This window comes from Kutzneria sp. NPDC051319, assembly GCF_040682195.1.
Classification (GTDB): domain Bacteria; phylum Actinomycetota; class Actinomycetes; order Mycobacteriales; family Pseudonocardiaceae; genus Kutzneria.
This window is the reverse complement of sequence record NZ_JBFBAM010000001.1, coordinates 56,910-284,257: the sequence shown is the minus strand read 5'-3', so window position 1 is coordinate 284,257 and position 227,348 is coordinate 56,910. Positions and strand designations below refer to the sequence as shown.

Annotated in this window: 219 protein-coding genes, 5 pseudogenes and 1 riboswitch (2 of these 225 cut by a window edge); of the genes and pseudogenes, 118 read left to right on the top strand and 106 right to left on the bottom strand. The window is 69.5% G+C overall.

Annotated features, from left to right (window positions below; all coding sequences use genetic code 11):
* From AB0M73_RS01385 to AB0M73_RS01335, 11 genes are all read right to left on the bottom strand, one after another.
* Window positions 1–147, bottom strand: the start of a protein-coding gene (locus AB0M73_RS01385) for an endonuclease/exonuclease/phosphatase family protein (protein WP_363885466.1). 867 nt of this gene lie to the left of the window's left edge; only the first 147 of its 1,014 coding nucleotides appear in the window; its start codon is at window positions 145–147; its stop codon lies off the left edge, out of view.
* A 23-nt stretch (window positions 148–170) separates the two neighbouring features.
* A complete protein-coding gene (locus AB0M73_RS01380; protein WP_363885465.1) occupies window positions 171–575 on the bottom strand; it encodes a hypothetical protein in 405 nt (134 codons plus the stop codon).
* A 32-nt stretch (window positions 576–607) separates the two neighbouring features.
* Window positions 608–1,465, bottom strand: coding sequence for an endonuclease/exonuclease/phosphatase family protein (locus AB0M73_RS01375; protein ID WP_363885464.1), 858 nt, complete (start codon window positions 1,463–1,465; stop codon window positions 608–610).
* A 146-nt stretch (window positions 1,466–1,611) separates the two neighbouring features.
* Window positions 1,612–2,649, bottom strand: a complete 1,038-nt coding sequence (locus AB0M73_RS01370) for a methyltransferase domain-containing protein (protein WP_363885462.1) — start codon at window positions 2,647–2,649, stop codon at window positions 1,612–1,614.
* A gap of 29 nt (window positions 2,650–2,678) precedes the next feature.
* Window positions 2,679–3,101, bottom strand: a complete 423-nt coding sequence (locus AB0M73_RS01365) for a lasso peptide biosynthesis B2 protein (protein ID WP_363885461.1) — start codon at window positions 3,099–3,101, stop codon at window positions 2,679–2,681.
* 5 nt (window positions 3,102–3,106) lie between these two features.
* Entirely contained in the window at window positions 3,107–3,373 is a 267-nt protein-coding gene (locus tag AB0M73_RS01360; protein WP_363885459.1) for a lasso peptide biosynthesis PqqD family chaperone, read from the bottom strand.
* A complete protein-coding gene (locus AB0M73_RS01355) occupies window positions 3,370–5,262 on the bottom strand; it encodes an albusnodin/ikarugamycin family macrolactam cyclase (RefSeq protein ID WP_363885457.1) in 1,893 nt (630 codons plus the stop codon). Before AB0M73_RS01355 ends, AB0M73_RS01360 begins: the two co-directional genes overlap by 4 nt.
* A gap of 75 nt (window positions 5,263–5,337) precedes the next feature.
* The gene (locus AB0M73_RS01350; RefSeq protein WP_363885455.1) at window positions 5,338–5,460 is read right to left on the bottom strand and encodes a lasso RiPP family leader peptide-containing protein; all 123 of its coding nucleotides are present in this window, start codon (window positions 5,458–5,460) and stop codon (window positions 5,338–5,340) included.
* A gap of 582 nt (window positions 5,461–6,042) precedes the next feature.
* Window positions 6,043–6,300, bottom strand: a complete 258-nt coding sequence (locus AB0M73_RS01345; protein WP_363885454.1) for a hypothetical protein — start codon at window positions 6,298–6,300, stop codon at window positions 6,043–6,045.
* Window positions 6,297–6,566 carry a hypothetical protein gene (locus tag AB0M73_RS01340; protein WP_363885453.1) on the bottom strand — a complete coding sequence of 90 codons (270 nt, stop codon included), beginning with the start codon at window positions 6,564–6,566 and terminating at the stop codon, window positions 6,297–6,299. The genes AB0M73_RS01345 and AB0M73_RS01340 overlap by 4 nt, the downstream gene beginning before the upstream one ends.
* Before the next feature lie 52 nt (window positions 6,567–6,618).
* Entirely contained in the window at window positions 6,619–7,107 is a 489-nt protein-coding gene (locus tag AB0M73_RS01335; RefSeq protein WP_363885451.1) for a hypothetical protein, read from the bottom strand.
* A 995-nt stretch (window positions 7,108–8,102) separates the two neighbouring features.
* On the opposite strand from AB0M73_RS01335, the gene AB0M73_RS01330 reads away from it, so the two are divergent.
* Window positions 8,103–9,698 (top strand): hypothetical protein, encoded by a 1,596-nt coding sequence (locus AB0M73_RS01330; RefSeq protein WP_363885450.1) that lies wholly within the window; start codon window positions 8,103–8,105, stop codon window positions 9,696–9,698.
* Entirely contained in the window at window positions 9,695–10,630 is a 936-nt protein-coding gene (locus AB0M73_RS01325) for an aminoglycoside phosphotransferase family protein (RefSeq protein ID WP_363885448.1), read from the top strand. Before AB0M73_RS01330 ends, AB0M73_RS01325 begins: the two co-directional genes overlap by 4 nt.
* Window positions 10,631–10,656: 26 nt before the next feature.
* Here the strand turns inward: AB0M73_RS01325 and AB0M73_RS01320 are convergent, their stop codons facing one another.
* The gene (locus tag AB0M73_RS01320) at window positions 10,657–11,283 is read right to left on the bottom strand and encodes a prepilin peptidase (protein WP_363885446.1); all 627 of its coding nucleotides are present in this window, start codon (window positions 11,281–11,283) and stop codon (window positions 10,657–10,659) included.
* A 125-nt stretch (window positions 11,284–11,408) separates the two neighbouring features.
* The gene (locus tag AB0M73_RS01315; protein ID WP_363885444.1) at window positions 11,409–11,723 is read right to left on the bottom strand and encodes a hypothetical protein; all 315 of its coding nucleotides are present in this window, start codon (window positions 11,721–11,723) and stop codon (window positions 11,409–11,411) included.
* Window positions 11,724–12,290: 567 nt separating this feature from the next.
* Between AB0M73_RS01315 and AB0M73_RS01310 the strand changes: the two genes are divergently transcribed.
* Window positions 12,291–12,878, top strand: a complete 588-nt coding sequence (locus tag AB0M73_RS01310) for a hypothetical protein (protein WP_363885442.1) — start codon at window positions 12,291–12,293, stop codon at window positions 12,876–12,878.
* Between the two features lie 421 nt (window positions 12,879–13,299).
* On the opposite strand, the gene AB0M73_RS01305 is transcribed toward AB0M73_RS01310, so the two are convergent.
* Window positions 13,300–13,512 (bottom strand): hypothetical protein, encoded by a 213-nt coding sequence (locus tag AB0M73_RS01305; RefSeq protein WP_363885440.1) that lies wholly within the window; start codon window positions 13,510–13,512, stop codon window positions 13,300–13,302.
* A gap of 121 nt (window positions 13,513–13,633) precedes the next feature.
* Here AB0M73_RS01305 and AB0M73_RS01300 point away from each other — a divergent pair, with 121 nt between their 5' ends.
* The 12 genes from AB0M73_RS01300 (at window position 13,634) to AB0M73_RS01245 (ending at window position 24,308) form a co-directional block, all read left to right on the top strand.
* Window positions 13,634–13,765, top strand: coding sequence for a hypothetical protein (locus tag AB0M73_RS01300; protein WP_363885438.1), 132 nt, complete (start codon window positions 13,634–13,636; stop codon window positions 13,763–13,765).
* A 114-nt stretch (window positions 13,766–13,879) separates the two neighbouring features.
* Window positions 13,880–14,593 (top strand): SAF domain-containing protein, encoded by a 714-nt coding sequence (locus AB0M73_RS01295; RefSeq protein ID WP_363885436.1) that lies wholly within the window; start codon window positions 13,880–13,882, stop codon window positions 14,591–14,593.
* Entirely contained in the window at window positions 14,593–15,501 is a 909-nt protein-coding gene (locus AB0M73_RS01290) for a chromosome partitioning protein (protein ID WP_363885434.1), read from the top strand. Before AB0M73_RS01295 ends, AB0M73_RS01290 begins: the two co-directional genes overlap by 1 nt.
* Window positions 15,498–16,997, top strand: a complete 1,500-nt coding sequence (locus AB0M73_RS01285) for an ATPase, T2SS/T4P/T4SS family (RefSeq protein WP_363885432.1) — start codon at window positions 15,498–15,500, stop codon at window positions 16,995–16,997. The genes AB0M73_RS01290 and AB0M73_RS01285 overlap by 4 nt, the downstream gene beginning before the upstream one ends.
* Complete coding sequence (locus tag AB0M73_RS01280; RefSeq protein ID WP_363885683.1) at window positions 16,982–17,905, top strand: type II secretion system F family protein; 924 nt, start codon at window positions 16,982–16,984, stop codon at window positions 17,903–17,905. The genes AB0M73_RS01285 and AB0M73_RS01280 overlap by 16 nt, the downstream gene beginning before the upstream one ends.
* Window positions 17,902–18,795 carry a type II secretion system F family protein gene (locus AB0M73_RS01275; RefSeq protein WP_363885430.1) on the top strand — a complete coding sequence of 298 codons (894 nt, stop codon included), beginning with the start codon at window positions 17,902–17,904 and terminating at the stop codon, window positions 18,793–18,795. Before AB0M73_RS01280 ends, AB0M73_RS01275 begins: the two co-directional genes overlap by 4 nt.
* A gap of 51 nt (window positions 18,796–18,846) precedes the next feature.
* Window positions 18,847–19,035, top strand: a complete 189-nt coding sequence (locus AB0M73_RS01270; protein WP_363885428.1) for a hypothetical protein — start codon at window positions 18,847–18,849, stop codon at window positions 19,033–19,035.
* Between the two features lie 130 nt (window positions 19,036–19,165).
* A complete protein-coding gene (locus tag AB0M73_RS01265; protein WP_363885426.1) occupies window positions 19,166–19,525 on the top strand; it encodes a TadE family protein in 360 nt (119 codons plus the stop codon).
* A 62-nt stretch (window positions 19,526–19,587) separates the two neighbouring features.
* Entirely contained in the window at window positions 19,588–20,073 is a 486-nt protein-coding gene (locus AB0M73_RS01260; RefSeq protein WP_363885681.1) for a TadE/TadG family type IV pilus assembly protein, read from the top strand.
* A gap of 95 nt (window positions 20,074–20,168) precedes the next feature.
* Window positions 20,169–20,558, top strand: coding sequence for a hypothetical protein (locus AB0M73_RS01255; RefSeq protein ID WP_363885424.1), 390 nt, complete (start codon window positions 20,169–20,171; stop codon window positions 20,556–20,558).
* 51 nt (window positions 20,559–20,609) lie between these two features.
* Window positions 20,610–21,038: a hypothetical protein gene (locus AB0M73_RS01250; protein WP_363885422.1), complete on the top strand. Its 429-nt coding sequence runs from the start codon at window positions 20,610–20,612 to the stop codon at window positions 21,036–21,038.
* A 204-nt stretch (window positions 21,039–21,242) separates the two neighbouring features.
* Window positions 21,243–24,308, top strand: coding sequence for a BTAD domain-containing putative transcriptional regulator (locus AB0M73_RS01245; protein ID WP_363885421.1), 3,066 nt, complete (start codon window positions 21,243–21,245; stop codon window positions 24,306–24,308).
* A gap of 65 nt (window positions 24,309–24,373) precedes the next feature.
* Here AB0M73_RS01245 and AB0M73_RS01240 read toward each other — a convergent pair whose 3' ends face one another.
* Window positions 24,374–24,823, bottom strand: a complete 450-nt coding sequence (locus tag AB0M73_RS01240; protein WP_363885419.1) for a winged helix-turn-helix transcriptional regulator — start codon at window positions 24,821–24,823, stop codon at window positions 24,374–24,376.
* A gap of 772 nt (window positions 24,824–25,595) precedes the next feature.
* On the opposite strand from AB0M73_RS01240, the gene AB0M73_RS01235 reads away from it, so the two are divergent.
* The 12 genes from AB0M73_RS01235 (at window position 25,596) to AB0M73_RS01180 (ending at window position 33,419) form a co-directional block, all read left to right on the top strand.
* Window positions 25,596–25,799, top strand: coding sequence for a hypothetical protein (locus AB0M73_RS01235; protein ID WP_363885418.1), 204 nt, complete (start codon window positions 25,596–25,598; stop codon window positions 25,797–25,799).
* 35 nt (window positions 25,800–25,834) lie between these two features.
* The gene (locus AB0M73_RS01230) at window positions 25,835–27,034 is read left to right on the top strand and encodes an AAA family ATPase (RefSeq protein ID WP_363885417.1); all 1,200 of its coding nucleotides are present in this window, start codon (window positions 25,835–25,837) and stop codon (window positions 27,032–27,034) included.
* Between the two features lie 42 nt (window positions 27,035–27,076).
* Window positions 27,077–28,825 (top strand): vWA domain-containing protein, encoded by a 1,749-nt coding sequence (locus AB0M73_RS01225; RefSeq protein WP_363885415.1) that lies wholly within the window; start codon window positions 27,077–27,079, stop codon window positions 28,823–28,825.
* A gap of 73 nt (window positions 28,826–28,898) precedes the next feature.
* Entirely contained in the window at window positions 28,899–29,150 is a 252-nt protein-coding gene (locus tag AB0M73_RS01220) for a hypothetical protein (protein WP_363885413.1), read from the top strand.
* The gene (locus AB0M73_RS01215; RefSeq protein WP_363885411.1) at window positions 29,147–29,668 is read left to right on the top strand and encodes a hypothetical protein; all 522 of its coding nucleotides are present in this window, start codon (window positions 29,147–29,149) and stop codon (window positions 29,666–29,668) included. Before AB0M73_RS01220 ends, AB0M73_RS01215 begins: the two co-directional genes overlap by 4 nt.
* Window positions 29,665–30,015 carry a hypothetical protein gene (locus AB0M73_RS01210; RefSeq protein ID WP_363885409.1) on the top strand — a complete coding sequence of 117 codons (351 nt, stop codon included), beginning with the start codon at window positions 29,665–29,667 and terminating at the stop codon, window positions 30,013–30,015. The genes AB0M73_RS01215 and AB0M73_RS01210 overlap by 4 nt, the downstream gene beginning before the upstream one ends.
* Before the next feature lie 110 nt (window positions 30,016–30,125).
* A complete protein-coding gene (locus AB0M73_RS01205) occupies window positions 30,126–30,722 on the top strand; it encodes a hypothetical protein (protein ID WP_363885408.1) in 597 nt (198 codons plus the stop codon).
* Window positions 30,719–31,102: a hypothetical protein gene (locus AB0M73_RS01200; RefSeq protein WP_363885406.1), complete on the top strand. Its 384-nt coding sequence runs from the start codon at window positions 30,719–30,721 to the stop codon at window positions 31,100–31,102. The genes AB0M73_RS01205 and AB0M73_RS01200 overlap by 4 nt, the downstream gene beginning before the upstream one ends.
* Window positions 31,086–31,403 (top strand): hypothetical protein, encoded by a 318-nt coding sequence (locus AB0M73_RS01195; RefSeq protein WP_363885404.1) that lies wholly within the window; start codon window positions 31,086–31,088, stop codon window positions 31,401–31,403. Before AB0M73_RS01200 ends, AB0M73_RS01195 begins: the two co-directional genes overlap by 17 nt.
* Window positions 31,404–31,595: 192 nt before the next feature.
* Window positions 31,596–31,946: a hypothetical protein gene (locus tag AB0M73_RS01190; protein WP_363885403.1), complete on the top strand. Its 351-nt coding sequence runs from the start codon at window positions 31,596–31,598 to the stop codon at window positions 31,944–31,946.
* Between the two features lie 431 nt (window positions 31,947–32,377).
* Complete coding sequence (locus AB0M73_RS01185) at window positions 32,378–32,692, top strand: hypothetical protein (protein ID WP_363885401.1); 315 nt, start codon at window positions 32,378–32,380, stop codon at window positions 32,690–32,692.
* A 25-nt stretch (window positions 32,693–32,717) separates the two neighbouring features.
* Window positions 32,718–33,419, top strand: coding sequence for a hypothetical protein (locus AB0M73_RS01180; RefSeq protein WP_363885399.1), 702 nt, complete (start codon window positions 32,718–32,720; stop codon window positions 33,417–33,419).
* Window positions 33,420–33,482: 63 nt separating this feature from the next.
* Here the strand turns inward: AB0M73_RS01180 and AB0M73_RS01175 are convergent, their stop codons facing one another.
* Window positions 33,483–34,439 (bottom strand): MarR family transcriptional regulator, encoded by a 957-nt coding sequence (locus tag AB0M73_RS01175; protein WP_363885398.1) that lies wholly within the window; start codon window positions 34,437–34,439, stop codon window positions 33,483–33,485.
* Between the two features lie 473 nt (window positions 34,440–34,912).
* Here AB0M73_RS01175 and AB0M73_RS01170 point away from each other — a divergent pair, with 473 nt between their 5' ends.
* From AB0M73_RS01170 to AB0M73_RS01160, 3 genes are all read left to right on the top strand, one after another.
* Complete coding sequence (locus tag AB0M73_RS01170; RefSeq protein ID WP_363885396.1) at window positions 34,913–36,031, top strand: hypothetical protein; 1,119 nt, start codon at window positions 34,913–34,915, stop codon at window positions 36,029–36,031.
* A 96-nt stretch (window positions 36,032–36,127) separates the two neighbouring features.
* Window positions 36,128–36,982 carry a hypothetical protein gene (locus AB0M73_RS01165; RefSeq protein ID WP_363885395.1) on the top strand — a complete coding sequence of 285 codons (855 nt, stop codon included), beginning with the start codon at window positions 36,128–36,130 and terminating at the stop codon, window positions 36,980–36,982.
* 47 nt (window positions 36,983–37,029) lie between these two features.
* Window positions 37,030–37,467 carry a hypothetical protein gene (locus tag AB0M73_RS01160; RefSeq protein WP_363885394.1) on the top strand — a complete coding sequence of 146 codons (438 nt, stop codon included), beginning with the start codon at window positions 37,030–37,032 and terminating at the stop codon, window positions 37,465–37,467.
* 473 nt (window positions 37,468–37,940) lie between these two features.
* Here AB0M73_RS01160 and AB0M73_RS01155 read toward each other — a convergent pair whose 3' ends face one another.
* From AB0M73_RS01155 to AB0M73_RS01140, 4 genes are all read right to left on the bottom strand, one after another.
* Window positions 37,941–38,372 carry a hypothetical protein gene (locus AB0M73_RS01155; RefSeq protein WP_363885392.1) on the bottom strand — a complete coding sequence of 144 codons (432 nt, stop codon included), beginning with the start codon at window positions 38,370–38,372 and terminating at the stop codon, window positions 37,941–37,943.
* Between the two features lie 128 nt (window positions 38,373–38,500).
* Window positions 38,501–39,460, bottom strand: coding sequence for a C40 family peptidase (locus AB0M73_RS01150; RefSeq protein WP_363885390.1), 960 nt, complete (start codon window positions 39,458–39,460; stop codon window positions 38,501–38,503).
* A complete protein-coding gene (locus AB0M73_RS01145; RefSeq protein WP_363885388.1) occupies window positions 39,457–39,774 on the bottom strand; it encodes a hypothetical protein in 318 nt (105 codons plus the stop codon). The genes AB0M73_RS01150 and AB0M73_RS01145 overlap by 4 nt, the downstream gene beginning before the upstream one ends.
* 7 nt (window positions 39,775–39,781) lie before the next feature.
* Complete coding sequence (locus AB0M73_RS01140) at window positions 39,782–40,837, bottom strand: replication-relaxation family protein (protein WP_363885386.1); 1,056 nt, start codon at window positions 40,835–40,837, stop codon at window positions 39,782–39,784.
* Window positions 40,838–41,302: 465 nt separating this feature from the next.
* On the opposite strand from AB0M73_RS01140, the gene AB0M73_RS01135 reads away from it, so the two are divergent.
* A complete protein-coding gene (locus tag AB0M73_RS01135) occupies window positions 41,303–42,202 on the top strand; it encodes a restriction endonuclease (protein ID WP_363885384.1) in 900 nt (299 codons plus the stop codon).
* 111 nt (window positions 42,203–42,313) lie between these two features.
* On the opposite strand, the gene AB0M73_RS01130 is transcribed toward AB0M73_RS01135, so the two are convergent.
* From AB0M73_RS01130 to AB0M73_RS01100, 7 genes are all read right to left on the bottom strand, one after another.
* Window positions 42,314–44,941, bottom strand: coding sequence for a DUF87 domain-containing protein (locus AB0M73_RS01130; protein ID WP_363885382.1), 2,628 nt, complete (start codon window positions 44,939–44,941; stop codon window positions 42,314–42,316).
* A 57-nt stretch (window positions 44,942–44,998) separates the two neighbouring features.
* Window positions 44,999–46,948 (bottom strand): DUF87 domain-containing protein, encoded by a 1,950-nt coding sequence (locus tag AB0M73_RS01125; protein WP_363885679.1) that lies wholly within the window; start codon window positions 46,946–46,948, stop codon window positions 44,999–45,001.
* Window positions 46,948–48,192 carry a PrgI family protein gene (locus AB0M73_RS01120; RefSeq protein ID WP_363885677.1) on the bottom strand — a complete coding sequence of 415 codons (1,245 nt, stop codon included), beginning with the start codon at window positions 48,190–48,192 and terminating at the stop codon, window positions 46,948–46,950. The genes AB0M73_RS01125 and AB0M73_RS01120 overlap by 1 nt, the downstream gene beginning before the upstream one ends.
* A 35-nt stretch (window positions 48,193–48,227) precedes the next feature.
* The gene (locus AB0M73_RS01115; protein ID WP_363885380.1) at window positions 48,228–48,455 is read right to left on the bottom strand and encodes a hypothetical protein; all 228 of its coding nucleotides are present in this window, start codon (window positions 48,453–48,455) and stop codon (window positions 48,228–48,230) included.
* Entirely contained in the window at window positions 48,452–50,452 is a 2,001-nt protein-coding gene (locus AB0M73_RS01110) for a hypothetical protein (protein WP_363885377.1), read from the bottom strand. Before AB0M73_RS01110 ends, AB0M73_RS01115 begins: the two co-directional genes overlap by 4 nt.
* 210 nt (window positions 50,453–50,662) lie before the next feature.
* Window positions 50,663–50,974 (bottom strand): pilin, encoded by a 312-nt coding sequence (locus AB0M73_RS01105; protein ID WP_363885675.1) that lies wholly within the window; start codon window positions 50,972–50,974, stop codon window positions 50,663–50,665.
* Between the two features lie 209 nt (window positions 50,975–51,183).
* Window positions 51,184–52,215, bottom strand: coding sequence for a hypothetical protein (locus AB0M73_RS01100; RefSeq protein WP_363885375.1), 1,032 nt, complete (start codon window positions 52,213–52,215; stop codon window positions 51,184–51,186).
* Window positions 52,216–52,779: 564 nt separating this feature from the next.
* Here AB0M73_RS01100 and AB0M73_RS01095 point away from each other — a divergent pair.
* The 9 genes and pseudogenes from AB0M73_RS01095 to AB0M73_RS01055 all read left to right on the top strand — a co-directional run bounded on the left by AB0M73_RS01095 (window position 52,780) and on the right by AB0M73_RS01055 (window position 59,649).
* Window positions 52,780–53,844, top strand: a complete 1,065-nt coding sequence (locus AB0M73_RS01095; protein ID WP_363885373.1) for a hypothetical protein — start codon at window positions 52,780–52,782, stop codon at window positions 53,842–53,844.
* Entirely contained in the window at window positions 53,841–55,031 is a 1,191-nt protein-coding gene (locus AB0M73_RS01090; protein ID WP_363885371.1) for a DNA methyltransferase, read from the top strand. Before AB0M73_RS01095 ends, AB0M73_RS01090 begins: the two co-directional genes overlap by 4 nt.
* Window positions 55,028–55,579 (top strand): annotated as a pseudogene (locus AB0M73_RS01085) (DNA cytosine methyltransferase); the annotation flags it as partial. The gene AB0M73_RS01090 and the pseudogene AB0M73_RS01085, both read left to right, overlap by 4 nt.
* Window positions 55,580–55,676: 97 nt before the next feature.
* On the top strand, window positions 55,677–56,111 hold the full coding sequence (locus tag AB0M73_RS01080; protein ID WP_363885699.1) for a hypothetical protein: 435 nt from the start codon (window positions 55,677–55,679) through the stop codon (window positions 56,109–56,111).
* Window positions 56,112–56,158: 47 nt separating this feature from the next.
* On the top strand, window positions 56,159–56,479 hold the full coding sequence (locus tag AB0M73_RS01075) for a hypothetical protein (protein WP_363885697.1): 321 nt from the start codon (window positions 56,159–56,161) through the stop codon (window positions 56,477–56,479).
* Window positions 56,476–57,399, top strand: coding sequence for a hypothetical protein (locus AB0M73_RS01070; protein WP_363885369.1), 924 nt, complete (start codon window positions 56,476–56,478; stop codon window positions 57,397–57,399). Before AB0M73_RS01075 ends, AB0M73_RS01070 begins: the two co-directional genes overlap by 4 nt.
* On the top strand, window positions 57,396–57,983 hold the full coding sequence (locus AB0M73_RS01065) for a VUT family protein (protein WP_363885367.1): 588 nt from the start codon (window positions 57,396–57,398) through the stop codon (window positions 57,981–57,983). Before AB0M73_RS01070 ends, AB0M73_RS01065 begins: the two co-directional genes overlap by 4 nt.
* A complete protein-coding gene (locus tag AB0M73_RS01060; RefSeq protein ID WP_363885365.1) occupies window positions 57,980–58,924 on the top strand; it encodes a hypothetical protein in 945 nt (314 codons plus the stop codon). The genes AB0M73_RS01065 and AB0M73_RS01060 overlap by 4 nt, the downstream gene beginning before the upstream one ends.
* Entirely contained in the window at window positions 58,921–59,649 is a 729-nt protein-coding gene (locus tag AB0M73_RS01055; protein ID WP_363885363.1) for a recombinase family protein, read from the top strand. The genes AB0M73_RS01060 and AB0M73_RS01055 overlap by 4 nt, the downstream gene beginning before the upstream one ends.
* A 365-nt stretch (window positions 59,650–60,014) precedes the next feature.
* Here the strand turns inward: AB0M73_RS01055 and AB0M73_RS01050 are convergent, their stop codons facing one another.
* Window positions 60,015–60,224, bottom strand: coding sequence for a hypothetical protein (locus tag AB0M73_RS01050; RefSeq protein WP_363885362.1), 210 nt, complete (start codon window positions 60,222–60,224; stop codon window positions 60,015–60,017).
* A 1-nt stretch (window position 60,225) separates the two neighbouring features.
* Here AB0M73_RS01050 and AB0M73_RS01045 point away from each other — a divergent pair, with 1 nt between their 5' ends.
* The 4 genes from AB0M73_RS01045 to AB0M73_RS01030 are packed head-to-tail and all read left to right on the top strand — an operon-like array spanning window position 60,226 to window position 63,734.
* Window positions 60,226–60,393 carry a hypothetical protein gene (locus tag AB0M73_RS01045; protein ID WP_363885360.1) on the top strand — a complete coding sequence of 56 codons (168 nt, stop codon included), beginning with the start codon at window positions 60,226–60,228 and terminating at the stop codon, window positions 60,391–60,393.
* Complete coding sequence (locus tag AB0M73_RS01040) at window positions 60,390–62,441, top strand: recombinase family protein (protein ID WP_363885358.1); 2,052 nt, start codon at window positions 60,390–60,392, stop codon at window positions 62,439–62,441. The genes AB0M73_RS01045 and AB0M73_RS01040 overlap by 4 nt, the downstream gene beginning before the upstream one ends.
* 15 nt (window positions 62,442–62,456) lie before the next feature.
* Window positions 62,457–63,467 carry a TNT domain-containing protein gene (locus AB0M73_RS01035; protein WP_363885357.1) on the top strand — a complete coding sequence of 337 codons (1,011 nt, stop codon included), beginning with the start codon at window positions 62,457–62,459 and terminating at the stop codon, window positions 63,465–63,467.
* Window positions 63,468–63,479: 12 nt separating this feature from the next.
* Window positions 63,480–63,734: a hypothetical protein gene (locus tag AB0M73_RS01030; protein WP_363885355.1), complete on the top strand. Its 255-nt coding sequence runs from the start codon at window positions 63,480–63,482 to the stop codon at window positions 63,732–63,734.
* 204 nt (window positions 63,735–63,938) lie between these two features.
* Here AB0M73_RS01030 and AB0M73_RS01025 read toward each other — a convergent pair whose 3' ends face one another.
* The 3 genes from AB0M73_RS01025 to AB0M73_RS01015 are packed head-to-tail and all read right to left on the bottom strand — an operon-like array spanning window position 63,939 to window position 70,059.
* The gene (locus AB0M73_RS01025; protein WP_363885353.1) at window positions 63,939–67,076 is read right to left on the bottom strand and encodes a type I restriction endonuclease; all 3,138 of its coding nucleotides are present in this window, start codon (window positions 67,074–67,076) and stop codon (window positions 63,939–63,941) included.
* Window positions 67,076–68,317 carry a restriction endonuclease subunit S gene (locus tag AB0M73_RS01020; RefSeq protein WP_363885351.1) on the bottom strand — a complete coding sequence of 414 codons (1,242 nt, stop codon included), beginning with the start codon at window positions 68,315–68,317 and terminating at the stop codon, window positions 67,076–67,078. Before AB0M73_RS01020 ends, AB0M73_RS01025 begins: the two co-directional genes overlap by 1 nt.
* Complete coding sequence (locus AB0M73_RS01015; RefSeq protein WP_363885673.1) at window positions 68,314–70,059, bottom strand: class I SAM-dependent DNA methyltransferase; 1,746 nt, start codon at window positions 70,057–70,059, stop codon at window positions 68,314–68,316. The genes AB0M73_RS01020 and AB0M73_RS01015 overlap by 4 nt, the downstream gene beginning before the upstream one ends.
* Before the next feature lie 282 nt (window positions 70,060–70,341).
* Here AB0M73_RS01015 and AB0M73_RS01010 point away from each other — a divergent pair.
* Window positions 70,342–70,662: pseudogene (locus tag AB0M73_RS01010) on the top strand (SbcC/MukB-like Walker B domain-containing protein); the annotation flags it as partial.
* A gap of 25 nt (window positions 70,663–70,687) precedes the next feature.
* Entirely contained in the window at window positions 70,688–71,110 is a 423-nt protein-coding gene (locus AB0M73_RS01005) for a hypothetical protein (RefSeq protein WP_363885695.1), read from the top strand.
* A 117-nt stretch (window positions 71,111–71,227) separates the two neighbouring features.
* Here AB0M73_RS01005 and AB0M73_RS01000 read toward each other — a convergent pair whose 3' ends face one another.
* The 4 genes from AB0M73_RS01000 to AB0M73_RS00985 form a co-directional block, all read right to left on the bottom strand.
* A complete protein-coding gene (locus tag AB0M73_RS01000; protein ID WP_363885348.1) occupies window positions 71,228–72,622 on the bottom strand; it encodes a S28 family serine protease in 1,395 nt (464 codons plus the stop codon).
* Between the two features lie 84 nt (window positions 72,623–72,706).
* Window positions 72,707–73,096: a hypothetical protein gene (locus tag AB0M73_RS00995; RefSeq protein WP_363885346.1), complete on the bottom strand. Its 390-nt coding sequence runs from the start codon at window positions 73,094–73,096 to the stop codon at window positions 72,707–72,709.
* An 87-nt stretch (window positions 73,097–73,183) separates the two neighbouring features.
* Complete coding sequence (locus AB0M73_RS00990) at window positions 73,184–73,771, bottom strand: TetR/AcrR family transcriptional regulator (protein WP_363885344.1); 588 nt, start codon at window positions 73,769–73,771, stop codon at window positions 73,184–73,186.
* Window positions 73,755–74,588, bottom strand: coding sequence for an alpha/beta hydrolase (locus tag AB0M73_RS00985; protein WP_363885342.1), 834 nt, complete (start codon window positions 74,586–74,588; stop codon window positions 73,755–73,757). Before AB0M73_RS00985 ends, AB0M73_RS00990 begins: the two co-directional genes overlap by 17 nt.
* Before the next feature lie 140 nt (window positions 74,589–74,728).
* Between AB0M73_RS00985 and AB0M73_RS00980 the strand changes: the two genes are divergently transcribed.
* Window positions 74,729–75,874, top strand: coding sequence for a hypothetical protein (locus AB0M73_RS00980; protein ID WP_363885340.1), 1,146 nt, complete (start codon window positions 74,729–74,731; stop codon window positions 75,872–75,874).
* Here AB0M73_RS00980 and AB0M73_RS00975 read toward each other — a convergent pair.
* Window positions 75,871–76,812, bottom strand: coding sequence for a D-2-hydroxyacid dehydrogenase family protein (locus AB0M73_RS00975; protein WP_363885671.1), 942 nt, complete (start codon window positions 76,810–76,812; stop codon window positions 75,871–75,873). The genes AB0M73_RS00980 and AB0M73_RS00975 overlap by 4 nt on opposite strands.
* Before the next feature lie 2 nt (window positions 76,813–76,814).
* Entirely contained in the window at window positions 76,815–77,639 is an 825-nt protein-coding gene (locus tag AB0M73_RS00970; protein ID WP_363885338.1) for an AraC family transcriptional regulator, read from the bottom strand.
* Between the two features lie 76 nt (window positions 77,640–77,715).
* Here AB0M73_RS00970 and AB0M73_RS00965 point away from each other — a divergent pair, with 76 nt between their 5' ends.
* Window positions 77,716–78,561 carry an MBL fold metallo-hydrolase gene (locus tag AB0M73_RS00965; RefSeq protein WP_363885337.1) on the top strand — a complete coding sequence of 282 codons (846 nt, stop codon included), beginning with the start codon at window positions 77,716–77,718 and terminating at the stop codon, window positions 78,559–78,561.
* On the opposite strand, the gene AB0M73_RS00960 is transcribed toward AB0M73_RS00965, so the two are convergent.
* A complete protein-coding gene (locus AB0M73_RS00960) occupies window positions 78,543–80,114 on the bottom strand; it encodes an NAD(P)/FAD-dependent oxidoreductase (RefSeq protein ID WP_363885336.1) in 1,572 nt (523 codons plus the stop codon). The two genes, AB0M73_RS00965 and AB0M73_RS00960, sit on opposite strands and share 19 nt — an antisense overlap.
* 279 nt (window positions 80,115–80,393) lie before the next feature.
* Between AB0M73_RS00960 and AB0M73_RS00955 the strand changes: the two genes are divergently transcribed.
* Genes AB0M73_RS00955 through AB0M73_RS00945 form a run of 3 tightly spaced genes read left to right on the top strand, consistent with a single transcriptional unit; the run spans window position 80,394 to window position 82,662 of the window.
* Window positions 80,394–81,284, top strand: coding sequence for a hypothetical protein (locus tag AB0M73_RS00955; RefSeq protein WP_363885334.1), 891 nt, complete (start codon window positions 80,394–80,396; stop codon window positions 81,282–81,284).
* Window positions 81,285–81,314: 30 nt separating this feature from the next.
* Window positions 81,315–82,241 (top strand): sigma-70 family RNA polymerase sigma factor, encoded by a 927-nt coding sequence (locus AB0M73_RS00950; protein ID WP_363885333.1) that lies wholly within the window; start codon window positions 81,315–81,317, stop codon window positions 82,239–82,241.
* Window positions 82,234–82,662, top strand: coding sequence for a PPOX class F420-dependent oxidoreductase (locus tag AB0M73_RS00945; RefSeq protein WP_363885331.1), 429 nt, complete (start codon window positions 82,234–82,236; stop codon window positions 82,660–82,662). The genes AB0M73_RS00950 and AB0M73_RS00945 overlap by 8 nt, the downstream gene beginning before the upstream one ends.
* A 63-nt stretch (window positions 82,663–82,725) precedes the next feature.
* Here the strand turns inward: AB0M73_RS00945 and AB0M73_RS00940 are convergent, their stop codons facing one another.
* Genes AB0M73_RS00940 through pip form a run of 3 tightly spaced genes read right to left on the bottom strand, consistent with a single transcriptional unit; the run spans window position 82,726 to window position 85,492 of the window.
* The gene (locus tag AB0M73_RS00940; RefSeq protein WP_363885329.1) at window positions 82,726–83,985 is read right to left on the bottom strand and encodes an RNA polymerase sigma factor; all 1,260 of its coding nucleotides are present in this window, start codon (window positions 83,983–83,985) and stop codon (window positions 82,726–82,728) included.
* 45 nt (window positions 83,986–84,030) lie between these two features.
* Window positions 84,031–84,465, bottom strand: coding sequence for a YciI family protein (locus AB0M73_RS00935; RefSeq protein WP_043722268.1), 435 nt, complete (start codon window positions 84,463–84,465; stop codon window positions 84,031–84,033).
* 16 nt (window positions 84,466–84,481) lie between these two features.
* Complete coding sequence (gene pip / locus AB0M73_RS00930; protein WP_363885327.1) at window positions 84,482–85,492, bottom strand: prolyl aminopeptidase; 1,011 nt, start codon at window positions 85,490–85,492, stop codon at window positions 84,482–84,484.
* 59 nt (window positions 85,493–85,551) lie between these two features.
* On the opposite strand from pip, the gene AB0M73_RS00925 reads away from it, so the two are divergent.
* The 7 genes from AB0M73_RS00925 to AB0M73_RS00895 all read left to right on the top strand — a co-directional run bounded on the left by AB0M73_RS00925 (window position 85,552) and on the right by AB0M73_RS00895 (window position 92,500).
* Window positions 85,552–86,007: a MarR family transcriptional regulator gene (locus AB0M73_RS00925; protein WP_363885325.1), complete on the top strand. Its 456-nt coding sequence runs from the start codon at window positions 85,552–85,554 to the stop codon at window positions 86,005–86,007.
* A 338-nt stretch (window positions 86,008–86,345) separates the two neighbouring features.
* Entirely contained in the window at window positions 86,346–88,172 is a 1,827-nt protein-coding gene (locus AB0M73_RS00920) for a hypothetical protein (protein WP_363885323.1), read from the top strand.
* 77 nt (window positions 88,173–88,249) lie between these two features.
* Window positions 88,250–89,878: a hypothetical protein gene (locus tag AB0M73_RS00915; protein ID WP_363885322.1), complete on the top strand. Its 1,629-nt coding sequence runs from the start codon at window positions 88,250–88,252 to the stop codon at window positions 89,876–89,878.
* Window positions 89,879–89,892: 14 nt separating this feature from the next.
* Entirely contained in the window at window positions 89,893–91,125 is a 1,233-nt protein-coding gene (locus AB0M73_RS00910) for a YeeE/YedE family protein (protein WP_363885321.1), read from the top strand.
* 11 nt (window positions 91,126–91,136) lie between these two features.
* Window positions 91,137–91,328: a hypothetical protein gene (locus AB0M73_RS00905; protein ID WP_363885320.1), complete on the top strand. Its 192-nt coding sequence runs from the start codon at window positions 91,137–91,139 to the stop codon at window positions 91,326–91,328.
* A 20-nt stretch (window positions 91,329–91,348) separates the two neighbouring features.
* Complete coding sequence (locus AB0M73_RS00900; protein ID WP_363885318.1) at window positions 91,349–91,549, top strand: hypothetical protein; 201 nt, start codon at window positions 91,349–91,351, stop codon at window positions 91,547–91,549.
* Between the two features lie 81 nt (window positions 91,550–91,630).
* Window positions 91,631–92,500 (top strand): lytic murein transglycosylase, encoded by an 870-nt coding sequence (locus AB0M73_RS00895; RefSeq protein ID WP_363885316.1) that lies wholly within the window; start codon window positions 91,631–91,633, stop codon window positions 92,498–92,500.
* Here AB0M73_RS00895 and AB0M73_RS00890 read toward each other — a convergent pair whose 3' ends face one another.
* The 3 genes from AB0M73_RS00890 to AB0M73_RS00880 form a co-directional block, all read right to left on the bottom strand.
* Window positions 92,501–93,088 (bottom strand): oxidoreductase, encoded by a 588-nt coding sequence (locus AB0M73_RS00890; RefSeq protein WP_363885314.1) that lies wholly within the window; start codon window positions 93,086–93,088, stop codon window positions 92,501–92,503.
* 43 nt (window positions 93,089–93,131) lie between these two features.
* Window positions 93,132–94,115, bottom strand: coding sequence for a hypothetical protein (locus AB0M73_RS00885; protein WP_363885313.1), 984 nt, complete (start codon window positions 94,113–94,115; stop codon window positions 93,132–93,134).
* A gap of 66 nt (window positions 94,116–94,181) precedes the next feature.
* On the bottom strand, window positions 94,182–94,670 hold the full coding sequence (locus AB0M73_RS00880; protein WP_363885312.1) for an N-acetyltransferase family protein: 489 nt from the start codon (window positions 94,668–94,670) through the stop codon (window positions 94,182–94,184).
* 43 nt (window positions 94,671–94,713) lie between these two features.
* Here AB0M73_RS00880 and AB0M73_RS00875 point away from each other — a divergent pair, with 43 nt between their 5' ends.
* Window positions 94,714–95,901, top strand: a complete 1,188-nt coding sequence (locus AB0M73_RS00875) for a multidrug effflux MFS transporter (protein WP_363885310.1) — start codon at window positions 94,714–94,716, stop codon at window positions 95,899–95,901.
* On the opposite strand, the gene AB0M73_RS00870 is transcribed toward AB0M73_RS00875, so the two are convergent.
* The 10 genes from AB0M73_RS00870 to AB0M73_RS00825 are packed head-to-tail and all read right to left on the bottom strand — an operon-like array spanning window position 95,846 to window position 104,520.
* Window positions 95,846–96,319: a hypothetical protein gene (locus tag AB0M73_RS00870; RefSeq protein WP_363885309.1), complete on the bottom strand. Its 474-nt coding sequence runs from the start codon at window positions 96,317–96,319 to the stop codon at window positions 95,846–95,848. The two genes, AB0M73_RS00875 and AB0M73_RS00870, sit on opposite strands and share 56 nt — an antisense overlap.
* Complete coding sequence (locus AB0M73_RS00865) at window positions 96,316–96,825, bottom strand: hypothetical protein (protein ID WP_363885307.1); 510 nt, start codon at window positions 96,823–96,825, stop codon at window positions 96,316–96,318. The genes AB0M73_RS00870 and AB0M73_RS00865 overlap by 4 nt, the downstream gene beginning before the upstream one ends.
* Window positions 96,801–97,970, bottom strand: a complete 1,170-nt coding sequence (locus AB0M73_RS00860; protein WP_363885305.1) for an MlaD family protein — start codon at window positions 97,968–97,970, stop codon at window positions 96,801–96,803. The genes AB0M73_RS00865 and AB0M73_RS00860 overlap by 25 nt, the downstream gene beginning before the upstream one ends.
* Window positions 97,970–98,914 carry an MCE family protein gene (locus tag AB0M73_RS00855; RefSeq protein WP_363885304.1) on the bottom strand — a complete coding sequence of 315 codons (945 nt, stop codon included), beginning with the start codon at window positions 98,912–98,914 and terminating at the stop codon, window positions 97,970–97,972. The genes AB0M73_RS00860 and AB0M73_RS00855 overlap by 1 nt, the downstream gene beginning before the upstream one ends.
* A complete protein-coding gene (locus tag AB0M73_RS00850; protein ID WP_363885303.1) occupies window positions 98,911–99,999 on the bottom strand; it encodes an MCE family protein in 1,089 nt (362 codons plus the stop codon). The genes AB0M73_RS00855 and AB0M73_RS00850 overlap by 4 nt, the downstream gene beginning before the upstream one ends.
* A complete protein-coding gene (locus AB0M73_RS00845) occupies window positions 99,996–100,979 on the bottom strand; it encodes an MCE family protein (protein ID WP_363885302.1) in 984 nt (327 codons plus the stop codon). The genes AB0M73_RS00850 and AB0M73_RS00845 overlap by 4 nt, the downstream gene beginning before the upstream one ends.
* A 7-nt stretch (window positions 100,980–100,986) precedes the next feature.
* Complete coding sequence (locus AB0M73_RS00840) at window positions 100,987–101,961, bottom strand: MCE family protein (protein ID WP_363885301.1); 975 nt, start codon at window positions 101,959–101,961, stop codon at window positions 100,987–100,989.
* Complete coding sequence (locus AB0M73_RS00835; protein WP_363885300.1) at window positions 101,958–102,968, bottom strand: MCE family protein; 1,011 nt, start codon at window positions 102,966–102,968, stop codon at window positions 101,958–101,960. The genes AB0M73_RS00840 and AB0M73_RS00835 overlap by 4 nt, the downstream gene beginning before the upstream one ends.
* A gap of 14 nt (window positions 102,969–102,982) precedes the next feature.
* A complete protein-coding gene (locus AB0M73_RS00830; protein ID WP_363885298.1) occupies window positions 102,983–103,771 on the bottom strand; it encodes an ABC transporter permease in 789 nt (262 codons plus the stop codon).
* A gap of 2 nt (window positions 103,772–103,773) precedes the next feature.
* A complete protein-coding gene (locus AB0M73_RS00825) occupies window positions 103,774–104,520 on the bottom strand; it encodes an ABC transporter permease (RefSeq protein WP_232241084.1) in 747 nt (248 codons plus the stop codon).
* A gap of 204 nt (window positions 104,521–104,724) precedes the next feature.
* On the opposite strand from AB0M73_RS00825, the gene pabB reads away from it, so the two are divergent.
* Together pabB and AB0M73_RS00815 are read left to right on the top strand one after the other, a co-directional pair.
* Window positions 104,725–106,659, top strand: a complete 1,935-nt coding sequence (gene pabB / locus AB0M73_RS00820; RefSeq protein WP_363885296.1) for an aminodeoxychorismate synthase component I — start codon at window positions 104,725–104,727, stop codon at window positions 106,657–106,659.
* 69 nt (window positions 106,660–106,728) lie between these two features.
* Window positions 106,729–107,220 carry a hypothetical protein gene (locus AB0M73_RS00815; RefSeq protein ID WP_363885294.1) on the top strand — a complete coding sequence of 164 codons (492 nt, stop codon included), beginning with the start codon at window positions 106,729–106,731 and terminating at the stop codon, window positions 107,218–107,220.
* A 79-nt stretch (window positions 107,221–107,299) separates the two neighbouring features.
* On the opposite strand, the gene AB0M73_RS00810 is transcribed toward AB0M73_RS00815, so the two are convergent.
* Window positions 107,300–108,058: a VOC family protein gene (locus AB0M73_RS00810; RefSeq protein WP_363885292.1), complete on the bottom strand. Its 759-nt coding sequence runs from the start codon at window positions 108,056–108,058 to the stop codon at window positions 107,300–107,302.
* A gap of 179 nt (window positions 108,059–108,237) precedes the next feature.
* Here AB0M73_RS00810 and AB0M73_RS00805 point away from each other — a divergent pair, with 179 nt between their 5' ends.
* Together AB0M73_RS00805 and AB0M73_RS00800 are read left to right on the top strand one after the other, a co-directional pair.
* Window positions 108,238–109,575, top strand: a complete 1,338-nt coding sequence (locus AB0M73_RS00805; protein ID WP_363885290.1) for a carotenoid oxygenase family protein — start codon at window positions 108,238–108,240, stop codon at window positions 109,573–109,575.
* Window positions 109,572–110,237, top strand: coding sequence for a VC0807 family protein (locus AB0M73_RS00800; RefSeq protein ID WP_363885289.1), 666 nt, complete (start codon window positions 109,572–109,574; stop codon window positions 110,235–110,237). The genes AB0M73_RS00805 and AB0M73_RS00800 overlap by 4 nt, the downstream gene beginning before the upstream one ends.
* An 11-nt stretch (window positions 110,238–110,248) precedes the next feature.
* Here AB0M73_RS00800 and AB0M73_RS00795 read toward each other — a convergent pair whose 3' ends face one another.
* Window positions 110,249–110,854 (bottom strand): TetR/AcrR family transcriptional regulator, encoded by a 606-nt coding sequence (locus AB0M73_RS00795; RefSeq protein WP_363885288.1) that lies wholly within the window; start codon window positions 110,852–110,854, stop codon window positions 110,249–110,251.
* An 86-nt stretch (window positions 110,855–110,940) separates the two neighbouring features.
* Here AB0M73_RS00795 and AB0M73_RS00790 point away from each other — a divergent pair, with 86 nt between their 5' ends.
* The 3 genes from AB0M73_RS00790 to AB0M73_RS00780 all read left to right on the top strand — a co-directional run bounded on the left by AB0M73_RS00790 (window position 110,941) and on the right by AB0M73_RS00780 (window position 114,765).
* Window positions 110,941–112,116, top strand: a complete 1,176-nt coding sequence (locus tag AB0M73_RS00790) for a cytochrome P450 (protein WP_363885287.1) — start codon at window positions 110,941–110,943, stop codon at window positions 112,114–112,116.
* Window positions 112,117–112,263: 147 nt separating this feature from the next.
* Window positions 112,264–113,097, top strand: coding sequence for a DUF3800 domain-containing protein (locus AB0M73_RS00785; RefSeq protein ID WP_363885286.1), 834 nt, complete (start codon window positions 112,264–112,266; stop codon window positions 113,095–113,097).
* 90 nt (window positions 113,098–113,187) lie between these two features.
* Complete coding sequence (locus AB0M73_RS00780; protein ID WP_363885285.1) at window positions 113,188–114,765, top strand: beta-N-acetylhexosaminidase; 1,578 nt, start codon at window positions 113,188–113,190, stop codon at window positions 114,763–114,765.
* Here AB0M73_RS00780 and AB0M73_RS00775 read toward each other — a convergent pair.
* Window positions 114,758–115,510, bottom strand: coding sequence for a GNAT family N-acetyltransferase (locus AB0M73_RS00775; RefSeq protein WP_363885283.1), 753 nt, complete (start codon window positions 115,508–115,510; stop codon window positions 114,758–114,760). The two genes, AB0M73_RS00780 and AB0M73_RS00775, sit on opposite strands and share 8 nt — an antisense overlap.
* A gap of 132 nt (window positions 115,511–115,642) precedes the next feature.
* On the opposite strand from AB0M73_RS00775, the gene AB0M73_RS00770 reads away from it, so the two are divergent.
* Together AB0M73_RS00770 and AB0M73_RS00765 are read left to right on the top strand one after the other, a co-directional pair.
* Window positions 115,643–116,857 carry an acetyl-CoA C-acetyltransferase gene (locus tag AB0M73_RS00770; RefSeq protein ID WP_363885281.1) on the top strand — a complete coding sequence of 405 codons (1,215 nt, stop codon included), beginning with the start codon at window positions 115,643–115,645 and terminating at the stop codon, window positions 116,855–116,857.
* 11 nt (window positions 116,858–116,868) lie between these two features.
* On the top strand, window positions 116,869–119,043 hold the full coding sequence (locus AB0M73_RS00765; protein WP_363885280.1) for a 3-hydroxyacyl-CoA dehydrogenase NAD-binding domain-containing protein: 2,175 nt from the start codon (window positions 116,869–116,871) through the stop codon (window positions 119,041–119,043).
* Between the two features lie 67 nt (window positions 119,044–119,110).
* Here AB0M73_RS00765 and mtnC read toward each other — a convergent pair whose 3' ends face one another.
* The 6 genes and pseudogenes from mtnC to rarD all read right to left on the bottom strand — a co-directional run bounded on the left by mtnC (window position 119,111) and on the right by rarD (window position 123,932).
* A complete protein-coding gene (gene mtnC, locus AB0M73_RS00760) occupies window positions 119,111–119,752 on the bottom strand; it encodes an acireductone synthase (RefSeq protein WP_363885278.1) in 642 nt (213 codons plus the stop codon).
* The gene (locus AB0M73_RS00755) at window positions 119,749–120,312 is read right to left on the bottom strand and encodes a cupin domain-containing protein (RefSeq protein ID WP_363885276.1); all 564 of its coding nucleotides are present in this window, start codon (window positions 120,310–120,312) and stop codon (window positions 119,749–119,751) included. Before AB0M73_RS00755 ends, mtnC begins: the two co-directional genes overlap by 4 nt.
* A 10-nt stretch (window positions 120,313–120,322) precedes the next feature.
* Window positions 120,323–120,916: a methylthioribulose 1-phosphate dehydratase gene (gene mtnB / locus AB0M73_RS00750; protein ID WP_363885669.1), complete on the bottom strand. Its 594-nt coding sequence runs from the start codon at window positions 120,914–120,916 to the stop codon at window positions 120,323–120,325.
* Window positions 120,893–121,879, bottom strand: a pseudogene (gene mtnA, locus AB0M73_RS00745) (S-methyl-5-thioribose-1-phosphate isomerase); the annotation flags it as partial. The pseudogene mtnA and the gene mtnB, both read right to left, overlap by 24 nt.
* Before the next feature lie 256 nt (window positions 121,880–122,135).
* Window positions 122,136–122,969 carry an LLM class F420-dependent oxidoreductase gene (locus tag AB0M73_RS00740; protein WP_363885274.1) on the bottom strand — a complete coding sequence of 278 codons (834 nt, stop codon included), beginning with the start codon at window positions 122,967–122,969 and terminating at the stop codon, window positions 122,136–122,138.
* A gap of 27 nt (window positions 122,970–122,996) precedes the next feature.
* On the bottom strand, window positions 122,997–123,932 hold the full coding sequence (gene rarD, locus AB0M73_RS00735) for an EamA family transporter RarD (protein WP_363885272.1): 936 nt from the start codon (window positions 123,930–123,932) through the stop codon (window positions 122,997–122,999).
* Window positions 123,933–124,082: 150 nt separating this feature from the next.
* Here rarD and AB0M73_RS00730 point away from each other — a divergent pair, with 150 nt between their 5' ends.
* On the top strand, window positions 124,083–124,418 hold the full coding sequence (locus AB0M73_RS00730; protein ID WP_043722218.1) for a hypothetical protein: 336 nt from the start codon (window positions 124,083–124,085) through the stop codon (window positions 124,416–124,418).
* Here AB0M73_RS00730 and AB0M73_RS00725 read toward each other — a convergent pair.
* Complete coding sequence (locus AB0M73_RS00725; protein WP_363885270.1) at window positions 124,403–125,311, bottom strand: helix-turn-helix domain-containing protein; 909 nt, start codon at window positions 125,309–125,311, stop codon at window positions 124,403–124,405. The two genes, AB0M73_RS00730 and AB0M73_RS00725, sit on opposite strands and share 16 nt — an antisense overlap.
* A gap of 92 nt (window positions 125,312–125,403) precedes the next feature.
* On the opposite strand from AB0M73_RS00725, the gene AB0M73_RS00720 reads away from it, so the two are divergent.
* A complete protein-coding gene (locus AB0M73_RS00720) occupies window positions 125,404–125,628 on the top strand; it encodes a hypothetical protein (protein WP_363885268.1) in 225 nt (74 codons plus the stop codon).
* Window positions 125,629–125,759: 131 nt separating this feature from the next.
* Here AB0M73_RS00720 and AB0M73_RS00715 read toward each other — a convergent pair whose 3' ends face one another.
* A complete protein-coding gene (locus AB0M73_RS00715; RefSeq protein ID WP_363885266.1) occupies window positions 125,760–127,295 on the bottom strand; it encodes an alpha/beta hydrolase in 1,536 nt (511 codons plus the stop codon).
* A gap of 133 nt (window positions 127,296–127,428) precedes the next feature.
* Between AB0M73_RS00715 and AB0M73_RS00710 the strand changes: the two genes are divergently transcribed.
* Together AB0M73_RS00710 and AB0M73_RS00705 are read left to right on the top strand one after the other, a co-directional pair.
* A complete protein-coding gene (locus AB0M73_RS00710; RefSeq protein WP_363885265.1) occupies window positions 127,429–127,848 on the top strand; it encodes a hypothetical protein in 420 nt (139 codons plus the stop codon).
* A 17-nt stretch (window positions 127,849–127,865) separates the two neighbouring features.
* A complete protein-coding gene (locus AB0M73_RS00705) occupies window positions 127,866–128,189 on the top strand; it encodes a hypothetical protein (RefSeq protein WP_363885263.1) in 324 nt (107 codons plus the stop codon).
* Between the two features lie 47 nt (window positions 128,190–128,236).
* Here the strand turns inward: AB0M73_RS00705 and AB0M73_RS00700 are convergent, their stop codons facing one another.
* On the bottom strand, window positions 128,237–130,195 hold the full coding sequence (locus AB0M73_RS00700; RefSeq protein ID WP_363885261.1) for an LCP family protein: 1,959 nt from the start codon (window positions 130,193–130,195) through the stop codon (window positions 128,237–128,239).
* Between the two features lie 254 nt (window positions 130,196–130,449).
* Here AB0M73_RS00700 and AB0M73_RS00695 point away from each other — a divergent pair, with 254 nt between their 5' ends.
* The 5 genes from AB0M73_RS00695 (at window position 130,450) to AB0M73_RS00675 (ending at window position 137,455) form a co-directional block, all read left to right on the top strand.
* Window positions 130,450–132,900, top strand: coding sequence for a LamG-like jellyroll fold domain-containing protein (locus AB0M73_RS00695; RefSeq protein ID WP_363885260.1), 2,451 nt, complete (start codon window positions 130,450–130,452; stop codon window positions 132,898–132,900).
* An 83-nt stretch (window positions 132,901–132,983) separates the two neighbouring features.
* A complete protein-coding gene (locus AB0M73_RS00690) occupies window positions 132,984–134,045 on the top strand; it encodes an ABC transporter substrate-binding protein (RefSeq protein ID WP_363885258.1) in 1,062 nt (353 codons plus the stop codon).
* Between the two features lie 68 nt (window positions 134,046–134,113).
* Window positions 134,114–135,601, top strand: coding sequence for a sugar ABC transporter ATP-binding protein (locus tag AB0M73_RS00685; protein WP_363885256.1), 1,488 nt, complete (start codon window positions 134,114–134,116; stop codon window positions 135,599–135,601).
* Window positions 135,591–136,535 carry an ABC transporter permease gene (locus AB0M73_RS00680; RefSeq protein WP_363885254.1) on the top strand — a complete coding sequence of 315 codons (945 nt, stop codon included), beginning with the start codon at window positions 135,591–135,593 and terminating at the stop codon, window positions 136,533–136,535. The genes AB0M73_RS00685 and AB0M73_RS00680 overlap by 11 nt, the downstream gene beginning before the upstream one ends.
* Entirely contained in the window at window positions 136,532–137,455 is a 924-nt protein-coding gene (locus AB0M73_RS00675; protein WP_363885252.1) for an ABC transporter permease, read from the top strand. The genes AB0M73_RS00680 and AB0M73_RS00675 overlap by 4 nt, the downstream gene beginning before the upstream one ends.
* 19 nt (window positions 137,456–137,474) lie before the next feature.
* On the opposite strand, the gene AB0M73_RS00670 is transcribed toward AB0M73_RS00675, so the two are convergent.
* The gene (locus tag AB0M73_RS00670) at window positions 137,475–137,726 is read right to left on the bottom strand and encodes a hypothetical protein (protein WP_043722196.1); all 252 of its coding nucleotides are present in this window, start codon (window positions 137,724–137,726) and stop codon (window positions 137,475–137,477) included.
* A gap of 273 nt (window positions 137,727–137,999) precedes the next feature.
* On the opposite strand from AB0M73_RS00670, the gene AB0M73_RS00665 reads away from it, so the two are divergent.
* The 5 genes from AB0M73_RS00665 (at window position 138,000) to AB0M73_RS00645 (ending at window position 143,673) form a co-directional block, all read left to right on the top strand.
* Window positions 138,000–139,253, top strand: a complete 1,254-nt coding sequence (locus AB0M73_RS00665; RefSeq protein ID WP_363885249.1) for a sugar ABC transporter substrate-binding protein — start codon at window positions 138,000–138,002, stop codon at window positions 139,251–139,253.
* Window positions 139,250–140,155: a sugar ABC transporter permease gene (locus AB0M73_RS00660; RefSeq protein WP_363885247.1), complete on the top strand. Its 906-nt coding sequence runs from the start codon at window positions 139,250–139,252 to the stop codon at window positions 140,153–140,155. The genes AB0M73_RS00665 and AB0M73_RS00660 overlap by 4 nt, the downstream gene beginning before the upstream one ends.
* 72 nt (window positions 140,156–140,227) lie before the next feature.
* The gene (locus AB0M73_RS00655) at window positions 140,228–141,010 is read left to right on the top strand and encodes a carbohydrate ABC transporter permease (RefSeq protein WP_363885667.1); all 783 of its coding nucleotides are present in this window, start codon (window positions 140,228–140,230) and stop codon (window positions 141,008–141,010) included.
* Window positions 141,011–141,059: 49 nt separating this feature from the next.
* Window positions 141,060–142,829 (top strand): fatty acyl-AMP ligase, encoded by a 1,770-nt coding sequence (locus AB0M73_RS00650; RefSeq protein WP_363885245.1) that lies wholly within the window; start codon window positions 141,060–141,062, stop codon window positions 142,827–142,829.
* Window positions 142,830–142,866: 37 nt separating this feature from the next.
* Complete coding sequence (locus tag AB0M73_RS00645) at window positions 142,867–143,673, top strand: SAM-dependent methyltransferase (protein WP_363885243.1); 807 nt, start codon at window positions 142,867–142,869, stop codon at window positions 143,671–143,673.
* A gap of 153 nt (window positions 143,674–143,826) precedes the next feature.
* On the opposite strand, the gene AB0M73_RS00640 is transcribed toward AB0M73_RS00645, so the two are convergent.
* Window positions 143,827–144,375: a SigE family RNA polymerase sigma factor gene (locus tag AB0M73_RS00640; RefSeq protein WP_363885241.1), complete on the bottom strand. Its 549-nt coding sequence runs from the start codon at window positions 144,373–144,375 to the stop codon at window positions 143,827–143,829.
* Window positions 144,376–144,922: 547 nt separating this feature from the next.
* On the bottom strand, window positions 144,923–145,504 hold the full coding sequence (locus AB0M73_RS00635; RefSeq protein ID WP_232241079.1) for a D-alanyl-D-alanine carboxypeptidase family protein: 582 nt from the start codon (window positions 145,502–145,504) through the stop codon (window positions 144,923–144,925).
* Window positions 145,505–145,600: 96 nt separating this feature from the next.
* On the opposite strand from AB0M73_RS00635, the gene AB0M73_RS00630 reads away from it, so the two are divergent.
* The 5 genes from AB0M73_RS00630 to AB0M73_RS00610 are packed head-to-tail and all read left to right on the top strand — an operon-like array spanning window position 145,601 to window position 149,604.
* On the top strand, window positions 145,601–146,275 hold the full coding sequence (locus tag AB0M73_RS00630; protein ID WP_198047380.1) for a response regulator transcription factor: 675 nt from the start codon (window positions 145,601–145,603) through the stop codon (window positions 146,273–146,275).
* Entirely contained in the window at window positions 146,272–147,717 is a 1,446-nt protein-coding gene (locus AB0M73_RS00625) for a HAMP domain-containing sensor histidine kinase (protein WP_363885238.1), read from the top strand. The genes AB0M73_RS00630 and AB0M73_RS00625 overlap by 4 nt, the downstream gene beginning before the upstream one ends.
* The gene (locus tag AB0M73_RS00620; RefSeq protein ID WP_363885237.1) at window positions 147,714–148,292 is read left to right on the top strand and encodes a hypothetical protein; all 579 of its coding nucleotides are present in this window, start codon (window positions 147,714–147,716) and stop codon (window positions 148,290–148,292) included. The genes AB0M73_RS00625 and AB0M73_RS00620 overlap by 4 nt, the downstream gene beginning before the upstream one ends.
* Before the next feature lie 10 nt (window positions 148,293–148,302).
* Window positions 148,303–148,920, top strand: a complete 618-nt coding sequence (locus tag AB0M73_RS00615) for a TetR/AcrR family transcriptional regulator (protein WP_043722177.1) — start codon at window positions 148,303–148,305, stop codon at window positions 148,918–148,920.
* 33 nt (window positions 148,921–148,953) lie between these two features.
* Complete coding sequence (locus AB0M73_RS00610; RefSeq protein ID WP_363885234.1) at window positions 148,954–149,604, top strand: biliverdin-producing heme oxygenase; 651 nt, start codon at window positions 148,954–148,956, stop codon at window positions 149,602–149,604.
* Between the two features lie 104 nt (window positions 149,605–149,708).
* On the opposite strand, the gene AB0M73_RS00605 is transcribed toward AB0M73_RS00610, so the two are convergent.
* Window positions 149,709–150,377 carry a lysophospholipid acyltransferase family protein gene (locus tag AB0M73_RS00605; protein WP_043722171.1) on the bottom strand — a complete coding sequence of 223 codons (669 nt, stop codon included), beginning with the start codon at window positions 150,375–150,377 and terminating at the stop codon, window positions 149,709–149,711.
* A gap of 210 nt (window positions 150,378–150,587) precedes the next feature.
* Here AB0M73_RS00605 and AB0M73_RS00600 point away from each other — a divergent pair, with 210 nt between their 5' ends.
* The gene (locus AB0M73_RS00600) at window positions 150,588–151,391 is read left to right on the top strand and encodes a hypothetical protein (RefSeq protein WP_363885233.1); all 804 of its coding nucleotides are present in this window, start codon (window positions 150,588–150,590) and stop codon (window positions 151,389–151,391) included.
* Between the two features lie 157 nt (window positions 151,392–151,548).
* Here AB0M73_RS00600 and AB0M73_RS00595 read toward each other — a convergent pair whose 3' ends face one another.
* The 4 genes from AB0M73_RS00595 to AB0M73_RS00580 all read right to left on the bottom strand — a co-directional run bounded on the left by AB0M73_RS00595 (window position 151,549) and on the right by AB0M73_RS00580 (window position 157,122).
* Window positions 151,549–152,697, bottom strand: a complete 1,149-nt coding sequence (locus AB0M73_RS00595; protein WP_043722169.1) for an acyl-CoA dehydrogenase family protein — start codon at window positions 152,695–152,697, stop codon at window positions 151,549–151,551.
* Between the two features lie 4 nt (window positions 152,698–152,701).
* Window positions 152,702–154,651: an acetyl/propionyl/methylcrotonyl-CoA carboxylase subunit alpha gene (locus AB0M73_RS00590; RefSeq protein WP_363885230.1), complete on the bottom strand. Its 1,950-nt coding sequence runs from the start codon at window positions 154,649–154,651 to the stop codon at window positions 152,702–152,704.
* 2 nt (window positions 154,652–154,653) lie between these two features.
* On the bottom strand, window positions 154,654–156,258 hold the full coding sequence (locus AB0M73_RS00585; protein WP_363885228.1) for a carboxyl transferase domain-containing protein: 1,605 nt from the start codon (window positions 156,256–156,258) through the stop codon (window positions 154,654–154,656).
* 75 nt (window positions 156,259–156,333) lie between these two features.
* A complete protein-coding gene (locus tag AB0M73_RS00580) occupies window positions 156,334–157,122 on the bottom strand; it encodes an SGNH/GDSL hydrolase family protein (protein ID WP_363885226.1) in 789 nt (262 codons plus the stop codon).
* A 185-nt stretch (window positions 157,123–157,307) separates the two neighbouring features.
* Here AB0M73_RS00580 and AB0M73_RS00575 point away from each other — a divergent pair, with 185 nt between their 5' ends.
* Window positions 157,308–157,886, top strand: coding sequence for a TetR/AcrR family transcriptional regulator (locus tag AB0M73_RS00575; RefSeq protein WP_363885224.1), 579 nt, complete (start codon window positions 157,308–157,310; stop codon window positions 157,884–157,886).
* Here the strand turns inward: AB0M73_RS00575 and AB0M73_RS00570 are convergent.
* From AB0M73_RS00570 to AB0M73_RS00545, 6 genes are all read right to left on the bottom strand, one after another.
* The gene (locus AB0M73_RS00570; protein ID WP_363885222.1) at window positions 157,879–158,586 is read right to left on the bottom strand and encodes a hypothetical protein; all 708 of its coding nucleotides are present in this window, start codon (window positions 158,584–158,586) and stop codon (window positions 157,879–157,881) included. The genes AB0M73_RS00575 and AB0M73_RS00570 overlap by 8 nt on opposite strands.
* The gene (locus AB0M73_RS00565) at window positions 158,583–159,923 is read right to left on the bottom strand and encodes a hypothetical protein (RefSeq protein ID WP_363885221.1); all 1,341 of its coding nucleotides are present in this window, start codon (window positions 159,921–159,923) and stop codon (window positions 158,583–158,585) included. The genes AB0M73_RS00570 and AB0M73_RS00565 overlap by 4 nt, the downstream gene beginning before the upstream one ends.
* Before the next feature lie 32 nt (window positions 159,924–159,955).
* Window positions 159,956–160,597, bottom strand: coding sequence for a hypothetical protein (locus tag AB0M73_RS00560; RefSeq protein WP_363885219.1), 642 nt, complete (start codon window positions 160,595–160,597; stop codon window positions 159,956–159,958).
* Window positions 160,594–161,121, bottom strand: coding sequence for a hypothetical protein (locus tag AB0M73_RS00555; protein ID WP_363885217.1), 528 nt, complete (start codon window positions 161,119–161,121; stop codon window positions 160,594–160,596). The genes AB0M73_RS00560 and AB0M73_RS00555 overlap by 4 nt, the downstream gene beginning before the upstream one ends.
* Window positions 161,118–161,915 (bottom strand): hypothetical protein, encoded by a 798-nt coding sequence (locus AB0M73_RS00550; protein ID WP_363885215.1) that lies wholly within the window; start codon window positions 161,913–161,915, stop codon window positions 161,118–161,120. Before AB0M73_RS00550 ends, AB0M73_RS00555 begins: the two co-directional genes overlap by 4 nt.
* A gap of 133 nt (window positions 161,916–162,048) precedes the next feature.
* Window positions 162,049–162,804, bottom strand: a complete 756-nt coding sequence (locus AB0M73_RS00545; protein WP_363885214.1) for a MerR family transcriptional regulator — start codon at window positions 162,802–162,804, stop codon at window positions 162,049–162,051.
* 58 nt (window positions 162,805–162,862) lie between these two features.
* On the opposite strand from AB0M73_RS00545, the gene AB0M73_RS00540 reads away from it, so the two are divergent.
* The 3 genes from AB0M73_RS00540 (at window position 162,863) to AB0M73_RS00530 (ending at window position 166,616) form a co-directional block, all read left to right on the top strand.
* The gene (locus tag AB0M73_RS00540) at window positions 162,863–163,726 is read left to right on the top strand and encodes an RNA polymerase sigma-70 factor (RefSeq protein ID WP_363885212.1); all 864 of its coding nucleotides are present in this window, start codon (window positions 162,863–162,865) and stop codon (window positions 163,724–163,726) included.
* Window positions 163,727–163,793: 67 nt separating this feature from the next.
* On the top strand, window positions 163,794–164,873 hold the full coding sequence (locus AB0M73_RS00535) for an FAD-dependent oxidoreductase (RefSeq protein WP_363885210.1): 1,080 nt from the start codon (window positions 163,794–163,796) through the stop codon (window positions 164,871–164,873).
* A 597-nt stretch (window positions 164,874–165,470) separates the two neighbouring features.
* Window positions 165,471–166,616 (top strand): DUF222 domain-containing protein, encoded by a 1,146-nt coding sequence (locus AB0M73_RS00530; RefSeq protein WP_363885209.1) that lies wholly within the window; start codon window positions 165,471–165,473, stop codon window positions 166,614–166,616.
* Window positions 166,617–166,655: 39 nt separating this feature from the next.
* Here the strand turns inward: AB0M73_RS00530 and AB0M73_RS00525 are convergent, their stop codons facing one another.
* Complete coding sequence (locus AB0M73_RS00525) at window positions 166,656–167,747, bottom strand: HoxN/HupN/NixA family nickel/cobalt transporter (RefSeq protein WP_363885207.1); 1,092 nt, start codon at window positions 167,745–167,747, stop codon at window positions 166,656–166,658.
* Between the two features lie 141 nt (window positions 167,748–167,888).
* The gene (locus AB0M73_RS00520; protein WP_363885205.1) at window positions 167,889–168,407 is read right to left on the bottom strand and encodes a hypothetical protein; all 519 of its coding nucleotides are present in this window, start codon (window positions 168,405–168,407) and stop codon (window positions 167,889–167,891) included.
* A 199-nt stretch (window positions 168,408–168,606) separates the two neighbouring features.
* Here AB0M73_RS00520 and AB0M73_RS00515 point away from each other — a divergent pair, with 199 nt between their 5' ends.
* Both AB0M73_RS00515 and AB0M73_RS00510 read left to right on the top strand, forming a co-directional pair.
* Window positions 168,607–169,449 (top strand): hypothetical protein, encoded by an 843-nt coding sequence (locus tag AB0M73_RS00515; protein ID WP_363885204.1) that lies wholly within the window; start codon window positions 168,607–168,609, stop codon window positions 169,447–169,449.
* Window positions 169,450–169,504: 55 nt separating this feature from the next.
* A complete protein-coding gene (locus AB0M73_RS00510; RefSeq protein WP_363885202.1) occupies window positions 169,505–170,020 on the top strand; it encodes a hypothetical protein in 516 nt (171 codons plus the stop codon).
* Window positions 170,021–170,109: 89 nt separating this feature from the next.
* Here AB0M73_RS00510 and AB0M73_RS00505 read toward each other — a convergent pair whose 3' ends face one another.
* Complete coding sequence (locus AB0M73_RS00505) at window positions 170,110–170,463, bottom strand: hypothetical protein (RefSeq protein ID WP_363885200.1); 354 nt, start codon at window positions 170,461–170,463, stop codon at window positions 170,110–170,112.
* Between the two features lie 125 nt (window positions 170,464–170,588).
* The gene (locus AB0M73_RS00500) at window positions 170,589–171,197 is read right to left on the bottom strand and encodes a hypothetical protein (protein WP_043722144.1); all 609 of its coding nucleotides are present in this window, start codon (window positions 171,195–171,197) and stop codon (window positions 170,589–170,591) included.
* 382 nt (window positions 171,198–171,579) lie between these two features.
* Here AB0M73_RS00500 and AB0M73_RS00495 point away from each other — a divergent pair, with 382 nt between their 5' ends.
* Window positions 171,580–173,427: a TIR domain-containing protein gene (locus AB0M73_RS00495; protein ID WP_363885198.1), complete on the top strand. Its 1,848-nt coding sequence runs from the start codon at window positions 171,580–171,582 to the stop codon at window positions 173,425–173,427.
* Here AB0M73_RS00495 and AB0M73_RS00490 read toward each other — a convergent pair.
* On the bottom strand, window positions 173,393–174,454 hold the full coding sequence (locus AB0M73_RS00490; protein WP_363885196.1) for a homoserine O-acetyltransferase: 1,062 nt from the start codon (window positions 174,452–174,454) through the stop codon (window positions 173,393–173,395). The two genes, AB0M73_RS00495 and AB0M73_RS00490, sit on opposite strands and share 35 nt — an antisense overlap.
* Window positions 174,455–174,495: 41 nt before the next feature.
* Window positions 174,496–175,794, bottom strand: a complete 1,299-nt coding sequence (locus AB0M73_RS00485) for a bifunctional o-acetylhomoserine/o-acetylserine sulfhydrylase (protein ID WP_363885194.1) — start codon at window positions 175,792–175,794, stop codon at window positions 174,496–174,498.
* 191 nt (window positions 175,795–175,985) lie between these two features.
* Between AB0M73_RS00485 and AB0M73_RS00480 the strand changes: the two genes are divergently transcribed.
* The gene (locus tag AB0M73_RS00480; RefSeq protein WP_363885192.1) at window positions 175,986–176,834 is read left to right on the top strand and encodes a hypothetical protein; all 849 of its coding nucleotides are present in this window, start codon (window positions 175,986–175,988) and stop codon (window positions 176,832–176,834) included.
* Window positions 176,835–176,907: 73 nt separating this feature from the next.
* On the opposite strand, the gene AB0M73_RS00475 is transcribed toward AB0M73_RS00480, so the two are convergent.
* Entirely contained in the window at window positions 176,908–177,510 is a 603-nt protein-coding gene (locus AB0M73_RS00475) for a nitroreductase family protein (protein WP_363885190.1), read from the bottom strand.
* 71 nt (window positions 177,511–177,581) lie between these two features.
* Entirely contained in the window at window positions 177,582–177,848 is a 267-nt protein-coding gene (locus AB0M73_RS00470; RefSeq protein ID WP_157494905.1) for a hypothetical protein, read from the bottom strand.
* Window positions 177,849–177,990: 142 nt separating this feature from the next.
* On the opposite strand from AB0M73_RS00470, the gene rdmE reads away from it, so the two are divergent.
* A complete protein-coding gene (rdmE, locus tag AB0M73_RS00465; RefSeq protein ID WP_363885187.1) occupies window positions 177,991–179,619 on the top strand; it encodes an aklavinone 12-hydroxylase RdmE in 1,629 nt (542 codons plus the stop codon).
* Here the strand turns inward: rdmE and AB0M73_RS00460 are convergent.
* Window positions 179,561–180,856 (bottom strand): MFS transporter, encoded by a 1,296-nt coding sequence (locus AB0M73_RS00460; protein ID WP_363885185.1) that lies wholly within the window; start codon window positions 180,854–180,856, stop codon window positions 179,561–179,563. The genes rdmE and AB0M73_RS00460 overlap by 59 nt on opposite strands.
* 117 nt (window positions 180,857–180,973) lie before the next feature.
* Here AB0M73_RS00460 and AB0M73_RS00455 point away from each other — a divergent pair, with 117 nt between their 5' ends.
* Window positions 180,974–181,363, top strand: coding sequence for an SSI family serine proteinase inhibitor (locus tag AB0M73_RS00455; RefSeq protein ID WP_363885183.1), 390 nt, complete (start codon window positions 180,974–180,976; stop codon window positions 181,361–181,363).
* A gap of 103 nt (window positions 181,364–181,466) precedes the next feature.
* On the opposite strand, the gene AB0M73_RS00450 is transcribed toward AB0M73_RS00455, so the two are convergent.
* Window positions 181,467–183,746: a glycoside hydrolase family 95-like protein gene (locus tag AB0M73_RS00450; RefSeq protein WP_363885181.1), complete on the bottom strand. Its 2,280-nt coding sequence runs from the start codon at window positions 183,744–183,746 to the stop codon at window positions 181,467–181,469.
* A 143-nt stretch (window positions 183,747–183,889) separates the two neighbouring features.
* Here AB0M73_RS00450 and AB0M73_RS00445 point away from each other — a divergent pair, with 143 nt between their 5' ends.
* Together AB0M73_RS00445 and AB0M73_RS00440 are read left to right on the top strand one after the other, a co-directional pair.
* On the top strand, window positions 183,890–184,102 hold the full coding sequence (locus AB0M73_RS00445) for a chaplin family protein (RefSeq protein ID WP_363885179.1): 213 nt from the start codon (window positions 183,890–183,892) through the stop codon (window positions 184,100–184,102).
* Between the two features lie 49 nt (window positions 184,103–184,151).
* Entirely contained in the window at window positions 184,152–184,613 is a 462-nt protein-coding gene (locus AB0M73_RS00440; RefSeq protein ID WP_363885177.1) for a phage tail protein, read from the top strand.
* A gap of 1 nt (window position 184,614) precedes the next feature.
* Here AB0M73_RS00440 and AB0M73_RS00435 read toward each other — a convergent pair whose 3' ends face one another.
* The gene (locus tag AB0M73_RS00435; RefSeq protein ID WP_043722124.1) at window positions 184,615–184,869 is read right to left on the bottom strand and encodes a Smr/MutS family protein; all 255 of its coding nucleotides are present in this window, start codon (window positions 184,867–184,869) and stop codon (window positions 184,615–184,617) included.
* A 199-nt stretch (window positions 184,870–185,068) separates the two neighbouring features.
* On the opposite strand from AB0M73_RS00435, the gene AB0M73_RS00430 reads away from it, so the two are divergent.
* The gene (locus tag AB0M73_RS00430; RefSeq protein WP_363885174.1) at window positions 185,069–186,154 is read left to right on the top strand and encodes a glycoside hydrolase family 88 protein; all 1,086 of its coding nucleotides are present in this window, start codon (window positions 185,069–185,071) and stop codon (window positions 186,152–186,154) included.
* Between the two features lie 43 nt (window positions 186,155–186,197).
* Here AB0M73_RS00430 and AB0M73_RS00425 read toward each other — a convergent pair whose 3' ends face one another.
* Window positions 186,198–186,884: a Sir2 family NAD-dependent protein deacetylase gene (locus AB0M73_RS00425; RefSeq protein ID WP_363885172.1), complete on the bottom strand. Its 687-nt coding sequence runs from the start codon at window positions 186,882–186,884 to the stop codon at window positions 186,198–186,200.
* 145 nt (window positions 186,885–187,029) lie between these two features.
* On the opposite strand from AB0M73_RS00425, the pseudogene AB0M73_RS00420 reads away from it, so the two are divergent.
* A pseudogene (locus AB0M73_RS00420) lies at window positions 187,030–187,564 on the top strand (IS5 family transposase); the annotation flags it as partial.
* Between the two features lie 229 nt (window positions 187,565–187,793).
* Here the strand turns inward: AB0M73_RS00420 and AB0M73_RS00415 are convergent.
* From AB0M73_RS00415 to AB0M73_RS00405, 3 genes and pseudogenes are all read right to left on the bottom strand, one after another.
* Entirely contained in the window at window positions 187,794–188,513 is a 720-nt protein-coding gene (locus AB0M73_RS00415; RefSeq protein WP_363885666.1) for a cold shock domain-containing protein, read from the bottom strand.
* A 30-nt stretch (window positions 188,514–188,543) separates the two neighbouring features.
* Window positions 188,544–188,741: pseudogene (locus tag AB0M73_RS00410) on the bottom strand (cold shock domain-containing protein); the annotation flags it as partial.
* A gap of 217 nt (window positions 188,742–188,958) precedes the next feature.
* Entirely contained in the window at window positions 188,959–190,332 is a 1,374-nt protein-coding gene (locus tag AB0M73_RS00405) for an L-serine ammonia-lyase (RefSeq protein ID WP_363885171.1), read from the bottom strand.
* Between the two features lie 134 nt (window positions 190,333–190,466).
* Window positions 190,467–190,563, bottom strand: a riboswitch (glycine riboswitch).
* A gap of 65 nt (window positions 190,564–190,628) precedes the next feature.
* Between AB0M73_RS00405 and AB0M73_RS00400 the strand changes: the two genes are divergently transcribed.
* From AB0M73_RS00400 to AB0M73_RS00390, 3 genes are all read left to right on the top strand, one after another.
* Window positions 190,629–191,801 carry a glycosyl hydrolase gene (locus tag AB0M73_RS00400; RefSeq protein ID WP_363885170.1) on the top strand — a complete coding sequence of 391 codons (1,173 nt, stop codon included), beginning with the start codon at window positions 190,629–190,631 and terminating at the stop codon, window positions 191,799–191,801.
* A 123-nt stretch (window positions 191,802–191,924) separates the two neighbouring features.
* A complete protein-coding gene (locus AB0M73_RS00395) occupies window positions 191,925–194,222 on the top strand; it encodes an alpha-L-fucosidase (protein ID WP_363885168.1) in 2,298 nt (765 codons plus the stop codon).
* A gap of 92 nt (window positions 194,223–194,314) precedes the next feature.
* Window positions 194,315–195,808 (top strand): helix-turn-helix domain-containing protein, encoded by a 1,494-nt coding sequence (locus AB0M73_RS00390; protein WP_363885166.1) that lies wholly within the window; start codon window positions 194,315–194,317, stop codon window positions 195,806–195,808.
* Here AB0M73_RS00390 and AB0M73_RS00385 read toward each other — a convergent pair.
* Complete coding sequence (locus AB0M73_RS00385; protein ID WP_363885164.1) at window positions 195,789–196,715, bottom strand: helix-turn-helix domain-containing protein; 927 nt, start codon at window positions 196,713–196,715, stop codon at window positions 195,789–195,791. The genes AB0M73_RS00390 and AB0M73_RS00385 overlap by 20 nt on opposite strands.
* A 192-nt stretch (window positions 196,716–196,907) precedes the next feature.
* Between AB0M73_RS00385 and AB0M73_RS00380 the strand changes: the two genes are divergently transcribed.
* From AB0M73_RS00380 to AB0M73_RS00370, 3 genes are all read left to right on the top strand, one after another.
* The gene (locus AB0M73_RS00380; protein ID WP_043722107.1) at window positions 196,908–197,348 is read left to right on the top strand and encodes a hypothetical protein; all 441 of its coding nucleotides are present in this window, start codon (window positions 196,908–196,910) and stop codon (window positions 197,346–197,348) included.
* Window positions 197,349–197,496: 148 nt separating this feature from the next.
* Complete coding sequence (gene ald / locus AB0M73_RS00375; RefSeq protein WP_363885162.1) at window positions 197,497–198,615, top strand: alanine dehydrogenase; 1,119 nt, start codon at window positions 197,497–197,499, stop codon at window positions 198,613–198,615.
* Between the two features lie 174 nt (window positions 198,616–198,789).
* On the top strand, window positions 198,790–200,382 hold the full coding sequence (locus tag AB0M73_RS00370; protein WP_363885160.1) for a S53 family serine peptidase: 1,593 nt from the start codon (window positions 198,790–198,792) through the stop codon (window positions 200,380–200,382).
* A gap of 117 nt (window positions 200,383–200,499) precedes the next feature.
* Here AB0M73_RS00370 and AB0M73_RS00365 read toward each other — a convergent pair whose 3' ends face one another.
* The 4 genes from AB0M73_RS00365 to AB0M73_RS00350 are packed head-to-tail and all read right to left on the bottom strand — an operon-like array spanning window position 200,500 to window position 205,532.
* The gene (locus tag AB0M73_RS00365) at window positions 200,500–201,984 is read right to left on the bottom strand and encodes an MFS transporter (protein ID WP_363885158.1); all 1,485 of its coding nucleotides are present in this window, start codon (window positions 201,982–201,984) and stop codon (window positions 200,500–200,502) included.
* 45 nt (window positions 201,985–202,029) lie between these two features.
* Window positions 202,030–203,172, bottom strand: coding sequence for a nucleotide disphospho-sugar-binding domain-containing protein (locus AB0M73_RS00360; RefSeq protein ID WP_363885156.1), 1,143 nt, complete (start codon window positions 203,170–203,172; stop codon window positions 202,030–202,032).
* 41 nt (window positions 203,173–203,213) lie between these two features.
* The gene (locus AB0M73_RS00355) at window positions 203,214–204,365 is read right to left on the bottom strand and encodes a nucleotide disphospho-sugar-binding domain-containing protein (RefSeq protein ID WP_363885154.1); all 1,152 of its coding nucleotides are present in this window, start codon (window positions 204,363–204,365) and stop codon (window positions 203,214–203,216) included.
* 3 nt (window positions 204,366–204,368) lie between these two features.
* The gene (locus AB0M73_RS00350; protein ID WP_363885152.1) at window positions 204,369–205,532 is read right to left on the bottom strand and encodes a nucleotide disphospho-sugar-binding domain-containing protein; all 1,164 of its coding nucleotides are present in this window, start codon (window positions 205,530–205,532) and stop codon (window positions 204,369–204,371) included.
* A gap of 384 nt (window positions 205,533–205,916) precedes the next feature.
* On the opposite strand from AB0M73_RS00350, the gene AB0M73_RS00345 reads away from it, so the two are divergent.
* The 9 genes from AB0M73_RS00345 to AB0M73_RS00305 all read left to right on the top strand — a co-directional run bounded on the left by AB0M73_RS00345 (window position 205,917) and on the right by AB0M73_RS00305 (window position 218,957).
* Window positions 205,917–206,108: a hypothetical protein gene (locus tag AB0M73_RS00345; RefSeq protein WP_043722096.1), complete on the top strand. Its 192-nt coding sequence runs from the start codon at window positions 205,917–205,919 to the stop codon at window positions 206,106–206,108.
* A complete protein-coding gene (locus AB0M73_RS00340) occupies window positions 206,108–206,965 on the top strand; it encodes a hypothetical protein (RefSeq protein ID WP_363885149.1) in 858 nt (285 codons plus the stop codon). Before AB0M73_RS00345 ends, AB0M73_RS00340 begins: the two co-directional genes overlap by 1 nt.
* Window positions 206,966–206,986: 21 nt before the next feature.
* Entirely contained in the window at window positions 206,987–207,853 is an 867-nt protein-coding gene (locus tag AB0M73_RS00335) for an HAD family hydrolase (protein WP_363885147.1), read from the top strand.
* Between the two features lie 38 nt (window positions 207,854–207,891).
* Window positions 207,892–209,178 (top strand): ABC transporter ATP-binding protein, encoded by a 1,287-nt coding sequence (locus AB0M73_RS00330; RefSeq protein ID WP_363885145.1) that lies wholly within the window; start codon window positions 207,892–207,894, stop codon window positions 209,176–209,178.
* Window positions 209,178–210,053 (top strand): hypothetical protein, encoded by an 876-nt coding sequence (locus AB0M73_RS00325; protein ID WP_363885143.1) that lies wholly within the window; start codon window positions 209,178–209,180, stop codon window positions 210,051–210,053. The genes AB0M73_RS00330 and AB0M73_RS00325 overlap by 1 nt, the downstream gene beginning before the upstream one ends.
* A gap of 118 nt (window positions 210,054–210,171) precedes the next feature.
* The gene (locus AB0M73_RS00320) at window positions 210,172–213,774 is read left to right on the top strand and encodes an ABC transporter ATP-binding protein (RefSeq protein ID WP_363885140.1); all 3,603 of its coding nucleotides are present in this window, start codon (window positions 210,172–210,174) and stop codon (window positions 213,772–213,774) included.
* Window positions 213,775–214,173: 399 nt separating this feature from the next.
* Window positions 214,174–217,875 (top strand): multifunctional oxoglutarate decarboxylase/oxoglutarate dehydrogenase thiamine pyrophosphate-binding subunit/dihydrolipoyllysine-residue succinyltransferase subunit, encoded by a 3,702-nt coding sequence (locus tag AB0M73_RS00315; protein WP_363885138.1) that lies wholly within the window; start codon window positions 214,174–214,176, stop codon window positions 217,873–217,875.
* 67 nt (window positions 217,876–217,942) lie between these two features.
* Window positions 217,943–218,122, top strand: a complete 180-nt coding sequence (locus AB0M73_RS00310) for a DUF6104 family protein (protein ID WP_363885135.1) — start codon at window positions 217,943–217,945, stop codon at window positions 218,120–218,122.
* Window positions 218,123–218,201: 79 nt separating this feature from the next.
* Window positions 218,202–218,957 carry a 5'/3'-nucleotidase SurE gene (locus AB0M73_RS00305; protein WP_363885133.1) on the top strand — a complete coding sequence of 252 codons (756 nt, stop codon included), beginning with the start codon at window positions 218,202–218,204 and terminating at the stop codon, window positions 218,955–218,957.
* Here AB0M73_RS00305 and hutI read toward each other — a convergent pair.
* Genes hutI through hutH form a run of 5 tightly spaced genes read right to left on the bottom strand, consistent with a single transcriptional unit; the run spans window position 218,917 to window position 225,725 of the window.
* A complete protein-coding gene (hutI, locus tag AB0M73_RS00300; RefSeq protein WP_363885131.1) occupies window positions 218,917–220,062 on the bottom strand; it encodes an imidazolonepropionase in 1,146 nt (381 codons plus the stop codon). The two genes, AB0M73_RS00305 and hutI, sit on opposite strands and share 41 nt — an antisense overlap.
* Window positions 220,053–221,357, bottom strand: coding sequence for a formimidoylglutamate deiminase (locus tag AB0M73_RS00295; RefSeq protein ID WP_363885129.1), 1,305 nt, complete (start codon window positions 221,355–221,357; stop codon window positions 220,053–220,055). Before AB0M73_RS00295 ends, hutI begins: the two co-directional genes overlap by 10 nt.
* Window positions 221,354–222,544: an allantoate amidohydrolase gene (locus tag AB0M73_RS00290; protein ID WP_363885127.1), complete on the bottom strand. Its 1,191-nt coding sequence runs from the start codon at window positions 222,542–222,544 to the stop codon at window positions 221,354–221,356. Before AB0M73_RS00290 ends, AB0M73_RS00295 begins: the two co-directional genes overlap by 4 nt.
* Window positions 222,544–224,190 carry a urocanate hydratase gene (gene hutU / locus AB0M73_RS00285; RefSeq protein WP_363885125.1) on the bottom strand — a complete coding sequence of 549 codons (1,647 nt, stop codon included), beginning with the start codon at window positions 224,188–224,190 and terminating at the stop codon, window positions 222,544–222,546. Before hutU ends, AB0M73_RS00290 begins: the two co-directional genes overlap by 1 nt.
* A complete protein-coding gene (gene hutH, locus AB0M73_RS00280) occupies window positions 224,190–225,725 on the bottom strand; it encodes a histidine ammonia-lyase (RefSeq protein WP_363885123.1) in 1,536 nt (511 codons plus the stop codon). The genes hutU and hutH overlap by 1 nt, the downstream gene beginning before the upstream one ends.
* An 86-nt stretch (window positions 225,726–225,811) precedes the next feature.
* On the opposite strand from hutH, the gene AB0M73_RS00275 reads away from it, so the two are divergent.
* A complete protein-coding gene (locus AB0M73_RS00275) occupies window positions 225,812–226,594 on the top strand; it encodes an IclR family transcriptional regulator (protein ID WP_363885121.1) in 783 nt (260 codons plus the stop codon).
* Window positions 226,595–226,705: 111 nt separating this feature from the next.
* Here the strand turns inward: AB0M73_RS00275 and AB0M73_RS00270 are convergent, their stop codons facing one another.
* Window positions 226,706–227,348, bottom strand: partial view of an ABC transporter substrate-binding protein gene (locus AB0M73_RS00270; RefSeq protein ID WP_363885119.1) — the 3' portion only. It continues 281 nt past the right edge of the window; only the last 643 of its 924 coding nucleotides appear in the window; its start codon lies beyond the right edge, outside the window — the gene reads right to left on this strand; it ends in the stop codon at window positions 226,706–226,708.

Below are 227,348 nucleotides of genomic sequence, written 5' to 3'. Positions count from 1 at the left end.
GGACGGCGACTCGGCGTACACCTCCTGGACGGCGAGGACATCGGCGCGCAGCGCTCGGATGAGGTCGCAGACCAATTCCAGCCGCTCCTGCTCTCGGGCGGAGTCGGACTGGTAGAGGTGCTCCAGATTGATCGTGGCGAACCGCACTTGGTTCTCTCCGTTCGCGAGCATCACTCGGCATCGGTCGGCCGAGTGGGGAGCCTGAGGCCTGTCACGGCGAGCACACTGACTGCGGCGGCGTGCAACTCGCGCAGATCGAGCCTGAGTTGGCTTCTCAGAAGACCGGGAACGTCGTCCAGCCCGTGATAGGCCACCAGCACCGTGGCCAACGTACCGGCAAGCGTCGCTAGCGGCCGCGCGAGTTCGTCGACGTGGCCGTCAGTATCGACAGCCAGCGCGAGCGGATAGTCCACCACCGACGCCGCCAGTGCGCTCTGCTCCTGAGCGAGACCCCTAAGGACGGCGCCGAGTGGGAAATCACCGCGTTCGGGCACTGAGTGCCCACCCAGCACGGCAGCGAGACGCTCAGCAACCGCCGTGACCGCAACAGCAAGGCTGATCTGAGCGGCCTGCACGTGACGACCGTATCGTTCAGTGAACACGTCGGTCAGCCCAAAGCGGTCGTGTCGAGCTGGACCGAGATCGGCTTGTGGTCGCCCACTCGGTAGTCCCACACGCGGTGGTCGCTCAGTGCGGACAAGGCCGCCTTCGAGGCGCGGAATGCGTCGATACGGCGGCCACCGTGCGGGTCCGACGGGTGGTGGCCGGTCGTCGCCTGCCACGGCGCGCGGAGGTGGTGAGCGACATCGAACAGGCCGGCCCGGCGCAGGCGCTCCAGCGCGCGGCGGTCGATCGCAGTCGCCTTCGGGTCGTCGCTCCACTCGACTTGGTGAATCTGGTAGCCATGGTCAGGTTGCTGGTCGGCGTAGGGCTCGGGATCGTAGTGCCCGGTGCCGTCGAGCGCGGGTTCCTGACCGACCGTGTTCCAGTCGGCACCGATGATCGCGGGAACAGCGGGGTTGCCCAGGATGGCGACGTAGCCGGCCTCGCTGAACCGCGACTGCGCGCAAAACGGAGTGAGGTGCGTCGTGGCAACCTTGAGCGACTTGGAGGCACCAATATCCAATGTGGCCAGTCCGAGCGTGTGGTGATACTGCCAGTGGCTGTACTCCTGCCACGCGACCTCCGTCGCGACCTCCGGGCGCCACAACACACCTATGTTGCAGTAGGAACTGGCCCAGGCGAGGCGCCCGACCATCCCGAGCTGGTCGGCGAACTCGGCGAAGACGGCGTGCATCGCCTTGTCGTCGGGGTCGCGTGAGACGTGCCAGAACTCTTGTACACACAGGATGTCTGGTCGGATCTCGGTCCGGATGAACTCGCGCTGCTGGAACTGCCGTGGGTCGTCGATTGGCGGTTTGTTGTAGTCCATGAGGTTGTAACTGACCATGGTGAGCAAGGACACGCCGCTCATCCTGGCATAGCTGGTCCTGACGACGAGGGCAAGTCCGAATCGATCCTAGTCGGATACCCGTTCGTACCAATGCGTGATGTGCACGGCGACCGCGCGTGTGGTGCTCGATGAGGCCGACTTGTTCGTAGCGGTGATGATCAGCGCACACCTGCGCGCAGCACCCACCCATCGTAGAAGCCAGCCAGTTCAGGGCGGAGGTCCGCGATGCGCGGTCGCCCGGCACGGCGCCATGCTGCCGCCCATTCGCCGAGGACCTGGGCGGTATCGGCGTCGCCAGAGGTGATGGTGTGGGTCGCGGTCAGGGCATCGGTCAGGGCAGCGCCAGTGGGGTGGGTGTGGCCGATACGCCACGCGGGGCCACCCAAACCAGCGGTGGTGAGCCCATCGGGTTGGGTGGCCAGCAGCCACGCACGGAAGTCCACGGCCGATTCATCGGGTTGCAGCGGGCCGGGAATCTCGGTGCGGTCACCGGTGAGACTGTGCAGAAGGTGTTGCCCCTGCAGGTATTGCTCAGGGCTGCGCAACCACGTGCCCGACAACCAGTAGGCGCGGTCGTCCTGATCTCGGCAGAGCACGTCGGCGCCGTAGGGCGGGATCAGCCACTGGTCGAGTTCCTGGCCGTGCATCTCGACGAACCCCGCGGGAAATAGTCGATCCACAGTCGGGCTGGCGGTGTCGGTGAGGCGGATGCGGGCGCCGAGGCCGCTTTTGCTGATCGGCGCGAGCGCGAGCGGGGCGACGATCACGCCGCCCAGGGCCAGTTGGGTGATCCATGCGGCGGGAAGGTGCGGGGCGGTGGCCCAGACGATGATGCGGTCGAACGGCCCATGTTCGGGTGCGCCGTGGATGCCGTCGGCCCACAGCACGCTCACCTGAGGAAAGCCGTTGGCGGGCAGGATGCGCCGGGCGCGGGTGACCAGGTCGGCCACGACGTCGACGCTGAATACGCGCCCGTCGCCCTCGACGAGGTGGGCGAGCAGCGCGGTGGAGTAGCCGGAGCCGGTGCCGACTTCCAGCACGGTCATGCCGGGCTGAACGTCAAGGCTATCGATCAGGGTGGCGATGATCTGTTGTGAGGAGCTCTGGGCGATCAGGCCCCCGTCGGGGCGACGCACGAAGGTGTCTTCGCTGACGGCGGCCAGGGCGCGGGCGAGGGCGGGCGAGTACGTGGGCATCGTGATCCTTAGTGGGTGTGGACGATTCGTTATACGCGGAGCAGGACGTGGTAGGGGCGGTCGCGGGCGGCGGGTTCGCCGACCGGGTGGCCGTCGATCTCGATCCAGGCGTGTGAGGCGTAGGGCATGAGGCGGGCGCCGATGCACCAGGTCACCGAGTGTCGGCGGAGCCCGGCCAGCAGCACGGCGGCGAGGGACAATTCCAGGCAGGCCATCCGACCTGGTCGGTGCCGTGCGGCGTGGCGCAGCGCCGTGGTGATGCTGGCCGCCTCACCTTCGGTGGCGGGTCGGTGACATCGCCGTGCGGTCCAGCCGGCGACTGCGACCACGCGGCCGAAGCGCAGGTGAAGCAGCGCCGTCGCCAGGGTCAGGCACAGCGGGGCGAGGATCCGGTCGCCGCCGCGCACCGGGTGACGGGGATCAGTGGTGTCCATTGCCATCGGGGAACTCACCGCGCTCACCCTCTGGTGTGTAGTAAGCCGCGGTCACGAAGTTGAGCGACCAGCGTGTCGACGTCGGCGCGGATCTGCTCGGGTCGGGCGGTGTAGCGGGCGGCGAGGTCGCGGGTGATCTGCTCGACGCTGTGCCCGCCGGACAGCGCCTGCCAGATCGCGCTCCCGGTCGGGTTGAGGCCATAGAAGCGGCCGCGGTCGGCGTCCAGGAGCACGGTCCCGTCCGCGGTGGTGATCTGGTGCACGGCCGGTGTTGGCGCCAGCGCGTTCACGGCGTGTCCTCCTCTGTTGTGGTGGGTCGCCACCATCGGGTGGGGTCGAGAGTGGTCAGGGCGCGTAACCACGTTTCGGTGGCCAGCACCACGCCGAGGGCGCCCATCGGGGCGGGCATGCCCGCCAGCCCCAGCCGCAGCGCCTCGCGCGGACCCTCAGGCGTGAGCACATCCAGGTCCGCCAGCAGCGGCTGCGCCAACAGCGCCCGCAGTTCGTCGGCGTTGGCCCTCAGCCCGTGGTACTCGCAGGCCGAATAGTCGCCTTTGGTGCGGCGGGCCAGCAAACCGGCGGGAACCCGACCTCCGAGAGCGGCGGCGAGCAGCGGTTTCGCGTGGGTGACGGTAGTGCGCTCGACGGCGGGTGCGGCCAGACAGGCGTCGATGACCTGGTTGTCCAGAAACGGGGTCGCCACCGTGATTCCGAGGGCTCGGGTGATCTGGGTGAAGCCGCGGGTGGCGGCGCCATGCCAGTGCAGCGTGCGTAGCGCGACAGCATCGGCGCTGTCGGGCCGGACGCCGTGCGCATGGGGCGACGGGGCGGTGGCGCGCAGGCGGCCTGCCACGGCGCTGCGAATGCGCAGGGTGCCCCATGCGGTGGCCGGTGACAGGGTCGCCCAGGCCAGGTGGTCCTGCAGTCCGCGGCGGGCCGGGCTGTGCAGGTGCGGGTCGGTGAGCTGGCCGGCGAGCTGGCCGAGCGTGTCGGACCAGGACGTGCGCGCCAGCCCATTGGCCGCCGCGACCACACGGCGGGCCGGGTGGTGTCGCAGTCTCGCCCATCCGGTGGCTTCCTGTCGTAGTGCTCGCCGCTGGCGTGTCCGCGCGAGGTCGCCCAGGTAGGTCAGGCCGGGGGCGGTCAGGACCACGTCGCCGCCGTCCCCGGTGAGGTGGAGCTCGCTGCGGTGGGCCAGGGCTGGCGCCAGCCGGTGGCGGGTGCGGGCGATGATCACACCGTCCAGACTGGGCTCGTCGGTCACGGGCACGGTGTCCATGGCGGTGAACGGCAGGGTGCCCTGGTCGCCGGTCATGACGACGTGGTGCAGCCGGGGCTGGGTCGCGGCGATGGTGCGAGCGAAGTGGAGGTCTTCGTCGTTGACCGCGTACGGGTCAGCGTAAGTCACCGCCAATGGCACGCTGCCGGCATGTGCCGCGAGCACAGCCAGGCAGGACGAGTCCAATCCGCCGGATAGGTCGGTGCTCACGGTAGTGGCGACGCTGACCCGGCGGTCGACGGCGGTCAGAAGGGCCTGTCGCAGCAGTGTTCCCGCGTCAACCAGATCTGTGGACCCCGTGTCAGTCCATAGTGGTTGAACCTGCGGGTGGCGATGCGGCGTGAGGACCAGCGCGTGGTCGGGTCCGACGCGTTGGACGCCCGTGAACACGCTCGCAGGTCCGAAGGGCTGCGGTAGCTCAGGCAGGAACATCGCGGCGGCCAGGGCTGTGGGGTTCACCGCCTCGGCCAGGTTGGGGTGCTGGAGCGCGGCGAGTATCAGGGCGTCCGAGGCGTACACGGTGCCCGCCCCGAGTTGGGTGTGAAACACCGGATGCAGCCCGGCGCGGTCGGTGAGCACGTGCACGCGGTGTCCGTCGTCGACGACGACGGCATAGGACCCTGGCAGTCCTTGCAGGACCTCACGGTGTTTCCCGATGGCCGCGGCGTGCAGCGCGTGGTGGAGTTCGTCCTCCGTTGCCAGGCAGGGTCCCAGGAACGCTGCCCGCGTGGCGAGTTCGGGGTCAGTCACGACCCGGATCTCGTCTGGCCTCCAGTCGCCCAGCGTCCACAATGGTCTTGGAGCGGGCCAGACTGGTGTCCGTGCTGTCGGAGTCATGGGGGGTTGTGGGGTTGATCCGGCCCAGCCGACGAAGCAACGGCGGCTTGCAGTGCGCGTCATCGAGGATCCCGTGGTCCCAGGAGCTGAGGCGGCCCGAACGAGGCACGTCGTCCGGGCCGTCTCAACATCGGTTGGTCAGTAGTAGCGGGCGGTGTTCATGTCAGCGGTGTCGTCCGCTGCGGTGCCGAGGGTGAGCTCGGTGACGTCGCCGAGGTCGGTCACCTGCGGCGTCTGGTAGGACTCGGTGTCCACATCCATCACCTCCTTTCTGTGCTGGGAAACTGACGGCGTCCCGTGTGCTGCCGGCATTACTGCGAGCTGTCCTGGGCACACGGGGCGATAGTGGGTTCCCGTGATGGCGGAGCCGCTCGCGCAGGTCGGTGGCCGGTGCGCTCGGCTCGCCGCTGCGTGTCGGGGGCGTCTACGACGCCATCACGGGAACTGCCGACCGATTCCGGGCCCGGGGTCGCGTGGCCCGGGTCGGCCGGCGGTGAGAAGTCGTTGTCAGCGTGGGGATCCGAGGTACGCGGTCATGGCGGTGTCCCTTCAGGAGACGAGGCAGGGTGGGCAGGCGTGGCAGGGAAGATCACGGCGATCCAGGCGATGGCGCATTCGGGACAGATCCTGTAGCCATACGGGCGCTGTTCTCGTCGGTCGTCGACCGGCAGTGTGCACAGACCGGTTTTCCAGCCGCGTGGCACGACATGCGTCCGGCCGCTGTAGGTGCGGTTGATACCCCACACGACCCCGAGATCGCCCGTCATACTGGCTACTCCTTCCCTCCCGCCACAGGTCGGATCCCAGGGCAGACAGTGCCCGGTTCGGGCCCGCACCGCTCGATCACGAAACCGTCCTGTGTGGACTTTCGATCGCGAGGACGTCCATGCCCTCGACCACGGTGATCGGCGCGTCGATGTAGGTCAGGCCGACACGGTCGAGGAATCCTTGACCAACCGCATGGAGTTCGTCGCCCAGAGCTCGGAGCTGGTCAGGTGTGAGCATGTGGTTGGCCAAGGGGAGCGCGCACGCCACCAGCGTTTGGTTGAGCCGGGCGACGCGGGCGAGGAATTCACTGTCGGCACAGAGCATCCTGCTCACCTCTCCTCGGGCCAGCGGCGACTGATGCGCGTCGCGGCGGTGATCGCGACCACGGCAGGAATCACCGTCGTCCGCAGCTGTGCCGACAATCCGACAGGCTCGTCCACACCCAGCCGGTCGGTCTCCGGACGACGTTCCCCATCCCGGTTTCCGCGATGACCGCTGCCGCCGTCATCGCGGACAACCACGCCGCCTTGTCGCGGTCGTGGCTCGGTCGCGCACAGATGTCGTGCCGCGCGAGGATCAGCACCGGCGGTGTCGTTCACGATTGCCCTCCGAAGGGATCGGATGTGGCCGGGAGCAGGGGACAGAGGCTCGCTAACTGGCGGCGAGTGCACCACCGGTGACGATCCGCCGGGTGACGGCGATGACCGCCGACCACGGCGGCAGCGCGCGGTGCGGTTGTGGCCGCGCGATCCACCGCCATGGGCCGTTGTTGTCATCCCTGGTGGGCAGTACCGCGTGGGCGCCCCGGGGCGTGAGGCGCACCTTCACCGCGTGGAGTTCGGCGGGAACCTCAGGGCGTGGTGCGGTGGCGGGTTGGCTCAGGAAAGTCCACCAGGCGCCGCCGGGTCCTGCGGTCACAGGTCCGGCCAGCATCGTGATGTCCAGTTCGGCCAACACCTTCTCGCCGAGCGAGGACGGCATGGTGACGGCGTCGACAACCGCACCGACCGGCACGACGATGCGCCGCGGCTCGACGTCGACTGACACCGGCCATCCGAACAGTTCCTCGTAGCGTGCTCGCGCGGCGGCCAGTTCACGCAACCACTCCGGGGCTGCGCGGGGCGGAGTCAGAATGGTCATGATCGGCCTCCAATTCAGACAGTGCTGAGACGGTGAGACGGGCAGCGATGTCCGCGACTGACGGTCGCGGGGCCATCCGAGCGTGAACGCGGCGGGGAGGGATCGGTGGCGTTGTCGGTGACGACCGGGTGGTCTGGGCGCGCGAGGATGCAGCCAGCGTCGAGGAATGTCCGGTGCCGGACAGCCGATCGAAGCTCATGGCAGCGTCGCGCAGTGCGGCACGCAGGCGACCGAGCTGCAGCAGCGTCAACTGCAGCGCTCCAGCGCTCGGTGTGGTGATGCTGACCCCGACCGCGGTCAAGTGGACCAGCACACAGGTTCGTCGCCCGTGCTCGTCGCGACACCGGACGGTCCACAGGTCCGGGTCGCGCTGCCAGCGCAGCCGGGCGAGCAACCAGACAAGGGGCGTCCTGCGGTGGTGGCTGGTCATGGCCACGTCACAGCCCAGCCGGCCGCAGCGGCCGAGCGATGCGCGTGCACGCTGGAGGGCGATGGGTCCGGCCAGGCCGGTACGGCTCGGCCCTCCCGCATGGGACTGGCGGTGATGCCCGCCAGCACGGCCTCAACCGCGTCGGCGCCTGGCGCGGCTTCGTGGTCACCCGCGGCGGCCAGCAGCAATCCGGCCACGGTGGGGGGCTGAGCCGATACTGGCGGCGACATGCCGAGCCGCGCGCGACGGCGTCGCGCAGGGTTGTGTGTGTCCCGCCCACTCCGACGACGCGGTGCGGTCGCGACGTTCATGATTGCCACAACAATCCTCGCCTTTCGGGTGGTCACCAGCGGACATCAACTAGACAACCGTTACTGACGGCCGTGGGTCACCGGCCGGACATCCAACGCTTCCCTGATCCGAAAACCCGCCCCCGACCTGCACATATGCGCCCTGCGGGGTGCATTTGTTGCACCGGGTTCACAAGAATCTGGACCGCCATCCCTTGATCCAGCACTGCCAACCCGCCACGCTGGGATTCGTGAACCGGTGATCGGGAGGTGACATGCGACCAGGCAAGACAGGGGGCAAGGCCGAGCGGGACGAGCTGCGGACGGCGATGCTTGCTCACGGAAGCTCGGTCGAGGAGGTCGCCGAGGAGTTCCGCGCTCGCTGGCAGTTCACGCCGCTGGCCGCCTACCGGTACGCTGCCGGCCTCACCCAGTTGCAGGCGGCGGCACGGTACAACGAGGCTCTGGGCGACGACGGCGCGCGAGTTGACGCCAGCTTGATTTCTAAGCTGGAGCAGTGGCCGGTCGCGCGCGGTGCAAAGACCCCGACGGCATACAACCTCGCCGTGTTGGCCGTGGTCTACGGCACTGCGCCTCAACGCCTAGTCGGCCGCGCGGACATCGACAAGCTTCCCCGCCGAGACCAACTCGTGCTGCACACCACCCACGAGACAGCGGCCACCACGAACTCGGCAGACGAGCCAGTGGTATTGCCACCCGGCGCCACCGGGAACGCCCACCTGGCACGCCGCCCGTCCACTGACGAGACGAACGTGAGCAGACCTCGATGGCGATCCACCGGGCAGGTGTCTGCTCTGTCTGATGTCCGGGACGAGGGTGCCCTCGATCATCTTGTGCAGGCTGCCGCCGAGCAGTCCCGAGACTTCGCGGTGTGGACGGAGTCCAGCGAGGTGGGCCGAACGACCATGGACATGTACCGGAGCCAGCTCGGCGAACTGAGTGGTCTTTTCCTGCGTGAACCGGCCGCCGTGTTGTTCCCGCGACTCGTCGAACTGCGCACCACCATGCTCGGGCACCTCTACGCACATCAGCGGCTTCACCGGTCACGAGACCTCTACGCGCTCACCGGCATGGCCTGCGTCGTGCTCGCTCACGCATCCCATGTCTTGGGTGACCGGTCGTCCGGGATCACCCACGCCCAGCTCGCGCAGCTGTGCGCGCAGGAGGCCGATCACGTCGAACTCCAGGCGTGGGCGCTGGGCACGCAGGCGTTGCTGGCCGAGGCCGCGAACCGCCCCCTTGAGGCGCTTCGACACCTGCGCGATGCGAGCGAAGAGCTCGCGCGGTCGCGTGTGCCCGGCACGGCCGCGGTGCGCCTGGCCAGCTACGAGGCCAGGCTCGCCGCGCGGGTCGGACAGCACGAGCGAGCACGCGCGGCGCTGGCCACCGCCGAGCACCACCGCGAGCGGGTCGGCACCACCTACGAGGTCGCCGACCTCGACGACATCGGCGGCATCCTGTCCTTCCCCGACGCCAAACAGGAATTCTTCGCCGCCGAATCCAACCTGCTGCTCGGGCACTACGACAGCGCCGAGCGGGATGCGCTCGCGGCGATCGACAGCTACACCGGCGGCCCACCCGAGCGGAGCTCCTACGGTGACCTCGCGCTCGCCAGGATCGATGTCGCTGCCGCACGTCTGGCGACCAATGACCTGGACGGCACGCGGGAGGCCCTCCAGCCAGTTCTCACACTGCCGGCCAACCTGCGCATCGAACCCCTGCGCAGTCCACTGTCGACACTCGCGTCAGCACTGACCCAGCACCGTTTTCACGGCTCGCACCTTGCGACCACCGTCCGGGCAGCGATCGACAGCTACACTCTCGCGCCACGAGAGATCATCGGGTCGTGAACGGCAAGGACAACCCCACCAAGAACGGCGAAGACACCCCGCAGCTGCGCCACGCTCTTCTCCGCGCCTGCGAACTCGCCGGTCTCGACCCCACAAGCGCCCGGCTCGTCCACCACTACGCGAACGCGGTGTACGTGCTACCCGCCGAGAACGCTGTCGTCCGCTTAGCACTCGGCTCGCAGGGCATGCGACGCGCGCAGACAAGCCTCCAGATCACACGGTGGCTCGTCGACGGCCACGACTTCCCGGCGACCGCCCCGATTCCCGAGACCGACGCGATCGCCGTGGACCACACAACAACGGCAACCTTCTGGGCCTACTACCCCCAGCCTGACGACGGACGCAAGCCCACGTCCGCGCACCTGGGCACAATTGTCCGTCGCCTGCACGATCTCCCGCAGCCACCAGTCGATCTGCCTCAGTGGACCCCACTGCGATCACTGGAGGCCGCCGTGCGCGCACCCGCCGTTCTAGCAGCGATCAGCGACGAGGAGCAGCACTGGCTACTCGCCCACATCGCCACCGTCCGCCACGACCTGGACACCGTCGACTGGCCCCTGGGCCGGGGCCTCATCCACGGCGACGCGTGGGCCGGCAACCTGCTCTGGAACACCGTGGCAGGCCGCGAGGCCACCGTCCTGGGCGACTGGGATTCCGTGTGCTGGGGTCCCCGCGAAATCGACCTGATCCCCTCGTTCCACGCGGCCCGCCGCTATGGACGCGGAGCCGACTGGGCAGCCGCGTTCGTCCAGGCGTATGGCTACGACCTGTCCGGTTGGCCTGTGTTCTCCACGTTGCTGGCCATGAGAGATCTCGTCCAGCTCGCCGGACCGTTGCGCCGCGCGCCACAGGAGCCTGCGCTGGCACGGGCCCTTCGGGAGCGTCTCGACGGGATCAGGAGCGGCAGCACTGCCACCTGGGCCGAGTTCTGAATCGATACGTAGCGACAACATTGAGGTCAGCGGGGCACCAGGGTGATTGCCAGCAACGCGCCGAACAGGAGGAACGGCCCCATCGGCAGCGGCGAGTTCCGCGGTGGCCGCCGAGCCACCCGGACAACCAGCCACATGGCGGCGGCGAACCATCCCAGGAACGTGGCCGCGATGAGGACCGACCAGCCTGACCAGCCCAGGGCAAGGCCGAGCACGCCGCCCAGCTTCACGTCTCCGGCGCCGAGTCCTCCACCCGATGCGAGTGCCAGCACGAGATAGAAGGCGGCGAGTATGCCGGTCCCCAGAGCGGCTCGCACGAGATCATGCAGGTCCTCGGGATGTAGGACCGATGCGACGGCGTACAGGGTGGCGAGTACGGCGTGGCTGGGCATCACCAGCTTGGTGGGCAGGCGTTGTTCGAGGATGTCGATGACGGCCAAGGGCACACCGACTGCGGCAAGGTAGCTGGCGGGCAGGAGGTCGAAGCGAGATCCCAGGCCCCAGGCAAGCGTGCCGAACAGGAACGCCGTTAGCAGAGCTCCGGTCCAGCTCGAGGTCAGGACGCTGCTCGACTGGTGACTGAGCAGTCGGCGCGTGCCGAAGCTGACGATCGCGCCGACCCCGGCTCCCACCATGGCCCAGGTGGCAATCACCCACATAACCGCACCGATCCATTCGCGGGCGTCTCGCTGAGCGTCCTAGATCATCTCAATCGGGTTTGGCTGGAAACGTCCAGGGTGATCGACACCACGGCGTAGAGAACGTCCCGTTTGGGCGGTTATGAGGACTTCTTTCGCCATCGCAGGGTGCCGTCGATCAGGTCCGCGTCCCATACCGGACCGTCTGGATCGGGTTCGAACTCGAGGCTGCCGTCGTCCTGCCGGGCATACCAGCCCCGGCCGACAGTGCCGTACAGAAACGCCCCGGCCGTGCCGTGCGGCCGGCCGTGTACCCATACCGGAAACTCCGCCACCGGCAGGACCCGCTCCACCCACGCTCTCGCCGCAACCAAGTCCACATGCTCGGTCTCGGCGACACCGTCCACTGTGTCGTCATCGCCGATGCCCAGGCCGATCGCCGCCTGCCAAGCCACCTCGCCAGCCTGACGCTGAAGATGAAGCTCATGTGTTGACCCCATGTCTGTAAGCATCGACCCGCGTCACGCCGCCGGCCACCGCAAGGCGGTGTCCGAGGTCAGTGGGCGAATCGCTCATCGAGCCGAGCCGCCAACACCAGATTCGCCGTTGGCAGTCTCGCCGATAGGTGGCCGTCGCGCAGGCGACCGACGCCGACCGGCAACACGCCGTCGTGAGTAGACACCGACGCCCCCGTCATCTACGCAGCGCCGGTGACGAGCCCAGCCACTGGCCAACACGAGCAATGCGCACATGCGTCGTGAAGCCCATTTCTCTAGCTTTCTGCAGCATTTCCACCACTCAATTCACCCTCGAAGACGCAGCGGGTCACGCTACGTGCACAGGCGGCTACGAACCCGAACGGTGACATGAGTCCCCCGAAAGAGTGAATTTCTCCAGGTCACGCCATGCCGACTTCGAAGTCAGTTTCTTAGTTACTTTGCAATCACCTAGGGGGTGTGGTGTACACGTGATAGGTACCACAAAAACTCGAATGATCTTCACTCGCACCTGGGGGGTGACGCGTGACCGGAGGAACGGCATCCAGCACGACGCGCACGAGTTGGATCACAACCCTGCTCGCGGTCAGCACGGTAGGGCTCGCGCTGACGTCGTGCAACTCGGGGCCGCCCAGCGCCACCGCAACGACAACGACGACGTCGCCATCGGATCTGTCCTCGACGACTCCTGGGAGTCAAGTCGACCAAGCCAAGCAAGCCGCGCTAACCGCCTACCGAGGCATGTGGCACGACTTCGTCGTCGCTGGCACCACATCGGACTGGCAGTCGACCTCACTCGGCCAGTACGCCACGGGCATCGCGCTGACGAACATGTCTCGGGGTCTGTACGCCGATCACGACAACGGCTTGGTCACCAAGGGCGAGCCGGTCTTGAACCCCGGCGTGTCCTCCGTGGACCCTCTTGCGGACCCCAAAAAGATCATCATCACCGACTGCGGCGATTCGACACACTGGCTGAAGTACCGCGCAGACAACGGGAAGCTTGCCGACACACCCGGTGGTCGCCGGTTGATCAACGCCATCGTCGAGAAGCAAACCGACAATTCGTGGAAGGTCACCGACTTCGGCGTCCACGACCTGGGGACGTGCTGACCATGCGGCGCATCGCGACTATCACGGGAGTCGTAGCTATCAGCTTGCTCGGCCTGGCAGTACCTGCCTTGGCCGACGGCTGGGGGACTACGAACTGTGGCCAGGTCCCCTCTCCTGTTTGCGATCTCGGTGCAGGCACAGGCGGCGGTGACGGCAAGCCGGGCGGCAACTCGGGTAGCGGCAATTCGGCTCAGGGCGGCGCCTCGACGTCAACCGGCGCGTCGTGTCAATGGATGTCCGTGGGTGGGTCGGGCAACGGGCAGCAGGGCCGGCCCGGTCCCCCTGGCCAGGAGGGCACCTGGTACGTCCGGAGCTGTCTGGTCAATGGTTCCTGGACAACCGACCCCAACACCCTCACCTGGGTACCGCTCGGTGCCGCAGCACCGGCTGGGGATCCGCAGCCGACGCCGCCGTCCCCGGCTCAGCTCGCCGAGATCGCTCGCAAGCAGTTGCAGTTCCCGGCGCCCGCCATCGCGGCGAGCCCCAGCGGGGAACAGTTGGTGTCGTTGCCGACCTGGCTGTGGTTGTCGGGCGGGTGGAAGACGGTGTCCGCGACGGTCTCTGTTCCCGGTGTGTCGGTGACCGCCACAGCGACGCCGACGTCCGTGACGTGGTCGATGGGTGACGGCAGCACGGTTACGTGCGCTGGCCCCGGTACTCCGTTCGCCGCCAGCAGTAACCCCAAGGCGTCCTCCCCGGACTGTGGTCACACCTACCGGACGTCCTCGGCAAGCCAAACGGGACAAGCGTTCCCAGTGACAGCGACCGTGCACTGGACCGTCACCTGGGCCGGGGCGGGTCAGGGCGGGGTGTTCCCGGACTTGACCACGACCGGCAACGCGGCCTTCCGGGTCGCCGAATCCCAGGCCCTCAACAACGGCGGCTGACCCTCTCTGGGCAGTCCGACATCGACACAACAACAGATACCAGCACCACATCCTCCGCTCGCTGATCACCACCTGGCGACGCGGCGTACTAGCCCCATGCTTGGAGGTACCGGCGTGAGCACCAACATCACCACCCAGCCGGACACGAACCGGCCACTCGGATCGACCAGCAGCCCGTGGGTCACAGGCGGCAAGAAGCCGCCCGCCTCACGGCTGCGCGGCGGCCGACGGCGCAGCATCCCCCATCTGTTGCTGGGCGCGCTGCTCGTGGTGGTGTGCGTCGGCGTGTTTCTGGTGGTGTCGCTGGACTCCGGCAACCGGGAGCCGGTAGTGGCGTTGGCCCGCCCGGTGACGGTCGGGCAGGTGCTGACCGCACAAGATCTCAAGCAGGTCAACGTCGCCGTCGATCCCGGCGTGTCCGTTGTGGACGCAGGCCAAGCCGCCAGCGTGGTCGGCAAGACGATGTCCACGAGCCTGTCCGCCGGTGCGCTGCTGACGCCGGACGCGGTGGGCAACGGCGGTTTCCCCGCGGCGGGGCAGGCGCTTGCGGCGCTGTCGTTGAAGTCCGGACAGTTCCCGCCCGAGGTCGCTCCCGGCTCACACGTGTCGGTGGTGTTCGTACCCGGCCAGACGGGCGCCGCGGTGGCGAGCGTGCCGACGGCGGATCCGTCGTCGGTGTGGCCGGCGGTGGTCACGAGTGTGACCTCGCCGCCCAACCAGCAGATCACGGTGATCTCGGTGCAACTGGGCGAGGCCGCCGCCCGCCAGATCGCAGCGGTGCCGGCAGGGCAGTTGTCCGTGGTGATGGTCTCGGGAGGTGGTCACTGATGTTGGTCGCGGTGTTGTCGGTGAAGGGCTCGCCGGGGGTGACCACGCTCTCCGTCGCGTTGGCCGCGCGGTGGCCAGCGCCGTACCGCCCTCTGCTGGTCGAGGCCGACCCCTCCGGCGGGGACCTGGCCACGCGGTTCTCGCTGGGTGCCGGGCCGGGCTTGGTGAGCCTGGCCGCGGCCGCACGGCGCAGCGCTGATCCGGCGCTGGTATGGCAGCACGCCCAGGGCCTGCCCGGTGGGCTGCCAGTGGTGGCCGCGCCGCCGGACGCCGACCGTGCCCGAGGCGCGTTGTCCGCGCTGACCCAGAATCCCGCCTTCGGGCCGGGTGTTCTGCGCGCGGCGGCGAACCTGCCCAACAGCGTGATGATCGTCGACTGTGGACGGATGGACGCTGGCTCCCCGGCGATGCCGATCGTGCGCGCCGCGGACGCGATGATCCTTCTCACCGGCGCGCACGCGGACGACCTCGCGCACCTGGCGCGCCGGTTGCCCGCGATCGGCCGGTGGTCGGCGCATCCGGTGATGCTGTTGGTCGGCGACGGCTACTCCCCTGCCGATGTCGCCAGCGAGTTGGACGTGCTCCCACTGGGCCGGGTGCCGGACGACCCGCATGGCGCGGCAGTGCTGTGCGGGCGCCCGAGCGCACACTGGCGTCGCAGCGGACCCGTGCACTCGCCGCTGGGCCAGATCGCGCACAAGGTCGCGAAGGTGCTGGTGGCCCAGCAGGCGCCGCCGCCGCAACTGCCGCAGCAGGCCCCGGTCCCGAACCGGCCGACGCCGGTCCTGCACGCGGTGCTTGGTGTGCCGGGCAGCCCGGTGACGGTCAACGGTGTCCGGTCCGCGCCGCTGCCGCCCGGACACCCAGGCGTCACCGACGGCGGTTCACGAGGAGGCGCGGCGTCATGACCTACCCGCCTAACGGCAACGGCTACCCGCGCCCGGTCCCGCTGCGCCCCCACCGGCAGGATCACCCTCGCGGCAGCTGGCCGCCCAACCCGCCAGCAGCGCAGGGCTACCTCGGATCGCCCCCACCGGTGCCTGAGGCGTTCGGGGTGCCGGAGCCGGTCGACACGACGGCGGCCGTCGCGCGGCTGCGCCAACACCTGCGCGACACCCTCGGCACCGAGCTGCCGCAACGGGTCGACGCCCAGCAGCGACGCTCGGGCGCCGCGGTCACTCGCGAGGCGCGGCGTGCGTTGGCGCAGGCGATCCTCGACGACGCGATCGCCGTGCACACCGAACGCGAACTCGACGCCGACCGCCCGCTGGTCGACGGCCCGATCGAGCAGCGAGTGGTCAGCGAGGTCATCAACGAGCTGTTCGGCATGGCCGGACTGCAACCCTTGTTGGACGACCCGACCATCGAGACGATCAACGCCAACCGCTACGACCGCGTCTTCGCCCAGTACAACGACGGCCGCCGCGCCCAGGTCGCCCCGATAGCGGCGTCGAACGAGGAACTGACCGACCTGGTGCGGCTGCTCGCCGCACGTGCGTCCAGTCAGGAGCGCCGGTTCGATCAGGGCTCCCCGGCGGTCAACCTCCAGCTCCCTGGCGGGGAACGGTTGTTCGCGGTGATGGGGTTGACCGCGGGCGGGGTGACCTCGCTGTCGATCCGCCGGCACGGCTACCTCACCGTGACCCTCCCCGAACTGCGGGCGCGCGGCACGATCGACGCCGGGCTGCAGGAATTCCTGCGGGCCTTGGTGCGGGCCAAGAAGAACGTGCTGATCACCGGCGGCACCGGCGCGGGCAAGACCACGCTGCTGCGGGCGTTGGCCGCGGAGATGGACCCGATGGAGCGCATCGTGACCATCGAGGACGCCTTCGAACTCGGCCTGGAACTCGACCCCGACATCCACGCCGACGTGACCGCCTTCCAAGCCCGCGAGGCCAACATCGAAGGCGAGGGCGCCATCTCCCAGTCCGAACTCGTGCGTTGGGGCCTGCGGATGAGCCCGGACCGCGTGATCGTCGGCGAGATCCGCGGTCCCGAAGTGATCCCGATGTGCAACGCGATGTCGCAGGGCAACGACGGCTCGATGGCCACCCTGCACGCCTCCAGCTCCCGCATCGCCTTCACCCGCCTGGCCTCCTACGCCGCCCAAGGCGTCGAACGGCTTCCGTTGGAGGCCACCAACCTGCTGGTCGCCTCCGCTGTGCACTTCGTCGTGCACCTCGCGCGCGGCACCGACCGCACCATCCGTGTGGTGTCCTCGATCCGCGAAGTCGTCGGCGCCGACGGGCCCCAGGTCATCTCCAACGAGATCTACCGACCCGGGCCGGACCGACGCGCTCACCCCGTGGCTGGGGCGCTACGGACCGACACGCTCGACGACCTGGTCGACGCCAGCTTCGACCCCGCCGTGCTGGAAAACCCCGAAGGCTGGTGGGCATCGTGACCGTCACTCTCAACACCGCCCTGGCCGCGCTGCTCGGTCTGGGAGCCGGTACGGGCCTGCTCCTGGTGATCGTCGGCTGGCGGGGCCTCGATCCCGACCGGCCTCGTCGCGTGATGCTCCGCCGCCAGGACGCGCCTCACGATCAGCGCCAGGTCCTGCGGATCGGCCTGGCCGTCGCGATCGGGTTGCTGGCCGGGCTGGCCACTGGCTGGGTTGTCGGCGCCGTGTTGGCCGGCCTGGCCTGCTGGGCGCTACCCCGTGTGCTGGGCCGCGACCCCGAGCACGCCCGCCGGGTCGCCCGCATCGAGGCGGTGGCGACGTGGACGGAGATGCTGCGCGACACGCTGTCGGCCGCCGCCGGTCTGGAGCAGGCGATCCTGGCCACTGCGCCGTTAGCGCCGCCGGCCATCCGCGCCGAGATCACCGAGCTCGCGACCAGGATCGAGAATGGCGACCGCCTCGTTCCCTCCCTGCGCGCCCTGGCCGACCAGCTCGCCGACCCGACCGGGGACCTCGTGATCGCGGCGCTGGTGCTGGCCGCCGAGCAGCAGGCTCGCCAACTCGGCGACCTGCTCGGGTCGCTGGCCCACGCTGCCCGCGAGCAAGCTTCGATGCGGATGCGGGTGGAGGTCGGTCGCGCCCGGACGCGGACGTCGGTGCGGGTGATCGTGGGCACCACGATCGGCTTCGCGGTCGCCGTGGTGCTGCTCAACCGCCCGTACCTGTCGGCCTATGACTCCATAGGCGGTCAGGTCGTGCTGCTGGTCATCGGAGTGCTGTTCTGCCTGGGGTTCGCTTGGCTCGTGAGGATCGCGCGTGTCGCCGAGCCCACCAGGTTCCTCTCGAACCCCGACCTCGCCGTAGGAGATCCCTTGCAGGGTAACGAAAGGCAGGTGGAACACCTGTGATCACCGCACTGGTTCTGGGCGCTGGACTCGGGGTCGGCTTGTGGGCGTTGGCGGTGTGGTTGTTTCCGCCGCGCCCCGCGCTGGGTGTGGTCCTGGCCCGCGCGACTGCGGCGCCGGAGCTGACGCCAATCCTTGCCACCGAGGAAACCGGGTGGGCCGCGAAACTCGGCCGCCCGTTCAGCGCCCCGCTGCGCTCCCTCGGTCTTCCCGGTGAGCGGCTGTCCCGCGACCTCGCGGTCATCGGGCGCCCGGTGTCCACGCATCTGGCGGAGAAGGCGACCCTGGCCATCGCCGGGCTGCTCGCGCCGGTGCTGCTGCAACTGCTGCTCACCGTGGCCGACCTGTCGCTGGGAATCGAGTTCCCGATCCTCGCCGGGCTCGTACTGGCCGTGGCCGGGTTCGTTCTGCCCGACCTGCAGGCCCGGTCGGACGCGGCAAAGCTGCGGACAGGGTTCCGCCACGCCCTGTCCGCCTACCTGGACCTGGTGTGGATCACCCTGGCCGGGGGCGCCGGCGTCGACAGCGCGTTGAACGACTCGGTGGCCATCGGCCGTGGGTGGGCGTTCGAGCAGATCCGTCGGGCTCTGGACACCGCACGGCTGACCCGCACGACGCCGTGGGCGGCGCTGCGGCAGCTCGGCGAGGAACTCGACGTCACCGAACTCGCCGAGCTGGCCGCCTCGGTCAGCCTGGCCGGCACCGAGGGCGCCAAGGTCCGCACCTCCCTGGCGGCCAAGGCCGGGGCGCTGCGCACGCACCAGATCACCGACGCCGAAGGCGACGCCGCCGCCGCCACCGAACGCATGTCGCTGCCGGTGATGCTGCTGTTCCTCGGCTTCTTGGCGTTCATCGCGTACCCGGCACTCACCCAAGTCCTGGCCGGACTCTGACGGATTCGTTGAGTCGAGGCACGGAGGGAAGAACCACAGGAGGGAAACGGAATGCACCACTACTGGATGGCAGTGTGGACGGTGTTCAAGGCGCGGTGGGAGCTGGTGCGCCGTGAGCCCGAGGCCGGGTACTCGACAGAGACGGTCCTGGTGACCGCGCTGCTGGTCGTGGCCGCGTTGGCGATCATCGCGATCATCGTCGCGAAGGTGACCGCCAAGGCCAACGGCATCAACCTGTAAAGCCATGACCGGCACCATGCCGTCCCCACAACCGCGACGACACCCTCTGCCACGGCAGCGGGCAGACGGCCGCGCGGGTGGGGCGAGGCGGGTTCAGCGGACGCTGCGGGGTGATTGTGGCTCGGTCAGCGTGGAGTTGGTGATCGCGACGCCGCTGTTGTTGTTCATGTTGCTGGCGATCGTCCAGGTCGCGCTGTGGTCGCACGCCACGCACATCGCACAAGCCGCTGCCTCGCAAGGGCTTGCCATGGCGCGAGCCCAGGACGGGACCGCGGCCGCGGGCAGCGCCAGCGCGCAGCAGATGCTCGACCAACTCGATTCCGGGCCGCTGACCGGCACCAGCGTGAACGCCGATCGCAGCGCGACGGCGGCGTCGGTACGGATCTCGGGCACCGCGACCTCGGTCGTGCCGTTCCTGCACCTGCCGGTACACGCCGAGGCTGTCGGCCCGGTCGAGAGGTTCGTTCCCGACGTAGGCGGAGGTGGGTGATTCCCGTGGTAGCAAGCAAAATATCAGCAGCACCCGTGCGCGTCACCTGCCCACCACACGGCCTGACACGGCCACAGGGACGTCGGCGGCGTGGCTGGCGCGGGTGGGCGGCCTGGTGGCGTGCAGACCGGGGCTCGGTCGCGGCGGAAGTCACGCTGATCGCCCCGTTCCTGATCATGCTGCTGGTGTTCGTCGCTGTCGTGATCCACCGCGGTGTCGACGCTCGATTGCGGCTGGATGACGCCGCGCACGAGGCCGCCCGCGCGGCCAGCATTCAACGAACCGCGCCGACTGCGATCGCGGCGGCGCAGTCCACCGCGGCCAGCGCGCTGTCCTCGGCCGGAGTGAGCTGCGAGTCGCTGGCCGTGGACACCACCACCGGCGGGATGCGGCCGGGCGGCGCGGTGTCGGTCACCGTGTCGTGCACCGTGAGCTTCAGCGACGCCCTGATCCTCGGCGTCCCCGGCCAGAAACAGCTCTCCGCCACCGCCGTCGAGCCGCTCGACACCTGGCGCTCGGTCGCAGTCAACACTGGGGGCGGATCGTGACCCGCCAGGGCCGCCATGCCCGCGCGAACTGGTGGACATGCCGCGCGCGGTGGTGGGCGCGGCGCAGGTCGTGGTGGCGGGCGGACGAGGGCCGGGTGACCGAGTTCGTCGTGGTGCTCACCATCGGCATCCTCGCCCTGGCCGGGCTCACCCTCGACGGCGGCCTCGCGCTCGCCGCGAAGGTTCAGGCCAACGGCCAGGCCCAGGCCGCCGCCCGCGCCGGCGCCCAGGCCATCGACCTGACCGCCTACCGCGCCACCGGCACCCTTCAACTCGTGCCCGCCCAAGCCGTCGCCGACGCCCAGAGCTACCTGGCCGGCGTCGGCGCGTCGGGCACGGTAACGGTGTCCGGGGACACCGTCACCGTCGCGGTGACCGCCGTCGAGCACACCCAACTGTTGGGCCTGGTCGGCATTTCCAGCTTGACCGTGCACGGTCAGGGAAGCGCTCATCCGCAGCGCGGTGTGGTGAACATCGAGCCATGACCGCACTCGTCGCCCGCACCCAGTGCAGCACATCACCGGAAGGACCGCAGGATGGCTACTGCTGAAGAGATCGAACGCCGTGTCGAGCAGGCCGATACCGCCCGCAGCGCGAAGAGGGCTGCGGCGGCACAGCAGGTCGGCGCGCTCGCGCAGCGCCGGGCCGCCATTGCCGAGCAACTGGCCGACATCGAAGAACAACTCGGTGCCGTGCTTGCCTCCGTCAGCGACGTCATGGACATCGACGAGTTGGCCACATTCACCGATGTCCCTGCCGCTGACCTCACCCGATGGCTCACGGCCCGCAAACCGAATCGCGGCAAGCGTAAGCGGCCCGCCGCGAGCGCGGAGAGCGACACGAACCGAGGACCGTCCACAGCGAAGACACCGACGGCCCGCCCGACATCCACACGCACCGAGCCCGCGCCCACTCGCACCGACAGCGCGCAGACTCCACTGCGGGTCCCGGCGGAGGTGGCGTGAGGTCGCCCTACCGTGCTTGGGCAGGCCGCGCCACGTCAGTCCACGGCCACCCCGCCCGCGCACCCGGCACCTCTCGCCGGTGGTGAACATCGGGCATAGATCCTGTACTGCCAAGGAATCGAGTTAGCCGTGACCGCAACCTCACATCGATCCCGCCAGCAAACCGCACGGCAACCGGGTCCAGGCCGTCGCGCCTGGCGGCTGGTGGCCGGAACCGTCCGGTTGCTCGGCAGGCTCCTGCGGGGCCTGATCGCCGCCGTCGTGCTGGCCGCGCTCGTCGTCGGGTTGCCGTGGGCGCTGGTGCACTACGTCGGATGGCCGCTGCCGCACCACGTCCCGACTGGGTCGGAGCTGCAAGGGTTCCTGCTCGCCCCGATGAGCGTCACGTTCCTGCTGGATTTTCTGGCCTGTGCCTGCTGGATCGTGTGGTTCTTCTTCACTCTCGACGTGCTGCGCTGCACGGTCGGGGTCGTGCGCGGCGCGCGGTGGCCGGACCTGTCGGGCGCCGGCCCGATGCACACCCTCGCGGGCGTGCTGGTCGGCGCGGTCCTGCTCTCGGTGCTGGGCAACCGTCCCGCACCGCCGCCGAGCGGCCCGCTGTCGGCCGCGTTGGGCACGGGGTCGCCGGTCGTCGCGACCGCGCCAGCGTGGCAGAATCCCGCGTCGCCGAGCACAGTCGTCGTGCGGCAGGCGGTGTTCACGACCCCGTTCGCCGACAGCGCCATCACCGACGCAGGCACGCCACCGGTATCGCATCCGGTGTCGGTGATCGTGCGCGCCCCGGAGAACGGCGTGCACGACTCGCTGTGGCGGATCGCGCAACGCACCCTCGGCGACGGCGCGCGCTGGCCGGAAATCTGGCACGCCAACGAGGGCAAGCCACAACCCGGCGGCCGGACCTTCACCCAACCCAGCCTGATCTACCCCGGGGAGGAACTCGACCTTCCCGCCACCGCGTCCGCGCCGCCCAGCGCGCCGCCAGTGGGCATGCCAGCGCCGGCTCCCGCTCCCACGTCCCCGCCTCCGGCATCCCCGCCTCCGGCCATCTCAGCGCCGACCACGACGCCGCCGACCGCGAGCTCTGCACCGGCGCCGGCGGCGCCGACGACCGACGCCGGCTCGCCAGTGTCGTCGGCGCGGGAACCGGGCTTCCGCTGGGGGCCGGACCTGTTCGTCGGCCTCGGGTTGGCCGCCGCGATCAGCGCCGCGTTGGCCATCGCCCGGCGCCGCTACCGCAGCAGGTATCGGCCCGGCAGCGGCGACCGCGACGATTTCCCCGTCGCGCCGGTGGTCTACCAGCTGCGGCTGGCGCACCTGCGCGCCGAACGCGACGACGAGATCGAACTCGACGAGGACGACGCGGACGACGTGCCGCCCACGCGCGGCGGTGTTCTGCCGCTGCGGGTGATCGGCGCGCCCGAGAACGGCTCCGACGACGACCCCGCAGTGGCTCCTCGGCTGGGGGTGCGCGACGGCCGGGAGATCGCGCTGAACCTCGCGGTCGCCCGCGGGCTCGGGCTCGTCGGCGCCGGTGCCCCGGCGGCGGCCCGCGTGCTGCTGGTCACCGCGCTGAGCAGCACCGGTCACCGGGCGGGCTCGGCCGCACCGAAGATCATCGTCCCGGCCGACGACCTCGTGCCGCTGCTCGGGCGCGGCACGGCCCACACGAGGATGCCGGCGTCGCTGCGGGTAGCCGACAGCCTGCAGGACGCGTTAGACGCGCTCGAGGCCGAGATCCTGGTACGCGCAGGCACCCCCACCACCCCCGGGGACGAGCCCCGGTCCTGGCCGCCGATGGTGCTGGCCGCCACCGTGCCTCAGCACCAGCGGTCGCGGCTGCAAGCGGTCCTGGACAACGGCTCGCTCTTCGGGATCACCGGGCTGCTGCTGGGCCAGTGGCAGCCCGGCGTCACCTGCTATGTCCGCGCTGACGGCACCGTGTCTGCGACCAGTCCCGGCCTGGGCCAGGCGCTGCGCGGCAGCCTCATGTTCCGTCTCGGCGAGGGCGACACCGCCGCGCTGCTGGTCCTGCTGGGCCAGGCCGACCCCGAGCCACCTGCCCAGGATGAGGAGCACGCCGCGCCACGACCGCGCCTCGCGCCACCCGTCCCCCAGTCCGGCGCCGTGCCCCCGGCCGTCGAACCTGTGCCGGTGACTAACATCGGCGGCGCGCGGCCGGTGCGTGACACCGACCTGGAGATCACCGCCGTGAGGCAGGCGCCGGTGGTGTCCGACACCGAGCTGGAGATCCTCGGCCTGTATGCCGTGTCCGCGCCCGGCGTCAGGCTCCGGCCCAGCCGGCCCCTCCGTCGGTCCGGCGCAACCGCCGCGCCCCAGGCCACTGCTGCATCACAGGCCACCATTGACGAGCCCGACCAACCAGCCGGCAAGGCCGTGGGTGCGCCGTCCGCGGTGGGCAAGGCCGCCGACGCCGAAGCACGGGCCGCGGCGCCGGTGCGCGTCGCTGTGCTCGGCGCCCCACGGGTGTTCTGGCGGCCCGAGGCCGACACGGCCGACGCGCGGGAGGTCACGAACGCGTTCCAGCGCCGCACCCGTGAGCTGCTGGTGTTTCTGGCCGTGCACCCCGACGGCGCCAGCCGCGAGGCCCTGGTGGCGGCGTTGTGGCCGGACGCGGTGTCGGACAACGCGACCAACGCGATGAACACCGCCCTGTCGCGGCTTCGCCGGTCGGTGAGCGTGGCCACCGGCGGCGCGCTGTCGGACATCGTCGTGGTGGGAGGGGACCGCTACCGATTGGATCCGGCGGTCGTGGACGTGGACTTCTGGCGCTTCGACGCCGCCCTGGCCGCCCGCCGGGCCGCCACCAGCGACCAGCAACGGGTGGACGCATATCGGGCGATCGTGGACAGCTACTGCGGCCCGCTCGCCGACGGGATGAGCACGGAGTGGATCGAGACCGCCCGGGAGGGGATCCGCCGCGACGCCATCGACGCCGTGGCCAGGCTGGCGCGCGCCCTGGTCGCCGACGACCCGCAGCAGACCCTCGATTTGTTGGAGATCGCCCGAGCGTTCGACCCGCACAACGAAGCCCTCTACCGCGACATCATGCGGCTGCAGGAACGCCTCGGACTGTTCGACGCCATCCCCCGCACACTGACCCTGCTGACCACCCGGCTGGCCGAGGTCGACAACCGGCCCAGCGAGCACGCGATCGGCTTGGCCGCCCGGCTGCGGCACCGCCACGACGGCGTCCGCGTCGCCCAGCGCGGTTCAGCGGCGACCGTGGTGCCGCCGGGGCCGGATGAGTGAGCGGCGTGGTCGCCGCGTGGGTCCGGCCGTGCCGTCCCCGGCCGGGCGGCGGCGGTCGGAATCGGCTAATCTTCGTCCTCGTCGTCGAGGTCGGCGATTCCGAGTGTGCCCTCGTCACCGTCAGGTCGGCGCCGGTTCTCCTGTGCTCGCGCGATGAGTGCCACGTGCTGCTCCACCCAGGCGATGGCGGGTTCGGTGAGTTGCAAGAATTCGAGCCCGTCTTGCGTCAACGAATAGAACACTTCGGGCGGGAAAGTCTCCGTACGGCGCGTCCGCGCCACAAGACCGTCTTGGGTCAGCTTTTTCGCCGTCCGCGCGAGGATGCTATCGTGCAGGACATCGTGTTTGTCCGACCATTCTTTGCCGATGGAATACGAGTTGATTGTGGAGAGAATCTCGACTCGCCGCATCGGGCCACCCGAGAGCGCGACCAGGATGGCCAGTGCCCACTTGTCTCCGACGAGGTACTTGAGATCGTACAAACGCCGAAGGAACCTCTCGACCCCCACCGTCATTGCGCCTCCCGGTGTGCACCGGCTCGACCCCCGTCGCGCCGTCCGTTCCACCGTCCGGCAGCGCTCCCTCGGATGCCGGACGAGCAGTCGCGCCTGCTCAGCACGACCATGCCGCGATCCCGCGCCTCTGCACGCTCACGGCGGAGCCCTCCACGTTACGCCGAACGGCGGAAACCGCCCAGCGTATTCCTACTCAGACCGACTCAATGCCAGCTGTCACTTAGGGTAGTCAATTTAGAGATCGACTGAACGTAGAGTAACTTCCATTGGGGGTTCATACGGGGGATCACGATGGGGTTCATACGGGGGATCACGTTAGAGGACCACCCCCTGCTGCCCGCGAAGACGCAGGTCACCGACCCCACAGGGGGATCCGCTGGTATCCCAGACTCGCTTGTCCACAAGCCGGCAAACACATCGGGGCGGCCTGGTTGGCTAGCGATCTATGATTCCAATTCACCTTACCCTTGTTTTTTCTCTCACCTTGTCCACCCACGCCTTTCCTCCTTCTATCATTCAGTTCTTCTTCAGTTCTCAGCACATCCCCGCCCCCGCGGTTGCCTCGTCTTCATGCTCAGCGGCCCGGACGCCGGCCTGCGGCCGAATCGAATGGCGGCTTTCCATTCGCCGACAATGACGGCGACGCGCCGACACGAAAAGAGTCTTGAAAATGGGCGGTGTTTTGTATTGCATGCGGCGCGCGGCAGAGTCATAATTGAATTGTCGCCGGGGGAACCGGAAACCACACCGAATACCACGCCCGGCGCGAGCTATGTCCAACGAATGGGAGCCGATCATGTGCTACGCCAACACCGACACGAACGACGACGGAACGGTCACCGCGTTTTGCTACTGCGGATGGTCGGACGAATTCGCCACTCAGGAATTGGCCGACGCCGCCGCCGAAGAACACGTGAATCTGCCCGACGACCTCGACAAGTACGACGACGACGACGACGCGCCCGCCACTGCCTGACCACCCGCACACAAGATCGGAAAGGACGCCGCGCGATGACCACGCCAACCATGCCGACGACGACCGCCCCGGCGGCATCCGGCACGACCACCGCCCCGGCGGGCGGGCGGTTGCCCAACGGCGAACTCCGCCGACAGGTCGCGGAAGTCCTCGCCAACCGGGCGGGCACGGAACTCACCCCGCGCGATATTTCCGCCGCGCTCGCCGGGCGGTCGTCCGGCGCGATCGGCAACGCGCTCAAAGCGTTGACCGGCGGGGGCTACGCCGAACAGACCTCGACCACACCGGTCCGCTACCGGTCGACCCCGACCACCGCCGACGCCGCCGCCGCGCCCGTGGCGGTCCCGTCCGGCACGCCCCGCCGCCGCACACCCCGCCCGACACCGCCGACCGCGACCACCGCGCCGACCCCGCCCGCTTCGCCAACGGTCGCCCCGGTGACCGGTCCGGTCACCCGCCCCAACGGGCAGCTCTACCACCCGCGCACGCTGTCGGGGGTGCCGGACGTGACCGCGCTGCACAAGCTGCGGGACGCCGGGGTCGCCGCCCTGATGTACGGGCCACCCGGAACCGGGAAGACATCGGTGATCGAGGCCGCGTTCGGCGACCTGATCACGATCCAGGGCGACGGGGACACCACGGTCGCCGACATCGTGGGCGAGTACACCCAAACCCCGGACGGGAAGTTCGTGTTCGTGCACGGCCCACTGGTCCGCGCGATGCGCGAAGGCCGCACGTTGTTCATCGACGACGCCACCCTCATACCGCCCAGCGTGCTCGCCGTCGTCTACCCCGCAATGGACGGCCGCCGCCAAATCATGATCAAAGCCAACGGCGGCGAAACCGTCGACGCCGCACCGGGTTTCTACGTGGTGGCCGGACACAACCCCGGCGTGCACGGCGCGGTGCTGTCGGATGCGTTGGCGTCCCGGTTTTCCGTGCAGATCCAGGTGTCCACCGACTACGACCTCGCGACGCAACTCAAGATCGACAAGCGCGCCGTTGCGGTGGCACGCAATCTCGCCACCCGACAGGCACACGGCGAGATCCGGTGGGCACCGCAACTGCGGGAACTGTTGGCGTTCCAAAAGATCGCCGACGTGTTGGGCGTCGACGCCGCCGCCGGGAACCTGATCGGCACCGCCCCGGAAGAGGACCGCGACATCGTGGCCACCGCCGTACGCGCCGCCTTCGGCAAAACCGTTGCCCCGCTGGCACTTGGTGCCCGCATCTAGCCACCGCCCGCCCGCGCGACAGTCGCGAAAGGACCGAACGCCATGACCGCGCACACGATCACCGACCCCACCGCCACCGGTTCGGCCGTGTTCCCCGCCGCCCCCGGATGGGACGCGCTGTCGGCCGCGCTGACCGCCGAGGTCCCCGTGATCGCCGACCGCGACGACCTGCTGGTCACGATCGCGCCCGGTGCCGGACATGGTGCCCCGGCGTGCTTCCTGCCCGCCACAGCCATGATCGAAGTCGACGGTGCCCACATGACGGCCGACCCCGCCACCGCCCGCCCGCACCTGATCAGTGACCGCACCCGCTACGCCCCGATGTGGGGCGCGCTGACCCACGAATGCGCGCACAGCAAACACACCCGGTGGCACGCCGCCGTGCCCGACGACGCCGACCCCGCCACGGTGGACGCCGCGCTGCTGCTGGAAGAGCCCCGCATCGAACACGCGCACATCCGCCGTCGCCCCGACGACCGGCACTGGTTGCGCGCGTGCGTGAAGACCATCGTCACGGGCGGGCTGGCACTGGACGACCCCGACTTCGCCCCGAAGATGACCCCGCGCGACGCCGCGCACACCGCCGCCCTGTTTTTGGGGCGCACCGACGGCGGCATCCTCACCCGCGCCGAAACCGCCCCCGTCGCCCGTGCGGTGGAAACCGTGCTCGGCGAGGAGAAACTCGCCCAACTACGGGCGGTGTGGCGCGCGGCCTTCGCGGTGGCCGACGACGACACCGACGCCATGCTCGACCTCGGCCGCCGCTGGTGCGAGATCATCGGACCCGACCCCGACACCACCCCGCCGCACCTGTCCGACCCCGCCGCCGAACCGTCCGGCACCCCCTCGCCGTTGGCGGACGCGATCAGCGCGACGTTCGGCAAGATCGCGCGGGCGGTCGCACGGACGAAATTGCCCGCCGACCCCGCCGAGATCGCCGCCCGCAAGAAGGCCGCCGACGACACGGCCCGCGCGAGGGCCGACAAGGCCGCCGAGAACGTGTTCGACCCCCTTCCCGGTCTTTTCCCCGACGGCCGCACCGAAACAACCGGCACCCGCCCGCCGACCACGGCCGAACGCACCGCCGCACGGGTGCTGTCGCGCGCCCTGTCCACCGCCGGGGTCCGAGAACGGGTCGCCACGAAGACGACCTCGCCGATCCCACCCGGACGGCTACGGATGCGCGGCGTGCTCGCACGCGACGCGCAACGCGCCGCCGGAGCGATCCCCACCGCGCGACCGTTCACCCGCACCACCCGCACCCCGGTGCCGACCCCGCCGCTACGGCTGGGCATCGCGTGCGACGTGTCCGGCTCGATGGGCAGCTTCGCCGCTCCGGTCGCGTCGACAGCGTGGATCATGGCCAACGCCGCCGCGCAAACCCCGGTCCCCGCCGACACCGCCACCGTGATCTTCGGACACCACGTCCGCCCGATCACCCGCCCCGGCACCACCCCGAAGGCCGTGACCGAGTTCGCCGCGCGGGACGGCTGGGAGGCCATCGACACCGCGATCGACGCCCTCGACGGCGCGCTGGGCCTGTCCCAACCGGGTGCCGCGCGGCTACTGGTGATCGTGTCCGACGGCCACGTGCCCGACGTGTTGCGGCACAACGCCCAACGGTTGGTCGACCGGTTGCGCGCCACCGGATGCGCCGTGCTGTGGCTCGCCCCGCACGGCTACAGCGAACCGCTGGCCGGGGCGACCGTGCACGTGATGAGCGACCCCACCACCACCGCGCAGGCCATCGGCCGCGCCGCCACCGCCGCCCTACGCGCCGCCACCCGCTAAACCCGCCCGGTCGGGGGCGGCGTGCCTGCCCCCGACCGACCACCACCCAACCGACACACCAGAGGTGATCACCATGAACGACAACACCATCGCGGGCGACCTGATCGCCGCTCTCACCGAGTACGACCCCGCCGCGCCCGTCAGGATCGCCACCGAGTCCGCCGAATCCATGGACCACACCATCGGCCTTGTCGTGCGCACCCCCGGCGACCCGGACAGCGACTGCGGTCTGCCCAACGAGTTGCCCGTGGTGCGCATCGGCACGGGTGAGGTGTACTGCTGCCTTCCCGACGGTGCCGCCCACGCCCTCGGGTGGTCTCGATGAACACGACCGCACCCGGACTCGTTGGGCTCGCCGACCATGCCGTGCGCGCCGCGCGCGCCCATCGCGCTGCCGACCCCGACGGATTCCACCGCCGTCACCACAACCCCGAGGCGTGGAACCGGTGGGCACGCCGCGCCCGTGTCGCGCGCACGATCGCCACGGCCCTGCAGCTTCCCGTCGACGCCGTGCTCGTCACCGACGACCCGCACCGCATCTACCACACCCCCACCGGACCGGTTCCCGGCGACCTGATCACCGTCACCGACCCGTTAGCCGGACGCGCGTGGCGGTTCATCCCCGACCACGCCACTCCCGGCGACGGGTGGCTGCTGCTGGACTGCTGCCCGGACTGCGCGGCCGAGATCCCCGCCACCCGTATCGCCACCCTCGCCGACCTCGGCGAGCACCTCGACACCGACGGCATCGAGCCCACCGACGAGGCCCGTGACGAGTGCCTCCACCACCAGGGCTGCGCGTTCGCCATGCCCACCACCACAACACCAGGAGATCAGCCATGACACCGAACACCGTGCCCGAGACCGAGTTCGTCATCCGCCGCTTCACCGAAGACGACTGCGAGGTGACCACGGTCGTGATCGACCCCGCCGACGCCCAACAAACCCTCTACGGCACCGTCACCCACAACGGAAGGCTCATCGGCAGCTACCACTGCACGGACCTCGTGCGGCAACAAGGCTGGCGCATCGTCACCGCCTCCGGCGAGTACCTCAGCCTGGACGGTGTGGAGCTGCGCCCACCGTGGGAAGGCGACGCCGTCTGGGTGCTGACCCGCATCCTCACCGGACACGACCAGGACGAGATCGACCGGCAGCTCCGCGCCGGAACCCGCCCGCCACAGCGGTGAACCGGCCACCACCACCCGCCCGAGCTGACCAACCACCGACGATCCAAGTTCGTTGCCCGCCGGACCACCGTCCGGCGGGCAACCCGCCCCAAACGCCGAAAGGGCTTGCCATGACCGCCACGATCACCCCACGGGACGAGACCGCCGCCGTCACCACGAACGGCTACCGCTACGACCGCGTCGTCGAGACCGCCGGGCGCATTGTCCGCGCCCGCGTCCTGCGCGCCCGCTACTACAACGAAAGCCTTGCGGTCGCCGAGGTGCTCACCGAGCACCTGACCTGGACCCGCATCGCCGACGACGACCCGGTCAACTGGTGGCACTCAACACGAACCCCGAGCCCGCGCGTCGACCCCGCCGCCGTGCTCGGTCCGGTGGCCGACCAGCTCCTACGTCGCGCCGCCACGATCCTCGCCCCGGTATCGACAACGCCCACGCTCTCGCCCCACGTCCTCGACGCCGTCGGCGCGCTGGTGGCCACCACCTACCGCTACGACGGCGAACAGCGCATCACTCCGGACGACATGGCGTGGGCGACCACCCACGGCGGCCGGTTGCACGTCATCGAGCACGACGACGGCAGCGTCACCTTCACCAAAGCCCACCGCGACCAATGCCCGTTCATCACCAGCTCGGCCACCCAGGACTGCGACGGCGAGTGCGACGTCGAGGACCCCGCCGACGCACAACGGCGGCTGGGCCGGTGAGCACCAACGCCGACTTCTACGACGGGCGCGGACCGTCGGCGGTGTGGCTCGGGTCGCTCCAAGGCAACGCCGACCCGGAAACCGTGCGGACCGTCGCGTGTGGATGGTTGCTGTTGAACGCGACCGACCCGTTCACCTACGCCGACGCCGTCACCGACCTGCTCGACGTCTGGGCCGACGAGGACCTCAGGCACGGCCACCACCCGCGCGACGGCTGGCCGTGGTTGTGGCCGGGCAGCACCGAGACCGACTGGGTGTTCACCTTCGACCACGGTCGGGTGCGGATCACCACCGGACGGGCGTGGCATGCCCGCAGATCGGCTATCGCGGACTACGAATCGGACCATCCCGAAGGAGGTCTCGATGAGCGACGACGCTGACCAGCCAACACACGTCGACCTTGGGCAACACAGCGAGCGGTGCCGGGAGTGCGACGCGGCCGTCGGCGAGGCGCACGACAACGCGTGCTGGACGGCCCGATGCTTGGTCACCGGACTCAATCGAACGGGCTGCACGGCCGACCACGACTGCGGCCAAGACCTGTGGACCGGCTGGTGGCCTGGACAACTCGAGTGCGAACAGCTCGGCTGGATGCTTCGTCCCGGTGTTCCCGACCTCAACCGCCTCTACACCGAAGCCGTGTGGGACCGCGACCGCTGCCTCTGGGTCAAACCCACCTGACCCACGCCTATCCCTGCCGTGGCAAGAATCCCGCGACCGCGCCCCCTCGATGGGGGGCGCTGGTCGGCCTTCTCCTTCAATAGCCGCCTCGCACCAAACCCGAAGTATCGGCCAAGTCCAATGACAAGCACCGACTTCTGGGCATCTGACCAGACGTCAGCAAGCGCGAGAACAAACACGAGTGGAGCACACATGAACGACAGCAGCGCTCGGGACGGCAGAGACAAGGTCTTTCGGATCCTCGACTTCGAAGAGACGTGTCGGGACTGCGGGGTCACCGTCGGACAGGAGCACTTGACTCTGGCCGACCAGTACGACGGCTGTGACGTCGCGATCTGTCTTGTGACGGGAAGACAACGGCTCGAGTGCGGCCCTGACCGCGACCATGACTGCGGTCGGGAGAAGTGGACCGGTTGGACGCCGGGCCTGCTGGACTGCGAACGCCTCGGTTGGATGATCGGCCCGGGTTTGCCCGACCTCGTCCGTCTCTACACCGAGGCGGTGTGGGACTCCGAGACGTGCCGGTGGGAGAAGCGCGCTTGACTCAGCTTGCCCACCGGTCTGTCAACTCCGGAAAGCAGCATCCCCTCGCGGAGCGGATGCGGCCCGAACCCGGTCGCCCGCCGGGCTTGCCGATCCACAAGGCCATCGGCCCGAGGGGCGCCGCGAAAGAGACCCAAGGACTCGACCCAATGCATTCCCCGCCCGCGCGCCCGCCCGTCGGGTGCTCCTACATTCCCCGCAAATAGATCGCGACCGAGTTCACCAGACCTCTCGGCGCCAGGAACCGAATCGTGGGCCTTGCCACGCCAGCACACATCGCCGCCTCGCCAGCGGCCGGTCCACGACAGCCGAGGGAATGACACCTGGAGCATTGCTCGTCCTCGGCGCCCGCGGCCCCAACGCGGCGAGTCGCGAAAGGCGGCTGGCGAGACAAGCGTGCTCTCACCCACCGCGGCGAGGTCGCCCTCGCCGTGGCCGGCGCCGCGGAGCTCGTGCTCGGCCGGCGCTGGCCGCTCGCTGACCTCAACCGGACCGCGATCCACAAGCTCACCCTCGGCCTGCTGGTGCCTGGCCCCGCACCGAACCTCTACGAGCTGCCCGAGGGCGCGCCGTTCGCCTTCGAGCGCATCACAGTCGCCTTCGACTTTCTCGTCGACGCCGACCGCTACGCCGAGGGCAACAACCCCGAACGCGGCCACGAAATGCTGGCCTCGGCCGCCTCCGTCGCAGCGCAGGCCGTAACCGCTCACCGCATACACCAACCCTACCCGTGGCCACCGCGCTGACCACCTGGAAAGGAAAGGCTTCGTCATGGGCTTCACCGGATCACTCATCCTCGCCCGCACCCTGGTGCCGCTGAGCGAGCTGGACCCACTGGTCGGGCAGGAAGTCGAGCTCGTCGGTCACCGCGATGACCAATGGCAGCTCGCCGCCGTCGACGGGCACGCCCCCGACACGCCCGGCTGGGCCGCCGCGCTGGTGGACACCACCACCGCGCCGGTGCTGATCGCGGTCGTGGACGACAGCGATTCCGCGCTGCTGCTGGCCGCCAGCCCCGGCGGCCACGGCTGGATCACGGTGCTCAACGCCCCGGCGGGCAGCGCGGGCCGGGCGGCGATGGCCGACACCCGGGCGATGACGGCGATCGCCGAGCAGGCCGTCGCCTGGGCCGTTGAGGCCGGACACACCAGCGACACCGAGGCCGTGCTGGACGCGTTGTGTGCGGCCGATCGCGACAACCGCGCCGCCGACACAGCGTTCAGCGAGGCCCTTGACGCAGGCGATCTCGCGGCAGCCGATGAGGTTGTGCGCCGCCAGATCTCTTTCATCGAGGTGTACGTGTTGCGGGTGCTGGCCGTGCTCGGGCTGGCCGTGCCGGTTCCGGAGGGCTCCTGGTGGGCACATCTGGCCAGCCAAGCCCACCACGGCTGTTCCGGTAGCCCCGACACCGCACTTGACGCCGCCGCCCGTTCCCCGGCCGCCGGACGTCGTTCTCCGGATGGGCGGACGTGAATGTGGTTACGCCCCGGCGGTGATCCCGTCGGGGCGCAACCACATCGGCCATGCCGGGGCGGTTCAGTGCGCGGGCGGGGCGGCAGCCTCCTGCTGCGCCGGGGCGAGCCCGAACCGCCTCGGCTTGTCCTGGGTCTTGACCGCCACGCCGTCGGCGACCAGCTTGTCCAGCGCGTTGCTCACCGCGCCGCTGGACTTCCCGCCCAGGGCCTTGGCGATCGCGGTGGGACTGACCTGCTCGCTGGGGTGGTCGCGCAGCCAGTCCTCGACCATCCCGCGCAGCGCGCCGGGTGCCAGCCGCTCTGACGTCCCGTCCTTCCCGCCGTCGCTGGCCACCGCCGTGGCGTCGGTCGCCGTCGCGCTGTCACCGGGTTCGGTCTCCTCGATGTGGCCGGGGGCGGGGTCGGCCGGGTCGCTCTTCTCGGGCTCGGCGTCCGCAGGCGTCGTGTCTTGCGTCGTCTCCTCCGCGACACCGGCGGGTGCGGCGTCGACCGGTGCGCTGAGGTTGTCCTCGACGGGGGTGGCGTCGGCGATGTCGGCCGGGTCCGGGTCTGCGGGCGCGGTGATCGGCTCGTCCGGCGCGGCATCGGACAGGGCGGTGTCGGCCGGGGCAGTGTTCTGCACCGTGGGCTCGTCGGCGGGCGCGCCGTCGGTCTCGGTGCCGGTGCCGTTGATGGCGGCGTCAGGGCCGGTCACGGTCTCGGTGTCGGTCTCCGCGATCATCCAGATATCGGCTGCACGTCGCCCGCCGACAGCGATTCCGGGGGTGCGGGTGACGCTGCCCTCGCCCGCCCAGCGGGCGAGGATCTTCCCGGCGGTGGACTTCCCGATCACCGCTACGGCGGCCAAGTCAGTGGTGGTGCTGTTCGGCATGGCGTGCAAAGCCGCCCACAGCTTGTCCTCGGCGTCGGTCCGCTGGGAGTGCGTCGTCGTTTGGCCGGGCACCGACCGTAGGGCCCGGTCCGGTGCGCCGGTCGTGTCGGTGGCGCGGGCGGTGTCGGTTCGGTTCGTGTTGGACATGACAATCCCTCAATTCGCGAGCGGTGATCGGGTGGTGGTCATGCCCCGGCCGGAGCGGGTGTGGCCCCCGGTGCGCTCCCGGTGTGTTCGGGCTACACGACTATGGACGCTTCCTTCGGCCGGTGAAGTCAAGCGGTTCGACAAACAAGACGCTTGTCTCGTGTAGACGGTGGTGTGTTGCTGGGAATCGTTGCGCCACAAGGGTCTACCTCGTGCGGCACGGACATCAAACGTTGACAAACCCGGGGCAACGAAGCGTCCATACACGTCGACAACCGTGAAACATCAAGGGGCGTATCCGATGTGAGGACTCACGCGGCGCCGGCTGCGGCCGGCCCAACACGTTTTGTTGGCTGCGGCCCGCCGGAGCGGGGCCAACCACAACGATCCGACAGCAATGGCGGATCGGCGTGCCGCTGCGTCACAGCCCATCGGTGAACTTCGTCATCGACCTTCGCAAAGGAGACCCAGCCATGTCCATGGTGATGACGGCGCGCGATGTCCCTGAACTCCGGGCACGCATGGCTTCGTGGGCACGTGATCCGGGCACCGACGGCGCGGCCAACTGGTTCACGTTCTGGCTCGGCCCGCGCCCCGAACAGGCCACCGAGTCACGGGTGTTCGACCTCGTCGACGACGTGGCCGCGACCATCAGCGGCACGCTCGCCGCCCAGTTCCCGGCCGCCGAGTTGTTCTACGTGTCCGACGACATGACCGCGCTTGCAGGCCACGCCGCGACGACATTGACCGACTATCGCCTGCACCCCGAGGACCTGCCCGCGCAGGTCGGGCTCATGGTCTACGCCCACCCGCCGGTCACCGCGACCGGCAGCCACGACGGCATCACAGCGGTGTCGTGGGGACCAGGGCGCGGCGGGCTGTGGGTGCACACCTGGGCGAGGCCCACCCCGGCGTGGACCACCGGCACAGCCCGAATCGGCCGGGTGCTGGCCGAGTTGCCCCACGACCAGGTGCTCGCCCGCGCGATCCGAGGCTCCCGGCAACCGCCGCCCGACCCCGGTGCCGACCCGCCGACCACCGATCAGGCCGCCGACGCGTTCGCCGCCGGGTTGTTGCCGAACCTGCGGCGTGCGCCCATCCCGCCCTCGTTCCTCCCGTCGCACGGCTACGGCTGGCGGGCCTTGACGCCAATGGAGTTCACCGACATGCAGGGCTGGCCCGGCTACCTGCCCAGCAACGGCGAGGGCATGGACACGGACGCGAAGATCGCGTTGGAGCGCACCATCCTCGCCACGTGGCTGCTGATGGGCCAGACGCTGGCCCGCTCCGAGCAGCTCACCGCGCCCCGCGCGGCCCGCCGTCGGATCGCCCGCGACGACCCGCGCCTGGACCCCGCCGTCCGCTTCATCGACCTGCGGCGCGCCCGCACCGAACCCTGCGACCACGCTGACGACGGTCCGCGCACCTCGACGCGCGAGTACCGGCACCGCTGGATCGTGCGCGGTCACTGGCGCAACCAGTGGTACTCCAGCCGAAACGACCATCGACCTATTTGGATTGATCCGCATTTCGCGGGACCGGAGGACAAACCATTGCTGGGCGGCGAGCGAGTCAACGTGCTGCGCCGGTGACCGCGCAATTGACCACCCCGGCCGACACGGAGCGTGTCTCGCGCCTGTCAACCACGACCGGAACACCACCGCGAACAACCGAAGGAGCAGACCATCATGCCGATCGACCACAGCACCCCCGACACGCCCGAATCGCCTGCCAGCGCGGCCGTGGTCGCACGAGCATCAGCACACCGCGCCAACCACGCCATACCCGGCGCGGACACCGCACACATCGACGGCGAGACGGCACTGCGGGAGTGGGAAGGCCTGCCACCGGACACGCGCATCCTCTTTCCCGCCTTCGCCACGCCGATGGGCCAACCCGGGCAGACGTGCGCCCTGCTCGTGCAGGCCGTCGGCATCACCGCAGACGGTGATCAGGAGGAGCTGGAGCTTGTCGCCGGGAGCTGGCTGACCGGCCAGGCCCTGCTCCCGGCCGACCTACACGACGGAGACCTCGTCGTGCGGATCACACCACTGGACAACACCGTCGACGCGGTCGACTTGGAGATGCTGCTCGCGCACCACGGCCGCTGGCACCGAGTCGGGGCATGGCTGCATCTCGGCTCCACATGGCCGGTCATCCTTGCCCCCACCGCCGCCACCGTCATGGGCCTGTCCACCGACATCGCCGAGGCAGCCGCCCGCCACAATGCCGCCGCACCCTCCACTTCGCCGCTGGCCGGGCCGAATCATGGTGGCGTCAGTGCGTTGCTGGACGCACGACTGGTGAAGCCAGGTGAGGAGTTCCTCTGGGAACGCCGCAACAACGGCGTGCGGCACATCGCCCGCGTCCGGGCCGACGGTGCCGTCGTCCTGGCCGACGGCCGGGTGTTCGCCACCCCATCCGGTGCCGCCACCGCGCTGGGCGGCTACGCCCAAAACGGCTGGGGCGTCTTCCGGCGAGTGTCCGACGGCCGACCGCTGAGCGGTCTGCGAACGGACCTTCGGATGCGACGCGGGCAGTAGGCCGCACAAACCGTGCCCGCGCATCGGACGCACAAGAGAGGTCTGTCATGACCAGCTTCGAGTCCACAGTGGATCGGCTTGCCATGTGGGGTGCACGCGCTGGAATCGGTCCCGGTTTTACCTTGGAGGCCGCCGCCGTGCGGCTCGCCGACGACATCGCCGAGCTACGCGAGGACGGCGGCATCCCGTCGCATGTGCGCACTGTGATCACTGTTCTGCCGCAGCAGCGGGTGTTGGAGATCCGGGTCGAGGGCCTGTCGGTCGAGGCCGACCCGGACCGGACCACGATCCGCGAGGTGACCAACACCCTTTTCGAACTCGCCAGCTACCACAACATCGTCGGCCTCGATGCCGCAACGCCACCGTTGTTCACGCAGCGCATTCTGCTGGTCGGCAGCGACGGCCTACCGTTCTCCGCGATGATCGGCGCGGGGTTTGGCGACGTGGAAACCGTTACCCGGCAAGGCAACTGGCCGGACATCTAACCCCGCGCCAGTCGCACAGGACTAGAGAGCCGTCGGGGCACCATGCCGGGATCGGTCCGATCCACACCCTGACTATCCCCGTCCGGCGCGTCGATCGACGACATCAAGCGGACTCTGCAACGACGGCACCCCACCACATGCACAGCGAAAACCGAGAAAGCACTACTGACAATGGAGAATTCTTCATGAACGTGTCAATCCTCCGCACAGTTTGCTTGATGTCCACACTCTGCGCGGGGATCCTGGACGTAACCTGGTTCCTGTTGGGGACCATGGATCGTGTGCCTGGTCCTCGGGCTGGAAACGATCGTCAGCTTTCTCTACGTCGCCCTGAGGATGCCCGCCGAGAAGTGGCGAAGCTGCCGCTGGTCGTTCCACTCCGGGGCCTTTGGACTGTCGGTGTGGAACGAGTACGGCGACCGTGGCTCACTGAGATCGGATGCGCTCGCGCCCGACGCCGTTGCACACCCGCACTACGGCCTCGGGGCCTGAAACGTCAGGGGTGCGACCCCTGAGCTCGTGGAATGACTCACGGTCGACGGCGACACGGTCAGCGTGAGCGGTCGCTCGTCCAGCGCGTCAGCGGTTGCCGAGTCGTCGGCGTCCTGGCCCGGTCGGGTCTCGAGCGCGGGTTCACCACCGGCGGCGGGGACGCGGTCGAGTTCCTGCCGGGCTTGGTTGATCCACATCAGCCACATGACCTCGTCCCGGGTGCCCCGCGTTTCCGCCCGCAGGGCGGACAGCGTCCCTCGCACTCGGGCGGCCAACACCGGATGTCCGCGCACCGCAGTCCAAGCCTCGCGGGCGCGGGCATCGTGCTGCTTGACGAGCTGACGGACCCGATCGACCAAGCTGGCCTGCGGCAGCGCGAGCCACTCGGCGATGAGGTTCTCTGCGGTGAGCATTCGCGGGTATCCTCCACGTTTCACATCCGTGACGCCGCACACGTCCTCGCGCGGCGTCGACCTCGATACTGCCATCCTAGCCCCAGTCAGGTCAGGCTCGGCGCCGGCTGATGTTTGCAACGTTTTTCCTATGCTCCAACAGATCCGGCAGGTCGGGTCGCGCCCAGGTAGTCCCTCTCCGCGTAGGACTCGATCGTGACGACCTGACCGAAGTCCGGCGCGTCGATCATGAGACCTCCACCAATGTAGAGACCGACGTGATGAATGTTGGCCAGGGTGCCGAAAAAGACCAAGTCACCCGGCAGCAACGGCTGCCCGGAGGCCACAAGTGGCCCGGCCCGGTACTGGGTGTCCGCGGTGCGCGGTAGGGTGATTCCCGCGGCGGCATAGGCGGCTTTGGTCAAGCCACTACAGTCGAACCCACCATCCTGGACCCCATTTCCGCCCCACACATACGGAAGCCCCCTCTGCCCGCAGGCATAGTTGATCGCCGCGAGCGCGCGGGCGTTGAGGGCCTGGATGGCATTGCAGTCGCCAGTGCCGACCACTGCCGCAGCGGCGGCGTACTTCTTGGCTTGATCGAGCACTTCCTGCACGTACCAGTCGGCGTGGTTGTAGGAGAAAATGGCCGCGCGCACGTCGCCTCGACTAACTCCATTGTCGCACAAGTAAAACGCGGCCGCATAGACGGCGTCATGCGGATTGTACCGAGAGGGTGGGCTGGCGCCGCCGGGCGGGAGTTGGTGTCGCGCAAGGACTCCGTCGAAGCTGGCCTGCAGGAACTGCATGGGCCCCGCAGCGTGGGCGGCATTCTCCCCGCTGCTCACCCCGGGCAAGGTCGAGCGTCCGTGGTCGGTCTCGATCTTGCCGATCGCGGCGAGGATCGTCCAGTCCAGTCCTGGGCACACCCCGGCCGCCGCCCGGTACAGGGCGAGGTAGTCGGCGGGGATGTCGGCCAGCGCGGTCGCGCTGGGCTGACTGCTGCCGCCGCCGAACACCGCCGAGAACACGCTGGTCATCCCGGCGGCGATCAGCACCGGGATCAGGATGATCACCCCGAGGCCGGCCACCGCGACCTTGCCGGTCACCGCTGGCCTCCGCGCCGGCGCCGCGCCAAGGTTCTGGCACAGCGGGCGGTGTCGCTGACGCCCCACACCGCGCTTGTCCCGGTCATCGCCGCGAGGATCCACCACCACCCGGCCCAGCCCCAGCAGATCAGGCCGAGCACCAGCCACACCGTGACGGCGGCACACACCGCGCCGGCGAACGCCGCCTCCGGCAGCACCTGCCGCGTGGGGTGCAGCCCCCGTGAAGTCTGCACCCGGCCCATCGCGTCGAGCTCGATCTGCCGCAATTCGGCGGCCAGTCGCGGGTAGAAGACCGCGAAGTCGCGTGCGTCCATGCCGGTCTCACCGCCCGCCCATGCTCGGCCCGCGCGAGCTGGCCGGCGGCATCGGCGCCGGCGCCGGGGCCATCGACACCAGCGAGTCCACGCTGCCCTGCTCGTCGTCGGAGGCGGTGATCGGCGGCGGGACATGCGGCCACGCGATCAGCAACTGGTTCAGGCAGCGCCGAACCGGGGTCGCGCCGTGTGTGTCCAGTGGGAGCCAGACCTCGTCGGCGGGACTCGGGTGCGCCGCGGTGGGGTTGAGCAGCTCGGCCGCGGCGGTGGCCACCGGCACCGAGTCCGGGTCGTCGAGCTCGCGCCACACCTTCGACAGCAGTCGGCGGGCGGTGGCCTCGCGCCGCGCGGTCGGCAGCCACACCAGCAGCGGCGTGGTAATGCCGGTCGCCTCGGCCAATGCGGAGTAACCGGTCAGTTTGCCGGTGAGTTTGCCCAGGACCTCGGTGCCGAAGTCGTACTCCAGGAAGAACTCGACGGTCTGCCCCTGGGCGGTCCAGCGCCCGTAGGCGTCGGGTTTGATCAAATCGCCGAAGTGGCGGGCGCAGCGGGCCTCGGACCACCAGGCATCCAGCACGGCGTGCTCGCCCGGATCAGCATGGCGCGCGTGGTCGACCAGGGCGGTGAACCACTCGTTCACCCCCACGGTGTGCGCCAGGCGCAGGCTGTGCGCGACGCCGAACGCACGGTCGTGCCGATAGCCGAGTTCTTTGACGTCCAGGCCGTCCTCGGCGGCCAGCACCGCGGCCCCGGCGGGGGCGAGCACGTAGTGCATCGGCGCCGTGCCGACGGAGACGAACGGCTGGAAGCGGTCGACCACGCCCCACTGGAACAGCTCCCGCAGCCGCATCCGACCGGAGCGGAAGCTGGGGAACGCGAGGGCGGTGATCTGGTGGGCGGTGAGCACTCGGTGCTCGTGGATCATGCGGATGATCCACCGGTCCCGCGGTGTGAGTCGCCAGGCGAGAAGTCCTTGGTGGTCGGCGGTGTTAGCCGCGCGTGGGGTCGGTCGGGTGGGCTTGTGGCCGCGCAGGGAGCGCTGCTTCGTCGGATTGGTGATCATGATCGTTAATCCTCCGTAGAAATGGGCGGAATTGCGTCGAACTGGGCAGGCGGTGACGCGATCGAGCGATTTCGCTGCCTTCTCATCGATACAGCGGACAGCGTCGTTCGCATGCGGCAGGCTTGACGCATGGCTGGTGCTCACGTAGACGTGTACGAGCTTCTCGACGCCGGAGGCGCGTGGGAGTGCCCTCGCTGCGAGCGAAGGACCACGCAGTACCCGGCTCTGTCACATGTGCGTGACGAGCGGACTGGCGACAGTCCTCACATCTGTTCGGACTGTGGCGACGACGAGGACTTCCAGAGGTTCATCGACGGAACGCCTCCAACCGCGGTGCGGTACTGGCCGATACGTCGTCCGTTGGGCTCGCTCATGCGTGACAGGTCGCGCGGAGTTCTTTTCGGGCCAAGGGATTGCGGGACTCAGGCAGATGGGCCACGTGTTGGCGTGTATTGGGATGGACGGTTGGAGGAGTGGCTGGCCGCTGTCTTGGCGTCGGACCCCGACAGTGCCCGTGGGCCGGGTGATCTGCAGACCTGGTCGTTCCCCACCCGCAGGCTGCTCGACGAGTACCTGACGTCGGTGACGGAGCGGTCAGAGCGTGATGTGCACCATGTGTTGCGACACTTCCTGTTCGACGGCATGACGTTCGGTTTCGACGACGACCTGCTTCGTGCGCTGAGGGCGAAGTACGACGAGTTCTTGGCACTGCGGGAGAAGTACGAGTACTTTCGTCGGCTGCGCCTCACCATGCGACCCGGCGTGCATGCGCATCCTGGTGTTCGGTGGGTGATTGACCTCCTGCCCGACTCTCCGGCGCGCGCCGCCATGGTCGTTGAGTCATACGTGCGGGCACACCCGGGGCGCCTTCCTTCGGGCCGAACCGAGGGGTTGAAGGACGCGGTTGCTGTGATCAACACCTACTACATCAACAACAGCTCCATCCTGTGGCGTGAAGCGCTCATGAGTATCACCCCGCGGCAGTTCGAGTGCCTGATCGCCCGTCTGTACGCGGCGATCGGGTTCGATGTCACGCTCACGCCGCCGGGCGGTGACGGCGGGCGGGACGTAGTCGCGGTGCAGTCGACTCCAGGTGGGAAACAACGACTGCTGATCGAATGCAAGCAATACGGCCGCAAGGTGGATGTCAAGCAGGCACGGTCCCTACTGGGGGTCGTGTTCCATGAACACGCCACAGGTGGTGTGCTCGTCACCACCAGCAGCGGCACCCGAGGCGTCCACGCTCTTGCGGGCGCCAACGCGGGGTTCGACTTCGTGGACGGTCCCCGGTTGGTCGTGCTCTTGAACAAACACCTGGGGCCACAGTGGCCGCAGCGGCTCGACTGGCTGACACGCCCCCCGTAACCCGACGACTTCCACCCCCGTTCATCACGTCGCGCTGGACTGCGCGCATACGTCGTCGTCTCGAATTCACCCGAGGTTCGGTCGGGCCGGAGATGTCGTGCTGCTGGGCGGTCAGAGATGGCGACGCGGGTCGGTGCTGCGAGGGCGCACCACGGGCCCGGTCGCCAGGTTACGGTTCCTCGGTCGCGACCCGGTGGTGGACGTCGGCGAGAGCTGCGAGGACGAGCTACCGTTGGCGCTTGGGTAGGCGGTGCGAACGCGCAGCGCACGCCGGGCCACGGTACGGATCTCCCGTGCACGGCCGGGGATCGCGCGCGGGAGCGGCTGGGTGCGCATGGTAAACGGCTGCGCCTCCTCGCCGTTGAGCACAAGGCGTACGGCGGCGTGGTAGACGCCAAGGTGCGCGAGGTCGTGATCGGACAGCCGCGGCGCGGTGTGCCGGGACAGCTCGCGGGAGTCCTCAGGGCTGGCGTTGAAGAAGATCTTGCTGCGGGCGTTGGTGGACATGCCCTCCCGCAGTTCGCGGGGAAGCTGTCCGAGGTGTTGGTGCGCCAGAGTCATCGCGACCCGGAAACCCCTAGCCTCAGCCAACATGTCCTCGATCGGATAGGGCAGGTTCAAGAAATTATGGCACTCATCGATGACCATCGAGGCGTCTTTGCGTTGGTGTTGCGGCGTTCGCGCGCGGCCGGTGGTGGCCTGCCAGGTGCGGGCGACGACGAGCGACCCGACCAGCCGCGTGGTCTCCTCCCCGAGACTTCCCTTGGGGATACGGACAAGGCAGATGCCGCCGTCAAGCACCTCACTCATGTCCACTGTGGAGTGCCCGCCGGCGATGGCGTCGCGGACGAAGGGCCGCAGCAGGAACGCGCGTAGCTTGTTCATCAGGGGGCTGATCACCTGGCTGCGGCTGGAGTCGGTGAGTTCTTCGTACCAGGTCCAAAAGCCACGCAAGACCGGGTCGGTGATCCCGGCGGTCACCCGTGAGCGGAACGCCTCGTCGACCAGAAGCTTGGGCAGGTCTGCCAGCGTGGCGATGCCTTCCTGGGTGCGCAGTGCCAGGCACGCGGAGCGCATGACGTCGTCGGTGCGCGGCCCCCAGAACGCGGAGTACACCCTGCGGAACACGCTGACGAGGTTGTCGACGGTCAGGTCGGTCTCCCCGCCATCCAACGGGTTCAGACACGGTGGGCGGCTCTTGCTGTCGGCGTCGAACAGCACGACCCGGCCTGCCGCCTCGCGTGGAAGCCGACTCAGGATGTCGGTGACCAGGTCGCCTTTGGGGTCGATCAGCACGATCCCGCGCCCGGTCTCGGCGTCGGCCAGGATCATATTGCCCAACAGGGTGGACTTGCCGGAGCCGGTGGCGCCGATGACGTGCAGGTGGTGTCGGGCGTCGGGCACCCGCAACGCGACCGGCCGCTCATGTCCGGTGTCGGTGATCCCGAGTGGCTTGGCCTGCGGGCCGGGAGTCGCGATGCCGGGAGGCGGCGAGATCGCGCGGGCGCCGGCACGCTGCACACCGGGGATGGACTCGTCGGTGGGCAGGTGTGCCAATGCCGCCAACTCCGGGACCGACAGCAGGTCTCCTCGGCCGAGGCGACGTTGATCCAGCACGGTGCCGGGGTGGCGGACGCGTTTGCGGCCGTAGCGGTTGTGCTCGGTGTAGGAGGCGAACGACGCGGCCAGCGCGTGTGCCCGGCCGCGGGCGACGTCGCGGGCGGTGCGGACCTCGCGATCGGTGGCGCCCTCGGGTAGGAGGGTGGCCACGGCGTAGCGGATGACCGTCTCGAACTGGCTGCCGCGCTGCTTGGCGACGATGGCCCGGTTCTGCGCGGAATACTCCAGCGAGGTCTGCGGGTCGCTATGGAGCTGGCCGGACTTGGTGGTGTGTCGGGTACTGCTGGCTTTGACGCCGGGCGTGATGAGGTCGAGCAGCCGGCCGACCAGGCGGGTGGAGCCGCCGGTGTGCACCCGGCGCGCCGAGCGGCGCGCCCTCGCGACGCGGCGGCCGGTGACCGGGCGGGCGAGGATCTGCACACAGGCGTACTCGTCGCGCCCAAGACCGACGGGCGCGCCGATGAGCGCGCGGATCGGGTCGGCGTCGAAGTCAGTGCGAATCGGCAGCGCTTCTGACCGAGCCAGGCGCAGTTCGCCGCCGACGACCAGCCGCCGTTGCCCCGCGCCGGGTGCGGGGAGCGGTGGCTGGGCCTCGCCGACGCGGGTGTGCGCGCCCGGCCAGGCGGCCTCCACGGCGCGCTCGACCAAGCCAGGCGGGATGACGCCGGGAACCCACAGCCGGATGGCGACACCGGCCTCGGAGAACCCGTACTCGCAGGCGACGTGCGGCTGGCCGGCCAAGGCGCGGCGCCAGGCCGGACGTAGCAACCCGACCAGGTTGGACCACAGCGCGGTCCCGCCGGCGGGGTCGACGGTGGGCGGGGCGAGCACGGTGATCTGGCGGGCGTCGGCGACCAGGGCGGCGTGCCGGCGCCCCGCCAGCCACCGCCGCTCGGAGAGCACCACGAGTACCGAGAAGACGACGAACACCGACACGGTGGGCCACCAGACCGCCAGCCACTGGCCGATCGGAACGAGGACCGCGAGCAGGGTGCCCAGTGGATCGCGCAGGTACTGGCCGAGCCAGCCACCGGACAGGCCGATCGGCTTCGGCCCGCTGCCCGGCGGCAGGACGGTGGACAGTGGGTGGAGGCGGGCAGCGGGTATCACAACAGGCATTGCGGAAGTCCTTTCACCAGAACAGAAATTGAGACCCCACGGCGCGAGGCGTCGGTATCAGGCGGCGTCGAGGTTGATGTGGTCGTCGGGACCGGAGGACCCGAACGCGTCGCTGTCACTGGCCGTTGGCGTGTCGTCGGCGAAGCCCAGATCGACGTAGGATTGCTCGGTGTCGGTGTCGCCGATGTCGCCTGTCTCTTGGTATTCAGCGAGTTCAGCGGGGTTGCTCGTGACGAGGTAATGCTCGGTGGGCGACGCGATGGACTGGAACGCCACGCGCTGTGTTCCGGCCGAGAGCAGTCCCTGTCCCTTGTCCGCCGACAACAGGAACTGACGTTCCCCGGCCGACAGGTCGAAGGTCTGGGTGATCTCGTCGATGGCCTGCGACGCCTGGCGAAGCAAGACTTGGGTAGCGGCGTTCGCCACGACTGCCTTCCCGAGATCACTGCCCAGCACATCGGCGGTGTCCTGGGTGGCGACGGTCAACCCCGCCCAGTGCTTGCGGGACGCCTTCGCCATCCTGAACAGGAACTCGGCGCCGGAGCGCTCTTTCATCAGCAGCCACGCCTCGTCCACGACGACCAGACGCGGGCGGCGGATCGCCGGGTTGGACACGCGCCGCCACACCGCGTCCAACGTGAGCAGGGTGCCGATTCCCTTCAGCTCATCGGGCAGGTCCCGCAGACTGAACACGATCAGATGCCCGTCGGGAGTGGTCGTGGTCGGCCCGTCGAACAATTGCTTGAACGCGCCCTCCACGAACGGGTGCAGCCTCGCGTCGAGCTCGGTCGCGGCCCGGTCACCGGCGTGGCCGGCCGCGGTCAGCTGGTCGCGCAAGGTCCGCAAGGTGGGCGAGGGACGGGTCCAGGTTCGGGGGTCGGCGGTGATGCCGACGGACTGGTAGGTGGCGGCGATGGCGCGGTCCAGCGCTGCCCGTTCGGCGGAGTCCGGCTCGCCGCCGAGCAGGACGGCAATGACGGTGTGCAGGAACAGCGACCGGCGGACGAGAGCGTCTTTCGGGGCGGTGCGCCGGCCGTCGGCGCGGGTGTGGATGGGCAAGTCGAACGGGTTGAGCCGCACGCCTTCGGCGCCGAGGTGCACGTAGGTGCCGCCGACCGCACTTGCGAGGCGGGCGTACTCGTCCTCCGGGTCGACGACGGCGATCTCGATACCCCGGTACAAGCTGCGCAACAGTTCCAGCTTCACCAGGTAGCTCTTGCCCGCGCCGCTGCGGCCCAAGATGACGCTGTTGTGGTTGTGCATTCCCTCGCCGAACCGATCCCAGTGCACCAAGCCCTGGGAGCCGACGTTGTACCCGTAGAGCACCCCGGAGGGCGCCGCCACCGAGGTCGGGTCGGCGGCGGGCAGGTCTGGGCTGGTGAACGGGAACGCCGCCGAGAGCGCCGAGGTGTCGAACGTGCGGCGCATGCCGATGAGGTCCAGGCCCATCGGCAGGCACGACACCCAGCCCTGCAGCGACCGGTAGGTCGTGTGCTTCGCGTCCAACAGCAGGCTTGCGCACAGCGCCCGCAGCGCGGCCACCTCATCGGCCAGCGCCCGCTCGGTCGGCGCGTGGATCGTGAGGTACAGGCCGACGCGGAACAGCTTTCCTTCGCCCCGCGCGACGCGCGAGGACAGGTCGTAGGCGTCTTCGGTGGCGGCCTCGACCTGCGGGTCATACAGGCGGCCGTGCTCGGCGGTGTGGCGGCGGCCAGACTCCAACTTGGCGAGCTGTTTCTTGAGCCGGGACGCGGCGGTGGCCGGGTCGATCGGCTCGACATGCAGGGCGACGTCCAGGCGGCCGGGGTAGGTCAACAGCGGGGCGAGCCAACCAGGGTGCACCTCCCTGGGGAACCCAGTCACCGCGAAGGAGGAGACCCACTCGTTGCTGACTTCCAGGTGGCGTGCGCCGACGGACAGGGCGTCGGGGGTGAACGCGGCAGCGCGCGATGCGGGCCGGGTGGTGGGGCGGCGCTGGCCGCGCCGGGTTCGGGCTCGGGTGGTCATCACGACCGCCCCCTTTCGTAGTCGACGTCGTCGTCTTCGTCGCCGTCGTAGTCGTAGTCCCAGTCGTCGAGGTCGGTGTCCGGGTCCGGTTCGGCGTCGCGCTCGGCGTGCCAGAACCTGGTGTTGGCGAGGTCGTCGTCGCTCAGGTCGCTGCTGTCGCCGGTGGTGGTGATGACCTCGTCGGCCCCGGCCAGCCCGGCTGAGGGCGGAAGGAACGTGTCGGGGTTGCACGCCGACGCGAGCACGGCCGTGGCTTGTCCGGCGTCCAGCGGGGTGACCACGATTCCGGCCGGCGCCAGCAGCTCGACGGCCTCGCCCAGGCGGCGCACCAGTCGCGACTCCGCCGCCCGCCGCACTCCGACGCTCACCCGGCCGGTGTCGGTGTTCGTGCGCCGTTTACCGCGGGCCAGCGCGGTCAGGACCGCCAGCGGGGACGGTCCGCCGAGGCCGTCGGTGGGGGCGGCGGTGGCGCCGATCGGCTCGCGCAGGATTAGCAGCACCTGGCGGCGCAGCAGGTCGGTCTGCTCGCCGAGCTGGGCGAGGTAGTCGGCGTGTTCGACCGCGGCGGCCTCCAGCGCCGGGTGCGGCAGGCCACCGGCACGGGCCAGCAGCTCGGTGATCTGCCCGGTCAGGTCGAGGCGTTCGGTGCGCACGAGGATCTGCACGGGTGCGGTCAGGCTGTGCAGGTAGCGGCCGAAGCTGGCGACGAGCGCCTCTTGCTCGGACAGGGTGCGTAGCGCGAAGTTCACTGTGGATGCGACGGCGACCACGGCCAGCCCGTCCGCGCCGAGGTCGACCACGCCGGTGTCGGTGATCGCCTCGGCGGGCAGCCGCAGCGCGGAGGGCGAGATCTCCTCCCGCACCGGCGGGGTGTTCTTGCCTTTGCCGTGTCGTCCGCCGCGCCCGGTGCTGGCGGTGGCGGTCTCCTGGCTGGTGAGCCAGGCCGGTGCGGGTCGTACCCCTTCGGGGGCGGAGACGCGGTGGCGGGGTGCGACGCGCTGGCGGATCGCGGCCAGCAGCATCCGGTCCATCGAGATCCCGTCGCGTTGCCCAAGCGCGAGGATCGCAGCAGCCGTCCCGACAGGGATGGCCAGCGCGAGGAACACGGGGATCGGCAGGAACGCGCGGGTGGCGGCCCAGGCGGCGTAGAGCACCAGGCCGGTGACGGCGAGGATCGCCAACTGCCGGGCGGTCAGCGGCCCGAGGACGCGGTCGTGCATGTCGACGTCGGCGGGGATCCGCACGGCGTAGGGCCCGGGCGTGCGGGTCTCGCGATAGCTCACTGGTGGTCACCCCGCCGCTGTCCGCGCCGTGCCGCTGGGTCGCGGGGCGAGCGCGTGGTCTGGGCGCGCGCGGCGTCGTGCGGCCGGGAGGCGGCGGAGCGCCGCCGGTTGCGGCGCGGCCGCGGGAGATGGCCCTCGCGGCGCAGTTGGGCGGTGACTTCGCGTTGCAGGGCGGTGATGTCGTCTTCGGTCAGCCCGTCCGGGCTGTAGTCGGGCGTGCTCATGGCTTTCCTCCGGTCGTGGGTTTCGGTGGTGGGGTGGAGCGCGGGGGTTTCGGGAGGTCCAGCGGGAGCCGGAGCTGCCGTCCACCGCGCGCGGCGGGCCGTGGCGGCGGGGCCGGTGGCGGCGGCGCGGGCGTGGCGGGCGGGACTCGGCGGAGGCCGTCCAGCGGCAGCGGGTACTGCCCAGACCGCAGCGACCGGTTGCCCTTGTAGGGGTCGAACGGCAACTCCAACTGCGTGCTGCGCGGCCGTGGCCGGGGTGGTGTCGCCGGTGACGGTGGACTGGCCGGGCGCGGCTTGCGGGTCACGCCCAGCGGCAGCGGGTACTGGCCCGAGCTGGTCGGCCGGTTTCGCCGATACGGGTCGAACTCGAACTGCAGTTGCTGCCCGCGACGACGGCCGCCACCCGACGCCGGCGTACTGGGTGAGGCCGGAGGCGGAGGCGGCGTGACCCGATGCACGTTCAGCGGGAGCCGGTACTGCCCGTCGCGGCCCAGAACCGGCTTGTTCTCCGGCCAGTCATCGCCCAACGGCAGCGCGAGCTGCACGCCTGTCGGCGCCCGCCGCGGACCGAACGGGCTCGTCGCGCCGTGGGCGGGATACCGGGCGTGCGAAGGCTTCGGCGCACGGCCACGCTTGAGCCCGGTCAGCGGCAACACATACTGACCAGTCGAGGTCGTCGCCACCCGCGCATACGGATCCGGCGCCGGTGTGGGACCGTCCGGCCGGGCACGACGGCGACCGCTCCCCCGGCCACCGAGCAGGCCGAACGTCTTGTACGCGACGAAGCCGCGCAGCAGCGAGCTCACCACGCCGCGGCGCCCACCACCGCCGCGGACGGCCCCCAAAATCCAGAACGGGATCTTGAACAGGATGAACATCAAGGCCAGACCGACCAAGATGTTGGTCAAGGCACCGGCGTTCGGGCCGAGCGGCGTGAACGCGGGCGTCAGCAGCAGCCGCACCCCGGTGATCAGCGCGAGCGACTGTCCGACCTGGATCGCCAGGCACCCCCCGAACGCCTTCCACCACGTGTAGGCGATGCCCTCGGTGTGCGGCAGCCCGTGCGCCATCAACAACAACGGAGCCCCGGCGATCAGCAGGATCGTGAGCGTGACGCGGACGATGAACGTGAGCAGGACCGCGACCACGGCGCCGGCAAAGACCAGGTCCAGGACGATCTCGAAGAACCCTTGGCTTGCCAGCGACGCGAGGTAGTTCTCCTTGAGCGCCTCGGCGGCGCTGTTCACGTCGACGCCGCCGCCCATCACCGCCACCGACAGCGCGTTCGCCAGCTGGATGCCTGTGGTGGCCACGACCATGCTCAGCGCACCGGCGACCACACCCACCACCAGGCGCGGGGCGATCTCTTTGATCGTGTACCGGGCCTGCAAGGATTCGTAGGCCATCACGACCACACCGGCGATCAGCACGATCAGCACGTAGACAGCCAGCAGGATCTGCCACGACGACGACCACAGGTCGGCCAACCCCGGGATCGAGTCCGGGGTCGGGGTCGTCAGCAGGGTGTGGCCGAGCAAGTCCAGCAGCGGGTTGAGCGCGGCGGACACCGTGGTGCGGAAGAAGCTGGTCATCACGTTGTCGATGCAGACGCCCCACGTGCTCGGGTCGAAGACGCTGCACTGCGCGTCCGGGCTGCCCCCGCCGCCCGTCGTGGGCAGGGTGGGCTCGGTCGAGGACGCGGGCAGACACTGCAACCCGACACACGGCGTCCCGGCCGTGGTGGTCGGCAGCCCGCTGGGCAACGGCAGCGTGGTCGTCGCTGTCACGGTGACCGGCGGCAGGGCGCAGACCGGCAACGCGGAGCCGGGCGGGCAGGTGTCCACCGGCGATCCCGGCACCGGCTGCGAGGGCGACGCCGTCGACGCACTCGGCACTGCGGCCACCGCCGTGCCGGTGACGGCGCCGGCGGCGAGCGTGCTGCCTACAAGGACGGTCAGGGTCAGCGCCAGCACGGCCAGCGCCCGACCGCGCGTCATGCGCGGCAGCCACCCCGCGACACGGGCGAGCGACCGGCAGGGGCGGCCACCGACGCGACCGGTGCTGCTCGCCCATGGAGGCGCGAGCTGGTCCCGCGCAGCGCCGATGACAGCCGCCGGACGGGCCGGGCTGGGCTCGTCGGCGTGCAGGCGGCGGACGGTCGGGACGGCCGACCTCCGGTGGCGGGGGTGCCTGGTCGCGGACATCGCTCAGGCCCCCACGATGCCCTGAAGCACGGTCAGGACCACCGGCGCGAGCGCGGCCAGGCAATAGCCGATTCCGGCGGCCTTGAAACTCGTCTTGGCCTTCTCGATCTCGCCCGGGTCGCCGCCGCCCATCAGGTAGCGGGTCCCGCCGATCGTGAGGAACACCGTCGCCAACCCGGCCAGGATCCCGACGATCCAGTTGCGGATATTGGTCAACACCTGATCCACCGACCCGGCCAACGCGAGGACCACCGTGGTCTGCGCGTGCGCGGCCGAGGCGGACAACAGCAGCACGAGAACGGCCAACTCGGTGATCACCGCGAGCCGCCGCCGCACCGTGCGGCGACCACCCGCCGACCCGCGAGAGATCGGAGGTGTGGTGGCCTGCTCGTCGGTCGACCTTGCGGTGCACGAGCGGGCGATGCGGCATCGCCGGGGCACGGCGGCGTGCTGGGGGCCGGGTCCGTGGCTGGGCCGGGGCGTGGTGGGGCGGCGGTCGGAACGGGGCTTGCGGGGTGAACGGGTCAGGCGCATCGCGGCACCTCCGGAGTCGGGTCCGACGGCGCTGCGGGCCGGTCGGGCGGGGTGGTGGTCGCGGGGGTGGTTGGTTTCCTCCCGCACCCCTGAACTCCGGTTTTCCGGCCCTTGGGGGACAGGCGACGGCGAACTTTCTTGGCCGTATGAGCGCTCAGTTCGGTAACGGAAGGTGACGATGCGCGGGCGGCGGTGATGGCGTGGGCGGCGCTGGTGATGGTCAGCGCGTTGGCGACCTGGTCGGTCAGATCCCGCTCGCCGGGATCGGTGTCGACGTCGGTCGGGGCCTCGTCACGCAGATAGGCGAGCAGCCGGTACTCGGCCCGGAGCCGGATCTTCTTGACCGCCTCGTAGTTCAGGCCGCGGTCCTCGCCGGCGGTCGCCAGCGGCAGTCCTTCCAGCCGGGTGGCGCCGATCAGCTCCGCCTCGTCGGCGGTGATCGCGCCCTCGGCGACAGCGCGGGCCAGGACGAAGTCGGGATGTCCCCAGGGCATCTGGGGTGTGACCGAGCGGAAGCCGCTGCCGGACGGTATGGGTGCGTCCAGGGCTTCGCGGACGGCGGTGTGGCCGGCGCGGTAGGCGGCCCAGCGCAGCCGCAGCACGATGCGCGGCTTGCGCAGATCGATGTGCGCGAGCTCGGCCACGAAGCCGGTCAGGACGGCGGCGTGGATGTCGCTGGGGTCGCCGACGAACTTCGTGGTGAGCTTGTTGGCGATCTTGCGCAGCGCGGGCAGTGCGAGACCGACGCACCCGACGGTCCAGGTCTCGCCGTCGGTGCGGGACAGAAGGACCAGGTGCGCCCACACGGCGTGCCGCAGGGCCTGGGTGCAGTTGCCATCCAGCAGCAGGGTGCGCAGCTCGTCCAAGGGCACCCGGCGGGCGGGTAGGCCGGGGAACAACCGGCCGTCGACCGAGATCGGATGGGGTCCGGTGATCAGCCACTCGTACGCCGCGCGGGCGGCGTCCAACGGGCTGGAATTGCGCCCGAAAGCGGGGCGGGGAAAAGCGTGGTTCGCGGCCATGAGTGGCTCCCTGTGCGAGTCGAGGAGAAAACGACTCGTCTAGAACGCCACAGGGGGTAGTACCGAACTCTAACCAAACTAGTACCGAGCTAGTACCAAACTAGTACCGATGATCTTCAGTGATCATCTACTGAACCAACGAGATCATCATTTGACCCTCGTGGACACGGCTCGAAGGTCGGTTCGCGATCATGAAGCGATCATCGGTAATACCCAGTGAGCAGCGATTATGGTTGATCGGTACTAGTTCGGTACCAGTTTGGTAAGCGTCGTAGTCGCACAAACACAACGCGTAGCCGCCCCTGGGCGCGAGGCGCGCGCAGGTCGCCAAAAAGAATTCTCGCCGCATCCTTGAGAAGTCTTTCTCGCCGACCTGGATCATTCTCCGCGCACGTGAGCACGCGAGCCTTTCCCGGCTCGCTGGCGACGTCGACACGGAGCGGGAAAAGTCGACAAGAAAAGTTGGGGTCCCCCTGTCCCCCAGGGGCCTTTATTTAGGAGTTCAGGGGTGTCATCAGCGCCACGTGCCGAACGGGGCGCACCACCTGGCACCGGAGGACACCCGTGACCCAGCCCGCCAAGTCAGCTCCTCGCGGCCCGAAGCGGCGCAGCGACTCCACCCGGCCACCCGCCACCCGGTCGGGCACCCGCCGGGGTGGGGACCGCCGCCCCTACCCGACCGCCTCGACGACCACCAGGGTCAGCCCCGCCAAGCCTGGTTCGACCGGCGCGACGGCGCGCTCGCGGGGCTCGAAGTCCACCCCGACTCCGGCGACCGTGTGGACGGCTGGCCCGGTCCCGATCGACCTCGACGCGGTCTGGCCCACCGCGATCGTGGCGAAGATCGTCACCTCGTTCAGCGTCCCCGGCGGGCGCGTCGTGCTGCTGCCGTGGCCGACCACGCACACCCGTCTCCGGCTCGCCGTGGTGGGCGCCGACGGGGTGATCGACCACGCTCCCGGCACCGAGCCGGACGCCGAGCTGGCCGACGCGCTCGACACGATCGAGGGCCTGGGCCGGACCGGCCGCGTCGTGCGCGTCGCGGCGGATCCGAGTGTCTCGGGTCCCGCGTCGGAGCCGTTCTGGGCCGACCTCGTCAGCGGTTCCGACCGCGCACCGGCAGCCCTGTCCGAGCCGACGCCCGCGGGTGGTGACGGCCGTGTCCTCGACGGTGTCGCGACCGGTGCGAAGCAGGCGGATCTGATCATCACCAGCCTGCGTCCCGAGCACTCCGGCAACCGCGCCAGCGACCTCGTGGCGTTGCTCGCGGCCCGCCTGCTCCGCGTCGGCGGCATCCTCGTCGTACTCACCCACTGCGACTGGACGCAGGGCGAGTTGGTGGACCCGAGCGGGCCGGTGGTGGCCTCGGCGCAGAACGCCGACCTGCTCTACCTCCAGCACATCATCGCCCTGCACGCCCCGGTGCGCGACGGCGCCTTCGCCACCGAACTCGTCGGCCGCGCGGCCGACGAGTACGCCCGCACGCGGCACCGCGCCGCGGCGCGTGGCCTGCCCGCACCGCACCGGCGGATCCAGTCCGACGTTCTCGTCTTCGCCAATCCACAGGACCACGAACCGCCTCGCCCGGCTCCGGCCGACGCGGCGTTCAGGACCGGAGTCATCCGATGACACCCCGCCCGGCCCCGAACCCCGCCCACCCCGGACACCACCGCCAGGAAGGCACTCCCGTGGCTGACGACCGCTCCCCGCACACCCCTACCGACACCTCCACCGCCACCACCCCTGGCGCCGCGGAGACCTCCGGCGACACCGTGCCCGGCGACACCACCCAGCGCATCCAGGACGCGGTCATCGACGACCTCGTCCCGCACATCGGGAGCGCTCACGACGACGGCGAGAACGTGCCGGTCTCGGTGTGGACGACCGCGCAGACCTCCCCGGCCGCCCAGCGCAAGAACCGCTACACGCCCGAGTCCACCGCGCACCCGGCGAAGATGCTCCCGGCCGTCGCCGCGCACGCCATCGCCCACTACACCCAGCCCGGCGATCTCGTGCTCGACCCGATGTGCGGGATCGGCACCACCCTCGTCGAAGCCGTCCACTTGGGACGCCGCGCGGTCGGCATCGAGTACGAGCCGCACTGGGTCGACGTCGCCCGCGCCAACCTGCAACTGACCCGTGACGCCGGTGTCGACCACGACGCGACGGTGTTCCACGGCGACGCCCGCCAACTCGCCTCGCTGCTGCCGCCGGAGTACGTCGGGCAGGCCGCGCTCGTCGTCACGTCGCCCCCGTACGGTCCGTCGACGCACGGGCAGGTGTCGGTCGTGCCGGGCGGCGGGGTGCAGAAGTACCACCACCTCTACGGCAACACCCTGGACCGAGGAAACCTCGCCAACATCGGCCACCACCGGCTGTTGGCCGGGTTCACCCGCATCCTCGCCGGCCTGGCCGGTTACCTCCGGCCCGGCGGGCACATCGCCATCACCATCCGGCCCTGGCGCGAGCACGCCGAGCTGATCGACCTCCCGTCGCAGATCCTGGCCTGCGGCCGGCACGCCGGTCTGATCCCCATCGAGCGGTGCGTCGCGTTGCTGGCGCGCGCGGCCGAGCAGGACCTGGTGGCGCGGGGGTCGTTCTTCCAGCGCGACTTCATCCGCAAACAGCGTGAGGCCGGACTGCCGCTGCACCTGATCGCGCACGAGGACGTCCTTGTCTTTCGCACACCGCTGGTGCGCCAGAGTTCGGCGACTCGCGTCGGCTCCGAGGTTCGGCGGCGGCCAGCGCCTGCCTGTCTGCCACGGATCCCCCATCACTCTAGCGGCGCGGGCCAGGCGTCTCGGCGGGCGGCATGACCACCCGACCGCGCCCCGCACCGCATCGGCCGGGGCATGACTCCGCCCCCGCCCCCGTCGCCGTCTCCACGGCGGCGGCGGGGGCGGTGCGGGCGGCCACGTTGACGGCCCCAGCGAGCCCTAGTCCTATCGTCGGCTCGGTCTGCACCGGCTACGGCGGACTGGACCTCGGCGTGCTCGCCGCACTCGGCGGCGGCCGAATCGCGTGGTGCGCCGACCCCGACCCACACATCGCGGCGATCCTCGCCGCCCGGATGCCCGGGGTCCCCAACCTCGGTGACGTTCGCGCCATCGACTGGACCACAGTCGAGCCGGTCGAGGTGCTCACCGCCGGCTTTCCCTGCCAGGACATCTCCGCCGCCGGACGGCGCGCGGGCATCGAGAACGGAGCGCGCAGTGGCCTGTGGACCGACATCGTGGCCGGCGTTCGCGTACTACGACCCGCGCTCCTCGTTGTGGAGAACGTCGCCGCGCTTCGCTGGAAAAACGGCGGACTCCACCGTGTACTCGGCGACCTGGCCGAAGCGGGGTATGACGCGGCATGGCGTAGCGTCCGCGCCGCCGACGTCGGCGCCGCGCATCGCCGCGAGCGGGTGTTCCTGTGCGCCTGGCCCCGCGCCGGTGCCGCCGCGCACGGAGGCGAACATGCTGCCGACGCCGACCGCGCACGACGGTTCCTCCAACGGCATCTCGGCCGACAGTCGGCAGGGCGGCCCGTCGCTGCTGGACCAATTGCGACTGCTACCGACGCCGACAGCATCGGACGCGAAGAACTGCACTCACAGGACCCAGACCGGTGGGCCGTCGCTGCCCGACGAGGCGCGGCTGCTGCCCACGCCGAGGGCGTCGGACACCGGCACGGCGGGACGCCGAGCAGGCGCCGGGTTCCGGCCACCGTTGTCCCAACAGGTGCTCCCGTTGGTCGACCCGCAGGCGTTTCTGCCGACGCCGCGGGCGACCGACGGGACGAAGGGAGCCCCGGCGCAACGGGGCTCCAAAGGGGACCTGATGTTGCCCTCGGCGGTGATGCGCCTGCTGGCGACGGACGGTGCGACACCAGGCAGCGACGGCATCTCGTAGCCGTCCCTGCGCTGTCCGATCACGACAGCGAACCGGAGCACGGGGAGGTGAGCTGGGGTGACTACGAGCCGGCCGTGCGACGCTGGGAGCGGGTACTCGGACGACCGGCCCCGTTCCCGACGCAGCCGGGCCGGCATGGCCGCCCGGTGCTGGCGCCCGCCTTCGTCGAGTGGCTTCAAGGGCTCGAACCCGGGTGGGTGACAGGTCTGGCGTTGCCGCGCACTGCCGAGCTTCGCGCGCTGGGCAACGGTGTCGTCCCGCAGCAGGCCGCCTACGCGGTCGGGCTGCTGCTGACCGACCTGGCCGGGCTCCTCGGTCTCACCTCCGAGGAGCCCGGCGCAGACGGGCAGGAGGCGAACGCGGCATGACCACTCTGCTGTCGAACCCGACCTCCGGTCCCACCTTGCGGTTGCTCTCGCTCGGCGCCGGTGTGCAGAGCACCACGGTGCTGCTGCTCGCCTGCGACGGCGTGATACCACGCTTCGACTACGCCCTGTTCGCCGACACCGGCTGGGAACCACGCCAGGTCTACGAGAACCTCGCGCGCCTACGTGCCCACGCCGAGAACGCCGGTATCCCAGTGCGGACCGTCTCGGCGGGCAACATCCGAGATGATGCGCTCGACCCCGCCCACCGGTTCGTGTCAATGCCTCTACACGTGCTCAACGCCGACGGCAGTCGAGGCTTAGCGCGCAGGCAATGTACTAGCGAGTACAAAATTTCGCCGCTGAAGAAGGCGGCGCGACAGTTGCTCGGTTACCCGCATCCTCGGCGGGTTCCGCGCGGCGTGTACGTCGAGCAGGCCATCGGGATCAGCACCGACGAGTTCACGCGCGCCAAGGACTCGGGCGTGCGGTACCTGCGCAACGTGTTCCCGCTGATCGAGCTGGGCTGGGACCGCACCCGCTGCGCCGAGTACCTGGCCGAGCGCGGGTTCGGCCACACCGTGAAATCCGCCTGCGTCGGTTGCCCGTTCCACGGCAACGCCGGCTGGAGATGGATCCGCGACAACGACCCGGACGGCTGGGCCGAGGCGGTCGAGTTCGACAGGGCCATCCGCGACGGCTACGCCCACGCCACCGAACAAGGCCAACAGCTGCGCGGTCAGTACTTCCTGCACCGCTCCTGTCAGCCACTCGGCGACGTCGACCTCGACCCGCCCGCCGCAGTCACCAAGCGGCACTTGCGGTTGGTCACCACCAGCGCCGTGGAGGAGGACGACCCGGACGGCTGCTCGCCGCGGTCGTGCCGCTCCGGCGCCGCCGTCGCCCTGGAGCGTGCGGGATGACCGCGCCCGAGCACCCGCCGGTTAAAGCGTCGCTGCTCGCCCTCGGTCGATGGTCCGGTGACGAGACCAGGCGTCGCGTCACCGGGACGAGCCTGGTGGTACTCGCCGCTTACATCGGCACCATCGTCACCGCGAACTGGGCCTCCACGCACTGGAGCGCCCTGTACGTCGGCCCGGTCGCAGTTCCGGCCGGGACGCTGTGGGCCGGGGTGACGTTCACCCTGCGGGACCTGCTGCACGAGTACCTCGGCGGGCGCGGCGTGTTCGCCGCGATCGCGGCCGGCGCCGGGCTGTCCTGGCTGCTGGCGACACCGCAGATCGCGATGGCCAGCGTGCTCGCGTTCACCGTCTCCGAACTCATCGGGTCCCTTGTGTACAGCCGACTGCGGGCCTGGTCGCTGCTGCGTGCGGTGCTCGGCTCGAACCTGGTCGGGCTCAACATCGACAGCGCGCTGTTCGTGCCGCTGGCGTTCGGGTCCCTCGCTTTCGTGCCCGGCCAGATCATGGGCAAGACGGTCGCCACAGTGCTGACCGTCGCGGTGCTCGTCGCAGCGAAGGCGGTGCGGCGGGCGGTGCGGTCATGAGGTTCTACCTCGGCACCCACCAGCCCGCGTGGCTTTCCCGCGACCTCGGCGTGCCGCTGCTGGTGTCGCATCGGCGGTTGGCCGGCCGCCGCAGCCTGCCGCGCGCGACCGGGCCGTGGGCGCTGGACAGCGGCGGCTTCACGGAACTTTCGCTGTACGGCGCGTGGCGGACCGACGCCCGCACCTACGTCGCCGCCGTGCGCCGCTACGCCGAGGAGATTGGTCAGCTCGACTGGGCCGCGGGTCAGGACTGGATGGTCGAAAGCGATGTGCGGGCTCGGACCGGGGCTAGTCTGCGCACCCATCAGCACCGCACGGTCGCCAATTACCTCCAGTTGCGGGAGTTGGCGCCCGAGTTGCCGTTCATCGCGACCCTGCAAGGGCAATCGGTTGCCGACTACCAGCGCTGCGCGGACCTCTACGAGCGGCACGGCGTGGACCTGGCCGCGCTGCCTCGGGTCGGGGTAGGGAGCATTTGCCGTCGCCAGCACAGCGGCGAGGTGGAACAGATCGTGCACTCGCTGGCTGGCCGCGGCCTGCGTCTGCACACCTTCGGCGCGAAGGTCCTCGGTCTGGCCCGCTATGCCGACGCGGTCTGCTCCAGCGATTCCCTCAGTTGGAGTTTCCGGGGGCGTCACGTTCCCGGCTGCTCTCCCAGCCACCGCAGCGAGTCCAACTGCGTGTACTTCGCTTTGGCCTGGCACACCAGGCTTCTCGCGTCCCTCGCAGCCGACACCGGCGACCACCCGGAACCCAGGCGACCGGTGACGTCTCTACCCACCACGAAACGCACACGGGCACCCGGTCACGGGCCACGCCCGCATCGAGCGAGCGCGCCCACCCGACCTGCTACCCGTGCCCGACGCGAGCGCTTATCCATCAGCGACTCGCCGCTGGCCGCTGCTGCCTCGCGGCCTCACCCGACAAGGAGTCAGCCATGACCACGAACACCGACCAGGATGACGTTGCACGCTGGGCCGCGACCGCCGGCCGCCGCTCTCTCACCCAGCGCGTCGCCGCTCACGGCGCCCGCCTGTTTGGCTCGTCGAAGCGACAGCCGACCGACAGGAGGAGCGGCCTGACGACCGACAACTCGGAGGTGCCCTGGGCGGTCCGCCAGCGCGTCCTGCGCGAGTACCACACCGCCACCCTTGCCCAGGCACGCCGCGGGTCCGAGGACCTGGTGCGCGCCGGGTTCAACACCGGGGCGGTGCCCTATGGCTACCGGCCCCGGCGAGTCCGGGTCAGCCCGTCAGGGCGGCGCACGCGGTGGCGCACGCGGCTGGTGATCGAGCCGGCCGAGGCCATCACCGTGAAGCTGATCTTCCGGTGGCGGGCCGAGGCGGGGCTTGACACCGCCGCGATCCGGCGGCGCCTCATCCAGGCGCGCTGCCCCGCGCCGCGCGACCCAGAGACCGGTCTGGAAGGCGTGTGGACACGGGCGGCGGTGCGGGCGATCCTACGCAACCCGAAGTACACCGGCCGCCAGGTCTGGGGCCGCCACCATCACGGACGGCGGGTTCCCCGAGCGCAGTGGGTCTGGTCGCAGGAGTGGGTGCATCCCCCACTGGTCACCGTCACCGAGTTCACGGCGGCCAATCGCCACCAATGGCGCGTGGACACCCCGCCGACCGGCAACGGCGGCACCACGGCGTGTGCCGGGTGACCCCGTCGCGGTGCTACCGGCGACCAGGCCCGACGTCGTGCCCGTAGTGGCCCGCTGCCGACCATTCAGCGGCAGCGCGGGTGACACATCCAGAACGGATGTCCGCCCAGCAGCGGCCGTGGACGAGTAGCGGCAACAGTAGCTCGGTCCCTCCGACGACTGCCGAGCCTCCGCCGTGCAACACGAGTCTGTTCGCGACAGTGCGCACACGGTTTCTCCCTCGGTACGAAACGTCTTGTGCCGCGGTGAAAGCAGGTCGTCGAGGGTGCTTGCCTGCTCGATGTGGACAGAGGTGTCGTGGACCCAACCATGTCGACCAGCCATGACTTTTTCAGGAGGACCGTCGTGACCAAGCCACCAGAAAATCAGGTCACCGCACCGCCCGCGCGGCGTGGCCGGGCCTCGTCCCGGCCACCAGGCGCGCCCGAAGACCAGTCGAGGCGTCGGCCGCCATCTCGCCGCCGATCGGAGCCGAGCAGTTCGCCGTCGACGAGGCGCAGTTCTGCCTCCGGGCCGACGAGCCGCCCGCCGGTGCCGTTGCCGCCGGGTGTCGACGCGGTCTGCGACGGGCTCACGGTGACCTTCGACATCCGCTATGTCGACGGCGAGGAAGGCGAGCGGGTGGCGGCCGCGCAGGCAGCCGCCATCTCTGCACTGCTGAACTGGGTCGCCCACCGCGACGCCACGCCCACCACCGAGCAGGGTAGTGCCGGGCGGGCGACTGAGGAAGGCCGAGCGGCATGACCGCCCTGCACTCCGACTCCGCACCGCTGGCCCTGCGCCGCCCGCAGCCAGCCGACGAGGACATGACGGCACTGGTCGGGCTCGGCGGCGGGGTCAGCGAAGTCCCCGTCGCGGTGTTCCTGCGCACCTCCACTCGTGACCTGCAGGACCCAACGCTGTCGCTGCCCCGGCAGCTCGACAACTGCCGCAAATGCCTGCCGCCAGGATTCGTCATCGTCGCGTTCTTCTACGACGTGGAGTCCTCCCGCAAGGACCTCGACCAACGCGGTCTGGGCAACGCCCACGAGGCGTTCAACATTCCGATTCCCCGCGACGGTGGCCTGGCCGACCTGCTCGCCGAAGCCCAACACCCCGGCCGCCGGTTCGAAGCCGTCGTGGTCGAGGAGATCGAACGAGCCGCCCGCTGGACCCACCAGTCCACCCAACTCGAACACACCCTGGAGAAGGTCGGCGTCCCGCTGTTCGCCGCCGACGAAGGCCCGATCTCCATCACCGAGAAACGCGCGACCCAGATCCTGGTCCGCCGGATGAAACAGGGCGTCGGCGAGTGGTTCCTCCGACACACCCTGGAGCAGTCCTGGGAAGGCTTCCGCGAACACACCAAGCAGGGCTGGAACATCGGCAAAGCCTGCTACGGCTACACGCTCCAGAAAGTGGAACACCCCGTCGCCGCCCGGCGAGAGATGGGCAGGACCAAGTCGCGGCTGCTGGTGGACGCCGAACGCGGGCCGACCGCGACGCAGATCTTCCTCTGGCGCCACGACAAGAAGCTGGCGTACAAGGTGATCGCCGAACGCCTCAATCTCGATCTCGACCGCTACCCGCCACCCCAGCCCAACCGGCGCGAGCGAGCGCGTAACTGCTGGACGGTCTCCTCGGTCCGCGAGATCCTCTGCAACCCGAAGTACACCGGCTACATGGTGTGGAACCGCAGGGCGAGCAAGAAGGGCGGGAAACTCAACCCGCCGGACAAGTGGATCTGGTCACCCGAGCCCACCCACGAGCCGCTGGTCACCCTGGAGATGTGGAAGGAAGTCCAGGAGATCGCCACGGGCCGACAGGGCTCCCGGATGGCCGGAGCGAACCGGCACCCGGCCACCCGCCGCACCTACGTCCTTCGCCACTACGTCCATCACACCTCGTGCGACAAGCGCATGTTCGGCAAGACCCGTCGGGAGCTGGCCTACTACACCTGCCAACCTCAACTGGACCGCGTCGGGAGTCCGCAGGACTACGCCGACCACCCTCGCGCGGTGTACGTGCGGGAAGACCGGCTACTCGACTGCGTGCAGACCTTCTTCACCCAGCGGGTCCTCGGCCGAGACCGCGCCGTGCTCCTGCGGCACCAAATGGCCAAGCAGGGCACCCACGAGCTACAGGACCACAAGAAGCGGATCGCGGCGGTCGAGAAGACCATCACGGAGCTGGGACGTCGCCAGGACAACCTGATGGACGAGCGAGAAGCCAAGACCCTCGACGACAACGACGAGGTCGGACGTGCGTGGGCCGAACGGCTCCGCGCCCGCTTCGTCGATCTGGAGAACCAGCGACGGGCCAAGCTTGCCGAGTTGGAGGAGCTCCGGATTGTCGCCGAACGGGAACAGCCTCAACAGCCCGAGCTGCTCGACATGCTGCCGGAACTGGCGCTCGACCTGGCCGACGCGCCCGACCCGCTGCAGCGGGGTCTGTACGAAGCGTGTGGCATGAAGATCTACTACGACCACGCCACCCGCAACGTCACGATCCGCGCCACCCTACGCGGTGATACGGTGCCAGCCGTGGAACAGGCAGCCGCCATCATCGCCCTGACCAGCGCAGATACCGGCCGCGACGTGCAGGTTCCGCCACAACCGGCGTCGGATGATGATGTTGCCCATGTTTTGCGTGTCCTGCCGGGGGCACCCGACAAGCCCGATCGTGGCCGCAAAAAGCGCGGCCCACGATCGGGTGCTTTGTTTTCCGGGGCCTCGCGCCCCAGACCCCAAGCCAGGAGGGCTCCGCCCCCTGGGCCCCCGAGGCGAGGCGTTGATGGATATCTCGGGCCTTGAGGCAGGACAGCGCCCATGAGCAAGATCAACGCGCGTCCTGGGCACCTACGTAAGTCCGGCGGAAAGCTCAGCACATTCGGCGGGACGCTCGCCGATGGCGGACAGAAGCTGGAGAGCACCGGGCAGGACTTGGTCTCGCACGCCAACAACGACAGGTCCGGTATCGGGGCCGTGGTGGCCCAGGCCATGGGTAAGGGCGTTCAGGTCACGGGCAAGGTCTTCAACGAAGGCGGCCGAGTAGCAGAAGGCGCCGGCAAGCGCCTTGGAGCCACCGCCGACCTCTACGAAGAGGCGGACGGCAAGGGTGCCGGGTTGCTCAGGAAACTCCATCCCGACTTCAAGGACGTTGCGCCCAAGGGCGGACACGGATCTCCCAGCACGTCTCGTGGGCATAGCAACACGACTTCGGGCCACGCAACACCAAGACATCGCACCGTGGTCGGCGGCAACCACTCCGAGGAGCAGCGGCGGCTACGTGAGCAGCACGGGGAACCCAAGCCCGACAGTAATTGGCTCGCTGATGCCGATGATGTCAAGCATCGCCGTCATCCGGGATTGAAGCCCGGAGATCCCAAGTTCGAGGCCATTACGCACGGCCGCCGGCCGCCGACAGGCACCGAACTCGACCGCTTCAACTCGAAGTGGTCGAAGGGACGCGATCCCAGTAGCGGCTTCGAGAACTATCAGTACCCCACCGAGGAGTACGGGCACCCCAACGGCTTCGCCACTCCGCAGGACAAGCGTGCCGAGTGGGTTCCGCCGGGAACCCGGATCGACCGGTTCGGAAGCGAGTACGGCTCGTTCCTCGCCACCGAGGGCGCTCCCTGGCCGGAGCGCGCGCTGCCGCCCCACACCCTCAACTCGCCGTACCACACCTACGAGGTGACGCAGCCCTTCCCGTCCTGGGTCGGCCCCGCCGCAGGCTGGTTCGACCAACCAGGCGGCGCAACCCAGTACTTCCTTGGGCAGTACGACGTCGATCGCCTGCTCAAGGCCGGCTATCTCCGCGAGACAACCGGTGAGTGACCGAGGAGAGTCATGAACACCCGCAACCTGGCAACAAACCTCCAGTACATCGGCCTTCCCGCCACCACCGTCGTCATCGGCGGCCTGGCCGACGACCACCACTGCATCCTGCGCACCGAGGACGACCAGTGGGAGATCTTCTTCTACGAACGCGGCGAGAAGCGCCACCGCGTCGTCGTCGCAACCGAAGACATCGCCTGCACGTACATCTTCGGCGTACTGGCCCAGTCACAAGTGCTGTCGGAAAGGCTGGTCCTCGCAGACTGAGCGGCACAGAGTTCGACAACCCTCGGCACCGTACTACGACGGCGCTACGACATCGTTAAACGTCACCACGCACGCGCGAAGCACGCCAGCAACCTGGGAACACATGCATCCGGCGCCTTCACGAACACGCCCGCCTCGACGCCACAATCAAGCCCTCAACCTTGCAAGAAATCCCAGGGTCGAGCGTCACGTGGGACAGGCTGCTCACACGCCTGCCTCCTGATCGATCGCTACCTCGTAAAACGCGTCCGCGAGCGCCATGATGACAGCGTTGATGCCAGGTCCGTCGCTGAAGAAGTAGTCCGCCATGGTGTTGTGGGCCTCCTGGTTGTCGACGACCGCTTCAGTGACCGCCGCCTGGAAGTCCTGTGACTCCACGAACTGCTTCTTCGAGTTCACCTTGGTCTGGTTGACCAGGTCCGGGTAGGCGAGCAGCCGCTGCACCAGTCCCTGCACGAACTCACGGACCTGAGACGCGGAGAACGACTCGGCACCGAAGAGATCGTTCATCTTGTCGATGACGACTTGGAGAGCGACGTACTTCGGCTCCTTCCGGGTGCCGGTGCCCGCAGCACCGATGCCCTTGAGCTCGCCGTCACCGGTCAGCGAGATGTCGACTGCGGTCCCCTTGTCGTGCTTGACCCCGACCAGGACCACATCGGAGAGGTCGACTTCCGCTGCCCAGGATGAGTCTGCAATGACCTTCTCCAGGAGCCGCAGGAAGATCGACAACATCTCCATGTACGGGTCGCCGTAGTCGATAATCTGGCTCATGAAGTCGTAGAGCCGGACGTAGGTGGAGACGTCCTTGCGGAACAGGTCGAGGGCGGTGAGGGTGACGTTGTCGTCGGCCTCGATCGCCGCCGCGTAGCGGCGGGCGAAGTCGTTCTTGGCCGGGCTGATCGCCGCCGAGAGCGCGTTGTTGCCCTTCCTGGTGACCCACAGTTCGGCGACCTCGCGCACCTGCTCGGGCGTGTAAATCCCGGCCTGCGCGAGCTTGTTGGCGAGGTGGACGACGATGTACGGGTCGGTCTCGGTCTCCAGGGTGGCGTTGGTGAAGTACGGCTCGAATGCAGCCCGGATGTCCTCGGGCTTGTTCACGAAGTCGATGACGAACGTCTTGCGCTTCTGTTCCCCGCCCGCAGTGCGATGGGTGCGGTTGAGCCGGGAGAGCGTCTGCACGGCAGTCACCCCAGACAGCTTCTTGTCGACATACATGGCCGAGAGCAGCGGCTGGTCGAACCCTGTCTGGAACTTGTTGGCGACCAGCATGACCTTGTACGTCGCGCCCTTGAACGCTGCGGCCAGGTCCGAGCCGGCGCCGGGGTTCAGGTTGGCCTCGGTGAACTCGTCGTCCTTGATCGGTTGCGGCCCCCACTCTGAAGCCCACTCTTCGTCCTCGGCCATGGTCACGGAGCCAGAGAAGGCGACCAGGGTGCGGTAGTTGTACGAGGCGTCCTTGGCGGCCCGCTTGGCGATGTAGGCGTCGATCGCCTTCTTGTACTTCACCGCGGCCTTGCGCGAGTCGGTCACGACCATCGCCTTCGCCTTGCCCTCCAGCAGGTGGGCGACGTTGGTGTGGAAGTGCTCGACGATGATCTGCACTTTCTGGCTGATGTTGGTCGGATGCAGTTTCACCCACCGCATCAGCCCCTTACGCGCCGCGGCTTCCTCCACCACCTCGTCGCCGTCGCCGCTCTCAGCCTGGCCGGCGATCTTCAGCGCGGTGTCGTAGGACTGGTAGCCTCTGAGCACGTCGAGGATGTAGCCCTCCTCGATCGCCTGCCGCATCGAGTAGAGATGGAACTCGACCGGCTTGCCGTCAGGCCCCTTGCGACCGAAGAGCTCCAGGGTCTTATTCTTCGGCGTCGCCGTGAACGCGAAGTAGGAGATGCTCTCCGACTCGGCCCGCTCGGTCATCTCCGAGGCCAGGATCGACTCGACGTCGACCTCACCGCCCTCCTCGATCTCCTTGACCTCCTCCGCGGTCAACACGGCCTTGAGCTTGGAGGAAACCTGCCCGGACTGCGACGAGTGCGCCTCGTCCGCGATCACCGCGAACCGCTTCCCCTTCAGCCCCCTGCCGCCTCGGATCTCATCCAGGGCGAACGGGAAGGTCTGCACTGTCACCGCAATGATCAGCTCCCCGTTCTTCAAGGCGGTTGCCAGCAGCCCGGATTTCGACTTCGCCCCCGCCTTGCGGACGTCCTCCGGGCTGATCGTGGCCACAATCTTCCCCGACCCGTCGATCTGCCGGATCGCCTCCTGGAGCTGCCCATCGAGCACGGTGCGGTCCACGACCACGATCACCGAGTCGAAGACCTTCTCGTCGTTCACGTGCAGCCGCGCCAGCCGGTGCGCGGTCCAGGCGATGGTGTTCGTCTTCCCCGACCCTGCCGAGTGCTCGATCAGGTAGCGATGCCCCACCCCCTCCTCGCTCACGGCGGCCACGATGTTCGTCACGGCCTCCCACTGGTGGAACCGAGGGAAGAGCATGCTCGTACGGCGCACCGACGTCCCGTTCGCGACATCCCACTCCTCCTTGGTCTCCACGATCACCAGCCGGCCAATGATGTTGAGCCAGGCGTGCTTCTCCCAGACCCGCTCCCACAGGTACGCCGTCGCCGACCTGCCCTTGGCGCCAGGCGGGTTGCCCGCGCCACCGTCGTGGCCGACGTTGAACGGCAGAAAGTGCGTCTTCTCGCCTTCGAGGCGGGTTGTCATCGCGGCTAGGTCGTTGGAGACCGCGAAGTGCACCAGCGCCCGATGCCCGAACGACAACAGCGGCTCTGGCCGTCCCTTGGTCAGCGGCTGTCGGTCTTTGCGGTATTGGTTGATCGCCTCATCGAGGGACTGGGTGAAGTCAGTCTTCAACTCGACGGTGGCGACCGGGAGCCCGTTGACGAAAAAGACCAGGTCGATCCTGCGCTGGTCAGCGGTGGAGAAGTGCACCTGCTGCATCACCCGCACCCGCATCGCCGCGTACTGCTCGTTGGTAGTCGCGTTCAGGCTGGTCTCGGGGCGGAACTGCGCCATCTTCAACCGGCCACCGCCGATGTACTGCACCCCGTTGCGCAGGATGTTCAACGTTCCGCCACCATGCTCCAGGGGCCTGTCGAGCGCCGTAGCCAGCACATCGAGGAACTTCACCTCCGCCCCCGCCGCCCTCAGAGCCTTCTCGTATGCCGCCCGCTGGGTCTCCTTCAGCCACGCGAACAGGTCGTTGGGGAAGAGCGCCCGCTCCCGGTCGTACCCGGTGTCATCTGCTGAGTGGAGCCACCCGTGGTCGGCCAGGTATTCGCAGATCTCGATCTCGAAGACGTCCTCGTGGTGGTCCGCCATCACACCGTCTCCCGTACGTCGATCTGCCCCGTCACCGCCGCCGTGATCAGCGCCGCCCGCCGCTCACGGGCGAGCTCGATGAACCGCTCCGTCTCAGCGATGAGCGTATCGATCTTCGCCGTCGCCTGTTCCAACTCTGCTGTCAACCGACGCTGTTCATCGAGCGATGGAACCGGAAAGCGGAGCGCACCGATGATGTCGGAATTCAGGTTTTCCATGGTTGAGCCGACGGAGGCGAGCGCAAGGGCATCGCGGTTACGTCGACTACTGAAGACGGTCGCGGCGAATGATGAGTCCATACGTGCCCGATCGAGTCGAACGACCGCTGACCCCGTTCCACACAGGAGTCCCGCCGCTGATGGCCCGATAACGGCACAGCGCCCGAGGTCACCCCGACGCGCAACGATCAGGTCGCCTTCCTCAAGCCTATGCCGAGCCAACTGCTCTGCCTTTTTGACACCGACTGCGATTCTCGGGTTAGGGGCCACCTCACCCGCGACGATGTGGGACGGGTTAATCACCGCGATCCCACCGTCCTCATACTCGTCGGACTTCAATTGGCTACCGAACGGGCCTGTTTGGATCAACGTCGCAACGGTCTTGAAGGGCGTGTTCCAGTCCAGCAAGGCCACACCCCGCTCGACGACCGCCCATCGGCGCTCGCGGAGCATCTCGATCAGGCGCTGCTGCTCCTCGATGAGCGTGTCGATGCGGGCGGTCTCACGGTCGAGGTAATCGGCAATGCGGAACTGTTCCTTCAGCGGAGGAACCGGGACCTCGATGGCTTTCGCCACATCGAGGTTGATACGCGCCCGTGTTGATCCCCTGGTGAGAGTCAACACCTGCTGACCTACAGATCTTGAATTTAGTGCCCACACAGCGAATCGATGCAACAACCGACGCTCGTCCAGTCGAGCACGAAAGCAGTCAGCCTTCACAATCGCCGGACCCAAACCTTCTGGCGCCAGGCAAGCACGGCCTACCGGGTTTCCCAGATCGCCAAGTCCCGCGATCAGCAGGTCGCCCGATTCAACGGAATGCCGTCGCAGTTCCGCGAAGTATTCCATAGGAATATACGCCTCGTCATCCGCCTTGAATCGTGCTTCCCCGATGTTGCCAAGGCGAATGACACGAGCTCCGTCGTCCGAGTAGTGCGAACCCGTCAAACTACTGCCGAACGGCCCATCTGTGAGCCCCTGCAGGAAACGCCGAAGTGGAACAGACGCGTACGGAGTAGTCACCCCTCCACCTCCCTCAGCAAGTCAAGGATCTTGGCGACCTGTTTCTCCAGGTCGGCGTCGATCTCGGCGAGGGAGCGGGGTGGGACGTACTTGTAGAAGTGGCGGGTGAAGGGGATCTCGTAGCCGCTCTTCACCTTGGCCCAGTCGATCCAGGCGTCGGGTACGTGGGGTTTCACCTCGGCGTCGAAGTAAGCCTGGACGACCTCGACCTTACCGGCCGCTCCTGCGGTCGAGCCGCCGTAGGTGAACGGGACGTTCTCGGTGTCACGCTTCTTCGGGTCCGGCTTAGGCTGGCCCTTGCGGTCGAGCACCGGCTGACCGGACTCGTCGAGGAGGGGGCGCTCGACCGTGATTGCCCAGTAGCCGAACTCGTCGTTGCGCAGCACCTTGGAGCAGTCCGGGTCGGCGTCGAAGAATTCGGCATACAACTTCACCACTTTGGCGCGGTCGTCCTCGCTGAGCTCACGGTTCTTGGAGCCGAGGCTCTTGCGCATCTTGGTCCAGAATGACGTGCCGTCGATGAGCTGGACGAGGCCCTTGCGGTCGGGATGCTTGGTGTTATCGAGGATCCAGATGTAGGTGGCGATACCAGTGTTGAAGAACATGTTGGTCGGCAGCGCGACGATCGCCTCGACTAGGTCGTTCTCCAACAGCCATTTGCGGATGTTGGAGGGGCCGGACTCGGCGGCGCCGTTGAAGAGCGGCGAGCCGTTCATGACGATGCCGACCCGACCACCGCCATCTTCGGGGGCGCGCATCTTGTGGACCAGGTGGAGCAGGAAGAGCATCTGCCCGTCCGAGGTCGCTGGGAGGCCGGGGGCAAACCGGCCGTAGGGACCAGCTTCTTTGTGCTCTTTCGTGACCGCCTTGGCGTACTGCTTCCAGTCGACGCCGTACGGCGGGTTGGACATGCAGAAGTCGAACTGACGACCCTTGAACGCGTCATCGGTCAGAGTGTTACCGAAGGCGATGTTGGTCGCGTCGTGGCCCTTGGCCAGCAGGTCGGACTTGCAGATCGCGTACGACTGCGGGTTGTACTCCTGGCCGAACAGGCTGAGCTTCGCATCGGGGTTCTGCGCGAGCAGGTGCTCCTCAGCCAAGGCGAGCATGCCGCCGGTGCCCGCGGTCGGGTCGTACAGCGTGCGGACGATGCCGGCCTCGGTCAGGTCGACGTCCTTCTCGGCGAAGAGCAGGTCGACCAGCAGCCGGATCGCATCCCGCGGGGTGTAGTGGTCTCCGGAGGTCTCGTTCGCGGCCTCGTTGAACTTGCGGATGATGTACTCGAACGCATCGCCCATGTCGGCGTTGGAGACGACGTCCGGGTGCAGGTCGACGGCCTTGAATGAGGTGATGACCTCGCGCAGGAGCTCCGCCTTCTCCAGGGCGAGGATCTCCTTCTTGAAGTCGAAGTACTCGAACACGTCGACATCGGGCGAGAACCGGTCGATGTAGTCGGCGAGGTTGTCCGCCAGCCCATCGGCGTCTTCGAGGAGGTTGGTGAACGAGTAGTTCGATGTGTTATAGAACAGCCGGCCAGTGACCTTCTTGACCTCGATCTTGAGGCGGTTGGGGTTGTCGTACCTGGCCGCGAGCGCGCGCACCGTCTCACGGTCGGGCTCGAGGATGCAGTCGAGGCGACGCAGGATCGTGAGCGGGAGGATCACGTTGCCGTACTGGTTGGGGCGGTAGGGACCCCGAAGCTGGTCGGCGATCGACCAGATGAAACTACCGAGGGTGCTCACAAGGCTCCTTACGCGGCTCACTCGACGATGAATGCTGGACGCCCAGCGCGCGCCCGCGGGCGCCGTCCGAACAGGCGGCGCACAGTCTGCAGCAGCCAGCGCGTCACAAGAGCATCATCGCGCATCACGACACCCTGCGTATCACGAAGTCGTCAGCATCCATCGTCGGCGGCAGCGACCTGCTGCTGGCTTACGATCCTCGCTGTACGTCCCCGAAGGAATCCGCAAGACGCAGAGCAGGTCGACAACCGTGTTCGTCGCCTGTATCGGCTCGGCTCGGTGTTGCTCACCCGGGAGCTGCAAGGCGCGTTGTCCGGCGACGAAAAGGCCATCGCGCTGCATCTGCCACTGTTCGCAGCCCACTACCCGACGGTGCCGCGCGTCATCCTGCTCGACGAGGTCTTCGTCGGCGTCGACAGCAACAACCGCGGGCAGGTGTCGGGCTGCTGTCCGCCTAGGACTTCGAACTCATGCTGACCTCGGCCGCACGCGCGGTGCACGTACGCGGAGCTCGACGGCATCGCGATCCATCATCTGATCACCGGTGGCGGTGACAACATGGTCACCACAGCTCGCTTCGTGTGGAATGGCCCAGACCTGATCCAGACTCATGACCGGAAGGACACAGATGGCGTACCAACCCGAGTCGGTCAGCGTGCTGATCGAGCACCTGGACTCGGCCGGATTCGAGCTGGTCAGGGAGAGTCGAGGCGGGATGGGCGCGGTGCAGCTGATCTACGAGGGCGTGCTCGACGGAGTGGCGGCCTGGGTGGAGATCAACGCGGATCGGGGGCAGTGGCAGGCGCTGCTGGGGTTCGGCGGCGTGGGCGAGGGCCATGGCGGCGGGTCGTGGGCGGCGTACCTGGACGGCACGGAGATCAGCAGCTGGGACATCGACCACGAGGTGGGGTTCATCGTCGAACGCGGGGTGGAGGCAGCGGCTGCGTGGCGGCGGGATCCGGCGACCGAGCGGAAGATGGTCGAGGCGGGACGCGCGTATATGGAGCGGTGGTACGCGGAACGGCGCCGCGGGAACGAAAGCACGGATTGATCAGCGTGTTCGACATCGTCCTGGTCGGCGCGGGCGCGTGAGGCGGTGGTGGCGGCGCTGGCTGGGTGAACCGAGCCTCCCCGGCCGGAAAGAGGCCGGGCCGGGGAGGCGACGCCGTCAGAGGCGGGGGTGGTCGAGCTGGGAGAGGTCGGCGTCGAAGAGGGGGAAGCCTGCGGTGGCGTGGGGCTGGAACGAGGCGGTGGCGGGAAGGCCGGCCCAACGGCGTATGGCGGCCGTTGCGGCGGCGGACTGGGCGGCGGGGAGCTGGGAGATGCGGGAGCCGTGGTTGCCGCCGGGAACGAAGTAGCGGTAGGAGTCGCGGCTGCCGGGGCCGAGGGCGAAGGGCATGGCGCCCCAAGGGTCGTTGGCACCGTAGATGAAGAGGAACTGGGAGGCGTGGGTCTTGACCCAGAGGTCGATGTCGGCCATGGCGAAGGGCTGGAAGGGCGGGATCTTGACGGAGCGGGGGACGAAGGTGCGGGGCTGGTCCTGGCCGGGGTAGCGGAGCAGGTCCCGGAGGTAGCTGTCGTAGGTCTCGGGGGCGTTGAGCTGGACGGCGGCCTGGTAGTAGTACGGGACGAAGCCGAAGAGCTCCTGGTCTGCGTAGCCGGTGAGGCTGTCGACCTTCTCGAACCAGGCGTAGAGCTGGGCGGCGGGGGCGCCGGGCGTGGGGACGGTGGCGCAGTCGGCCTGGGTCTGGTACTGCCAGAAGGCGAAGTAGGAGTCGATCACCGAGAACTCGAGGCCGGCGTCGAGGGAGCCGACGGAGGTGTAGGTGTAGCCCTTCTTGGCCGAGTCGGCGGCGGCGAGGGCGCCGAGCTCGGAGCGGCGCGTGAGGGCGTCACGCTGGAGGGCCTTGAGGCTGTCGCGGCAGGCCGGATCGGTGCCGACGCGGGCGAGGAAACGGTTGAAACTGCCGTCCCGCACGACCTCGTTGGGCGCGACGTAAGGAATGGTGGCGTCGACATCGGACGGAAAGAACCGACGATAGTAGGTAGCGGTCATGCCGCCTTTGCTGCCACCGGTGGCCAACCACTTGCCGGGATAGATCGCCTTGAACGCCTGGACGGCGTCGTGTTCGTCGGCGGCGGCCTGCCAGATGGTCAGTTGCTGCGACCAGTTCTCCGGCTCGGGCCGAGAAGGGGTGAAGTAGCGGTACTCCATGGAGAGCTGATTGCCGTTGACAATTTGTGTCGGCTCGGAGCGGTTGGGCGCGGTCGAGACGTTGTAGCCGCTGGTGAAGGCCATGGTGGGCGCCGAGAAGTCCCGGTGGAGCAGGGTGAAGCGCTGCTGGAACGTGCCGGCCGAAGGATGGCGGTGGTCGGCCGGTTGCGTGAATGTCAGCTCGAAGAACCGGAATCCGGCGGGCGCCGGATCCTCCTTGACGATCGTCAGACCTGGAATTCCCTGTAACGCCACCTTGATGTCGACCGGCTCGGCCGCCTGTGCCGTAGGCGCGAGTGGCGCCACCATGGCCAGCGATAACAGGGAAATCGACAGCAGTCTCCGCATGCGTCCCTCCAGTATTCGAACCCGTCCGACGACTACACACGTTTCGCGGACGGGCCGTCAACCGGCCAAAGGGACAGAAAGGAATCAGAACTCGTCGGACTGCGTGAGCTCCTGCTCCAGGGTGTCGGCGCGGGCGACGAGGAGTTCGAGGGGACGGGCGAACTCGTCGAGGACGCTGAGGTCTTCGAGGGGGGCGGCGTACTTGAGCAGGGCCACGCCGTCGACGACGGCCGCGCCGCCGATGGTGGACTCGCCGGCCAGTTCCAACAGCCGGCGCAGGTCGATGGCGTCGGCCCGTCCGACGGGCGAGGAGATCTCCAGCCACTCGGCGCCGTCGAGGTCGATGTGGTGCACGGCCACCTGCTGCGTGCGGTCGCCCTCGCACTCCAGCCGGAACCGCAGCCACGAGCCCGTGTCCTCCAGCACCTCGTGCCGGGTCCGGACATAGTTGATCACGTCGGTCCAGGTGGTCACTCGTCTCGCCTCTCCGTGCCGGTGCGCAAGCCGCCAAGAGCATCCCATGCCGGGGTGAAGCGCCCGCATGGAATCGCCGCCGCCAACCTACTTCGTGACCAGCCCGAGCAGCAGGCTCATGAGGGCCTGCTGGACGGCAGCGCGTGAAGCGCCGTTGGCGATCATGAGGGCGGACTCGATGACGGCGCTGAGCACGAGCTGGGAGAGGGCGGGAACGGAGGCGGGGGCGGGGATGAGGCCGGCGGCGACGGCGCCGGTGAGCAGGTCGGTGATGATGCCGAGGCCGTGCCGGGCCTCGATCTCCCGCCAGGTGGCCCAGCCGAGCACGGCGGGGGCGTCGGTGAGGCCGATGTGCAGGACGTCGGGGCGCTGGCAGATGTCGAGGAAGCGGTCGACGCCGGCGGCCATGGCGGCGAGGTGGTCGGTCTCGTCGGCGAAGACGGTGGCGATCTCGTCGTTGATCTCGCCCTCGATCTGCTCGAAGACGTCCCGGAACAGGGCCTGCTTGTCGGTGTAGTGGTGATACAGCGCCCCCCGGGTGACGCCGGCGGCCCGCACGATCTCGTCGGTGGACACGGCGGCGTAGCCCCGCTCGGTGAACAGGCCCCGGGCGGCGGTGGTCAGGGCGGACCGGGTGGAACGGGTGCGTTCCTCCTGGCTACGGCGTGGTGGCACCGAGAAAGTTCACCACGAGCCGGCCGAGGGCCTGCGGCTGGTCCTCGGGCACGAACGAGTAGCTGTCGTCGATCAACTCGAGCCGGGCGTCGGGCAACACGGCGGCCAGGCGAGTGGCCAGGGAGACGGGGAACAGCCGGTCCTCACGGGCCCAGGCCAACAGCACGGGCTTGGTAAAACCGCCAAGCCGCTCGGCGGCGGCCAACGTGTGCGAGTTGTGCACGGAGGACACGAACCGGCGCAGGTCGTCGCGAATCAAGGGGTCACGACGGGTGGGCAGCAGGTACGAGTCGACGATGTCGGCCGGCGGGTGCCGCTTGGTCGCCCACCCGAGCGCGATGGGCAGCCGATGCGTGGCCCGCAGTCGCAGAGACTGCACCAACAGCCATATCGCGCCGGGGATGCGCGCCAGCCGGGGCAGCGGGGCGAACACCGAGGGGAAGAAGGCCTCGAAGCAGTCGCACGGGGTCAGCACCACGCGCCCGACCCGCGCGGAGTGGTCGGCCATCACCAACTGGGTGATGGCCCCACCGGTATCGTTGGCGACCAAGGTGACATCGGAAAGGTCGAGGGCCTCCAGGAACTCGGCGACCATGGCGGCCAGGCCCGGCGGCGTGAGGTCGGCGTCCGGCACGGGGACGGAATGGGCGCCGAGCGGCCAGTCCGGGACGATGCACCGGTATCCGGCGCCGGCGACGACGGGCACGACCTTGCGCCACAGGTCGCCGTTGACCAGCAGGCCGTGCACGAAAACGACGGGCGGGCCCTCGCCGAACTCCTGGTAGCGGAGGCGGCTGGCACTGAGCTCGATCTCCATGCCAGAAACATACAGGCTGTACGTATGTAACGTCCAGAGCCTTGTGACCGGTGTGAGCAGGACCCCTGGTCACATCGGGCCTATCCCTGAGCCGCATTGCGTAGGTTTGACACCACACACCGATCACCCGAGGGGGCGCCGTGGAGACCGGGACCGAACCACCACAGCCGAGGCTGGCCCGCCACCTGGCGATGGCCGAGGTATACGCCGATCAGACGTTGTCCCAGCGGTTCGCGAGCGATCTGAACCACCTGCTGGCCGAGACCAAGCAGACGCCCCGCACCCCCACGAGCACCTGGGACGAGTGGCGCGCGGCGGTCGCCCGCACCATCGGCCCGCCGCTCACGGACATGGTCCTGCCGTCGGAACCGGCCAGCGCGCCGGTGATCCCGCCCAATCAGCGCCACCTGTGGCGCAATCGCTTGCGGGCCATGCACGCCGCCGTCACGAGCGAGCCGCAGCCCTGGCCCGAACTGCGTATGACGGTCGCTCGCCTCTACCTCGACCTGCTCGCGGCCGGCGTGTGGGAGTCGGGCGAGGAGTGGCGGCCGGAACTGCGGGACGTCGTGTCGACGCTCCCGTTGCGGGACGGCGAGAGCGCTCCGGGCCAGCTGGAGTCGTACCTCAGCTCGCTGATCGCGGTGTGCCTGGCCCTGCTGACCCAAGAGGCCGATCTGTTCGGCAGCGCCCCGAACGACGCGATCGCGAAGTCGGCGTGGGACAAGGCGGCCGAGGTCGCGGCCTTCGCCGACGCGGAGCAGGCCGAGCGCTACCTGTACCACCCGGACCAGCCCTACGCCCGGGTCGCCACCCGCACGGACGTGGACTGGGTGATCGAACTGGCGGTGGACTCGGCCGACGACCCGCACGCGGAGCTGCGGGCGGCGTTCGAGAGCGCGGGCCTCGATGTGGAGCTGATCGACGGGGTCTGGGTGTCCAAGGGCACGTTCCGCAACCCGCGCCGGGCGGCCGCCCGCATCGCGACGCTGGTCGGCGAGCAGTGCGTGACCATGGCGTACAACGACAAGCGGGCCAGCGTGATCATTCGCAACGGCCGCGAGGTGGTGGTGGCCGACTCGACCGCCCCGCGCTGGCGCTACTACAAGCTGACCACGATGGCCACGCCGGAGTCGCTGCTCGGTGACGCCGAGGGCCTGCCGCCGACCAGGGAGAACGACCCGTTCCGGCCGGTGCCGGACCGGGTCGCGGCCCTGTTCGAGGCGGCCGACGTGAACTCGCAGCACATCCTGATGCTGTTCGACAGCTTCCGGCCGCGGCTGCGTTAGGACAGCACCCGCACCGGCTCCCCCGCCACGAAGGCGTCGATGTCCTCGACGGCCTCGGTGAAGTAACGGGTGTAGTTGCCGCGGGTGACGTAGCCGAGGTGGGGCGTGGCCAGCACGGTCGGCAGTGTCCGAAGTGGATGGTCGGCCGGCAGCGGCTCGAGGTCGAACACGTCGAGCCCGGCCCCGGCCAGCCGCCCGGCGCGCAAGGCGGCGATCATGGCTTCGGTGTCCACGATCGCCGCTCGCGAGGTGTTGACCAGCACGGCGGACGGCTTCATGCGAGCCAGCGCGGCGACGTCGACCAGACCACGGGTGCGGTCGCCGAGCGCCAGGTGGATGGACACGATGTCGCTTCCCGCCAGCAGTTCGTCCTTGCTCGACGCTAGCGTGGCACCGGCCGCCTCGGCCCGCTCGGCCGTGAGATTCTGGCTCCACGCCAGCACTTCCATGCCGAACGCCCGGGCAATGGCCGCCACCCTGGTCCCGATCTTGCCCAGTCCGAGCAGGCCGAGCGTGGCCCCGGCCAGGTCGGCGCCGATGGTGCTCTGCCAGGCCCCGCCGGCCCGGAAAGCCGCGTTCTCGGGCACGAGGTGACGAGCCAAGCCAAGGATCAACGCCCAGGTCAGCTCAACCGGCGGTTCGGATCGGCTGGCCGTGCCGCACACCGTGATCCCCTGGGCCTTGGCCGCCGCGATGTCGACCGACGCGTTGCGCATGCCGGACGTGATCAGCAGCTTGAGCCGAGGCAGCCGAGCCAGCAGCGAAGCCGGGAACGGTGTGCGCTCACGCATGATCACCACCACGTCGAAGTCGGCCAGCGCCGCCGCGACCTCGTCCTCGGTGTCCATGTGCTCACGGAAGACGGTGAGGTCGACCCGGCTCCAGTCGGCGATGGCCGAGGCCGCGTCCTGGTAGTCGTCGAGCACGGCGCAGCGCAGCATCACAAGACCTCCGAAAGCCGGTACTGGTTAGGCGACTGGCCGAACAGCCGCTTGAACGCGTGAGAGAAGGCGAACGGCGATTCGTAGCCGACCTGGCGGGCGATGGCCGACAACGGCGCGTCGGAGTCGCGGAGCAGACGGGCGGCGCTGGTCATCCGCCACCACGTCAGGTAGGCCATCGGCGGCTGGCCGACCAGCGCGGCGAACCGCCGGGCCAGGGTGGCCCGGGACTGCCCGACCAGAGCGGCCAGTTCGGGCACGGTCCACGGCCGCGCCGGATCGTCGTGGATGGCGTGCAACGCCCCGGCCACTGCCGGGTCGGCCAGCGCGGCCGACCAGCCGACGCCGGGATTGTCGTCGAGCCAGGCCCGAAGCATGTACACCAGCAACAGATCGAGCAGGCCGGACACGACGGCGTCACGCCCCGAGCGGTCGGCCTCGACCTCGGCGCCGAGCAGGTCGATGGCCGCGCGCAACTCGGGGTGGCGGCCGACGGTCGCGGGCAGGTGGATGATCTCGGGCAGGTCACCGAGCAGGGGATGCGCCCGCGACCGGTCGAGCCGGTACTTGCCGCACAGCAGCTCGGTTCCGTCGCCGGCCAGCGCATGCGCGGCGCCGTGCGGCAACAGCACGACATCGCCGACGCCGAGCCTGATTGGTTCGTCGAAGTCGCCGAGCAGCGAGCAGTTGCCACGCAGCAGGATGTGGAAGCCGGCGCCGTCGTAGGCCTCGAACGGCACCTGCCAGCGGACGTCCACCGAAGTGCGGTTGGACGACGGCCGCCCGGTCCGCAGCACGGCGACGACATCGCTCAGCACGTCCATGGGCTGAGCGTATCAAGCATGGAACCGATGCTTACAAGCATTCAAACGCTCAGCCATGAGCCGCAGACTTGAACCCATGGACACCATCACCTTGGGCGAGGTCGAGATCACGCGGGTCATCGAGCGGCACGGTGAGTTCGGGCCGCTGCGCACATTCGTGCCGGGTGTGCCGGACCCGGCGCCGTCTTGGCTGGTCCCCGACCACCACGACCCGGCGACCGGCGGCATGATCGCCGCGGCCCAGACCTGGGTGCTGCGCAGCGCCGGCCGCACCATCCTGGTCGACACCGGTGTCGGCAACGACCGCGTGCGCACCAACCCGGTTTTTGCCGGCTGGCACACGGATTTCCTCGAACGGCTGAGCGCCGTCGTCGATCCGTCCGATGTGGATGTCGTGGTCAACACGCACGTGCACGCCGATCACGTTGGCTGGAACACACATGACGTCGGCGGCGAGTGGGAACCCACGTTCCCCAACGCCACCTACCTGATCCACCGCGCCGACCACGAGCATTTCAAGGGCACCGAGGTGCACGACGACAGCGTCGCCCCGGTCATAGACCTGGTCACGTTGTGGGAGAACGGTTTCCGCATCGACGACAATCTCGAACTGGAGGCCGCGCCCGGGCACACACCAGGGTCGGCGGTGCTGCGGTTGCGGTCCGGGACCGACCGGGCGGTGTTCGTCGGCGACGTGCTGCACAGCCCGTACCAGGTGACAGATCCGTTGTGCAACAGCACCTTCTGCCTCGACCCGAATCAGGCGCAGGCCACCCGGCTGCGTGTTCTCGGCCGAGCCGCCGACGAGCGGGAACTGGTCGTGCCGGCTCATTTCGGCGGGCACGGGGCGGTCGAGGTGGCCCACGACGGCATCGGGTTCGCCGTCGCCGGCTGGGCCGGCTTTCAGTCCATCAGCTCCTGAGCCACGATGTAGCCGGAGCCGCCGTTGATGCCGTGACCGGGCCAGGTGGCGGCGCCGAGCATGTACAGGTTGGGCACCACGGTGCGGTGGCTGGGCTGGCCGGGCAGCGGGCTGAACACGTAGCTCTGGGCCAGGTCGTGGCTGCCGCCGAAGGGATCGCCGGGACCGCAGTTGGGGTTGAACGCGGCGAGCTCGCGCGGGCTGATCACGTGCCGGTCGAGGATGATGTCCTTGAGCCCGGGCACATGCCGGGCGGCCTCGTCGACGACCCGGTCGGCGAAGGCGTTCTTGACGTCCTCGGTCCAGCCGTGCTCGCCGACGGGGATCGTGCCGGCGGCGTCGCCGTGCACGATCGCCGGCACCTCAAGCATTTGCAGCCGGGCCACGGCTCGGCCGGGCGGGCAGCGGGACGCGTCCAAAGTGGACGGGGTGTCCCACGAGATCGTCGGCTCGACGGGCAGTAAACCGCGCAGGGCCTCGTTGGTGGCACGGGAGATCGCGTTCAGGCCGCCGGTCAGGTGCGGCTGGCCGACGTGCATGAGCCGCTCGTCGTGGAACCGGGCCGGCTCGGACAGCGCGAGATGAACCTGCACCGCGCCGAGACCGTAGCGATAGTCCTTGGCCTGCTTGCGAATCGCGGGCGGGGTGGCACCGTGCTCGTGGTCGAGCAGCCGCAGGTAGAGCTGGTCCGGGTTGACCGAGGCGATCACGGCCCGGCGCGCGTGGATCACGTCGCCGTCGGCGGTGCGCACACCGACGGCATGCCCGCCCTCGACCAGAACGTGTTTCACCCACTGTCCACAGCGGACCTCGCCGCCGTTGCGCTCGACGATCTTGACCAGGCCCTTGACCAGCTCTTCGCTGCCACCACGGGGAATGGGCATGCCGACCATGGTCAGCGCGGCCAGCACGAGCACGGTCCAGGTGGCGCTGTTGGCGTCGTCGACGGCCCGGCCCAGGTGTGTGGCCCACGGCGCGAGCATTGCCCGCAACACGGGCGAGCGGAACCGCTGCTCCAGCAGGGCCCGCGCGCTCAGCGTGAACATGTGCGCGAAATCGGAGAAACCGCCGTCGGCGGTGTGCATCAGGTCCTGGATCGCCGCAGCCGAACTGGGCGCGGTCAGGTCGGCCGAGCACAGCGCGAACACCGTCTCCATGGCCGGCCCGAACTCCTTGAAGATCTCCGCCATCGCGTCGCCGTCACCGGGCGCGAGCCGGTTGGCCTCGACGATGTTCTCGTCGAGATCGGTGGACACCACCGAGCTGCGGCCGTCGGGCAACGACACCCCGGTGGGGTATCGCGTGTTGAGGTACTCGATGTCCAGTTCGGACCGGAGATCCGCGTACGCCGGGCCCGCGACGAACAGCGGGTGCGCCGCCGAGAAGTTGTCGTGCACGAAGCCGGGCAAGGTCAACGGGTCGGTGCGGACCAGGCCGCCGGGCCGGTCGTTGCCCTCAAGGACCAGCACGCCCCAGCCGGCCCGCGCCAGGTACGCGGCGGCCACCAGCGCGTTGTGGCCGCTGCCGACGACGACCGCGTCGTATCCCACCATCCCCGAAGCATGACCGCCGCCGGCCGGCCGGGACAACAGGTGATTGCGTGCCGTTTTCGTGACGCGGCAGTGACGGCCGGCCTTCCTGGAATCGGTCCAAACTGGGACGTAGGGTCGCCGCGCCGGGCCATGCAGGGAGTGGTCCGGCGCGGGCGAACCCCGAGTGAATACGATTTCGCCTCACATCCACAAGGCGCGAAACTTAAGTGTTAACGCGATGTCGGCAAGCGCCAAAAGAAGGGTGGTACCCCGGGAATTCTTCCGTCACAATCGGCGGCGATGACGCAACGCCGCGACTTCGCGCCCGCCCTGCTCGGTGCGATCACCGCCAGCGGGTTGACCCTGGACCGTATCGTCCACCGACTCGCCGAGCGGGGATTCGCGCTGAGCACCGCCACGCTCAGCTACTGGTCCAGAGGCCGGAGCAGACCCGAGCGTCCGGAGTCGCTGGCCGCGCTCAAGGCGCTGGAGGAGATCCTCTGCGTGCCGCCGGGCTCGCTGCGTGAGCTGCTGGGCGACCGGGTCAGACGGGGCCGCAACCGCCAGCGGATGGTGCCGTCGGGCGAGCTCTGGGGCCACTTCGGCCAGGCCGTCGACCAGCTGATGTCGCAGGTCCAGCGGCCGGCCGAGCACCGAAGAGCGATCAGCTACCACGAGCGCTACGCGATGGATCAGCGCGGCGGCGAGAACTACTGCCGGGTCATCGCCGTGCTGGAGGCCGTGACCGAGAAGGCCCGACACATGATCGCCGTCTACAGGGACGACACCCGCTGCGCCCGGCTGCCCACGGTGGTGCCGGTGGCCGGCGTGCGGCTGGGCCGGGTCGGCGTCGACCGCGAGTCGCATCTGATGGCCGCCGAACTGTGGTTCGACCAGAACCTGCGCAAGGGTGAGCGAACCGTTGTGGAATACGGCCTGGAATTCGTACCCGGCGGTAACAGGGCGGTGATGTGCGAACGGCGATTCGCGGCCCCGATCCGGCAGTACGTTCTGGAGATCACCTTTCATCCGGAAGCGGTTCCGAGACACTTCCGGTCCAGCTCGGAACCGACCGACGGCGGTCGCGGCGTCGCCACCGAGTTGTTCATCGACGACCGCCGCACCGTCCGGGCGGTGTGGTTGGACCAGCCGGCCGGGGCCTACCGGATCGAATGGGAGTGGGACCGATGAGTTCTGCTCCTGGCCGTCGTTGTAGTTCGCATGACAGCGCTACACGACCCGTGCCATGCTGCGGAGCCAGTGGACCAGGACGACTTCACCGAGCTCACCGCGCGGCACCGCCGCGAGCTCCACGTGCACTGCTACCGGATGCTCGGCTCCTTCGAGGACGCCGACGACCTGGTGCAGGAGACCTTCCTGCGGGCCTGGCGGGCCCGCGACGACCTGCGCGACGACGGCGTGCGGGCGTGGCTGTACAAGATCGCCACCAACGCCTGCCTCGACGCCATCCGCAGCCGCAAGCGCCGCGCGCCGTACCTCCAGCCCTACCCTGACACGCTGCTCGACGAGCTGTCGCCGGACCGGATCGTGGTCGAGCGCGAGACGATCGAGTTGGCCTACCTGGCCGCGATCCAGCTGCTGCCGGCACGGCAACGCGCTGTGCTCATCCTGCGTGACGTGCTCGACTGGTCGGCCGCCGAGACGGCCGGCCTGCTCGACCTGACCGTGCCGGCGGCCAACAGCGCCCTGCAACGGGCCCGCGCGACGCTACGCAGCACCCAGTGGACGCCGTCCAGGCCGAGCGGCGACGAGCAGGCCCTGCTCACGGGCATGATCGAGGCGCACGAACACGCCGACATCGACCACTTCATCCGGCTGGTGCGCGACGACATCCGCATCTCCATGCCGCCCGCGCCGATGACCTACCTCGGCGTCGCCTCCATGAAGCCGCTGTTCGACCTCGCGTTCGGCCCCGACGGCATGGGCGAGTGGCGGCTGCTGCCCACCTCCGTCAACCGCACGCCGGCCGCCGCCAGCTACCTGCGCCGGCCCGGCGAAGTCGGCTTCCGCCCGCACAGGCTGGACGTGTTCCGGGTGGTCGACGGCCTGGTGACCCAGATCCACGTGTTCGACGCCCGGATGTTCGACGACCTTGGCCTGCCGAAGGAGTTGGGTGACGATGCCTGAGCCGATGACCGTTGCGCGCCAACAGGAATTCCTGTCCGAGGGCACTCGCACCGCCGTGCTGGTGACGCTGCGGGCCTCGGGCCGGCCGCACGCCGTGCCCATCTGGTACGCCCTCGACGGCGAGGACGTGGTGATGTTCACCGGGGCCGACAGCGTGAAGGGCAAGGCCATGCGGGCCAACCCCCAGGTGTCGGTGGTGGTCGACGACGACCAGCCGCCGTACGCCTTCGTGTCGGTCGAGGGCACCGCCGAGCTCTCCGACGACCCGGCCGAGCTGCGCCGCTGCGCGACGCTCATCGCCGAGCGCTACCTGCCGGCCGAGCAGGCCGCCCAGTTCGTCGAGTACAGCGCCCGCGCCGGCAACGTCCTGGTGCGGGTCAAGGCCAACCACGTCATCGCCCAGGACCGGGTGGCCGGGTGACCCCGTTATGCAGGGAAGGACGCCTTACCCGCGTTGAACGAGGGTAAGGCGTCCTTCCCTGCGTCAGGCCGGTCCGCAGGCGGCGGCGCGGTCCAGCAGCAGGGTGCGTTCGCGTTCGTTGCGGGTGAGGGAGGCGGCCCGCTCGAACTCGGCGCGGGCCTCGGGCAGACGACCGAGCTTGGCCAGGAAGTCGCCGCGCACGCTGGGCAGCAGGTGGTAATTCTGCATCGCCGGGATCTCCATCAGCTGGTCCAGCAGCGCGAGCCCGGTCCCGGGCCCGAAGGCCATGGACAGCGCCACCGCCCGGTTCAGCTCGACCACGGGCGAGGGCATGGCCTCGGCCAGCCGCTCGTACAGCCAGGAAATGCGTTCCCAGTCGGTGTCCTCGAAACGCCGGGCCTGGGCGTGGCACGCGGCGATGGCGGCCTGGAGCACGTAGGCGCCGGGCTTGTCGTCGATGAGGGCGTCGGCCTGCTCCAACGCGGCCAGCCCACGGCGGATCAGCAGCTGGTCCCAGCGACCCCGGTTCTGGTCGGCCAGCAGGATTGGCTCACCGCCGGGCCCGGTGCGGGCGGCGGCGCGGGAGGCCTGGATCTCCATCAACGCCACCAGGCCGTGCACCTCGGGCTCGCGCGGGGCCAACCGGGCCAGGATTCGCCCTAGCCGCAACGCATCCTCACACAGCCCCGGCCGCATCCAGTCGTCGCCGGCGGTGGCCGAATAGCCCTCGTTGAAGATCAAGTAGACGACTTCGAGCACGGAGGAGAGCCGGGCCGCCAGCTCCTCGCCCTGCGGCACCTCGAAGGGCACATCGGCCTTGGCCAAGGTCTTCTTCGCCCGCACGATCCGTTGTGCCACAGTCGATTCCGGCACCAGGAAGGCCCGGGCGATCTCGTCGGTGGTGAGGCCACCGAGCAACCGCAGGGTCAGCGCGGCCCGGGCCTCGGTGGACAGCACGGGGTGGCAGGACACAAAAACCAGCCGCAGCAGGTCGTCACCGATGCCGTCGTCCTCGGCGACCATCGTGCCGATGTCCGGGGTCGACTCCTCCAGGTCGCGGCCGACCTCCTCGACCTTGCGTTTGAACGTCTCGTTGCGCCGGATCTGGTCGATCGCCCGGCGCTTGGCCGTGGTCATCAGCCAGGCGCCCGGATTCTTCGGCACGCCCTCGTTCGGCCACTGCTCCAGGGCCGCCACCAGCGCGTCCTGGGCCAGCTCCTCGGCCGTGCCGATATCGCGGACGAGCCTGGTCAGGCCGGCGATCAGCCGGGGCGCCTCGATCCGCCAGACAGCGTCGATCGCGCGGTGGGTATCCGTGGGCACGAACCCCGTCTACCCCACCGCGCGTGTCGACCGCAAGCGAATCCGTCAGTTGTCGTGCTGGGCCGCGGCGCGCTCCCGCAGGGCCTCGACCGCCGCCTGGCGCTCCGGGGTGAAGTTCTCGCCGAAGTCCTCGGCCGTGAAGACCTGGCGGATCTCGATGTTGGTCTGCACGCCGGGGGCCGGGTTGGGGCAGCGCTTGAACCGTTCGACGCACTCGGCCAGCGACTTGGCCTCGATCAGCCAGTAGCCGGCGATCAGCTCCTTGGCCTCGGTGAACGGCCCGTCCACCACCGTCTTCTTGTCGCCGTCGAAGTAGATCCGGGCGCCCTTGGCGCTGGACTGCAGGCCGTCGGCGCCCAGCAGCACACCGGCGTCGACCAGCTCCTCGTTGAACTTGCCCATGGCCTCGAACTCGTCGGGCGTGGGCAGCACGCCGGCCTCGCTCGACTCGGTGGCCTTGACGATCACCATGAAACGCATCGCTGTCTCCTCATGTTCAGGGTGCCTTCTCACCTACGCGTCGATCGGCCGTCGGCTCGATCGACACCCTGCCAGAAGTTTTTTCCGCGAACTTGTCGGTGGCCGTGACCAGGGCGTCGCGCATGCCCTCCGACCTCACGCTATGGCCCTCGTCGGGCACCATCACGAGCTCGGCGTGCGGCAGCGCCTGGGCCAGCAGCCAGGGCGTGCCGACGAGGTTGCCCAGGTCCAGGACGCCCTGGACGAAGACGGTCGGGATATCGGCCAGGCGGTGGGCGTTGGCCAGCACCTCGTCCGGGTCGATGAAGTGGTCCTGGCTCCAGTAGTGCGTGACCAGCCGAGTGAAGGCGTAGGCGAACTTCTCGTCGTGCTCGTACATGGCGCGGGCCGGGGCGTAGGGCAGCATCGCGTCCTCCCAGTCGCACCACGCCCGCATGGCCCGGTCCCGGACCGCGTGGTCGGGATCGTTGAGCAGCTTCGAGTAGCCGGCCGGGGCGTTGTCGCGCTCGTCCTCGGGCAGCAGCGCCACGAACTTCTCGTAAGCCTGCGGGAAGATGCCGCCGAGGCCGCGGGTCAGCAGGTCGACGTCGTCCTTACGGCCCGTGGCCAGGCCCATCTGCACCAGCTCGGTCACGCGGCCGGGGTGCCGCTCGGCGTAGACGAGGCTGAGCACACAGCCCCAGGAGCCGCCGAACAGCATCCAGCGGTCGATGCCGAGGTGCTCGCGCAGCAGTTCCATGTCGGCGACGAGGTGGCTGGCGGTGTTGGCCGACAGGTCTACCGCCGGGTCGGCGGCGCTGGGCAGGCTGCGGCCGCAGTTGCGCTGGTCGAACAGCACGATCCGGTAGCGGTCGGGGTCGAAGTACCGGCGCGAGCCCGGCCCGCAGCCGCTGCCGGGGCCGCCGTGCACCGACAGCACCGGCTTGCCGGCCGGGTTGCCGCAGGTCTCCCAATACATGTGGTTGCCGTCGCCGACATCGAGCCGGCCGTGGTCGTAGGGCTCGATCTCCGGGTAGATGTCGCGCATGGATCCCCCTTTGGCCAGATACAACAGCACTGTTACATTAGCACTGTTATATTGCCGTGGTGACAGGACCGGGACTGGGCACACGACTGCGCCACCTACTCGAGCTGCTGGACGGCGACGTGGCCGTCGTCGAGGAGGAGCTCGGGCTCACCGGCTTCCGCCCGCGCTACGCCCCGTTCCTGCGCACCCTCGCCGCACTGGGACCCAGCTCCATCCGCTCGCTGGCCGAGGTCGTCGAGGTCACCCACTCCGCCGCCAGCCAGACCGTCGCCGCCATGGAGCGCAAGGGACTCGTCTCCCTGTCGCCGGGAACCGATGCGCGCCAACGGATTGTCGATCTGACGCCACAGGCCCGCACACTGCTGCCCAAGCTCGAACAGGCCTGGGAGGCCACCGAGGCCGCCGGGCGCGAGCTGGACGCGGAGCTGCCACACCCACTGTCCGAAGTGGTCATCGCCGCACTGGAAGCCTTGCAGCGCAAGGCACTCCGGGATCGCATCCGCGACAAGCTCTAAATTCCGCCATTAACAAAACGGAGTCGACTTTCCCTCGGACACCGACACGTCAATACACCTCACCCAATTGGGGGCATTTCCCGCCCTTGGGGAACTCATTGACAAGTTACTCCAAAAGCACCATCATCTTGCGCATGATGCGCGGGGTCTATCTGACCATTCGCCGGCACGTCGACCTGCAGAGGCAGGCCAGCGACCTCTGTCTCGGCCGCTGAGGCCAACTCATATTCGTCGGTGACCGACATGTTCGGTAGCCGCTGAAAGCGCTTGCCCGAACACCGGAACGGTGTCCGGTCGGTCAGTCGCGCGCATTTCTCTTTCACGAATCGGGAGCACACATGTCTGTTCATCCGCCTGGCCCGCGGCGGGCGAGGATCGTCGGGGCGGCCGCGGTTGTCGCCGCCGCCGCCACGTTCTTCCCGGCCGCGGGCACGTCCGCGTACGCCGACGTGCAGGTCAGCACCGAGCACGTGACCGGCTCGGACGGCAAGGACTACTCCGTCACCAACCACCTGGTGCCGCAGTACGCCGCGAAGTCCGCCAGCCGCAAGGAATGGCTGCTGGTCTGGGCCGGCGACGAGAACATCGCCGACACCGTCGTGCCGGACATCAAGAACCTGCCGGGCACGCTCGGCGGCGGGCTGACCAAGGTGCGCAACGCGTTGCCGGGGCCGGACTTCCTCGCCGTCATCGACGCCACCAAGGGCTCGCCGGACTACGGCAAGGTCGTCAACACGGCGACCGTCGGCCCTCTGGTGGAGAACGAGCCGCACCACATGCAGTACGTGTGGCACAAGGGCGACACCATCTATGCGGGCGCGCTGTTCGCGGCGGCCACCTACGCGTTCGACGTGTCCTCGTTGCCGCAGCTCAAGCTCAAGGGCATCAGCCTGCCCAGCCAGACGCTCGGTGGCTCGGTGCCGGACGCCTACTGGACGCTCAAGGACGGCACCGCCTACGGCACCTACATGGGCGGCCCCGTGGTGCCCGGACCGTACCTGTACGGCGACGGCTCGTCGGTGATCGGCAACGGCTTCGCCGGCAGCCCGGGCGAGGTCGTGCACTTCGACCAGAGCGGCAAGGTGCTGTCCCAGTCCCCGGCGGCGACCCCGCAGGGCGACGATTCCAAGCTGTGCGACAACCTCCCGCAGCTGGGCAGCGCCACCTGCGCCAACCCGCACGGCATCCAGGCCCGCGAGGACCTGAACACGATGATCACCAGCGACTACGCCGAGCCGCGCAACATCATCCTGGACCCGGTCAAGCAGCCGTCTCCGTACCTGCGCCGGCCGACCATCCGAACCTGGGACATCTCCGACCGCAACAACCCCAGGCTGCGCGCGGTCAGCTACCTGCCGGACGGCCCCCGGGCCAACCCGGCCGACCCGCTGCATGCCGAAAGCCGGGCGGCCATGGAAAACACCGTGACCAACCAGCCGGGGCACAAGGGCGCGTTCGCCCAGACCATGCAGGGTGGCGCGATCTTCTACACCCCGGACATCACCGCCGCGGAGCCGCACTGGCGTGAGGTGTTCGACGACGGCACGGCCACGAAGGCGTTCAATCCCAACGCGACCGAGGCCAACGGCGGCGGCACCAACGGCGGTTGGGTGCAGGTAAGCCCGGACGACCACTACCTGTACCACGCGGTGATCGGCCGTCCCAAGGGCACGCTGTCGGCCGACGACCCCGGCACCATCGGCGGTGTGTACACATTGGACATTCGCAAGCTGCTGTCCGACGGCGCGGGCTACACCTGCAACATCGACACGATCGCCAAGGCGCAGAACGGCGGCGGCGCGGACTGCCCGACGCTGGCCGGCGCGGCGGCGATCAACCCGGGCACGCCGGGCCAGGGTCCGCACTGGGGCGCCTACGACAACTTCGCCGTCGGCTCGGACGGCTACTACCACGAGACCGACAACCCGGCCCGGGTCGCGGTGTCGGACTACTTCGTGGCGCGGTCCGGCATCGACGGCGACCACAAGGTCAACATGGTGAACCTCGGCCCGGACGGCAAGCTGACCGTCGACACCGCCTTCCGTGACGAGTACACGGGGCAGGTCGGCATCAACTTCAACCGGAAGTCCTGGCCGCACGGCGACTTCGGCAACGCGAAGCCGCACTCGGAGCTGTTCGTCGTCGCTGACGCGGACGTGAAGTAACGGCGAGCGGGTGGCGTCGCCCCGACCGCGACGCCACTCGCTCCTACCTAAGCGGGACTGCCTTGAACATGACCGACATGGGCATGGACGCATCCGTCACCGGTGTGCCCCCTGCCGTGCTGCTGCTCAGGATCGTGCTGTTGTTGGCGACGGCCGCCGTCGCCGGCATCGGCTTGCTGCGCCCAACCGTGGTGTCGTTGCCGCGCAGCACCTTCGTCATCGCGTGGATCGCCGGCGCCGTCACGGCCGTGGCCGACGTGATCTCCTTGCTGTGGTTGGACGCCCATCCGGCCTTCGCCATCGGGCAGCTGCTGCTGGCCGTCGCGGTGCCGGCCACGCTGCGCTGGCGCTCGCCGCCGGCGTACCTCGGCTTCGGGCTACTGGTGGTGCTGATCTCCGAGATCTCCTTGAGCCACATGGGGATCGAGTTCCTCGCCGACACCGGCTACACCGTCGGAGTGGTGGCTTGGCTCGGGCTGACGCTCGTGGCCCCGTCCACCGGCCGCCTTCGGCCGCTGGCCTTGACCTTGGCCATCGTGTTGGCGCTGGCCGGCGTGTTGCAGATCGCCGTGTCCGGCGTCGGCTTCGACCGCCGGCTCTACGACACCGGCTTCGGGCTGGCGCTGCTGGCCGTGGCCCTGTTGCCGATCGTCGTCACCGCGTTGACGATCACGTTGCCGGTCAGGCGTCTCTACCCCGTCGGCGCCCTGTTGGTGGTCGTCGCCTACCTGGCTTGGGCGGCTCTCGGCGCCATTCCACGGCCAGCGGATCTCCCGACTCCAGGCGTTCCCCTGCTGGGAACGGCGTCCGGTGCACCGGTTCTGGTTGTCCCGCAACGGCCCGGCCACAACCTCGTCCACCTGCCGGGCGAGGCCGTGGTCAACGGCGTCCGCGCAGTTGCCCGGCCCGGGATGAACGGGGCGTGGGCAGACATCGACCTGCCGCCGGGTCGTAGCACGCTTCAGATCTCCTCTGGCGGCAGGGAATCCACGCTGTCGGTGGACACCGGCTCGGGCACCGTACGAACCGTTGACCCCGAGTGCGCGAACGCCGCCCTGGGCGGCCTCATCGGCGGCAGTCGGGTGCCCGTGTCCTCGTGTCCCAGCGACGCGTTGTCCACAGGCGATGCCGAAGCTGTCCACAAGCTTGTGGACTTCTTGGCCGGCCGGAAGATCGCGGCGATCACCGTCGTCGGCGACGACTCGGCCCGGTCCAAAGCCGCCGCTGCCGTCGTCCGCGCGGCCGGCATCCCCGTGTTCGACACCGAGCAGCCCAACAGCGCCCTCGTCATCGTCTCCGGCTGGTCGACAGCGGCGGATGAACTGTCCAAGGTCGCGGTGGAGCAGACCAGGAAGCCCACCTTCATCAACGGCATCTACCTCGCGCCGTGGCTGCTGACCGCTCCCCTGCTCACATCCGTTGTCAGCTCGGCGATCCCGCTGCGCTTCGACCCCCGGGATCCGCAGACCCTGGCCTACACCGTCGCACTGGCCAACGCCTTCCCCGGCGAGACCGGTTCGATCGGCGGCCTGGACGAGTGGCTGGCCGCCCGGGGCCAGCGGTCGGATCCGTCGGTGCGGCTGTACGCGTCGGCCCAGGTCGACGCCATGCCCATGGACAACACCATGGATGGCATGGAGATGGCCTACCCCGGCCAGTGGGTTCCCAACGGCACCATCGTCCCGATCTCGGGCCCGCTGTCATGATCTCAGGAGGAAAGATGTCCGTCGCCGAGGAGCGACTGCCCGTGGTGGCGATCGAGGCGCCGTCGGCCAGATCCGGCGTGATCGTCATCGGCACGGCACTGGCCGCGATACTGGGCTTTGCCGTCTACCACGCGGCCGGCTGGAAGCTGGCCCTGCTGTACGTGGTGGGGCTGGCGCTGGGCCTGGTGTTGTTCCACTCCCGCTTCGGTTTCACCTCGGCGTGGCGGCAGATCGTCGCGGTGGGGCAGGGTGCGGCCATCCGGGCCCACATGCTGATGCTGGCCGTCGCGGTGGCGCTGTTCGCGGTGATCCTGCAATCCGGCATCGGCCTTTCCGGCGCTCCCAAGGGAATCATCCTGCCGGCGAGCATCGGCGTCGCGCTGGGGGCGTTCATCTTCGGCATCGGCATGCAGATCGGAGGCTCCTGCGCGTCGGGCACGCTCTTCGCCGTCGGCAGCGGGCAGACGGCGATCCTGTACACGTTGGGCGGCTTCATCCTCGGCTCGATCGGCAGTGCCTTCGCCGCCAACTGGATCGGGTACCTCCAGTCGCTCGGCCCGACGGTATCGCTGGCCGAGACGCCGCTGGGTTACGGCGGCGGCGTGCTGTTCTCGTTCCTGATCATTGGCGCGATTGTCGGTGGATCCCTTCTGCTGCAACGGCGTCGCAACCCGCCGCCGATCGAGCCGGCCCCCGTGGCTCGGGGCTGGACGCGGGTGCTGCGGGGCGCGTGGCCGCTCTGGGTGGGCGCGATCCTGCTCGCGGTGCTGAACGCCGTGACGCTGCTCGTGTCGGGCAGCCCGTGGGGAATCACCGCCGCTTTTGCCTTGTGGGGAGCGAAGTTCCTTGGTTGGATGGGGATCGACATCTCCAACACTCCCTATTGGATGGTGCCGAAGAACGCGGCCGCGTTGCACGCCTCCGTGCTGGCCGACCGCGTGTCGGTGATGGACTTCGGCATCATGCTCGGGGCCCTGATCGCCTCGGCCCTGGCCGGTGCCTTTGTCCTGCACCGCGCCGTGCCGTGGAAGATGGCCGTCGGCGCGGTCATCGGCGGCGTGCTCATGGGCTTCGGCGCCCGTATGGCCGGCGGCTGCAACATCGGCGCCTACTTCTCCGGCGTCGCCTCGTTCAGCCTGCACGGCTGGCTCTGGGGCGCCGCCGCCATCGTCGGCACCTATGTCGGCGTGCCCCTGCGCCCACTGTTCGGGCTGGGCAACCCCAAACCCACCGATTCCGTCTGCTGAAAGGAAGTTCCATGAAGGCTGTTGCCATCGGCGTGCTGACCGCCGCACTGCTCGCGGTCGGGGCCGGCTCGGCCTCCGCCGACACCCTCCCGATCTGGGCCCTGCCGGGCGTCGACGTCGGCTCGCTGCTCGGTCCCACGGTGGGCCTGCCCACCACCGCCCTCGCCCCCGTCGACGGCCTGCTGAAGCTCATCAGCGGCTGACCAGGAAAGGAATTCCCGTCATGCGCAAGGCTCTTGTCACCACCACCCTGGTGGCCGCCGCCTTCATCGGCGCCGCCTCCCCCGCGCTGGCCGACGGCGTGACCGTCGTCGACCAGCCGGACACCAGTTCCCTCAACAACATCTGGACGTTCACCCTGCTCGGCGTGCCCCCGCTCGGCGCACTGCAGTCCGTGTCGCAGGCGGTCGGCCGCCTGTTCTGAGCGGTCTGAAGACCCACCGTGGCCCGGCCCGTCGTCCCGCCGGGCCACGGTCCTTTTCTCCCCCTGATTGGAGTTGTCGCCTTGTCCCGCCGTGCCTCGACCGGCCTGGTCGCGCTGGCCGGAGTGCTGGCCGTCACCTGCGTGGCCAGCACCACCCCGCCGCTCGCCGTCGTCGACGCCCATCCGGTCGCCTCCGCCGTCCCCGACCACGTCGTCCCCGTCACACCCGCCCCTGCTCCCCACCAGCGGGCCGACGTCCAGGTCGTCCGGCCGGACCATGTCGTCGCCTTCAGGCCCGTCGCCACCGTCACCGACAACCGCATTCCCGCCGTCCTGCTCGCCGCCTACCAGCACGCCGCCGGACGTACCCCGTCGTGCCACCTGCGTTGGCCGGTCCTGGCGGCCATCGGCAAGGTCGAGTCCAACCACGCCCGTGGCGGCCAGGTCGACGAACGGGGCACCGTCACCGAGCCCATCTTCGGGCCCGAGGTCCTCGACGGCACCCATGCCGTCGGTCCCATGCAGTTCTTGCCTTCCACCTGGGCCCGTTGGGGCGTCGACGAGAACCACGACGGCACCGCCGACCCTCAGAACGTCTGGGACGCCACCGCTTCCGCCGCCGACTACCTCTGCGCCGACCGCCGTGACCTCGCCCTCAACGGCGACCTGGTCAATGCCGTCCTCAGCTACAACCACTCCGGCGCCTACCTGGCCGAGGTGTTCCAGTGGATCACCACTTATTCCGGCGGTGTCACCACCATTCCCGCTGTCCTGGCCGCCGCCCCGGTCACGGTGGCCGCCCCGCCGCCCACCACCGGAACGTCCGCGCCGCCGGCGACCACTACCACCACGCCGCCGCCCAGCACGACCACGACGACGCCTCCGAATGTGGTGGGCACAGTGCTGGGTGGATTGCTGGGGGACGTAGGAGCGTTGTTGGGGAAGAAATAGCTAGGCGGCGCGGGCCAGGATTCCCTCCGCCAGAGCGATCGCGTGCTCGCGGCCGGGGCATTCGTGGGTGCCGGCCCCGAACGGATGCCCATCGAGGCTCACCATCACAACCTCGCCGTTCCGGACGCGACGGGTCGAGCGCAGTGGCGGATCGACCTGTAGCGTCTCCTCTACGCTGGAATGGTTGCGGGCATTGGCAACCAACGCCGTCGTGGAGTCGCAGGCCTGTACCAGAAGGCTGATCCGTGCGGCGGTCAGCTCGTCGGTCACGCCGCCGAAGGCCGAGACCAGACGGGCCACGGCCCGATCGGCGGCCTCGTCGGCGACGGTGTGGGGGTGGTAGGCCCGGGCCGCCTCGGCGATGTCGCCGCCGACCTCGACCCCCATGGCCAGGGCCAATACCTCTGCCCCGCTGCACGACGTCTCCTCCGCCAGCCGGCGCAGCTCGGCCGGATCGATCTTGGCTAGTTCGGCGACGACCAGGGCCCGTCGGCGCGCATGGTCGGGACCGGAGCTGAAGCGGGCCACCATGGCCCGTAGCCAGGCAATGGAAGGCGCGGGCTGCGGCACGGGCAGTTCCAGATCCATACGGAAACGGTAGTGCGGCAACGGTTCGGCGAAGGCCGAAGAGTCAGGAGCCGTAGGCCTCGGCCAGGGCGGCGAAGACGGCCTTGGGCACGAGACCCTCGTCGGTGACCATGACAACGCCATAGGCCGCCATGTCGAGGTCGTGCCGAGGATCGGGGCCGTGCGGGGCGTTGTAGGAGGCGAAGGTGAACCAGAAGGCGGCGTCGAGGCCGACCTCCTCGAAGACGGGCAAGAGCTCCTGGAGGTAGCGGACCTGCTCCTGCTCGTCACGGACGTAGTCGCCGTTGATGGACGGCGGATCGGTCTTGTCGTCGACGATCATCCAGCCGGTGCCGCCGCGCTCGCCGGCGCCGACGTAGGTGCAGCAGCCGAACTCGGTGGCGGCGACGGGCTTGCCGTGCTTGAGGCGCGAGGCGAGGTCGTCACGGAAGGTGCCGGCGTTGTCCTTGTCCCGGTAGGCGTCCACAGACACGATGTCGAACGGCGACCAGTCGACGTCCTCCCACGGACCGGAGGCGTAGGTGATCCGCCCACCGAAGCGCGCCCGAGCGGCGGCGACGGCGCTGGCGAGGAAGGCGGTCACGGCGGCCGGGGCGGTGGCGAAGGCGGCATAGGTCTCGGGCTTGCCGCTCATAATGCCGTCGATGCGCGCATACACGTCGTCGCCGGGCAGGAAACCCTTGGCGAACAAGCTGATCTCGCAGCCGAGGACCAGCACGACCTCGGCCCCGGTCAGGCGCAGAGCCTCGGCCCGGTCGGCGCAGTCCACGAGCAGGGGCATCATCTCGTCCGGCGTCAGGTCACAGAGGAAAGGCGCGAACCACACTTCGAGCCCGGCCTCGGCCGCGTACTCGGCGGCGACGGACAGCCGCGCGGGATCGGCGCCGCTGATCCGGACGGCGGTGCAGTGCAGCTCGTCGGCGATCATCCGCAGCTCGCGCCGCACCTGCTCGGGCTCGAACACGGTCCGGCTGAGCTTGCCGCCGGGCGTGAAACCGGTGTCGTAGTTGATTCCCCTGGCTCGCATGACACCGAGTCTGGCACCGCCACCGGCCCGACACCCACGACAGATGTCATGGTCCATTTGGGACGGTCAGACGACCGTGCTGCGCCGCTCCAGCAGCACGACGTCACGCCAGCGACCGTCGCGGAACTGCCCGACCCGCTCCAGGACGCCGACCACCCGGAAGCCCAGCTTCTCGTGCAGGCCCAGGCTGGCGGCGTTCTCCGGGAAGATCCCGGCCCGCAGCGTCCAGACACCCGCGGCCTCGGTGCTGGCGATCACGGCGTTGAGCAGCGCCCGTCCGACCCCGCGGCCACTGGCGTCCGGATGGACGTACACGCTCTCCTCGACGACCCCGGCGTACACAGCCCGCTTGGACGTCGGTGAACAGGCGATCCACCCCAGCACCTGGTCCCCGTCCAAGGCCACGAACCGATGCGCCGGCAGGTGCCCCGAGTCGAATTCCGCCCAACTCGGCGCCTCGGTGGCGAAGGTGGCCTGACCAGCGTCGATGCCCAGCTGGTAGATATCGAGCACGGAGTCCGAGTGGACGGGCAGCATCGACGTGATGGCCATCATGGATCGGACGCTACCCCATTCGGGGGACGTATCCTCCCCAATTGTGACGAAGGGGAAAACGGCCTGGTTGGCGGTCGTGCTGGGCAGCCTGTCTGCGTTCGCGCCGCTGTCCATCGACATGTACCTGCCAGCCTTTCCGGCGATGGCGCGCGAGCTGACGGTGTCGCCGTCGGACATCCAGCTGACGCTGACCGCGTGCACCATCGGCCTGGCCGTGGGCCAGCTGATCGCCGGCCCGCTGTCGGACCGGCTGGGCCGGCGTGGGCCGCTGCTGGTCGGGCTGGTGATCTACCTGGTCGCCTCGGCGGCCTGCATCTTCGCGCCGTCGGCGACGACGCTGACGATCCTGCGGCTGGTGCAGGGCATGGGCGGCGCGGCCGGCATCGTGATCTCCCGGGCCGTCGCGCGTGACCTGTTCGACGGCCGCGAGCTGGCCAAGTTCTTCTCGCTGCTGATGCTGGTCAACAGCCTCGGCCCGGTGGTCGCGCCGGCGCTGGGCGCGGTGGTCCTGCACTGGACGACCTGGCGCGGCGTTTTTGTGGTCTTGTCGGTGATCGGGCTGCTCCTGCTGGTCATGACCACGCTGTCCCTGAAGGAGTCACTGCCGGGCGAACGCCGGCATCGGGGCGGCCTGTCCATCGGATCCCTGTTGGTGGACCGGGTTTTCCTGGGCTACGCCCTGTCCTGCGCGCTGGCCTTCGCCGCGCTGTTCGCGTACATCTCGGGCTCCTCGTTCGTGCTCCAGGACACCTACGGCCTGTCGGCGCCGCTGTTCAGCCTGGTGTTCGGCGTGAACTCGCTGGCGATCATGGGTGCGAGCCAGCTCAACAGCTGGCTGCTCGGCCGCTTCCCGCCCCGCCCGCTGCTGGCCGCCGGCCTCGTCGGCACGGTCGTCTCGGCGTTGGCGCTGCTGGTTTCCGTGCTAGCCGGACTCGGGCTGCCGGGCGTGCTGCCGGCCTTGTTCGTGCTGGCGGCCAGCGTCGGCGTCGTGTTCCCGAACGCCACCGCGCTGGCCATGAACGATCACCCGGACAAGGCCGGCAATGCCTCGGCGCTGCTGGGCACCGCGCAGTTCCTGATCGGCGGCGTGGCCGCGCCGCTGGCCAGCACGGCGGTGTCGATGGGCGTGGTGATGACTGCCGTCGCGGTCGCCGCCGTGCTGGCTTTCGCGTTGCTCACACGGGCGTCAACGCGGAAACCAGCCATTGACCGTCCTGCCGTTGCAGGGTAGCCCGCACCCGGGCGCCGTCGATCCGTGACGACGGGTCGGCCTTGGTCTGCGTGACCTGGTCGAGAAACACCAGCAGCACCACACGATCCGCGTCGGCGCTGACCACGGACGTGCCGGCCACGGTGGTCTTGGTGACGATCTGCTGCTGTTGCGCGGCCGGGGCGACGACCTTGGTGGTCAGCTCGGCGAACTGGTCCCGGAAGGCTCCGGTGGTGCCGGCGCGGGCGCCGGACAGGTCCCGGTCCAGCGTGTGGAAGTCGTACGACAGCAGCTGCGGCAACCGGATCCGCGCGGCCTGGATCGCCGACTGCCGGGCCGAGTCCACTTCGGACGCCTGCTCGACCCGTTGGTACAGCAGGAAGGTCGAGGCCCCCAGGCCGATGACCGCCGCCGCGGCGATCCATCTGACGAGTCTCACGGCACGAACTCCAGATCCGAGACCAGCCAGCGGTCTCCCTCGTGGTGCAGCTGCATCTTCATCCGGTACTGACGCTGCTCGCCGGTGGGCGCGTCGGCGTTCTGCACGGTGGCGGAGACCGCGGCCAGCACGGTGACCGTGTCGCCGTCGACGCTGCTCACGCCGGCCTCGGCCACGGTGCCCTTGGAGGTCACGGAAGCCTGCTGCACGACCTTGCGGAACACGTCCGCCTGCTGGGCGAACTGGTCCTTGAACGAGCCGGTGGCCGCGCCCATCAGGCGGCTCACGTCCTGCTGCGCGGTGTCCTTGCTGACCGTGGTCAGGTCGACGGCGACCTGGCGGGCCACCTGCAACGCCGACTGGCGGCTGTCCTCGTCGGCGTTGGCGTCGTTCAGCTGAAGCAGCAACAGGGTCGCGGCGGCGACGAGCCCGGCCGCCAGCACCAGCGCTGCGGCCTGGAGGATCCGTCTGCGCCACGGCACTACTTCACGAGCAACTTCTGCCATGTGAGCTCCTGTTCTTGACACTGCTCGGGGCTCGCGCCGCGTTGACCGGGCGCGTTCAGGCACGGTGTGTTCCGCGCGCCGCGCACCACCCGTGGATCGGCCGGCGCGACCTTGCAGTACAGGTCGCGTGGGGCGGCGACGTCCGTGGTGTCGCTGGGATCCCGCCGCTGTGGGTTCGGCAGGAAGCCGGTGGTGCACGGCGGCGGGTCGTTGATGTTCAGCCGCAGCGTGGCGGCGATGTCGCCGTTGTGCTGGAGCAGCATGTTCTGGATGATCGCGACCGTCGCCGGGTAGTCGGAGAGGAACTGCCCGACACCCGGCAGGTAGGTGCGCACGACCTGGCCGGTGGCGATCATGTTGCCCAGCAGCATGGGCAGCGTCGGCTTGAGCCGGTCCTGCAGGCCCAGCAGCTGATCGTCGAAGCCCGGCACGGTGTCGACCAGCCGGCGCAGGTCGTCGTCGCTGAGCCGGAGCTGGTCGGTGAACGAAGCGAGATCCCTGGTGTAGGAACGGGTCTGCCCGTCGAGGTCGTGCTGGGTGTCGAGGAAGGGCCCGAGCCCGGAGATCAGGGTCGTGGTCGGGCCGACGTCGACCGTGGCGTCGTGGACGAGCAGGGACGCCTGGTCGAGCAGTTGCCGGAGGTCGTCGTGGGAGCCCTGGAACGCCGTGGTCACCTCGGTCAGCACGGTCCGGAGCCGGTCGGTCGGCACCGCCTTGGCCAACGAGTCCACACTGGACAGCAGAGCGTCCGTCGGCGTCATCGGCTTGGTGCGATCGACGGGAATCGTGGTGCCGTCCACAGCCTTCTTGACGGTGTCTCCGGTCGGCGACAGGTCCACGTACTGTTCGCCGATCGCCGACGTGCTGTGGATCTCGGCCCGCAACTCGGCCGGAACCGGCTCGTCCAACGACATCACGACCCGCACGCCGTCCGCGCCGAGATCCATCGAGGCCACCTTGCCGACCTGGACGCCGAGGTAGGTCACCTCGGCGCCCTGGTACAACCCGGAAGCGTCGGAAAACGCCGCGGTGACGGTGTACTTGCCGCCGGTCAGGCCGAGGTAGTCGACGGCGATCACCGACAGGGCGAAGATCGTCAGCGCCGTGAAGACGGCGAGCTGGACGCGGACCAGGCGGCTGAACATCAGCGACCGCCCAACGGGGCCAGCAGCGGGTTGACCGCCTGCAAGGACAGGTCGACCGAGGCGTACACGTTGACGAAGTCGCCGCGGAAGCTGTTGCTGAACGTGGACAACGGAAACAGCAGGGTGCCGGCGACGTCGAAGGACTTCGGCAAGGCGTCGCCGGCCGCGACGAGGTTGCCCAGGATCGGCTTGAGGTCGGCGAGGTCGGCCTGGAGATCGTTCTGCGTGTGGTCGATGACCCTGGTCGCGACGGTCGAGAACGACGTCAGCGACCGCAGGGCGTCGGTGAGGTTGGCACGCTGCTGGTTCAGCAGCGTGATGCCGGGCGTGACGTGATCGATCGCCTGGGCCAGCTGATCCCGTTGCGCGGCCAGGGGTTTCGACAGCCGGTCCAGGGCGTCGATGGTCGCGACGATGGCGGCCTTCTGGTGATCCAGGCTGGTGGTGAAGGTGTGGAGCTTGTCCAGGAGGTCGCGGGTGGTCTGCTCGCGGCCGCCGAGAGCCTTGTCGACCTCGGTGTAGATCGTGCGCAGGTTCTGCAGCCCGCCGCCGTTGAGCCACAACGACAAGCCGGCCAGCAGCTCCTCGGTCTCGGGGTAGCGATCGGTCCTGGTCAACGGGATCAGGTCGCCACCACGCAGCTGACCCTGGGCGTCGGAAGGCCGGTCCAGCTCGATGTACTCGGCCCCGAGCAGGCTCTTCTGGCCGATCTTGGCGGTGGCGTTGGCCGGCAGCCGCACGCCCTCGTCCAGCTCAAGGGTCACCTGCGCGTGCCAGCCGTCCAACCGCACATCGCTGACCCGGCCGACGGTGACGTCGTCCACCTTGACCTCGGCGTTCGGCACCAGGTTGGCGACGTTGGCGAACTCCGCCCGCACGGCGAACGTGTCGCCGCCACAGGCCGTCAGGCCGAGCACCAGGGCCACTGCCAGCACGATCCTCATCGGCCGCCGCCCAGCAACAGGGTCGGCAGGCTCGGCGGGTTCAGGGCGATCGGCACCGTATTCATGTTCAGCATGTGCAGCAAGGGATCCAGCGTCTGGCGGCACTGCTCGGGCGTTCCGCCGAGGGAGAACAGCGTGATGCAGGTGAAGCCGGCCAGGTCCTGGGTGTTGTTGATCGCCAGCCGGGCCTGCAAGGTGTTGGTCGTCGGGTCGAACATCGCCAACGTGTCGGTGAGCGTGGTCGGGGCCTGGTGCAGGATCTCGGCCAGCTGGGCCCGGTCGTCGGCGAGGATCTTCGTCACGTCGGCCAGCCGGCCCACGGTCGTCCCGAGCCGATCGGCGTTGTGGGCCACGAAGTCCGCGACCTCGGCGGTGGCCTTGTCCAACGCCGTCAGCGCTGCCGACAGCTGGGTCTTGTTGTCGTCCAACAGCTTGGCGATCGCCGCCAGCTGCGTGCTGAACTGCCGCACCTGTTCGTCGGCGCCGTTGAGGGCACTGGCCAACACCTGAAGGTTGTTGATCGTGCCGAACAGGTCCTTGCTGCCGGCCGCCAGGGTGCTCGCCGCCTTGCTGAGATCGGTGATCGTCTGCCGGATGGAACCGCCGTTGCCCTGGAGGTTCGCGGCGGCGGTGTCAATGGCCTTGGGCAGGGATCCGTTCCGCGCCAACGCCGTGGACAGCCTGGTCAGCTGATCCTTCAGGTCGTCCCACTCGACCGGCACCGCCGTGCGGTCCTTCGGCACCACGGCCCCGTCGGCCAGCACCGGGCCGCCGGTGTACGCGGGCGTGAGCTGCACGAACCGGCCGCTGATCACGCTCGGCGTGACGATGACCGCCTTGGCCCCGGCCGGCACCGGCCGGTCGTAGCCGATGGCCACGGCGACGTGATCACCATCCGGCCGCACCGACGTCACCTCGCCGATCCGCACGCCGAGCACCCGCACGTCGTCGCCGGAGTGCAGGTTGACCGCCCGCGTGAACTCCAGGGTCGCGGTCCGACGGCCGCCCGGATTCAGCACGACGTACACGGTCGAGGCCAGCAGGGCCGCGATCACAGCGGCGACGGTCAGCCGGTGCAGGTTCACTTTCCTCCCCTGGCCAGCAGTTCCGGCAGCAGCGGCACCAGATTGGTCGGCACGAGGTTGCCGACCTGGGTGTCGACGAACGGCCCGGAGCCGACAGCCTCGCCGATCTCTCGGACCAGCGGTCCGGTCCGGTCGAGGACCTGGTCGAGGTGGTCCCGGTTCTGCTGCAACACGGTCAACAGGTCGTCCAGCTGCTTGAGGGCCGGGTCGAGCTGGGCGTTGTTGTCTGCCACCAGGCCGCTGAGCTGGTCGGACACCGCGACGGAGTTGGTGAGCAGGGACCGGATCGCCGCCCCTCGCTGGTTGAGCTCGGCCAGCAGCGTCGAACCCTGGGTGAGGATCTTGACCAGCTGATCGTTGCGCTGGGCCAGCACGCCGCTGACGTTGTTGGCGTGCAGCAGCAGGTCCCGCAGCGCGGCGTCGCGGGAATTCACGGTCTGCGAGACCCGGCTCAGGCCGTCCAGCACGGCCTTCACCTCCGGCGGCGTGTCCTTGAACGTGTCCGACACGGTATCCAGGGCGCTCGACACCTTGGCCGTGTCCACCTGCGACACCTGGGACGTGACGTCCGACAGCGCATCCGTGACGTCGTAGGGCACGGTGGTGCGGCTCAACGGGATCCGTTGCAGCTCGCCGGATCCGGCCGGCGTCAGCGCGAGTTCCTTGCGGCCCAGGGCCGTCTCGGCCTTGATCGCGGCGGCGGTGTCGTCGCCGAGCCGAACGTGCTTGTCCGCCACGGAGAAGGTGACGTCGACGTGATCGCCGTCCAGGTCGACGCCGTCGACGGAACCGACCTTCAGCCCGGAGACCACCACCGGGTCGCCGCTGCCCAGGCCGCCGACCTCGGTGAACTCCGCGACGAAGTGCCGCCCGCCGAACGCCGTCGGCACCACGAAGGCGCCGACGATCGCCGTGACGAGCCCGACAGTGCCGATCACGCCCAGCTTGACCGGATCTCGTTCGGCGAAGGTCCTTGTCATGCCGCCCTCACTTCGTCGGCCGGCAGCGGGCGATGCCGCTGCGCAGTGCGATCGGGTCCGCGAGCTTGATGCCGAGACCACACAGGTAGACGTTGAAGTAGCCGCCCCAGGCCGCCCCGCGGGACAGCCGCTGGTAGGCGTCCGGGAGCGCGGTCAGGGCGGCGGTGAGGCTGTCCTTGTTGGCGTTCAAGGTGGTCGAGAGCTGGCCGAGGCGGCCGATGTCGTCGTGCAGCGGCTCTCGGACAACTCCCAGCAGCTGGGCCGTTCTCCCGGTCAGCGTGTCGATGTGGGTGACGGCGTCGCCGATCTGGTCCCGATTCGCGTCGAGTCCGCCGACCAGCTGTTGCAACTGGGTGACCAGCTGCCCCAGCTCGGTGGTGTTCACCTTGGTCAGCGCGGCGTCGAGGTTCGTGACCAGGTCGCCGATCACCTGGTCGCGATCGGCCAAGGTGGACGTCACGGAGGCCAGCGCGGCCAGCAGCTCGTCGATGGTGCCGCCCTCGCCCTGCAACACGGTCACCAGCTCACCGGACACGGAGTTGACCTGCTCCGGGGACAGGGCGGCCAGCAAAGGCTTGAAACCGTTGAACAACGCGTCCAGGTCGAGGGCCGGCGCGGTCTGGCCGACCGGGATCGTGCCGTCCGGGGCCTGCACCGGGCCGTCGCCGGCGGTCAGCTCCAGGTAGCGGTCGCCGACCAAGTTCTTGTACTTCACGGCCGCGTGAGTGCCGGTGGTCATGGCGACGGTTCGCTGCGCCGAGAACGTGACCAGGACCCGGTTGGCGTCCGTTATGGACAGTTCGCCGACGGTGCCGACGCGAATGCCGGCGACCCGGACCTCGTCGCCGGCAACGAGGTTCGAGGCGTCGGCGAAGATCGCGTGGTAGTCGTCGGCCGGTCCGTCGGGCGCGCGGCCGCTCAGGGTGACGCCGACCAGGACTGCGGCGGCGACGCTGACGAGTAAGAAGACGAGGAACTTCACCGGCCGGCCGCCATTCCATGGCAGCTGGGCCCGGTGCCCGGCCGGATCTGCGGCAGGTCCTGCGGGTACTGGTACGGCTTCGCCCCGGGGCCGACCGCGATGTCGACGTGCAGGCCGCTGTCCTTGTTGCGGCTCAACAACTGCCGGTTGAGGTCGAGGCCTTGGAACAGGCAAGGGAACATGGCCGCGTAGTCGGCCAGCAGGCCGGCGGTCGGCCGGCTGATCTGCAACGCCTCGGTCAGCGGCTGGTCCAGCCGGCCGAGGAAGTCGCCGCTCTGGTTGCCGAACTTGGTCAGGGACAAAAGGAAGGTTGCCAGCGGGGCCGAGACCAGGGTGTCGCTGGTGGCGCCGAGGTTGTCGCCGATGCGGATCGCGTCCGGCACGACCGCCGTGTACGTGTCGAGCACCGCCGGGGCCTTGACCAGGTCGTCGTGCAGCGCCGGCAGGCTGGGATCGATCTGGCCGAGGTAGTCGTCGAGGTTGGTGGACAACTCGCCCAGCTTCTCCCCGTTGCCCCGCAAGGCATCGGCGACGGCGGTCAGGGCCAGGTTGAACTTGCTCGGCTCGATGGCCTTCAGCTGGCCCAGCACGTGCTCGAAGGTCTCGTTGATCTCCACCGCCACGCGGCTGCCACCGATCACTGCACCGGCCTTGATCGGCGGCGACGGCTGCGCGGGCCTGATCAGCTCGATGTACTTGGCGCCGAAGATGGTCAGCGGCACCACATTGGCCGTGACGTCCGCAGGCACCTTGACGGCCTCGTCCGGGTAGAGGCCGACGCCGAGCTCCGCCCCATCGGCGGTCGGCGTGACGCTGCGGACCGTGCCGACTGTGACGCCCAGGACCTTCACCTCTGCCCCGTGATCCATCAGCAGCCCGGCGCGGTCAGCCAGCACGGTGATCGGTATGACCCGGTCCAGCGCGCCCTGGAACTGCGCGGCGACCAGCGCCGACGCCGCCAGCACGGCGACGACGAAGGCGGCCCCGAGCACGCTGTGGCGGTTCATCCGGCGATGTGCCCTCATCCGGCGATGTGCACTGTCGAGGCGTTGCCGAACACGGTGAAGTCGACCGCCATGTCCACCAGCAGCACCACCACCAGCGACGTTCGCACGGCCCGGCCGACCGCGATGCCCACGCCGGCGGGACCGCCGCGCGCGGTGAAGCCGTGGTAGCAGTGCACGGACATGACGACGACCGACATCATCAGCGCCTTGGCGAAGGCCCAGAACAGGTCCGTCGGATTGAGGAAGACGTCGAAGTAGTGCTGGTAGGTGCCGGCCGGCTGGCCGAAACCGACCGTGACGATGAACTTGGTGGCCGTGAACGAGGACAGCACGGCCAGCGCGAACAGCGGCACGATGGCCAGCAGGCCGGCGATGATCCGCGTGCTCACCAGGAACGGCAGCGACGGGATGGCCATCACCTCAAGGGCGTCGATCTCCTCGCTGACCCGCATCGCCCCCAGCTGTGCGGTGAAGCCGGCGCCGACCGTCGCCGTCAGGGCGATGCCGGCGATCAGCGGGGCCGCCTCGCGGGTGTTGGCATAGGAGGAGAGAAAGCCGGCCAGAGCGCCCGCGCCGATGTCGTTCAGCGCCGCGTAGCCCTGGAGGCCGACCTCCACGCCGACGGCCGCTGTCATGAACGCCACCACGGCCGCGGTGCCGCCGATCACGGCCAGTCCGCCGGTGCCCATGCTCGTTTCCGCGAGCAGCCGGAGCACTTCCCGCCGGTACTTGCGCAGCGCACTCGGCAGTTTCGCGTACACGCGGCCGTGGAATTCCAGTTGGCGGCCGATCGAACCCAGCATCGTCAGCTCCTCAGGAACAACGCGGTGATCAGGCTGTTGGCCAGGAACAGCAGCAGGAATCCGCACACCACGGTCTGGTTGACGGCGTCGCCGACGCCTTTCGGGCCGCCCTTGGCCGTCAGTCCGAGATGGCAGGCCACCAGCCCGGCCAGCAGCCCGAACACGGCGGCCTTGAACTCGCTGACCAGGAAGTCCTTCGGGCCGACGAGCAGCGTGAGGTTGGCCATGAACAGGCCCGGGCTGGCGTGCTGGACGTACACCGAGAACACGTAGCCGGCCAGCAGGCCGACCAGCGTCACCATGCCGTTGAGGCACAGCGCGACGACCGTCGCGGCCAGCACGCGCGGCACGACCAGGCGGTGCACGGGGTGCAGGCCCAGCGTGCGGACCGCGTCGATCTCCTCGCGGATCTTGCGCGCGCCGAGGTCGGCACAGATCGCAGTGGCCCCGGATCCGGCCACGACCAGGGCGCTGACCAGCGGCGCGATCTCGCGCACGACGCCGAGGCCGGCGCCCGCGCCGGACAGGTCGGCGCCCCCCAGTTCGATCAGCAGCTGGTTGAGCTGGAAGACGGTGATGACGCAGAACGGAATCGACATCAACAGGGTCGGGGCCAGGCACACGCCGGCGATGAACCACGACTGGCGCACGAATTCGCGGACCTGGAAGGGACGGCGGAACGCGAACCGGACCGAGTCGAGCGAGGTGGCATAGAAACCGCCGATCGCGGCGGCCGGTTTGCGCAGCACGACGCCTCCCTTCCCGAGGCCGTCGACTTGTATACCCCAGCCACTAATTGGTGAGTTGCACTCAGTCTTTGGTGCACCGTTTGCTGACAGCGTGTTTTCGCTCGGTCGCCCGAAGTGGTGAACGGTCATTCGGTCATGGGATAACCGCCGTTCGGTGGCGCACAATCCGTACCCGCGACCGGCCCGGTCGGTTACCGTCGCCGCGTGCGGACGCTGCTGGTCGACAACTACGACTCGTTCACCCACAACCTGGCCCATTACCTGGCCGAGGTCACCGGGTGCGCGCCGAGCGTGCTGCGCAACGACGATCCCGCCCTCACCGTCGGGCTGCTGGCCGAGTTCGACAACGTCGTGGTGTCGCCCGGGCCCGGCACGCCCGAACACCAGGCCGACCTGGGCCTGTGCCGTGAGCTCATCGCCCGCTGCGAGCTGCCCCTGCTCGGCGTGTGCCTCGGCCACCAGGCGATCGCCCATCTGCACGGCGCCAAGGTCGGGCGGGCCGACGAGCCCCGGCACGGGCGGACCTCGCCGGTCGAGCACAACGGGACCGGGCTGTTCACCGGGTTGCCGTCGCCGTTCCGGGCCGTGCGCTATCACTCGCTCGCCGTGACCGACCTGCCCGAGTCGCTGGAGCCGACCGCGTGGACGCCGGACGGCGTGCTGATGGGGTTGCGGCACCGGACGAAACCATTGTGGGGCGTGCAGTTCCATCCCGAGTCCATCCGCACGGAGCACGGGCACCGGCTGCTGCGCAACTTCGCCGACCTGACGCCCGTGCGGCCTTCTCGGCCGGTGATCAGCACTCTTTCTGCGAGGCCGGAGCGTGCTTCGCTCGCCGTCCATGTGCGCCGGATGGACACGTTGATGGACCAGGAGTCCGTGTTCGATCAGCTGTTCCGCCGGTCCGAGCACGCGTTCTGGTTGGACAGCAATGGGATCGGGCGGTTCTCCATCATGGGCTCCGCGTCCCGCTGCGTCACGCCCGCCGATGTCGACGGGTCCTTCTTCGACTGGCTCGCCGCCGAACTCGGTGGCGTCAAGGCGATCGCGGACGTGCCGTTCGACTTCACGCTGGGGTGGGTCGGCTATCTCGGCTACGAGCTGAAGTCGGAGTGCGGCGGCGATGCCGCCCACCGGTCGCCTTATCCGGACGCGGCCATGATGTTCGCCGATCACGCCGTGGTCTTCGATCACGTCGAGAACACCACGTACATGCTCGCACTCGACCCTTCGAAGCTCTCCCTACTGGACCATCTGTCCGATGTGGACCTCGGGTCTGCCGAAGCATCCGGACCGACACCGATCTCGTTGCGGCACGACCGGGAGCAGTACCTCGACGCCATCACCGCCTGCCAGCAGGCCATCGTCGAGGGCGAGACGTACGAGGTGAACCTAACCAACCGGATCACCGTCGACACCGACGTGGATCCTTGGCAGGCTTACCGATTCCTGCGGCGCACCAGCCCCGCCCCCTTCGGCGCGCTGCTGAAGTTCGGCGACATGCACATCCTCAGCACGTCACCGGAGCGATTCCTGCGCATCGACGCCGACGGTGTCGTGGAATCCAAGCCCATCAAGGGAACCCGACCGCGCAGCGCCGACCGTGGAAGAGATGCGTTGCTGCGGGAGGAACTTCGGACCAGCGAGAAGGATCGCTCCGAGAGCTTGATGATCGTCGACCTGGTGCGCAACGACCTGGCCCGAGTGGCCGAGGTCGGCAGCGTCCGCGTGCCGACGCTGTTCGACGTGGAGAGCTACGCGACCGTGCACCAGCTCGTGTCGACGATCACCGCTCGGCTGCGGCCCGACGCCTCGGCCGTGGACTGCGTGCGCGCCGCCTTCCCGCCCGGCTCCATGACCGGCGCGCCCAAGATCCGCACGATGCAGATCATCGACCGGCTGGAGGGCTCCGCCCGTGGCGTCTACTCGGGGGCCGTCGGCTACTTCTCGCTCAGCGGCGCGGTGGACCTCAGCGTGGTGATCCGCACCGCCGTCGTCACGCCCGGCCAGGTCTCCTACGGCGTCGGCGGGGCCGTCGTCGCACTGTCCAATCCGGACGGTGAATACGAGGAAACCGCGGTCAAGGCCACGGCTCTGCTGGCCCTCTTCCAGGCGGAGTTCCCCGATCGGGTGATCTAGAACGGCGAAAAGTGCTTCACGGGTCAACTATGAGCGCGTCCTGTTCCGACACCCACCCAGAGGTCAACGATGCCCAAGACCGTTGTCGGGATCATCGCCGCCACGCTGGTAGCCGCCGTGCTCGGCGTCTCCGGCCTGGCCCAGGCCAGCACCCCGACGCTGGCCCAGCAGGTTCAGCAGGGCCGCGACCGTCTCGCCGCCGCCTGGCAGGCCAAGGACGTCGACGCCGTGCGCGCCGCCGTCACCGACCTCGCCCCCGCCCTGGCCCAGGTCCGCAAGGACGTCGACCGCCAGGCCATGAGCCCGGCCGTCGCCATGTGCCTCGGCCACGCCGAGCAGCAGCGCTCCCAGCTGGCCGACGCCCTCGCCGGCCCGCAGCCCCGCAGCGGCATCCTCGACTCGGTGACGGGCCTGGTCAGCGGCCTGCTCGACTCCCTGTCCGGCCTGCTCAGCGGCCTGCTGGGCGGTGGCGGCGGCCACGACGACGGCGACAGCGACGCCGGCAGCGGCGGCGGCAACGCCCCCGCCGACCACGGCCCCGCCCCGGCCCTGGTCAGCTGATGCAGGGAAGGACGCCTTACCCGCGATGAACGAGGGTAAGGCGTCCTTCCCTGCATCAGGGGGTTCAGGACTGAGGGGCTCAGGATTGGGGGGTGGACATGAGGGCGAAGACGGCGCCCTGGGGGTCCTGGATCACGGACATGCGGCCGAACGGGGTGTCCTTGGGCTGGACGAGGACCGTGGCCCCGTTGCTGTCGGCGATGGCGGCGGTGGCGTCCGTGTCGGCCACGGCGAAGTAGACCCGCCACTCCGGCTGGGCGTCGGGCACGGTGAAGATCCCGCCCACGTCCCGACCGTCGGCCCTGATCGACGTGAAGTCGAACTCCGGCATCCGATCCCCGATCTCCAGGCCGAACACCGCCGAGTAGAACTCCCGCGCCCGTGGGGCGTTGGGCGTCGACAGCTCGTTCCAGACGACACTGCCGGGCTCGTTCACCACGCGTGAGCCGATGTGCCGGCCGGGCTCCCAGACGGCGAACACGCCGCCGGTCGGATCGGCCGCGACGATCATCCGGCCCTCCCCCATGACGTCGATGACCTCGGTCATCGGCTGGCCGCCGTGCTCGACGATGGCCTTGTGGGTGAGGTCGGCGTCGTCGGCCTTGAGGTACGTCGTCCACGCGACGGGCATGTCGGCCTGGTCGGGGGCCCGCTGGATCATCCCGGCGACGGACTTCCCGCCGAGCAGCGCCTGCGTGTAGTGGCCGCTCTCCGACGGGCCGACGAAGTACTCCCAGCCGAACAGCGCCGTGTAGAACTCCTTGCTGGCATTGATGTCCGTGCAGGACAGGTCGATCCAACACGGCACTCCCCGCGCGTACGCGCTCGCCTCGGGCATGGGCGGACCTCCGCTTCCGGCCGACGAATCGGCCCCACTCTGCCAGCGGTCGACGGCGGCGGTGTCAGCCAACCTGACGACGTCACCGGATCCGCCCGTCGAATTGACGCTCGGTGCCCACCCATCAGGCCTGTCATGTCACTGTTGACATGTCATGGCCTACGTGTCACCGTTGGGATATGACGGAACCGACCCCGAACTACCTGACCGGGCACCTGGCCCCGGTCGACGACGAGATCCAGGCCTTCGACCTGCCCGTCGAGGGCGCGCTGCCGACCGAGCTGACCGGCCGCTACTTCCGCAACGGCCCCAACCCGCGCCCCGGCGACGACCCCGGCCACTGGTTCATCGGCGCCGGCATGATCCACGGCATCCGCCTCGACCAGGGCCGGGCCGAGTGGTACCGGAACCGCTGGGTGCGCACGAAGAACGCGCCCTTCCACCGCCCGGACGGCACGGTCGACCTGGCCGCCGGCGCCGCCAACACCTCCGTCATCGAGCACGGCGGCAAGATCTTCGCGCTGATGGAGACCAGCTACCCGTACGAGATGACGCCCGAGCTCGACACGATCGGGCCGTGCGACTTCGGCGGCCGCCTCACCACCGGCATGACCGCCCACCCCAAGGAAGATCCGGAGACCGGCGAGCTGCACCTGTTCGACTACAGCGTCCGGCCGCCTTTCCTGACCTACCACCGGCTTTCGGCCGACGGCGAGCTGGTCACCAGCTTCCCGGTTCAGGTGCCGGGCCCGACGATGATGCACGACTTCGCCGTCACCAAGAACAACATCGTGTGGCTGGACCTGCCGATCGTGTTCGACAGGGAGATGGTCGGCCGCGGCATGCCCTACCAGTGGAACGACAAGTACACGTCACGGATCGGCGTGATGGGCAAGGACAGCGCGACCGTGCAGTGGTTCGAGGTCGAGCCGTGCTACGTCTTCCACGTCGGCAACGCCCGCGAGGACGAGCAGGGGCGGGTCGTGCTGGACGCCATCCGGTACAGCCGCGAGGCCTGGTTCAAGACCTGGTCCCGCACCGGCGGCGCGACGCCGCAGGCCGAGCAGGCCGCCGCCGCGGCCGTGAGCAAGCTGCACCGCTGGATCCTCGACCCGGCCACCGGCAAGGTCACCGAGCAGCAGCTGGACGACGGCAGCGCCGAGTTCCCGACCGTCGACGACCGCCGCGTCGGCCTGCCCAACCGCTACCTGTACGCGGTGTCGGACAACGCGATCATCAAGTACGACAGCGACCGCGGCCAGATCGCCCGGCATGAGCTCGGGGCAAACTGGCGGGCCGGTGAGGCAGTTTTCGTCCCGGCCGAGGCCTCCGCCGGGGAGGATGAGGGCTGGCTGCTGTCGATCGTCACCAACACCGATCCGACCGTCGCCTCCCAACTGCTCGTGCACGATGCCACCGATGTGGCGGCCAAGCCGGTCGCCTCGGTGCAACTGCCCCGTCGGGTGCCGGCCGGCTTCCACGGGTCCTGGATCTCGGACGGAGAACTGTCGCGATGAGCGAGTCCACGAAGGCGCCCGGCGTGCTGACGATCCTCAGGTCGCTGCTGGTGGACGTGGGGGTGCCGGCGCTGACCTACTTCGTCGCGCACTGGCTGGGGGCGAGCGACTTCGTGGCTCTGCTGGCCGGCTCGCTGATCGCCCTGCTGCGCACGCTGTTCGTGGCGGCCCGGCACCGCAAGTTCGAGCTGTTCTCGGCCGTGATGGTCGGTGTGTTCACCGTCGGCCTCGTGCTGTCGTTCGTCACCGGCGATGTGCGGTTCCTGCTGGTGAAGGAGTCCGCCGGCACCTTCGTCGCCGGCGTCGCCTTCCTGGTCAGCTGCCTGATGGGCAAGCCGCTCGTCTACTTCGCGGCGCTGCGCATGCAGCCGGCCCGGGAGGCCGAGTTCGCGCAGCTGTGGGCGACCATGCCGCAGTTCCGGCGCAGCTTCACCGTGATGTCGGCGGTGTGGGGCTTCGGGCTGATTTTCGAGGCTCTGCTGCGGATTCCGCTGGTTTTCGTGCTGCCGGTGGAGGTCATGGTCACCGTGTCGACGGTGATGATCATCGCCGTGTTCGTGCTGCTGGCCGTGTGGAACAAGTGGTACGCCACCCGCGCGCAGGCCCGGTTCGCCGAACTCCAGGCCGCGCACCAGGCTCAGGCCGCGCCGACCGAGGCGTAGGCACTCGGTCCTCAGTCCGCGGCGAAGATCGCGCGGTGCCAGATCGCGGTCAGCGTGTCCACGAGCTCGTCCCGGTCCAGCGCTCCCGCGTTGTGCGAGATGGTGTGCTCGGTCATGCCCACCAGCATGGTGGCCAGCGAGTGAGCGGAGGGCGGTCCCGCCGGGGCCGCCCCCGTCGCGCGATTGCGGTCGATCATGTCCTCGGTCGCCGCGACCAGCCGGCCGTTCAGATCGGCCATGAACTCCTGGGCCTCCGGCGGGGCGTCCGGGTTCTGCGCCGCCAGCAGCACCGCGCCGTGCTCGTCCCACATCTGCACGGCCAGCCCGATGCTCATGCCGACCGTCGTGCGCATGTCCGACTGGGGCTCCAGCCAGCACTCGACCACCTGCGTCACCAGGTCGTCGGAGACGCGGGACAGCAGCGCCAGCAGCATCGCCTGCCGGGACTCGAAGTAGAAGTAGAAGCTGGACCGGGAGATGCCGGCGCCACGGGCCAGCTCCTCGATGCCGATCTCGGCCAGCGGCTTGGTCGCCAGCAGCCGCTCCGCCGTCTCCAGCAGCGCTTCCTGCTTGCGGTCTCCCTTGCTGGGCCCTTTGCGGCGGACAGGTGCGGACACCAGCCGATCCTACCCTTTCAGACACCGTGACGACTTTTTTCGACACCGTGTTGACTCTGGGCCGGAGGCGGGGCCACAGTGGAGCCATGACGCTGACCGTGGACGAGACGCCGTTCGGCTTCGACCCGCTGAACCCCGGCTTCCGGGCCGACCCGTACTCCGTCTACCGGCGGCAGCGCGAGACCGATCCCGTGCACCACAGCCCCATGGGCATCTGGACGCTGACCCGCCACGCCGACTGCGAGGCCGCCCTGCGCGACCAGAAACTCGGGCACGGCGACGGCATCAACGGCTCCGACCACCTGTCGTTCCTCACCCTGAACCCGCCCGACCACACCCGGCTCCGCGGCCTGGTCAGCCGGGCCTTCACGCCCAAGGTCATCCGCGAGCTGCGGCCCCGCATCGAGCAGCGGGTGACCGAGCTGCTGGTCCCGCTGCGGGACGGCGGCGAGTTCGACCTGATCAGCGGCTTCGCCTATCCCCTGCCCGTGATGGTCATCAGCGAGCTCATCGGCGTGCCGGTCGAGGACCAGAGCCGGTTCAGCGGGTGGTCCGAGGAGATGGCCCGGGGCATCGACCCCGACTTCCTCCAGACGCCCGACCAGCTCGTCCGCCGTGACCAGGCCAAACTCGAGTTCGACAACTACTTCCGCGAGCTCATCGCCGCCCGCCGCGGCCGGCCCGCCGACGACCTGCTGACCGGCCTCGTCGCCGCCGAGCAGGACGGCGACAAGCTCGACGAGCAGGAGCTGCTCGACATCCTCGCGCTGCTGCTTGTCGCCGGGCACGAGACCACCGTCAACCTCATCGGCAACGGCGCCCTAGCCCTGCTCCGCAACCCTTCGCAGCTCCAGCTCCTGCGGGACGACCCTTCCCTGGCTCCGTCCGCCACCGAGGAGCTGCTCCGCTACGACTCCCCCGTGCAGTTCGTCTCCCGCGTCGCCCTCGCCGACACCACCGTCGCCGGCCACCCCGTCGCCGCCGGCGAGATCGTCTCCATGATCCTCGGCGCCGCCAACCGCGACCCCGCCGCGTTCCCCGCCCCCGACCGCCTCGACCTCACCCGCCAGTCCGGCCGCCTCGTCTCCTTCGGCCAGGGCATCCACTTCTGCCTCGGCGCCCCCTTGGCCCGCCTGGAGGGCCAGCTCGCCCTCGCCGGCCTCGCCACCGCCCTGCCCGCGCTCGAACTCGTCGACGAACAGCCCGCCTACCGTGACCACTTCATCCTGCGCGGCGTCTCCGCCCTGCACGTCCGCGCTTGAGCCTTGGGGTTTGCGTCCGGATGGCGTAGTGGGTATGCTTGGCGGCAGAAACGGCTGTACCGGTGCATAGGTCAGAACGACCGAACATCACATCCTAAGGCCGCCCCTCGGGGCGGCCTTAGTGCTTTCGTACGCTATGTTGCCCATGTGCATTTCTGCTATCTCGATGAGTCCGGCGGCTCAGAATCACCCGATCGGGGAATTAACTCGACTCCAGTGATGGTGATTCTCGGTCTTATCGTCGAGGCCGGCGCTGTTCCCGGCCTCACGCGTGATTTCTTGACCCTCAAGCGGCAGTACTTCCCTCGCCGCTTCAACACCGGTCTGACGCTGGACGAGGTACTGAACGAGCTCAAGGGCAACGAAGTCCTGCAAATGGTCCGCAGCGACTCCCGCAACAAGCGCAGGCAGGCGTCGCTGATCCAGCGGGCCCTGATCGACCTGGTGAACCGCTACGACGGCAAGGTGGTCGGCCGCATCTGGGTCAAGCGCCCCGGCAAGGGACTCAAGCCGGACGCCACCTACTGCTACGCCGCCCAGGACATAGCAAAGCATTTCTCCCAGTATCTGATCGAGCGGAGCTCCACCGGCCTGCTCATCGCCGACGGCCGGACCCCGGACGCGAACTCCCGGGTCGCGCACTCGATATTCACGCAGAAGTACCGGGTGGCCGGCGACCCGTATCCGTCCATGCTGGAGGTGCCCCTGTTCTCCGACAGCCGCAACCATGTCGGCATCCAGATCGCCGACCTGCTCGCCTCCACTCTCGTGTTTCCGATGGCGGCCGTGGCATACGGTACGAAATGCGTTTCTGTTCACTCGTCCGGGCGATACCACCGGGTACGCGACGACCACGGCGAGGCGCTGCGGGAATTGCAGTTCCGGTACCGCGACGAGACCGGCCGCTGGCGTGGTGGCCTGGTCGTCAGTGACGGAGGGGGCAAACGAACCGGGTCGCTGCTGTTCAGCTCTGCTCCCTGAGTGGTCTATACCTTGACAGTCCGCTGAGGGGCTGTATCCAATGGGCTTCCGCCGCCTGTCCAGGTCCCCGCTCGGGAGGACAACCCAGACATGTCAACGATCCCCCGGCGGCTGGTTGTCGCGGCCGCCGCCATCACGATGCTCGGGACGACGGGGGCAGCCGCGCAGGCGGCTCCGGTGAAGCCGAAGGCGGTGCCGTACGCCAGCGTGGTGCCGGCGCCCGCGTCGGCGACCCAGGCGAGCTCGACGTTCACGCTGGGCAGCGGCGCCAGGATCGCGGCCGGCGGCCAGGCGGCGTCGGTCGGCGACTACCTGGCCGGCGTGCTGCGCCCGGCCACGGGCTTCGCGCTGCCGGTGGACCACTCGTTCATCGCCCGCGCCGTGGACCCGATCCAGCTGACGGTCGCCCCGAACGCCTCGCTCGGCGACGAGGGCTACCAGCTGACGGTGAACGGCGCCTCGGTGGTGCTCACGGCGAACAAGCCAGCGGGCCTGTTCGAGGGCGTGCAGACGCTGCGCCAGCTGCTGCCGGCGAGCATCGACGCCAGCACCAAGCAGCCGGGCCCCTGGACGATCCAGGGCGGCAAGATCAGCGACCATCCCCGCTTCGGCTACCGCGGCGCGATGCTGGACGTGGCCCGCCACTTCTTCGGCGTGGACACGGTCAAGACCTACATCGACGAGATCGCCCGGTACAAGGTCAACACCCTGCACCTGCACCTGAGCGACGACCAGGGCTGGCGGCTGCAGATCAACAGCTGGCCGCGGCTGGCCACCTACGGCGGCAGCACCGAGGTCGGCGGCGGCGCGGGCGGCTACTACACGCAGGCGCAGTACAAGGACATCGTGGCGTACGCGGCGAGCCGGTACATCACGATCATCCCGGAGATCGACATGCCGGGGCACACCAACGCCGCACTGGCCTCGTACGCGGAGCTGAACTGCAACGGCGTGGCCCCGCCGCTCTACACCGGCACCGACGTCGGCTTCAGCACGCTGTGCGTGTCCAAGGACGTCACCTACAAGTTCCTCGACGACGTCATCGGCGAGATCGCGGCGCTGACCCCCGGCCCGTACATCCACATCGGCGGCGACGAGTCGCAGTCCACCACCGACACCGACTACAAGACGTTCGTGGGCAAGGTGCAGCAGATCGTGGCCAACCACGGCAAGATCGCCATCGGCTGGCACGACATCAGCAAGGCGGCCCTGCTGCCCTCGACCATCGGCCAGTACTGGGACACCACGCCGACCAACGCGGCCGTGCAGGCGGCGGCCAAGAAGGGCACGCACTTCGTGCTGTCCCCGGCGAATCTGGCCTACCTGGACATGAAGTACACCTCCAGCACGCCGCTCGGCCAGGACTGGGCCGGCCTGATCGAGGCCAAGACCGCCTACAACTGGGACCCGGGCAAGTACCTGACCGGCGTCGACGCCAACGTGGTCAACGGCGTCGAGGGTCCTCTGTGGACGGAGACGATCGTCAAGCTGGCCGACATCCAGTACATGGCGTTCCCGCGCCTGGCCGAGCTGGCCGAGCTGGGCTGGTCGCAGGCCGCCACGCACGACTGGAACACGTTCAAGAACCGTTTGGCCGCGCAGGGACCGCGCTGGAAGGCGCAGGGCGTGAACTTCTACGCCTCCCCGCAGGTGCCGTGGGTCAAGTAGCTGTCCTGACGTACTCGTGAAAACGGCCGACTGGGGTGAACCCCAGTCGGCCGTACCAGTTCTGGGGCCAGTCCTCGCCGTCGGCGAACAGGAACACCGTGTCGCAGTCACGGGCCCGTCGCAGCGCCTCGCGCATGATCGCCGTGGAGTAGCCTCGGCCCTGGTGCCCGGGCACGGTCAGCACGTACTCGATCTGCGCGATTCCCTGGTGCAGATAGAGATCCGCCCACGCCACCGGATGGCCGTCGGCCATCACGCCGAGGAAGTGCACCTCGTCGGCGCCCTGTCGCCGCACCGCGATCCGCGTGGCCAGCTGCTCCACCTCGTCCGCCGCCAGCTCCGGCTCGTCGGCCCGCCAGTTCCGCCGCAGCGCCTCGATCATCATCGGCAGCTTCAGCGACTCGACCCGCACCGACGGCGCCGGCGGGACGGCTCCCTCGAACCGCATCGGCACCAGCTCGTGCGGCGTGTATCCCGCCTCCACCGCCGCCGGCGCGAACGCCCGGCCCGCTTCGTCGTCGAGGAACACGATCACCCGGTAGTCCAGGTCGGCCATCACCTCGTCCACCGCGGCCAGCAGTTCCCCCGCATCGACCGGGCCGCGCACCAGGACCCGGTTGTTGTTGTACGAGGAGGGGAACTCCCGGTGGCGCACCGCGACCCCGCCGGGCACCTCGATCACATCCGTGGCCTGCCGCCCGGAGAAGCCGATCAGGAAGTCCACGATGTCGGCAGGCGTGCGCATGCGGTGACAGTATCGATCGGGGAGACCCAACTCACATTCCGGGCGGTATGTGATACATGCAGGCCGGATTGATTGTTACTTGGGGCGGCGCTACCGTCGACCGTGATGCCCGAGCCAGGAGGCGCCACAGCCATGAGCACTGAAGCTTTTGTGTTCGACGCGGTCCGGACCCCGCGGGGGAAGGGCAAGCAGACCGGGTCGCTGCACGAGGTCAAGCCCGTATCCCTGCTCGTCGGCCTGATCGACGAGCTGCGCACCCGCAACCCGAACCTCGACCCGGCCCGCATCGACGACGTGGTGCTGGGCTGTGTGACCCCGGTCGGCGACCAGGGCGCCGACATCGCCAAGACGGCGGCGCTGGCCGCGGGCCTGCCGAACACGGTGGCGGGCGTGCAGCTGAACCGGTTCTGCGCCTCGGGCCTGGAGGCGGTGAACATCGCGGCGCAGAAGGTGCGCTCGGGCTGGGACGACCTGATCCTGGCCGGCGGCGTGGAGTCGATGTCCCGGGTCCCGATGGGCTCGGACGGCGGCGCCTGGGCGATGGACCCGGAGACCGCCTATGACACGAGCTTCGTGCCGCAGGGCATCGGCGCGGACCTGATCGCCTCGATCGAGGGCTTCTCCCGCGAGGACGTGGACGCCTACGCCCTGGAGTCGCAGGCCCGCGCGGCGAAGGCGCAGAGCAACGGCTACTTCGACCGCTCGGTGGTGCCGGTCCGCGACCGCAACGGCCTGACGGTGCTGGAGCGTGACGAGTTCATCCGCCCGGGCACCACGCTGGAGGGCCTCGGCGAGCTGAAGCCCTCGTTCGCGGGCATCGGCGAGATGGGCGGCTTCGACGCGGTGGCGCTGCAGAAGTACCACTGGGTGGAGCGCATCAACCACGTGCACACGGCCGGCAACTCCTCGGGCATCGTGGACGGCGCGGCGCTGGTGGCGATCGGCAGCGAGCAGATCGGCAAGGACTTCGGCCTCACGCCGAGGGCCCGCATCGTGGCCACGGCGGTCAGCGGCGCGGACCCGACGATCATGCTGACCGGCCCGGCCCCGGCCTGCCGCAAGGCACTGGCCAAGGCCGGGCTGACGGTGGACGACATCGACCTGGTCGAGATGAACGAGGCGTTCGCGGCGGTGGTGCTGCGCTTCATGCGGGACATGGACATCCCGTGGGAGAAGGTCAACGTCAACGGCGGCGCGATCGCGCTGGGCCACCCGCTGGGCGCGACCGGCGCGATGATCCTGAGCACGGTCGTGGACGAGCTGGAGCGCCGCGAGCTGCGGTACGGAATGGTGACCCTGTGCATCGGCGGCGGCATGGGCCTCGCCACCATCGTCGAGCGCATCTGAGGGACGAGGTCATGAGCGAGTACTTCCAGTGGGACAAGGACTCCGACGGCATCGTCACGCTGACGATGGACGCGCCGGGCCAGTCGGCCAACACCATGAACCCGGAGTTCACGGCCGCGGTCACCTTGGTCGTGGAGCGGCTGCGCCGCGAGCGTGACGACATCACGGGTGTGGTGGTGGCCTCGGCCAAGAAGACCTTCTTCGCCGGCGGCGACCTGAACGACCTGCGCCGCGTGACGCCGGCCGACGGCGACACCTTCATGGCCACCCTGACCAGCACCAAGGCCGCCCTGCGCGGCCTGGAGACGTTGGGCCGGCCGGTCGTGGCGGCGCTGAACGGCTCGGCGCTGGGCGGCGGCCTGGAGATCGCGCTGTCCTGCCACCACCGGGTGGCGCTGGACAACCCCAAGTCCCGCTTCGGTTTCCCCGAGGTGACGCTGGGCCTGCTGCCCGGTGCGGGCGGCGTGGTGCGCACGGTCCGCATGCTCGGCATCGCCGACGCGCTGCTGAAGCTGCTGTTGCAGGGCCAGCAGTTGGCCCCGGCGGCGGCCAAGGAGACCGGCATCGTCGACGAGATCGTGGCGACGCCGGAGGAGATGGTCGCCCGGGCCAAGCAGTGGATCAAGGACAACCCGGACGCCGTGCAGCCGTGGGACGTCAAGGGCTACCGGATTCCCGGCGGCACGCCGTCGGTGCCGAAGTTCGCGGCCAACCTGCCGGCCTTCCCGGCCAACCTGCGCAAGCAGCTCAAGGGCGCGCCGATGCCGGCGCCGAAGGCGATCCTGTCGGCCGCGGTCGAGGGCAGCCAGGTCGACTTCGAGTCGGCGCTGCGCATCGAGTCCCGCTACATGCTCCAGCTGTCGGCCGGCCAGGTCTCGAAGAACATGATCAAGGCGTTCTTCTTCGACCTCCAGACGATCAACAAGGGCGGCAGCCGTCCGCAGGGCGTGCCGCAGTACACGGCCCGCAAGGTCGCCGTGCTGGGCGCCGGCATGATGGGCGCGGGCATCGCCTACTCGGCGGCCCGCTCCGGCATGCAGGTCGTGCTCAAGGACGTCTCCGCGGAGGCGGCGGAGAAGGGCAAGAACTACTCGGTCGCCCTGCTGGACAAGGCGATCAGCCGCGGCAAGATGACCCCGGAGAAGCGGGACGAGATTCTGGCCCGCATCACGCCCACCGCCGACGCCGCCGACCTGGCCGGCTGCGACCTGGTGATCGAGGCGGTCTTCGAGAACACCGAGCTGAAGCACAAGGTGTTCGCCGAGATCGAGAACGTCGTCGAGCCGGACGCCCTGCTGTGCTCCAACACCTCCACGCTGCCGATCACCGGCCTGGCCGAGGGCGTCAAGCGGCAGGCCGACTTCGTGGGCCTGCACTTCTTCTCGCCGGTGGACAAGATGCCGCTGGTGGAGATCATCCGCGGCGCCAACACGAGCGACGAGGCCCTGGCCAAGGCGTTCGACGTGGTGCTGCAGCTGAAGAAGACGCCGATCGTGGTCAACGACAGCCGCGGCTTCTTCACCAGCCGCGTCATCGGCACGTTCATCAACGAGGGCGTGGCCATGCTCGGCGAGGGCCTGCCGGCCCCGTCCATCGAGCAGGCCAGCATGCAGGCCGGCTACCCGGCCCCGGTGCTGTCGCTGATGGACGAGCTGACGCTGACCCTGCCGCGCAAGATCCGCGACGAGTCCCGCAAGGCGGTGGAGGCGGCCGGCGGCACCTGGGTGTCGCACCCCGCCGAGCAGGTCATCGACCGCATGGTGGTGGACTTCGACCGCGGCGGCCGCGCCTACGGCAAGGGCTTCTACGACTACGCGGACGGCAAGCGCGCCGGCCTGTGGTCAGGTCTGGTCGAGCACTTCGGCAAGCCCGGCATCATCCGTGAAGGCGACGACATCCCCTTCAAGGACATGCAGGAGCGCATGCTGTTCGCCGAGGCCATCGAGACCGTGAAGTGCGTCGAGGAGGGCGTGATCACCGCCGTCGCCGACGCCAACATCGGCTCCATCTTCGGCATCGGCTTCCCGGCCTGGACCGGTGGCGTGCTCCAGTACATCAACGGCTACGAGGGCGGCCTGAACGGCTTCGTGGCCCGGGCCGAGGAGCTGGCCCAGCGCTACGGCGACCGGTTCGCCCCGCCGGAGCTGCTCCGCAAGAAGGCCGCCGCCGGCGAGACCTTCGAATAACGCAACTCGCATCATGCTTGCCCGAGAGCGGGACTCGCGGATTTCCGCGAGTCCCGCTCTCGGGCACTTATATGTCGAGTTCGGCGAAGCTGGTGATCGTGCGGTGCGCGCCGGTGTCCGGGGAGCCGTCCTCGGGCCGGGACACGCCGACCGTGTGCCAGCCCGCCGCCTGCGCCGCGTCCAGCTCGGCGGCGACGTCGGAGAGGAACGTCAGCTCCCCCGGCGCGACGCCGATCTTGCCGGCGATCGCCTCGTACGAAGCGACTTCGCGTTTCGGGCCGGCGGTCACGGTGTCGAAGTGCCCGGCGAAGTGCCCCAACAGGTCCCCGTGCTGGGTGTGCCGGAACCACAATCGTTGCGCCAGCTCGGATCCCGACGAGTACACGTACACCGGCACCCCGTCGGCCGACCACCGCGCGAGCACCGGCGGCACGTCGTCGTACACGTGCGCGGTGAGCTCCCCCGACGCGTAGCCCTCGGCCCAGATCAAGCCCTGCAACGTCTTCAGCGGCGTGGCCTTGACGTCGGCGTCGATCCACCCGACCAGCACGGAGGCCGCCTCGTCCGGGTCGGCCGCCACCTCACGCACGACGGCCGCCGCCTCGGGGCGGCGCACCCACGAGGAGATACGCGCCCGCGAGTACGGGAACAGCACGTCGTGCACGTGGGCGATGGAGCTGGTGGTGCCCTCGATGTCGGTGACGATCACACCAGTTCGTCCAGGGTCGGCATGCGGGTCGAGATGCCGTCACCGGTGAAGCCGGCGACCCACCCGTCCTCCTCCTGGAAGAACCGGATGGCGCAGAACTCCGGGTTCGAGCCCATGTCGAACCAGTGCGTGGTGCCGGCCGGCACCGACATCAGGTCGCCGCGCTCGCACACCACGGCATATACCTTGCCGTCCAGGTGCAGGTAGAAGCAGCCCTTGCCCTCGACGAAAAAGCGGACCTCGTCCTCGTCGTGGGTGTGCTCGTTGAGGAACTTCTCCCTGGCGCCCTTGGCCTTCGCCGGCCACTCCGGGTCGTCCGAGGGCTTCATCCGGACGACGTCGACCAGGCGGAAGTCGCCCTCCTTGGACACCTTCTCCACGTCCGCCCTGTACGCCTCCAGGACCTCGTCCTGCCCGGCGCTGTCGGACAGCTCGACGGTGTCCCACTGCTCCAGGGTGATGTCGAACGGCGCCAGCTCGGCGGCGATGGTCGCGAGGTCGGTGGTGCGCAGCAACACCTCGTCGCGGTCGCCGTCGGCCATGACCTGCAACAGCGTCATCAGGATTCTCCTAGTTCGTGAGCAGGTGCAGCCGGCAGAGGGCCTCGATGCACTCCACGCGGTTGCGGGCGATCTCCAGCGTAGGTCCCCAGGCTGTGACGCCGTGATGGCCGATCAGCAGCACGGGCACCGATCCGTCGAGACGCTTGCCCACTTCGGCGGCGATGCGGGGCACGTCCGACCAGTTGGTGAAGACGGGCACGTCCAGCGCGCTCGGGTCGGCGACGCCGAAGCCCTTGATGATCTCGAAGTCGGTGAAGCGCACGGAATCCTGCCCGGCCGCCATGGCCTTGGCCGCGACAGCCGTGGCATACGGCGGGTGCGCGTGCACAACCGCGCCGCAGTCCGGGAAGGCCTGGTAGATCGCGGCGTGGATGGACGTCTCGGCCGACGGCTTGGGGCCCGAGATCCGCGCCCCGGTCTCGGCCTCCACCAGCACCACATCGGCGTTGGTGAGCTCGCCCTTGCTGCGCCCGCTGGCTGTGATCAGCGCCTGGGCCCCGATGCGCACGGACAGGTTGCCGGCGGTGCCGTCCAGCCAACCGCGCTGGTACAGGCCCCGCGCGACCTCGGCGAGATGCCCGGCCGGCCGCTGCGGCCACACGCGGTCCTCGGTGACGATCGCCGTCACGAGGTCGTTCGGCGTGACGTCGAAGGCCGGGTTGAACACCGGCGTCTCCGCCAGCGCCACCGGGTGCCCGTAGAAGGCGATCACCTCGTCGGCGTGCCGCTGCTCGATGACGATCTGCGAACCGTCGGCGATGGATTCGTCCACAGTGGACTCAGGTGCGACGACGACAAAGGGAATCCCGCTGCGGTGCGCGGCGACGGCCAGCGAGTAGGTGCCGACCTTGTTGGCCACGTCGCCGTTGGCGGTGATCCGGTCGGCGCCGACCATCACCACATCGACCAGGCCGGCCGCGATGGCCGCCGGACCGGCGGAGTCGACGCACAGCCGGAACGGAATCCCGGCCTGCGTCAGCTCCCACGCCGTCAGCCGTGCGCCTTGCAGCAGCGGCCGCGTCTCGCCGGCGAGCACCGACTCGACCAGCCCACGCTCGGCCAATTCCTTGATACCGCCCAAAGCCGTGCCCACCGCGACCGTGGCCAGGGCCCCGGTGTTGCAGTGGGTCAGGATCCGCAGCGGGCGCCGGCTCGTCAGCCCGAGCACGGCATCGGCGGCCCGGGCGGCCATGGCGCGATTGGTCTGCTCGTCCTCCTCCAGCATCGCGAGCGCCTCGTCCAGCACGCCCCGCGCGCCGCCGGGAAGTTTTGTCAGGACCCTGCGCACCGCCCAGCTCAGGTTGACCGCGGTCGGCCGCGCGTTGGCGATCCGCTCGGCGTCCTCACGCACGGCCTGCTCGTCGCCGTCGCTGAGCTGTGCCGACAGCGCGACCGCCAGCGCCCCGGCCACCCCGATCGCGGGCGCGCCGCGAATGGCCAGCCGCTTGATCGCGTCGATGACCTCATCCGGTGTCGTCAGGCGTAACACGGTCCGCTCATGCGGCAGCGCGCACTGGTCCACGGCCACGACGGCGGCCCCGTCCCAGGCCAGTGTCCGCTCCAATGGTCCTCCAGCCGACGGTGGGCAGAGCAGTACCCAGTCTGCATGCTCGCCGCCCGAGGCGTTAGCCGTCTTCAGTGTTTTTGGCGCCGCCTTCGGCGTCGCGGCTCGGCCCCCGGGTAGCCGATGCCTCGCCCTTGCCGGATTTCGCCCGCCGCGTCGACTCGGTGGGTGGTCACGCCGGGTGGCGGCGGACAAAATCCGCCAACCGGGCGAAACATCGGCGGGGCCTCGCGGATCTGAGGTGTTGCCAGCGGACTCAGGCGTGGGCCTGAGTCAATCCGGCCAGGGTGCGCCACTCCGCTCGGGGCAGCGGGTCGTTGAGCACCTGGATGGCCACGTGGTCGGCGCCGGCGTCGAGGTGCCGCTGCACCCACTCGTCGACGACGTTCTCGTCGCCGATGGCCACGGTCCCGTTCACGAACCGGTCGCTGCCGCCGTCGGTGAGGTCGGCGTCGTCGAAGCCGAGGGTGCGCAGGTTGTTCACGTAGTTCGGCAGCTTCAGATAGATCGACAGGTGCTCGCGGGCGATCTCGCGGCCCTTGGCCGGGTCGTTGGTCAGCGCCACCTTCAGCTCAGGCACCAGCAGGGGGCCGGCGCCGAGAATGTCGCGGGCCCGGGCGGTGTGCTCGGGCGTGGTCAGGTACGGCACGGCACCGGCGGCTTCAGTGGCCGACAGCTCCAGCATCTTCGGCCCGAGGGCCGCCAGCACGCGCTTCTCCCTGGGGTGCCCGGCCGCGTCCAGGCCGGCCAGGAACTCACGCATCTTGGACAGCGGCTTGGCGTAGTTGGCCACCGCCGGCCCGTGGCTCGCGCCGAGGCCCAGCACGAAGCGGTCGTTGTGCTTCTCGTTGGCGGCCTGGGACTTCGCCGCCACATCGGCCGGCTCGTGCTGCCAGATGTTGAGGATAGACGTGCCGACGACGATCCGTTCGGTGGCGGCGAGCACGTTCTCGGCCATGGACACCGGCGGGCTGCCACCGATCCACACTGCGCCGTACCCGAGCTCCTCCAGCTCGGCGGCGGCCTCGGCCGAGTCCGGCCGCCCCTCCGCGACCACCCGGTTCCAGATACCTACCCGACCCAGCTCCACGCCGACCTCCCGTTGGCACGACCGTCATCACACATTGGTACGACGAGAATCGTACAACCGTCGGGCGGCGTCCGCCATGAGGACGGCCAGCGCCAACCAGACCAGGCCGAATCCGACCCACCGGGTCACGGTCATCTGCTCGTGGTTGATCACCACCCCGACCAGGAACTGGAGCACCGGGCCCAGGTACTGCACCAGGCCCAGCGTCGACAGCGGCAGCCGGGTGGCCGACGCGCCGAAGCACACCAGCGGGACGACCGTGAGCAGGCCGGTCAGGACGAGCAGCAGCGAGTGGCCGGTGCCATGGCCGAGGAAGGTGCCGACTCCGATCGCCTCCAGCACGACCAGGTACACCAGCGCCGGCACGGTCAGCACCGCCGTCTCGGCGGCCAGGCCTTCGAGCGCGGGCAGGTTGACCTGCTTCTTGACGAAGCCGTAGATCGCGAAGGCGACAGCCAGGACGAGGGCGATCCAGGGCGGCCGGCCGTAACCGAATGTGAGCACCAGGACCGCGACCAGGCCGATGCCGACCGCGATCCACTGGGCCGCCCCGAGCCGCTCACGCAACACCACCACGCCGAGCGCGATCGTCAGCAGGGGGTTGATGAAGTAGCCGAGCGAGGTCTCCACCACGTCACCCGAGTTGACGCCGTAGATGTAAGTGCCCCAGTTGACCGCGATCATCACCGCGGCCAGCGACAGCATGCCTAGTTGGCGGGGTTGGCGCAGGAGCCGGCCGGCCCACGCCCAACGGCGGCGGATCAACAGGATGACGAGGATCAGGGCCAGCGACCAGACGATGCGCTGGGCCAGGATCTCGACCGCGCCGGCCGGTTCGAGCAGCGGGAAGTAGAGCGGGAACACGCCCCACATGCCGTACGCGGCGATCGCGAGCCACAGGCCCTCCCTGGACCGGTCGGCGGTGACGGGCGTTTCGACCTGGGTTGACCGGGATGTGACCACGCAGTCAGCTAACCTCGGTCGACTGCGAACTTCTATTAATAATTTCTGCACGGTTCTTGAAGTTCAGCTTCACGATCTCACGCCGCGTGACCGAGGTGCTCACTCCAACAGGCTAGTGACGATCGCCGCCCGCCGCCGGATCCTGGGCCGATGGCCGACACCATTGAGCTTTCCGCCGAGTTCACCGACCGGCTCGGTCCGACCGAGCAGGTGCGTGCCGTGCTGTCCGGCCCCGGCATCACGCTGGTGGCCACCGACTTCCGTGTGCTGGCCGAGGGCATGCACATCCCGTTGACCGAGGTCGTGTCCGTGGCCACGGCCGGCAATTCGCTGTCCGGCGGTGCGCTGTCGATCCGGGCCGAGCACACCGAACTCCGCTGCACCGGCGTGCCCTTCGAGCAGGCCCAGCGCTTCGCCGCCGCCGTACGCAGCGGGCTGGCCCGCGTGCAGGCCGCGGCCTGGATGCCGGTTCAGCGCAGCAACTGACGCCGGTAGCCCATCGGTGATGTGCCGTAGGCCGCCCGGAACAGGCGGCTCACGTGCGTCGGATCCAGCACGCCCCAGCGTGCGGCGATGACCGCGACCGGGACGGTCGTCTGCCCTGGGTCGGCCAGGTCGTCGCGAATCCGTTGCAGGCGGCGGGTTCTGATCAGCGCGGCGATGGTGGTGCCGGTGCCGGCGAACACCTTGTGCAGGTAGCGCGCGGAAACCCCGTGCGCCTGGGCGATGCTCTCCACGGACAGGTCGGGATCGCCGAGATTGGCCTCACAGTAGGCCAGAACCCGTTCTCGCGTGGACGTTCGGGGATCCGCCAGCTCGGCGTCGCCGGTGAAAACCTTTCCCAGCAAGGAAAGCAGGGCATCGGCCAGCTGCGTGCCACCCTCGGTCACCGTGCCGTCAAGGTCCTCGGCCAGGCCGTTGAGCATGCCGGCGACCACTCGCCGCAGGCCGCCGTCGGTGCGGGTCGGCCTCGCGATGGCTTGGCGCAACGCCGATGCCTGGCCGGCCAGGCGTTCCCGTGGCACGCCGACGACCACCGTGCGATAGGCGGTGCCGTAGACGAGGCCGTACGGGCGGGTCGTGTCGTAGACCACGAGATCGCCTGGGTTGATCGCCGCGTGCCGGCCGTCCTGACCCAGCGCGCAGGATCCGCTCAGGTGCAAGGAGAACTTGTACAGTTCGCTGTCGGTGGACGTGATCAGCCGCTGCGGCCGCCACACGCCGCCCGGGTTGCCGGTGATGTCCGCGACCAGCAGCCCGCCCGCGCTCGCGTACCGGATCGACCCGTCGAAGTCGAAGTCCTCTGTGGTCAGTCGAAGCGGCGCGAAGGCCACCGATGCGGCTTCCTGCATGGCTTCCAGGCGCTCATTGCGCTGCACCACCGTGACGCTAGCGATCCGTGCGTGCGATGGCGACGTGACGTGCGCCCGATGGCGAAACGGGGCCCCGTCGTGCTTTTAGCCTCGGCGGCATGACCGGTCCGTTCATCTGGTGGCACAGCCGCTACGACGACCAGGTGCACGCCTTTCCCCTGGCCCAGATCACCCAGGTCGGAAGCCGCACCCTCGCCGCCCGCTGCTCCCACTCCGCCCACCGCGACCTCATCCTCGACACCGCCCAGGGCATGCGCTGCTTCCGCTGCGTGCTCCTGGTCAACTGCCCCGAATCCCCCGCCCGGGCTACCCCCATCTGGTGAATCCCGGCTTCCGTACGTGAGTGGCTCATTTTCCATCCAGGCGCACCTGAGCCACTCATGTGCCCCACCCCCGGCCACGTGAGTGGCTCAGGTGGCTCCAGAACGAAAATGAGCCACTCACGTAGCGGCAATCAGGGGAGGTGGCGGGCGGTGTTCAGTGTGCGGGGGGCGTTGCTGCGGGAGGCCGTGGGGTTGGGCTGGGGGTGGCCGGCGCAGTTGACGTCGGCGGCGGGGACGGTGCCGTTGAGCCAGTACGCGGTGGCGTAGCCGTCGATGCAGGTGTTGCCGACCCACGGGGAGTTGTACAGGCCGTGGGAGCCGCCGCCCTGCTCGATGATCATCCGCGAGCTGGGCAGGAGCTGGTGGGTGCGCAGCGCGCCCTGGTACGGGGTGGCGGCGTCCTGGGTGCCCTGGAGCATCAGGATGGGCGGCAGGCCGGCGCCGGTGATGCGCATGGCGGAGGGTTGCGACGAAGTCCAGAAGGCGCAGGGCAGGTTCATCCAGGCGTTGGACCAAGTCTCCAAAGGAGCCTGCCGGGCCACGGCGCTGTTGTCGTGGTTCCACACCGACCAGCTGCGCGGCCACCGGGCGTCGTTGCACTCGACGGCGGTGTAGACGGCGTTGCCGTTCTCACTGTCGGCGGTGGCGGGGTCGTTGGCCCGCGTGTACGAGACGAGCCCGCTGGCGTCGCCCTTGGTCACGAAGGCGCTCAGGGCCTTGGCGTTGCTGACCCAGTTGATGTCGTAGTACCCGGAGTTGACGACGATCGAGTCCAGCTCGGCCGGACCGACCGGCCCGGCGGCCTTGGCGGCGAGCCCGGAACGGGCCTTGAGATAGGTGGCGTACACGGCCTGTCCGCCGACCCCGAGGTGGAAAACGCTGTCGTAGCGCCCGATCCAGTCGAACCAGATGTCGGTCCGCTTCTGGAACGCCACGTCCTGGTCGAGATTGTTCTGGTACCAGACGGAGGCGGGATCGGCGTTGACGCTGCTGTCCAGCATCATCCGCCGCACGCTGCCCGGGAACATCTGCCCGTACACGGCGCCGAGATAGGTCCCGTACGACACGCCGAAGTACGAGATCTGGGTCTCGCCGATGGCCTTGCGGATCTCGTCGATGTCGCGAGAGGTGTTGGCGGTGTTGATGTACGGCAGCTCCGCGCCGGAGCGGGCGGCGCAACCGTCCGCATAGGACCGTGCCCGCTTGACGAACGGGACCTTGGCGGCCTCGGTCGCCGGCGTGGGATCGGCGGCGGGCGTGGCGAAGAAGGACGGGTCGACGCAGCTGATGGGGCTGCTCTCGCCGACGCCGCGCGGGTCGAAGCCGATGAAGTCGTAGGCGGCACGCACGCTGGCCGGCACCGCGCCGGCGTCGAACAGACCGCTGCCGCCGGGACCGCCGGGGTTGAACACGATCACGCCCTGGCGCGCACTGCCAGTGGCCTTGAATCGGGACACCGCGATGGTCAGCTTGGGACCGGACGGCCGCGAGTAGTCCATCGGCACGGTGATCGTGCCGCAGTCGTACCGCGGGTACTTCTCGCAGCGATGCGTGAACACCTTGTCGGAGGCGGCGGGGCGGGGTGTGGACGGTGTGTCGGCCGATGCCGGCGCGGCCCCGACCAACGAGCCCAGCAGGACAACGACCAGCGCCAAGGTCGATTTCACAGTGAGGTCCCCTCGCTTTCCCGCAACCGACGCCAGAGTTGATCGCGAACCCCGGCCCAACCCCCAGCGCGACGGGCCGCGCGTTACAAAAGCGTTATCCCCGATCGGGTCCTTTTCGTGCTGGGGTGCAGTCATGCCCGATCCGCTGGTGATCCACTGCTCGCCGACCAATCCGCGTGTGTTGTCCGTGATCGTCCTGATGGGACTGTTGTCCCTGGCCACCCTGATCGCCGGACTCACCACGGTCACCACGCTCGGCCCGCTCCAGATCGTGATCTGGCTGCTGATCGTCGCCGTCTTCGCCCTGATCCCGGTGGCCTACCTGCGCCGGACCCGGCTCGAACTGGACGACCGCCAGCTGCGCGTGCACGTGCTGATCGGCCCCACCAGCAAGATCGACCGGGAGCGCGTCGGGGCGATCACCATGGCCCGCCGCGGCACGCACTTCGTGCTCGACACCGACGGCCGACGGCTCACCGCGTTCCGGGACCTGTGGTCCTACCGGCAACTGGAGGTGCTGCGCGAGGAACTTCGCGCGGACCTGATCGAGTGACGGGGATAATCGACGCCGTGACCGATGACGGGCTCGGCTGGTACGGGGTGCGCTGCGTGTTCCGCTGGAACGACCGCGAGCACCGTCCGTACGAGGAGCGGATCACCCTGTGGCGCGCGGCATCTGCCGCCCAGGCGATCGAGCTCGCCGAGCGCGAGGGCCGTGACTACGCCCGGGACAACCGCTTCGAGCAGCTGAACTTCGCGCAGGCCTACTCGCTCTCGGAGGACCGGATCACCCAGGGCACCGAGGTGTTCTCGCTGTTACGGGACAGCGCCCTCAAACCGGACGCATATCTGGACAACTACTTCGACACCGGCGGCGAGCACCAGGCGCGGTGACGAGTTCATGACGGTGAAGGTCCGGCCGGCCGGGAGCGAGGACCGGCTTAGTTCACGCAGGTCACGCCATCTGCCGTGATCGTGTCGCTGGCCGGCGCGGCGGGGGTGGTCGTGGGCGCGAGGGCGTAGGCGTGGGGGCCGGTGAAGCCCTGGGCGCCGGGGCCGTCGTAGGCCGTGGACACGAAGAGCCGCACATGGCCGGACTCGATGCCGTCGGCGTCGTCCTGCTCGGTGTCGTAGCCACCGCCCAGCGCCGCGGACACCTTCTCGGCGTCGGCGGCGCCGCCCTTGGGGTAGCGGATCACCGACTTGGACCGCTTGGTGGCGTTGCCGGTGTCGCCCTGGGTGAAGCCCTTGGCCACCAGCGCCGACATCACGGCGTCGGCCAGGCCGGGGGTGCCGTTGGCGTTGCGCACCTCGACGGTGATGCCGTTGCCCGTGGACGAGGAGCCGCTGGTCGGGGCGCCGGCGGAGCCGGTGGGCTTGGTCCCGGTCAGCTGCTGCACGAAGGCCTTGACCTCCGACGGCGTCACCTCGACGGCCTGGCCGTCGTTGGGGGTGGGCAGGTCGGGCCGTCCGGTGGGAATGGTCTGGAAGTGCAGGCCGCCGCCGGTCATGCCCTTGAGCTGGGTGGCGAAACCGAGCAGGTCCCAGCCCTGGTCCAGCACCACGGCGTTCTTGATGGCGTTGATCAGTCCGGTCAGCTTGCCGGGGTTGGTCAGCGTGCCGCCGGACAGCACGGTGCTGGCCAGGCCGGCCATGAACACCTGCTGGCGCTTGATCCGGTCCAGGTCGCCGTTGGGCAGCTCGTGGCGCTGGCGCACGAACTTCAGCGCGTTGACGCCGGAGACGGTCTGCACGCCGGCCGGGAAGTCGGCGCCGGAGAAGCTGTCCTTGGTGGCCGCCTTGAGGCACACCTTGACGCCGCCGATGGCCTGGGTGATCTCGCTGAACCCGAACAGGTTGATCTCGGCGTAGTGGTCGATGCTGGCCCCGGTGAGCTGCTCGATGGTGGCGATCAGCTCCTTGCGCCCGGCCGACTGGGACTGCTGGGCGATCTGCTTGCTGTCGGTCACGCCCTTGTTGCGCAGGTCGGAGGCCTCGTCGTTCATGGCGCGGGCGTAGGCCGAGTTGATCTTGTGCTTGCCGTAGCCGTCGGGGATGTCGACGTAGGAGTCGCGCGGGATGGACAGCAGCGCGGCCGGCTTGCTGGTGTCGTTGGGGATGTGCACCAGGATCAGCGTGTCGGTGTTCAGCTCGCCGTCGTCGCCGCCGGCGTTGAGCTGGGCCAGCAGCTTGGGGTCCAGCGGGTTGCCGTGCGCGTCGGTCCGGCTGTCCAGGCCGACCAGCAGCACGTCGATGGCGCCGTCGGCCGGCTTCTCGGCCTTGATCACGTTGTCGGTGGCCAGGCCGGAGGTGAGGCTGTCCAGGGTCGCGTAGCCGTAGCCGGTGACCAATAACACCACGGTGGACACGACCGCGAGCGTGACCAGGCCGGCTCGCTTGGCCACGGTGCCGCCGCCCAGCGCAGGGCGCGACTGTGCAGGACGGGACGGGGCCGGCTTACGAGCGAGCGGCTTCTCGGCGGCCGACTTGGCCGGGGCCGACTTCGGCTGCGGCTTGGCGGCCGGGGGCTTCTGAGCGGCGGCCTTCGGACCGGCCGGCTGCTGGGCGGAAGCCTTCGACGCCTGGGCATTCCGACCGGGAGACTGCGGGGCCGGCGACTTCTGGACGGCCGACCTCTGGACCGCCGGCTTCGGGACCGCCGGCTTCGGGACCGGCGGCTTCGGGGGCGAGACCGGCGGGGCCGGCGGCTTCGGGGCCGGCGGCTTCTGAGCAGCACTCGGCGGCGCCGGCTTGCGGGCCGGCGGCTGCTGCCCCGCCGCACGCGGAGGCTGCGGCGGCTGCGGCCGGCCGCCGGGCTGGCGGGGCGGTTGCGGGCGTCCGCCCGCGCCCGCCGGAGGTCCGGGGCGTCGGGGCGGCTGGCTCCCGAAATTGCTGTCCACAGGCGTCCACCTCCCGGCGATCTCAGCGTCCACCCACGTGCCCACAGCAGGTAGTCACGCGGGATTTGTCGATGCCGGAACTCCCCAGCCCAGCGATTTTCCGGCCGTACCGTAGCCCAGTTCGCCGACGTGACCGGACACCAGGGGGCACGAACGGCGGTTGATGACCTAGCGTGCCGGCCTTAGCATCCTGCGTGACGACGGCTGGTCCCACCCGGGAACGCGCACCCAGCACCCGCGTCTAAGGAGTGCCGATGCGCAGATTCGCTAGTGTGTTCGTCGTCCTGCTGGCCGCTTTGTCGGTCTTCACCCTGCCGGCCGCGGCCGCGCCGGACGGGGGTTGGCACCGGAAGTCGCCGCCGCTGTCGACGCCGTGGACCAACCAGGTCGGCCCGGACAACGCGCTGCCGGAGTACCCGCGGCCGCAGCTGGTCCGCCACGACTGGCGCAGCCTCAACGGGGTCTGGCAGTTCGGGACCATGCCGCCGGACGGACATTCCCTGCCGGAACGGATTCTCGTGCCGTACCCGGTCGAATCCGCCCTGTCCGGCATCATGCGGCACGAAAGCACCATGTGGTACCGGCGCACCTTCACCGTGCCGCAGGCCTGGCGCGGACAGCGCGTGGTGCTCAACTTCGGCGCCGTCGACTACCAGGCCACGGTCTCGGTCAACGGCCACGAGCTGGCCACGCACAAGGGCGGCTACGACGCGTTCAGCGTGGATGTGACGGATGCGCTGAACCGGCACGGCGACCAGGAGCTGGTGGTCGGTGTGGTGGATCCCACCGAGGCCGGCGGCCAGCCGATCGGCAAGCAGCGGGTGAATCCGGTCAACAGCATCGTGTACACGCCCAGCTCCGGCATCTGGCAGTCGGTGTGGATGGAGCCCGTGCCCACGACCCACGTCACCACGCTGGACGCCGTGCCGGATCTGGCCACGAACTCGCTGAAGCTGACCGTGCACACCGTCGGCGCGCCGGGTCAGCCGATCCAGGTCGAGGCCAGTGATCACGGCCGGACCGTGGCCCGCGCCACCGGCACGGCCGACACGCAGCTGACCATCCCGATCAAGCGGCCGCACCTGTGGAGCCCGGACGACCCGTTCCTCTACGACCTGTCCGTCCGTGTCGGCGGCGACCGCGTGACCAGCTACTTCGGCATGCGCTCGGTGTCCATCGGCAAGGGCCCCGACGGCAAGCTGCGCACGCTGCTCAACGGCCAGTTCACGTTCAGCCTGGGCACCCTGGACCAGGGTTTCTGGCCGGACGGGATCTACACCGCCCCAACGGATTCCGCGCTGCGCTTCGACCTGGCCGAGCAGAAGTCGTTGGGCTTCAACACGGTCCGCAAGCACATCAAGGTGGAGCCGGACCGCTGGTACTACTGGGCCGACAAGCTGGGCCTGATGGTGTGGCAGGACATGCCGTCGATGAACGCCGACTTCGGGCCGACGGTGCCCAGCACGCCGCGGCCGACGCCCGAGGCCCAGCAGCAGTTCACCGTCGAGCTGCACAGCATGATCACCCAGCACCTGAGCCACCCGTCGATCGTGGAGTGGGTGCCGTTCAACGAGGGCTGGGGCGAGTTCTCGCCGGCGGCCGTCGCCGATCAGGTCAAGGCCTGGGACCCGAGCCGGCTGGTCAACAACAACAGCGGCCTGAACTGCTGCTACTCGTTCGACGGCGGCAACGGCGACGTCTACGACAACCACGCCTATGTCGGCCCCGGCAGCCCCGTGCCGACCGACACTCGGGCCGCGGTGGACGGCGAGTTCGGCGGCCTCGGCCTGATCGAGCCCGGCCACGAGTGGCAGCCGGGCAAGGGCGGCAGCTACGAGATGGAGCCGGACAAGGCCACGCTGACCAGCCGTTACGTGCAGATTCTCAACCAGGTCAAGGACTGCGAGGTCAAGTGCGGCCTGTCGGCGGCCATCTACACCCAGGCCACCGACGTGGAGAACGAGGTCAACGGCCTGTTCACCTACGACCGCAAGGTGCTCAAGCCCGACCTGGCCCAGGTCCGGGCGGTCAACCGGGCCGTGATCGCCGCCTCCGGGCAGGCCACGCAGCCGCCGCCCCCGCCGCCCGGCACGCCCGGGCTGACCGGGGTCGGGGCCTGGCCGCTGGACGGCGTCAGCGACGACACCTCGGGCCACGGCCACTCGGTGGCGCTGCAGAACGGTCCGTTGTGGACACCCGGCCACAGCGGTCAGGCGCTGGAGTTCAACGGCGTCAACCAGTGGGCCGACACCAATTCGTCCATTCTGGACACGACGACGGACTACTCGGTGGCGGCCTGGGTGCGGCTGGACCAGCTCGGCCGGTTCGCGACGGCGGTCAGCCAGGACCGCTCCGACGGCGTGAGCGAGTTCTTCCTCCAGTACTCGGCCCAGGACAACCGGTTCGCCTTCAGCACGCCGACGGTGCGGGCGGTGGGGCCGATCCCGCAGACCGGCGTCTGGTATCACCTGGTCGGCGAGTACGACTCGGTGCACTCGCAGATCAGGCTGTACGTGAACGGCCAGGCCGCGGGCACCGCGCCGTACTGTCCGGGCCGCGCCGCCGCCGGGCACACGGTGCTCGGGCGCGCCCTCTACAACAAGGCGCAGGTGGATTTCTGGCACGGCTCGCTGGACTCCGTGCACGTGTACGACCGGGCGCTGTCACCGGCGGAGATCGATCAGCTGTACCGGTCGGACACCTGATCGGACAAACATCGCGTGACCGCTTGACAGCGAAACGAAGTTTTCCGTTAGTTTGGTGCGAAGCGGGTAGGAGGGTGTCGACGATGAAGTCTTCCCTTGGTGCGGTTGTCGCGGTAGCCGCGTTGCTGGTGGTCAGCGGGTGTGCCAACCCGGAGGGCAGCGGTAGCGGCGGGCCGGGGACCACATCCGGCGGCGGGCAGCAGACCGCGTCCAACGCGGCCGGACCCACCTGCACGATCGACGCCTACGGCGCGACCAAGGTGGACTTCAGCAAGGCGATCGTGGGCTTCTCGCAGTCCGAGGCCGAGGCCAACCCGTTCCGGATCACCGAGACCCAGTCGATCACCGACGAGGCCCAGAAGCAGGGCGTGCAGCTGCTCAAGCGCAACGCCAACTCGAACCTGAGCCAGCAGATCTCCGACATCCAGGGCCTGCTGGCGCAGGGCGCGAACCTGCTCATCGTGGCCCCGCTGAACTCGGAGGGGCTGGAGCCGGCGCTGCAGGCGGCCCGGGACAAGCACGTGCCGGTGGTGACCATCGACCGCAAGCTGTCCTCGGCCACGGCCTGCAAGGACTACCTCACGTTCATCGGCTCGGACTTCGTGACCCAGGGCAAGCGGGCCGCGACCCAGCTGGTGAAGGTCACCAACGGCACGGCCAAGGTGGCGATCCTGCTCGGCGCCACCGGCAACAACGTGACCACGGACCGCACCAGCGGCTTCACCGACTACCTCAAGGCCAACGCCCCGAACGTGCAGGTCGTCGCCCAGCAGACCGGCGACTTCACCCGGGAGAAGGGCCAGTCGGTGACCGAGCAGCTGCTGCAGGCCCACCCGGAGATCACCGCGATCTACGCCGAGAACGACGAGATGGCCCTGGGCGCGGTCACCGCGATCAACGGCGCCGGCAAGAAGGCCGGCACCGACATCAAGGTCTTCTCGGTGGACGGCACCAAGAACGTGGTGCAGGACATCGTCAGCGGCACGATCAACGGGGACGTGGAGTCCAACCCGCGGTTCGGCCCGCTGGCCCTGTCCACGCTGAAGGACTTCCTCGACGGCAAGGCCATCCCGCAGACGATCACCATCCAGGACAAGGAGTACGACAGCTCCAACGCCGCCGCTCAGGTCGGCAACGCGTACTGAACGGCGCCGACCACCCGGCCAGCAGTGCGCGCTGGCCGGGTGGTCGCGTTCCTGGCAAGGAGGTCTGATTGCTGCAGGCAGTCGGGGTGAGCAAGCACTTCGCGGGCGTCCAGGCGCTGCGGGAGGTGGATTTCGAGCTGCGCCCCGGCCAGGTGCACACCCTGGTCGGCGAGAACGGCGCCGGCAAGTCGACCCTGATCAAGGTGCTCACCGGCGTCTACCAGCCCGATGCCGGCGAGCTGCTGCTGGACGGCGTGCCAGCGGCGTTCGGGCGTCCGCTGGACGCGCAGGCGGCCGGCATCAGCACGGTGTACCAGGAGGTCAACCTGGTGCCGTCGATGTCGGTGGCGCAGAACCTGTTCCTGGGCCACGAGCCGCGCAACCGGTTGGGGCTCATCGATTTCCCGGGCATGCAGGCGCAGGCCAGGCAGCTGCTGTCGGAGCTGGGCATCAGCGTGGATCCCCGGCGGGCGCTGCGCACGCTGGGCCTGGGCGTGCAGCAGATGATCGCGGTGGCCCGGGCGGTGCGGGCCAGGGCGAAGGTCGTGATCATGGACGAGCCCAGCTCGTCGCTCGAACCGCGTGAGGTGGAAACCCTTTTCGACGTGATCCGGCGGCTGCACGAGCGCGACGTGGCCGTGCTCTACGTCAGCCACCGCCTGGAAGAGCTGTACCAGATCTGCGACACCGTCACGGTTCTGCGTGACGGCCGTGTCGTCCACAGTGGACCGCTGGCCGAGATCGGCCGGCTGGAACTGGTGGCGACGATGCTCGGCCGCGAGCTGTCCGGGGAGCGCACGGTGTTCGCCGGCGAGCACGACAGCCGCGAGGCGACGGTGTTGAGCGGCAAGGGTTTGCGCCGCCGGACCGTGCTCGACGGGGTGGACCTGACCGTGCATCCCGGCGAGGTCGTCGGCCTGGGCGGCCTGCTGGGCTCCGGCCGCACCGAGACGATGAAGGCCCTGGTCGGGTTGCAACCGCTGGACGCCGGCGAGATCGAGGTGGCCGGCAAGAAGATCCGCGCGGGCTCGACGCCGGCGGCCATCCGGGCCGGCCTGGTGCTGGTGCCGGAGGACCGCAAGGCCGAGGGCATCATCCCCACTCTGTCCGTGCGGGAGAACATCGTGCTGGCCGCGCTGCCCCGGCTGTCGGTGGCCGGCGTCGTGTCCAAACGAAAGCAGCGCGAGATCGTCGACACGTTCATGCGGCGGCTGCGGATCAAGGCCGCCAGCCCCGAGCAGAAGGTGGGCGAGCTGTCCGGCGGCAACCAGCAGAAGGTGATGCTGGCCCGCTGGTTGGCCATGAGCCCCAAGGTGTTGCTGCTGGACGAGCCGACGCGGGGCATCGACGTCGGCGCGAAGGCCGAGGTGCAGGCGCTGGTGGACGAGCTGGCCGGGCAGGGCCTGGGCATCGTGATGGTGTCCAGCGACCTGGAGGAGCTGGTGGAGGGCGCGGACCGGGTGATCGTGCTGCGGGAAGGGGCGTCGGTGGCCGAGCTGACCGGCGACCAGGTCACGGTGGACGGCGTGATGGCGGTGATCGCCGATGACCATTAGCCCCCTGCTCAGAAGGACCGCCATCCGGGACTACGGCGTCTATCTGGCGCTGGTGGTCCTGGTCGTCATCAACGTCGTGATCACCCCCAACTTCCTGACCGGCGACAATCTCCGCACCCAGTTGGTGCAGGTGGTGCCGACGCTGGTGGTGGCGCTGGGCATGGCTCTGGTGATCGGCACCGAGGGCATCGACCTGTCGGTCGGCTCGGTGATGGCGATCGCCGCCGCGCTGCTGCCGCTCTATCTGGGTTACGGAGTGGTGGCGTCGATCCTGGTCTGCCTCATCGCCGGCGCCCTGGCCGGGCTCCTGAACGGCTCACTGGTCACATTCGCCGGCGTGCAACCAATTGTGGCGACGCTGGCGTTGCTCGTCGGCGGACGAGGGCTGGCGCTGGTGATCGCCAACGGGCAGCTCAAGCAGCTCTACAACCCGGACCTGCTGGCGCTGGGCTCGTCCTCGGTGATCGGCATCCCGCTGACCGTCCTGGTCGCGCTGGTGCTGGTGGTCGTCGTGGCGTTGCTGGTCGAGCGCACGACCTTCGGCCGGCAGCTGGTCGCGGTGGGCGGCAACCGCCGGGCGGCGGAGTTCGCCGGCCTGCCGGTGAAGCGGACGCTGCTGTCGGTGTACATGCTGTCCGGGGTGTTCGCGGCGATCGCCGGCGTGCTGGCCAGCGCCCGGCTGACCGCCAGCGACCCGTCCAGCCTCGGCCTGCTGATCGAGCTCTCCGCGATCACCGCCGTCGTGGTCGGCGGCACGCCGCTGACCGGCGGCCGGGTGCGGGTGATCGGCACCGTGGCCGGCGCGCTGCTGATGCAGCTGATCGCCGCCACGCTGATCAAGCACGACGTGCCGGCCTCGGTGACCCAGATGCTGGAGGCGGCGCTGATCGCCGCGGCCGTGCTGGTGCAGCGGGAAAGGAGGAGCGGGAAGTGATCGTCCGGCTGCAACGCCAGGGCGCGCTGGTCGTGCTCGTGATCCTGCTGGCCCTCGGCGGCCTGCTGTTCCGCACCTTCCTCACCACCTACACGCTGGGCAATCTGGCCGTGCAGGCCAGTTTCCTGGCCATGATCGCGCTCGGCATGACGCTGGTGATCATCAGCGGCGGCATCGACCTGTCGGTCGGCTCGGTGTACGCGCTGTCCGGTGTGCTCGCGGCGTACGGCTCGACGCGCTGGGGCCTGGCCGGCGCGCTGATCCTGCCGCTGGTGGTCAGCGCCGTGATCGGGCTCATCCAGGGCACGCTGATCGCCCGGCTGCGGATGGCGCCGTTCATCGTGACGTTGTGCGGGCTGCTGTTCGCCCGCGGCCTGCTCCAGCTGATCACCAGCGAGGGCTCGACCACCTACCTGGTGCCGGCCGGCTCCGCGTTCCGCTGGCTGGGCGACGGCACCGTGCTGGTGGTGATCGCCGTCGTCGCCTATCTGGCCGGAGGCCTTGTGCTGCAACGCACACCGTTCGGCATGCGGCTGTTCGCGGTGGGCGGCAACGAGGACGCGGCCTCGCTGATGGGACTACCGGTGGCCCGCACCAAGATCAGCGTGTACGTGATCTCCGGATTGCTGGCCGGCTGCGCCGGCGTGATGTCCGCCGCACAGCTGGGCTCCGGCGTGACGGTGATCGGGGTGGGGCTGGAGCTCAACGCCATCGCCGCGGTGGTGATCGGCGGCACCATGCTGACCGGCGGCAGCGGCGCGGTCAGCGGCACGCTGGCCGGGGTGGCCCTGCTGTTCGTGATCCAGGAGCTGATCAACCAGCTCGGGCGGTTCAACTCGAACATGCAGAACGTGGTCAGCGGCGCGGTGCTGGTGGTTGTCGTGGTGCTGCAGACCCTGTTGTCCCGGGCCCGGCGGTAACGCGGCGATGTGCCGGAGATCAGCCGCGCAGCAGCATCAGTTCGATCGGGTCCACCCGGTCGAAGTTGGCGCTGGCCGAGCGGCCCAGCTCGTCGGCCAGGGCCTGGTCGCCGCGGCCGGCCGCGCGCAGCGCCTCGGCCGCCAGGGCCAGGCCGTTCAGCAGCTCGATGCGGCTCTCGGCCGTGCCCTCATCGGCCGGAACCAGAGCGTCGAGCAGCACGTCCACCACGAGATCGGCGGCATCGGCCGCCTCGTGGAAGGTGGTCGCCATCACAGGACTCCCTCAGAAATGACCGGAGCCCCGCACGGGGGTGAGCGGGGCTCCGGCACCAGGCCCGCCGCTCAGGGGGGAGGGAGCGGCGGGAGTCTCGGTACGCGTTCCACGATACGACCGATCGGCCGCCATGGGCCAAAACATGGAGTAAATCACTGTGACCGGCGGCCCGGTTCCACATCGAGGGATCGGCTGACGGAGTCCGGCCTCGCGTGATGGGGTTGTCACGCAGTGTGCGTCCAAGGGAATTCTGACGAAGGGGTGGACGTGATGCGCGGGTACAGCCGGCGTGGATTCCTCGGGATGGCAGGCGGCGTCACCGCGGCCGGCCTGCTCGCGGCCTGCGGTTCGAACACCGGACGCGGCGGCGGAAGTGGCGGCGACACGATCGAGCAGTGGTACCACGCCTACGGCGAGACCGGGGTCCAGCAGGCGGTCGAGCGCTACGCCAAGGCGTACGACAAGGGCACGGTCCACGTGCAGTGGAATCCCGGCGACTACGACTCGAAGATCGCCAGCGCGCTGGCGGCCAGCAGCGGCCCGGACGTGTTCGAGTCCACACTGCGGGTGGACATGGTGCGCAGCAAGCAGATCGTGTCCCTGGACGACCTGCTGGGCGACGCCCGCAGTGACTTCACCGAGTCGGTGCTGGCCAGCCACACCGTGGACGGGCAGGTCTACGGCATCCCGCAGGCGGTGGACATGCAGATGCTGTTCTACCGCAAGAGCCTGCTGCAGAAAGCCGGGCTCCAGCCGCCGCGCAGCGTGGACGAGCTGATCGACGCGGCCCACAAACTGACCACCGGCAAGGTGAAGGGCCTGTTCCTCGGCAACGACGGCGGCGTCGGCGTGCTGGCCGGGCCGGCGCTGTGGTCGGCCGGCCTCGACTACCTCACCCCCGACAACAAGGTCGGCTTCGACGACCCGCTGGCCGCGGAGTCCGTCGGCAAGCTGCGAACCCTGTTCACCAGCAACAGCCTGCTGCTCGGCGCCCCGGCCGACTGGTCGGACCCGTCGGCGTTCACCCAGGGCCTGACCGCCATGCAGTGGACCGGACTGTGGACCGTGCCGGCCGTGCAGAAGGCGCTGGGCGACGACTTCGGCGTGCTGCCCTGGCCGGCGTTGAACGGCGCCGGCAAGGCCTCGGTGCCGTTCGGCGCGTACGGGTCGATGGTCAACGCCAAGAGCAAGAAGATCGACGCGGCCAAGGCCTACGTGAAGTGGCTGTGGATCGAGCGCGGCGACTACCAGCAGGACTTCGACCTCAGCTACGGCTTCCACATCCCGGCCCGCAAGAGCCTGGCGGCCAAGGCCGACAAGCTCAAGTCGGGGCCGGCCGCCGATGCCGTGCGCTTCGTGCAGGACCTGGGCAAGCCGTCCAACCCGCCGCCGTGGACGGCCAAGATGCAGCTCGCGCTGAGCGACTCCCTGAACAAGATCGTGCGCAGCGGCGGCAACGCGACCACCGAGCTGAAGAACACGGTGGCCCAGGTCCAGGACGAGCTGAAGCGACTCAACGGATGACCAGGCGCCAGCCATCGGTGCGATCCGCCGCGTTCTGGCTGTTCGTGGCCCCGTTCCTGATCGGGTTGCTGATCTTCAACTACATCCCGATCGGCTGGAGCGCCTATCTCAGCTTCTTCGACGCGCAGGGCACCGTCACCCCGGACACCTTCGTCGGCCTGAGCAACTACGCGGACATGCTGACCGGCCCGTTCGCGCAGAGCCTGCTGACCTTCAGCGTGTTCGCCCTGTTCATCGTGCCGCTGACGTTTGCCCTGGCCCTGGGCCTGGCGGTGGCGGTCAACCGGATCCGCTTCGCCCGCACGTTCTTCCGCTCGGTGTTCTTCCTGCCCACCGCCTGCTCGTACGTGGTGGCGGCCATGGTGTGGAAGCTGTCGCTGTTCAGCGGCGTGCGGTTCGGGCTGGCCAACACCGTGCTGGACTGGTTCGGGCAGGACCCGGTGGCCTGGCTGTCCAACCCCGATCCGCCCTGGTACTGGGTGGTGCTGGTGACGGCCCGGCTGTGGCTGCAGGTCGGCTTCTACATGATCCTGTTCATCGCCGGCCTCCAGCGCATCCCCGACTCGCTGTACGAGGCGGCCTTCGTGGACGGGGCCAAGCCGGGCTGGCAGGTGTTCCGGCACATCACCTTCCCGCAGCTGCGGCCCACCTCGATCGCGGTGTTGCTGCTCAGCCTGATCGCCGCCTACCAGGCGTTCGACGAGTTCTACAACCTGCTCGGCACCGCCCGCGGCTACCCCGACTTCGGCCGGCCGCCGCTGGTGTACCTGTACTACCTGGCGCTGGGGCAGACCCAGGACTACGGGCACGGCAGCGCCGGCGCGCTGATCCTGGCGCTGCTGATCGCCCTGGTCACACTGGCGCAGGGACGGCTGCTCGGCTTCGGACGACAGGAGGCCTGAGGCGTGGACAAGCAACCGGTCGGCCTGCGCCCCGGCGTCGTCGGCACCTCGCTGCGGTACCTGGCGCTGACCGTGGCGGCGCTGCTGTTCCTGCTGCCGTTCTACCTGATCGTCCGCAATGGACTGTCCACAGAGGCCGACATCACCTCGCCGGAATGGTCGCTGTTCCCGAGTTCCCTGCACTGGGAGAACATCACCGAGCTGTTCGACGACCCCAGCGTGCCGATGGCCCACGCGCTGTGGAACTCGCTGGTGATCGCCGTGTTGCAGACCGGGGGGCAGCTGCTGCTGGGGTCACTGTGCGGCTACGGGCTGGCCCGCATCCCGTACAAGCATGCGAACAAGATCTTCTACCTGATCGTGGCCACGCTCATGGTGCCGGCCGCGGTGACCTTCGTGCCGAGCTTCGTGCTGGTGTCGTCACTCGGCTGGGTGAGCTCGCTGCGTGGGCTGGTGATCCCGGGTCTGTTCGCCGGCTTCACGGCGTTCATGTTCCGGCAGTACTTCCTGTCCTTCCCCCGCGAGCTGGAGGAGGCCGCCCGCATCGACGGCCTCGGCTACTGGGGCACGTACTGGCGGATCGTGGTGCCCAACTCCGGCGGCTTCTTCGCGGCGGTGGCGGTGATCCAGTTCATCGGCAGCTGGAATGCCTTCCTCTGGCCGCTGGTGATAGGCCAGGACGAGGATGCCTGGACCGTCCAGGTGGCCATGTCCACGTTCCTCACGGCACAGAACGTGAACATCCATGAGCTTTTCGTGGCCGCCGCGGTGGGCATCCTGCCGTTGGTGCTGGTTTTCGTGGTCTTGCAGCGCTTCCTCGTTCGAGGCGTGGCCGAGACCGGCATCAAGGGCTGACCATGGCAGAGTAGGACCGAGCGCGTCGCCCCGAGGGCCGGTGGACACGATGACGATTCGGATCGACTCACCCGAGACGGTGGCGGCCGCCTTCACCCGGATCCGCCGTGAGCGCCCCGACCAGCCGATCCTCACCTACGTGGCCGACGACGGCGTGGCCGAGACGACCTGGACCGCCGACCAGCTGGGCCATCAGGCCGACCGGGTGGTGGCCGAGCTGCGGGCCCGCGGCCTGGAGGCCGGCGACCGGGCGCTGCTGGTGCACCTGCCGTCCCCCGACTTCGCGATCACCCTGCTGGGCTGCCTGGCCGCCGGCGTGGTGCCGGTGCCGGCGGCGCCGCCCAACCCGTTCACCATGCGGCACGACCTGGAGGCGTTCACCGCGATCGCCGGCAGCTCGGGCGCGCGGGCGGTGCTGACCCACGGGGCCTACGACCGGATCCGCACGACGGTCGGCGCCGGCCAGCTGTGGCCGGCGCTGCCCTGGCACCGAACGGACCGGGACAGACCCGAGGCCGACCGCGAGACCACCTGGCACCAACCGTCCACACTGGACGAACCGGCGCTGCTGACCTACACCTCCGGCTCCACCGGCTCCCCGCGCGGAGTCCTTGTCTCCCACCGCAACCTGCACTGCGAGCTGGCCCAGAACCTGGCCGACACCGACCTGCGCGGCCCGGCCACCCGGGCGGTGTCGTGGCTGCCGCACTTCCACGACCAGGGCCTGATCTCCATGACGCTGGGCGCGCTGGTCGGCAGCGGGCACGTGTACATGATGTCCCCCTTGGCCTTCCTGCACCGACCCACCGTGTGGCTGGACGTGGTGTCCCGGGTCGGCGCCACCCACACCGCGGCCCCGAACTTCGCCTACGACCTGATCGTGCGCAAGACCACCGAGCAGCAGCGGGCGTCGTGGGACCTGTCCGCCCTGCGGGTGGCCATGTGCGCCGCCGAGCCCATCCGAGCCTCCACAGTGGACGCTTTTGTGAAGGCGTTCGCCGTCTCCGGCCTTGCGCCCCATGCCTTCTACCCGGCGTACGGGCTGGCCGAGAACTCCGGCAGCATCACCATGGGCGGCGGCAGCGTGCTCCGCGTCGACCGGGACGCCCTCGACGGCAACTGGGTGGTGCCGGTGGCCGAGGGCTCGGTGACCCGCAGCGCCCGCTACGTCGGCTGCGGTCCCGTCACCAAGCCGGACACCACCCTGCTGATCGTCGATCCGGAGACGCGGCTGCCGTGCGCGCCCAACCGGGTCGGGGAGATCTGGGTCGACGGCCCGAGCAAGGCGCTGGGCTACTACGGGCTGCCGGCCGAGACCGCCGAGACGTTCCGGGCCACGCTGGCCGATGACAGTGAGGGCGAGTTCCTGCGCACCGGCGATCTCGGCTTCCTGCACGACGGCGAGCTCTTCGTCACCGGGCGGCTCAAGGACCTGATCATCGTGCACGGCCTCAACCACTACCCCCAGGACATCGAGGACAGCGTCCGCGGCTGCCACGCGGCGGTGCGGGCCGGCGGCGTCGCGGCGTTCGCCGTGACCACCGGGGAGGACGAGCCCACCGGGGAGCGACTGGTGCTGTTCGTCGAACTGCGGCAGCGGCGGCCGAGCGAGGCCGTGATCGACGAGGTGGTGCGGGCCGTGCGGCGGGCCGTGTACGGGGACCACCGGCTGGCCTGTCACACCGTGGTGCTCGGGCTGAACGGCCTGGTCAGGAAGACCACCAGCGGCAAGGTGCGGCGGCAGGCGTGCCGCGAGGCGTTCGAATCCGGCCTGGTGCGCGGCGAGCCGACGACCGTGGCCGTCTCCATCCTGCACTAGGGTCGCTCGGTCGAGTGATTTTTTGGGAGGCGGGCGGATGGAGCGGCCTACGTGGGCCCCGGGTGAGGTCGACCTGGAACGGCCGAGCGCGGCCCGGGTCTACGACTACTACCTCGGCGGCTACCACAACCTCGCCGTCGACCGGGAGTTCGCCGAACAGGCCATGCTCGCCATGCCCGAGCTGCCGCTGATCATGCGCACCAACCGGGCCTTCCTGCGGCGCTCCGTGCGACACCTGGTGTCACAGGGCGTCCGGCAGTTCCTCGACCTCGGCTCCGGCATCCCCACCGTCGGCAACGTGCACGAGATCGCCCAGGCGGCCGCCCCCGAGTCACGCGTGGTCTACGTGGACAAGGACCCCGTCGCCGTGGCGCACAGCCAGGTGATGTTGGAGGGCAACGCCGGCGCCGGCGTGCTGCTGGCCGACATGCGTGACGTGCAGTCCGTGCTGGCCGACGAGGCCGTAGCCCGGCTCATCGACCCGGCCGAGCCCGTCGGGGTGCTGATGTTCGCGGTGCTGCACTTCGTCGACACCGACAAGATGGCCCGCGACACCGTGCGGGGCTACATGGCCGCCGTGCCCTCGGGCAGCTACCTCGTGGTCTCCCACGGCACGCACGAGGTCGTCGGCGAGCGGGGCAAGCAGGTGGAACGCCTCTACACCCGCACCGACAACCCCTTCTACCCCCGCAACCAGGCCCAGGTCAGCGCCCTGGCCGACGGCCTGGAGCTGATCGAGCCCGGCGTGGTCTACCTGCCTTCGTGGCGCCCGGACTCCCCTGAAGAGGTCGAGGACCACCCCGAGAAGTCCAGCACCTACGCCATGGTCGCCCGCAAGCCCTAAAGCCCGGTTCGCGCCCGGGCCGGCCGCCGCCGCCCTCTGCCGCACGCACCCCCACCCCCCGATTTTTGCCACATGTGGCTGGGAGTCGAATGTGGCGATCGGGTGTGCGCGAAAGCGTGTTTCGGTGTGACGCTGGGCGGGACTCGCGGGGGTTTACGCAGTTCGGCCGAGGTGGATGGGGCGGTGCTCGGCCATGAGGCGCTCCATCTTGTCGAGGGCGCGGCTGGCGGTGGACTTCACGGCACCCTGGGAGATGCTGGTGGCGCGGGCGATCTCGGCCTCGGTCATGCCGCCGTAGTAACGCAGCACCAGCACCTCACGCTGCCGGGGCGCGAGCTGCGCCAAAGCGTCCATCACGGCCTGCTGGTCGGTGGTCAGCATGGCCAGCGACTCGGCGGACCGGGCCGGCACCTCGTGCGGCGGCACGTAGTCGCGGGCGCGCTTGCGGCGACGGAGCATGGACCGGCTGCCGTTCACCACGGCGGCCGACAGATACGCGGCAGCCGACGACTCGTCGCGCAGACCGCCCCAGTTGCGGTGCAGTGCCGCGAACGCGTCCTGGACGACGTCCTCGGCGCTGGCCATGTCGTCGACCAGCTTGCGGGCCAGACCGAGCAGACGGACCCGGTGCTGCCGGTACAGGTCTTCCAGCGTCAGCGGCTGTCGGATGGACGGAACGGACCTGAGCTGCGTTTGCTGCATGGCCCAAACGATCGCCGACGGGTGTCCGCATCCCATGCTGACTGTGTCACAGCCGTGTCACAGTGCTTGATGGCGCGCCTTCGGCGTCGCGTGCTCGGCCCCTTTTAAGCCCCTGCCTCGCCCTTGCTGGATTTTTCGAGGCCCGCAGCGGCTTGGTGGTGGGGCGAGTTGGATGGCGGACCTCGAAAAATCCAGCAACCGGGCGAAGCAGGGGCGGGGCCGAGCATTCTCTGGTCGAACGGCAGAAGGGCATAGGTGACGGCGATTCGCCGGTCGAACGGCAGAAAGGGGGCAGGTGACGGCGATTCGTCGGTTGAACGGCAGAAAGGGGGCAGGTGGGGGCGACTCGCCGGTCGAACGGCAGAAAGGGGGCAGGTGAGGGCGATCGTCGGTCGGAGGGGAAGTGCAGGTGAGGGCGATCGCCGGTCGGAAGGGGAAAGTGCAGGTGAGGGCGATCGCCGGTCGGAGAGGGAAAGTGCAGGTGAGGGCGGCTCAGCCGCTCGTGTGGTGGGCGCAGCCGTTCGGGGTGAGCGCAGCCGGTGGGGGCTCAGCCGCCGGGGGTGGGGCGCATGGGGGGCTGGCGGCCGGTGCCGCGGTATTCGGGCCAGTACTCGAAGTGCCACCATTCGTTGGCATATGTCCGATACAGGCCGAAGCGGTCGCCGTTGCGCTCCAGCCAGCGGGCGCCCTCGGTCGGTCGGACGTCCAGTGCCCGGCCCCGAACATGCGAGGACTCCTCGGGTGGCAGCACCCACTGCCGGGCGGCGCTCTCGGACCCGTAGCTGCGCACCGCTTCCTCGAACAGTTCGCGCTGCTCGGCGTACATTCGGTGACCGGAGGTGAGGCCGATGAGCTCGGCGTCATGCCACAGCGCGGCGCAGCGGGCCGCGATGAACGCCGCCCGCGTGCCGGGCGTAAGTCCGGTCAGATCCTCGAACGGATACCGCACCCGGAAGGCCCATTCACATGCCCGTTCGCGCACTCTGCCGCCGCCGGTGACCAGGGCGGCCAGCGGCAGCAGCACGGTCGCCACCAGCACGGTCAGGTGGCGATAGGCATGATCGCGGCGGCGAACCGGCATCTGCCCGACCAGTTGCTCGCCCCCACGTCGGCGGCGCACGTACGTCACTCCCACGTCCTCGGCACGTCATGGTTTCGCTACAAGAGCCCGCGGCAAGGGCTTACGGCCAGCGTCGCCGCGACCATAACCGAATAATCTTCGATCGTGTCCAGGGTTCTGTTGATAGAGGACGACCGTGCAGTGCGCGAGGGCTTGCAGCTGGCCCTGCGCCGGCAGGGCCACACCATCCACGCCGCCGAGTCCGGTGAGGAAGGTCTCACCCGGCTGCGGGCGGAGGCGCCGGACATCGTCGTGCTCGACCTGATGCTGCCGGGCATCGACGGCTTCGAGGTGTGCCGGCGGATCAGGGCGCTGGGCGACACCCCGATCATCATGCTGACCGCACGCAGCGACGACTTCGACATCGTCGGCGGCCTGGAGGCCGGCGCGGACGACTACGTGGTCAAGCCGGTGCAGCCGCGGGTGCTGGACGCCCGCATCCGCGCGGTGCTGCGCCGCACCGGAGCCGAGCGCTCCGAGCAGGAGAAGCACGGGAAACTGGTCATCGACCGGGCGGCGCTGGTGGTCACCAAGGACGGTGCGCAGATCGGCCTGACCCCGACCGAGCTGCGGCTGCTGCTGGAGCTGTCCGGCACGCCGGGCCGCGTGCTCAGCCGCCAACAGCTGCTGGAAGCGGTCTGGGAGCACGACTACCTGGGCGATTCCCGCCTGGTCGACGCCTGCGTGCAGCGGCTGCGGTCCAAGATCGAGGACAACGCGGCCGACCCGCTCTACGTGCAGACCGTGCGCGGCTTTGGCTACCGGTTCGGCCCGGTATGAGCCGGCTGCGGCGGTTCCTCGGGGTGGCGTGGGGCCTGCGCCCCCGCCTGGTCGTCGCGTTCGTGCTGATCGCCGCCATCAGCGCCGCGGCGGCGTCCGGCGCGATCTACGTGGCCGCCCGGCGCACGATCGAGACCGACGCCACCAACTCCGTGGTGCTGCCGATGATCGACCGGATGAAGCAGTGGACCCACCAGAAGCTGCCGCCGCGGCAGGACGACCTGAACGGCATGGCCAACTCCGCCAACAGCGACGCCATCGCGATCTACCAGGACATGCGTTCCGAGCACAGCAACTTCGACATGTCCGCGGTCACGCCGGAGATGCGCGACGAGATGCGCAACGGCCACGCGGTGCTCTGGCAGCGCATCGACTACAAGGGCCTGCCGATGATGGTCGTCGGCATCCCGATCCTGGCCTGGCAGACCGACAACACGTGGAAGTCCTCCGGCCTTGAGGTCTACGCCCTGGTCAGCATGAGCGACCAGCAGACGGCCGTCGAGGAGCTGGCCACCAGCGCCTGGTTGTACGGCTCGCTGGCCGCCCTGTTCGCGGTGATCGTCGCGCTGGTGGCCGCCCGCGGTGTGCTGCGGCCGGTCCGCCGACTGGGCATCACCGCGCGCCAGCTCGGCGAGGGCGACCTGTCGGCCCGGCTGACCGTGCGCGGCAACGACGAGATGGCCGAGCTGGCCCGGACGTTCAACGACACCGCCGCCGCGCTGGAGCAGCACGTCGGCCAGCTGCGGCGGATGGAGGCCGACGCGCGACGCTTCGTCGCCGACGTGTCGCACGAGCTGCGCACGCCGCTGGCCGCGATGACCGCCGTCACCGACGTGCTGGACGAGGAGGCCCCGCAGCTCGGCGACGACGCCGGGCAGGCGGCGCGGCTGGTCAGCCAGGAGACCCGCAAGCTGACCCGGCTGGTCGAGGACCTGATGGAGGTCTCCCGGTTCGACGCCGGCGCGGCCAAGCTGGCGTTGGACGACATCGACGTGGCCAGCGCGATCGGGGCGACGCTGCGGGCGCGGGGCTGGCTGGGCCGGGTCCACGCCGAGCTGCCGGCGGGTGTGATCGCCCGGCTCGACCCGCGCCGGCTGGACGTGATCGTGGCCAATCTCGTCGGCAACGCGCTCAAGCACGGCGCGCCGCCGGTGCAGATGCGGCTGTGGGCCAACCACGACTGGATCGAGCTGCGGGTCGCCGACAACGGCCCCGGCCTGCCCCCGGAGGTGCTGCCGCACGTGTTCGACCGGTTCTACAAGGCCGACTTCTCCCGAGCCCGGTCCGAGGGCAGCGGCCTGGGCCTGGCCATCGCCTGGGAGAACGCGCGACTGCACAGCGTCGGCCACCTCCATGGCAGTCTGGAGGCGGCCAATCGTCCGGAAGGAGGCGCGGTGTTCACCCTCCGCCTGCCCCGCGTGATGGATGAGGAACCGGTGTGACGCGCAGGAACGGCCTGGTCAGCCTGGTCTCGCTGGCGGTGACCGGCGCGGTCGTCGGCCTGCTCGTGGTGGGCTGCGGCATCCGGCCGACCACCGTGATCCACGGCCAGGACGCGCCGCAGGGCGCGATCACCAGCCTGGTCGTCTACCTGATCGACCACGGCACGCTGCGGGCCGTGGCCCGGCCGCTGCCGCCGACCCCGACGACGAACCCGGACAGCACCAACAAGATCACTCCCTACGTGCCGCCCGAGCAACAGGCGCTCAGCGAGCTGGTGGCGGGGCCGAACGCCACCGAGGCAGCCGCCGGCATGACCAGCGAGGTGCCGCACAACGTGTTCGCCACCGTCGCCCAGCGCCAGGGCGAGAGCCCGGGCAACGTCGTCACCGTGTTCGTCAAGACGTCCTCCGAGGAGTCGCTGTCCAAGAACGCGGTGGACCAGATCGCCTGCACGGTGATCACCGCCCTGGCCGTCAACAGCTACAGCGACGCCAAGCCCAGATACCAGGTGGCGGTGTTCGACAGCGGCAGCGAGCCGCGGCCACCCCAGGGCTGCCCGCTCGACACCCCGTAACCTGGAAGTCGTGCCGAAGATCACCGGCAGGTCGTTGGGCGAACACCGGGAACGCACCCGGGAACGGATCTTCGCGGCGCTGTCGACACTGATGTACCAGCGCGGCTTCGACGCGATCTCGCTCGCCGACATCGCGGCGGCGGCCGAGGTGGGCCGCACGGCGATGTACAACTACTTCGCCGACAAGGAGTCGCTGCTGCTGGCCTACGCCGAGCACGCCACCGAGCAGTACATGGCCGAGCTGGTCTCGGCGCTGTCCGGGGTGCGCGATCCGGTCGACGGCCTGGCCACCTACGTGCGCAGCCAGCTGCGGCACGTCGCCCGCAACCACCTGCCGCCCGGCACCGCCTTGCGGTCGCTGATGTCCGAGCAGACCTACCGTCACATGATCGAGCACGTCAGCGCGCTGGAGCTGATCCTGCGCGGCATCCTGGCCGCCGGCATCCGCGAGGGCCTGCTGCCCGACGACGACGTGGACACCCTGGTCGGGCTGGTCACCGCCTGCATCAGCGGCCGCACCGTCGCCGAGCTGTCCGGGCCCGAGCTCGACCACGCCGTCGAGTCCACCGTGCGCTTCGTGCTACGCGGAGTGGGCGCTTTTTATGACGACCTGTCGTCACAATCTTGACGACACCGCGTCGGCATCAGCAGACTCGCAGGCGTGACCTTCTCCGCGACCCTCCGGGCCGAGACGATGGCCGACCACCAGGTGGCCAACGGCGCCGAATTCGTGCGTGTGCTGTTCGACAAGCAGCTGAGTCTCGCCGGCTTCGCCGCCCTCGTGGCCCAGCACTACTTCATCTACCGGGTGTTGGAAGAGGCCACCGACGCGATGGCCGACGACCCGGTGGCCGGCCCCTTCGCCCGTCCCGAGCTGCGGCGACTGCCCTCGTTGGAGCAGGACCTCGCCCACCTCTACGGGCCCGAGTGGGCGACCGTCATCGAGCCCGGCCCGGCCACCGTCGCCTACACCGACCGGCTGCGTGAGGTCGCCTTCACCTGGCCCGGCGGCTTCGTGGCCCATCACTACACCCGCTACCTCGGCGACATCTCCGGCGGGCAGGCCGTCGGCGCCGTCACCGAGCGTCAGCACGGCCTCGTCGACCACGCCGGCACGCGGTTCTACGTCTTCGACCAGATCCCCGACCGCAAGGCCTTCAAGGCCCGGTACCACGAGCTGCTCGACACCGCCCCGTGGGACGAGGCCGAGCGCGAGCGGGTCATCGAGGAGTCCCGCATCGCCTACCGCCACAACGCCGCGGTCTTCACCGACCTGGAACGCCACCTGCCCCAGTACCTCGTCGCCTCCTGACGTTCGGAAGGGACCATTCCTCCACTCGGAGTGGAGGAATGGTCCCTTCCCAGCGTTTAGGTAATGGTGGCGGTTACCTCGGCGGGCACGCTGCTTTCAGTCGGTCACGCGGCTTTTGGGTGGGGGCGGTAGCTGTCCACGTATTCCTGGCCGGTGAGCTCCAGGATGGCGTACATGATCTCGTCGGTGACGGCCCGGTGGATCATGGTCGACTCGGCCATGCCCTCGTAGCGGGAGAAGTCCAGCGGCTTGCCGAACCGGATGGTCATCGGACGGATGCGGGGCAGGCCCCGACCGTTCTTCTGGACCTGGTCGGTGCCGATCACGCCGACGGGGATCACCGGGGCGCCGGTCGCGAGGGCGATCCGGGCCACGCCGGCGTGGCCGCGGTAGAGCCGGCCGTCCGGCGAGCGGGTGCCCTCGGGGTAGATGGCGAAGGCGCCGCCCTTGTTCAGCACCTCCTCGGCCGTGTCCAGGGCCGCCCGCGCCGCGCGGCCGCTGCCGCGCTGGACGGGGATGTGCCCGAGGCCGCCGAAGAAGCCGCGCATCAGCGCGCCCTTGACGCCCTTGCCCTCGAAGTACTCGGCCTTGGCCAGGAAGTTCACCCGACGGGGAACCACCATCGGGATGACGATGCTGTCCACGAACGCCAGGTGGTTGCTGGCAAGCATCACCGCGCCGGTGGCCGGAATGTTCTCCAGACCCTCGACCTTGGGGCGGTAGACCGCCCGGCCCAACCGTCCCGCAACCCGCTTCATGAACCAGTACAGCAAAACACGACCTCCGCGCCGCCCACGATGCCGCATGGATTTTGTCATGTTCAACGCTGGTGAAGGCACGACAGTGCCAGTGCTGTCCGTCACGGGGTACCCCAGTACTGGTTTTGGAACCCGCCCGCGGCCCGGACTTCGCAAACTGGCAACCGACCAGGGCCCCCGGGCGTAACCTTCGGCGACAACCACTTGGCGAAGGGTGGTCGGCACATGGGCCACTGGGATCCAGGACACGAGCGCCTGCTCTGGTTCTTCCTCGGCCTGGTCATCGCGTTCGTGCTGATCAGGATCAGCGTGCGGATGATCAGAGCGAAGGTGCGCTGGTGGCCGGGGAACGTGGCGGCCGGTGGCACCCACATCCACCACGTGGTGTTCGGCGTCGTGGCGATGATGCTGGGCGGCGTGATCGGCCTGGCCACCCCGGACGACGCGGGCGACTGGCGGCTGTGGTCGGCGGCCCTGTTCGGCGTGGGCACGGCCCTGGTGCTCGACGAGTTCGCGCTCATCCTGCACCTGCGTGACGTCTACTGGACGCAGGCCGGCCGGCTGTCGGTGGACGCCGTGTTCCTGGCCGTCGGCCTGACGGGGCTGTTACTGCTCGGCGCCAAGCCCCTGGACTACGGCCTGCTGCCGGACTTCAACCTGCCGCCGCACGTGACCACCGGCCTGGTGGCGCTGGTCGACCTGGGTTTCGCGGTGGTCGCCCTGCTCAAGGGCAAGATCTGGACCGGACTGCTGGGGCTGTTGCTGCCGCCGCTGGCCGAGATCGGCGCGCTGCGGCTGGCCCGCCCGAACTCGCCGTGGGCCCGCTGGCGCTACCGCGCGGGGTCGCGCAAGCTCAGCGTGGCGATCCGGCGGGAGGCCCGCTACCGGCAGCCCCTGATCCTGCTCAAGATCCGCATTCAGGAGTTCATCTCCGGCCGGCACGACCTGCTCGAAGAGCCATTGGTGCACGTGGCCGAGCAGCGGGAACCGGCCGTGGAGGAAAAAGCCGGCGCCCCCGCACGGGGGTGAGCGGGGGCGCCGGGGTAACCCGCCATGTCGAGGGGGGAGGAACACGGCGGGAGCTTCGTACCGACCTCACTGTAGTACCCGGGTTCGGCGCACCGAAACCCTCAGTGTTGCCAATCGTAGTCGGGCGACTACAGGACCGGATCTTGAGCCTCCGGGCCTACAGGCCCAGATCGCGAGCGATGAGCATGCGCTGCACCTCGCTCGTCCCCTCCCCGACCTCGAGAATCTTGGCGTCACGGTAGAAGCGCCCGACCGGGTACTCGTTCATGAAGCCGTAGCCGCCGAAGATCTGGGTGGCGTCCCGCGAGTTGTCCATGGCCGCGTTGGACGACACCAGTTTGGCGATGGACGCCTCCCGCTTGAACGGCTCGCCGCGCAGCATCTTGTCGGCCGCGTGGTGGTAGGCCAGCCGGGCGGTGTGGGCCCGGGTCTCCATGTCGGCGATCTTGAACTGGATCGCCTGGTAGGTGCCGATCTTGTGGCCGAAGGCCTCGCGCTCCTTGACGTAGCGCAGGCACTCGTCGACGCAGCCCTGGGCCAGGCCCACGCCGAGCGCGGCGATGGCGATGCGGCCCTCGTCGAGGATGCGCAGGAACTGGGCGTAGCCCCGGCCGCGCTCGCCGAGCAGGTTGGCGGCCGGCACGCGGACGTCGGAGAAGGACAGCTCGCGGGTGTCGGAGGCGTTCCAGCCGACCTTGGAGTACTTCTTCGACACGGTGAAGCCGGGCGTCCCGGACGGCACGATGATCGAGGAGATCTCCTTGCCGCCGTCGGCCCTCTGCCCGGTCACGGCGGTGACCGTGACCGCGGCGGTGATGTCGGTCCCGGAGTTGGTGATGAAGCACTTGGAGCCGTTGATCACCCAGGTGTCGCCGTCGAGCTTGGCGGTGGTCCGGGTGGCGCCGGCGTCGGAGCCGCCGCCGGCCTCGGTCAGTCCGAAGCCGGCCAGCGCCTCGCCCGAGGTCAGCCGGGGCAGCCACTCCCGCTTCTGCTCCTCGGTGCCGAAGCGGAAGATCGGCATGGCGCCCAGCGACACGCCGGCCTCCAGCGTGACCGCGACCGAGGAGTCGACCCGGGCCAGCTCCTCCAGGACCAGGCAGAGGGCGAAGTAGTCGCCGCCCATGCCGCCGTGCTCCTCGGGGAACGGCAGGCCGAACAGGCCCATCCGGCCCATCTTGGCCACGATCTCGTACGGGAACTCCTCCCGCTCGTAGAAGTCGCCGATGACCGGCGCGACCTCCTCGCGGGCGAACTCCTCGACCGTCTTGCGCAGCGCCTCGTGCTCGGGGCTGATCCTGGTGTCCATCTCGTCACTCCTGTAGGGGTGCAACCACCGCGAGCTGCTGACCGAGCCGAACCTGTTGGCCCGCGTGCACCGCCAGCTCCGCGACCGCGCCATCGATGGGCGCGACGACCGTGTGTTCCATCTTCATGGCCTCGACGACCAGCAGCGGCTGGCCGGCGTTGACCCGTTCGCCCGCGGCCACCTTGAGCAGCAGCACCGTGCCCGGCATGGGGCTGGTGACCGCGCCGCCGGCCGCGCCGGCCGCGCCCTTGCGGGACAGCTGTTCCGGCTCCTGGAGCGGCCAGTTGCCGATCCAGGTGATCTCGCCGTCACGGGCGTGCCGGTACGACCGGGTCACACCCGCGCAGCGGACGTAAAGACGATTGCCGTCGCGCCAGGCGCCGGCCTTGACCGGCTCGCCGTCGCCGACGACGACTTCGGCGTCGGATGCCCGTCCGCGCAGGCGTACGCGCGCCGGCTCGTCGCCGGGCGCGCCGATCAGCCAGGTCGTCCAGGCCGGCTCGCCCATCCGCCAGCCGCCGGGAATGTCCCACGGGTCAACGGTTTCGCCCCGGGGCTCCAGCGCCAGCGCCCGCTCCAGGGCCGCCGCGACGAGCACGTCCTCGGGCATCGGGTTGGCGACGAGGGCTTCCAGCTTGCGTTCCACCAGGCCGGTGTCGAGACGCCCGGCGACGACGTCCTCATCACCCAGCAGGGCCCGCAGGAACGGGATGTTCGTGGTGACGCCCTGGATCGTGACGTCGCCGAGGGCCGACCGCAGCCGGCGCAGCGCTTCGTCCCGTGTGGACGCGTACGCGATGTGCTTGGCCAGCATGGGGTCGTAGTCGCTGCCGACGACCGAGCCCTCGGAAACCCCGGAATCCACGCGAATCCGGTCGGTCGGCTCCTCCAGCGCCAGCAGCGTGCCGCCGGTGGGTAGGAAGCCGTGGGACGGGTCCTCGGCGTAGATGCGGGCCTCCACGGCGTGGCCGGTGAGCCGGATGTCCTCCTGCGTAAGGGAAAGCTTCTCCCCCGCGGCCACCCGCAGCTGCTGCTCGACGAGGTCGACGCCGGTGACCAGCTCGGTCACCGGGTGCTCGACCTGGAGCCGGGTGTTCATCTCCATGAAGAAGAACTCGTCGGGCCGGTCGGCGGAGACGATGAACTCCACGGTGCCGGCGCCGCTGTAGCCGACCGACGCGGCGGCGTCGGCGGCCGACTTCCCCATGCGCGCACGGGTTTTTTCGTCCAGGAGGGGCGAGGGCGCCTCTTCGATGATCTTCTGGTGCCGGCGCTGGAGGCTGCACTCCCGCTCACCCAGGTGCAGCACCGTGCCGTGGTTGTCGGCCAGGACCTGGATCTCGATGTGCCGCGGGTTGAGCACGAAGCGCTCGGCCAGCAGCGTGTCGTCGCCGAAGGAGTTCCGGGCCTCGCGCTGGGCCGATTCGATGGCGGCCGGCAGCTCGTCCAGCGAGTGCACCAGCCGCATGCCCTTGCCGCCGCCGCCGGCGGAAGGCTTGAGCAGCACGGGAAAGCCGATCTCGGCCACCGCGTGCTCGATGTCGTCGCCGAAGGCGCCCGGCACCACCGGCACGCCGGCGGCCGTCACGGTCTGCTTGGCGCGGATCTTGTCACCCATGGCGTCGATCGCCGACGGCGGCGGGCCGACGAACACCAGCCCCGCCTCGGCGCAGGCCCGGGCGAAGGCCGCATTCTCGGCCAGGAAGCCATATCCGGGGTGCACGGCCTGGGCCCCGGTTCGCAGAGCGGCGTCGATGATGCGCTCGATCGACAGATAGCTCTCGCGCGCGGCGGCCGGCCCGATGCGCACGGCGACGTCGGCCTCGCGCACGTGCCGGGCGCCCTCGTCGGCGTCGCTGTACACGGCGACGCTGCGAATCCCCATGCGCCGCAAGGAGTTCGTGACGCGGACGGCGATCTCGCCGCGGTTGGCGATCAGTACGGTGTCGAACATGATCACATCCTGAAGACGCCGTAGCGGACGGGAGGCAGCGGCTCGTTGGCCGCGGCGGACAGCGCCAGGCCCAGCACGGTCCTGGTGTCCTTGGGGTCGATCACGCCGTCGTCCCACAGCCGGGCGGTCGAGTAGTACGGGTTGCCCTGGCTCTCGTACTGGTCCCGGATCGGCTGCTTGAATGCCTCTTCGTCCTGCATGGACCAGTCGTCGCCGAGCTGGTCGCGGCGGACGGTCGCCAACACCGACGCCGCCTGCTCGCCGCCCATGACCGAGATCCTGGCGTTGGGCCACATCCACATGAACCGGGGCGAGTAGGCCCGGCCGCACATCGAGTAGTTGCCGGCGCCGAACGAGCCGCCGATGACCACCGTGAACTTGGGCACCCGCGCGCAGGCCACGGCGGTGACCATCTTCGCGCCGTGCTTGGCGATGCCGCCGGCCTCGTACTCGCGGCCGACCATGAAGCCGGAGATGTTCTGCAGGAACACCAGCGGGATGCCGCGCTGGTCGCACAGCTCGATGAAGTGCGCCCCCTTGACCGCGGACTCGCCGAACAGGATGCCGTTGTTGGCGATGATGCCGACCGGGTGGCCGTGGATCCGGACGAACCCGGTGACCAGCGTCGTCCCGTACTCCGACTTGAACTCCGCGAACCGGCTGCCGTCGACGACCCGCGCGATGACTTCCCGCACGTCGTACGGGGTGCGGGTGTCGATCGGGACGACGCCGTAGAGCTGCTCGGGGTCGACGGCCGGCTCCTCGGTCGGCTCGACCTCCCACGGCCGGGGCGCGCGCGGGCCGAAGGTGCCGACGATCTGGCGCATGATGCGCAGCGCGTGGGCGTCGTCCTCGGCGAGGTGGTCGGTGACGCCGGAGGTGCGGGAGTGCAGCTCGCCGCCACCCAGCTCCTCGGCGGTGACGATCTCGCCGGTGGCCGCCTTCACCAGCGGCGGGCCGCCGAGGAAGATCGTGCCCTGGCCGCGCACGATGATCGCCTCGTCGCTCATCGCCGGCACGTAGGCGCCGCCGGCCGTGCAGGAGCCGAGCACGGCGGCGATCTGCGGGATGCCCCGGGCCGACATGGTGGCCTGGTTGAAGAAGATCCGGCCGAAATGCTCCCGGTCGGGGAAGACGTCGTCCTGCCTGGGCAGGAACGCGCCGCCGGAGTCGACCAGGTACAGGCAGGGAAGGTTGTTGTGCAGCGCCACTTCCTGGGCGCGCAGGTGTTTCTTGACGGTGACCGGGTAGTAGGTGCCGCCCTTGACCGTGGCGTCGTTGGCCACGATCACGCACTCGCGGCCCTCGACCCGGCCGACGCCGGTGATGATGCCGGCGGCCGGGGCCTGGTCGTCGTACATGCCGTTGGCGGCCAGCGGGGAGAGCTCCAGGAACGGCGAGCCGGGGTCGAGCAGCGAGTCCACGCGGTCGCGCGGCAGCAGCTTGCCCCGTTCCACATGGCGGATGCGCGACTTCTCGGGGCCGCCCAGCGCGGTGTCGGCCAGCCGCGACCGCAACTGCGCGACCAGCTCGGCGTGTTCTTTGACGTTGCGCTGGTAGCCCGGATCGGTCGGATCCGCGGCGCTGGCCAGTGCCGGCGCGACCATGACGCTCCTCAGCTGTTAGCGACCGTTAACCCAGACCTCCAGGTTAGCGGTCGCTAACAGCTTCGTCCAGTCAGGTCACCCGGTCACAGCGGTCAGCGCCGGCAGGTAGCCGGAGGAGTAGCCAGACGAGTTCGGGTGGTAGGAGTTCACGACCGGCCAGCTGACGCTGTTCAGCCACGCCGACGACGAGCAGATGCCGTGGTTGGCGAACGCGATGCGGACGTCCACGAACCGGAAGCCGTGCCGGCCGGCCGCGGCCGAGATGGCCGTGTCCAGGGCGTCCGCGCCGCTGTTGATGTAGCCGCGGGAGGTGTCGCTCAGGCCCACACTGCAGGAGCCGCCGAGCTGGTAGAAGCGCGGGTAGCCGACCACGTAGACCGTCGCGTTGGGGGCGTGGCCGCGGATCGCGTTGTAGGTGTTGTCCAGCAGGCCGGGCAGGGTGCTGCTGACGAAGGCCTTGGCCTTGTTGACCGCGGTGTTGCAGCCCGAGTCGCCGCCGACGATGCAGGACTCCATGGTGCTGGAGAAGCCCGCGTCGTTGCCGCCGACGGTGACCGTGACGACCGTGTTGGCCGAGCTGAGCGAGCCCACCTGGCCGTTGATGACGTCACCGGTCTTGGCGCCCGAGCAGGCGACGTTCGTGAAAGCGGACACCGAGTGCGCGGCCGCCCACAGGCTGGGGTAGCCCTTGCTGCTGCGGTCGCAGCCGTTGTCGTAGGAGCTCTGCGTGCCGACACCGGACGCATAGGAGTCGCCGACCGCGGCGTAGTTCACGGCGGCGGGGGCCGCGTACGCGTAGGCCGTTGTGGACAGTGCGGCGGCCGCAACCGCCGAAAGACAGACGAGGGCACGAGACAGGCGCATGGCAGGGGAACCTCTCCGCTGAGTGTGCCGAGACCGGATAATCGTTGCAGTGAACCGGTTTCGACCGGAAGAGATACGTCAAGAGTTGATGACTTATTCGCCTTTTGGGTGCGAAAGTTCCCCGGTCACTCCTCCGTTCGATACCGCGGTTAGCGTTCACTAACACCCTCGACTACCATCGGTGGGTGCCCTCCGCCGAGCAGACCGCGCCGCCGAGCCGGCGGGAGCAGATCCTGGCCGCCGCCGCCGAGCTGTTCGCCCGGCACGGCTTCCACGGCGTCGGCATCAACGACATCGGCGCCGCCGTCGGCATCTCCGGGCCCGCCCTCTACCGGCATTTCCGCAGCAAGGACGCCGTGCTGGGCGAGATGCTCACGTCCATCAGCGAGCTGCTGCTGGACGGCGCCCAGTCCCGCGTGCACACCTCCAGCGACGCCGAGGACTCCGTCCGGTCCCTCATCCGCTGGCAGGTCGACTTCGCCCTCGACAACCCCGCGCTGATCACCGTGCAGGAGCGGGACCTCGGCAACCTCGCCGACGCCGACCGCCAGCGTGTGCGGGCCCTCCAGCGGCGCTACGTCGAGGTCTGGGTCACCACCATCCGCCGGGCCCGGCCCGAGGTCGGCGAGCCAGCCGCCCGCGCCGCCGCCCATGCCCTGTTCGGCCTGATCAACTCCACGCCGCACTCCGCGCACCTCGACCGGGCCCAGATGGCGGACCTGTTGGCGGCCATGGCCTACGCGGCGGTCCACTCCCTCACGTGAGGCTGGTCGAGAGCCGCCGCAGGCATTCCGCCAGTTCCTCCGGGCCCGGCTGCCGGAGCTGCCGCGTTGTCGTCGAGGCCGGCCGCCAGGCCTCCACGAAGACCCGGGTCGAACTCCGTTCCACCGGGAACTGCAGGAACAGCGTGGCCGACAGGGTGTCCGCGACCGGCTCCACGCGGTGGATCTGGCTGACGGTCATCATCGACCTCGCCCCGACGCCGGCCAGCGCCACGAACTGGCGGGCCAGCGTGACCGGGCCGCGCGGACGGAGGCGGTAGCCGCCGTCACGGCCGGGGCTGCGGTACTCGTACTCCAGGCAGGGAATCGGTTCGTCCTCGCCGTCGTATTCGTGGAAATGCTCCCATTTCAGGGCCCCGCACAGCAGCACACTGGCGAAACGCCAGCGGTGGTTGTGGATCTCCTCGACGCTGTGCGGGGCCACCGCCGGATCCCAGACGTGCAGCACGAGGCGGAAGCCCCGCAGCGGACCCGGGCCCCACTCGTCGGTGTCCACGACCACCAGCTTCACGAACCCGTTGTGGTGCACCGCCGCCCGCCCGGCCAGGCGATCGCGGACGGCGCGGTCGGCGGTGGCCGCCGCGAGGTCCGTGACCAGGGCGCAGGCGATGGCGTGCACCTGGTCGGAGTTGTCGCGCAGCGCCAGGCCGATGTCCGCGGCCTCGATCACCGTGCCGATCATGACGACCTCACCTCCCACACCTCGGCCCGGTCCCGGAACTCCTTCGCCTCCAGGTCCAGGACACCAACCCGGTCGGCCGGCCCGTCGGCCGCCGGCCAGTGCTCGCCGAGCCGGTCACGCAGCTCCCGGCTCACGATCACGTAGTGCCGCTTCGCTTGCAGCGCAGGGCCTTCCTCGACCGCCTTCGCGGCGCGCATCGCGATGGCCAGGCCCTGTTCCAGTCGAGCAACCTCCACAATGGATGCTCCGTCGAACGCCGGCACGTAGCTGTTGATGCCGCCGATGCGCCCGTACTCGTACTCGCCGAAGTGCAACGCCATCCGCGAGCCGACCCGCAGCCCCTCCTCGCGGATCTCCTTGTTCAGCACGGCGATCCCGCCGACGAACAGGCGCCACTGGGCCAGCAGGTCGGCCACGAGGCGGTCGAGGTCGCCGAACACCCGGGCCGGGAACGCGGCGACGAAGCCGTCGCCCGCGGTCTGCACCTGCATCGCGCCCAGCTGCCCGAGCATGCGGTCGAAGTAGGTGCCGATGGACTTGCGGAAGGCGGCCTGGATGGACTTCGCGTCCGAGCCGAAGCTGTGCATCTGCTCCCGGGCGTACTTCAGCGCCGTGCCGTAGCCGGCGAGATCCACCGCCACCAGCAGCCCGCTCTCGGTGCGTGCGAACAGCTCACGGGATAAGGAGATGCTCGACGACGCCAGCGTCGCGCGCAGGCCGGGCGTGGCCAGCACGTGCTGGATGTGGCTCATCAGCGGCTTGCCGAGGAACCACTGCTCGTGCCGCCGGTGCGCCTGGCTGTACCGCTCGTGCAGGAAGTCGCTGCCCGGATCCAGCGGCAGGAACGCGTAGCCGCGACGCAGGTCCGGGTCGGCGATGTTGCGCAGGCAGGCATCGTCCACAGCGGAGAGTGTGTAGCGGATGATCTTGAAAGCCTTGACCAGATCCGGTGAGCGCGGCGACATCTTGATCTCGATGAACTCCCCCAGCCGGTCCACCGTGATGTCGCGCAGGCCGAGCAGGTCGGCCAGCTGGTTGATGTCGCCGTCGGGATCGAGGGTGGCCACGGTGTTGTCGATGTGCCGCCGCAGCGACTTGACCGTGGTCGGCGGGCTGTAGCCCACGTTCACCGGGTAGGCCAGGAAGGGCGTGGCCCAGTAGCCCTCGTCGTGCGCGGCCCCGGTGCCCAACGGATAGCTGGGATAGGTCACCAGCAGGTGCGGGTGCGCCGGGGCCTGGTGCACGGTGATCTCCAGGGTGCAGATCACCCACACCTGAGCCGGCGGCGTCTCCAGCCGCCGGTCGGGCGTCCCGCTGTCGATGATCTCGTAGGTCACCGCCGGCTCACATCACATCGTCGTGGTGGCGGTCATCGGGGAAAAGCGCCGGTCATCCGGTCGAGCACCTCCGGCACGTTCGACGAGACCTTGCGACCCTCGTGGCGGAAGGCGCCGTCGATCCGCCGGCCCGCGAACTCGTCGATCCGCACCCAGACGTGCGGCACCGACGGACGGCGGTCGGACGGCCAGACGGTCCGGTGGTAGTCGAACACGTACGCCGTGTAGTTGTTCGACGTGTGCGAGAACTTCAGCGAGAAGTTGCAGTAGACCGGCTCGCCACCCCACGAATCCCTCAAATGCGGGAGTACGTTGTTGTAGCCGACGGACAACGCGTCCCGATACTCGGGCCCCATGCGTTCACGGAGGTGAACCACCGATTCGGAGACCTCGGCCAGGCTGTCCCCCTCACCCAGCCGGAGGAATTCCACCTCGTCCCCGCATGCTCTGCGGATCTCCGCCGCGGACAGAACCAGGGACGCATAGGGGAACATCCACGTCTCCCATGTGCCCTGCGGGTGCGGGTCGACCAGGAGAATCAATTCTGGATCATCGGCGTGCGCCACCAGCAGCGGCGCGGTCAGCGCGACCCGGCCCGGTATCTCGTCACGGTGCAGCCGGGTCGAATGTGCCCAGTCGTCGCGGTTGTCCCACGTGAAGTCGTTCATCGTCATTTTCTTTCCTCCTCGGCGAGTTCCTTCAGCACTGCCCGCTCCGCGTGCGCGAGGATCTCCGGCATCGGCCGGAACAAATCCTCGTCCAGCCCGCGGAACAATTCCTTCCTGGGTCCTTCCTCGACCCAGACACCCACTTCTCGCAATGGCACGGTGTCCGCCGCCGGCGGTTTCGACACTCTCGGGAACACCACCGTCACGACGATCTCCACGCACCCGTGGCGCAGCGCCGCCACCGCGCGGTTCGTGCCGTCCAGCAGCACCGCGGTGTGGCCGTACGACTCCACGACCACGCCCAGGGCCATGACGTCGGGCGCGTGCCGCACCGGCTCGTAGGGCCGCACCCCGGCGGCGAGCAGCTGGCCCAACACCGCGTGCGCGGTGCTCAGCCGCTCCTGGCGCAGGCTTCGGATCGTCGACCGCAGCGCGGCCAGCGGCATGACCTCGCGCCGCACGTCCACGACACCCCAGAACTCGGCGAACGCGCTGCTCAGGGCCTCGTCGACCAGTCGTGGCGGGATCATGCGAGGTCCCGCGCGGCGTGGGCCAGGGCATCGGCGGCGTGGCGGCGGACGGCGTCCGAACACAGCGGATCGGCGGCGATGAGGTCACGGCCGAGGCGGCCGAGCACGAGCAGGGCCCAGCGGGCCGAGGCCGGATCGGCGGTCGGCACCGTGTCGAGGAACGTCGTCCACAGGCCGACGGCGGCCAGGGCATCCCGGGTCGGCACGCCGTGGGTCGGCCACCACGGGTCGGCGGAGACCAGGGCGTTGAAGATCAGGTTCCGGGCCCGGTCCAGGCGCGTGAGGCAGGCGCCGTAATGGCCACGGCGCAGGCTTTTCACCGCCGAGAGATAGCCGATCAGGAAATCAACGGCGGCGGCGCTGCGATGCCGACGCACCACGGCCGGATCGCGGGCCGCTCGTAGCGAAGAATCGAGCAGCGCCGCGAACCGGCCGCGCGGATCCCACAAAATGCGATTCTTCGCCCGTAGCGGAGTGGGCACGACGGTCGACGGCGCCAGGAAGAAGAATTCGACAAGGCCGAAACGCGCACTGATGGCGGCCGTCCGCACGCCGAATTCGGGGAGATAGCGAACCTGGTCCGCCCCGATGGCCTCCGGCACGAGATCGATCTCGCCGCACAGGGCGTCGGCCAGGTGATCCTCCGCCACCAACACGAACAGGTCGAGATCGGAATGCTCGTCGGCCTCACCCGCGCCGTGGGAGCCGCCGATCGCCAATCCCTCAAATCCGGGGCGTCGGGCCAGTTCCGCGGGCAACTCACGGGCCAGCCAATGATCGACGTCAGCGTTCATGGCGGCACCCCCAGCCGAAATTGGTTCCAACTTCGGAGGGTAGCTGGGGTGCGGGGAAAATCGAAGGCGAGCTGTCGCCCATTCGAGTTATAGAGGCCGGATTATTGCGCTAATTGCCCCGATCGGGGGGTCGTCAGCTCAGCCGCGCGGCGGCATACGCGAGCATGGAGTCCCGCATGTACTCGGCCAGCCGTGGATGCCGGATGTCGAGGTGCGTGCGGAGCTCGGGCGTGGCGGCGAAGGCCTGCGCGAGCTGGCAGTAGTCGTCCTTGCTCAGCACCAGCAGCGTCTGCTCCGCGGCGTGGGCCTCGGCCATCAGGTCCAGCACCCGCGGGTCGTCCGCCGGCACGTCATCCAGCATCAGGGCGAGCAGCCGGCGCTCGCCGTCGGCCGCCTGCTCGCTGGCCGCGGCGTAATCCTGCTCGGTCCAGTTCGCGGTGCTGGCCCGCAGCTCGTCGAAGTAGGGCCGGGACGACGGCGGCGACTTGGCCTCCAGCTCGTCCAGCGCGGCCGGGCTGAGCTCGAAACCGTCGAACAGCTCGTGATCGGGCATGGCCTGCGTTCCTTCCAGGTCGGTGATGGTTCTGGCCACCGTGCGCACCAGCACGTCCAGGTGCTCGCGTCGGGCCAGCAGGCGCTCGCGGTGGTCTCGCAGTGCCGCGAGCCGGTCGTGTTCCCCGTCGAGGATCCGGGCGATGGTCGGCAGGTCCATGTCCAGCTGCCGCATCAGCAGGATCTCCTGCAGCCGCAGCAGTTGTTCCCGCTCGTACCAGCGGTAGCCATTGGGGCCGATGCGGGCCGGCCACAGCAGTCCGACGTCGTCGTAGTGCCGCAGTGCCCGGGCCGTCACTCCCGACATCCGGGCCAGTTCGGTGATCGACCAGCTCATGGGATCACGGTAGGGATTCTCGCTACGAGAGGGTCAAGTCACGCCTAGAATCGGCCGCGTGGCGGACTTCGAGCAGCACCGGGCGCGCCTGTTCGCGGTCGCCTACCGGCTGCTCGGCTCGGCCGCCGAGGCCGAGGACGCCGTGCAGGACACCTACCTCCGCTGGCATGCCGCCGTCCAGGACGAGATCCGCGAGCCCGCCGCGTGGCTGACCAAGGTTCTCACCAACCTCTGCCTGACCAGGCTGACCTCGGCCCGTGCGCGTCGCGAGAGCTATGTCGGCCCGTGGCTGCCCGAGCCGCTGCTCACCGCGTACACCCCGGCCGACCCGTTGGAAATGCGCGAATCCGTGTCGATGGCCTTCCTGCTGCTGATGGAACGCCTCACTCCCGCCGAGCGGGCCGTGTTCGTGCTGCGCGAGGCGTTCGAGTACAGCCACCGCGAGATCGCCGACGTGCTCGACCTGACCGAGGCCAACTGCCAGCAGCTCTACCACCGCGCCAAGCAGCGCGTGGCCCAGGACCGGCACCGCTACGACGCCGACGGCACCGAGAAGCTCCGCATCACCAAGAACTTCCTCGTCGCCGCGCGCAGTGGGAACATGGCCGCGCTGGAAGGCATGCTGGCCGAGAACGTCGTCGCCTGGGCCGACGGCGGCGGCAAGCGGCAGGCCGCGCGCAAACCGATCCGGGGCCGCCAGCGGGCGGCGGTGTACCTGGGCTGGCTGGCCGGCGACGTCAACGGCCTGGAGATCCGCATCGACGAGGTCAACGGCGAGCCCGCCATCCTGGCCCTCATCCACGGCGAGCTGTCGGTCGTGATCAACCTCCAGATCGTCGACGGCCTCATCACCGACTTCCGCGCCGTCGTCAACCCCGACAAACTCGCCCACGTCGCGGGCCAGGTGACGCAGACCACATAGCCGCCCTGTCAGGAATCGGGCCGCTGCCCGGTTCAAGTCCCGTCATCACAGTTGAAGGGACTTGGACATGACCAACATCGTCGTCATCGGGGCCGGCTACTCGGGTCTCATCGCCGCCCACCGCCTGGCCCGGCGCACCGACGCTCAGGTGACCATCGTCAACGCCTCCCCCCACTTCGTCGAGCGCATCCGCCTCCACCAGCACGCCGCCGGCACGAACCTCCGGGTGCGCCCTCTGGCCGAGTCCGTGCGGGGCACCGGCATCGACCTCGTCATCGGCCGGGTCCAGGCTCTCGACCCCCGTGGTAAGACGATCGACGTCGACGGCCGCCTGATCGGCTACGACACGCTGGTCTACGCCCTCGGCAGCGTCGCCGACGACCACGGCATCCCCGGCGTCGCCGAGAACGCCTTCACCGTCTCCGACCACACCGACGCCACCCGGCTTCGGGAGTCGTTGCCGCGCAAGGGCACCGTCACCGTCATCGGTGGCGGTCTCACCGCCATCGAGGCCGCCACCGAGCTCGCCGAGCAGCACCCCCACCTGCACGTCCGCATCGTCGCCGGCCACGCCCCCGGCAGCCGCCTCTCCGCCCGGGCTCGCCAGCACCTGGGCCGGGTGTTCTCCCGTCTGGGCATCGAGGTCCGCACCGGTGCCCGCGTCGCCAAGGTGTTGGCCGACAGCGTCGTGTTGACCGACGGTGTCGAGCTGCCCACCGACGTTACCGTGTGGACCACGGGATTCCGTGTTTCTGCGCTGGCTCGGGATGCCGGCGTCGAGACCGACCACAGTGGACGAATCCTGGTCGACGGCACTCAGCGCTCGGTCTCACATCCTGACATTTATGCCATCGGCGACAGCGCTGTCGTTCGGGTCGACGGGCAGGAACTGCGCATGGCCTGCGCCACCGCCGAGCCCATGGCCGAGTACACCGCCAAGGCCATCGCCGCCCGGCTGCGTGGGCAGGAGCCTCGGGCTTTTGGTTACCGGTACCACATCCAGTGCATCAGCCTCGGACGGCGGGACGGACTGGTGCAGGTGGTCGACGCGTTGGATCGTCCCAAGGAGAGGGTCATCACGGGGCGAGTCGGTGCGCTGATCAAGGAAGGAATTGTGCGCGGTGCCGGCTGGACGGCGTTGAGGTAGGGGTTGGGGCTGAGGGTTGAGGGCTGGGGGTTGAGGGCTGGGGGTTGAGGGCTGGGGGTTGAGGGGCTGGGGGCTGGGGGTGCGGTGGTTGAACCCTGGAGTTGCTGGTGTTGAGCGGTGTTGGGTGCGGTGGTGCGGCGGTGCGGCGGTGCGGTGGGTGTCCGCACCGCGCGGGTGCCGGTCGGCTGGTTGCCAGGTCTGGCAGCGAAACGACCGCCGTCGCCTGGAAATCGGTGGCCACACCCGTCCCTGACCGTCGCTGGCTCTTGAGCCCGGTGGTGCGTCGGGTGTCCGCACCGCGCGGTTGCCGTCTCCGCCTATACAACAATTATTCTCTCTTCGGCATGCGGTGCTGGAGTGGAGGGGCGCGAGGTGGGTGGATGGGGCGGGTTGCGTTGCGCGGCATCGGGTGGGGTGGGGGCGCGCGTTTACAGAAGGCTTGGGACGGACCGAAGGGTAGAGGTTCGATCACGGTGAGGGAGGCGTTGAGAGGGAAGCTGGAAAGCGCTTTCCAGTGAAGGGAATGAAGGCCGCCACGATCGTGTATAGGTTGGTGCGTAACGGAAGTCGATCACAAATGGGGAGTATTATTGAGACATGTCAGCGAATCCTGAATTCCCTGCCGACACCGAAGGGTGGCAGCACGGCGAACTGGAGCTGTGGCAAGCGGGCGAGGAAGCCGAGAGCCTGTATCGGGCGCTCTACATCCGGCAGCTGGAGCGGGTGTGGGAGGTGTGGGACCGGTCGTGCCGGTCGAAGGAGGACCGGACCTCGATCGTGTCGACAATGGTGATCCGCTGGCGGCTCACGGTCAGGGAAGCCCGTGAGCGGCTTCGGTACGCAGAACTGTTCCACAGCAGGGCGATCCGCGAAGCAGGCCGCGCTGGAGAGTTGGACCGGCAGCACCTGAAGATCATCCACGAGACGTTGCGGATAGCGCCAGCGGTCGAACGGGACCGGGTTGAGGCATCCCTGTTGGAGAACGTCCAGTTCGACGAGGGCGAGTTCAAGAACATCGCGCAGCGGATCCTGTTCCATCTCAACCAGGACGGCAAAGCGCCGGATGACCGGGAGTTGCGGGAGCCGAAGCGGGAGTTCCGTTTCGAACGCAAGCTGGACGGCAGCATGGTGTTCTGGGGAATGCTCGACCAGGAGTACGGGGCGAAGATCGCGGCAATGCTCAGTGCGCTGGCCAAGCCCACCTCCGGCACAGACCCCCGCACCACCGCTGAGCGGCAGGGCGATGCGTTCGCGGAGATCATTGAGCTGGCCTCCCGTAGCGAAGGCCTGCCCGAGCAGGGCGGGGAACGGCCCCACCTGACGCTATCCATGTCCTTCCAGGACTTCATGGACAACACGGGTGTGGCGAAGGTCGAGGGCGGCGGCGTGATGAGCGCGGCCGAGGCCCGCCGGATCGCCTGCGACAGCACGGTCATGCGCCTGGTGCTGGGAGCCAACGAAGAGATCCTGAATGTGGGGCGGCAGCAGCGGACGGCTCCGAAGGGGATCCGCAAGGCGCTGATCGAGCGGGACGGCACGTGTGCGTTCCCGGGATGTCAGACGGAGCCGGCGCAATGCCACGCCCACCACGTAGTCGAATGGGCAGACGGAGGACCCACCAGCCTCGACAATATGGTGCTGCTGTGCGGATCCCACCACCGATTGATCCACCACAGTCGGTGGACGGTGACGATGGTGAACGCCAGGCCGGTGTTCTCGGACGGGCTGGAAGGAACGGCATAGAGCCGGCGCGAAACCCGGCTCGGGGCAAGGGAAACGGCGCTAGGAAGGCTTGACTTCCCAGCGCTCCTCGATGCGGCCGAAGCGCCACACGGCCAGGGCGACCAGCCAGGTGACCACGAAAAGGCCGACGATGACGTAGCCGACGACATTGAGGTCGAGGGTGTCGACCCAGCCCAGGATGCCGGTGGTGATCTCCAGCTTCTCGGCCAGTAGCTGGAAAAGCTCGATGAGGCCGACGACGAGGGCGACCACGACGGACAAGCCGGTGACGGTGATGTTGTAGAACACCTTGCGCACGGGCTTGGCGAAGGCCCAGCCGTAGGCGAAGTTCATGAAGCAGCCGTCGATGGAGTCGAACAGGCTCATGCCGGCGGCGAAGAGGACGGGCAGCGTCAGGATGGCGTACCAGGGCAGGGAAAACGCGGCGGCGCCACCGGCCAGGACGAGCAAGGAGACCTCGGTGGCGGTGTCGAAGCCGAGGCCGAACAGGAGACCGGTGGGGTACATCTGCCACGGGCGGCTGATGGCCTTGGTCAGGCCGCGCAGGATGCGGTTCATGAAGCCACGCTCGTCGAGGCGGCGCTCCAACTCGGCCTCGTCGAACTCGCCGCCGCGCATCTTGCGGAACACCCTGATGATGTGGGCCATCACCACCAGGTTGATGACGCCGATGAGCACGAGGAAGACCCCGGAGACGAGGGTGCCGACCAGGCCGGTCCAGCTGTGCAAGGGAGAACCGTCGTCGGAGACCTCGCCGGCCAAGGCCCGCACGCCCAAGGCGAGCAACACGCAGAGACCGAAGACGACAGAGGAATGACCGAGAGAGAACCAGAAACCGACCGACAAAGGGCGCTTGCCCTCGGACATCAGCTTCCGGGTGGTGTTGTCGATGGCGGCGATGTGATCGGCGTCGAAAGCATGGCGCAGACCGAGCGTGTACGCGGTGAGCCCGAGCCCGATGCCGAAGACCTGGCCGTTGCCGATCTGGTAGTTGGCCGGCGAGATGAGAAAGATCAGCGAACCCCAGCCGATCACGTGCAGGGCGAGCACGAAACCCGCCATGCCGCCGATGCTGGCCCACTCCGACCGGTCGAGCGGCCGGGTCCGATCGGGCCGCAGGGTGTCCGCCATGTCGCCGCCTCTTCCAGGCTCGGGAAAACAACAGGCAAGATTCTGGTACCTGCAACCCTTTTGCGACAGCGTTCAACGGCGGAGAATTCTCACATCGGGCGGCCCGGCGCGGCGTTACCGGACCGCTGCGTCACCGTACGATCACGGCGAGTAGCACTTGTGCGTGCTGGTGTTGAAGATCGGCGTCGTGTCCACCGTCAGGTTGGACGCCGGGTTGACGATCACCGAACCGCTGCGGGTCAGCTTGTCCTCACAGCCGAGGATCGCCGAGTTGGTCGAGTTGCCGGCCCACATGTCGATGTGGCGCTTGCCGCTGTTCCAGTCGGAGATACAGGCGGCGCAGCTGTCCTCCATGATGAAGTACTTCTTCAGATACGAGTAGTACACCCGGGTGCCCGGCGCCAGCTCGGAGCTGCTGGTGGCGAACGTGACCGGGTTGCTGTACGTGCCCGTGCCGCCGGCCTTCGAGTGGATCTGCGGATAGGCGATGTCGGCACTGCCGGGCGGGTCGTTGTCCAAGGCCCCGTACAGCGTCACGTACATGGTGTACGTGGTGCTGTGCGGTGTAGCGGCAGCTTGGACGGTGTTGGCTTCAGCAGGGGCGGCTCCCGCGATGAGCAAGCCGATGCCGAGCAGGGCAGCGAGCAGCTTGCTTGTCATGCACACCTCCTCGATTCACATATATGGTTAGGAAACTTCCCTAACTCAGCCGAGGGTAGGAGCGCGTCCACGGTCACGAGAAGCCCGGATCGTTCACAGTTATCCGTCCCGTCACGGACAGGATCGCGAAAATTCTTCAGATTCCTGCCCTGAACTGGTACGTCTTGCCCGGCCGTCCGCTGAGGGAAGGGTTGGGCTCATGGGCAGGAAGACGCTGGCCGCCGCGCTGGCGGTGGCGATCGCGGTGATCGTGCCGGGCTTCGCGCACGCCGACACCGGAGCCTGGGTGATCCAGGGCTCCGACCACGCACGAGCGCTGGACGAGAGCCAAGGGCTGGCCACGGTGGTCCGGCCGAACTCCAGCTTCATCCAGTACACCGGCCTGTCCACGGTGCCGATCGGGGACTCGGTCAAGGGCTGGAACCACGTGGGCGACCCGGGTTCCCGGCTCGGCTACTACATCGAGCCGTACCAGAGCGACAACAACGGGGCCAAGATGTTCCGCGTCCAGGCCCCCGACGGCAGCTGGTCGGAGTACACGCACAAGCTGGAGTCGTGGGAGGCGCTGAACAACTCCTTCGCCGCGGTCTCGCCCGACGGGCAGTGGCTGGTGTCCGGCGAGTGGGGCACGATGGATCGTCTCCTGGTCTACCCGATGCCCGGCGTCCGGTTCACCACGCCGAGCCAGAACCTGCCGTACGGCTTCGCGATTCGCCCGGACCACCCGATTCGCGACGTCCAGGGCTGTGACTTCACCTCGCCCACCCAGCTGCTCTGCGCGTCGGACGACCCGGACGGATCGCTCTACGGCATGACAAAGCCGTTGCTGCAACTGGATCTGAGCGGCCCGCTGGGCGGCGCCGACGTGACGGCCCACGTGAGCGCTCTCGGTCAGCTGCCCCTGCAGAGCGGGTGCAGCGGCACGTTCGAGGTCGAGGGCATGGACTACGACATGCGCGACGGCACCCTGCGCGTGATCGTGATGTCGCCCGGCTTCTGCGTGCTCACCGACTCGAAGACCTGGCGTTTCAAGCACTCCTGAACCCGGACGGCCGATTGGATCACCGCCGGTCGCGGTTGTGTTGCAAGATGGGCCGGTGGACCCACAGGATCCGGACCGACGACAGCGGATGGTCAGCACGGCGGGTGAGGCGCTCGCCGCCGCCCAGGCGGGCGACGACGGCGCCGCGATCAGCCTGCTGACCACCTTCGTCGACACGTCGCCCGCGGGTGACGTGGACGGCAAGGAGCTGGTCCTGATGCTGTTCCGCGAGTGCAGCGAGATGGTCGCCGCGCTCGGCTCCGGTGGGGCCACCCCGGTCAAGATGCAGGTCTACGACGCCGACGGCCAGGAAGTCTCCATCGACGACGCCGACCCGCCGGTGCGCACCGCGGTCCGCACCCTGCTCGCCGAGGTGCACGGCGACCAGGACGCGGCCCGCGCGCAGATCGACATCGCCCTGAGCACCGCCGACCCGAGCGAGGTGGCGGCGGTGGTCATGCAGGCCCTGCGCTGGACGATCCGGCTGGCCACCGAGTGCACCAACCGAGACCTCCCGGTGGCCGCCTGGATCGCCAACGCCCTTGACACGGGCGACGACGACGTCGTTTGACCGTTCGGAAGGGACCATTCCTCCACTCGGAGTGGAGGAACTAAGCCTTGATCATGGATGGGGCTCGCCTCAGGCCATGTCGCGGGTCATCACGTCCCGCCGATCAAGGGCTCGATCTGCATGGCGTCGTGGAGGTCGGCGGCCAGTTCCAGGAGGACGCGGCGGGTGTCGGAGACTTCGGCGCGAAGCAGGTCGACCTGCTCCCAGGCGCGCTCGTGCATGACGACGCTGTCGCCGGGCAGGCGGGCGGCCTCCCACTCGGCCAGGGCGGGATGCCACTTGGTCAGCAGCGGGCGGAGCACGGTGTTGACCATCTCCACGGCGATGCCGGCGAAGGTGACGCCGCCGGCCCGGCCACGAGGGGCCAGCTCGGGACCGTACTTGCGCAGGATGTCCCGGGTGCAGGCGAAGAGCGAGTAAATGCTGTTCAGTTCCTCCCTCACGATTCCGGCCCCCGGTTTTTGTTCCACGGTCGTAATCCTGGTGGCGAGCTCGACATACAGCTCCCACGCAGCCTCTCGTTCTATCGGTGATGGCGTCCACACGCCGCTCACCCGGCTTCGCTGACTCACGGAGAAGCTCCTCCACTCAAAGGCCCGTGCGCGGCCGATCGATAACCGTCAACCCGTTGCTCGGGAATGGGCGTGACCGGGCCGGTGCGGGGCGGAGAGGACGGACTGGGCAGATTGTTGATCTCGTCGTTGCGGGCGCGTTCCCTGATCCGCTCGATCTCCGCGAGGTAGCGGCGACGGCGCTCGGCGTCGGAGGCGCCGAGCTGGTCGGGGTCGTCGACGAGCTTGCGGACCAGGGTGTAGACGCTGGACTCGTGCAGGCGGTACTTGCCGTAGTTCTCCTCGGCCTTGAAGGTCCTGTGCAGGCCGAACACCACCGCGCCGAACACGGACAGGGCCTGCACGAGCAGCCGCGAGCCGTTGCCGTCGGTCACGTACGGAATCAGGAACGGCAGCGACAGCGAGATCAGCACGGTCCAGCCGACGGCGTAGAAGTGGGCCGCGCCGTACAGCCAGGCCCGGCGCTGCCAGACCCGCAGCACGGGCACGGTCCGCCGATAGTGGGCGGCGGCCCAGTCGCGCAGTTCCGGACCGATCAGGTCGGCGTCCGCGAACGGTCCGTCCGCGCCGCCGCCGGCCGTTGCGACGGTAAATTTCGGTCTCATGTAGGCCGCAATCGCGACCGCACTGGATATAGCCAGAACGGTCACGCCACAAAGCCCGACAACCCACGGGTCTATCACCACACACCCATCCCTGACGGTGTCAAGTGCGGGAGCGTAGCCCCTGTGCAAGTGCATTGCCCATAGTCACGCACCGCAGCCGAATCCCGTATAAGAGGGAAAGTCGACATACAGTGATCCGGCCCCGGCGAACGGTGGAGGACTGCCGACAGCAGGTCGACGACCCACCGTGACGGCATGCCATGATCCGTCACGCCGAGTAGCGCTACGACGTGAATTATGGCAAGCAGGTGGCTTGCGATTCACCCGTCCGTCAGGCTCGACACTGTCCCCCATCGGAGTTAACCGGAGGAGGCCGGGACGGATGGCCCACGATGTGTTCCTGAGCTACTGCCGGTCGGACACCACGCCGGCCGAGGCGCTGGCCGCGGAGCTGCGCGCCCGGGGGCTGCGGGTGTTCCAGGACGAGGTCGGCGTGCACCGGTTCGACTCGGTGTCCCGGACCATCCTGGCCGAGCTGGGCCGCTCCCGACTGCTGCTCGCCTACTACTCCCAGACCTACCCCACCCGCCGCGCCTGCCAGCAGGAGCTCATCACGGCTTTCCTTGCCGGACAACGGGAAGGCGATCCGCTGCGGCGGGTGCTGGTGGTCAATCCGGAGCGCGGCACCGGCCACATCGAGCCGATCGAGCTGAGGGATGCCCGATTCTGGAGCCCGTCGGCCGAGCTGCGCCACCTCACCGAGGCCGTCACGCGCAAGGTCGACGAGCTGCCGACGACCATCGGCGCCGTGGACCACGGCCACGTCCCGCTCTCGCTGCCGGCCCCGGGCCACCGGCCGCCGCCGCGGTTCGTCGGTCGCACGGCCGAGCTGTGGCGGCTGCACTCGGCCCTGCATCCGCAGTCGGCGACGTTGACCGAGGGCGGCGGCGAGCCGGTCGCCGTGGTGCACGGTGTCGGCGGCATCGGCACGTCCTCCCTGGTCGCGGAGTACGCACGCCAGTTCGGGGCGACCTTCCCCGGCGGCGTGTTCTGGCTGTCGGCCGGGGATCCGTGGCCGGAGCAGCTGACGGCCATCGCGGAAGCTTTAGGGGCCAACGGAAATGGTCACGCCGCCGATCGAGTGGCCCTGGCCCTGGACCGCAGCCGGGAACCCAGCCTCTGGGTGGTCGACGGCGTGCCGGCCGGGCTCGAACTGGACGAAGTCCGCCGGCTGCTGTCCCCACACCCCACCGCCGCCAGCGTGCTCACCACGACCGACGCCGGTTACGCCGAGCTCGGCACGGGCGTGCCAGTCCCGGAACTGCCGGCGGCGCAAGCGATCAAGCTCGTGCTGAACCAGGTCGAGACCTTGGCCCCGGGCGACCGCGAGTCGGCGCACAAGCTGGTGGACGCCGTCGGCGGGCATCCGGGCGCCCTGCTGGATCTGGCCGGCTCGGCCCGGTCGGCGGGCCTGGACTCGGTGCGGCGGCGGCTGTTCTCCCGGGACTGGCCGGTGCTGGAGGCGACCGCGAAACGGCTGCTGGCCGAGGTGGACGCGGCCGGCGACGCCGGTCTTGACGTGCTGCGCGCGGTGGCGGCGTTCGCACCGGAGCCGATGCCGTTACCCGTTCTGGATGGTCTTGGCCCGGTCGGTCTGGCGGTCGACCGGCTGGCCAGGCAGTCTGTGGTGCGGCTGGTCGGCGGAGGCGCGTTGGAGGTACCGGCGGTGGTCGCACACGTGATCCGGCACAGCGATCCCGATCCGGCGCGGCACGAGCGGGTCAGCGCGGCCGCGCTGGCCGGCCGCCGCGAGCGGGACGACTTCGCGGTGGACGAACGCGAGCGGGCGGCGGCGTTCCGGGTCCAGGTCGAGCTGGCGCACCGGGTTCCCGTGCGGCCGCTGGGCGGCGGCGGCCTGCGGGAGGCGATCTCCTCCCTGCACAGCATCTTCGCGTTCACCCGGGAGCAGCTGCGGGAATGCGGCCCGGATTCGTCGCAGCGCTTCGGCGAGGTCGCGGAGCGCCTGATGGAGGAGGTGCTGCGGCCGTTCCTGTCGGAGTGGCACCCGGCGCTGCGGCGCTACGAGGACCGCACGCAGTTCGACGACACGGCCTGGGATCCGACCGCCGAACTGCGCAACGCCCTCGACGCGCTGCGGGAACCGCTGCTGGCGGTGATCCGGGACCTGAGCCGGATCAGCGGGAACCCACACGGGACTCGCTACCTGTGAACAACTCCCGCACCATGGCGGCGATCTGGTCGGTCTCGATGAGGAACGCGTCGTGCCCGTACGGCGAGTCGATCACCCGCACGCCGTCCGCGCCGGGAATGCCGGCGGCCAGTTCCTGCTGCTGCGCCAACGGATAGAGCCGGTCCGTGGTCACGCCGCCGACGACCGTCCGCGCCGTCACGCGACCCAAAGCGGCCTTCACACCACCACGCCCACGGCCGACGTCGTGCGAGTTCATCGCCTCGGCCAGCGCGACGTAGCTGCCGGCGTCGAAGCGCCGCACCAGCTTCTCGGCATGGTGGTCCAAATAGGACTCGACGGCGAAGCGGCCGTCGCCCTGCGGATCACGGCCGAACCGGGCCGACAGCTCGGCCTCGCTCCGATACGTGACGTGCGCGATCCGCCTCGCGACGCCAAGTCCGCGGGTGGGCCCCTCTCCTGAACCGTAGTAGTCGCCGCCGTGCCACCCGGGATCGGACCGAATGGCCTCAAGCTGCGGATACGTCCACGCGATCTGGTCGGCCGAGGACTGCGCCGGACAAGCCAGCAGCAGCAACGACTCCACCCGCTCCGGCGTGGTAGCTGCCCACTCCAACGCCCGCATGCCGCCCATCGAACCGCCGATCACGGCGGCCCACCGGTCGATGCCCAACGCGTCGGCCAGGGCCACCTCGGCGGCGACCTGATCTCGTACGGTCAACGATGGAAACCGGCTGCCCCAGGGCTTTCCGTCGGGGCTGACCGAGGACGGCCCGGTGCTCCCCCGGCAGCCGCCCAGCACGTTGGGCGCCACCACGAAGTACCGCGACGGATCGAGAACTCCGGGCTGCATCAGGGAATCCCACCAGCCGGCGGTCGGATGCCCCGGCCCGGCGGGACCGGCGACATGGCTGTCGCCGGTCAGCGCGTGCAGGACGAGGACGGCGTTGGACCGGTCCGGGGCAGGAGCCCCCCACGTCTCATAGGCGAGTTGGACGGCGGGCAGCTCGCCTCCGCGCTCCAGCGGCAGGGGGCGGTCCAGCCGCACCCACTGCCGCCGGCCCGGCGGATCGTTCTCCGTGACGGGAGTCAGAGCGCGGCCTTCGCGGCCCGGAACCCGGCTTCGAGGTCCGCCTTGAGATCCTCGACACCTTCCAGGCCGACCGACAGGCGCACCAGACCCGGTGTCACGCCGGTGACAAGTTGCTCCTCCGGCGTCAGCTGGGAATGAGTGGTGCTGGCCGGATGCACGATGAGGCTGCGCACGTCGCCGATGTTGGCCAGCTGGCTGAACAACTCCGTGCCGTCCACGAACGCCCGGCCCGCCTCGGCCCCGCCGCGCAGCTCCAGGGACACGATCGCCCCCGCGCCGCCCGGCAGGTACTTGCGCGCCGCCTCGTACCACGGGCTCGACGGCAGGCCGGCGTAGTGCACGGTCTCCACCTCGTCGCGCTGCTCCAGCCACTCGGCCAGCGCCTGGGCGTTGGCCACGTGCCGCTCGATCCGCAGCGACAGCGTCTCGATGCCCTGGAGGATGAGGAAGCTGTTCTGCGGCGCGATCGCCGCGCCGGTGTCGCGCAGCAACTGCACCCGCAGCTTGGCCGCGAACGCCCCGTGGCCGAGCGCCGGCCAGTAGCGAAGGCCGTGATAACTCGGGTCGGGCTCGTTGTAATCGGGGAAACGATCCGCGTGCGCCCCGAAATCGAACTTGCCTCCATCCACCACCACGCCGGCGATCGCCGTGCCGTGGCCGCCGAGGAACTTGGTCGCCGAGTGCACGACGATGTCGGCGCCGTGCTCCAGCGGCCGCACCAGGTACGGCGTCGTCACCGTGCTGTCGATGACCAACGGCACCCCGACCTCGTGCGCGACGGCGGCGACGGCCTCGATGTCGAGCACGTTGCTACGCGGGTTGCCGAGCGTCTCGGCGAAGAACAGCTTGGTGTTGGGCCGGACCGCGGCCCGCCACTCGTCCAGGTTGTCGGGGTCGTCGACGAAGCTGACCTCGATGCCCAGCTTGGGCAGCGTGTAGTGGAAGAGGTTGTACGTGCCGCCGTACAGCGACGCGCTCGACACGAAGTGGTCGCCGGCGCTGGCCAGGTTGAGGATCGCGGCGGTCTCGGCCGCCTGCCCGGACGCGAAGGCCACCGCCGCGACCCCGCCCTCCAGGGCGGCGATCCGCTGCTCCAGCACGTCCTGGGTGGGGTTGTTGATGCGGGTGTAGATGTTGCCGGCCTCGGCCAGGCTGAACAGGGCGGCCGCGTGGGCCGTATCCCTGAACACGTAGGAGGTGGTCTGGTAGATGGGCGTGGCCCGGGCCCCGGTGGCGGGGTCGGGCGCGGCGCCGGCGTGGATCTGACGGGTCTCGAACGACCAGGAAGAAGGCATGGGTGTGCTCCGGTGCGAGGGGGGTGAGGTGGGGGAGGTCAGCCGTGAGCGCGACACGCCATGCTGGTGACGCGCACGTAGTCCACGTGCCGGCGGGACACCAGGAGGGCCATGGGCCCGACGCTAGACGGGCCAGGTTCACCCGAGAAGGCCCGTTCACCCAGTGGGACAAGAGGGAGTAGGTTTGCTTCATGGCGCCGGCCGAGAACCGAGACATCACCCAGTCGATTCCCAGCTTCACGGTCGCCATGCGTGGCTATGACCGTATGGAGGTCGAGACCCACCTCAAGCGCATCACCTCGGAGGTGCGGCTGTTCGCCGCCGACCGGGATGCCGCGCTGCGTCAGGCCGACGAGCTGGCCAAGCAGCTCGACCAGGCCCGTGCGCGCATCGAGGAGCTCAAGGGCCAGGTCGAGCAGGTCCGGCAGGCGCCACCGCCGCCGCCACCACCCGCGCGCGAGCCCGTCGTGCAGGAGACGCCCGACCAGGCCAAGCGCGCCCTCCAGCTGGCCGAGGCCACCGCCGCGGAGACCGCGCAGCGGGCCGAGGCCGCCGCCGAGACCACGTGGTCGCACGCCGAGGCCGCCGCCACCAAGCTGCGCGAGCGCTACCAGACGCTGCTGTCCGACCTGGACAAGCAGCAGGCGGAGATCATCGCCGAGCACCAGTCGCTGATGGAGAAGGCCCGCAGCGAGGCCGCCGAGCTGACCACCGTCGCCGGCCAGCGCCGCAAGACGCTGGACGAGCAGGCCGAGCAGCGCCGCCGTCAGATCGAGGCCGAGTTCACGCAGGAGATCGCCGCCAAGCGCAAGGCCGCGCTGGACGCCATCGCCGAGCTCGAGGCCTCCCAGATGACCGAGCTGGACCAGCGCGTCACGGCCGCGACCGCCGACGCCGACTCGCGCATCAACCGCAGCAACCAGGAAGCCGCGCGGCTGCGCGACTACCGCGAGCGCATCGCCGACCAGCTCCGCTCGGCCACCAGCCTGCTCAACGACGCCGGCTCGCTGCTGGAACCGCTCCCGGAGGAACGCGCCTAACCCGCCTTTATGCAGGGAAGGACGCCTTACCCTCGTTGAACGCGGGTAAGGCGTCCTTCCCTGCATCAGAGGGTCAGCCGCCCCAGCGGTCGGTGTAGGCGACCTCGCTCAGGGGCCTGCGCTGCGCCGGCTTGAAGGTCGTCTGGGTGGTGTAGGCGATCGGCAGCAGGCAGGTCTGCGTGACGTCCTCGGGGATGCCGAGGATCTCGCGCGCCTCGGCCTCGCGGGTGAGGTGGTAGGTGGTCATGGTCGAGCCGAGGCCACGGGTGCGCAGCGCCAGCTGGAGGCTCCACACCGCCGGGTAGATGCCGCCCCAGAAGGCGGAGCTCTCGAACACCGTGGCCGGCGGCCGGCCGAGCACGCACGGAATCACGAACACCGGCACGCGCTCGATGTTATCGATCAGGAACCGGCCGGAGCGCAAGGAGTGCTCGGGGATGTCGCCGGGCAGCGAGGCCAGGTACTCGTTGCCGGCCTCCCGGAACAGCCGGCCCAACTCGGCCCGCGTCTTGGCGTCGCGAACGACGATCCAGCGCCACATCTGGAGATTGCCGGGGCTCGGCGCCTGCAGCGCCAGGCGTAGGCAGTCGTTGATCACCTCGGGTTCGACCGGCCGCTCCAGGTCGAGCTTGAGCCGGACCGAGCGGGTGGTGCTGAGCAGTTCGTCGTTGTCCACACCGACGACGCTAGCCAGTGCCCCGATGGCGTCACGCGCGTTCGCGCCGCTTCGGCGCGAAGGGACAGCCCTCAGGCGCGTTCGAGCCGCAGCGGTGAGGATCCTTCGTCCAGTACGAGAAGGAAGTCGTCGAGGTCCTCGCACGAGCCCGTCGGCACGCCCGGCTGGGCGAGCGCCAGCAGCTGCACGGCCAATCCGGTCAGGCCGGCCGGATCGCCGGTGATGCTCACCTTGCCGTCGGACCCGACGGACACGGTCAGCCGGTAGTCGTCCGGCCAGGCCGAGACCAGGCCGATTCCTCGGTTGTAGGAAGGAATATCCAGCTGCACCTTAGCCACATCGACCTCCGATCGGTGAACCTCGCACACCTGCCGACGACTGTCCAGGCCGAACGCTGGCCCTAGATCGTCTCGTAACCCCCTTGTCACCGAGATCACTCGGGAGCTAAGATACTTTTGAATTGAGATTTAGGGGGGACGTATGGACACGACACGAACACGGGTCCTGGTGGTGGGGGCCGGACTCGCCGGCGCGGCAACCTCGATGTTCCTGGCCGACCGGGGGATCGAGTCGCTCGTGGTCGAGCGGCATCCGGGAACTTCCTTGCACCCCAAGGCAAGCGGCCAGAACCCGCGCACCATGGAGCTGCTGCGCACGGCCGGCGTCGTCGAGCAGACGCTGGCCGCCAACCCGTTCACCGGCGGCGGCGCGTTCGAGATCAAGATCGCCGCGAGCGCTCGCGGCCCGGTGTTCAGGACAATCGTGGCCGGCGACGACTCGCGGCTGTGGGACTCGCTGTCGCCGTTGCCGATGGGCATGGCCACGCAGGTCCAAATGGAGCCGATCATGTTGGGCCGTGCGAAGGAACTGGGCACGCGCGTCCGCTTCGACACCGAACTCGTCTCCTTCGAACAGGACACGCTCGGCGTCACCGCACGGCTCGTGCACCGCCCGACCGGCACGCTCAGCCAGGTCCGCGCCGACTACCTCGTCGCCGCCGACGGCCACCGCAGCCCGATCCGCGAGCGACTGGGCATCGGCCGGCACGGCTGGGGCAGCCTCAGCCACCACGCCGGCGTCGTCTTCGACACCGACGCGGACCGGCTGGCCGACATCACCGGATCGCTGTACTACCTGCAACATCCGGAGTTCACCGGGGTTTTCGGCTCGACGGACGTGCCCGGCCGGTTCATCTTCGCCGTCGAGTACGACCCCGCGCGCGGCGAGTCGATCGACGACTTCACGCCGGAACGGTGCACCTCGCTGATCCGGCTCGGCCTGGACGACCCTTCGTTGAAGGTCGAGCTGCGAACCGTGCAAGCGTGGGAAATGGCCGCCCGGGTGGCCGACACTTTCCGCAGCGGCCGGGTTTTCCTGGCCGGCGACGCGGCGAAGGTGACGCCGCCGACCGGTGGCCTCGGCGGCAACACGGCCATCGGCGACGGCTTCGACGTGGCGTGGAAGCTGGCCGCCGTGCTGAACGGCCAGGCCGGCCCGGGGCTGCTCGACAGCTACGACGAGGAGCGGCGGGCTGTGGCCGAACTCGTGGTGGCGGAGTCGCTGGCCAACTATGTGGATCGGCTGGCACCGCAGCTGCGCGGCGAGGCGGTGCCCGAACCAGTGGGGTACATGGAGGTTGTGTTCGGCATCCGGCAGCGCTCCGAGGCCGTGCTGATCGACGACGAGGACCCGGTTCTGGTCGAGGACCCGCTCAAGCCGAGTGGCCGCCCCGGTTTCCGCGCCCCGCATGTGACGCTCACGCGAGACGGCGCCGAGGTGTCCACTGTGGACTTCTTTGGCCGGGACTGGGTGCTGCTGACCGGGGCCGAGGGCGGCGTGTGGCACGAGGCGGCCAAGCACGTGGCCGACCGGCTGGGCATCGCCGTGCGCACGGTCGGCCTCGGGCCCGACCTCACCGACCCGGAGGACCGCCTGGTCGAGGCGTACGGCATCGGCAACGGCGGCGCGAGCCTGGTGCGGCCGGACGGCGTCGTGGCCTGGCGTACGGACTTCGAGGTCGCCGACGCCGCCGGCACGCTCCAGACAGTGCTCAGTCGGCTACTGGACCGGGCGCCTGTCGACGCAGTCCCAGCAGGCACAGCGCGCTGATCACGCCGCCCAGCACCAGGTACAGCGAGATCGGCCACGGCTTGGCGTGGTCGACCGACAGCAGGGCGGTGGCCACCAGCGGGGACAGGCCACCGCCCAGCGTCGCGCCGAGCTGGTAGCTGAACGCCGAGCCGGAGTAGCGCAGCCGCGGCTCGAACAGCACCGGGAAGTACGAGGCCATCGGGCCGAACAGGACGCCGGAACCCGCGTAGGCCAGGGCCAGCGCCAGGATCAGCAGGCCGGCCGAGCCGGTGTCGATCAGCCAGAACAGCGGGAACGCGAACACGATGATGAACACCGCGCCGGTCAGCATCACCGGCGTGCGGCCGACCCGGTCCGCGACGCGGCAGGCGATCAGGATCGACACCACCTGGGCCGCGCCGCCGACCAGGCTCGCGGTCAGCACCTGCTGCTGCGGCAGGTGGTGCACGGCCGTCCAGTAGTTCAGCACGAAGGTCACGAGGATGAAGATGAAGGCGTTGAAGCCCAGGTTCACGCCCACACCGAGCAGCACCTTCCGCCACGAGGTGCGCAGCACCTCGGCCAGCGGCACCCGGGTCACCCGCTGCGCGGCCCGCAGCTCCCTGAACTCCGGGCTCTCCTCGATACCCACCCGCATGTAGATGCCGACCGCCACCAGCACCAGGCTGGCCAGGAAGGGAATCCGCCAGCCCCAGCTGAGGAAGTCGCCGCCGGAGGCGGCCGTGGACAGCGAGAACATGGCCGTGCCGACAAAAAGTCCCAGCGGGGAGCCGAGGAAGGTCCAGCCGCTGTACCAGGTCCGGCGCCGTTCGGGGGCGTGCTCGACGACCATCAGCGCCGCGCCGCTCTGCTCGCCGCCGAGGAAGAATCCTTGCAGCAGACGGAGAACCAGCAGCAGGACCGGCGCGACCAGGCCGGCCGTGGCGTAGCTGGGCAGCACGCCGATCAGCGCCGTGCACAGGCCGGTCATGGTCAGCGTCAGCACCAGCATCGGGCGGCGGCCCACCCGGTCACCGAAATGGCCGATGACCGCCGCACCCAGTGGTCTGACGAGAAAGCCGACCCCGAAGGTGGCGAAGGCCAGCAGCGTGCTCACGGTCTGGTTGCCCGTCGGGAAGAACAGCTTGGGCAGCACCACCGCGGACGCGAGGCCGTAGATCAGGAAGTCGTAGAGTTCGATGGTCGTGCCGGCCGCGCTGGCCAGTGCGACCTTGCGCACCGACGAACTGCGAACCTGATCAATCGATCGAGTCACGGTATCCTCCCTCAGTCACGACATGGGACCACAAACGGGTGAAAGCGGCCACACGTTCTGGTGGAGCACTCGGTTTTACGTCGATTGCCTGCACGAACGGCGCAAAGGTAGGCAACCATGGCCCTCCCCCGCATCCTTGCCGGCGCCGCAGCGCTCTGCGTTGCCGCCGTCTGCGTGACCGCCGTCCCCGCCGCGGCCGCGATGCCCTCCACCCTGTCCCTGACCGCCACCACCCGCGGCCAGGCCCCGCACGTCGTGGAGCTGACCTGCGACCCGGTCGCCGGCACCCACCCCGACGCCCAGCTCGCGTGCCTGCAGCTCGACCAGGTCGACGGGGACATCGCGAACATGCCCGGCACCGAGGCGCACATCTTCTGCCCCATGATCTTCCAGCCGATCAAGGTGAGCGCGACCGGCCTGTGGCGGGGCCGGACCGTCCTGTTCCAGGACAGCTACACCAACAGCTGCGAGCGTGACAACAAGACCGGGAACCTGTTCCGGTTCTGACAGTGGTCGGGGCCCCCGACTTCCACCGGGGGCCCCGCGACACTGATCACATCAGGCGTTCCTGAGGAACGGTTACGGCTTTCCTTACAGGATGCTGTGAAACTCAGGCCGGCAGGCCCCATGGCGCGGACGGCCCGTTCGGCGTCACCGGCGCGACCGTGAAGTCCGGCCGGTCGCCGGCCCGGCAGAGCACCGCCTCACCGCCCCGCGGCAGGTCGATCTGGATCGTGGTGGCGTCGAGTTCCTTGGTCTTCCAGGGCCGCCCGTGCGCGTCCCGGACCGTGACCTGGCCCGGGATGCCGTGCCGGACGACGCACGGCGCGCCGGCCTCGCTGCGGATCCGGACCCAGCGGGTCGCGCCCTTCTGCCGGGACGCGCTGATCAGGAACGCCCCCTGGGTGCGGAAGTTGTCGATCGTGGCGTCGGCCCAGGAGTCGGGGATGGCCGGGAAGACCCGGATGATCCCGTTCCAGCTCTGGCACACCATGTCGTGCATCGACTGCGCCGCCGACAGCGGCGTCTCGATCACCGGGCCCGACTCCTTGTACATGGTGTTGGGCTGCACGTAGAGCCGCAGCAGATCGCTGAGGTACTGGGCGGAGTCGTTGCCGCGCAGCATCTGCGCCGCCATCGAGGCCGCGCCCGTGTAGCTGTAGCCCTGCAGCGCCCCCTTGAAGCTGATCCAGTGGTTGAGCGAGGTCTGGATCAGGTTCCGGTTCTCCGGCTGCTCCCAGTTCACCAGGTACAGCGGGTACACCGACAGCATGTGCGAGTAGTGCCGGTGGGACATGGCGAACGGCTGGCCCGCCCCGATCATGAACCCGTTGGCGTCGGTGGGATACGGGGTCAGATCGTCGAGGGTGTGCTGCCACACCGGGGCCAGCGGGTCGCTGATGTGGAGAATCTTGGCCGACTCCAGGAGGGTCTGGCAGCCCCAGCGGATCAGCGCCAGGTCGAAGTTGGTGTCGGGCGTGTCGACGCCGTACTCCGGGGAGAACGTCTTCGGCAGGTGCAGCTTGCCGTCGTCACCCTTGGCCAGGAAGTGCAGGTAGTAGTTGATCGCCTTGCGCAGCAGGGGAAACACCGTGGACTTCAGGGTCGCGGTGTCCATGGTGTGGCGGTAGGTCAGCCACACGTTGTGCAGGGCCCAGGTCAGGTTCCCGGTCTCCGGCGTCGGCGGGTCCTGGCCCGGCACGCCGACCGTGCCGCCGTTGAGCAGGGTGATGTCCGTGCTGCGCGGGATGCCGGCGGAGTCCTGGTTGTACGGCGCGATCACCTGGCTGCTCAGGTTGTCCCGGTACTGGCTGATCGCCCGGGTCAGCGAGTCCAGCTCCAGGTGGTTGGAGCCGTTGATCAGCCAGTACTCCAGCTGCACGTTGAGGTTCCACCACGTGGCCGGCCAGGGCGTGGACTCCAGCCAGGGTCCGGTCGTGGCCATCACCGGCGCCGATTTTCTCGTCGCCGAGGCCACCTTGTAGAGCTGGATCCAGTAGAAGCTCTGCAGGCGGCCGTCCGGGACCGAGAGGAAGCTCTTGCGGTAGAAGGCGTTCCACCAGGCGCGGTGGTCCAGGGCCAGCACGTCGAGAGGCTGTATCGCCGCACGCAGGGTGTGCAGCGCAGTGGCGCCGGCGGTCTTGGCCGGGTTCGACCAGGCCACCGTGGCGTAGAGGGTCCTTGTGGTGCCCCTGATCTTCTCCTGGTACGCCGTGACGTGTTCGCCGCCGGACAGCAGCGGCTGGGTGACCAGCGTCGCGTCGCCGCTGGTCGCCGTGTCGGGCTTGGGGTTGGGCAGGTAGCCGTCCGGGGCCGGCTTGTTGAACTTCGGGTCCGTTCGGGGGCTCACCGCGACCGCCGGGTGGAACACCCAGCGGAACTTCGCCTCCCCGTCGGTGGCTTTCGCCTGCACGGCGAGGACGCCCCGTCCATTGTGGACGATAGCCCGGATCGCGATGCTGCCGGCCGTGGTGGTGATCGTGCCGGCCAGTTCGGCGTCGTAGAGGCTCAGCCGCCAGTCGACCTTGGTGATCGTGCCCTGCGGCTCCAGCGTGAACCAGCCGATCGGCAGGCGGGCTAGGCCGTACAGGGAGCCGAATTCCGGCCGGTGGTCCTGCACTTCGCTGTGTTGCACGTTGAAGCGGACCGCGTTGGCGCCCGGCTCCGCGTAGATGCCCGAGCCCAGGAAGCCGTTGCCCAGGAACGGGCCGTCGTACCAGTTCTTCGGCAGCTGCTTCCAGATCAGGTCGCTGCCGGCCAGGAAGCCGCGCCAGTTCAGGCCGGCGGTGCCGTCCGCTCCTCCGCTCGCCAACGCTGGAGTCGCCAGGGTCGGGGTCGCCAGCAGCGCCCCGCTCGCGGCCAGCAGACTCCTCCGGGACAGCTCAGCCATGTCGGCCCCTCACGTCGACGTGAAAACCTATACATCGGAGCTCTGCCGCCGACCGTAGGCAGAGGGTCCGGCCACGTCAAGACTTCTGTCCGGGCCTCCGGGTGCTGTCATCGGATGAATCGATTACTTAGACAATGATCTTCATGCGCCTGGCCGCCCTGGTTGTCGTCCTGTTGGTCCTGCTGGCGACGCCCGCCCTCGCCTCCGATGTCCGGCCCGGCTTCGCCGGATCCTTCAACGGCTCCAGCGGCGTGCTCACCGGCAACAGCACCCTGGTCCCGGCCAACGTGCCCGTCCAGCTGCCCGGCCCCGGTCTCGGCGTGCTCGGCGCCGGCGTGGGCGGCAGCGCCGACTGAGACCACTTTCGGCTCGCCTACGGCCACCACCAGCGCATACGCTGTCGCCATGACCTACGCCGTCGACTTCACCACCGTCTCGACCGTCGGCCTGGAGTCCTCCCCGGTCACCGACGCGCTGGCCGGCCTGCGGGCCAACGAGGCCCGCTACTTCAAGAACAAGTACGACCACGTCTTCACCGTCGAGCCCGCCGACAAGGCCGCTTCGATCATCGACTGGGTACACGGGATCCTGGCCGACGAGCGCGGCATCGTCATCGCCTCCCGCCCGCTGGAGGCGACGGAGTTCGAGGTCGAGGGCATCCGGATGGCCTACGTCTTCTACGAGAGCGGCCTGTCCATCAACGTCATGTACACCCTCGCCGACGGCGGCAAGCGGGCCGTCGGCTTCAAGCTCTCCGACGGCATGGACATCCCCTCGGAGCTCTCCGCGTTCAAGTTCGCCCGCCAGAAGTCCAAGCTGGCCGGGACCATCCGCGGCTCCTACTTCGTCATCAAGAACGCGTACTGACTCACTTCCAGCGGAAGTGCACGAACACCCGCCCGAAGTTGTCGCTGTCCTTCTCCACCCGGTGGTACAGCGCCTTGATCTCCTTGCGCTCAAGGAACCGCAGCACGTGCTTCTTCAGCGCGCCCGACCCCTTGCCCGGGATGATCTCCACCAGCGGCGCCTTCTTGGCCACCGCCTCGTCGATCACCGCCCGCAGCGCCCGGTCGATCTCACCGCCCCGGTTGTAGATGTCGTGCAGGTCCAGCTTGAGCTTCATGCCACCCATGGTGCTCCCCGAGGCGGTAGACCGGCCACCACGCGCCCAACCCCCGCCGGGCACCTCAACCGCTCTTTTCCCCAGCTCCACGCGGCTTCCAGCGCCCCGGGCCATCCCTCGCCCGTAGCCCCGATTGACGCCACCCCTACTATGTAAACGTTTCCAGTGCGCCGCCGCGCCGACACCCCTGGAGGTTGTGGTGGCATCACGTTCCCGGTGGTCGCTTGCGATCGCCTGCTCTCTCGTCGCCGGGGCCCTGCTCCCGACCGCGGCCTCGGCCGCACCCACCGCCTGTTCCGAGGAGGCGCCCGTCCGGGCCGCCGCCGACCACTGGATCGGCGGCAACGCCAAACCCGCCGACTCCACCTGGTTCAACTCCCTGTTCATCAAGGGCGACACCGAGGCCTACAAGCTCACCGGCGACGCCAAGTACCTCACCTACGCCACCGCCTGGGCCTCGCACAACAAGTGGAAGCTGCCCACCGGCACGCCCAACCTCGACGGTCCCGAGGCGGCGCAGGAGTACATCGACCTTTACAAGCTCGACCCCAAGCACCCGGCCTCCGACATCGCCGACGCCAAGGCCTACGTCGACCGGGAGACCAAGAAGGTCGAGGGCGGCAAGAGCTCCGACATGGACTACGTCGACGCCGTCCGCCTCGGCGCCCTCTCCGCGTTCCCGTACTTCGGGAGCAGCGCCGACATCGACGCCATGGCCAAGCTGTTCGCGTACCCCGAAAGCCACATCTACGACAAGAAGAACGCCCTGTGGTGGCGGGATTCCCGCTGGGTCGGCACCACCCAGCACTGGTCGCGCGGCAACGGCTGGATCGTCCTCTCCCTCACCGACACCATCGCCAACCTGCCCGCCGGCGACACCCACCGGGCGCACTACATCAGCCTGCTGCAGGACATGTTCGCCAAGCTGAAGTCCACCCAGCAGTCCGGCGGCTACTGGACCGCCGACGTCGACCACCCGGCCGCCTACCCCGCGCCCGAGTCCAGCGGCACGTCCCTCTACACCTACGGTCTGGCCAAGGGAATCCAGGCCGGCTACCTCGACTCGGCCACCTACCTGCCCGTCGTGCAGAAGGCCTGGGGTTGGCTGAAGACCAAGGCGCTGCAGTCCAACGGTGTCGTCGGCTACGTGCAGGGGCCGTCCTCGCACCCGTCCCAGTACCAGCCCATCAGCCCCACCGCCACCAGCAACTACGGCACCGGCATGTTCATCATGGCCGGCGTCGAGGCCGCCAAGCTCACCCCCGGCTGCGCCGCCAAGTTCTGACGCCCCCGAACGGCCCGGCCACTCCGGCCGGGCCGTTCGTCTGTTAAGCCAATTCCTGGCACAGCCTCGGGACCGCCGTCCCGATCGGCTCCGTGATCTTCTGCGCCGCGAGTTCGTCGTACGGCGTCGGATCGCGGTTCACGATCACCAGCCGCGCACCGGCCCGCACCGCCACCGCGCACAGCGCCGCCGCCGGCTCCACCCGCAACGAACTGCCGATCGCCAGGAACACCTCACTGGCCGCCGCGATGTTCATGGCCTGCCCCAGCACATCCGCGTCCAGGTTCTCGCCGAACAGCGTCACCCCCAGCTTCAGGACGCCGCCACACTCCGGGCACTTCTTGTCCCCGCCGAGAATTTCCCTTGTGCCGAAGCCCTTTCCGCACCCCGTGCACACCGTCTTGTGCATGCTTCCGTGCAGCTCCAGCACTTTCCTCGCCGGCGTGCCCGCCTTCTGATGCAGGCCGTCCACGTTCTGCGTCAGCACCCGCACGTTCGCCAGCTTCGCGATCGCTCGATGCGCCTCGTTCGGCTCCGCCTGCCACGCCGGGTGTTGCTCGTACCGCCGCCAGAACTCTCCTCGCGTCCCCTCATCCCCCATGAAGGTCTCGTACGTGAACAGCTCCTGCGCCTTCGGATCCTTCGTCCACTCCCCTTGCGGGCCACGGTAATCCGGGATGCCCGAGTCCGTCGAGATCCCCGCCCCCGTCAACACCGCGATCCTGGTCATGCCCCGAGTTTAGGTAGCCGACACAACCGGATTTGTGTCCCGCACCATCACCCAGGCCAGGTACGCAAACGGCGCCAGCAACAGCAGATCCACGCCGCTCGCCCTGCACCAGTTCGTGCTCGACGAGCTGACCAACATCGACGAGCTCGACTGGACCAGAGGCTGCATCGACGCGGTGTCGGTGCGGTCGAAAAGGGGGGCGAGCTGACCGGCCGCAGCCCCACTGACCGGGGTAAAGCCGGCTCCAAGTACCACGTTCTGTGCGACGCGAACGGGCTACCGCTGCACATCATGTTGTCGGCGGCAAACACCCACGACAGCATGCTGTTCGAGCCGCTGCTGGACACGAACCCGACCGTGCGCGGCCACCACGGCCGGGCGGGCCGGCCGCGATGCCGACCGGACAAGCTGCACGCCGACAAGGGCTACGACTCCCGCCGCCGCTACCTGACCCGCCGCGGTATCAAGGTCCGTATCGCCCGGCGCGGGATTGAGGGCAAGTCCCGCCTCGGCCGGGTCCGCTGGGTCGTCGAACGCACCATCTCCTGGCTGCTGCGGTTCAAACGCCTCGGCTGCGCTACGACCGGACCGAACGCACCACGCTGGCGCTACTCACGCTGGCCTGCACCGTGATCAACTTCCGCCGGCTCATAAAGATCGAGCTCTGCGACCAGGTCTAACGCATCCATTCACTCATTTGGGACACATCGGTAGCTCTGTGTCGTTGGGTGGGGGTGACTGGTGAGCTTCTGAGCGCGGAGCAGGTCCTCGGGTCGGCACGGGGCCCCCGTCACCACGAGGGAGATCGATCTCCTGGAGGAGGCTGCAGCCGCGTTGCTGACGGACCATCGACGGGGATGAACGAGCACTCTCGTCGGTACGTGATCAGCCATCGGTGGGGCCGCCTCTTCAGAGGCGTTCGACGCGGTCGGCCTGCGGGCCCCGGTCGCTCTGACGCACCGCGTACCGGACCCGGTCACCCTTCTGCAGCGGCTCCGACCCCATGATCACGGACACGTGGGCGAAGAGATCGTCGCCGCCCGCGTCCGGGGTGATGAAGCCGAAGCCGCGGTCGCCGTCGTAGCGCGCGACTACGCCCTCGCCGCCTCGTACGGGCACGTCCCGCGCCGCCGGCCCTGCGGCCGCGGCAGGTGCCGACCGCTGCGGCGCCGTCTGGGGCTCGGCGCCCCGGACCAGGTGCACGTCGCGGGCCTGCGGGCCCTTGTCTCCACTAGCCACCTCGTAGGCGACGCGGTCGCCCTCCGCGAGCCACGTCAGCCCCTCCGCCAGGGCCCGGGCGTGAACGAAGACGTCCTCGGCGCCGGAGTCGGGGTTGATGAAGCCGAAGCCCTTGTCCTCGTCGTACCAGGCCACCGTGCCGTCGGCACCGTCCGCGATGCCAGCCGCGGCGGGTGAGCCGGCCCCTGCTCCCAGCGGGATCACGTGCGCGGCCTGCGGGCCGCGCTCGCCTTCGACGATCAGGAAGGCCACCCGCTGCCCCTCGGTGACCACGCCGCCGGTCACGATGGCGGAGCTGTGCACGAAGATGTCGGCGCCGCCGCCGTCCGGCGACGCGAAGCCGTACCCCTTGCCCGGCTCGTACCAGTTGACGGTGCCGAGCTGGCCCACGGCGCTGCCGGTGGCCGCATCGGCGGTGACGCGAACGCGCAGCGCCTGGGGCCCGCGGTCGTTCTCGCCGACCTCGAACACGACGGCCTGACCCTCGCGGAGCACTTTCGCGCCGCCGTCCCCGACGATCTCGGAGGCGTGCACGAACACGTCCGGCGAGCCGTCCTCGGGCGCGAGGAAGCCGAAACCCCGTTCGGCGTCGAACCAACGAACGGTCCCCTGCGGCATCAAAGGCTCCAGGTTGAGAGGGCGGGCACTGGCCCCCATTCTCTCTGACAGACCTCCGGTCCGTCGGGCCGGGCCCACAGGCGGGCGGTGCGGAGCCAGGGGCGGGCCGTTGGTTCACCTAGCGACACGCCGAGTTTTGAGACCAGGTCTCAGACCGTCCGGCGTGTTCAGGTCGACCACGCCTTCGACGGTAGCGCCTCCTGGCAATCCAGGCCGGTCAGCACTCGATGACGTTGACCGCCAGGCCACCGCGGGCGGTTTCCTTGTACTTGTCCTTCATGTCACGGCCGGTCTCGCGCATGGTCTTGATGACCTTGTCGAGGGAGACGAAGTGGGCGCCGTCGCCGCGCAGGGCCATGCGGGCGGCGGTGATGGCCTTGATGGAGGCCAGGGCGTTGCGCTCGATGCAGGGGATCTGGACGAGGCCGCCGATGGGGTCGCAGGTGAGGCCGAGGTTGTGCTCCATGGCGATCTCGGCGGCGTTCTCGACCTGCTCGGGGGTGCCGCCGAGCACCTCGGCGAGGCCGGCGGCGGCCATGGAGCAGGCGGAGCCGACCTCGCCCTGGCAGCCGACCTCGGCGCCGGAGATGGAGGCGTTCTCCTTGAACAGGACGCCGATGGCGCCGGCGGTCAACAAGAACCGCACCACACCGTCGTCGGAGGCGCCGGGGACGAAGCGGGAGTAGTAGTGCAGGACGGCGGGGACGATGCCGGCGGCGCCGTTGGTGGGGGCGGTGACGACACGGCCACCGGCGGCGTTCTCCTCGTTGACGGCGAGGGCGAACAGGGTGACCCAGTCCATCACCCGCAACGGATCGGTGGCGAAGTGCTCGGCGGCGAGGGTGCGGCGGAGGTCGGCGGCCCGGCGGCGGACCTTGAGGCCGCCGGGGAGGGTGCCCTCGACGGTGCAGCCCCGCTCGACGCACTCCTGCATGACGTGCCAGATGTGCAGCAGACCGGAGCGGATGTCGGCCTCGGGACGCCAGGACAACTCGTTGGCGAGCATGACATCGCTGATGGAGACGCCGGATTCCCGTGTGCGGGCAAGGAGTTCGTCGCCGCTCAGAAACGGGTGGGGCAGCGGGGTGGAGTCCTGCTTGATGCGGTCGGTGCCGGTGGCGGTCTCGTCGACGATGAAGCCGCCGCCGACGGAGTAGTAGACGGCGGAGTCGAGCGAAGAGCCCTCGGCGTCGAAAGCGGCGAAGCTCATCCCGTTGGGGTGCAAGGGAAGCTGCTTACGGCGGTGCATGATGAGGTCGGTGTCCTCGACGAAGTCGATCTCACGGGAGCCGCCGAGCGCGAGGCGACCGGACGAGCGGATGAGGGCGACGCGGGAGTCGGCGTCGGTGGGGTCGCAGAGCTCGGGCTGGGAGCCTTCGAGGCCCAACATCACAGCCTTGGGGCTGCCGTGGCCATGGCCGGTGGCGCCGAGGGAGCCGAACAGCTCGACGTGCACCCGGGTGACGCGATCGAACACCTCGGCGGACCGCAGGCGGTCGACGAACATGTAGGCGGCCCGCATGGGCCCGACGGTGTGCGAGCTGGACGGGCCGATGCCCACGGAGAAGAGATCGAAAACGCTGATGGCCATGACGGACTCCAGGGCATAGGAGAAGACGGAAGCTCCCCCTCTGTCATGGGACCTGAGAGCTTCGCCGTCACGACCGCGACGGCTTGCACCGTGGGTGGGCATGCACGACCGCGCACGCTGCTTTCCAGAGTTGCCTCGCCCGGCCGGTCTGGGATGCCTGAGAGTGTGCGGGGAGGCTTGCTCCTTCGGCGCCCCGACGACACGCATCGAGGACTCTCCCGACCGGGCTGTGTGCCTTCGGCACGCGGCCTGTGTGGAATTGTTGCCCTCACTGTAAACGAACCGGGGAGCGGCTGATGAGGTTCGGCGCGAACTACACGCCAAGCAAGCACTGGTGGCACTCCTGGCTGGACTTCGAGCCGGACTCGATCCGCCGCGACCTGGACCAGCTGGCGGGCCTGGGCCTCGACCACGTGCGGGTGTTCCCGATCTGGTCGGTCTTCCAGCCGAACCGGGGCGTGGTCCGCGAGAAGGCCGTGGAGCAGCTGCTGGAGATGGTCCGCATGGGCGCGGCGGCGGGCCTGGACGTCACGGTGGACGGCATCCAGGGCCACCTGTCCAGCTTCGACTTCTACCCCTCCTGGACGCAGACCTGGCACCACCGCAACGTCTTCACCGATCCCGATGTGCTGGAGGGGCAGATTCTGCTGCTGCGCACGCTGGCGACGGCGTTGCGCGGGGAGCCGAACTTCCTGGGCATGACGCTGGGCAACGAGATGAACAACCTGGTCGAGCACAACCCGTGCACGGCGGACGAGGTGGACGTCTGGCTGGACCGGCTGCTGGCGACGGTCAACGAGGCGGACCCGGACCACCCGCACTGCCACTCGGCCTTCGACGACGCCTGGTACGTCGACGATCACCCGTTCACGCCGCTGGCCAGCGCGACCAAGGGCGCCATGACCACGGTCCACCCCTGGGTGTTCTCGCTGAACGCGGCCCGTCGTTACGGTCCGCAGTCAATGGAGATCCACCACCTCGCCGAGTACGGCACGGAGCTGGCCCGCGCCTACGGCTCGCCGGACCGGGTGATCTGGGTGCAGGAGGTGGGCGCGCCGGCCCCGCACATCCCGGTGGAACACGCGGTGGAGTACGCGGAGCACACGATTGGCAACGTCGCTACCTGCAAGAACGTCTGGGGCCTGACCTGGTGGTGCTCGCATGACGTGAACCGGAGGTTCATCGACTACCCGGAGCTGGAGTACGGCCTCGGCCTGTTCGACGCCGACGGCAATGCGAAGCCGCTGGCCAGGGCGATCGAGAAGGCTGTGCACGCAGAGTTGCCGAAGCCGGTGGAGCGGACCACGGCGCTGTTCTTCGACGGCAAGCGGAGCTCCTCGGGGCCGGGCGGCGCGTTCTTCGAGGCCTGGATGCGTCTGGCCAGGGAAGGCCACCGACCGGCGGTTGTGATGGAGACGACGCCGGAGTACCTGAGCGCCCGGGGCGTGACCGAGGTCTTGACAGTGTGACTCCAGCCACCCCAGGATCAACAGTCATCCGATGACTAACCCGCGTCAGGCCCCGGTCCGCCGCAAACACCCCCCACACATCGGATCTGTTCGTCGCCGGGCGGCCCGACGTAGGAGGGCTCGATGACGACCTTCCCCAGACGGACTGCCCTGGGACTGGCCCTGGGCGCCACCGTGTTGGCCACGATCGACGGCACGGGGACCGCCTTCGCCGCAGACAAGGCGCCGGATCCGGTCCCCGTCCCCCTGGACGGCCTGTTCGACAACGACGGCATCGACACCGCGACCACACACGACGGCAACTTCGACGGATCCGGCTACACCTTCCCGGCCGAGGGCTTACCGAGCGGACCGACCACGGTGGACGGCGTCCCGTTCACCTTCCCCACGGCAGCGGGCAAGAACAACATCGTCGCCATGGGCCAGCAGATCCCGCTGCCCAAGGGCCGCTACGTCACGGCCCTGTTCCTCACGGCGTGCTCGTACGGCGCGACCGGCGGCACGGCGACCGTCCACTATGCCGACGGCAGCACCAGCGAAGCCCAGCTCGGCGGCGCCGACTGGTACTCCGGCAGCGGCCAGATCGTCGCCCCGTTCCGCTACACGCCGGGCGGCGGCACCGACCAGAGCCCGGTCTCGATCAGCACCTCCCAGGCCTGGATCGACCCCGGCCGGGACGCGGTGGCCATCACCCTGCCGACCACCAGTCCCGCCGTCGAGGGCAAGTCCAGCCTCCACGTGTTCGCCCTGAGCCTGCAACCGGTGGTGACCGGCAAGGCGGTCACGCTGAGGAGCGCGAAGTCCACGACCAGCCTGCTCACCGACGCCGGCCCGCAGACCGTGGAGGCGACGCTGGTCAACCTGGGCACCGAGTGGATCACCCCGCAGGACCAGCTGACGATCTCCGTGGACGTCCAGGGCGGCCGCACGGTGACGCCGGCGACGGTGGCCTGGCTGGCCCCGGGCGACGAGGCGAAGGTCAGGATCGGCATCCGCAAGAACCAGCGTGTCGACGACGGCACGACGGCGACCGGGACGGTCACCGCGAAGTCCAAAAAGGACACTCTGGCCAGCGCGAACGCCCCGATCCTGCTGGGAGTGCCCGACTATCAGCCGGCGGACACGTCGCTGACGACGCACCAGGCCCCGTACTGGTTCCAGGACGCCAAGTTCGGCATCTTCATCCACTGGGGCGTCTACTCGGTGCCGGCCTGGTCTCCGCCGGGCAAGCAGTACGCGGAGTGGTACTGGGACTGGATGCAGGACCCGACCAACGCGGTCTACGACTACCACCGCCAGACCTTCGGCGAGGGCTTCAACTACGACGACTTCATCCCGCAGTTCAAGGCGGAGCACTGGAATCCGCTCGACTGGCTGAACCTGTTCGTGGAGGCGGGTGCCCGCTACTACGTGCTGACTTCCAAGCACCACGAGGGTTTCGCGCTCTGGGACTCCCAGGTCTCCGGCCGCACGGCGGCCAAGCTGGGCCCGAAACGGGATCTGGTCAAGGCCCTGTTCGACGCGTCGAGAAGGCACACTCCCCAGCTGCGCAACGGTTTGTACTTCTCCATGCCGGAGTGGTTCAACCCCGACAACCCGTGGATGGGCCACCCGCCGAGGAATCCGTACACCGGCGCGGCCGTGCCCTACACCGGGTATGCCAGCGGCCGGGACTTCGTGCTGGACTACCAGCTGCCGCAGATGCTGGAGCTGGTGCACGGCTACGACCCGGACGTGATCTGGTGCGACATCGGCGGCGTCAACGACAGCCGGCGGCTGATGGCCGAGTACTTCAACCATGCCAAGGACCGCCCGCGACCGAAGGACGTTACGATCAACGACCGGTCGGGCATCGCGGTGCACGACTTCACCACGCCGGAGTACACGACGTACCCGAACACCGTGGTGGCCAAGTGGGAGGCCAGTCGCGGGCTGGATCCGCGCAGCTACGGCTACAACCGCGCGACCCCGGACGAGATGTACATGACGGCCGAGGAGGTGGTGCGCACGCTCGTCGACATCGTCAGCAAGAACGGCAACTTCCTGCTGGACATCGGCCCGCGGGCGGACGGCACCATCCCGGAGATCATGCAGACCCGGCTGCGGCAGACCGGCGCCTGGCTCAGGGTCAACGGCGAGTCGATCTACGACACCTCGTACTGGTCACGGCAGGCCCAGCTGGGTGACCTGCGGTTCACCACCAAGCCGGACGCGTTCTACATCAGCTCGCTGGTCAAGCCGGGCAGCAAGCTGACGGTGAGTGCGCCGGTGCCCATCCGCAGCGGGGACAAGGTGACCATGCTGGGCTACGGCAAGCCGCTGACCTGGACGACCACGGGCGGCTCCCTGGTGATCGACGTGCCCGCCGCGGCCGCGGCCGCCGGCCAGTACGCCTGGGTCTTCAAGATCAGCAGGCGCTGACGCGCTGTGAAAGGACCATTCCTGACGTCCAACGCCAGGAATGGTCCTTTCCAAACACTGAGGGCTTGACAAGACAGTGGCACGATGAGCCCGTGGTGACGGTGCAGGGGGTTGTCGACCGGGTGGGGCCGACGATGCTGCGCGCCGTGCATGCGGCGGCGGCCCCGCAGAGCGTGACGGACGTGGTGATCGCGGAGCCCGGTCGCCGGAACGTGATCGCGGCCGGGGATCTGGTGCTGGGCGTGGCGGTCGGTGGCCGCAGGGACGCAGTCGACCTGGTCAGGCACTCCAAGGGCGCGGCGGGCGTGCTGCTCAAGCAGCCGCAGGCCGGCGATCCGGAGGTCCTCAAAGCAGCCGGGGAGGCGCAGACCGCGATCGTCGAGGTACGCCAGGAGGCGGCCTGGGCGCAGCTGGTCTGGCTGCTCAGGGCGGTGCTGGACGCGGCCGCCGACGACGAGTCGGACGGCGAGGTGGAGCAGTTCGGCGACCTGTTCCGGCTGGCCGACGCGGTGGCGGCGGTGATCGACGCGCCGGTGACGATCGAGGACGCCAACTCCCGCGTGCTGGCCTACTCGACCCGGCAGGACCGCACCGACCCGGCCCGGGTGTCGACGATCATGGGTCGCCGGGTGCCGGACGACGTGCTGGCCCGGTTCCGCAGCCGGGGCGTGTTCCGCCAGCTCAGCAAGGGCCGCGCGGTGATCTTCGTGCCGGCCCAGCCGGACGGCACGCTGCCGCGGCTGATCGTGCCGATCCGGATGGGCGGCGAGCTGCTGGGCTCGATGTGGGCGGTGGTCGACGGGGAGGTCACCGACGAGCGGTCGGCGGCGTTCGCCGACACCGGCCCGGTCGTCGCGCTGCACCTGCTGCGGCGTCGGGCCCGGGTCGACGCGGAGCGTATGCGTTCGGCCGAGCTGGTACGGGCGGTGCTGGCCGGCTCGACCGGCAGCCGGGCCGCGGCGGCGGAGCTGGGCCTGGACGACCAGCCCCACCGCGTGATCGCGATCGACGCCGCCAGCGAGGACGCCGCCGGCGCCGAGGGTGTCCGGCTCGCCCTGTGGGAACGCATGACCCGGGGCGTCGGCCGCCGGCCGGCGGTCGCGGACCTGCACGGCGTGCTCTACGCCGTGGTCCCGGACAAGGGCTGGACCCAGTTGCGAGCGGTCCTCGCCACCGGCGAGCCGCTGGTGGCCGCCGGGACCGCCGTCGATCTCACGGACCTTCCCCTGTCCCGCTCCCAGGCCGACGAGACGTTGGCACTGCTGCGAAACGGACTGATCCCGCTCCGGCTGGCCGGCTACGAGGAAGTGTGGTCCTCGCTCGTGCTGCACCGGGTGGCGGCGGCCTCGAACGCCTCCGGCGTGGCCGAGCTCGGGCCGCTCAACCAGCTCAAGGAGATGGAGCTCGACACGCTGTACCAGTGGCTGCGGCACCCCGGCGATCCCCGCGAGGCCAGCCGCGCGCTGCGGATCCACCCGAACACCTTCCGGTACCGGATGAAGAAGATCGGGGAGGTCGTCGATCTGGACGACCCCGATGTGCGGCTGGCCCTGCTCACTCAGCTGGTCACGCTGAAGTGGGCGTGAACGCTCCGCGGTAGGCCTGCGGGCTGGTGCCGACGACCCGCTTGAAGTGCTCGCGAAACGCTGTGGGGGAACCGAATCCCGTGAGCGTGGCGATCCGTTCCACGGGTTCGTCGGTCGCCTCCAACAGATGTTGTGCCCGCCGAACCCGACTCCGGTGCAGCCACCGCAGCGGCGAAGTGCCCGTCTGCTCACGGAAACGGCGATTCAGGGTGCGGGCGCTCATGCCGGCCTGCGCGGCGATCTCGTCGAGGGTGAGCTCCCGCACGGAGTTCTCCTCCATCCACGCCAACAACTTCTCCAGCTCGTTGCCCCTCGGCACGGGCGGCAGGTCGTGCACGATGAACTGCGCCTGACCGCCCTCGCGCTCCAGCGGCATGACGGAAAGCCGAGCGGCCGAGGCGGCGACGGCGGAGCCGTGGTCGCGGCGGATCAGGTGCAGGCACAGGTCGAGCCCGGCGGCGGCGCCGGCCGAGGTGAGGAACTGACCGTTGTCGACGTACAAAACGTCGGGATCCACGTCGATGAGCGGGTACCGCGAGGCCAACTCCGCCGCGGCGACCCAGTGCGTGGTGGCGCGCAGGCCGTCCAGAAGTCCTGTGGCGGCAAGGATAAAGGCCCCCGAGCAGATGGACGCGAGGCGAGCGCCGCGAGAAGCCGCCAACCGCAGGGCGTCCACGACCCCGGCCGGCACGTCGAGGTCCGAGCAGCCGGGCAGCATGATCGTGTCGGCCTCGGCCAAGGCCGCCAGGCCGGCCGACGCCCGCACCGTGAACAGGCCGGCGTCGATCTCCGGCTCGGAGGCGCAGACGACCACCCGGTAGCCCGGGGTCCGCTGGAACACCTCGATGGGCGTGGCCAGGTCGAACGGGATGACACCAGGCAGGGCCAACACGGCGACGGTGTGCATGCCGCCCACGGTAGCTGGCCAGAATCCGTTGACGCCTGGCGATCCAGCCACTGTCTCGGCCGGCGAATGATGGGGCTGAATGAGTGCAGACGCTCAAGAGGAGGACGCAGCCGCCGTGACCGAGCTTGCGAGGGCACTATTCAACACAGGGACCTGGGTCGCAGACCCGCCGAGCGTCAGCGAGGTGGGCCTGTGACCAAGATCCTGCTGACCATCCACATCATCGCCGTGATCATCGCCATCGGGCCGGTCGCGGTGGCCGCCAGCATGTTCCCCCCGGCCGCCCGCAAGGCCCTGGCCAGCGGAAACGACGCCGACATGGCCACGCTGCGGCTGCTCAACCGGATCTGCAAGGTGTACGCGCTGGTGTCGATCGCGGTCCCGGTGTTCGGCTTCGCCACCGCCGGCATCATGCACGTCACCGGCAACCTGTGGATCATCGTCTCGATCGTGCTGACCGGCGTCGCGGCCCTGGTGCTGGGCCTGCTGGTGCTGCCGTACCAGCAGCGCGTCCTGGACGGCACGCCGACGCCGACGGCCCAGCTGGCGATGTACACCGGCGTCTTCAACCTGCTGTGGGCCGCGGTCACGGTCGTGATGATCTTCCGTCCGGGTTCGACGCTGGACAGCTGACAGGTCTAGACCTAGCCCTCAGTTGTGCCGCCAGCACAACGAGAAGGCCTTTTGATGCTTCCGGGCGCACGATGACACCCCGGTTGGCGTAGCCCACCGTGGTAAGCAACACACCAAGCAGCCGTGCGCCCGGAAAGGATCGAACATCGTGCGGATCGCCGTCCCTCGCGAGATCAAGAACCACGAGTACCGCGTCGCGCTGACCCCGGCCGGCGCGCACGAGCTGGTCACCCGTGGCCACGACGTGTTCGTCCAGGCCGGCGCCGGCGCCGGTTCCTCCATCCCCGACGAGGACTACCTGGCCGCCGGCGCGAAGGTGCTGGCCACGGCCGACGACGTGTGGGCCGAGGGCGAGCTGGTGCTCAAGGTCAAGGAGCCGATCGCGCCGGAGTACCCGAAGCTGCGTGCCGGCCAGACCCTGTTCACCTACCTGCACCTGGCGGCCGACCGCCCGCTGACCGACGCGCTGATCGCGTCCGGCACCACGGCGATCGCCTACGAGACGGTGCAGACCGCGAACGGCGCGCTGCCGCTGCTGGCCCCGATGTCCGAGGTCGCCGGCCGCCTGTCCGCGCAGGTCGGGGCCTACTCCCTGATGCGCCCCTCCGGCGGCCGCGGTGTGCTGCCCGGCGGCGTTCCCGGTGTCCGCCCGGCCCGTGTCGTGGTCATCGGCGGCGGCGTCGCCGGCGTGAACGCGGCGACCATTGCCGCCGGCATGGGCTCCGACGTGGAGATCCTGGACACCAACGTGGACCGCCTGCGCCAGATCGACGCGCAGTTCCACGGCCGCGTCCGCACCGTCACCTCCAACCGCTACGCGCTGGAGCAGGCCGTGCTGGAGGCCGACCTGGTGATCGGCGCGGTGCTGGTGGCCGGCGCGAAGGCGCCCAAGCTGGTCAGCAACGAGCTGGTGTCGCGGATGAAGCCGGGCTCGGTGCTGGTCGACATCTCCATCGACCAGGGCGGCTGCTTCGAGGACTCGCGTCCGACGACCCACGACGACCCGACCTACCAGGTGCACAACTCGGTGTTCTACTGCGTGGCCAACATGCCGGGCGCGGTGCCGAACACCTCCACCTACGCGTTGACCAACGTGACCCTGCCGTACGCGGTCGCGTTGGCGGACAAGGGCTGGCAGCAGGCGCTGCACGACGACAAGGCGCTCTCGCTGGGCCTGAACGTGCACGATAGCAAGCTGGTCAACGAGCCCGTCGCCGTGGCGCACGGGCTCCCCCACGCCCCGCTGAGCGAAGTCGTCACCATCTGAGCCTAGCTCGGCATTCTGGGAACAGGCCGGTCGTGCGAACAGCGCGGCCGGCCTGTCGTCTGTTGATGGACTGTTGAAAGACTCCTCATATCGTCGGTTCACATCTGAGCGTTACACGTCTAGCGTCGGTGACCACTTGGGCACGAACCCTGCCTCGGACCAAGGAGTCACCAGATGTCACGACGTTTCCGCGCACTCGCACTGGCCGCGGCGCCCCTGCCGCTGCTGGCCGCGGCCGCTCTGGCCGGGCCTGCCGCCGCGCAGACCCAGCCGCTCGTCTCCGTTCCCGGCAACGTTTCCCCCGCGCTGTCGCACAGCCAGCGCGACGGCGCGGTCGACGCCAACGCCAAGATGTCGGTGTCCGTTGCCCTCAAACTGCGCAACAGCAGCGAACTGGACAAATTCATCGCCGACGTGAGCAACCCTCACTCGCCGCGACACGGGCAGTTCCTCACGCCCGCCCAGTTCAAGGACCGTTTCGCGCCCACTCAGTCCGCGGTGGACAGTGTGTCCAACTTCCTGCGCGGGCAGGGACTTGCCATCACCAAGGTCAGCGACAACCGCCAGCTCGTCACGGTCCAGGGCAGCGCTGCCCAGCTCCAGACGGCGTTCGGCACCTCGCTGAGCCGCTACACCGACACCGCGCAACACCGAGACTTCTTCGCCAACGACTCCGCGCCCAAGCTGCCGGCCGACGTGGCCGGCGTCGTGCAGGGTGTGGTCGGCCTGGACAACCACACCGTCAAGCACAAGAACTCCGCGTCCCGCAAGCCCGCCGCGCCCTCGGGCTACAACCCGAGCCAGCTGCGCGGCGCGTACGACACCGGCTCGCTCGGCACCGGTTCCGGCCAGACCGTGGCGCTGTGGGAGTTCGACGGCTACCAGGCGTCCAACATCGTCCAGTACAGCAAGCAGTTCAGCCTGAACTCCTCCGCGCCCAAGACCGTGTCGGTGGACGGCGCCAGCTACGACTCCAGCCCGGGCGGCGGCCAGGGCGAGGTCGAGCTGGACATCGAGATCGTCAACGCGATGGCCCCGGCCGCGTCGACCGTGGTGTACGAGGCGCCCAACAGCGACCAGGGCGAGGTCGACATGGCCAGCCAGATCGCCAGCGACAACAAGGCGTCCGTGGTCTCCATCTCGTGGGGCTCGTGCGAGCCCGACACCACCGACGCGGCCATCACCGGCACCAGCAACGGCATCAAGCAGGCCACCGCCGAGGGCATCAGCTTCTTCGCCGCCTCCGGTGACGACGGCTCCAAGGACTGCACCCGCAGCACCACCGGCGGCAGCGTGGACGCCGTCGACTACCCCGCCTCCGACCCCAACGTCACCGGCGTCGGTGGCACGCACCTGACCGTCAGCGGCAGCAGCTACGGCTCCGAGTCGGCGTGGAACGGCTCCGGCGGCGGCACTTCCACCAAGTTCGACGCCCCCAGCTGGCAGACCGGCTCCAACGGCAAGCGCACCGTGCCGGACGTGTCCTCGGACGCCGACCCCAACAGCGGCTACGCCATCTACTCCGCCGGCAGCTGGCAGGTCTACGGCGGCACCAGCTGCGCCGCCCCCATGTGGGCCGGCTTCGCCGCCCTGTACGGCGCCAAGCTCGGCGCGGCCAACCAGGCCCTGTACGGCCTGAAGGGCACCGGTTTCCACGACGTGACCTCGGGCAGCAACGGCACCTTCAAGGCCGGCCAGGGCTACGACCAGGTCACCGGCTGGGGCTCCTACGACGGCGCCAAGCTCGCCGCCGCCCTCAAGGGCTGACCCACAACACCGCTCGGAAAGGACCATTCCTCACACCCAACGTGAGAAATGGTCCTTTCCGACACTAGGAAGGGACCATTCCTCCACTCGGAGTGGAGGAATGGTCCCTTCCCAACTTCACAGGCTTGACGAGACCGGGGTTTTGGCGGTAGAGGCGCGCCAGATGAGGAAGCCGGCCACGAGGCCGCCGGCCAGGACGGCGGCGGCGCCCCAGAGCTGGCTGACCGTCAACGCGGCGGCGAAGGCCTGTTCGACCTGGCCCACCAACGACGGGCCGGCGGCGGCCTCGGCGGCGGGGAGGGACTGGGCGGCGGAGGGCCCCAAGCCGGCGGGCAGGCCGGCGGCGAACCAACCGGCCAGCACGGAACCGAGGACCGCCACGCCGAGGCCGTCGCCGATCTCCGCGAGCATGCCGCTGACCCCGGACGCGGTGCCGGCCCGCTCCAAGGGAATGGACCCCATGAAGGCGGTCGCGGCCGCCGGCCCGGCCAGCCCGAAACCGGCCCCGAGCAGCACGATCCCGGCGGCCAGCGGCAGGTAGCCGAGCCCCGAGGTCAGGGCCACCAACGCCAACCCGACGGCCCCACAGGACATGCCGATGGCCAGCGCCAGGGGCACGCCGAGGCGCTTGACCAACGGGGCGTTCAACCACGTGCTGACGACGAGCATGCTGACCGGCAACGGCACCAGCCGCAGCCCAGCCTCCAGCGGACCGTACTTCATCACGAACTGCAGGTACTGGGTGAGCAGGAACATCGACCCGGCGTTGCCGAACGCCGCCAGCACCGAGCCGCCGACGGCGCCGCTGAACATGCGGTTGCGGAACAGGGTCAGGTCCAGCATGGGCGCGGCGACCCGCAGCTCCCACCACGCGAACACGGCCAGCGCAACGATGCCGACGGCGGCGGGACCGAGCACGTCGACGGAACCCCAGCCGTGCCCGGGAATCGAGATCACGCCGTACACCAACGCGATCACCGCGACGGTGGACAGCACCGCGCCGAGCACGTCGACGCGTCCGCCGGCGGGATCGCGGGATTCCGGCACCAGCACCAGCACGGCGATGAAACCGAGCGCCGCCACCGGCACGTTGACCAGGAACACCGAGCCCCAGAAGAAGTGCTGGAGCAGGAAGCCGCCGATCACCGGCCCGATGGCGACGCCGACGGACAGCGCGGCGGTCCAGATGCCGATGGCCCGCGGCCGCTCCTCCTCGTCGAAGATCTGCATGACCACGGCCAGCGTGCCGGGCATCATGCACGCCGCGCCCAAGCCCATGAAGCCCCGAGCGCCGATCAGCATGCCGGCCGACTGCGAGTAGGCGGCGACGAGCGACCCGACGCCGAACACCACCAGCCCGATCAGCACGAACCGCTTGCGCCCGAAGCGATCGGCCAGGCTGCCGGCGGTCACCAGCAGCCCGGCCAGGGCCAGCACGTACGCGTTGATCATCCACTGGATGTCCGACGTGCTGGCCGACAGCTGCGTGGACAGCGTCGGCACGGCCACGTTGAGGATCGTGTTGTCCAGCACCACGGTGAGCAGCGCCAGGCACAGCACGCCCAGGATCGGCCAGCGTTGCGGATGCCGTTGGGCCGCCACAGTGTTCTCCCCCCGGAGGAAACCTCGGACCCCCAGCGTAGGCCGTCAGCCCACGAAGCCGGCCAACCGGTCCACCACGTCCACCGGCGACGGCATGGCGTGCAGCTCGGACCGGATCTTCCGGGCGTTGGCCTGCCACTGCTCGTCGCCGAGCAGCCGCTCGATCAGCGCGACGTCCACGTCGGCCACGACGGCCCGCTGCCCGAGCCCGTTGGCCTGCACGGTGTCGGCGTTGATGAACTGGTCCGCCCCTTGCGGCACAACGATCTGCGGGATGCCGGCGTCCACAGTGGTCATCGTGGTGCCGGCGCCGCCATGGTGGATCGCCGCGTCACACGACGACAGCAGCATGCCGAGCGGCAGGTAGCCGACGGGGCGGACGTTGCCCGGAAGTTCGCCCAGCGAGGAGATGTCCACATCGCCCAGCGCCAGCACGAACTCCGCGTCCACCTTGCTCGCGGCGGCGACGATCGGCTCCAGCATGCCCAGCCCGAAGCCGGGCACGACGGTTCCGAGCGTGATGAGCACCCGGCGGCGGTCCGGCTTGTCCAGCAACCACTCCGGCAGCACGGAACCGCCGTTGTACGGCACGTACCGCATCGACCACACGTCGGCCGGCTGCTCCGCCTCGCCGCGCACGCTCGGCGGCGTGACGTCGAACCGCACGGCCGGGGCCGGGGCCTCGGCGACGCCGTGCCGCTCGAAGTACTCGTGCAGCTCCTCGTAGGTGGCCTTCCGCATATCGGACAGGCCACGGTCCTGGCCCATGCCCAGGTTCAGCATCACCAGCGGCACACCCAGCTTGCCGGCGGCCAACTGGCCGGCGGCCTGCATCGGCGTGTGCACGATGACGTCCGGCTGCCACTTCTCGGCCACCCGGACCACGGTCTCCAGCGTGGGCTCGGAGACCTTGGCGAACATGCGCAGCGCGACCTCGACGGTCCGCTGCAGGTCGTTCCGCGCGGCCGTCATCTGCTCGCCCATGCGAGCGCCGAGACCCATGAAGATCTCGCGGTAGTCGGTCCCCGGCGACGCGTCGACGACCTGCAGGCCCGCGTCGGACACCGCGTCCACGGAGCCGCCGGTCGCGTAGAGGACCTCGTGACCGGCGGCCCGTGCGGCGTGGGCGAACGAGATGGTCGGCAGGATGTGTCCCAGACCGGGGGACGTGGTGATCAGAATGCGCATGACTGGTTCTCCCTCCCTGTGCCGACCATTTAACTCACAGACTAAGAGATCTGTCCACCGAAATTCTTAGTCAGTCGCTCGGCCACCGAGGACGGCGAGGGCATGGCGTGCATCTCGGCCCGGATCCGCCCCGCGGCATCCCGCAGCGACTCCTCGGTGAGCAGCCGCTCGACCAGCTGGGCGTCCAGCTCCTCGTCGGTCACGTTCAGGCCGCTGCCGGCGGCGGCCACGGCCGCCGCGTTGAACGGCCCGTCCGCGCCCTGCGGCACGATGATCTGCGGCACGCCGGCGTCGAGCGCGGTCAGCGTGGTGCCGGCCCCGCCGTGGTGGATCACCGCGGCGCTGGTGGCCAGCAGCGGGCCGAGCGGCACGTAGCCGGCCAGCCGCACGTTGTCCGGCAGCTCGCCCAGTGAAGACGTGTCGGCGTTGCCCAGCGCGACCACGAACTCGGCGTCGATCTTCTCCGCCAGCACGGCGATCCGCGCCACCGGCCCGATGCCGGTCATCATCGGCGCCACCGTGCCCAGCGTGACGGCGATGCGCGGCCGCCCCGGGCGGGTGGCGGTCAGCCAGCCCGGCAGCTGCCCGCCGCCGTTGAACGGCACGTAGCGCATCGGCCAGCCGTCCTGCTCCGGCTGCACGCTGCGCGGCGCGACATCCAGGTGCACGTCCGGATCCGGGATCTCCTCGACCCCGTAGCGCTTGAAGATGTCCGCCTGCATGCCGGCGAACAGGCCCAGCACCTGCTTGTTCTGGGCGATGCCGATCGCATGCGACACGGTCTTCGCCCCGACGGCGTCGGCCGCGAGCAGCGCGACGACGTGCATCGACTCGTAGAGCACGACATCGGGCTTCCAGTCGCGGGCCAGGCCGACCAGGCCGTCCACCATGGCCTCGGCCAGGCCGTTGAACAGGCGGAACGCCGGGTGGTCGCGCAGGTTCTCGCGATCGAGGGTGAACGGACGGCCCTGGGTGCTGCTGCGGAACGCCTCGCCGGCGTTGCCCCCGACCAGCGAGCGCATGTCCAGGCCGGGCGCCACGTCGTAGGAGGGCAGGCCGGTCCGGGCGACCGCGCCCATGTCGCCGCCGGTGGCGAACAGCACCTCGTGGCCGGCGGCGCGCAGCGCCCACGCGGCCGTGACGAGCGGGAAGAGGTGGCCGTGTCCGGCCAGTGCAGTGACGAGCACGCGCATGGTTCAGCCCACCAGTTCCTCGAGTCGGGAGACGAGCGCGGCCGGCGCCGGCTGGCCGGCGATCTCGGTGCGCACCTCGGCGGCCGCGGCGGCCAGCGAGGCGTCGGTCAGCAGTCGGGTCAGGTCGTCGGCGTCGACCTGCCGCACGTCGGTGTCGACCTCGAAGCCGACGCCGCGCTTGGCGACCTCGTGGGCGTTGGAGAACTGGTCCGCGCCCTGCGGCACGACCAGCTGCGGCACGCCCAGCGCCAGCGCGGTCATGGTGGAGCCGGAGCCGGCGTGGTGGACCACGGCGGTGCTGGTGTTGAGCAGCGCGTTCAGCGGCGTGTACGGCACGGGCCGCACGTTTGCCGGCAGTGCGCCGAGCTGGTCGGCATCGGCGTCACCGAGCGTGACCACGAACTCGGCGTCGATGTCGGCCACGTCGGTCAGCCACTGGAGCGGCCCGAGGCCGCCGAAGCCCGGCAGCACGGTGCCCAACGTGACGACGACCCGCGGGCGGTCGGGACGGCGCAGCAGCCAGTCCGGCAGCTGGCCGCCGCCGTTGTACGGGACGTACCGCATCGACCAGCCGTTCTCGGGCGTGGTGCCCATGCTCGGCGGGGCCACGTTGAGCAGGCCGCGCCGCTGCGGCGGGCCGTCCGCGCCGTGCCGGCGGTAGGTGTCGGCTAGCGCCTCGGCGAACTGCGTGCCCCGGTCGAGCGGGCTGGACAGCCCGAACGACTGCTCGACCGCGGGGATGCCGAGCTTGGCCGCGGCCAGCGGGCCCGCGCCCTCCATCGGCGAGTGCAGCACCAGGTCGGGGCGCCATTCGTCGGCCAGCTCGACCACGGCGTCGGCCACGGCCTCGGACATCGGCACGAACAGCCGGACCCCGACCTGGCTGAGCCGGTCGAACTCGCCGCTGCGGGACGCCTCCTTGATCTGGCGCTGGATCTCCTTGATGTCCTCGGTGCCGCGGACGCGGTCCAGCATGCTGCCGAACTTCTCGTGCTTGACCGTCTCCACGACGTGCAGGCCGGACGCGGCCAGCATCGGCACATGGTCGGGGCTGCGGCCGGACATGGCCAGCAGCACCTCGTGGCCGGCGGCGCGCAGGGCCCACGAGATCGGGACCATCGGCAGCATGTGGCCGAGGCCGGGCGACGCGGTGACCAGGACCCTCATCAGGTACCCCCCAGGTGAAAGAGATGGGATGTACCCACAATTTAGCGGGCAAGCGAAGGTCGCGTCGAGGAGGGTGTGGATGTGGTCCCGATCACGGCATCTGGGCATGAAAGAGCGGCCCGCTCAACCAGCCTGGGGGTCACTGGGAGCGGGCCGCCGAGAACAGCTTAGGGTCTCGGACGCCGATTTGCCTCATGTTTGGACGAGATCCGTCGAAAAAATCTTGTCCGCCGCCACTCCAACGGGTGAACGAGCGTGCAAACGGGTGAAACCCTGCCTCGCAGACTGTGCGAACTGACCCGATCGGCCGATGTGTGACGGGTGTGTGCCGCCAGCCTGACAGTCACTCGCGTGGCACCCCGTGGAGCCTGACGGAGATGCCTGATGAGTGAACCCCGTTGGTGGGTGGACTGCCTGGACCCGTTCGGCCGGGACCGGGCGATGACAGTGCTGGTGGAGCACGACCAGGTGGTGCTGGTGGCCCCGCCCGGCGAGACGGCGGTGATGTCGCCGCAGCAGACCAGGCGGCTGCACCACGCACTCGACCGGGCGGCTGGGGATCTGGGGTTGAGCTGATGAGCACTGTGGACGACGGGATGCGGCGCGCCGTGCTGCGCCGGCTGGCCGCGCTGGACCAGGCGGCTGAGCAGACCAATGCGGGCGGCACCCTCGCCCCGCTGGCGCGCGCCGAGCTGCAGCGGCTGGCCGACGGCTGGCGGCTGCTGCTGGAGGTGCACACCGCCGACGAGGACGGCCGCTGCCGGGCCTGCCCCGGCCGGCTGCGCAAGCGGCGCTGGCCGTGCAAGGTCTGGCTGCTGGCCCACCAGCACCTGATCGGCGCCGGCACGCCACCTCCGCAGCCGCAGCGCAGCGGGATGTTCGGCGGGGTGTTCGGCGGCCTGTTCCGGCGCAACGGCCGGCACAGCAAGCAGACCAACGGCGGGCCGGTGCAGGGCGTGCGCACGCCGCCGCTGCCGGTGGCGGCGCGGCGGACCATGACGCTGCCGCCCGAAGTGCCGGCCGAGATGACCGTGGAGCTGCCGGTGCTGCGCCACGCGCTGCCGCCCGCGCCCAGCTACACGCCGATCACGCCGGCCAGCCCGCCGCCGGCCATCGCCAGCTCCGGGCCGTTCGCCATCGTGGACGACCCGACCTGGCCCGCGCCCGGCGAGTACGCCGACCGGCCCGACGCCCCGGCGCTGGCCAGCCTGGACCCGATCGGCGCGTTCGGCGGCGTGCTGCCGGCCCCGCCGCAGGCCCCGCCCATCCAGCCGCTGGAGGACACCATGGTGTCGGAGACGATCGTGTCCGAGACCGTCGTCGCCGACGTGATGCCGTCCCGGTTCGAGCTGCTGGGCGAGCCCGACGCGGAGACCGAGGAGATGCGCCGCGTGCTCGAGGACTACTGGCAGGGGTCGACCACCGTGCAGTAGCCCGCGGGCAGGATGGGACCGGTGAACTGGCTGACCGCACCGGGACATCTGCTCGTCTGCGACCTCGACGGCACGCTGCTGCGCTCCGACACATCACTGTCCGACGCCGCCCGCGACGGGCTCAACCGCCTCGTCGCGGCCGGCGTCGCGCTGACGATCGCCAGCGCGCGCAGCACCGCCGCGATGCGGCCGATGCTGCCTGGCGTGGACCTGGGCCTGCCGGTCATCGAGCACAACGGGGCGTACATCTCCGACCTGCGCACCGGGCAGCACCTCGTCACCAACGCGCTGGACCCGGCGATCGCCGGCCGGGCCGTGGAGCTGCTCGGCGACACCATCGTGACCACCTGGGACGGCGCACGCGATCGGGTGCACTTCGGCCCGGACCTCAACCCCGGCGCGGGCTGGTTCATCGGCGAGAAGCGCCGCTACCGCGACCCGCGGCTGACCGAGACCGCCGACCTGAGGGCCGTGGCCGACCGGGAACAGGTCGTCATGCTGTGCTCGTACGTGCCGGACGAGGACGCCCCGGCCGTGGCGGCGCGGGTGCAGGAGGCCATCGGCGAGGGTGCCCGGGTGTGGGCGGCGCTGAACTCGTACAGCGCGGGCTGGTCCGAGGTCGTGGTGCAGAGCCCGTTGGCCACCAAGGGCGCGGCCATCCTGGAGCTACGGCAGCGGCTCGATCTGGACGGCGAGATCACCGTCTGCGGCGACCACGTCAACGACCTGCCCATGTTCGCCGTCGCCGACCGTCGCATCGCGCCGGCCAACGCCCAGCCGGAAGTGCGGGCAACAGCCTCGGTCGTGACGGGAACCAACGACGATGACGGCGTCGTCACATATCTGACGGATCAGCTGGCGATCTCACGGCGAGCGACCGCCGAATAGGGTATGACCAGGGCACGCACCGGCACCGGGAGGAACACGTGCACGACGGCAGTGGCCGGATCGTGGTGCAGGGCCTGAGCAAGCAGTTCGGCCCGATCACCGCGGTCAACAACCTCAGCTTCACCGTGGAACCCGGGTCGGTGACCGGCTTCCTCGGGCCGAACGGGGCCGGCAAGACCACCACCCTGCGCATGCTGTTGGGCCTGGTGCGGCCGACCGCCGGCGGCTCGACGATCAACGGCCTGCCGTTCGACCAGCTCGGCAACCCCGGCCGCGTCGTCGGGGCCGTGCTGGAGGCGCAGGGGTTCCACCCGACCCGCACCGCCCGCAACCACCTGCGTGTGTACGCCGCCGCCATGGGCGTGCCGGACCAGCGGGCCGACCAGGTGCTGGAGCTCGTCGGCCTTTCCGAGGTCTCACGCCGTGGCGCCGGCGGCTTCTCGCTGGGTATGAAGCAGCGGCTGGCCCTGGCCACCGCGCTGCTCGGCGACCCCCAGGTGCTGGTCCTCGACGAGCCGGCCAACGGCCTCGACCCCGAGGGCATCGCCTGGCTGCGGACCTTCCTGCAGTCCTTCGCCCGCACCGGCCGCACCGTGCTCATCTCCAGCCACCTGCTGGCCGAGGTCGAGCAGACCGTGGACCAGGTCGTGATCATCAGCCGCGGGCAGACCGTGTACTACGGCTCCCTGGACTACCTCCGGCAGTCGCAGCAGAGCCGGGTGCTGGTGCAGGCGGCCGACCCGCAGGCGCTGGTCGTCAAGCTCCAGGAGGCCGGCGTCAACGCCATCGAGCAGACGCCCGACGGCCGCCTCGCCATCACCGGCGTCGACCGCAAGACCGTCGCCGACCTGGCCATGGCCGCCGGCATCGCGCTGTACGACATCCAGCAGGAGACCGTCGACCTGGAGCAGCTGTTCTTCCGGCTGACCCAGGGGCAGTACACCGGTCAGCAGCCCGGCTACGGCGCACCGCCGCCCGGGTACGGACCGCCGCCCGGCGGTGGCTACGGGCCGCCGCCGCAGGGGTACGCCGCCCCGGGTTACGCGCCCGGCACGCCGCCCCAGGGCTACGCGCCGCCCGTCGACCCGAACCAGGCCTACACGCAGCAGCCTTCGCAGGGTTTCCCGGTGCCGCAGGCCACTCCGCCCCAGGGCTACGCCGCCCCGGGTTACGCGCCCGGCACCCCGCCTCAGGGCTACGCGCCGCCCGTCGATCCTCAGCAGTACCAACAGCAACAGCTCGGCCAGCAGTACGGCGGCCAGCCCTATGCGCCGCCCCAGGACCAGCAGCAGCCGCCCGCCGGCGGTTGGGGAGGTAACGCCTGATGGGCCGGCTCATCTCCGCCGAGTTCCGCAAGATCCTCACCACCAAGATGTGGTGGGCGCTGCTCATTCCCACCGTGGCGCTGGCCGCCCTGTGGAGCATCGGCGGCAACGCGCTGATCGGCGCCGTGCTCGACCAGATCAACAACAACACCGTGGTGGCCCAGCTGCGGCTGGACTTCAACCACCTGCCGTGGTCCACCCTGATCTTCGCCCGCACGGTGAACATCAGCGCCATCTTCCCCATCGTGTTCGGGGCGCTGGCGCTGTCCAGCGAGATCAACCGGCGGACCATCACCACCAGCTACCTGACCGCGCCCAACCGCGGCAGCCTGCTCACGGCCAAGCTCATCACCTACGCCGTGTGGGGCCTGGTGTTCGGCGTCGTCATCTCCGCCGTGGCCAGCATCGGCATGCTCATCGCCTCCCGGCCCGAGCAGCTGCCCGACGCCGTGAGCTGGCTGGAGATCGCCGCCTCCGGTGTCGTGTCGTGCATGCTCTGGACCCTGCTCGGTATGGGCGTCGGCGCCCTGTTCGGCAGCCCCATCGCGTCGATCATCTCCCTGCTGCTCTACACCCTGCTGGTGGAGAACCTGATCGGCTCCCTGCTGCCCGGCAACTGGCCCGGCATCCTGATCAACGGCTCCGCCGACGGCCTCACCGGCTCCGTCGCCTCGCAGCTCGTGGTGGCCAAGGTCCCCAACATCGGCGGCCTCATGACCGGCGAGGCCCAAACCCTGTTCTCCGACCTCATCCGCACCGCCGCCGGCGCCCGCGGCGCCTTCGACTGGTGGATCAGCGGCCTCATCTTCGCCGCCTGGGCCGGCGTCTTCGCCGTCGGCGGCTGGCTCATGAGCAAAACCCGCGACATCACCTGACGTAACCGCCTTTTTCGCCACGTGAGTGGCTCAGTTCGCCTCCAGGGCCACCTGAGCCACTCAGGTAAGCGGAATTGTGGCCCGTCATGATCAAGCTTAGGCACCGTAAGTTACTTCTGTGTCCGAACAAAAGGGATGGGTGCGGCGGCTGGCGGCGGCGTGCTGGCGGCATCCGGTCGTGGTGGTGCTGTCGCTGGGCGCGGCGGTGCTGGGCGTGGGCCAGCAGGCGGTGGCGCCGCTGGTGGTGCGGCTGGCGGTGGACGACGCGGTGGCCGGCACGACGACGCGCCTGGGCTGGCTGATCGGGGCGCTGGTGGGCATCGAGGTGCTGACCTTCGTGACGGCGTTCCTGCGCCGCTACCTGGGCGGACGGCTGGCGCTGGACGTGCAGCACGACCTGCGCAGGCAGGTGTTCGCGGCGGTGCAGCGGCTGGACGGCGGCAAGCAGGACGAGCTGCGCACGGGGCAGGTGGTGTCCCGCTCGATCAGCGACCTGAACCAGGTCCAGGGCCTGGTGATGATGGTCCCGTACGCGCTGGGCAACATCGCCTTCGTGCTGGTGGCGGTGGGCGCGATGCTGTGGCTGTCCCCGTTGCTCACGGTGATCGCGCTGATCGTGGTGCCGGCGGTGGTGTACGTGGCGCTGCGCAGCCGCAAGACCCTGTTCTCGGCGACCTGGCACGCGCAGCAGCAGGCGGCCGACGTGGCGCAGCACGTGGAGGAGACGGTCACGGGCGTCCGCGTGGTGAAGGGCTTCGGCCAGGAGGGCCGGGAGATCAACGGCCTGGAGGCGCGGGCTCGCCGTCTGTTCTCGTTACGGATGCGCGCGGCCCGGCTGACCGCGCGGCCGACGGCGACGCTGGGCGCGATGCCTCTGTTCGGGCAAATCGCGGTGCTGGGCCTCGGCGGCTGGCTGGCGATGAACGGCCAGGTCACGCTGGGCACCTTCCTCGCGTTCGCCAGCTACGTGACGGGTCTGCTGGGCCCGGCCCGGTTCCTGGCGTCGGCAATGGTCACGGCGCAGGTGACGAAGGCGAGCGTGAACCGGGTCGACGAGCTCATCGACTCGCAGCCCGATGTGCGGGACGGCGGCGAGGACGTGCCGGAAGGCCCGCTGTCGGTGGAGCTGGACGACATCACCTTCGGGTACGCGCGCAGCGAGCCGGTGCTGGCTCATGTGAGCCTGAGCGTCGAACCGGGCGAGACGCTCGCGCTCGTGGGCACGGCCGGCTCCGGGAAGTCGACCGTGTCCCTGCTGCTGCCCCGCTTCTACGACGTGCACAACGGCGCGATCCGGGTCGGCGGCGTGGACGTGCGGCAGCTGAAGCTGCACTCGCTGCGCAACGCCGTGGGCGTGGTGTTCGAGGAAGCGTTCCTGTTCTCCGAGACCATCCGAGGCAACATCGCATACGGGCGACCGGATGCCACCGAGGCGGAGGTCGAGGAGGCGGCGCGCGCGGCCGAGGCCCACGAGTTCATCCAGGCGCTGCCTGACGGCTACGAGACGACAGTCGGCGAGCGTGGCCTCACGCTGTCCGGCGGTCAGCGCCAGCGCATCGCGTTGGCCCGCGCGCTGTTGTCGGCGCCGCGCGTGCTCGTGCTGGACGACGCGACGTCGGCGGTCGACGCCGTCACCGAGGCAGCGATCCACGACACGCTCAAGGCCGTCACGGCGCAGCGCACCACGCTTCTAGTGGCGCACAGGCGTTCCACGCTCGCACTGGCCGACCGCATCGCGGTGCTGGACGGCGGTGGCGTGGTCGACGTCGGCACCGAGGAGGAGCTGAACGAGCGCTGCGCGCTGTTCCGTGAGCTGCTGGCCGGCCCCGGTGAGGCGATCGAGGACACCGCACCGGTGGATGTGGCGTCGGCGGAGCTGTGGCCCGAGGTCGCGCCCGAGGAGCCGGACGTGCCGAACCTCGTGCCGCTGCCCGAGGCGACGGAACAGCCCGACCTGAGCCCCGACACCATTGGCACGGGCCGCAAGTTCGGCTTGGCGTCCCTGCTGCGGCCGGTGCGCTGGGCGCTGGTGCTCGTGGGCGCGCTGGTGACGGTCGACGCCCTCAGCTCCATGGCGCTGCCGGCGCTCGTGCGCTTCGGCGTCGACGACGGCGTCACGCGTGGCGCGCTGGGCGCGCTATGGGTGGCGACGGGTCTCGGCGCGGGCATCGTGGTCGTGAACTGGATCAACGCGCGCCTGGAAACGGTGCTCACGGCCCGCGTGGGCGAGCGGCTGCTGTACGCGCTGCGCGTGCGGAGCTTCACGCACCTCCAGCGGCTCGGCCTCGACTACTACGAGCGTGAGCTGGCCGGCCGGATCATGACGCGGATGACCACGGACGTCGACGCCCTGTCCACGTTCCTCCAGACCGGACTCGTTACGGCGGCGGTGAGCGCGCTGACCATCGTGGGCATCGCGGTGGCGCTGCTGGTCACCGACATGGGTCTCGCGCTGGTGGCGATGACGGCGATCCCGTTCCTGGCCGTGGCGACCTACCTCTTCCGCAAGGCGTCCTCGGAGGCGTACGCCCAGGCGCGTGAGCGGGTCAGCGTGGTCAACGCCGACCTCCAGGAGAACGTGTCCGGGCTGCGCGTCACGCAGGCGTTCACGCGTGAGCAGCACTCGGCGCGGGAGTTCGGGGAGCGAAGCCTGGCTTACCGGAGCTCGCGGCTGCGCGCGCAGCGCTACATCGCCACGTACTTCCCGTTCGTGGCGCTGCTTTCCGGCGTGGCGCAGGCGGCGGTGCTGGCGGTCGGCGCGTACCGCGTGGCCAACGGCGACCTGAGCGCCGGCGCGCTGCTGGCGTTCCAGCTGTACCTGGGGCTGTTCTTCGCGCCGGTGCAGCAGCTGTCCGGCGTGTTCGACGGCTACCAGCAGGCCATGGTCGGCCTGAAGCGCATCGGCGAGCTGCTGACCACGCGGTCGTCGATCGTGCCGCCGTCCGCGCCCGTGGCCGTGCCGTCGACGCTGCGGGGCGAGATCGAGCTGCGTGACGTGACCTTCCGCTACGAGGGCGCCGCGACGCCGGCGCTCGATCGTGTGAGCCTGCACGTCCGCGCCGGCGAGACCGTGGCGCTGGTCGGCCGCACCGGCGCGGGCAAGTCGACGCTGGTGAAGCTCGTCGCCCGGTTCTACGACGTGACCGACGGTTGCGTGCTCGTGGACGGCGTCGACGTGCGTGACTACGACCTGGACGGCTACCGCGGCCGACTCGGCGTCGTGCCGCAGGAGGCGCACCTGTTCGTCGGCGACGTCGCCGACAACGTCCGCTACGGCCGGCCTTCGGCGTCACGCGATGAGGTGACGGCGGCGGTGCGGTCGGTCGGGGCGCTGCGGCAGGTCGCCGGTCTGCCGCAGGCCATGCACCAGCAGGTCGGCGAACGCGGTCAGTCCCTGTCGGCCGGACAGCGGCAACTGGTAGCGCTGGCCCGCGCCGAGCTCGTGGATCCGGCTGTCCTGCTGCTCGACGAGGCCACCGCGGCCCTGGACCCGGCCACCGAGGCCGCCGTGCTGGCCGCCAGCGAGCACCTGGCCGGTCGCCGCACCACCTTCGTCGTCGCCCACCGCCTGGCGACGGCAGCCCGCGCGGACCGGATCGTGGTGCTGGAACAGGGCCGCATCGTCGAGCAGGGCACCCACGCCGAGCTGCTGGAGGCCGGCGGCCGCTACGCAGACATGTGGCGCACCGGTACTCACATGGACGACGACGAGGCAGCCTGAACCTGCTTCATAGCTGCCCGAGAGCGGGACTCGCGGATGTCAGGGCTCGAACCCCCGCGAGTCCCGCTCTCCGGCATACCGAGTCACGCTCTCGGGCAGGCGGGTTCACGGTTGCGATCACCCGAAACTGCACGTGCGGGACTGTGCGACAAGTCGAAACGTGGTTCCGGACACAATCGTTACCGGTGCAAGTGCATGGCTTGAACGATCAAGTACCCTAAGCCATCCTCAACAGCCCCGGTCAGAAGCCCGAACAGGTGAGATGATCTGGATTGATCATGTGATCCACCTGACGTTGTGCCCGCTCGGCTGTGTGTGAAGCGACCTGCGTGGAGTACTAGCCTTGCTGGCGGAGTGAGTCAGTACAAATAGCGAGATAGATAGAGGCGAGCGCCAGCCGTGTCCAGCTCCAGCTCTGCGTCGCAGTTCGGCCCGAACGAGTGGCTGGTCGAGGAGATGTACGACCAGTTCCTCGCCGACCCGTCATCCGTCGACCCGGCGTGGCATGACTTCTTCGCCGACTACAAGGCGACGCAGCGCACGACCGCCGGCGCCACCGCCGTCAACGGCACCACCGCCGCCACCGCGACCGCGACGACGACCACCGCGCCCCCGGCCGCGCCGGCCAACGGCCACGTCGCCGCCCCGCCGGCCGCGCCGGCCCCGGCCGCGACCCCGACGCCGGCCCAGACCACCCTGCCGAGCACCAAGCCGACTCCGGCCGCCGCGGCCACCGCCGCGCCCGTGAAGCCGGCCGCGGGCTCGGAGGTGAAGGTCCTGCGCGGCGCCGCCGCGGCGATCGCCCGCAACATGGACGCCTCGCTCACCGTGCCGACCGCCACCTCCGTGCGCGCGGTCCCGGCGAAGCTGCTGGCCGACAACCGCATCGTCATCAACAACCACCTGAAGCGGACCCGCGGCGGCAAGGTCTCCTTCACCCACATCATCGGGTACGCGCTGGTCAAGGCGCTCGAGTCGTACCCGAACATGAACAACAACTACGGCGTGGTCGACGGCAAGCCCTCGATCATCACGCCGGAGCACGTCAACCTGGGCCTGGCCATCGACCTGCCCGGCAAGAACGGCCAGCGCACGCTCGTGGTCGCGTCCATCAAGCACTGCGAGACGATGACGTTCACGCAGTTCTGGCAGGCCTACGAGGACCTGATCCGCAAGGCCCGCGGCGGCGGCCTGACCGCCGACGACTTCGCCGGCAGCACCATCCAGCTGACCAACCCGGGCACCATCGGCACCAACCACTCGGTGCCGCGGCTGACCGCGGGCCAGGGCGCGATCCTCGGCGTCGGCGCCATGGAATACCCCGCGCACTTCCAGGGCACCAGCGAGAAGGCCCTGATCGAGATGGGCGTCAGCAAGATCATGACGCTCACCTCGACCTACGACCACCGCATCATCCAGGGCGCCGAGTCGGGCGAGTTCCTGCGCCGCATCCACCAGCTGCTGCTGGGCGAGAACGGCTTCTACGACGACATCTTCACCTCGCTGCGGCTGCCCTACGAGCCGATCCGCTGGGTCGAGGACCTGCCCGAGGGCGCGGTCGACAAGACCGCCCGGGTGATCGAGCTGATCGACGCGTTCCGCTCGCGCGGCCACCTGATGGCCGACACCGACCCGCTGAACTACCGGCAGCGCCGCCACGAGGACCTGGACGTGCTCTCGCACGGCCTGACCCTGTGGGACCTGGACCGCGAGTTCGCCGTCGGCGGCTTCGCCGGCCAGGAGAAGATGAAGCTGCGCGACATCCTCGGGGTGCTGCGCAACTCCTACTGCCGCACCGTCGGCGTCGAGTACACGCACATCCTGGAGCCCGCCGAGCGGCGCTGGCTGCAGGAGCGGGTCGAGGTCGTGCACGACAAGCCGCCGGCCACCGTGCAGAAGTACATCCTGTCCAAGCTCAACGCGGCCGAGGCCTTCGAGACCTTCCTGCAGACCAAGTACGTCGGTCAGCGGCGGTTCTCGCTGGAAGGCGGCGAGACGCTGATCCCGCTGCTGGACGCCGTGCTGGACAAGGCGGCCGAGCACGAGCTGGACGAGGTCGTCATCGGCATGCCGCACCGCGGCCGCCTCAACGTGCTGGCCAACATCGTGGGCAAGCCGATCTCGCAGATCTTCCGCGAGTTCGAGGGCAACCTCGACCCGGGCCAGGCCCACGGCTCCGGCGACGTGAAGTACCACCTGGGCGCCGAGGGCAAGTACTTCCGGATGTTCGGCGACGGCGAGACCAAGGTGTCGCTGGCCTCCAACCCGTCCCACCTCGAAGCCGTCGACCCCGTGCTGGAAGGCGTGGTCCGGGCCAAGCAGGACCTGCTGGACAAGGGCGGCGAGGGCTACACCGTGCTGCCCGTGGCGATGCACGGCGACGCCGCGTTCGCCGGCCAGGGCGTGGTGGCCGAGACGCTGAACCTGGCGCTGCTGCGCGGCTACCGCACCGGCGGCACCGTGCACGTCGTGGTGAACAACCAGGTCGGCTTCACCACCAACCCGGAGCACTCGCGCTCGTCCAAGTACTGCACCGACGTGGCCAAGATGATCGGCGCGCCGATCTTCCACGTCAACGGCGACGACCCCGAGGCCTGCTACTGGGTGGCCAAGCTGGCCGTCGACTACCGCGAGACGTTCCACAAGGACGTCGTCATCGACATGATCTGCTACCGCCGCCGCGGCCACAACGAGGGCGACGACCCCTCGATGACCCAGCCGGCGATGTACGACATCATCGACACCAAGCGCTCGGTGCGGAAGACCTACACCGAGTCGCTGATCGGCCGTGGCGACATCTCCGTGGACGAGGCCGAGAAGGCGCTGCGTGACTACGCCAGCCAGTTGGAGCACGTCTTCAACGAGGTGCGCGAGCTGGAGAAGCACCCGGTCAAGCCGACCAACTCGGTCGAGTCCGAGCAGCAGGTGCCGGCCAAGGTGCCGACCGCGGTCAGCGCCGAGACGGTGGCTCACATCGGCCAGGCCCAGGTCGACCTGCCCGAGGGCTTCAACGCCCACCCGCGGGTCAAGCCGGTGCTGGAGCGGCGGGCCGCGATGGCCCGCGACGGCGGCATCGACTGGGGCTTCGGCGAGCTGCTGGCGTTCGGCTCGCTGGTCATGGAGGGCAAGACGGTCCGGCTGTCCGGCCAGGACTCCCAGCGCGGCACCTTCGGCCAGCGGCACTCGGTCGTCATCGACCGCAAGACCAGCGCCGAGTACACGCCGCTGCAGAACCTGGCCGAGGGCCAGGGCAAGTTCATGGTCTACGACTCGGCGCTGTCCGAGTTCGCCGCCGTGGGCTTCGAGTACGGCTACTCGGTGGCCAACCCGGACGCGCTGGTGCTGTGGGAGGCGCAGTTCGGCGACTTCGTCAACGGCGCCCAGTCGATCATCGACGAGTTCATCTCCTCCGGCGAGGCCAAGTGGGGCCAGCGCGGCAACGTCGTGCTGCTGCTGCCGCACGGCCTGGAGGGCCAGGGCCCCGACCACAGCTCCGGCCGCATCGAGCGGTTCCTCCAGCTGTGCGCCGAGGGCTCGATGACCGTCGCCGTGCCGTCCACCCCGGCCAACTACTTCCACCTGCTGCGCCGGCACGCGCTGGACGGGGTGAAGCGGCCCATGGTCGTGTTCACGCCGAAGTCCATGCTGCGCCTCAAGGCCGCCGCCAGCCCGGTGGAGGACTTCACCAACGGCCGGTTCATGTCGGTCATCGACGACCCGACGCAGCCCTCGCCCGAGCAGGTCGACCGGCTGCTGCTGTGCAGCGGCAAGATCTACTACGAGCTGGCCGCCGAGAAGGAGAAGCTGGGCGCCACCAACGTGGCCGTGGCCCGCATCGAGCAGCTCTACCCGCTGCCCGAGCGCAAGCTGAAGGCCGTGCTGGACCGCTACCCCAACCTCACCGACATCCGCTGGGTCCAGGAGGAGCCGGCCAACCAGGGCGCGTGGCCGCACCTGGGCCTGGTCATCCCGGAGGCGCTGCCGCAGGTGCAGGGCAAGCTCACCCGCGTGTCCCGCCGCCCCATGGCCGCCCCGGCCTCGGGCTTCAGCAAGGTGCACGAGGTCGAGCAGCGCGCCGTGGTCACCAAGGCCTTCAGCTGACGCTGTGGTTTCCGACGGCCGGGTTCCTCACGGAGCCCGGCCGTCGTTCGTTTTTGAGGAGCTACCTGTGTACTTCACCGACCGTGGCATCGAGGAGCTGGAGCAGCGCCGAGGCGACGAGGAGGTCACCCTGGCCTGGGTGGCCGACCGCCTGCGGGCCTTCGTCGACCTCAACCCCGAGTTCGAAACCCCCGTCGAGCGCCTGGCCACCTTCCTGGCCCGCGACGACACCGACGACATCGACTGAGTTTTTGCCGCGCGTTCCGCGCGGGGCGGGTTCGTGCCACTCGCTGGCATCCGACCCCTCCCGCCGGTAGGACAGAGGGGTGAACTCTCCTCTGCGCGTGCTGGTCACCAATGACGACGGCATCGACTCCCCCGGACTGATCGCCCTGGCGCGGTGTGCGGTGGAGTTGGGGCACGACACGGTCATCGCGGCGCCCAGCGTCGAAGCGAGCGGGACCGGGGCGGGGCTGACGGCCTCGGGCGGACACCGGAGCGTGGGGGTGTCGCGGCGGATCGTCGAGGACCTGCCGGACGTGCCGGCGTACGCCGTGGACTCCCACCCGGGGCTGATCGCGCTGCTGGCCTGCCGAGGGGCATTCGGGGACCGGCCGGACCTGGTGCTGTCGGGCATCAACTTCGGCGCGAACATCGGCCGCGCGCTGATCCACTCGGGCACAGTGGGCGCGGCGCTGACGGCGCACGTGAACGGGGTGACGGCGCTGGCGGTGTCGCTGGACGTGCCCTGGGACCCGCCGGGCACGGCGCTGTGGGACGTGGTCGACCCGTACGTGAAGGACGTGCTCGGCCTCATCGAGCCGGGCGCGGTGCTCAACCTGAACGTGCCCAACCGCCCGGACCCGGGCCCGCTGCGCTGGGCCACGCTCACCCGGTACGGCCGGGTGCAGAGCCGGGTGGTGCAGCAGCACGAGGACCGCATCGAGCTGGCCACGGTGATCCTGGACGACGAGGTGGAGCCGGGATCGGACGCGGCGCTGCTGGAGCAGGGCTACGCCACCGTGACCGAGCTGCGGTCGGTCAGCGCTGTCGAGCGCCCGCGCGCCACACCGCCCAGGTGAGCGGCACACCGGGCCGGTAGGCGAGGTGCGTGGTGGACGGCGCGTTGAGCACGTGCACATCCGCCCGCGAACCGGGCCGCAGCACGCCGATGTCGTCCCGACGCAGGGCCTGCGCGCCGCCGAGCGTGGCGGCGCGCACGGCCTCCTCCACGGTCATCCGCATCTGGAGCACGGCCGTGGTCACGCAGAAGGCCATCGAGGACGTGTACGAGGAGCCGGGGTTGCAGTTGGACGCCAGCGCGACGGTGACGCCGGCATCGAGCAGGGCGCGGACCTCGGGCAGCGGCTGCCGGGTGGACAGGTCGCAGGCCGGCAGCAGCGTGGCGACGGTGTCGGAGTCGGCCAGCGCGGCGACGTCGGCGGGCGTGAGGTAGGTGCAGTGGTCGACGCTGGCGGCGTCCATCTCCACGGCCAGCCGCACACCGGGGCCGGGGCCGAGCTGGTTGCCGTGCACGCGAAGGCCGAGGCCCTTCTTGCCGGCGGCGGTCAACACGGCCCGGGACTGGTCCTCGTCGAAGGCCCCGGTCTCGCAGAAGACGTCGGCCCAGGTCACGTGCGGGGCCACGGCGTCGAGCATGGGCCCGCACACCAGGTCCACGTACTCGTCGGCGTCGGTGCCCGGCGGCACGAGGTGCGCGCCGAGGAAGGTCACCTCGTCGGCGTACCGGCCGGCCAGCGTGGCCGACCGGAGCTCGTCGGCGACCGTCAGCCCGTAGCCGGTCTTGGTCTCGATGTACGTGGTGCCTTGGGAAACGGCCTCATCGACGTGCTTGCGCAGCCCCGCGGCGAGCTGCTCGTCGCTGGCCGCGCGCGTGGCGTCGACGGTGACGGCGATGCCGCCGGCGGCGTAGGGCTGGCCGGACATGCGGGCCCCGAACTCGGCGGTGCGGTCCCCGGCGAAGACCAGGTGGGTATGGCTGTCCACCCAGCCCGGCAGCACCGCGCGACCCTCGACGTCGACGCGCTCGTCGGCGGCCGGGGCGTCGGCGGCGGCCCCGACCCAGGCCACCCGGTCGCCGTCGAGCACCACGGCCGCGTCGCGCAGCTTGCCCAGTTCGGCGTCGTTGGTGGTCAGCTCGGCGATGCCGGTGATCACTACCGCCACAGTTCCCCCATCACGTCCGCGAGAAGAGGTCCTACCTCCCCTAGCGTCGCATGACGTCCCCGGGTGGCCACAACCCGCCCTTCGACTATTACCGAGTCCACATCGGACGAATTCGCGGACAGCAGAACCTGTTCCGGTCGGCTACCCGCCGTTCGTAGTGAATCCAGGCCGACCGCGACCAGATCGGCCGGCGCGCCGACGGCGATCCGGCCGGCGTCGGGCCAGCCCAGGCAGGCATGGCCGGCCGCGGTTGCCGCAGCAAGCAGCTCCTCGGGGCTGAACCGCCCGCGCTGCCCGGTGCGCAGCCGCTCGCCGTGTTCGAGGGCCCGGACCTCGACCAGCGGGTCGATCACGACATGTTGGTCGCTGCCAAGAGAAATCGGGCTGCCGGCGTCGAACAGCTCGCGCGCCGGGCCGATGCCGTCGGCGAGATCGGCCTCCGTGGTCGGACAGAAACAGGCGGTGGTGGTGGACCCACCGAGCAGCGCGCGGTCGTGCTCGGTGAGATGGGTGGCGTGCACGGCGGTGGTCCGCGGCGACAGCACGCCGGCCTCGGCCAGCAACGCGGTCGGCGTCATCCCGTACGCCGCAAGGCAAGCCTCGTTCTCGGCCGGCTGTTCGGAAAGGTGGACGTGCAGCGGCCCGTCGACCGCGGCGACGTCGGCCAGCTGCTCGCGGGGCACGCCACGCACGGAGTGGATGGCCGCGCCGACCCGCATCACGTTGTCCGACTTCAGCCCAGAAACCCGTGCTGCCCAACGGGTCGCGTCGCCGTCGCTGAACCGGAGCTGGGTGCCTTCGAGTTCCGTGCCGATTCCCCCGGCCACGTAACAGGTGTCGAGCAGCGTGATGCGAATGCCTGCCGCAGCGGCAGCTTCCCGCAGCACGTGGCCCATCTCGTTCGGGTCGGCGTAGGGGGTGCCGCCGGGACCGTGGTGCAGGTAGTGGAACTCCCCGACGCAGGAGATGCCGGTGACGGCCATCTCCGCGAAGACGGCGGTCGCCAGCTTGAGGTAGCTGTCCGGCGTCAGCCGCTCGGCCAGCTGGTACATCGCCTGCCGCCAGGTCCAGAACGTGCCGCCGTCGGCGTGCGTGCGGCCACGCAGCGCCCGGTGAAAGGCGTGCGAATGCGCGTTGGCGAAGCCCGGCAACACAATGCCGTTCAGGCGCTGCGCACCGGGCGGCGGTGAGTCCGAAATGGACACTTCGGTGATCCGGCCGTCGTCGCCGACGTGCACCAGCACGCCGGCAACCACACCCTCGGGCAGCCAGGCCCGTTCACACCAGTAGTTCACGACGCCAGGTGCTCCAGGGTCGTGGCCAGCGCGGCGACCCCGGCCTCGCAGTCGTCCGGCTCCGCATACTCCTGCGGCGCATGGCTGACGCCGGTCGGGTTGCGCACGAACAACATCGCTGTCGGCACGCGGTTGGCCAGGATGCCGGCGTCGTGACCGGCACCCGTCGGCAATGCCGGCACGCCACCGAGCACAGTGGACAGATCGTCCCGCAGCACCGGATCGAACACCACGGTGTCGCCGTACGACTCCTGCGTGACCCGCACCCCACAGCCCTCTTCGGCTGCCGCTTGCCTTGCCAGGGCTTGAATCTCAGCGACCACCGACTTCGTGGTGGCGTCGTCCGAAGCCCGAGCGTCCAGCCAGACGTTGACCTCGGACGCGATCACGTTGGTACCGCCCGGAACGGGCACGATCCGGCCCACGGTCGCCCGCGCGCCGCCGACGGCCGCCTTGCGAGCGGCCAACACCAGCGACGCGGCAGGCACCATCGGGTCACGCCGGTCGGACATCAGCGTTGCCCCGGCGTGGTTTCCCTCGCCGGTGAAGGTGAACCGCCACCGGCCGTGGGCCAGGATCGACGAGGCCACGCCGACCGGAACCGTGAGGCCACGCCCCTGCTCCACGTGCAGCTCGACGAAACACCCGATGCGCGCCAACGCTTCCTCGTCCGGCCCGAGCGTCGCCGGATCGGCGCCGGCCTTGGCGATCGCGTCGGCCAACGAAACCCCGGCCGGGTCGAGCAGCGACCGTGCCTGGTCGGCCCCGATGGCCCCGGTCATCAGCCGGGACCCGAGGCAGGGCACGCCGAAGCGGCCGCCCTCCTCCTCGACGAACACGACCACGGCCAGCGGCTTGCGAGGCTTGAATCCCTTGGCCTGCAACACATCCACCGCCGCCAACGACGACACCACACCCAGCGGGCCGTCGAAGGCCCCGCCACCGGGCACGGAGTCCAGGTGGCTGCCGGTGATCACAGCGTCCGGGCCGGGGTTTCCCCACCAGGCCCAGATGTTGCCGTTGCGGTCGGTCTCCACGGCCAGGCCCCGCTTGGCGGCCTCGGCGACGAACCACTCCCGCAGTTCCAGCTCGACCCGGTCGAACCCGTGGCGGGAGTACCCGCCCCGGGTGCGATCCGCGCCGACGTCGGCAATCGCGGCCAGCAGGCCGGTAGCCGTAGCCGCCATCAGTTGGCCTTCATCGGGATCTTGACGCCCTTGTCCTGCGCCACCTGGTCGGCCAGCTCGTAGCCGGCGTCGACGTGGCGCAGCACGCCCATGCCCGGGTCGTTGGTCAGCACCCGCTCGATCTTCTGCCCGGCCAGCGCGGTGCCGTCGGCCACGGTGACCTGGCCGGCGTGGATGGAACGGCCGATGCCGACGCCGCCGCCGTGGTGGATGGACACCCACGTGGCGCCCGACGCGGTGTTGACCAGGGCGTTGAGCAGCGGCCAGTCGGCGATGGCGTCCGAGCCGTCGGCCATGCCCTCGGTCTCCCGGTACGGGGACGCGACCGAGCCGCAGTCGAGGTGGTCGCGGCCGATGACCACCGGCGCGGACAGCTCGCCGCTGGCCACCATCTCGTTGAAGCGCAGGCCGGCCAGGTGCCGCTCGCCGTAACCCAGCCAGCAGATGCGGGCCGGAAGTCCTTGGAAGGCAACACGTTCACCGGCCATCTTGATCCAGCGCTTGAGCGGCTCGTTGTCCGGGAACAGCTCAAGGATGGCCTTGTCGGTGGCCGCGATGTCGGCCGGGTCGCCGGACAGCGCCGCCCAGCGGAACGGGCCCTTGCCCTCGCAGAACAGCGGCCGGATGTAGGCCGGCACGAAGCCGGGGAAGGCGAACGCCCGGTCGTAGCCGCCGAGCTGGGCCTCGCCGCGCAGCGAGTTGCCGTAGTCGAAGACCTCGGCGCCGCCGTCCTGGAAGCCGACCATGGCCTCCACGTGCTGGGCCATCGAGGCCCGCGCCCGCTCGGTGAACTCCTCCGGCTTCTTGGCCGCGTAGTCGTGCCAGTCGCTGAGGTCGACGCCGATCGGCAGGTACGACAACGGGTCGTGGGCCGAGGTCTGGTCGGTGACGATGTCGACCTCGACGCCGCGGCGCAGCAGCTCGGGCAGGATCTCGGCGGCGTTGCCGACGACACCGACCGACAGCGCCTTGCGGTCACGCTTGGCCGCCTCGACGCGGCGGATGGCGTCGTCCAGGTCGTTGGCGACCTCGTCCAGGTAGCGGTGCTCCACCCGGCGCTGCGCGCGCACGGGATCCACGTCGATGCACAGCGCCACACCGTCGTTCATGGTGACGGCCAGCGGCTGCGCGCCGCCCATGCCGCCAAGGCCGGCGGTCACGGTGAGCGTGCCGGCGAGCGTGCCGCCGAAGCGCTTGTCGGCCACCGCGGAGAAGGTCTCGTAGGTGCCCTGGAGAATGCCCTGGGTGCCGATGTAGATCCACGAGCCGGCGGTCATCTGGCCGTACATGGTGAGGCCGGCGGCCTCCAGGCGGCGGAACTCGGGCCAGTTGGCCCAGTCCGGCACCAGGTTGGAGTTGGCGATCAGCACGCGCGGCGCCCACTCGTGGGTGCGCAGCACGCCGACCGGACGGCCGGACTGCACCAGCAGCGTCTCGTCGTCGGACAGCGTGGTGAGCTCGCGGGAGATGGCGTGGAAGCTCGGCCAGTCGCGGGCGGCCTTGCCGGTGCCGCCGTAGACCACCAGGTCCTCGGGGCGCTCGGCGACCTCGGGGTCCAGGTTGTTGTGCAGCATGCGCAGCGGCGCCTCGGTCTGCCAGCTGCGCGCGGTCAGCTGGGTGCCCCGGGCGGCCCGGATCTCGGTCATCAGGAGTTCTCCTCGACGGTGCGCGCGATCAGTCCACTTCGGACGAGCGCTTCGGTGGCCGCGATCTCCGGGGCCAGGTGACGGTCGGGTCCGGGGCCCTCGACGTGCTCCCGGAGCAGCGCGACGACGGCGGCGGTGGCCGGCGCCGGCTTGAGCGGGGCACGCAGGTCGAGCGCGCGGGCCGCGGTGAGAAGTTCGATGGACAGCACGGTGGTCAGGCCGTCGACGGCCTTGCGCAGCTTGCGCGCCGCCGACCAGCCCATCGACACGTGGTCTTCCTGCATGGCGCTGGACGGGATCGAGTCCACACTGGCCGGCACCGCAAGGCGCTTGAGCTCGGAGACGATGGCCGCCTGCGTGTAGTGGGCGATCATGTGGCCGGAGTCCACGCCCGGATCGTCCGCGAGGAACGGCGGCAGGCCGTGCGAGCGGGCCACATCCAGCATCCGGTCGGTGCGGCGCTCGGCCATGCTGGCCACGTCGGCGACCGGGATGGCCAGGAAGTCCAGCACGTACGCCACGGGCGCGCCGTGGAAGTTGCCGTTGGACTCCACACGACCGTCGGCCAGCACGGCCGGGTTGTCGATCGCGGAGTCCAGCTCGCGGTCGGCGACCAGCTCGGCGTGGGCCAGGGTGTCGCGGGCCGCGCCGTGCACCTGCGGGGAGCAGCGCAGCGAGTACGCGTCCTGTACGCGGGTGCAGTCCGGGCCGCGGTGGCTCTCCATGATCTCGGAGCCGGCCAGGATCTTGGTCATGCGGGCGGCCGACCGGGCCTGCCCGGGATGCGGGCGCAGGGCCTGGAGGTCGGCGGCGAAGACGCGGTCGGTACCCAGCAGGGCCTCCACGCTCATCGCCGCGGTGAGGTCGGCGATGTCCAGCAGGCGGGCCAGGTCGGTGATCGCCAGCACCAGCATGCCGAGCATGCCGTCGGTGCCGTTGATCATGGCCAGGCCCTCCTTCTCGGCCAGCGCCACCGGCTCGATGCCGGCCTCGGCCAGGGCCTCGGCGGCGTCTCGCAGCTCGCCTTGAGCGTCCCGGACCTGACCTTCGCCGATCAGGGCCAGCGCGACCGAGGACAGCGGGGCCAGGTCGCCGGAGCAACCGAGGGAGCCGTACTCGTGCACGATCGGCGTGATGCCGGCGTTGAGCATGCGGGCCATCGTGTCCACAGTGGACGGACGAACGCCGGTGTGGCCGGTGGCCAGCGTGCGCAGCCGCAGCAGGGCCAGCGCACGGATCACCTCTCGCTCCACCTCGGGGCCGGCACCGGCCGCGTGCGAGCGGATCAGCGAGCGTTGCAGCTGCGCGCGGCGGTCCGGCGGGATGTGCCGGACGGCCAGCGCCCCGAAGCCGGTCGAAACGCCGTAGGTGGGCGTCGTCGCGTTGGCCAGCTCCTCGATGTGCGCCCGGGCCGTGGTGACGGCCTCGACCGCGGCCGGTTCCAGCTCGACCGCCACGCCGTCGCGGGCGACCGCGACGACCTCGTCACGCCGCAGCGGCTTCGCGCCGAGCTGCACTGCCTCCGGGTGTGCCATGGGTTCATCACAGCTGGTGGCGGACGGTTGCACGAGTCCAAGGCGGGTGACAGTGTCTGAGATACCAGACGTGCCGAGGTGTACCCGTGGGTAGCAGCAGTGACGTGCCGGCTTTGCGGCGAGGACTGGCCGTGCTGCGCCTGTTGTCCACCCGGCCGGGCCCGATGTCCGCCGCCACGATCGCCCGTGAACTGGATCTGCCCAGGTCGACGGCCTACCACCTGCTGGCTGAGCTGGCCGACGCCGGCTTCGTGACGCACCTGCCCGAGGAGCGCCGCTACGGGCTCGGGGTGGCCGCCTTCGAGCTGGGGTCGGCGTACCTGCGCCACGACCCGTTGGAGCGGCTAGCCCGGCCTCTGCTGCGGCGGCTGGTCGACCGAGCGGGGGCCACCGCCCACCTCGGGGTTCTGCACGGGGCCGAGGCCCTCTACCTGCTGCGGGAGCAGCCCCGGCAGCCCAACACGCTCGTCTCCGACGTCGGTGTGCGGCTACCGGCCCATCTCCCCGCCTCCGGCCGAGCCATGCTGGCTTTTCTACTGCCGGCGCAGGTCAGGGCCCTGTTCCCGGGCGTCGGCAGCTTCGTCGACCGCACCGGCCGCGGCCCCCGGGACCTGCCCTCGCTGCGCCGCCTCCTGTCGTCCGAACGCCAGCGCGGCTGGTTCGTCGAGGACGGCTTCGTGACGGCCGATTTCGCCTCGGTGGCCGCCCCCGTCTTCGACCACGGCGGCCGCCCCATCGCCGCCATCAGCACGACTTTCCGCCACGTCTGCCCAGATGCAAGCGCTTGCGGCCAGGACTGGCCCGACATCGCGGCGGAAGTGCGGAGGTCAGCCGAGGAGCTAACCCTGAGAATCGGCGGCCACAAATAACCCCCCGTGAGTCGCGCTCTGGGACACACCGAATGCAGGTTTCGGGCAGTGTGCCCGAAACCTGCATTCGGTGTGCTTGAGAGCGCGACTCGCGGGGGTTCTCAGTGCGGGTCAGAGGCCGGCGCTGGAGAGCCAGTCGGTGGCGATCTTGGAGGCGTCGGGCTTGTCGGGGGCGCCGAGCTTGGTGTTGAGCTCGGTCAGCGTCTTCGTGTCGAGCTTGGTGGCGATGGCGTTGAGCGTCTTCTTCACGGTGTCGCTGGCCTTGCTGGTGTTGATCAGCGGCAGCACGTTCTGCGCGGCGAAGTTGAACTTCGGGTCCTCCAGCACGACCCAGCCGTTCTTCTCGATGGTGCTGTCGGTGGTGAACATGTCGGCAGCCTGGATGGTGCCCTGCTGCAGGGCGGCCACGGTCAGCGGGCCGTCGGCGTCCAGCGACTTGAAGTCCTTGAACGTGCAGTTGTAGGTCTTCTGCAGGCCCGGGACGCCGTCCGGCCGCTTCTGGAACTCCGGCGCCGAGCCGAGCACCAGGTCGCCGCAGTGCGGGGCCAGGTCGGACAGGGACTTCGCGTTGTACTTGGTCGCCGTCTCCTTGGTGACGACGATGGCGTCCTTGTCCTCGGCCGCCGACTTGTCCAGAACGGACAGACCGCTGGGCAGCGCCTTGCCCAGCGCCGTGTACACGTCCTCGGCGCTGGTGGCGGTGGCGCTCTTGTCGAAGTACTGCAGCAGCACGCCGCTGTACTCCGGGATCAGG

Excerpts from the sequence above, each read along its gene's own strand:
- AB0M73_RS01370 (WP_363885462.1), bottom strand. The coding sequence starts at position 2,649 with ATGCCCACGTACTCGCCCGCCCTCGCCCGCGCCCTGGCCGCCGTCAGC.
- AB0M73_RS01355 (WP_363885457.1), bottom strand. The coding sequence starts at position 5,262 with ATGACGCGCACTGCAAGCCGCCGTTGCTTCGTCGGCTGGGCCGGATCA.
- AB0M73_RS01350 (WP_363885455.1), bottom strand. The coding sequence starts at position 5,460 with ATGGATGTGGACACCGAGTCCTACCAGACGCCGCAGGTGACCGACCTC.
- AB0M73_RS01335 (WP_363885451.1), bottom strand. The coding sequence starts at position 7,107 with ATGACCATTCTGACTCCGCCCCGCGCAGCCCCGGAGTGGTTGCGTGAA.
- AB0M73_RS01330 (WP_363885450.1), top strand. The coding sequence starts at position 8,103 with ATGCGACCAGGCAAGACAGGGGGCAAGGCCGAGCGGGACGAGCTGCGG.
- AB0M73_RS01290 (WP_363885434.1), top strand. The coding sequence starts at position 14,593 with ATGTTGGTCGCGGTGTTGTCGGTGAAGGGCTCGCCGGGGGTGACCACG.
- AB0M73_RS01285 (WP_363885432.1), top strand. The coding sequence starts at position 15,498 with ATGACCTACCCGCCTAACGGCAACGGCTACCCGCGCCCGGTCCCGCTG.
- AB0M73_RS01270 (WP_363885428.1), top strand. The coding sequence starts at position 18,847 with ATGCACCACTACTGGATGGCAGTGTGGACGGTGTTCAAGGCGCGGTGG.
- AB0M73_RS01250 (WP_363885422.1), top strand. The coding sequence starts at position 20,610 with ATGGCTACTGCTGAAGAGATCGAACGCCGTGTCGAGCAGGCCGATACC.
- AB0M73_RS01240 (WP_363885419.1), bottom strand. The coding sequence starts at position 24,823 with ATGACGGTGGGGGTCGAGAGGTTCCTTCGGCGTTTGTACGATCTCAAG.
- AB0M73_RS01235 (WP_363885418.1), top strand. The coding sequence starts at position 25,596 with ATGTCCAACGAATGGGAGCCGATCATGTGCTACGCCAACACCGACACG.
- AB0M73_RS01230 (WP_363885417.1), top strand. The coding sequence starts at position 25,835 with ATGACCACGCCAACCATGCCGACGACGACCGCCCCGGCGGCATCCGGC.
- AB0M73_RS01225 (WP_363885415.1), top strand. The coding sequence starts at position 27,077 with ATGACCGCGCACACGATCACCGACCCCACCGCCACCGGTTCGGCCGTG.
- AB0M73_RS01220 (WP_363885413.1), top strand. The coding sequence starts at position 28,899 with ATGAACGACAACACCATCGCGGGCGACCTGATCGCCGCTCTCACCGAG.
- AB0M73_RS01215 (WP_363885411.1), top strand. The coding sequence starts at position 29,147 with ATGAACACGACCGCACCCGGACTCGTTGGGCTCGCCGACCATGCCGTG.
- AB0M73_RS01210 (WP_363885409.1), top strand. The coding sequence starts at position 29,665 with ATGACACCGAACACCGTGCCCGAGACCGAGTTCGTCATCCGCCGCTTC.
- AB0M73_RS01205 (WP_363885408.1), top strand. The coding sequence starts at position 30,126 with ATGACCGCCACGATCACCCCACGGGACGAGACCGCCGCCGTCACCACG.
- AB0M73_RS01195 (WP_363885404.1), top strand. The coding sequence starts at position 31,086 with ATGAGCGACGACGCTGACCAGCCAACACACGTCGACCTTGGGCAACAC.
- AB0M73_RS01190 (WP_363885403.1), top strand. The coding sequence starts at position 31,596 with ATGAACGACAGCAGCGCTCGGGACGGCAGAGACAAGGTCTTTCGGATC.
- AB0M73_RS01180 (WP_363885399.1), top strand. The coding sequence starts at position 32,718 with ATGGGCTTCACCGGATCACTCATCCTCGCCCGCACCCTGGTGCCGCTG.
- AB0M73_RS01175 (WP_363885398.1), bottom strand. The coding sequence starts at position 34,439 with ATGTCCAACACGAACCGAACCGACACCGCCCGCGCCACCGACACGACC.
- AB0M73_RS01170 (WP_363885396.1), top strand. The coding sequence starts at position 34,913 with ATGTCCATGGTGATGACGGCGCGCGATGTCCCTGAACTCCGGGCACGC.
- AB0M73_RS01165 (WP_363885395.1), top strand. The coding sequence starts at position 36,128 with ATGCCGATCGACCACAGCACCCCCGACACGCCCGAATCGCCTGCCAGC.
- AB0M73_RS01160 (WP_363885394.1), top strand. The coding sequence starts at position 37,030 with ATGACCAGCTTCGAGTCCACAGTGGATCGGCTTGCCATGTGGGGTGCA.
- AB0M73_RS01155 (WP_363885392.1), bottom strand. The coding sequence starts at position 38,372 with ATGCTCACCGCAGAGAACCTCATCGCCGAGTGGCTCGCGCTGCCGCAG.
- AB0M73_RS01145 (WP_363885388.1), bottom strand. The coding sequence starts at position 39,774 with ATGGACGCACGCGACTTCGCGGTCTTCTACCCGCGACTGGCCGCCGAA.
- AB0M73_RS01140 (WP_363885386.1), bottom strand. The coding sequence starts at position 40,837 with ATGATCACCAATCCGACGAAGCAGCGCTCCCTGCGCGGCCACAAGCCC.
- AB0M73_RS01130 (WP_363885382.1), bottom strand. The coding sequence starts at position 44,941 with ATGCCTGTTGTGATACCCGCTGCCCGCCTCCACCCACTGTCCACCGTC.
- AB0M73_RS01125 (WP_363885679.1), bottom strand. The coding sequence starts at position 46,948 with ATGACCACCCGAGCCCGAACCCGGCGCGGCCAGCGCCGCCCCACCACC.
- AB0M73_RS01115 (WP_363885380.1), bottom strand. The coding sequence starts at position 48,455 with ATGAGCACGCCCGACTACAGCCCGGACGGGCTGACCGAAGACGACATC.
- AB0M73_RS01110 (WP_363885377.1), bottom strand. The coding sequence starts at position 50,452 with ATGACGCGCGGTCGGGCGCTGGCCGTGCTGGCGCTGACCCTGACCGTC.
- AB0M73_RS01100 (WP_363885375.1), bottom strand. The coding sequence starts at position 52,215 with ATGGCCGCGAACCACGCTTTTCCCCGCCCCGCTTTCGGGCGCAATTCC.
- AB0M73_RS01090 (WP_363885371.1), top strand. The coding sequence starts at position 53,841 with ATGACACCCCGCCCGGCCCCGAACCCCGCCCACCCCGGACACCACCGC.
- AB0M73_RS01080 (WP_363885699.1), top strand. The coding sequence starts at position 55,677 with ATGCTGCCGACGCCGACCGCGCACGACGGTTCCTCCAACGGCATCTCG.
- AB0M73_RS01070 (WP_363885369.1), top strand. The coding sequence starts at position 56,476 with ATGACCACTCTGCTGTCGAACCCGACCTCCGGTCCCACCTTGCGGTTG.
- AB0M73_RS01065 (WP_363885367.1), top strand. The coding sequence starts at position 57,396 with ATGACCGCGCCCGAGCACCCGCCGGTTAAAGCGTCGCTGCTCGCCCTC.
- AB0M73_RS01060 (WP_363885365.1), top strand. The coding sequence starts at position 57,980 with ATGAGGTTCTACCTCGGCACCCACCAGCCCGCGTGGCTTTCCCGCGAC.
- AB0M73_RS01055 (WP_363885363.1), top strand. The coding sequence starts at position 58,921 with ATGACCACGAACACCGACCAGGATGACGTTGCACGCTGGGCCGCGACC.
- AB0M73_RS01040 (WP_363885358.1), top strand. The coding sequence starts at position 60,390 with ATGACCGCCCTGCACTCCGACTCCGCACCGCTGGCCCTGCGCCGCCCG.
- AB0M73_RS01035 (WP_363885357.1), top strand. The coding sequence starts at position 62,457 with ATGAGCAAGATCAACGCGCGTCCTGGGCACCTACGTAAGTCCGGCGGA.
- AB0M73_RS01030 (WP_363885355.1), top strand. The coding sequence starts at position 63,480 with ATGAACACCCGCAACCTGGCAACAAACCTCCAGTACATCGGCCTTCCC.
- AB0M73_RS01025 (WP_363885353.1), bottom strand. The coding sequence starts at position 67,076 with ATGGCGGACCACCACGAGGACGTCTTCGAGATCGAGATCTGCGAATAC.
- AB0M73_RS01005 (WP_363885695.1), top strand. The coding sequence starts at position 70,688 with ATGGCGTACCAACCCGAGTCGGTCAGCGTGCTGATCGAGCACCTGGAC.
- AB0M73_RS01000 (WP_363885348.1), bottom strand. The coding sequence starts at position 72,622 with ATGCGGAGACTGCTGTCGATTTCCCTGTTATCGCTGGCCATGGTGGCG.
- AB0M73_RS00985 (WP_363885342.1), bottom strand. The coding sequence starts at position 74,588 with ATGGAGATCGAGCTCAGTGCCAGCCGCCTCCGCTACCAGGAGTTCGGC.
- AB0M73_RS00970 (WP_363885338.1), bottom strand. The coding sequence starts at position 77,639 with ATGGACGTGCTGAGCGATGTCGTCGCCGTGCTGCGGACCGGGCGGCCG.
- AB0M73_RS00965 (WP_363885337.1), top strand. The coding sequence starts at position 77,716 with ATGGACACCATCACCTTGGGCGAGGTCGAGATCACGCGGGTCATCGAG.
- AB0M73_RS00960 (WP_363885336.1), bottom strand. The coding sequence starts at position 80,114 with ATGGTGGGATACGACGCGGTCGTCGTCGGCAGCGGCCACAACGCGCTG.
- AB0M73_RS00955 (WP_363885334.1), top strand. The coding sequence starts at position 80,394 with ATGACGCAACGCCGCGACTTCGCGCCCGCCCTGCTCGGTGCGATCACC.
- AB0M73_RS00950 (WP_363885333.1), top strand. The coding sequence starts at position 81,315 with ATGACAGCGCTACACGACCCGTGCCATGCTGCGGAGCCAGTGGACCAG.
- AB0M73_RS00945 (WP_363885331.1), top strand. The coding sequence starts at position 82,234 with ATGCCTGAGCCGATGACCGTTGCGCGCCAACAGGAATTCCTGTCCGAG.
- AB0M73_RS00935 (WP_043722268.1), bottom strand. The coding sequence starts at position 84,465 with ATGCGTTTCATGGTGATCGTCAAGGCCACCGAGTCGAGCGAGGCCGGC.
- pip (WP_363885327.1), bottom strand. The coding sequence starts at position 85,492 with ATGCGCGACATCTACCCGGAGATCGAGCCCTACGACCACGGCCGGCTC.
- AB0M73_RS00920 (WP_363885323.1), top strand. The coding sequence starts at position 86,346 with ATGTCTGTTCATCCGCCTGGCCCGCGGCGGGCGAGGATCGTCGGGGCG.
- AB0M73_RS00915 (WP_363885322.1), top strand. The coding sequence starts at position 88,250 with ATGGGCATGGACGCATCCGTCACCGGTGTGCCCCCTGCCGTGCTGCTG.
- AB0M73_RS00910 (WP_363885321.1), top strand. The coding sequence starts at position 89,893 with ATGTCCGTCGCCGAGGAGCGACTGCCCGTGGTGGCGATCGAGGCGCCG.
- AB0M73_RS00905 (WP_363885320.1), top strand. The coding sequence starts at position 91,137 with ATGAAGGCTGTTGCCATCGGCGTGCTGACCGCCGCACTGCTCGCGGTC.
- AB0M73_RS00900 (WP_363885318.1), top strand. The coding sequence starts at position 91,349 with ATGCGCAAGGCTCTTGTCACCACCACCCTGGTGGCCGCCGCCTTCATC.
- AB0M73_RS00890 (WP_363885314.1), bottom strand. The coding sequence starts at position 93,088 with ATGGATCTGGAACTGCCCGTGCCGCAGCCCGCGCCTTCCATTGCCTGG.
- AB0M73_RS00885 (WP_363885313.1), bottom strand. The coding sequence starts at position 94,115 with ATGCGAGCCAGGGGAATCAACTACGACACCGGTTTCACGCCCGGCGGC.
- AB0M73_RS00880 (WP_363885312.1), bottom strand. The coding sequence starts at position 94,670 with ATGATGGCCATCACGTCGATGCTGCCCGTCCACTCGGACTCCGTGCTC.
- AB0M73_RS00865 (WP_363885307.1), bottom strand. The coding sequence starts at position 96,825 with ATGGCAGAAGTTGCTCGTGAAGTAGTGCCGTGGCGCAGACGGATCCTC.
- AB0M73_RS00860 (WP_363885305.1), bottom strand. The coding sequence starts at position 97,970 with ATGTTCAGCCGCCTGGTCCGCGTCCAGCTCGCCGTCTTCACGGCGCTG.
- AB0M73_RS00855 (WP_363885304.1), bottom strand. The coding sequence starts at position 98,914 with ATGAGGATCGTGCTGGCAGTGGCCCTGGTGCTCGGCCTGACGGCCTGT.
- AB0M73_RS00845 (WP_363885302.1), bottom strand. The coding sequence starts at position 100,979 with ATGACAAGGACCTTCGCCGAACGAGATCCGGTCAAGCTGGGCGTGATC.
- AB0M73_RS00835 (WP_363885300.1), bottom strand. The coding sequence starts at position 102,968 with ATGAACCGCCACAGCGTGCTCGGGGCCGCCTTCGTCGTCGCCGTGCTG.
- AB0M73_RS00830 (WP_363885298.1), bottom strand. The coding sequence starts at position 103,771 with ATGCTGGGTTCGATCGGCCGCCAACTGGAATTCCACGGCCGCGTGTAC.
- AB0M73_RS00815 (WP_363885294.1), top strand. The coding sequence starts at position 106,729 with ATGCCCAAGACCGTTGTCGGGATCATCGCCGCCACGCTGGTAGCCGCC.
- AB0M73_RS00810 (WP_363885292.1), bottom strand. The coding sequence starts at position 108,058 with ATGCCCGAGGCGAGCGCGTACGCGCGGGGAGTGCCGTGTTGGATCGAC.
- AB0M73_RS00805 (WP_363885290.1), top strand. The coding sequence starts at position 108,238 with ATGACGGAACCGACCCCGAACTACCTGACCGGGCACCTGGCCCCGGTC.
- AB0M73_RS00800 (WP_363885289.1), top strand. The coding sequence starts at position 109,572 with ATGAGCGAGTCCACGAAGGCGCCCGGCGTGCTGACGATCCTCAGGTCG.
- AB0M73_RS00790 (WP_363885287.1), top strand. The coding sequence starts at position 110,941 with ATGACGCTGACCGTGGACGAGACGCCGTTCGGCTTCGACCCGCTGAAC.
- AB0M73_RS00780 (WP_363885285.1), top strand. The coding sequence starts at position 113,188 with ATGTCAACGATCCCCCGGCGGCTGGTTGTCGCGGCCGCCGCCATCACG.
- AB0M73_RS00775 (WP_363885283.1), bottom strand. The coding sequence starts at position 115,510 with ATGCGCACGCCTGCCGACATCGTGGACTTCCTGATCGGCTTCTCCGGG.
- AB0M73_RS00770 (WP_363885281.1), top strand. The coding sequence starts at position 115,643 with ATGAGCACTGAAGCTTTTGTGTTCGACGCGGTCCGGACCCCGCGGGGG.
- AB0M73_RS00765 (WP_363885280.1), top strand. The coding sequence starts at position 116,869 with ATGAGCGAGTACTTCCAGTGGGACAAGGACTCCGACGGCATCGTCACG.
- AB0M73_RS00755 (WP_363885276.1), bottom strand. The coding sequence starts at position 120,312 with ATGACGCTGTTGCAGGTCATGGCCGACGGCGACCGCGACGAGGTGTTG.
- AB0M73_RS00730 (WP_043722218.1), top strand. The coding sequence starts at position 124,083 with ATGGCCGACACCATTGAGCTTTCCGCCGAGTTCACCGACCGGCTCGGT.
- AB0M73_RS00720 (WP_363885268.1), top strand. The coding sequence starts at position 125,404 with ATGACCGGTCCGTTCATCTGGTGGCACAGCCGCTACGACGACCAGGTG.
- AB0M73_RS00710 (WP_363885265.1), top strand. The coding sequence starts at position 127,429 with ATGCCCGATCCGCTGGTGATCCACTGCTCGCCGACCAATCCGCGTGTG.
- AB0M73_RS00695 (WP_363885260.1), top strand. The coding sequence starts at position 130,450 with ATGCGCAGATTCGCTAGTGTGTTCGTCGTCCTGCTGGCCGCTTTGTCG.
- AB0M73_RS00690 (WP_363885258.1), top strand. The coding sequence starts at position 132,984 with ATGAAGTCTTCCCTTGGTGCGGTTGTCGCGGTAGCCGCGTTGCTGGTG.
- AB0M73_RS00680 (WP_363885254.1), top strand. The coding sequence starts at position 135,591 with ATGACCATTAGCCCCCTGCTCAGAAGGACCGCCATCCGGGACTACGGC.
- AB0M73_RS00670 (WP_043722196.1), bottom strand. The coding sequence starts at position 137,726 with ATGGCGACCACCTTCCACGAGGCGGCCGATGCCGCCGATCTCGTGGTG.
- AB0M73_RS00665 (WP_363885249.1), top strand. The coding sequence starts at position 138,000 with ATGCGCGGGTACAGCCGGCGTGGATTCCTCGGGATGGCAGGCGGCGTC.
- AB0M73_RS00660 (WP_363885247.1), top strand. The coding sequence starts at position 139,250 with ATGACCAGGCGCCAGCCATCGGTGCGATCCGCCGCGTTCTGGCTGTTC.
- AB0M73_RS00650 (WP_363885245.1), top strand. The coding sequence starts at position 141,060 with ATGACGATTCGGATCGACTCACCCGAGACGGTGGCGGCCGCCTTCACC.
- AB0M73_RS00645 (WP_363885243.1), top strand. The coding sequence starts at position 142,867 with ATGGAGCGGCCTACGTGGGCCCCGGGTGAGGTCGACCTGGAACGGCCG.
- AB0M73_RS00640 (WP_363885241.1), bottom strand. The coding sequence starts at position 144,375 with ATGCAGCAAACGCAGCTCAGGTCCGTTCCGTCCATCCGACAGCCGCTG.
- AB0M73_RS00625 (WP_363885238.1), top strand. The coding sequence starts at position 146,272 with ATGAGCCGGCTGCGGCGGTTCCTCGGGGTGGCGTGGGGCCTGCGCCCC.
- AB0M73_RS00600 (WP_363885233.1), top strand. The coding sequence starts at position 150,588 with ATGGGCCACTGGGATCCAGGACACGAGCGCCTGCTCTGGTTCTTCCTC.
- AB0M73_RS00595 (WP_043722169.1), bottom strand. The coding sequence starts at position 152,697 with ATGGACACCAGGATCAGCCCCGAGCACGAGGCGCTGCGCAAGACGGTC.
- AB0M73_RS00590 (WP_363885230.1), bottom strand. The coding sequence starts at position 154,651 with ATGTTCGACACCGTACTGATCGCCAACCGCGGCGAGATCGCCGTCCGC.
- AB0M73_RS00585 (WP_363885228.1), bottom strand. The coding sequence starts at position 156,258 with ATGGTCGCGCCGGCACTGGCCAGCGCCGCGGATCCGACCGATCCGGGC.
- AB0M73_RS00580 (WP_363885226.1), bottom strand. The coding sequence starts at position 157,122 with ATGCGCCTGTCTCGTGCCCTCGTCTGTCTTTCGGCGGTTGCGGCCGCC.
- AB0M73_RS00570 (WP_363885222.1), bottom strand. The coding sequence starts at position 158,586 with ATGATCGGCACGGTGATCGAGGCCGCGGACATCGGCCTGGCGCTGCGC.
- AB0M73_RS00560 (WP_363885219.1), bottom strand. The coding sequence starts at position 160,597 with ATGACGATGAACGACTTCACGTGGGACAACCGCGACGACTGGGCACAT.
- AB0M73_RS00555 (WP_363885217.1), bottom strand. The coding sequence starts at position 161,121 with ATGATCCCGCCACGACTGGTCGACGAGGCCCTGAGCAGCGCGTTCGCC.
- AB0M73_RS00550 (WP_363885215.1), bottom strand. The coding sequence starts at position 161,915 with ATGAACGCTGACGTCGATCATTGGCTGGCCCGTGAGTTGCCCGCGGAA.
- AB0M73_RS00545 (WP_363885214.1), bottom strand. The coding sequence starts at position 162,804 with ATGAGCTGGTCGATCACCGAACTGGCCCGGATGTCGGGAGTGACGGCC.
- AB0M73_RS00535 (WP_363885210.1), top strand. The coding sequence starts at position 163,794 with ATGACCAACATCGTCGTCATCGGGGCCGGCTACTCGGGTCTCATCGCC.
- AB0M73_RS00530 (WP_363885209.1), top strand. The coding sequence starts at position 165,471 with ATGTCAGCGAATCCTGAATTCCCTGCCGACACCGAAGGGTGGCAGCAC.
- AB0M73_RS00525 (WP_363885207.1), bottom strand. The coding sequence starts at position 167,747 with ATGGCGGACACCCTGCGGCCCGATCGGACCCGGCCGCTCGACCGGTCG.
- AB0M73_RS00520 (WP_363885205.1), bottom strand. The coding sequence starts at position 168,407 with ATGACAAGCAAGCTGCTCGCTGCCCTGCTCGGCATCGGCTTGCTCATC.
- AB0M73_RS00515 (WP_363885204.1), top strand. The coding sequence starts at position 168,607 with ATGGGCAGGAAGACGCTGGCCGCCGCGCTGGCGGTGGCGATCGCGGTG.
- AB0M73_RS00500 (WP_043722144.1), bottom strand. The coding sequence starts at position 171,197 with ATGAGACCGAAATTTACCGTCGCAACGGCCGGCGGCGGCGCGGACGGA.
- AB0M73_RS00495 (WP_363885198.1), top strand. The coding sequence starts at position 171,580 with ATGGCCCACGATGTGTTCCTGAGCTACTGCCGGTCGGACACCACGCCG.
- AB0M73_RS00485 (WP_363885194.1), bottom strand. The coding sequence starts at position 175,794 with ATGCCTTCTTCCTGGTCGTTCGAGACCCGTCAGATCCACGCCGGCGCC.
- AB0M73_RS00480 (WP_363885192.1), top strand. The coding sequence starts at position 175,986 with ATGGCGCCGGCCGAGAACCGAGACATCACCCAGTCGATTCCCAGCTTC.
- rdmE (WP_363885187.1), top strand. The coding sequence starts at position 177,991 with ATGGACACGACACGAACACGGGTCCTGGTGGTGGGGGCCGGACTCGCC.
- AB0M73_RS00455 (WP_363885183.1), top strand. The coding sequence starts at position 180,974 with ATGGCCCTCCCCCGCATCCTTGCCGGCGCCGCAGCGCTCTGCGTTGCC.
- AB0M73_RS00450 (WP_363885181.1), bottom strand. The coding sequence starts at position 183,746 with ATGGCTGAGCTGTCCCGGAGGAGTCTGCTGGCCGCGAGCGGGGCGCTG.
- AB0M73_RS00445 (WP_363885179.1), top strand. The coding sequence starts at position 183,890 with ATGCGCCTGGCCGCCCTGGTTGTCGTCCTGTTGGTCCTGCTGGCGACG.
- AB0M73_RS00440 (WP_363885177.1), top strand. The coding sequence starts at position 184,152 with ATGACCTACGCCGTCGACTTCACCACCGTCTCGACCGTCGGCCTGGAG.
- AB0M73_RS00435 (WP_043722124.1), bottom strand. The coding sequence starts at position 184,869 with ATGAAGCTCAAGCTGGACCTGCACGACATCTACAACCGGGGCGGTGAG.
- AB0M73_RS00425 (WP_363885172.1), bottom strand. The coding sequence starts at position 186,884 with ATGACCAGGATCGCGGTGTTGACGGGGGCGGGGATCTCGACGGACTCG.
- AB0M73_RS00405 (WP_363885171.1), bottom strand. The coding sequence starts at position 190,332 with ATGGCCATCAGCGTTTTCGATCTCTTCTCCGTGGGCATCGGCCCGTCC.
- AB0M73_RS00400 (WP_363885170.1), top strand. The coding sequence starts at position 190,629 with ATGAGGTTCGGCGCGAACTACACGCCAAGCAAGCACTGGTGGCACTCC.
- AB0M73_RS00395 (WP_363885168.1), top strand. The coding sequence starts at position 191,925 with ATGACGACCTTCCCCAGACGGACTGCCCTGGGACTGGCCCTGGGCGCC.
- AB0M73_RS00385 (WP_363885164.1), bottom strand. The coding sequence starts at position 196,715 with ATGCACACCGTCGCCGTGTTGGCCCTGCCTGGTGTCATCCCGTTCGAC.
- AB0M73_RS00370 (WP_363885160.1), top strand. The coding sequence starts at position 198,790 with ATGTCACGACGTTTCCGCGCACTCGCACTGGCCGCGGCGCCCCTGCCG.
- AB0M73_RS00360 (WP_363885156.1), bottom strand. The coding sequence starts at position 203,172 with ATGCGCATTCTGATCACCACGTCCCCCGGTCTGGGACACATCCTGCCG.
- AB0M73_RS00355 (WP_363885154.1), bottom strand. The coding sequence starts at position 204,365 with ATGCGCGTGCTCGTCACTGCACTGGCCGGACACGGCCACCTCTTCCCG.
- AB0M73_RS00350 (WP_363885152.1), bottom strand. The coding sequence starts at position 205,532 with ATGAGGGTCCTGGTCACCGCGTCGCCCGGCCTCGGCCACATGCTGCCG.
- AB0M73_RS00345 (WP_043722096.1), top strand. The coding sequence starts at position 205,917 with ATGAGTGAACCCCGTTGGTGGGTGGACTGCCTGGACCCGTTCGGCCGG.
- AB0M73_RS00340 (WP_363885149.1), top strand. The coding sequence starts at position 206,108 with ATGAGCACTGTGGACGACGGGATGCGGCGCGCCGTGCTGCGCCGGCTG.
- AB0M73_RS00325 (WP_363885143.1), top strand. The coding sequence starts at position 209,178 with ATGGGCCGGCTCATCTCCGCCGAGTTCCGCAAGATCCTCACCACCAAG.
- AB0M73_RS00290 (WP_363885127.1), bottom strand. The coding sequence starts at position 222,544 with ATGGCGGCTACGGCTACCGGCCTGCTGGCCGCGATTGCCGACGTCGGC.
- hutU (WP_363885125.1), bottom strand. The coding sequence starts at position 224,190 with ATGACCGAGATCCGGGCCGCCCGGGGCACCCAGCTGACCGCGCGCAGC.
- hutH (WP_363885123.1), bottom strand. The coding sequence starts at position 225,725 with ATGGCACACCCGGAGGCAGTGCAGCTCGGCGCGAAGCCGCTGCGGCGT.